At 71.3% G+C, this 223,151-nt stretch carries 218 protein-coding genes and 8 pseudogenes (2 of these 226 running past the window's edge); 114 read left to right on the top strand and 112 right to left on the bottom strand.

Features of this window, described 5'->3' with window-relative positions:
• From helR to QF037_RS06935, 3 genes are all read right to left on the bottom strand, one after another.
• Positions 1-1,861 carry the 5' portion of an RNA polymerase recycling motor ATPase HelR gene (gene helR, locus QF037_RS06925; protein WP_307022880.1) on the bottom strand. Its footprint begins 305 nt before the window's first position, so 1,861 of the gene's 2,166 nt are visible here — the first part of the coding sequence; its start codon is at positions 1,859-1,861; its stop codon lies off the left edge, out of view.
• Positions 1,862-2,015: 154 nt separating this feature from the next.
• Positions 2,016-3,254 carry a glycosyltransferase gene (locus QF037_RS06930; RefSeq protein ID WP_307022883.1) on the bottom strand — a complete coding sequence of 413 codons (1,239 nt, stop codon included), beginning with the start codon at positions 3,252-3,254 and terminating at the stop codon, positions 2,016-2,018.
• A 114-nt stretch (positions 3,255-3,368) separates the two neighbouring features.
• A complete protein-coding gene (locus QF037_RS06935) occupies positions 3,369-3,875 on the bottom strand; it encodes a GNAT family N-acetyltransferase (RefSeq protein ID WP_307022885.1) in 507 nt (168 codons plus the stop codon).
• Between the two features lie 83 nt (positions 3,876-3,958).
• Here QF037_RS06935 and QF037_RS06940 point away from each other — a divergent pair, with 83 nt between their 5' ends.
• Positions 3,959-4,321, top strand: coding sequence for a DUF1304 domain-containing protein (locus QF037_RS06940; RefSeq protein WP_307037033.1), 363 nt, complete (start codon positions 3,959-3,961; stop codon positions 4,319-4,321).
• Positions 4,318-4,881, top strand: a complete 564-nt coding sequence (locus QF037_RS06945) for a TetR/AcrR family transcriptional regulator (protein WP_307022887.1) — start codon at positions 4,318-4,320, stop codon at positions 4,879-4,881. Before QF037_RS06940 ends, QF037_RS06945 begins: the two co-directional genes overlap by 4 nt.
• 4 nt (positions 4,882-4,885) lie before the next feature.
• Here the strand turns inward: QF037_RS06945 and QF037_RS06950 are convergent, their stop codons facing one another.
• Both QF037_RS06950 and QF037_RS06955 read right to left on the bottom strand, forming a co-directional pair.
• A complete protein-coding gene (locus QF037_RS06950) occupies positions 4,886-5,752 on the bottom strand; it encodes a hypothetical protein (protein ID WP_307022889.1) in 867 nt (288 codons plus the stop codon).
• A 65-nt stretch (positions 5,753-5,817) separates the two neighbouring features.
• A complete protein-coding gene (locus QF037_RS06955; protein ID WP_307022891.1) occupies positions 5,818-6,777 on the bottom strand; it encodes a GlxA family transcriptional regulator in 960 nt (319 codons plus the stop codon).
• A 71-nt stretch (positions 6,778-6,848) separates the two neighbouring features.
• On the opposite strand from QF037_RS06955, the gene QF037_RS06960 reads away from it, so the two are divergent.
• A complete protein-coding gene (locus QF037_RS06960) occupies positions 6,849-7,799 on the top strand; it encodes an NADP-dependent oxidoreductase (RefSeq protein WP_307022892.1) in 951 nt (316 codons plus the stop codon).
• Positions 7,800-7,805: 6 nt separating this feature from the next.
• Here the strand turns inward: QF037_RS06960 and QF037_RS06965 are convergent, their stop codons facing one another.
• Positions 7,806-8,912 carry an NAD(P)-dependent alcohol dehydrogenase gene (locus tag QF037_RS06965; protein WP_307022894.1) on the bottom strand — a complete coding sequence of 369 codons (1,107 nt, stop codon included), beginning with the start codon at positions 8,910-8,912 and terminating at the stop codon, positions 7,806-7,808.
• 30 nt (positions 8,913-8,942) lie between these two features.
• Entirely contained in the window at positions 8,943-10,397 is a 1,455-nt protein-coding gene (locus tag QF037_RS06970) for an aldehyde dehydrogenase family protein (RefSeq protein WP_307022896.1), read from the bottom strand.
• A 103-nt stretch (positions 10,398-10,500) separates the two neighbouring features.
• Here QF037_RS06970 and QF037_RS06975 point away from each other — a divergent pair, with 103 nt between their 5' ends.
• Entirely contained in the window at positions 10,501-10,938 is a 438-nt protein-coding gene (locus QF037_RS06975; RefSeq protein WP_307022897.1) for a MarR family winged helix-turn-helix transcriptional regulator, read from the top strand.
• Between the two features lie 206 nt (positions 10,939-11,144).
• Complete coding sequence (locus QF037_RS06980) at positions 11,145-11,525, top strand: anti-sigma factor antagonist (protein WP_307022899.1); 381 nt, start codon at positions 11,145-11,147, stop codon at positions 11,523-11,525.
• Between the two features lie 6 nt (positions 11,526-11,531).
• Here QF037_RS06980 and tuf read toward each other — a convergent pair whose 3' ends face one another.
• Together tuf and QF037_RS06990 are read right to left on the bottom strand one after the other, a co-directional pair.
• Positions 11,532-12,725: an elongation factor Tu gene (tuf, locus tag QF037_RS06985; protein WP_307022901.1), complete on the bottom strand. Its 1,194-nt coding sequence runs from the start codon at positions 12,723-12,725 to the stop codon at positions 11,532-11,534.
• A gap of 56 nt (positions 12,726-12,781) precedes the next feature.
• Entirely contained in the window at positions 12,782-13,735 is a 954-nt protein-coding gene (locus QF037_RS06990; protein WP_307022903.1) for a ribose-phosphate diphosphokinase, read from the bottom strand.
• 197 nt (positions 13,736-13,932) lie between these two features.
• Between QF037_RS06990 and otr(A) the strand changes: the two genes are divergently transcribed.
• Complete coding sequence (otr(A), locus tag QF037_RS06995) at positions 13,933-15,813, top strand: tetracycline resistance ribosomal protection protein Otr(A) (protein WP_307022905.1); 1,881 nt, start codon at positions 13,933-13,935, stop codon at positions 15,811-15,813.
• A gap of 10 nt (positions 15,814-15,823) precedes the next feature.
• Here otr(A) and QF037_RS07000 read toward each other — a convergent pair whose 3' ends face one another.
• Positions 15,824-17,014: a cytochrome P450 gene (locus QF037_RS07000; RefSeq protein WP_307022907.1), complete on the bottom strand. Its 1,191-nt coding sequence runs from the start codon at positions 17,012-17,014 to the stop codon at positions 15,824-15,826.
• Positions 17,015-17,156: 142 nt separating this feature from the next.
• Between QF037_RS07000 and QF037_RS07005 the strand changes: the two genes are divergently transcribed.
• Positions 17,157-17,819: a DUF4230 domain-containing protein gene (locus QF037_RS07005; RefSeq protein WP_307022909.1), complete on the top strand. Its 663-nt coding sequence runs from the start codon at positions 17,157-17,159 to the stop codon at positions 17,817-17,819.
• Between the two features lie 20 nt (positions 17,820-17,839).
• On the opposite strand, the gene QF037_RS07010 is transcribed toward QF037_RS07005, so the two are convergent.
• From QF037_RS07010 to QF037_RS07035, 6 genes are read right to left on the bottom strand one after another with little or no spacing between them, the layout of a single operon-like run.
• On the bottom strand, positions 17,840-19,603 hold the full coding sequence (locus QF037_RS07010) for a complex I subunit 5 family protein (protein ID WP_307022910.1): 1,764 nt from the start codon (positions 19,601-19,603) through the stop codon (positions 17,840-17,842).
• Positions 19,603-19,953 carry a sodium:proton antiporter gene (locus QF037_RS07015; protein WP_307022912.1) on the bottom strand — a complete coding sequence of 117 codons (351 nt, stop codon included), beginning with the start codon at positions 19,951-19,953 and terminating at the stop codon, positions 19,603-19,605. Before QF037_RS07015 ends, QF037_RS07010 begins: the two co-directional genes overlap by 1 nt.
• A complete protein-coding gene (locus QF037_RS07020) occupies positions 19,950-20,696 on the bottom strand; it encodes an MnhB domain-containing protein (RefSeq protein WP_307022914.1) in 747 nt (248 codons plus the stop codon). Before QF037_RS07020 ends, QF037_RS07015 begins: the two co-directional genes overlap by 4 nt.
• Positions 20,693-20,965: a hydrogenase subunit MbhD domain-containing protein gene (locus QF037_RS07025; protein WP_307022916.1), complete on the bottom strand. Its 273-nt coding sequence runs from the start codon at positions 20,963-20,965 to the stop codon at positions 20,693-20,695. The genes QF037_RS07020 and QF037_RS07025 overlap by 4 nt, the downstream gene beginning before the upstream one ends.
• A complete protein-coding gene (locus QF037_RS07030; RefSeq protein WP_307022918.1) occupies positions 20,958-21,410 on the bottom strand; it encodes a monovalent cation/H+ antiporter complex subunit F in 453 nt (150 codons plus the stop codon). The genes QF037_RS07025 and QF037_RS07030 overlap by 8 nt, the downstream gene beginning before the upstream one ends.
• Positions 21,407-21,589: a hypothetical protein gene (locus QF037_RS07035; protein WP_307022920.1), complete on the bottom strand. Its 183-nt coding sequence runs from the start codon at positions 21,587-21,589 to the stop codon at positions 21,407-21,409. Before QF037_RS07035 ends, QF037_RS07030 begins: the two co-directional genes overlap by 4 nt.
• A gap of 235 nt (positions 21,590-21,824) precedes the next feature.
• On the opposite strand from QF037_RS07035, the gene QF037_RS07040 reads away from it, so the two are divergent.
• The gene (locus tag QF037_RS07040) at positions 21,825-22,457 is read left to right on the top strand and encodes a VanZ family protein (RefSeq protein WP_307022922.1); all 633 of its coding nucleotides are present in this window, start codon (positions 21,825-21,827) and stop codon (positions 22,455-22,457) included.
• Between the two features lie 2 nt (positions 22,458-22,459).
• On the opposite strand, the gene QF037_RS07045 is transcribed toward QF037_RS07040, so the two are convergent.
• Positions 22,460-23,230 (bottom strand): sulfite exporter TauE/SafE family protein, encoded by a 771-nt coding sequence (locus QF037_RS07045; RefSeq protein WP_307022924.1) that lies wholly within the window; start codon positions 23,228-23,230, stop codon positions 22,460-22,462.
• A gap of 71 nt (positions 23,231-23,301) precedes the next feature.
• A complete protein-coding gene (locus QF037_RS07050) occupies positions 23,302-23,538 on the bottom strand; it encodes a hypothetical protein (RefSeq protein ID WP_307022926.1) in 237 nt (78 codons plus the stop codon).
• Between the two features lie 111 nt (positions 23,539-23,649).
• Between QF037_RS07050 and QF037_RS07055 the strand changes: the two genes are divergently transcribed.
• From QF037_RS07055 to QF037_RS07065, 3 genes are all read left to right on the top strand, one after another.
• Positions 23,650-24,690: a PHP domain-containing protein gene (locus QF037_RS07055; RefSeq protein WP_307037035.1), complete on the top strand. Its 1,041-nt coding sequence runs from the start codon at positions 23,650-23,652 to the stop codon at positions 24,688-24,690.
• A gap of 50 nt (positions 24,691-24,740) precedes the next feature.
• Complete coding sequence (locus QF037_RS07060; RefSeq protein ID WP_307022928.1) at positions 24,741-25,415, top strand: HAD family hydrolase; 675 nt, start codon at positions 24,741-24,743, stop codon at positions 25,413-25,415.
• A 294-nt stretch (positions 25,416-25,709) separates the two neighbouring features.
• A complete protein-coding gene (locus QF037_RS07065) occupies positions 25,710-26,669 on the top strand; it encodes an SDR family NAD(P)-dependent oxidoreductase (protein WP_307022930.1) in 960 nt (319 codons plus the stop codon).
• 8 nt (positions 26,670-26,677) lie between these two features.
• Here QF037_RS07065 and QF037_RS07070 read toward each other — a convergent pair whose 3' ends face one another.
• Genes QF037_RS07070 through QF037_RS07080 form a run of 3 tightly spaced genes read right to left on the bottom strand, consistent with a single transcriptional unit; the run spans position 26,678 to position 29,000 of the window.
• Positions 26,678-27,112 (bottom strand): hypothetical protein, encoded by a 435-nt coding sequence (locus QF037_RS07070; protein WP_307022932.1) that lies wholly within the window; start codon positions 27,110-27,112, stop codon positions 26,678-26,680.
• 2 nt (positions 27,113-27,114) lie between these two features.
• A complete protein-coding gene (locus QF037_RS07075; RefSeq protein WP_307022934.1) occupies positions 27,115-28,698 on the bottom strand; it encodes a helix-turn-helix domain-containing protein in 1,584 nt (527 codons plus the stop codon).
• Positions 28,695-29,000, bottom strand: coding sequence for a helix-turn-helix domain-containing protein (locus tag QF037_RS07080; RefSeq protein WP_373463676.1), 306 nt, complete (start codon positions 28,998-29,000; stop codon positions 28,695-28,697). Before QF037_RS07080 ends, QF037_RS07075 begins: the two co-directional genes overlap by 4 nt.
• 105 nt (positions 29,001-29,105) lie before the next feature.
• Here QF037_RS07080 and QF037_RS07085 point away from each other — a divergent pair, with 105 nt between their 5' ends.
• Positions 29,106-30,122 (top strand): SDR family oxidoreductase, encoded by a 1,017-nt coding sequence (locus tag QF037_RS07085; RefSeq protein WP_307022937.1) that lies wholly within the window; start codon positions 29,106-29,108, stop codon positions 30,120-30,122.
• Between the two features lie 86 nt (positions 30,123-30,208).
• On the opposite strand, the gene QF037_RS07090 is transcribed toward QF037_RS07085, so the two are convergent.
• The 4 genes and pseudogenes from QF037_RS07090 to QF037_RS07105 form a co-directional block, all read right to left on the bottom strand.
• On the bottom strand, positions 30,209-30,442 hold the full coding sequence (locus tag QF037_RS07090) for a hypothetical protein (RefSeq protein WP_307022939.1): 234 nt from the start codon (positions 30,440-30,442) through the stop codon (positions 30,209-30,211).
• A gap of 62 nt (positions 30,443-30,504) precedes the next feature.
• Positions 30,505-31,794: an ROK family transcriptional regulator gene (locus tag QF037_RS07095; RefSeq protein ID WP_307022941.1), complete on the bottom strand. Its 1,290-nt coding sequence runs from the start codon at positions 31,792-31,794 to the stop codon at positions 30,505-30,507.
• An 83-nt stretch (positions 31,795-31,877) separates the two neighbouring features.
• A complete protein-coding gene (locus QF037_RS07100; protein ID WP_307022943.1) occupies positions 31,878-32,840 on the bottom strand; it encodes a phosphotransferase family protein in 963 nt (320 codons plus the stop codon).
• Positions 32,841-32,874: 34 nt separating this feature from the next.
• Positions 32,875-33,559 (bottom strand): annotated as a pseudogene (locus QF037_RS07105) (reductase); the annotation flags it as partial.
• On the opposite strand from QF037_RS07105, the pseudogene QF037_RS07110 reads away from it, so the two are divergent.
• Positions 33,558-34,020 (top strand): annotated as a pseudogene (locus QF037_RS07110) (diguanylate cyclase); the annotation flags it as partial. The pseudogenes QF037_RS07105 and QF037_RS07110 overlap by 2 nt on opposite strands.
• Here the strand turns inward: QF037_RS07110 and QF037_RS07115 are convergent.
• Positions 33,972-34,877 carry a DUF3626 domain-containing protein gene (locus QF037_RS07115; RefSeq protein WP_307022947.1) on the bottom strand — a complete coding sequence of 302 codons (906 nt, stop codon included), beginning with the start codon at positions 34,875-34,877 and terminating at the stop codon, positions 33,972-33,974. The pseudogene QF037_RS07110 and the gene QF037_RS07115 overlap by 49 nt on opposite strands.
• A gap of 104 nt (positions 34,878-34,981) precedes the next feature.
• Between QF037_RS07115 and QF037_RS07120 the strand changes: the two genes are divergently transcribed.
• Positions 34,982-35,476 carry an FBP domain-containing protein gene (locus QF037_RS07120; RefSeq protein WP_307022949.1) on the top strand — a complete coding sequence of 165 codons (495 nt, stop codon included), beginning with the start codon at positions 34,982-34,984 and terminating at the stop codon, positions 35,474-35,476.
• A 1-nt stretch (position 35,477) separates the two neighbouring features.
• On the opposite strand, the gene QF037_RS07125 is transcribed toward QF037_RS07120, so the two are convergent.
• On the bottom strand, positions 35,478-36,470 hold the full coding sequence (locus QF037_RS07125) for a quinone oxidoreductase family protein (protein WP_307022951.1): 993 nt from the start codon (positions 36,468-36,470) through the stop codon (positions 35,478-35,480).
• A gap of 105 nt (positions 36,471-36,575) precedes the next feature.
• Between QF037_RS07125 and QF037_RS07130 the strand changes: the two genes are divergently transcribed.
• The gene (locus QF037_RS07130; RefSeq protein WP_307022954.1) at positions 36,576-37,151 is read left to right on the top strand and encodes a CGNR zinc finger domain-containing protein; all 576 of its coding nucleotides are present in this window, start codon (positions 36,576-36,578) and stop codon (positions 37,149-37,151) included.
• Positions 37,152-37,167: 16 nt separating this feature from the next.
• On the opposite strand, the gene QF037_RS07135 is transcribed toward QF037_RS07130, so the two are convergent.
• Complete coding sequence (locus QF037_RS07135) at positions 37,168-37,770, bottom strand: TIGR03086 family metal-binding protein (RefSeq protein WP_307022956.1); 603 nt, start codon at positions 37,768-37,770, stop codon at positions 37,168-37,170.
• A 116-nt stretch (positions 37,771-37,886) separates the two neighbouring features.
• On the opposite strand from QF037_RS07135, the gene QF037_RS07140 reads away from it, so the two are divergent.
• From QF037_RS07140 to QF037_RS07150, 3 genes are all read left to right on the top strand, one after another.
• The gene (locus QF037_RS07140; RefSeq protein ID WP_307022957.1) at positions 37,887-39,122 is read left to right on the top strand and encodes an aromatic acid exporter family protein; all 1,236 of its coding nucleotides are present in this window, start codon (positions 37,887-37,889) and stop codon (positions 39,120-39,122) included.
• A 35-nt stretch (positions 39,123-39,157) separates the two neighbouring features.
• A complete protein-coding gene (locus QF037_RS07145) occupies positions 39,158-40,162 on the top strand; it encodes a hypothetical protein (protein ID WP_307022959.1) in 1,005 nt (334 codons plus the stop codon).
• 74 nt (positions 40,163-40,236) lie between these two features.
• A complete protein-coding gene (locus QF037_RS07150) occupies positions 40,237-41,454 on the top strand; it encodes a lactonase family protein (RefSeq protein ID WP_307022961.1) in 1,218 nt (405 codons plus the stop codon).
• On the opposite strand, the gene QF037_RS07155 is transcribed toward QF037_RS07150, so the two are convergent.
• Positions 41,422-42,144 (bottom strand): DUF2470 domain-containing protein, encoded by a 723-nt coding sequence (locus QF037_RS07155; protein ID WP_307037037.1) that lies wholly within the window; start codon positions 42,142-42,144, stop codon positions 41,422-41,424. The genes QF037_RS07150 and QF037_RS07155 overlap by 33 nt on opposite strands.
• A 120-nt stretch (positions 42,145-42,264) precedes the next feature.
• A complete protein-coding gene (locus QF037_RS07160) occupies positions 42,265-42,873 on the bottom strand; it encodes a TetR/AcrR family transcriptional regulator (RefSeq protein ID WP_307022963.1) in 609 nt (202 codons plus the stop codon).
• A gap of 107 nt (positions 42,874-42,980) precedes the next feature.
• On the opposite strand from QF037_RS07160, the gene QF037_RS07165 reads away from it, so the two are divergent.
• Complete coding sequence (locus tag QF037_RS07165) at positions 42,981-44,510, top strand: cytochrome P450 (RefSeq protein ID WP_307022965.1); 1,530 nt, start codon at positions 42,981-42,983, stop codon at positions 44,508-44,510.
• Here QF037_RS07165 and QF037_RS07170 read toward each other — a convergent pair.
• Positions 44,472-45,302, bottom strand: a complete 831-nt coding sequence (locus QF037_RS07170) for a pentapeptide repeat-containing protein (protein WP_307022967.1) — start codon at positions 45,300-45,302, stop codon at positions 44,472-44,474. The genes QF037_RS07165 and QF037_RS07170 overlap by 39 nt on opposite strands.
• A 146-nt stretch (positions 45,303-45,448) precedes the next feature.
• On the opposite strand from QF037_RS07170, the gene QF037_RS07175 reads away from it, so the two are divergent.
• On the top strand, positions 45,449-45,649 hold the full coding sequence (locus tag QF037_RS07175) for a DUF5999 family protein (RefSeq protein ID WP_307022969.1): 201 nt from the start codon (positions 45,449-45,451) through the stop codon (positions 45,647-45,649).
• Between the two features lie 9 nt (positions 45,650-45,658).
• On the opposite strand, the gene QF037_RS07180 is transcribed toward QF037_RS07175, so the two are convergent.
• The 9 genes from QF037_RS07180 to QF037_RS07220 form a co-directional block, all read right to left on the bottom strand.
• Positions 45,659-46,402 (bottom strand): PIG-L deacetylase family protein, encoded by a 744-nt coding sequence (locus tag QF037_RS07180; RefSeq protein WP_307022971.1) that lies wholly within the window; start codon positions 46,400-46,402, stop codon positions 45,659-45,661.
• A 28-nt stretch (positions 46,403-46,430) separates the two neighbouring features.
• Positions 46,431-47,732, bottom strand: a complete 1,302-nt coding sequence (locus QF037_RS07185) for an alpha/beta fold hydrolase (RefSeq protein ID WP_307022973.1) — start codon at positions 47,730-47,732, stop codon at positions 46,431-46,433.
• A 103-nt stretch (positions 47,733-47,835) separates the two neighbouring features.
• Positions 47,836-48,861, bottom strand: coding sequence for a LacI family DNA-binding transcriptional regulator (locus QF037_RS07190; protein ID WP_307022975.1), 1,026 nt, complete (start codon positions 48,859-48,861; stop codon positions 47,836-47,838).
• 79 nt (positions 48,862-48,940) lie between these two features.
• Positions 48,941-50,365 (bottom strand): BNR repeat-containing protein, encoded by a 1,425-nt coding sequence (locus tag QF037_RS07195; protein ID WP_307022977.1) that lies wholly within the window; start codon positions 50,363-50,365, stop codon positions 48,941-48,943.
• Between the two features lie 43 nt (positions 50,366-50,408).
• Entirely contained in the window at positions 50,409-50,729 is a 321-nt protein-coding gene (locus tag QF037_RS07200) for an L-rhamnose mutarotase (protein WP_307022979.1), read from the bottom strand.
• A 31-nt stretch (positions 50,730-50,760) separates the two neighbouring features.
• A complete protein-coding gene (gene rhaS, locus QF037_RS07205) occupies positions 50,761-51,840 on the bottom strand; it encodes a rhamnose ABC transporter substrate-binding protein (RefSeq protein ID WP_307022981.1) in 1,080 nt (359 codons plus the stop codon).
• Between the two features lie 99 nt (positions 51,841-51,939).
• A complete protein-coding gene (locus tag QF037_RS07210) occupies positions 51,940-52,914 on the bottom strand; it encodes an ABC transporter permease (protein WP_307022983.1) in 975 nt (324 codons plus the stop codon).
• Entirely contained in the window at positions 52,907-53,947 is a 1,041-nt protein-coding gene (locus tag QF037_RS07215; RefSeq protein ID WP_307022985.1) for an ABC transporter permease, read from the bottom strand. Before QF037_RS07215 ends, QF037_RS07210 begins: the two co-directional genes overlap by 8 nt.
• A complete protein-coding gene (locus QF037_RS07220) occupies positions 53,944-55,461 on the bottom strand; it encodes a sugar ABC transporter ATP-binding protein (protein ID WP_307022987.1) in 1,518 nt (505 codons plus the stop codon). The genes QF037_RS07215 and QF037_RS07220 overlap by 4 nt, the downstream gene beginning before the upstream one ends.
• Positions 55,462-55,755: 294 nt before the next feature.
• Here QF037_RS07220 and rhaI point away from each other — a divergent pair, with 294 nt between their 5' ends.
• The 6 genes from rhaI (at position 55,756) to QF037_RS07250 (ending at position 63,486) form a co-directional block, all read left to right on the top strand.
• Positions 55,756-56,916: an L-rhamnose isomerase gene (rhaI, locus tag QF037_RS07225; RefSeq protein WP_307022989.1), complete on the top strand. Its 1,161-nt coding sequence runs from the start codon at positions 55,756-55,758 to the stop codon at positions 56,914-56,916.
• Positions 56,917-57,029: 113 nt separating this feature from the next.
• Positions 57,030-59,069, top strand: a complete 2,040-nt coding sequence (locus QF037_RS07230) for a bifunctional aldolase/short-chain dehydrogenase (protein WP_307022991.1) — start codon at positions 57,030-57,032, stop codon at positions 59,067-59,069.
• A gap of 5 nt (positions 59,070-59,074) precedes the next feature.
• Complete coding sequence (locus QF037_RS07235; RefSeq protein WP_307022993.1) at positions 59,075-60,511, top strand: rhamnulokinase; 1,437 nt, start codon at positions 59,075-59,077, stop codon at positions 60,509-60,511.
• Between the two features lie 106 nt (positions 60,512-60,617).
• A complete protein-coding gene (locus QF037_RS07240) occupies positions 60,618-61,373 on the top strand; it encodes a (Fe-S)-binding protein (protein ID WP_307022995.1) in 756 nt (251 codons plus the stop codon).
• Entirely contained in the window at positions 61,370-62,848 is a 1,479-nt protein-coding gene (locus QF037_RS07245; protein ID WP_266884840.1) for a LutB/LldF family L-lactate oxidation iron-sulfur protein, read from the top strand. Before QF037_RS07240 ends, QF037_RS07245 begins: the two co-directional genes overlap by 4 nt.
• Positions 62,845-63,486, top strand: coding sequence for a LutC/YkgG family protein (locus QF037_RS07250; RefSeq protein WP_307022998.1), 642 nt, complete (start codon positions 62,845-62,847; stop codon positions 63,484-63,486). Before QF037_RS07245 ends, QF037_RS07250 begins: the two co-directional genes overlap by 4 nt.
• A 22-nt stretch (positions 63,487-63,508) precedes the next feature.
• Here the strand turns inward: QF037_RS07250 and QF037_RS07255 are convergent, their stop codons facing one another.
• Complete coding sequence (locus QF037_RS07255; RefSeq protein WP_307022999.1) at positions 63,509-63,856, bottom strand: hypothetical protein; 348 nt, start codon at positions 63,854-63,856, stop codon at positions 63,509-63,511.
• Between the two features lie 30 nt (positions 63,857-63,886).
• Between QF037_RS07255 and QF037_RS07260 the strand changes: the two genes are divergently transcribed.
• Together QF037_RS07260 and QF037_RS07265 are read left to right on the top strand one after the other, a co-directional pair.
• A complete protein-coding gene (locus QF037_RS07260; protein WP_307023001.1) occupies positions 63,887-64,024 on the top strand; it encodes a hypothetical protein in 138 nt (45 codons plus the stop codon).
• Positions 63,994-64,113, top strand: coding sequence for a DUF3224 domain-containing protein (locus QF037_RS07265; protein ID WP_307023003.1), 120 nt, complete (start codon positions 63,994-63,996; stop codon positions 64,111-64,113). The genes QF037_RS07260 and QF037_RS07265 overlap by 31 nt, the downstream gene beginning before the upstream one ends.
• Position 64,114: 1 nt before the next feature.
• Here the strand turns inward: QF037_RS07265 and QF037_RS07270 are convergent, their stop codons facing one another.
• From QF037_RS07270 to QF037_RS07285, 4 genes and pseudogenes are all read right to left on the bottom strand, one after another.
• Positions 64,115-65,002: a hypothetical protein gene (locus QF037_RS07270; protein WP_307023005.1), complete on the bottom strand. Its 888-nt coding sequence runs from the start codon at positions 65,000-65,002 to the stop codon at positions 64,115-64,117.
• 128 nt (positions 65,003-65,130) lie between these two features.
• Positions 65,131-65,703 carry a hypothetical protein gene (locus QF037_RS07275; RefSeq protein WP_307023007.1) on the bottom strand — a complete coding sequence of 191 codons (573 nt, stop codon included), beginning with the start codon at positions 65,701-65,703 and terminating at the stop codon, positions 65,131-65,133.
• Positions 65,657-66,448, bottom strand: coding sequence for a glycine betaine ABC transporter substrate-binding protein (locus tag QF037_RS07280; protein ID WP_373463947.1), 792 nt, complete (start codon positions 66,446-66,448; stop codon positions 65,657-65,659). Before QF037_RS07280 ends, QF037_RS07275 begins: the two co-directional genes overlap by 47 nt.
• 140 nt (positions 66,449-66,588) lie before the next feature.
• Positions 66,589-66,933: pseudogene (locus tag QF037_RS07285) on the bottom strand (ABC transporter permease); the annotation flags it as partial.
• 1 nt (position 66,934) lies between these two features.
• Between QF037_RS07285 and QF037_RS07290 the strand changes: the two are divergent.
• The 6 genes and pseudogenes from QF037_RS07290 to QF037_RS07315 form a co-directional block, all read left to right on the top strand.
• Positions 66,935-67,060, top strand: a pseudogene (locus tag QF037_RS07290) (ABC transporter permease); the annotation flags it as partial.
• A 126-nt stretch (positions 67,061-67,186) separates the two neighbouring features.
• Entirely contained in the window at positions 67,187-67,972 is a 786-nt protein-coding gene (locus QF037_RS07295; protein WP_307023010.1) for an ABC transporter ATP-binding protein, read from the top strand.
• A 3-nt stretch (positions 67,973-67,975) separates the two neighbouring features.
• Entirely contained in the window at positions 67,976-69,289 is a 1,314-nt protein-coding gene (locus QF037_RS07300) for an FtsX-like permease family protein (protein ID WP_307023012.1), read from the top strand.
• A gap of 215 nt (positions 69,290-69,504) precedes the next feature.
• Positions 69,505-70,362 (top strand): AAA family ATPase, encoded by an 858-nt coding sequence (locus QF037_RS07305; RefSeq protein ID WP_307023014.1) that lies wholly within the window; start codon positions 69,505-69,507, stop codon positions 70,360-70,362.
• A complete protein-coding gene (locus QF037_RS07310) occupies positions 70,359-71,711 on the top strand; it encodes a vWA domain-containing protein (protein ID WP_307023016.1) in 1,353 nt (450 codons plus the stop codon). The genes QF037_RS07305 and QF037_RS07310 overlap by 4 nt, the downstream gene beginning before the upstream one ends.
• Before the next feature lie 16 nt (positions 71,712-71,727).
• Entirely contained in the window at positions 71,728-72,444 is a 717-nt protein-coding gene (locus QF037_RS07315) for a hypothetical protein (protein WP_307023018.1), read from the top strand.
• A 25-nt stretch (positions 72,445-72,469) separates the two neighbouring features.
• On the opposite strand, the gene QF037_RS07320 is transcribed toward QF037_RS07315, so the two are convergent.
• Positions 72,470-72,835, bottom strand: a complete 366-nt coding sequence (locus QF037_RS07320) for a cupin domain-containing protein (protein WP_307023020.1) — start codon at positions 72,833-72,835, stop codon at positions 72,470-72,472.
• 425 nt (positions 72,836-73,260) lie between these two features.
• Between QF037_RS07320 and QF037_RS07325 the strand changes: the two genes are divergently transcribed.
• Complete coding sequence (locus QF037_RS07325; RefSeq protein ID WP_307023022.1) at positions 73,261-74,469, top strand: cytochrome P450; 1,209 nt, start codon at positions 73,261-73,263, stop codon at positions 74,467-74,469.
• 33 nt (positions 74,470-74,502) lie between these two features.
• Here the strand turns inward: QF037_RS07325 and QF037_RS07330 are convergent, their stop codons facing one another.
• Positions 74,503-74,886 (bottom strand): hypothetical protein, encoded by a 384-nt coding sequence (locus tag QF037_RS07330; RefSeq protein WP_307023024.1) that lies wholly within the window; start codon positions 74,884-74,886, stop codon positions 74,503-74,505.
• A 61-nt stretch (positions 74,887-74,947) separates the two neighbouring features.
• Here QF037_RS07330 and QF037_RS07335 point away from each other — a divergent pair.
• Positions 74,948-75,493 (top strand): annotated as a pseudogene (locus QF037_RS07335) (zinc-binding dehydrogenase); the annotation flags it as partial.
• A 19-nt stretch (positions 75,494-75,512) separates the two neighbouring features.
• On the opposite strand, the gene QF037_RS07340 reads toward QF037_RS07335, so the two are convergent.
• Complete coding sequence (locus QF037_RS07340) at positions 75,513-76,478, bottom strand: pirin family protein (protein ID WP_307023026.1); 966 nt, start codon at positions 76,476-76,478, stop codon at positions 75,513-75,515.
• Between the two features lie 111 nt (positions 76,479-76,589).
• On the opposite strand from QF037_RS07340, the gene QF037_RS07345 reads away from it, so the two are divergent.
• From QF037_RS07345 to QF037_RS07355, 3 genes and pseudogenes are all read left to right on the top strand, one after another.
• Complete coding sequence (locus QF037_RS07345; protein WP_307023028.1) at positions 76,590-77,081, top strand: MarR family winged helix-turn-helix transcriptional regulator; 492 nt, start codon at positions 76,590-76,592, stop codon at positions 77,079-77,081.
• Positions 77,082-77,454: 373 nt separating this feature from the next.
• Positions 77,455-77,616, top strand: a pseudogene (locus tag QF037_RS07350) (MarR family transcriptional regulator); the annotation flags it as partial.
• A gap of 50 nt (positions 77,617-77,666) precedes the next feature.
• The gene (locus tag QF037_RS07355) at positions 77,667-78,014 is read left to right on the top strand and encodes a tetratricopeptide repeat protein (protein ID WP_171139178.1); all 348 of its coding nucleotides are present in this window, start codon (positions 77,667-77,669) and stop codon (positions 78,012-78,014) included.
• 57 nt (positions 78,015-78,071) lie between these two features.
• Here the strand turns inward: QF037_RS07355 and QF037_RS07360 are convergent, their stop codons facing one another.
• Positions 78,072-79,469 (bottom strand): PepSY-associated TM helix domain-containing protein, encoded by a 1,398-nt coding sequence (locus QF037_RS07360; protein WP_307023032.1) that lies wholly within the window; start codon positions 79,467-79,469, stop codon positions 78,072-78,074.
• Positions 79,470-79,608: 139 nt separating this feature from the next.
• Between QF037_RS07360 and QF037_RS07365 the strand changes: the two genes are divergently transcribed.
• The gene (locus tag QF037_RS07365) at positions 79,609-80,253 is read left to right on the top strand and encodes a peptide deformylase (protein WP_307023034.1); all 645 of its coding nucleotides are present in this window, start codon (positions 79,609-79,611) and stop codon (positions 80,251-80,253) included.
• A 130-nt stretch (positions 80,254-80,383) separates the two neighbouring features.
• Here the strand turns inward: QF037_RS07365 and QF037_RS07370 are convergent, their stop codons facing one another.
• Positions 80,384-81,811: a dihydrolipoyl dehydrogenase family protein gene (locus QF037_RS07370; RefSeq protein ID WP_307023036.1), complete on the bottom strand. Its 1,428-nt coding sequence runs from the start codon at positions 81,809-81,811 to the stop codon at positions 80,384-80,386.
• A 121-nt stretch (positions 81,812-81,932) separates the two neighbouring features.
• Here QF037_RS07370 and trxA point away from each other — a divergent pair, with 121 nt between their 5' ends.
• Positions 81,933-82,319, top strand: a complete 387-nt coding sequence (trxA, locus tag QF037_RS07375; RefSeq protein ID WP_307023038.1) for a thioredoxin — start codon at positions 81,933-81,935, stop codon at positions 82,317-82,319.
• Between the two features lie 37 nt (positions 82,320-82,356).
• Here the strand turns inward: trxA and QF037_RS07380 are convergent, their stop codons facing one another.
• The 3 genes from QF037_RS07380 to QF037_RS07390 are packed head-to-tail and all read right to left on the bottom strand — an operon-like array spanning position 82,357 to position 85,329.
• Positions 82,357-83,535: a 4-hydroxybenzoate 3-monooxygenase gene (locus QF037_RS07380; protein WP_307023040.1), complete on the bottom strand. Its 1,179-nt coding sequence runs from the start codon at positions 83,533-83,535 to the stop codon at positions 82,357-82,359.
• Positions 83,536-83,574: 39 nt separating this feature from the next.
• Positions 83,575-84,621 (bottom strand): LacI family DNA-binding transcriptional regulator, encoded by a 1,047-nt coding sequence (locus tag QF037_RS07385; RefSeq protein WP_373463678.1) that lies wholly within the window; start codon positions 84,619-84,621, stop codon positions 83,575-83,577.
• Between the two features lie 27 nt (positions 84,622-84,648).
• On the bottom strand, positions 84,649-85,329 hold the full coding sequence (locus QF037_RS07390; RefSeq protein ID WP_307023044.1) for a TetR/AcrR family transcriptional regulator: 681 nt from the start codon (positions 85,327-85,329) through the stop codon (positions 84,649-84,651).
• 98 nt (positions 85,330-85,427) lie between these two features.
• On the opposite strand from QF037_RS07390, the gene QF037_RS07395 reads away from it, so the two are divergent.
• Positions 85,428-85,991, top strand: coding sequence for an NAD(P)H-dependent oxidoreductase (locus QF037_RS07395; protein ID WP_307023046.1), 564 nt, complete (start codon positions 85,428-85,430; stop codon positions 85,989-85,991).
• Between the two features lie 84 nt (positions 85,992-86,075).
• Here QF037_RS07395 and QF037_RS07400 read toward each other — a convergent pair whose 3' ends face one another.
• Together QF037_RS07400 and QF037_RS07405 are read right to left on the bottom strand one after the other, a co-directional pair.
• Complete coding sequence (locus QF037_RS07400) at positions 86,076-86,726, bottom strand: DUF7691 family protein (protein ID WP_307023048.1); 651 nt, start codon at positions 86,724-86,726, stop codon at positions 86,076-86,078.
• A gap of 33 nt (positions 86,727-86,759) precedes the next feature.
• Positions 86,760-87,665, bottom strand: a complete 906-nt coding sequence (locus QF037_RS07405) for a LysR family transcriptional regulator (RefSeq protein ID WP_307023050.1) — start codon at positions 87,663-87,665, stop codon at positions 86,760-86,762.
• 114 nt (positions 87,666-87,779) lie between these two features.
• Between QF037_RS07405 and QF037_RS07410 the strand changes: the two genes are divergently transcribed.
• A complete protein-coding gene (locus QF037_RS07410; protein WP_307023051.1) occupies positions 87,780-88,013 on the top strand; it encodes a hypothetical protein in 234 nt (77 codons plus the stop codon).
• On the opposite strand, the gene QF037_RS07415 is transcribed toward QF037_RS07410, so the two are convergent.
• Complete coding sequence (locus QF037_RS07415) at positions 87,989-88,870, bottom strand: LLM class F420-dependent oxidoreductase (protein ID WP_307023053.1); 882 nt, start codon at positions 88,868-88,870, stop codon at positions 87,989-87,991. The two genes, QF037_RS07410 and QF037_RS07415, sit on opposite strands and share 25 nt — an antisense overlap.
• Before the next feature lie 79 nt (positions 88,871-88,949).
• On the bottom strand, positions 88,950-89,906 hold the full coding sequence (locus QF037_RS07420) for a TerC family protein (RefSeq protein ID WP_307023055.1): 957 nt from the start codon (positions 89,904-89,906) through the stop codon (positions 88,950-88,952).
• A gap of 225 nt (positions 89,907-90,131) precedes the next feature.
• On the opposite strand from QF037_RS07420, the gene QF037_RS07425 reads away from it, so the two are divergent.
• Both QF037_RS07425 and QF037_RS07430 read left to right on the top strand, forming a co-directional pair.
• Positions 90,132-91,106, top strand: a complete 975-nt coding sequence (locus QF037_RS07425; protein WP_307023057.1) for an alpha/beta hydrolase — start codon at positions 90,132-90,134, stop codon at positions 91,104-91,106.
• 85 nt (positions 91,107-91,191) lie between these two features.
• Positions 91,192-92,178, top strand: a complete 987-nt coding sequence (locus tag QF037_RS07430) for a helix-turn-helix domain-containing protein (protein WP_307023059.1) — start codon at positions 91,192-91,194, stop codon at positions 92,176-92,178.
• 23 nt (positions 92,179-92,201) lie between these two features.
• On the opposite strand, the gene QF037_RS07435 is transcribed toward QF037_RS07430, so the two are convergent.
• Positions 92,202-92,555 (bottom strand): hypothetical protein, encoded by a 354-nt coding sequence (locus QF037_RS07435; protein WP_307023061.1) that lies wholly within the window; start codon positions 92,553-92,555, stop codon positions 92,202-92,204.
• Positions 92,556-92,841: 286 nt separating this feature from the next.
• Between QF037_RS07435 and QF037_RS07440 the strand changes: the two genes are divergently transcribed.
• The 6 genes from QF037_RS07440 to QF037_RS07465 all read left to right on the top strand — a co-directional run bounded on the left by QF037_RS07440 (position 92,842) and on the right by QF037_RS07465 (position 98,030).
• On the top strand, positions 92,842-93,108 hold the full coding sequence (locus QF037_RS07440; protein WP_234441500.1) for a hypothetical protein: 267 nt from the start codon (positions 92,842-92,844) through the stop codon (positions 93,106-93,108).
• Positions 93,109-93,225: 117 nt separating this feature from the next.
• Entirely contained in the window at positions 93,226-94,416 is a 1,191-nt protein-coding gene (locus QF037_RS07445; RefSeq protein ID WP_307023064.1) for a CaiB/BaiF CoA transferase family protein, read from the top strand.
• Between the two features lie 16 nt (positions 94,417-94,432).
• The gene (locus QF037_RS07450) at positions 94,433-95,179 is read left to right on the top strand and encodes a GntR family transcriptional regulator (protein ID WP_307023065.1); all 747 of its coding nucleotides are present in this window, start codon (positions 94,433-94,435) and stop codon (positions 95,177-95,179) included.
• Positions 95,180-95,216: 37 nt separating this feature from the next.
• A complete protein-coding gene (locus QF037_RS07455) occupies positions 95,217-96,002 on the top strand; it encodes an electron transfer flavoprotein subunit beta/FixA family protein (protein WP_307023067.1) in 786 nt (261 codons plus the stop codon).
• An 18-nt stretch (positions 96,003-96,020) separates the two neighbouring features.
• Entirely contained in the window at positions 96,021-96,983 is a 963-nt protein-coding gene (locus QF037_RS07460) for an electron transfer flavoprotein subunit alpha/FixB family protein (RefSeq protein ID WP_307023069.1), read from the top strand.
• 402 nt (positions 96,984-97,385) lie between these two features.
• Positions 97,386-98,030: a TetR/AcrR family transcriptional regulator gene (locus QF037_RS07465; protein WP_307023071.1), complete on the top strand. Its 645-nt coding sequence runs from the start codon at positions 97,386-97,388 to the stop codon at positions 98,028-98,030.
• A 163-nt stretch (positions 98,031-98,193) separates the two neighbouring features.
• Here QF037_RS07465 and QF037_RS07470 read toward each other — a convergent pair whose 3' ends face one another.
• The gene (locus QF037_RS07470) at positions 98,194-98,775 is read right to left on the bottom strand and encodes a PadR family transcriptional regulator (protein WP_307023073.1); all 582 of its coding nucleotides are present in this window, start codon (positions 98,773-98,775) and stop codon (positions 98,194-98,196) included.
• 17 nt (positions 98,776-98,792) lie between these two features.
• Positions 98,793-99,596, bottom strand: a complete 804-nt coding sequence (locus QF037_RS07475; RefSeq protein WP_307023075.1) for an SGNH/GDSL hydrolase family protein — start codon at positions 99,594-99,596, stop codon at positions 98,793-98,795.
• 186 nt (positions 99,597-99,782) lie between these two features.
• Between QF037_RS07475 and QF037_RS07480 the strand changes: the two genes are divergently transcribed.
• Positions 99,783-100,838 (top strand): ABC transporter substrate-binding protein, encoded by a 1,056-nt coding sequence (locus tag QF037_RS07480; RefSeq protein ID WP_307037038.1) that lies wholly within the window; start codon positions 99,783-99,785, stop codon positions 100,836-100,838.
• A gap of 74 nt (positions 100,839-100,912) precedes the next feature.
• Here QF037_RS07480 and QF037_RS07485 read toward each other — a convergent pair whose 3' ends face one another.
• On the bottom strand, positions 100,913-102,088 hold the full coding sequence (locus QF037_RS07485; RefSeq protein WP_307023077.1) for an MFS transporter: 1,176 nt from the start codon (positions 102,086-102,088) through the stop codon (positions 100,913-100,915).
• Between the two features lie 147 nt (positions 102,089-102,235).
• Positions 102,236-103,186, bottom strand: a complete 951-nt coding sequence (locus tag QF037_RS07490; protein ID WP_307023078.1) for a LysR family transcriptional regulator — start codon at positions 103,184-103,186, stop codon at positions 102,236-102,238.
• Between the two features lie 107 nt (positions 103,187-103,293).
• Between QF037_RS07490 and QF037_RS07495 the strand changes: the two genes are divergently transcribed.
• The 7 genes from QF037_RS07495 to QF037_RS07525 are packed head-to-tail and all read left to right on the top strand — an operon-like array spanning position 103,294 to position 110,029.
• Positions 103,294-104,283: a fumarylacetoacetate hydrolase family protein gene (locus tag QF037_RS07495; RefSeq protein WP_307023080.1), complete on the top strand. Its 990-nt coding sequence runs from the start codon at positions 103,294-103,296 to the stop codon at positions 104,281-104,283.
• Positions 104,280-105,242 carry a cyclase family protein gene (locus QF037_RS07500; protein WP_307023082.1) on the top strand — a complete coding sequence of 321 codons (963 nt, stop codon included), beginning with the start codon at positions 104,280-104,282 and terminating at the stop codon, positions 105,240-105,242. Before QF037_RS07495 ends, QF037_RS07500 begins: the two co-directional genes overlap by 4 nt.
• Before the next feature lie 23 nt (positions 105,243-105,265).
• Positions 105,266-106,396, top strand: a complete 1,131-nt coding sequence (locus QF037_RS07505) for an FAD-dependent oxidoreductase (protein ID WP_307023084.1) — start codon at positions 105,266-105,268, stop codon at positions 106,394-106,396.
• Positions 106,393-107,391: an amidohydrolase family protein gene (locus tag QF037_RS07510; protein WP_307023086.1), complete on the top strand. Its 999-nt coding sequence runs from the start codon at positions 106,393-106,395 to the stop codon at positions 107,389-107,391. Before QF037_RS07505 ends, QF037_RS07510 begins: the two co-directional genes overlap by 4 nt.
• Before the next feature lie 4 nt (positions 107,392-107,395).
• Positions 107,396-108,328 carry a VOC family protein gene (locus QF037_RS07515; protein ID WP_307023088.1) on the top strand — a complete coding sequence of 311 codons (933 nt, stop codon included), beginning with the start codon at positions 107,396-107,398 and terminating at the stop codon, positions 108,326-108,328.
• Positions 108,329-108,335: 7 nt separating this feature from the next.
• The gene (locus QF037_RS07520) at positions 108,336-109,265 is read left to right on the top strand and encodes a fumarylacetoacetate hydrolase family protein (RefSeq protein WP_307023090.1); all 930 of its coding nucleotides are present in this window, start codon (positions 108,336-108,338) and stop codon (positions 109,263-109,265) included.
• Complete coding sequence (locus QF037_RS07525) at positions 109,262-110,029, top strand: SDR family NAD(P)-dependent oxidoreductase (protein WP_307023091.1); 768 nt, start codon at positions 109,262-109,264, stop codon at positions 110,027-110,029. Before QF037_RS07520 ends, QF037_RS07525 begins: the two co-directional genes overlap by 4 nt.
• A 438-nt stretch (positions 110,030-110,467) precedes the next feature.
• Here the strand turns inward: QF037_RS07525 and QF037_RS07530 are convergent, their stop codons facing one another.
• Positions 110,468-111,259 (bottom strand): SAM-dependent methyltransferase, encoded by a 792-nt coding sequence (locus QF037_RS07530; protein ID WP_307023093.1) that lies wholly within the window; start codon positions 111,257-111,259, stop codon positions 110,468-110,470.
• Between the two features lie 176 nt (positions 111,260-111,435).
• Between QF037_RS07530 and QF037_RS07535 the strand changes: the two genes are divergently transcribed.
• A complete protein-coding gene (locus tag QF037_RS07535; RefSeq protein ID WP_307023095.1) occupies positions 111,436-111,750 on the top strand; it encodes a DUF3040 domain-containing protein in 315 nt (104 codons plus the stop codon).
• Positions 111,751-111,831: 81 nt separating this feature from the next.
• Here QF037_RS07535 and QF037_RS07540 read toward each other — a convergent pair whose 3' ends face one another.
• Entirely contained in the window at positions 111,832-112,311 is a 480-nt protein-coding gene (locus QF037_RS07540) for an SRPBCC family protein (protein ID WP_307023097.1), read from the bottom strand.
• Positions 112,312-112,445: 134 nt separating this feature from the next.
• On the opposite strand from QF037_RS07540, the gene QF037_RS07545 reads away from it, so the two are divergent.
• Positions 112,446-113,972 (top strand): FAD-dependent oxidoreductase, encoded by a 1,527-nt coding sequence (locus QF037_RS07545; protein ID WP_307023099.1) that lies wholly within the window; start codon positions 112,446-112,448, stop codon positions 113,970-113,972.
• 37 nt (positions 113,973-114,009) lie between these two features.
• Positions 114,010-114,459, top strand: a complete 450-nt coding sequence (locus QF037_RS07550) for a DUF6098 family protein (protein WP_307023101.1) — start codon at positions 114,010-114,012, stop codon at positions 114,457-114,459.
• A gap of 44 nt (positions 114,460-114,503) precedes the next feature.
• On the opposite strand, the gene QF037_RS07555 is transcribed toward QF037_RS07550, so the two are convergent.
• Together QF037_RS07555 and QF037_RS07560 are read right to left on the bottom strand one after the other, a co-directional pair.
• Positions 114,504-114,995, bottom strand: a complete 492-nt coding sequence (locus QF037_RS07555) for a hypothetical protein (RefSeq protein WP_307023103.1) — start codon at positions 114,993-114,995, stop codon at positions 114,504-114,506.
• Positions 114,992-117,391 (bottom strand): molybdopterin oxidoreductase family protein, encoded by a 2,400-nt coding sequence (locus QF037_RS07560; protein WP_307023104.1) that lies wholly within the window; start codon positions 117,389-117,391, stop codon positions 114,992-114,994. Before QF037_RS07560 ends, QF037_RS07555 begins: the two co-directional genes overlap by 4 nt.
• 145 nt (positions 117,392-117,536) lie before the next feature.
• On the opposite strand from QF037_RS07560, the gene QF037_RS07565 reads away from it, so the two are divergent.
• Positions 117,537-118,100, top strand: a complete 564-nt coding sequence (locus QF037_RS07565; RefSeq protein ID WP_307023106.1) for a hemerythrin domain-containing protein — start codon at positions 117,537-117,539, stop codon at positions 118,098-118,100.
• A gap of 754 nt (positions 118,101-118,854) precedes the next feature.
• Here QF037_RS07565 and QF037_RS07570 read toward each other — a convergent pair.
• Positions 118,855-119,970, bottom strand: coding sequence for a HoxN/HupN/NixA family nickel/cobalt transporter (locus QF037_RS07570; RefSeq protein ID WP_307023108.1), 1,116 nt, complete (start codon positions 119,968-119,970; stop codon positions 118,855-118,857).
• 232 nt (positions 119,971-120,202) lie between these two features.
• On the opposite strand from QF037_RS07570, the gene QF037_RS07575 reads away from it, so the two are divergent.
• The 4 genes from QF037_RS07575 to QF037_RS07590 all read left to right on the top strand — a co-directional run bounded on the left by QF037_RS07575 (position 120,203) and on the right by QF037_RS07590 (position 124,440).
• Entirely contained in the window at positions 120,203-121,141 is a 939-nt protein-coding gene (locus tag QF037_RS07575; protein ID WP_307023110.1) for a metal ABC transporter solute-binding protein, Zn/Mn family, read from the top strand.
• Positions 121,138-121,989, top strand: coding sequence for a metal ABC transporter ATP-binding protein (locus QF037_RS07580; protein WP_307023113.1), 852 nt, complete (start codon positions 121,138-121,140; stop codon positions 121,987-121,989). The genes QF037_RS07575 and QF037_RS07580 overlap by 4 nt, the downstream gene beginning before the upstream one ends.
• On the top strand, positions 121,986-122,864 hold the full coding sequence (locus QF037_RS07585; RefSeq protein WP_307023115.1) for a metal ABC transporter permease: 879 nt from the start codon (positions 121,986-121,988) through the stop codon (positions 122,862-122,864). The genes QF037_RS07580 and QF037_RS07585 overlap by 4 nt, the downstream gene beginning before the upstream one ends.
• A 310-nt stretch (positions 122,865-123,174) precedes the next feature.
• The gene (locus tag QF037_RS07590) at positions 123,175-124,440 is read left to right on the top strand and encodes an IS701 family transposase (protein ID WP_373463683.1); all 1,266 of its coding nucleotides are present in this window, start codon (positions 123,175-123,177) and stop codon (positions 124,438-124,440) included.
• A 111-nt stretch (positions 124,441-124,551) separates the two neighbouring features.
• On the opposite strand, the gene QF037_RS07595 is transcribed toward QF037_RS07590, so the two are convergent.
• Positions 124,552-124,698, bottom strand: coding sequence for a hypothetical protein (locus tag QF037_RS07595; RefSeq protein ID WP_307023119.1), 147 nt, complete (start codon positions 124,696-124,698; stop codon positions 124,552-124,554).
• A gap of 459 nt (positions 124,699-125,157) precedes the next feature.
• Here QF037_RS07595 and QF037_RS07600 point away from each other — a divergent pair, with 459 nt between their 5' ends.
• The 11 genes and pseudogenes from QF037_RS07600 to QF037_RS07650 all read left to right on the top strand — a co-directional run bounded on the left by QF037_RS07600 (position 125,158) and on the right by QF037_RS07650 (position 136,430).
• Entirely contained in the window at positions 125,158-125,757 is a 600-nt protein-coding gene (locus QF037_RS07600) for an acyltransferase (RefSeq protein ID WP_307023121.1), read from the top strand.
• 268 nt (positions 125,758-126,025) lie between these two features.
• The gene (locus QF037_RS07605; protein WP_307023123.1) at positions 126,026-127,189 is read left to right on the top strand and encodes a hypothetical protein; all 1,164 of its coding nucleotides are present in this window, start codon (positions 126,026-126,028) and stop codon (positions 127,187-127,189) included.
• Positions 127,186-127,956 carry a WecB/TagA/CpsF family glycosyltransferase gene (locus QF037_RS07610; protein WP_307023125.1) on the top strand — a complete coding sequence of 257 codons (771 nt, stop codon included), beginning with the start codon at positions 127,186-127,188 and terminating at the stop codon, positions 127,954-127,956. The genes QF037_RS07605 and QF037_RS07610 overlap by 4 nt, the downstream gene beginning before the upstream one ends.
• Positions 127,956-129,216 (top strand): annotated as a pseudogene (locus QF037_RS07615) (nucleotide sugar dehydrogenase). Before QF037_RS07610 ends, QF037_RS07615 begins: the two are co-directional and overlap by 1 nt.
• Before the next feature lie 3 nt (positions 129,217-129,219).
• Positions 129,220-130,353, top strand: a complete 1,134-nt coding sequence (gene wecB / locus QF037_RS07620; protein ID WP_307023127.1) for a non-hydrolyzing UDP-N-acetylglucosamine 2-epimerase — start codon at positions 129,220-129,222, stop codon at positions 130,351-130,353.
• A 51-nt stretch (positions 130,354-130,404) separates the two neighbouring features.
• Positions 130,405-131,271: a Wzz/FepE/Etk N-terminal domain-containing protein gene (locus QF037_RS07625; protein WP_307023129.1), complete on the top strand. Its 867-nt coding sequence runs from the start codon at positions 130,405-130,407 to the stop codon at positions 131,269-131,271.
• Positions 131,234-132,781 carry an oligosaccharide flippase family protein gene (locus tag QF037_RS07630; protein WP_307023131.1) on the top strand — a complete coding sequence of 516 codons (1,548 nt, stop codon included), beginning with the start codon at positions 131,234-131,236 and terminating at the stop codon, positions 132,779-132,781. Before QF037_RS07625 ends, QF037_RS07630 begins: the two co-directional genes overlap by 38 nt.
• 10 nt (positions 132,782-132,791) lie before the next feature.
• Positions 132,792-133,916, top strand: a complete 1,125-nt coding sequence (locus QF037_RS07635) for a hypothetical protein (RefSeq protein ID WP_307023133.1) — start codon at positions 132,792-132,794, stop codon at positions 133,914-133,916.
• Entirely contained in the window at positions 133,913-134,722 is an 810-nt protein-coding gene (locus tag QF037_RS07640; protein ID WP_307023135.1) for a glycosyltransferase family 2 protein, read from the top strand. The genes QF037_RS07635 and QF037_RS07640 overlap by 4 nt, the downstream gene beginning before the upstream one ends.
• 53 nt (positions 134,723-134,775) lie before the next feature.
• Complete coding sequence (locus QF037_RS07645; RefSeq protein WP_307023136.1) at positions 134,776-135,447, top strand: class I SAM-dependent methyltransferase; 672 nt, start codon at positions 134,776-134,778, stop codon at positions 135,445-135,447.
• Positions 135,447-136,430, top strand: coding sequence for a class I SAM-dependent methyltransferase (locus QF037_RS07650; RefSeq protein WP_307023138.1), 984 nt, complete (start codon positions 135,447-135,449; stop codon positions 136,428-136,430). Before QF037_RS07645 ends, QF037_RS07650 begins: the two co-directional genes overlap by 1 nt.
• Positions 136,431-136,511: 81 nt before the next feature.
• Here the strand turns inward: QF037_RS07650 and QF037_RS07655 are convergent, their stop codons facing one another.
• Both QF037_RS07655 and QF037_RS07660 read right to left on the bottom strand, forming a co-directional pair.
• Positions 136,512-137,411, bottom strand: a complete 900-nt coding sequence (locus QF037_RS07655) for a glycosyltransferase family 2 protein (RefSeq protein WP_307023140.1) — start codon at positions 137,409-137,411, stop codon at positions 136,512-136,514.
• Positions 137,408-139,441 carry an O-antigen ligase family protein gene (locus QF037_RS07660; RefSeq protein WP_307023142.1) on the bottom strand — a complete coding sequence of 678 codons (2,034 nt, stop codon included), beginning with the start codon at positions 139,439-139,441 and terminating at the stop codon, positions 137,408-137,410. The genes QF037_RS07655 and QF037_RS07660 overlap by 4 nt, the downstream gene beginning before the upstream one ends.
• Positions 139,442-139,518: 77 nt before the next feature.
• Here QF037_RS07660 and QF037_RS07665 point away from each other — a divergent pair, with 77 nt between their 5' ends.
• Positions 139,519-140,190, top strand: coding sequence for a hypothetical protein (locus QF037_RS07665; RefSeq protein ID WP_307023144.1), 672 nt, complete (start codon positions 139,519-139,521; stop codon positions 140,188-140,190).
• 56 nt (positions 140,191-140,246) lie between these two features.
• On the opposite strand, the gene QF037_RS07670 is transcribed toward QF037_RS07665, so the two are convergent.
• The 8 genes from QF037_RS07670 to QF037_RS07705 all read right to left on the bottom strand — a co-directional run bounded on the left by QF037_RS07670 (position 140,247) and on the right by QF037_RS07705 (position 151,524).
• Positions 140,247-141,293 carry a glycosyltransferase family 2 protein gene (locus tag QF037_RS07670; protein WP_307023146.1) on the bottom strand — a complete coding sequence of 349 codons (1,047 nt, stop codon included), beginning with the start codon at positions 141,291-141,293 and terminating at the stop codon, positions 140,247-140,249.
• Positions 141,294-141,349: 56 nt separating this feature from the next.
• Positions 141,350-144,955 (bottom strand): DUF4082 domain-containing protein, encoded by a 3,606-nt coding sequence (locus tag QF037_RS07675; RefSeq protein WP_307023148.1) that lies wholly within the window; start codon positions 144,953-144,955, stop codon positions 141,350-141,352.
• 67 nt (positions 144,956-145,022) lie between these two features.
• Positions 145,023-146,141, bottom strand: coding sequence for a DegT/DnrJ/EryC1/StrS family aminotransferase (locus QF037_RS07680; protein WP_307023150.1), 1,119 nt, complete (start codon positions 146,139-146,141; stop codon positions 145,023-145,025).
• 1 nt (position 146,142) lies between these two features.
• A complete protein-coding gene (locus QF037_RS07685) occupies positions 146,143-146,844 on the bottom strand; it encodes an acetyltransferase (RefSeq protein ID WP_307023152.1) in 702 nt (233 codons plus the stop codon).
• On the bottom strand, positions 146,841-147,980 hold the full coding sequence (locus tag QF037_RS07690) for a DegT/DnrJ/EryC1/StrS family aminotransferase (RefSeq protein ID WP_307023154.1): 1,140 nt from the start codon (positions 147,978-147,980) through the stop codon (positions 146,841-146,843). Before QF037_RS07690 ends, QF037_RS07685 begins: the two co-directional genes overlap by 4 nt.
• Positions 147,977-148,957 (bottom strand): NAD-dependent epimerase/dehydratase family protein, encoded by a 981-nt coding sequence (locus QF037_RS07695; RefSeq protein WP_307037041.1) that lies wholly within the window; start codon positions 148,955-148,957, stop codon positions 147,977-147,979. The genes QF037_RS07690 and QF037_RS07695 overlap by 4 nt, the downstream gene beginning before the upstream one ends.
• A 48-nt stretch (positions 148,958-149,005) precedes the next feature.
• On the bottom strand, positions 149,006-150,061 hold the full coding sequence (locus tag QF037_RS07700; RefSeq protein WP_307023156.1) for a Gfo/Idh/MocA family protein: 1,056 nt from the start codon (positions 150,059-150,061) through the stop codon (positions 149,006-149,008).
• Positions 150,062-150,084: 23 nt separating this feature from the next.
• Positions 150,085-151,524: an exopolysaccharide biosynthesis polyprenyl glycosylphosphotransferase gene (locus tag QF037_RS07705; RefSeq protein ID WP_307023158.1), complete on the bottom strand. Its 1,440-nt coding sequence runs from the start codon at positions 151,522-151,524 to the stop codon at positions 150,085-150,087.
• A gap of 253 nt (positions 151,525-151,777) precedes the next feature.
• Between QF037_RS07705 and QF037_RS07710 the strand changes: the two genes are divergently transcribed.
• The 3 genes from QF037_RS07710 to QF037_RS07720 are packed head-to-tail and all read left to right on the top strand — an operon-like array spanning position 151,778 to position 155,035.
• Positions 151,778-152,632 carry a glycosyltransferase gene (locus QF037_RS07710; RefSeq protein ID WP_307023160.1) on the top strand — a complete coding sequence of 285 codons (855 nt, stop codon included), beginning with the start codon at positions 151,778-151,780 and terminating at the stop codon, positions 152,630-152,632.
• A gap of 25 nt (positions 152,633-152,657) precedes the next feature.
• Entirely contained in the window at positions 152,658-153,962 is a 1,305-nt protein-coding gene (locus tag QF037_RS07715) for an MFS transporter (RefSeq protein WP_307023162.1), read from the top strand.
• A 50-nt stretch (positions 153,963-154,012) separates the two neighbouring features.
• A complete protein-coding gene (locus QF037_RS07720; RefSeq protein WP_307037043.1) occupies positions 154,013-155,035 on the top strand; it encodes a TolB-like translocation protein in 1,023 nt (340 codons plus the stop codon).
• An 8-nt stretch (positions 155,036-155,043) separates the two neighbouring features.
• On the opposite strand, the gene QF037_RS07725 is transcribed toward QF037_RS07720, so the two are convergent.
• Positions 155,044-156,423 carry a glycoside hydrolase family 43 protein gene (locus QF037_RS07725; RefSeq protein WP_307023164.1) on the bottom strand — a complete coding sequence of 460 codons (1,380 nt, stop codon included), beginning with the start codon at positions 156,421-156,423 and terminating at the stop codon, positions 155,044-155,046.
• Positions 156,424-156,671: 248 nt separating this feature from the next.
• Between QF037_RS07725 and QF037_RS07730 the strand changes: the two genes are divergently transcribed.
• The 4 genes from QF037_RS07730 to QF037_RS07745 all read left to right on the top strand — a co-directional run bounded on the left by QF037_RS07730 (position 156,672) and on the right by QF037_RS07745 (position 160,451).
• Positions 156,672-158,099, top strand: a complete 1,428-nt coding sequence (locus QF037_RS07730; protein WP_307023166.1) for an amidase — start codon at positions 156,672-156,674, stop codon at positions 158,097-158,099.
• A gap of 26 nt (positions 158,100-158,125) precedes the next feature.
• The gene (locus QF037_RS07735; protein ID WP_171139045.1) at positions 158,126-158,344 is read left to right on the top strand and encodes a hypothetical protein; all 219 of its coding nucleotides are present in this window, start codon (positions 158,126-158,128) and stop codon (positions 158,342-158,344) included.
• Between the two features lie 133 nt (positions 158,345-158,477).
• Positions 158,478-159,962, top strand: coding sequence for an SPFH domain-containing protein (locus tag QF037_RS07740; protein ID WP_307023169.1), 1,485 nt, complete (start codon positions 158,478-158,480; stop codon positions 159,960-159,962).
• Positions 159,963-160,004: 42 nt separating this feature from the next.
• Positions 160,005-160,451, top strand: coding sequence for a type II toxin-antitoxin system PemK/MazF family toxin (locus QF037_RS07745; protein WP_307023171.1), 447 nt, complete (start codon positions 160,005-160,007; stop codon positions 160,449-160,451).
• Here the strand turns inward: QF037_RS07745 and QF037_RS07750 are convergent.
• On the bottom strand, positions 160,436-161,251 hold the full coding sequence (locus QF037_RS07750) for a TIGR02452 family protein (protein ID WP_307023172.1): 816 nt from the start codon (positions 161,249-161,251) through the stop codon (positions 160,436-160,438). The two genes, QF037_RS07745 and QF037_RS07750, sit on opposite strands and share 16 nt — an antisense overlap.
• Before the next feature lie 276 nt (positions 161,252-161,527).
• Here QF037_RS07750 and egtA point away from each other — a divergent pair, with 276 nt between their 5' ends.
• Genes egtA through QF037_RS07775 form a run of 5 tightly spaced genes read left to right on the top strand, consistent with a single transcriptional unit; the run spans position 161,528 to position 166,139 of the window.
• Positions 161,528-162,817, top strand: a complete 1,290-nt coding sequence (gene egtA / locus QF037_RS07755) for an ergothioneine biosynthesis glutamate--cysteine ligase EgtA (RefSeq protein WP_307023174.1) — start codon at positions 161,528-161,530, stop codon at positions 162,815-162,817.
• Positions 162,814-164,124: an ergothioneine biosynthesis protein EgtB gene (gene egtB / locus QF037_RS07760; protein WP_307023176.1), complete on the top strand. Its 1,311-nt coding sequence runs from the start codon at positions 162,814-162,816 to the stop codon at positions 164,122-164,124. The genes egtA and egtB overlap by 4 nt, the downstream gene beginning before the upstream one ends.
• Complete coding sequence (gene egtC / locus QF037_RS07765) at positions 164,124-164,915, top strand: ergothioneine biosynthesis protein EgtC (protein WP_307023178.1); 792 nt, start codon at positions 164,124-164,126, stop codon at positions 164,913-164,915. The genes egtB and egtC overlap by 1 nt, the downstream gene beginning before the upstream one ends.
• Positions 164,912-165,874, top strand: a complete 963-nt coding sequence (gene egtD / locus QF037_RS07770) for an L-histidine N(alpha)-methyltransferase (RefSeq protein WP_307023180.1) — start codon at positions 164,912-164,914, stop codon at positions 165,872-165,874. The genes egtC and egtD overlap by 4 nt, the downstream gene beginning before the upstream one ends.
• 43 nt (positions 165,875-165,917) lie before the next feature.
• A complete protein-coding gene (locus QF037_RS07775; RefSeq protein ID WP_307023181.1) occupies positions 165,918-166,139 on the top strand; it encodes a dodecin in 222 nt (73 codons plus the stop codon).
• Between the two features lie 10 nt (positions 166,140-166,149).
• Here the strand turns inward: QF037_RS07775 and QF037_RS07780 are convergent, their stop codons facing one another.
• Positions 166,150-166,641, bottom strand: a complete 492-nt coding sequence (locus QF037_RS07780) for a phosphatase domain-containing protein (RefSeq protein WP_373463684.1) — start codon at positions 166,639-166,641, stop codon at positions 166,150-166,152.
• A 119-nt stretch (positions 166,642-166,760) separates the two neighbouring features.
• On the opposite strand from QF037_RS07780, the gene rpmF reads away from it, so the two are divergent.
• From rpmF to QF037_RS07800, 4 genes are read left to right on the top strand one after another with little or no spacing between them, the layout of a single operon-like run.
• A complete protein-coding gene (rpmF, locus tag QF037_RS07785; protein ID WP_097271518.1) occupies positions 166,761-166,931 on the top strand; it encodes a 50S ribosomal protein L32 in 171 nt (56 codons plus the stop codon).
• 6 nt (positions 166,932-166,937) lie between these two features.
• Positions 166,938-168,125, top strand: coding sequence for a GTP-binding protein (locus QF037_RS07790; protein ID WP_307023185.1), 1,188 nt, complete (start codon positions 166,938-166,940; stop codon positions 168,123-168,125).
• Positions 168,126-168,174: 49 nt separating this feature from the next.
• Positions 168,175-169,173, top strand: coding sequence for an LLM class flavin-dependent oxidoreductase (locus QF037_RS07795; protein ID WP_307023187.1), 999 nt, complete (start codon positions 168,175-168,177; stop codon positions 169,171-169,173).
• A gap of 11 nt (positions 169,174-169,184) precedes the next feature.
• Positions 169,185-171,545, top strand: coding sequence for an excinuclease ABC subunit UvrA (locus QF037_RS07800; RefSeq protein WP_307023189.1), 2,361 nt, complete (start codon positions 169,185-169,187; stop codon positions 171,543-171,545).
• Here QF037_RS07800 and QF037_RS07805 read toward each other — a convergent pair.
• From QF037_RS07805 to QF037_RS07820, 4 genes are read right to left on the bottom strand one after another with little or no spacing between them, the layout of a single operon-like run.
• Positions 171,542-171,952 (bottom strand): VOC family protein, encoded by a 411-nt coding sequence (locus QF037_RS07805; RefSeq protein ID WP_307023191.1) that lies wholly within the window; start codon positions 171,950-171,952, stop codon positions 171,542-171,544. The genes QF037_RS07800 and QF037_RS07805 overlap by 4 nt on opposite strands.
• A 48-nt stretch (positions 171,953-172,000) precedes the next feature.
• Positions 172,001-172,369, bottom strand: a complete 369-nt coding sequence (locus tag QF037_RS07810; protein WP_373463948.1) for a helix-turn-helix domain-containing protein — start codon at positions 172,367-172,369, stop codon at positions 172,001-172,003.
• Positions 172,370-172,409: 40 nt separating this feature from the next.
• Entirely contained in the window at positions 172,410-173,225 is an 816-nt protein-coding gene (locus QF037_RS07815) for a lysophospholipid acyltransferase family protein (RefSeq protein WP_307023195.1), read from the bottom strand.
• Entirely contained in the window at positions 173,225-173,992 is a 768-nt protein-coding gene (locus QF037_RS07820; protein WP_307023197.1) for a GNAT family N-acetyltransferase, read from the bottom strand. Before QF037_RS07820 ends, QF037_RS07815 begins: the two co-directional genes overlap by 1 nt.
• Before the next feature lie 277 nt (positions 173,993-174,269).
• Here QF037_RS07820 and QF037_RS07825 point away from each other — a divergent pair, with 277 nt between their 5' ends.
• Positions 174,270-176,258 carry a HEAT repeat domain-containing protein gene (locus tag QF037_RS07825; protein ID WP_307023199.1) on the top strand — a complete coding sequence of 663 codons (1,989 nt, stop codon included), beginning with the start codon at positions 174,270-174,272 and terminating at the stop codon, positions 176,256-176,258.
• 77 nt (positions 176,259-176,335) lie between these two features.
• On the opposite strand, the gene QF037_RS07830 is transcribed toward QF037_RS07825, so the two are convergent.
• Genes QF037_RS07830 through QF037_RS07840 form a run of 3 tightly spaced genes read right to left on the bottom strand, consistent with a single transcriptional unit; the run spans position 176,336 to position 179,704 of the window.
• Positions 176,336-177,085, bottom strand: coding sequence for a succinate dehydrogenase/fumarate reductase iron-sulfur subunit (locus QF037_RS07830; RefSeq protein ID WP_307023201.1), 750 nt, complete (start codon positions 177,083-177,085; stop codon positions 176,336-176,338).
• The gene (locus tag QF037_RS07835) at positions 177,082-179,031 is read right to left on the bottom strand and encodes a fumarate reductase/succinate dehydrogenase flavoprotein subunit (protein WP_307023203.1); all 1,950 of its coding nucleotides are present in this window, start codon (positions 179,029-179,031) and stop codon (positions 177,082-177,084) included. Before QF037_RS07835 ends, QF037_RS07830 begins: the two co-directional genes overlap by 4 nt.
• Position 179,032: 1 nt before the next feature.
• Complete coding sequence (locus QF037_RS07840) at positions 179,033-179,704, bottom strand: succinate dehydrogenase (RefSeq protein ID WP_307023205.1); 672 nt, start codon at positions 179,702-179,704, stop codon at positions 179,033-179,035.
• 120 nt (positions 179,705-179,824) lie between these two features.
• On the opposite strand from QF037_RS07840, the gene QF037_RS07845 reads away from it, so the two are divergent.
• Both QF037_RS07845 and QF037_RS07850 read left to right on the top strand, forming a co-directional pair.
• A complete protein-coding gene (locus QF037_RS07845) occupies positions 179,825-180,712 on the top strand; it encodes a LysR family transcriptional regulator (protein ID WP_307023207.1) in 888 nt (295 codons plus the stop codon).
• Positions 180,713-180,725: 13 nt separating this feature from the next.
• Positions 180,726-181,454 (top strand): hypothetical protein, encoded by a 729-nt coding sequence (locus QF037_RS07850; RefSeq protein WP_307023209.1) that lies wholly within the window; start codon positions 180,726-180,728, stop codon positions 181,452-181,454.
• 40 nt (positions 181,455-181,494) lie between these two features.
• On the opposite strand, the gene QF037_RS07855 is transcribed toward QF037_RS07850, so the two are convergent.
• From QF037_RS07855 to QF037_RS07870, 4 genes are all read right to left on the bottom strand, one after another.
• Positions 181,495-183,630: a putative bifunctional diguanylate cyclase/phosphodiesterase gene (locus tag QF037_RS07855; RefSeq protein ID WP_307023211.1), complete on the bottom strand. Its 2,136-nt coding sequence runs from the start codon at positions 183,628-183,630 to the stop codon at positions 181,495-181,497.
• Positions 183,627-184,448 (bottom strand): SAM-dependent methyltransferase, encoded by an 822-nt coding sequence (locus QF037_RS07860; protein ID WP_307023214.1) that lies wholly within the window; start codon positions 184,446-184,448, stop codon positions 183,627-183,629. Before QF037_RS07860 ends, QF037_RS07855 begins: the two co-directional genes overlap by 4 nt.
• A 234-nt stretch (positions 184,449-184,682) precedes the next feature.
• Positions 184,683-185,678 (bottom strand): SCO0930 family lipoprotein, encoded by a 996-nt coding sequence (locus QF037_RS07865; RefSeq protein WP_307023216.1) that lies wholly within the window; start codon positions 185,676-185,678, stop codon positions 184,683-184,685.
• A gap of 222 nt (positions 185,679-185,900) precedes the next feature.
• Positions 185,901-186,194: a hypothetical protein gene (locus QF037_RS07870; RefSeq protein WP_307023218.1), complete on the bottom strand. Its 294-nt coding sequence runs from the start codon at positions 186,192-186,194 to the stop codon at positions 185,901-185,903.
• Between the two features lie 160 nt (positions 186,195-186,354).
• On the opposite strand from QF037_RS07870, the gene QF037_RS07875 reads away from it, so the two are divergent.
• The 3 genes from QF037_RS07875 (at position 186,355) to QF037_RS07885 (ending at position 187,989) form a co-directional block, all read left to right on the top strand.
• Positions 186,355-186,483 (top strand): hypothetical protein, encoded by a 129-nt coding sequence (locus tag QF037_RS07875; protein WP_307023220.1) that lies wholly within the window; start codon positions 186,355-186,357, stop codon positions 186,481-186,483.
• A gap of 16 nt (positions 186,484-186,499) precedes the next feature.
• Positions 186,500-187,264, top strand: a complete 765-nt coding sequence (locus tag QF037_RS07880; protein WP_307023222.1) for a bestrophin-like domain — start codon at positions 186,500-186,502, stop codon at positions 187,262-187,264.
• Between the two features lie 200 nt (positions 187,265-187,464).
• Positions 187,465-187,989, top strand: a complete 525-nt coding sequence (locus QF037_RS07885; RefSeq protein WP_307023224.1) for a hypothetical protein — start codon at positions 187,465-187,467, stop codon at positions 187,987-187,989.
• A gap of 94 nt (positions 187,990-188,083) precedes the next feature.
• Here QF037_RS07885 and QF037_RS07890 read toward each other — a convergent pair whose 3' ends face one another.
• Positions 188,084-188,596 carry a hypothetical protein gene (locus QF037_RS07890; protein WP_307023225.1) on the bottom strand — a complete coding sequence of 171 codons (513 nt, stop codon included), beginning with the start codon at positions 188,594-188,596 and terminating at the stop codon, positions 188,084-188,086.
• Positions 188,597-188,927: 331 nt separating this feature from the next.
• Here QF037_RS07890 and QF037_RS07895 point away from each other — a divergent pair, with 331 nt between their 5' ends.
• Positions 188,928-189,596 carry a class F sortase gene (locus tag QF037_RS07895; RefSeq protein WP_266885131.1) on the top strand — a complete coding sequence of 223 codons (669 nt, stop codon included), beginning with the start codon at positions 188,928-188,930 and terminating at the stop codon, positions 189,594-189,596.
• Positions 189,597-189,626: 30 nt separating this feature from the next.
• Here the strand turns inward: QF037_RS07895 and QF037_RS07900 are convergent, their stop codons facing one another.
• Positions 189,627-190,475 (bottom strand): polysaccharide deacetylase family protein, encoded by an 849-nt coding sequence (locus QF037_RS07900; protein ID WP_307023228.1) that lies wholly within the window; start codon positions 190,473-190,475, stop codon positions 189,627-189,629.
• A 105-nt stretch (positions 190,476-190,580) separates the two neighbouring features.
• Positions 190,581-193,853 carry a bifunctional lysylphosphatidylglycerol synthetase/lysine--tRNA ligase LysX gene (gene lysX / locus QF037_RS07905; protein WP_307023230.1) on the bottom strand — a complete coding sequence of 1,091 codons (3,273 nt, stop codon included), beginning with the start codon at positions 193,851-193,853 and terminating at the stop codon, positions 190,581-190,583.
• An 88-nt stretch (positions 193,854-193,941) separates the two neighbouring features.
• Between lysX and QF037_RS07910 the strand changes: the two genes are divergently transcribed.
• Complete coding sequence (locus tag QF037_RS07910) at positions 193,942-194,403, top strand: universal stress protein (RefSeq protein WP_266885137.1); 462 nt, start codon at positions 193,942-193,944, stop codon at positions 194,401-194,403.
• A gap of 6 nt (positions 194,404-194,409) precedes the next feature.
• On the opposite strand, the gene QF037_RS07915 is transcribed toward QF037_RS07910, so the two are convergent.
• Entirely contained in the window at positions 194,410-195,228 is an 819-nt protein-coding gene (locus tag QF037_RS07915) for an alpha/beta fold hydrolase (RefSeq protein WP_307023233.1), read from the bottom strand.
• A gap of 57 nt (positions 195,229-195,285) precedes the next feature.
• Here QF037_RS07915 and QF037_RS07920 point away from each other — a divergent pair, with 57 nt between their 5' ends.
• The gene (locus QF037_RS07920) at positions 195,286-195,759 is read left to right on the top strand and encodes a MarR family winged helix-turn-helix transcriptional regulator (RefSeq protein WP_307023235.1); all 474 of its coding nucleotides are present in this window, start codon (positions 195,286-195,288) and stop codon (positions 195,757-195,759) included.
• A gap of 21 nt (positions 195,760-195,780) precedes the next feature.
• Here QF037_RS07920 and QF037_RS07925 read toward each other — a convergent pair whose 3' ends face one another.
• The gene (locus QF037_RS07925; RefSeq protein WP_307023237.1) at positions 195,781-196,938 is read right to left on the bottom strand and encodes a CapA family protein; all 1,158 of its coding nucleotides are present in this window, start codon (positions 196,936-196,938) and stop codon (positions 195,781-195,783) included.
• A 202-nt stretch (positions 196,939-197,140) separates the two neighbouring features.
• Between QF037_RS07925 and QF037_RS07930 the strand changes: the two genes are divergently transcribed.
• From QF037_RS07930 to QF037_RS07945, 4 genes are all read left to right on the top strand, one after another.
• Complete coding sequence (locus QF037_RS07930) at positions 197,141-197,686, top strand: sigma-70 family RNA polymerase sigma factor (protein WP_266899167.1); 546 nt, start codon at positions 197,141-197,143, stop codon at positions 197,684-197,686.
• Positions 197,687-197,997: 311 nt separating this feature from the next.
• The gene (locus QF037_RS07935; protein WP_307023240.1) at positions 197,998-198,513 is read left to right on the top strand and encodes a hypothetical protein; all 516 of its coding nucleotides are present in this window, start codon (positions 197,998-198,000) and stop codon (positions 198,511-198,513) included.
• 207 nt (positions 198,514-198,720) lie between these two features.
• Positions 198,721-199,374 (top strand): anti-sigma factor family protein, encoded by a 654-nt coding sequence (locus tag QF037_RS07940; protein WP_266885147.1) that lies wholly within the window; start codon positions 198,721-198,723, stop codon positions 199,372-199,374.
• Between the two features lie 64 nt (positions 199,375-199,438).
• Positions 199,439-200,311: a hypothetical protein gene (locus QF037_RS07945; protein WP_307023242.1), complete on the top strand. Its 873-nt coding sequence runs from the start codon at positions 199,439-199,441 to the stop codon at positions 200,309-200,311.
• 4 nt (positions 200,312-200,315) lie between these two features.
• On the opposite strand, the gene QF037_RS07950 is transcribed toward QF037_RS07945, so the two are convergent.
• Genes QF037_RS07950 through QF037_RS07960 form a run of 3 tightly spaced genes read right to left on the bottom strand, consistent with a single transcriptional unit; the run spans position 200,316 to position 204,550 of the window.
• A complete protein-coding gene (locus QF037_RS07950) occupies positions 200,316-201,179 on the bottom strand; it encodes an Fpg/Nei family DNA glycosylase (protein WP_307023244.1) in 864 nt (287 codons plus the stop codon).
• 36 nt (positions 201,180-201,215) lie between these two features.
• Positions 201,216-203,291, bottom strand: coding sequence for a SpoIIE family protein phosphatase (locus QF037_RS07955; RefSeq protein WP_307023246.1), 2,076 nt, complete (start codon positions 203,289-203,291; stop codon positions 201,216-201,218).
• Positions 203,292-203,350: 59 nt separating this feature from the next.
• Positions 203,351-204,550, bottom strand: a complete 1,200-nt coding sequence (locus QF037_RS07960) for a DUF6777 domain-containing protein (protein WP_307023248.1) — start codon at positions 204,548-204,550, stop codon at positions 203,351-203,353.
• A 133-nt stretch (positions 204,551-204,683) separates the two neighbouring features.
• Between QF037_RS07960 and QF037_RS07965 the strand changes: the two genes are divergently transcribed.
• Positions 204,684-206,105 carry a lipase maturation factor family protein gene (locus QF037_RS07965; RefSeq protein WP_307023250.1) on the top strand — a complete coding sequence of 474 codons (1,422 nt, stop codon included), beginning with the start codon at positions 204,684-204,686 and terminating at the stop codon, positions 206,103-206,105.
• Here the strand turns inward: QF037_RS07965 and QF037_RS07970 are convergent.
• From QF037_RS07970 to QF037_RS08005, 8 genes and pseudogenes are all read right to left on the bottom strand, one after another.
• Positions 206,093-206,925: pseudogene (locus tag QF037_RS07970) on the bottom strand (amidohydrolase family protein). The gene QF037_RS07965 and the pseudogene QF037_RS07970 sit on opposite strands and share 13 nt — an antisense overlap.
• Positions 206,910-207,224, bottom strand: coding sequence for an L-rhamnose mutarotase (locus QF037_RS07975; protein WP_307023252.1), 315 nt, complete (start codon positions 207,222-207,224; stop codon positions 206,910-206,912). The pseudogene QF037_RS07970 and the gene QF037_RS07975 overlap by 16 nt, the downstream one beginning before the upstream one ends.
• Complete coding sequence (locus tag QF037_RS07980; protein ID WP_307023254.1) at positions 207,221-208,177, bottom strand: aldo/keto reductase; 957 nt, start codon at positions 208,175-208,177, stop codon at positions 207,221-207,223. Before QF037_RS07980 ends, QF037_RS07975 begins: the two co-directional genes overlap by 4 nt.
• On the bottom strand, positions 208,174-208,929 hold the full coding sequence (locus QF037_RS07985) for an SDR family NAD(P)-dependent oxidoreductase (RefSeq protein WP_307023257.1): 756 nt from the start codon (positions 208,927-208,929) through the stop codon (positions 208,174-208,176). The genes QF037_RS07980 and QF037_RS07985 overlap by 4 nt, the downstream gene beginning before the upstream one ends.
• Complete coding sequence (locus QF037_RS07990; RefSeq protein ID WP_307023259.1) at positions 208,926-210,281, bottom strand: L-fuconate dehydratase; 1,356 nt, start codon at positions 210,279-210,281, stop codon at positions 208,926-208,928. The genes QF037_RS07985 and QF037_RS07990 overlap by 4 nt, the downstream gene beginning before the upstream one ends.
• A gap of 37 nt (positions 210,282-210,318) precedes the next feature.
• On the bottom strand, positions 210,319-211,347 hold the full coding sequence (locus tag QF037_RS07995; RefSeq protein ID WP_307023261.1) for an ABC transporter permease: 1,029 nt from the start codon (positions 211,345-211,347) through the stop codon (positions 210,319-210,321).
• Positions 211,340-212,842, bottom strand: coding sequence for a sugar ABC transporter ATP-binding protein (locus QF037_RS08000; protein WP_307023263.1), 1,503 nt, complete (start codon positions 212,840-212,842; stop codon positions 211,340-211,342). Before QF037_RS08000 ends, QF037_RS07995 begins: the two co-directional genes overlap by 8 nt.
• Positions 212,839-213,915, bottom strand: a complete 1,077-nt coding sequence (locus QF037_RS08005) for a sugar ABC transporter substrate-binding protein (protein ID WP_307023265.1) — start codon at positions 213,913-213,915, stop codon at positions 212,839-212,841. The genes QF037_RS08000 and QF037_RS08005 overlap by 4 nt, the downstream gene beginning before the upstream one ends.
• A 163-nt stretch (positions 213,916-214,078) precedes the next feature.
• Here QF037_RS08005 and QF037_RS08010 point away from each other — a divergent pair, with 163 nt between their 5' ends.
• On the top strand, positions 214,079-214,783 hold the full coding sequence (locus tag QF037_RS08010) for a FadR/GntR family transcriptional regulator (protein ID WP_307023267.1): 705 nt from the start codon (positions 214,079-214,081) through the stop codon (positions 214,781-214,783).
• A gap of 77 nt (positions 214,784-214,860) precedes the next feature.
• On the top strand, positions 214,861-215,886 hold the full coding sequence (locus QF037_RS08015; protein ID WP_307023269.1) for an alpha/beta hydrolase family protein: 1,026 nt from the start codon (positions 214,861-214,863) through the stop codon (positions 215,884-215,886).
• A 57-nt stretch (positions 215,887-215,943) separates the two neighbouring features.
• Here the strand turns inward: QF037_RS08015 and QF037_RS08020 are convergent, their stop codons facing one another.
• Positions 215,944-219,132 carry an alpha-L-fucosidase gene (locus QF037_RS08020; RefSeq protein WP_307023271.1) on the bottom strand — a complete coding sequence of 1,063 codons (3,189 nt, stop codon included), beginning with the start codon at positions 219,130-219,132 and terminating at the stop codon, positions 215,944-215,946.
• A 272-nt stretch (positions 219,133-219,404) separates the two neighbouring features.
• On the opposite strand from QF037_RS08020, the gene QF037_RS08025 reads away from it, so the two are divergent.
• On the top strand, positions 219,405-220,748 hold the full coding sequence (locus tag QF037_RS08025; RefSeq protein ID WP_307023273.1) for an amidase: 1,344 nt from the start codon (positions 219,405-219,407) through the stop codon (positions 220,746-220,748).
• A 6-nt stretch (positions 220,749-220,754) separates the two neighbouring features.
• On the opposite strand, the gene QF037_RS08030 is transcribed toward QF037_RS08025, so the two are convergent.
• Genes QF037_RS08030 through QF037_RS08040 form a run of 3 tightly spaced genes read right to left on the bottom strand, consistent with a single transcriptional unit; the run spans position 220,755 to position 222,014 of the window.
• Positions 220,755-221,297: an SMI1/KNR4 family protein gene (locus QF037_RS08030; RefSeq protein ID WP_307023275.1), complete on the bottom strand. Its 543-nt coding sequence runs from the start codon at positions 221,295-221,297 to the stop codon at positions 220,755-220,757.
• 14 nt (positions 221,298-221,311) lie between these two features.
• Positions 221,312-221,794, bottom strand: a complete 483-nt coding sequence (locus tag QF037_RS08035; RefSeq protein ID WP_307023277.1) for a GNAT family N-acetyltransferase — start codon at positions 221,792-221,794, stop codon at positions 221,312-221,314.
• A gap of 46 nt (positions 221,795-221,840) precedes the next feature.
• Positions 221,841-222,014, bottom strand: a complete 174-nt coding sequence (locus QF037_RS08040; protein ID WP_107080540.1) for a hypothetical protein — start codon at positions 222,012-222,014, stop codon at positions 221,841-221,843.
• A gap of 520 nt (positions 222,015-222,534) precedes the next feature.
• Between QF037_RS08040 and QF037_RS08045 the strand changes: the two genes are divergently transcribed.
• Positions 222,535-222,903: an HD domain-containing protein gene (locus QF037_RS08045; protein WP_307023281.1), complete on the top strand. Its 369-nt coding sequence runs from the start codon at positions 222,535-222,537 to the stop codon at positions 222,901-222,903.
• 25 nt (positions 222,904-222,928) lie between these two features.
• Positions 222,929-223,151: the 5' portion of an SDR family oxidoreductase gene (locus QF037_RS08050; RefSeq protein ID WP_307023283.1), read on the top strand. Its footprint extends 584 nt past the window's final position; 223 of the gene's 807 nt are visible here — the first part of the coding sequence; the start codon lies at positions 222,929-222,931; its stop codon lies beyond the right edge, outside the window.

The raw sequence follows: 223,151 nt of genomic DNA on the forward strand, positions 1-223,151 counted from the left end.
TGGCGTCCGGGAGCGCGGCCCGGATGACCGGCTCGGCCTCCGCCATGATCTCCTCCGGCGTCCGGTAGTTGATGCTCAGGGAGGCCATCTCGATCCGGTCGAGCCCGACCCGCTCCAGCCGTTCCTGCCACGACTCCGTGAACCCGTGCCTGGCCTGCGCGCGGTCCCCGACGATGGTGAAACTCCGCGACGGGCACCGCAGCAGCAGCATCTGCCACTCGGCGTCGGTCAGCTCCTGGGCCTCGTCCACGACGATGTGCGCGAACGGGCCCGCGAGCAGGTCCGGGTCGGCGACGGCCAGTTCGGACTCGTCGACCAGGCTGACCTTGGCGTCCTCGCCGCGCAACATCGTCACCAGGCCTTCGCCGTCGTCCCCGTCGGCGCCCGAGTTGGAGACGGCCTCGATCAGCGTGTCGACGACCCGCGTCATCTGCTCCCGCTGGGCGGCGAGGGCGGCCTTGTGCCGGACCTGGCGCCGGGCCGTCTCCGGGTCGCCGAGCCGCTGCCGGGCCGCGTCCAGGAGCGGCAGGTCGGACACCGTCCAGGCCTGGGCCTCCGCGCGCTGGAGCGTGCGCACCTCGTCGGGGGTGAGCCAGGGGGCACACATCCGCAGGTAGGCGGGTACCGTCCACAGGTCTCCGACGAGGTCGGTCGCTTCGAGCAGCGGCCAGGCGCGGTCGAAGGCGGTGCGCAGCTCCCTGTTCTGCCGCAGCGACTTGCGCAGCAGATCGGGCGACACGTCGCCCTCGTGCTTGTCCATCAGGATGGTGAGCAGTTCCTCCCAGACCTGGTCGCGCGCCTCGTTGTGCGCGGTGCCGGGTTCCGCCGCGTCGAAGGCCACCGCCCACTCACCGGCGCTCAGCGGGATGTCGGACCAGTGGGTGGTGACCGTCATCCCCTTGGCGGGCGGCTCCTCGTAGAACCTGACGGCCTTCTCGATCGCCCCCACCAGTGCCGCGGACGACTTCAGCCGGGCCACCTCCGGGTCGGCCTCGATGCCAGCTGCGGCTCCTTCGGCGACGAGGTCCCGCAGGATGCAGGTCTGCACGCCCTCCTCGCCGAGGCTCGGCAGGACGTCCGAGACGTACGACAGATACGGCCGGTGCGGGCCGACGAAGAGCACGCCGCCGCGACGGTGACCGAGGCGGGGGTCGGAGTGGAGGAGGTAGGCGGAGCGGTGCAGGGCGACGACGGTCTTGCCGGTGCCCGGACCGCCGTCGACGACGAGTGCGCCGCGCGAGCTCGCGCGGATGATGGCGTCCTGGTCGGCCTGGATGGTGCCCAGGACGTCCCGCATCCGGGGCGAGCGGTTGCTGCCCAGGCTGGCGATGAAGGCGGACTGGTCGTCGAGCGCGGCGTGGTGCTCCAGCCCGTCGGCCGTGAACACCTCGTCCCAGTAGTCGCTGATCCGGCCGCCGGTCCAGCGGTACCTGCGGCGGCTGGTCAGCCCCATCGGGTTGCCGTGGGTGGCGCCGAAGAACGGCTCGGCGGCGGGCGAGCGCCAGTCGACCAGCAGTCGGCGGCCGGAGCTGTCGGTCAGGCCCAGCCGTCCGATGTAGAGGGGCTCGGGGTCGTCGGCGGAGACCATGTGTCCCAGGCACAGGTCGAGCCCGAACCGGCGCAGGGTGCGCAGGCGGGCGGTCAGCCGGTGGATCTCGGTGTCCCGGTCCATCGCGTGCCGGCCCATGCCGCCGGGTGCCCTGCGCGCGGCGTCGAGTTGCCCGGAAACCTCGGCGATGGACTGCTCGAGGCACTCGGCGAGGGCCGCGAAGTGCTGCTCGTCGCCGGCGATCAGCGCCGGGTCGGCCTTGGACGAGAGACGGTCGGGGAGGTCGAACGCGCTGGTGGGCAGGGTGTTCAAGTAATCAGCTCCGATATGAGGTCGCGTGCGGCCATGGCGCGCGGCTGGGTGTGCGAGGGCGACTCGACGGACCGGGGTCGAGCCGGGCGACGCGCCGTCGCCGTGGTCGGCGCGTCGCCGGAGGTGTGCGTGCCGGCCCGGGGTCACACGTGGATCACCCGGACGCGGTGGTCCTCTCCTGACCGACGATGTCGAGGATGTGCTTCGCGGCCACCGTCGCCCCGTCGGTACGGACGGCGTCGGCCACGGCCCTCGCCCGCTCGCGGGTCTCGGCGGCCAGGGCGGTGCCGAGCGCGGCCGACAGGGACTCGACGGTCGGCGTCGGCCCCTCGTGGGCCGCGCCGATGCCCAGCTCAGCCACCCGCCCGGCCCAGTATGGCTGGTCCGCGAGCTGGGGCACGACGACCTGGGGCACGCCGGCCCGGGCAGCCGTCGTGGTGGTCCCCGCGCCGCCGTGGTGCACGACGGCGGCGAGGCGGCCGAACAGCGCCTGGTGGTTGACCTCGCCGACGGCGAAGCAGTCGTCCCGGTCGTCGATGAGAGCCAGGTCGGCCCAGCCCCGCCCGACCAGCACGCGGCGGCCGTGCGCGCGCACCGCCTCCACGGCCACCCGGGCGACATCCGTCCCGCCCATGGGCATGCTGCCGAAGCCGACGTAGACCGGCGGTTCGCCGGCTTCCAGGAACGCCGTCAGCTCGTCCGGCAGCGGGCGGTCGTCCGGCAGGATCCAGGCGCCGGTCTGCACCACGTCGAGCGCCGTGGGCTCCTGCCACGGTGCCAGGACCGGGTCCGCTGCCAGGAAGGGCCGGCCGGTGAGGACGTAGCCGCGGAAGTCGTCCACCGGCGGCAGCCCGAGGGACGCCCGGTGGAGGTTGAGCCCCGTGCCGAACGCCTCGTTCATGAACTGCGCGTCCAGGTCGTGCAGCTCCGGGATGTCGGTCACCTCCGGCGGGAACGTCTGCCCCGGGCGGGTGAGCGGCCGGAGGTACGTCGACGGCAGGTAGCCCGGGAAGAAGGCCACGAAGGCGTAGGGGACGCCCGCCCGCTCCGCCGCCAGTCGCGCACCGGCCGCGGCCGGGAGCAGGCCGGTCGCCACCACCGCGTCACATCCGTCGGCCGCTGCACCGACCGCCTCGTACTGTGCGGCGAGTATCGCGGCCGCACGCTGCGGCAGGCCCCCCGGCAGCGGCGACGCCGTCCCCGTCACCACCGCGCGCACCGGGTCGGCCGCCGGCACCAACTCCACGCCGACCCGGTCCAGCAGCTTCGCGAACTCCTCGTCCGCCGGCGCGCACACCCGTACCTCCGCGCCGAGCGCCCGCAGCTCCACGGCGAGCGCCGCCATCGGCTGGACGTCCCCGCGCGACCCGTACGTCGACAACAGAACTCGCACGTCGTGACTCCCCGTTCTCCGCGTCTTCCGGCTTCGAGCGGAGATTCTGCGGTACCACCGGGGCCTTGCCGCAAGCCCCCCGGTGCGCTATATGTTGAACATGGCAAGGAGGGCTCAGTCCCCTTGCCCTTTCTTTTTGTCGCCTCCGAGCGCCTGCCGCAGGGTCACCAACTGCGGTGCGAAACCGCCCCGTTCGTAGAAGCGGATCGCGTCCGTATTGGCCGCGTACGCCGTCACCTCGGCCTCCTCGGCGCCCTGTGCCCGCGCCCAGTCGAGGAACTCCGTCACCAGAGCGGCCCCGGCCCGGGCCCGCCGGTGCTCGGGCCGGACGTACATGCTGACCAGGGTCGCGGACTTGACCAGCCGCCTGGCCGTGGCCTCGGTGACCGAACCCGTCAGGTGTCCCACCACCCGCCCTTGATGGTCCACGACGAGCACGAGGCGCTCCGGGTCCTCCAGCGCGGCCGCGAACGACGCCGCCCCGTGCTCGTGCGGCCAGTGGACGTTGATGGTCGCGTCCCGGGTGCCGCCGTCCTCCGCGAAGAGCCGCGCGCTGGAGGCGACCAGTCCCGGTATGTCCTCCGCGCGGGCGCGCCGCACCGTCACGTCCTGATCAGTCATGCCCGGAGGGTATCGGGAGCCACTGACATCCTGGACATGTGTCCAGCTATAGTGGGCACCTGTCCAAGACACTGAGGGAGATCATGGAAGCGGTAGCGAACGTGCTGGTGGCCCTGGTGGCCGTGCTGCACGCGTACATCCTGGTGATGGAGATGTTCCTGTGGCAGAAGAAGCCGGGGATGTCCTTCCACGGCTTCGACCGCGAGATGGCCAGGGCCACCGCGCCGATGGCCGCCAACCAGGGCCTCTACAACGGCTTTCTCGCCGCGGGCCTGGTGTGGGGTCTGATCGCCGCCGACCCGACCGGCTTCCGCGCCCAGGTGTTCTTCCTGTCCTGCGTCGTCGTCGCGGGCGTGTACGGCGCGGTCACCGCCAACATCCGCATCCTCGCCGCGCAGGCCCTGCCCGGTGCGCTCGCCCTGGGCGCGGTCCTGCTGGCCCGATGACCCGCACCGCACCCGAGGACCCCCGCGCGGCGCGCACCCGGGCGAAGCTGCGCGAAGCGCTGCTCGCGGAGTGCGCCGAGCGCCCCCTCGCGGAAGTCGGCGTGGCCGCGCTGGTACGCCGGGCGGGGGTCGGACGGGCCACCTTCTACGTCCACTACGACGGCCTGGAGGCGCTGGCCGTCGACGCCTGCGCGGACGTCGTACGCGAGGCCGTGGAGGCGTTGCACGCCTGGCGCGGACGGCCCGACCCGGTGCACGCACCGCCCGCGCTGCCGGCGTTCTTCGCCTCGCTCGCCCCCCATACCGCGCTGTACCGGGCCCTGCTCAGCCCGGGCGGCGGCGGCCCGCTGGGGCGGGTCCTCCACCGCGACCTGCGGGCCTACAGTCTCCGCGAGCGCGAACTCGCGGGTGCCGCCGACGCCCCGCTGGTGGCCTCGGCGGTCGCCGCGACATTCGCGGGCGTGCTGGGCGACTGGCTGCACGGCCTGCTGGCGGGCGACCCGCAGGACATCGCCGACCAGGTCTGGCAGTTGCTGGTCGCCCTGCACGCCAGCCGGTGACGCCTCACGCGCAGCCCATGCCCTGCTTGACCCGCGGCCAGGCCTCCACACCGTCGGAGGTGCGGACGTACGCCGTCTCCTTGTCGTCCGTCAGCCACAGCTTCCAGTCCCGCAGGCGGTATCCGGTGTCCTTGGCGTCCGCCGGCATGGTGACGTCGCCCCGGTAGGGGGTCTCCAGCATCTCGTCGCCGAGCACGCCGTCCGGATCACGGGCGTACAGGACACTGTCCTTGCCCTCGCCCGTGCCCAGGAAGTGCGCCTTCTGCCAGTCGCAGTGGGCGGAGCCGACCGAGCTGCTGATGACGGTGATCGGCACCCGCTTGCCGTTCCGGTCGGTCCAGACCTCGTAGTCCCTGGAGTCGGTCCAGCTCGCCGGGAACTCCGCCGGGTCGCAGGAAGCGCTGGTCTCCGGGCCCCAACCGGGCCGGTTCTTGCGGTCCTTGGCGACGATCACCGCCACCTTGGTCCGGCCGTCCACGTCGTAGGAGAAGAGGACACGGCCGCCCTCCTCGCGCTCCACCCGGTAGCCCTCGAGCGGTACGTCGGGCTGCTCGATCTCGAAGTACGCCTCGAGCCCGCCCTCCGGCGTCCGGCCTCCGTCGCCCTTGCTCCACGGTTCGCTGCCGCCGGCCGTGAAGATCTCCCCGTCGCACTCCAGGGCCCGGGCCGCCGCACCCGTGTCGACGAGGTCGGCGCGGTCGTCCTTCTCCTCGTCCCACGCCTTGCCGTGGATGTACATCGGTCCGCTGTAGGGCGTGGGCGGTGCCGCGCCCTCGACGACCATGTCCTCCTCGGTCCCGCTCCCGCACCCCGCGGCGGACACCGCCATCAGTGCCGTCAGTGCCGTCAGTGCCACCAATCCTCTGCGCATCCCCACCCCTGTTCACCGACCGCAGTCCTGATCCTCAGACGTGGCAGGGGCGGGAAACGTTCGGTTCAGCGGGCGGTCGTCTGGAACGTCCGCCGGTAGGCCTGCGGCGACACCCCGATCGCGGCGTGCAGATGCTGGCGCAGCGAGGCGCCGGTGGCGAAGCCGACGTGGCCGGCGATCTGGTCCACCGGCAGGTCGCTGGACTCCAGCAGGTGCCGGGCCCGGGCGACCCGCTGCTGGATCAGCCAGCGGCCGGGGCTGAGACCGACCTCGTCGTGGAAGCGGCGGGCGAAGGTGCGCAGGCTCATCCGGGCGTGGGCGGCGAGGTCGGTGAGGGTCAGCGGTTCGTCGAGGCGCGCGAGCGCCCACGCCCGGGTGGCGGCGGTGCTCGTCGCCCCGAGTTCCGGCACGGGCTGCTCGATGTACTGCGCCTGACCGCCGTCCCGGAACGGCGGGACCACACAGCAGCGGGCGACGAAGTTGGCCAGTTCGCTGCCATGGTCCCGGCGCACGATGTGCAGACACACATCCACCCCCGAGGCCGCACCGGACGAGGTGAGCACCATGCCGTCGTCGACGAAGAGCACCCCGGGGTCGAGGGCGATCTGCGGGAACATGCCGCGGAACCGGTCGGCCAGGTGCCAGTGGGTGGTCGCCGTGCGGCCGTCGAGATATCCGGCCGCCGCCAGCACGAACGCGCCGGTGCAGATGGAGACCAGACGTGCGTCGGCGGGGATCATCGCGAGCGCGGCGCTGACCTCGTCGGGCAGCTCGGCGGTGACACGCGCGGGGTCGATGGGCGGGATCACCACGGTGTCCGCCGTCCTCAGGATCTCCGGGCCGTGCTCGACGCCGATCGTGAAGTCGGCGTTGGTGTGCACGGGTCGCCCGTCGACGGTGCAGGTCAGCACCTCGTAACGGCCCTGGGCAGCGCCGAAGATCCGGGCGGGGATACCCAGCTCGAAGGGGTAGACGCCCTCCAGGGCCAGAACCACGACTCGCTCGACCCGCTGTATGTCACGCATGGCACGATCCTATCGAAGGTTGGCAATCATGCCATTTTCCTGCGGGCCGGACCTCGGCAGGCTTGATCACCATGAGCACTGTGAAGACGACGATGCGAGCTGTCAGCCAGGACGTCCTCGGCGGTCCCGAGGTCCTGAAGGAAGTGGAAGTGGAACGCCCCGAGCCACGGGCGAACGAGGTGCTGATCCGGGTGCGGGCCGCCGGAGTCAATCCCACCGACTGGAAGCACCGCGCCGCCGGCATCTTCCTGGGCGAGCCCCCGTTCGTCCTGGGCTGGGACGTCTCCGGCGTGGTCGAGGCGGTCGGGTTCGGCGTCGCCTTCGCGCCGGGTGACGAGGTCTTCGGGATGCTGCCCTACCCGTACGGAGTGGGCTCGCACGCCGAGTACGTCATCGCCCCGGCCCGCGCCCTGACGCACAAGCCCTCCGCGATCGACCATGTCCAGGCCGCAGCCCTTCCGCTGGTGTCGCTGACCGCCTGGCAGGCGCTGGTGGAACACGCCGATCTGCGGCCGGGTCAGCGAGTGCTGATCCACGCGGCGGCCGGCGGTGTGGGGCATGTGGCCGTTCAGATCGCGAAGGCGCGCGGGGCCCATGTGATCGGCACGGCGAGTGCGGGCAAGCACGAGTTCCTGCGCGGGATCGGCGTGGACGAGACGATCGACTACCGGGAGACGGACTTCACCGAGGCCGTGAAGGACGTCGACGTCGTGCTGGACACGATCGGCGGCGACAACACCCTGCGCTCGCTGCGCGTCCTGCGCCCGGGCGGACTCGCCGTCTCGATCCTTCCGGTCGCCCAGGACGAGTACGCGAAGGAGGCGGAGCGGCTCGGCGTACGAGCGGTGTGGATGCTCGTCGACGCCGACCGGGCCGGCATGGAGGCGATCGCGGAGCTGGTGGAGGCGGGGAAGCTGCGCCCCGCGATCGCCGGCACCTTCCCGCTGGCCGAGGCCGCCGAGGCACACAGGCTCGGCGACACCGGCCGGACCACGGGAAAGCTGGTTCTGACGGTGGACTGACCGGGGTCAGAACGTCAGTACGGGCTTGATCGCCTTGCCCGCGCCCATGTCCCGCACCGCCTGGTCGATGTCCGCGAACGGATAGGTGCTGATCAGGCGGTCCAGCGGGAGCCGCCCCGCCTTCACCAGGTCGACCAGGGCGGGGATGAAGGACTGCGTCTCGGCGTCGCCGAGGGTGAGGCCGACGATCCGCTTGCCGCCGAGCAGCCCGTTGACGTCGAGGGCGACCTCGCTGCCGAACGGCGGGGCGCCGACGACGACCAGGGTGCCGCGGGCTCCGAGCGCGTCGACGCCCTGCCGCAGCACGGTGACGTTGCCGGTGGTCTCCACGACGCCGTCCGCCCCCTGTCCCCCGGTGATCGCGGCGAGGGCCTCCACGAGGTCCGCCTCACCCGCGTTGATCGTGTGGGTGGCGCCCAACTCCCTTGCCAGGGAGAGGCGTTCACCGACACGGTCGACGGCGACGATCGTGGTGGCGGGGGTGAGGGCGGCGGCCATGACGGCGGACAGGCCGACCGCCCCGGCGCCGAGGACCACGATCGTGCTGCCTGTGACCGGCTTCAGCACGTTCCACACGGCGCCGACACCGGTCTGTACGCCGCAGCCCAGCGGGGCGATCGACTCCAGCGGCACGTCGGGGTCGACCTTGACGAGGCTGCGCTCGTCGACCAGCGCTCTCTCGGCGAAGGAGGACTGGCCGAAGAAGTGGCCGCCGAGCGCCTCGCCGTCCCGGCTGATGGTGCTGCTGCCGTCGGCCCGGCGGCCGCCGATGAGGTTCAGCGGCAGCCAGGTCGCGCAGTACGCCGGGTGGCCGCCGTTGCAGTTGCCGCACTCGCCGCAGGACGTGAACGACAGCACGACGTGGTCGCCGGGCTCGATGCCGGTGACGGCCGGGCCGACGGCCTCGACGACACCGGCGCCTTCGTGACCGAGGACGCCGGGCAGCGGGAAGGGCAGCCCGCCGCTCGCCACACCGAGGTCCGTGTGGCACAGACCGGTGGCGACCATGCGGACGACGGCCTCGTGCGGCCCGGGCTCGTCCAGTTGGACGTCGGCGAGGGTGAACGGTGCTCCGCCGGACTCGACGACGGCGGCGCGGGTGGTGATGGGCATCGCGGTAACTCCCTTTGGTTTCAGGCGCGTTCAGTCGAGCGAGACGACGACGGACTTGGTCCTGGTGTAGGCGGCGAGTGCCTCGGGGCCGTACTCACGCCCGAATCCGGAGTCCTTGACGCCGCCGAAGGGGATCGCGGGGTCGAGCATCGCCCAGTCGTTGACCCAGACGATGCCCGCCTGGAGCTTGTCGGCGATGCGGTGGGCGCGGGCGAGGTTGGACGTCTGGAGGCCCGAAGCCAGGCCGTACGGCGTGGAGTTGGCGAGCCGGATCGCCTCCTCCTCGGAGTCGAAGGGCTGCACGGTGAGGACCGGGCCGAAGATCTCCTCCTGGATCACCCGGGAGTCGTTCGGCAGGTCGGCGATGACCGTGGGCTTGTAGTAGAAGCCGCCGTCCAGATCGAGGCGTTCGCCGCCGCAGACGATGCGGGCGCCCTCCTTGCGGGCCAGCTCGACGTACTCCTCGACCTTCTTGAGATGCTTCTCCCCCGCCATCGGCCCGATGACGGTCTCCGGCAGCCGGGGGTCGCCGAGCGGGACGCCGGGCACGGCCTGTTCCAGGATGCCCAGCAGGGTGGCGTAGACCGAGCGGGCCACCAGCAGCCGCGGGCCGCCCATGCAGAACTGGCCGGAGTTGAAGACGAAGCCCTTGATGATCGCGCCGACGGCCTTCTCCAGCTCGGCGTCCTCGAAGACGATGTGGGCCGCGTTGCCGCCCAGCTCCATGGTCACCGGCTTGAGGGCCTCGCCGGCGACGCTCGCGGCGTGCCGGCCGACCGCGGTGGAGCCGGTGAAGGCGATCTTGTCGACGCCACTGTGCCGCAGCAGCGCCTCGCCCGCGACCGGGCCCGCGCCGGTCACGACGTTGACCACACCGTCGGGGACCCCCGCCCGCTGGAACAGTCTGGCCATGTAGAGGGCGCTGAGCGGGGTCTCGTCGGCCGGCTTGTGCACGATCGTGTTGCCCGCCGCCAGGGCCGGGGCGATCTTCGAGCCGGCCAGGATCAGCGGGAAGTTGAAGGGAGTGATCGCGGCGACCACGCCGAGCGGCTCGCGCCGGGTGTAGGCGAGGGCGTTCATGGGGGTGTCGCGGTTGGCGCCGTGCAGGGTGTGGGCGAGGGCGGCGAAGTGCTCGTAGTCGTTGGCCGCGTTCGTCACGTCGACGGCGTGCGCCAGCGTGATCGGCTTGCCGACGTCGAGACTCTCCAGGCGGGCTATCTCGTCGGCGTTCTCGCGGATCAGCTCCGCGACGCGGTGCAGGATGCGACCGCGCTCCCGGCCGCTCAGACCGGACCAGGAGCCGCCGTCGAAGGCCTCCCGTGCGGCGCGCACGGCCGCGTCCACGTCGGCGGCGCCCGCCTCCGCGACGGTGGTGACGACGGCGCCCCGGGACGGGTCGACCACCTCGGTGCGCGCTCCGTCCGCGGCCTCGCGCCACTGTCCCCCGATGAACAGCCGCCCGGGTTCGATCTCGAAGGTGGTCATCACCGCTCCTCAGCTCCATTGCCAAGATTTCAACAAACAGGTTTCCTGTTGGTTCGCAGTCTCATTACGGACAGGATTCCTGTCAATGCTCTAGGCTGAACTCATGCTCGAGACCCAGGCGACCAAGGCGGCCCCGTCACTGCTCTACATGGTCAAACAAGTGGAACTCGTCGTCCGTTCCCACCTTGACGAGCTGGTCAAGCCGTCCGGGATCACGGCGTTGCAGTACACCGCCCTGACGGTCCTGGAGCGGCACGACGGGCTGTCGGCGGCACAGCTGGCCCGCGACTCGTTCGTCACCGCCCAGTCCATCGCCGATCTCGTACGGTCGCTGGAGAACCGCGGACTGGTGCGCCGGGAGCGCAATCCGCGCAACCGCCGGGAGCTGCTGATCCTGCTCACCGACGCCGGCCGCGAGCTCCTCGCCCGGCACGAGGAGCCCGTGCGGGAGCTGGAGGAGCGGATGGTCCGCGATCTCACCACGCACCAGACCGAGCAGTTCCGTCAGTCGCTGACCAGGGCCTGGCACGCCTTGTCGTAAGGCCTCGTCTCAATTCGCAGACATATGTCAATCGAACATGCTCAAATTCACTCCATCGAGGGTAACTTGCAGTGCGGGGCAAGGATTTGCGCTCACTCGGGACCCGGGGACATGGCTGCGCTCGTACGTTCGCTGCACGACGTCACCCCGGCCCCCGGTGACCTGCGAACCCGCGGCTTGAGGAGCTGGTTGGAGGCGATGTCGTCGTGCAGCAGGAACCTGCACCGCTGAGCCGGCATCTGCGTATCCACCAGGACCGCGGACACACCGTGCTGGAGTTCCGCGGCGAGATCGACATCGCGGCGGCGCTGGAGATCGTCCCGTACCTGGACCGGGTGACCGGGCGCGACGGCTCCCGGATCGTGATCGACCTCGGACAGGTCGAGTTCTTCGACTGCTCCGGACTGCGCCTGCTCTACCGCGCCCGCACCCGGGTCCTCGACCACGACGGCCGGTTACACCTGGTCTGCACCGATCCCCTCACCCTGCGCATCATGCGGGTCACCGGCCTGCACCGGCTGCTGCCCGCGCACCCGACGCTGGACGCGGCCCTGGGACAGTCCGAGGCCACGTCCGGCTCGCTGTGAAGGCCTCTACTTGAGGATCTTGGTGACCTGACCGGCGCCCACGGTCCGCCCGCCCTCACGGATGGCGAACTTCAGCCCCTCCTCCATGGCGATGGGCTGGATCAGCTGCACGAGCATCGTCGTGTTGTCGCCCGGCATGACCATCTCGGTGCCCTTGGGCAGGGTCACCACACCGGTGACGTCCGTCGTGCGGAAGTAGAACTGCGGACGGTAGTTGTCGAAGAACGGCGTGTGCCGGCCGCCCTCGTCCTTGGACAGGACGTACGCGCGCGCCTCGAACTCCTTGTGCGGGGTGACCGTGCCCGGCTGGATCACGACCTGTCCGCGCTCGACGTCCTCCCGTTTGACTCCGCGCAGCAGCAAGCCCACGTTCTCCCCCGCCCGGCCCTCGTCGAGGAGCTTGCGGAACATCTCGATGCCGGTGACGGTGGTCCTCGTCTTCTCCTCGTGGATGCCGATGATCTCGACCTCCTTGTTGACGTGCAGAACCCCGCGCTCGATCCGGCCGGTGACGACCGTGCCGCGTCCGGTGATCGTGAAGACGTCCTCGATCGGCATCAGGAACGGCTTGTCCACGTCGCGCTGCGGCTCGGGGACCGCCGAGTCGACCGCGTCCAGCAGATCGAGCACCGACCGGGCCCACCGCTCGTCGCCCTCCAGCGCCTTCAGCGCCGACACCTGGATCACGGGCACGTCGTCGCCGGGGAACTCGTACTCGGTGAGCAGCTCGCGCACCTCCAGCTCGACGAGCTCGAGGATCTCCTCGTCGTCCACCATGTCCGTCTTGTTGAGGGCGACGACGATGTACGGCACGCCGACCTGCCGGGCGAGCAAGACGTGCTCCTTGGTCTGCGGCATCGGCCCGTCGGTGGCCGCGACGACCAGGATCGCGCCGTCCATCTGGGCCGCGCCGGTGATCATGTTCTTGATGTAGTCGGCGTGACCCGGGCAGTCGACGTGCGCGTAGTGCCGGTGCTCGGTCTGGTACTCGACGTGCGCGATCGAGATGGTGATGCCGCGCTGCCGCTCCTCGGGCGCCTTGTCGATCTGGTCGAAGGGCGTGAACGGGTTCAGGTCCGGATACCTGTCGTGCAGCACCTTCGTGATGGCCGCGGTGAGCGTGGTCTTGCCGTGGTCGATGTGCCCGATGGTGCCGATGTTCACATGCGGCTTGGTCCGCTCGAACTTCGCCTTCGCCACTGGGGCCTCCAGGTCACCTGAGTGATGCCGGGCGTCACCCGGCTACCCCTCCATGTCTATTCGCTCCGCGGCGCGTCGAACAGGGCACTGACGGACTCGCCGTTGTGAATGCGCCGCACGGCCTCGGCGAGCGCGGGGGCGATGGACAGGATCCGCAGCTTCTCCGTGCGCTCCTCCTCGGGCACCGGCACGGTGTTGGTGCAGACGATCTCCAGGATGTCGGGCTGCTCGCCGATCCGCTTGAGCGCGCCCGCCGCGAACAGACCGTGCGTGCAGGCGACCCGGATCGAGCGCGGCTTCAACTCCCGCAGCCGTTCCAGGAGTTCCAGGACGGTGCTGCCCTTGGCGATCTCGTCGTCCAGCACGATGACATCCCGGTCGGTGACCTCGCCGATGACGGAGTTGATGCTGACCCGGTCGTCCGCGAACCGCTGCTTGGCGCCGGCCGCCACCTGCGCGCCGATCAGCCGGGCGAACGCGGCGGCCTCCTTGACGTTGCCGAGGTCCGGGGAGACGACGGTGGTGCGGGAGAGGTCGTACTGCTGGAAGTGCGCGGCCAGTTCGCGCAGCGCGTGCAGATGGTCGACCGGGACCGAGAAGAACCCGTGCACCTGCGGCGAGTGCAGCGTCATGGCGAGGACACGGCTCGCGCCGGCCGACACCAGCAGGTCCGCGACGAGCCGCCCGCCCAGCGAGATACGGGGCTCGTCCTTCTTGTCGGAGCGGGCATAGGAGTAGTGCGGCATGACGACGGTGATCCGGCGGGCCGAGGCCCCGCGCGCCGCGTCGCACATCAGCAGCAGCTCGACGAGGTTCTCCTGGACCGGCTTGACCAGCGGCTGGATGAGGAAGACATCCCGCTCCCGGCAGTTGGCCTGGAGCTGCACCTCCAGACAGTCGTTGGCGAACCGGCTGACCCGCGTGGGGCTCAGCGGCACCCCCAGGTGTGCGCAGACCTCCGCCGCCAGCTCGGGGTGGGCACTACCGCTGAACACGGCGATGTCTCGCACGATCCACTCCTAGCATGATCATTTCGGGCTGCCGGAGCCATGCTACTGACCGGGAAATTCGGTTGCGGCGCCGCACCCGGCTCAGGCCATGATGACCACGTCCGCATTCCCTCACGTCAGGACCACCCGCATGCGCCGACTCCTCGGAATCCACCAGCCCTCCCACAGGCCCACGGTTCTCGAGGACGCGACCCCGTATGCACACCCTGAACATCGGAATTCTGGCCCACGTCGACGCCGGTAAGACCAGCCTCACCGAGCGGCTGCTGTTCGACCACGGCACGATCGACCGGCTCGGCAGCGTCGACGCCGGTGACACCCGAACGGACGACGGCGCCATCGAGCGGCGGCGCGGGATCACCATCCGCTCCGCGGTCGCCGCGTTCACCGTCGGCGACACACAGATCAACCTCATCGACACCCCCGGGCACTCGGACTTCATCGCCGAGGTCGAGCGTGCCCTGGAGGTCCTGGACGGGGCGGTCCTGGTGCTGTCCGCCGTGGAGGGCGTCCAGGCGCAGACCCGCGTGCTGATGCGCACCCTGCGCCGGCTGCGGCTGCCCACGCTCGTCTTCGTCAACAAGATCGACCGGCCGGGGGCCCGCGCCGAGGGCCTGCTCCAGGACATCCGCCGCAAGCTGACCCCGCATGTCGCGCCGATCGGCGCGGTCCGGGGACTCGGCACGCCGGACGCCCACGTGACACCCCTGCGCTACGGCGACGACCTGGCCGAATCCCTCGCCGACATCGACCCGGACCTCCTCGCGGCCGTCGTGGACGGCCCCGCGCCGACACCGGACGACCTGCACAAGGCCCTCGCCGCCCACACCGCCGACGGCTCCTTCCACCCCGTCCTCTTCGGCTCGGCCCTCGGCGGCCAGGGGGTGTCCGACCTGGTCGAGAGCGTGGTCCGACTGATCCCGCCCGCACCGACGACCGGAAGCACCACCCCTCGCGGCACGGTGTTCGCCGTCCGGCCGGGACCGGGCGGCGAGCGCACGGCGTATCTCCGGCTCTACGACGGTGAGGTGACGGAGCGTCAACGGCTGACGTTCCGGCGGCGCGACGCCGACGGCGGGACCCGTGAGGTGTCCGGCCGGGTGACGCACCTCGACGTGACCGGCGGCGGCAGCGGCCCGCTCACCGCCGGGAACATCGCGGCGCTCACGGGTCTCGCGGGTGTCCGCGTCGGCGACCGGCTCGGCGAACTCACCGACCGGGCTCCGCAGTTCGCACCCCCGACCCTGGAGACCGTGGTCAGCGCCCGGCGCCCCGAGCAGGCCGCCCGACTGCGCTCCGCGCTCCTCACCCTCGCCGACCAGGACCCGCTCATCCACGCCCGTCCGACGGAGGCCGGCGCCACCGCGCTCCTGCTGTACGGCGAGGTCCAGATGGAGGTCCTGGCCGCGACCCTCGCCCAGGACTTCGGCGTCGAGGCCGACTTCGCACCCGGGCGGGTCCGGTTCCTGGAGCGGCCGCGCGGGGTCGGCGAGGCCGTCGAGGAGCGGCCGTGGCACGACGGCACCCGCTTCTGGGCGACGATCGGGCTGCGGGTGGAGCCGGGACCGCGGGGTTCCGGCCGGGTGTTCACGTACGAGACGGAACTCGGCGCACTCCCCCGGGCGTTCCACTCGGCCATCGAGGAGACGGTCCACACCAGCATGCGGACCGGGCTCTTCGGGGCAGCCGTGACGGACTACCGGGTGACCCTCGTCCGGTCCGGCTTCGTCGCGCCGCTGAGCACGGCCGCGGACTTCCGCGGACTGACCCCGTACGTGCTGCGCCGGGCCCTGGAGCGGGCGCGGACCCGGCTGTACGAGCCGTACCACGCCTTCGAGACGGAGGTACCGCTGGACGCGCTGGCCCCGGTCACCGCCCATCTCGCCGCGCTCGGCGCCGAGTTCACCGGCACCACGGGCGGGAGCACGTCGTGGGTGATCACGGGCGAGATCGCGGCCCGGCGGGTGCGCGAGGCCGAGCTGCGACTGCCGGGGCTGACGCACGGGGAGGGGGTGTGGTGGTCGCGCCCCTCCGGTGACCGCGAACTGCGGTCCCATCAGGGCGCGTTGTCACCATGAAGCCTCCCGGTCACCACGACACGGGCAGATGCAGCGGACTGCGTGTCATCTGCCCCACCCGCCATTCGATCGTCTCCGGGGTGAACTCGGCCCGGAGCCCCGGGAAGCGCACAGCCAACTGGTGCAGGGCGAGCTCGAGTTCGAGACGGGCGAGCCAGGCGCCGAGGCAGTGGTGAGGACCGGCGCCGAAGGTGATGCTCGGCGCGGTCAGGGGTGCGCAGAGGTCGGGCGGGCCCGGCGGGAAGACATCGGGGTCACGGCTCGCGGTGTTGGTCTGGAGGGCGACCACACCGCCCGCGGGGATCAGCACCCCGCCGACCTCGACGTCCTCGACCGCGCGCCGGATCAGACCCGGCAGCACCCTTCCCTCGCTGAGCGGGACGGTGCGCAGCAGCTGTTCGGCCGCGACCGCCGCGGACTCCTCGTCGCGGGCGAGCAGCGGCCAGCCGTCCCCTCCATCCGTGAGGAGGTAGACGAGGGCGTTGCCCAGCGAGGTCATGGTGGTCTCGTGTCCGGCCACGACCAGCCCGCAGACCAGGGTGATCAGCCGCCGTTCCTCGATCCCCAGCTCGTCGCCGGCCGCCACGAGGCCGCTCACCAGGTCGTCGCCCGGTTGCTTGCGCCGCTCGGCGATCAGCCCGGCGGCGAACATGCCGAACTCCGTCATCGCCTCGACCACTTCGCCCGCCTGGTGTGCGCCGCCGGACAGGGCGTGGTCGGCCCAGTGCCGGATCCGTTCGCGGTCCACGTGGTCCAGGCCCATCAGCCGGCAGATCACCGACACGGGCAGCGGCCGGGTGAATCCCTCGATGATGTCGGCTGGTTGCGGCTGTGCGGCGAAGTCGTCGAGGAGCGCGGCGACCACCGAGCCCACCCAGGGCCGCCAGCGGGCGATGGCCCGCGGGGTGAACGCCCGCTGCACGGTGCCGCGGAGCAGCTGGTGGGCGGGGCCGTCCTGGTTGATCAGGCCGCCCGGGTCGTCCAGCAGGTTGGGGACGACGAGCAGGGGCGGGGCGTTCGGGGCGTGCAGGGAGCTCCGGTCGAACCGCGGGTCCATGAGCACCTGACGCACCTCGGCGTACCGGGTCACGAGCCACACCGGGGTGCCGGTCGCGAGGGTGCCGAGGCGGGGCGGCCCGTGCTCGGGGAGGCTGATGCGGTGCATGGGGCAGAGCGGCCGGGTTGTGCTGTCCGGACTCATTCGGGTCTCCAGAAGCGCCGGTTCGGAAGGCTTCCCACGCTAGTGCGCCGTCCGTGCCTCCGTCAGCGGTGGCAATCGGCCAACGCTTCGGTCTGACAAGGGTTTTGGAGGGAATTCGAACAGTAGGAAGGAGGGCCGTCGCATGACGACTCCCATCAGGCGCATGTCCAAGCGCATGCCCGGCTGGGCGAAGTTGGTGAGCGCCGTCGTACTGGTGCTCATCGTGTTCTTCGCCGGTATCCGGCTGAGCGTGCTCCCGGGCCTCAAGGACCTGTTCGGCACCGAGACGCATGACCGTTCGGGCCCCGCACTGCTGGAGTCCATCCAGGACCTCAGCCGCTACGACGCCGCCTCCGGCAACTTCCAGGTGGTCGTGGACCTGGAGAAGGACGCCAAGTACCTGCCCGACGCGATCCGCGGCACCCGCACCCTGTACGTCGGGGCGGGCACCGTCGACGCGTATGTCGACCTCGGCAAGGTCGCCAAGGACGACGTGACGGTCAACGAGGACCGCACGACGGCCACGCTGCACCTGCCGCACGCGCAGCTGGGCAAGCCCGCCCTGGACACCGACCGCTCCTACGCGGTGTCCAAGCAGCGGGGTCTCCTGGACCGGCTGGGCGACCTGTTCTCGGACAACCCGAACGGCGAACAGGCCGTGCAGAAGCTGGCGACGAAGCACATCGGTGACGCGGCGAAGGACAGCGGGCTGACCAAACGCGCCGAGGCCAACACCACCGACATGCTCGAAGGCCTGCTGACCTCCCTCGGCTTCAAGGAGGTGCGCGTGTCGTTCGGGACCTGACCAGCTCCTTCGCGACCTGATCAGGAGGTCAGGATCCCCGGCAGGGCCAGGGCGCCGAGCAGCCCGGCGCCGACCAGCAACCAGGCCACGTAGTCCCCGATGTGCCCGGACTGCAGGCGCCGCAGCGACAGTGCCCGGCCCGGTGCGGCGAGCAGCCTCGGGCGGGTGACCGCCACGGCGGCGAGGCCCACGGCCAGCGCCGTCGAAACGAGTCCGAGCAGCACCCCGGCCGGCGTCCAGTGCACGGAGGCGACGACGACACCCCCGGACCCGGCTTCGTTCACGGCGTGGGCCACCACGTCGGCGAAGCCGGGTGCCACCCCGACGGCGAGCGCCCCGGCGAGCAGTACCGCCGGGACCACCGTCATGGTGTCCGGCACCCGGCGCAGTCGTTGCCCGGTCTCGGGCCGCTCCCCGGCACCGGTCGTCTCGTACGCGCCGTCCTCGTCCGGCTTCGGGCCGAGTCCGAGGAACACGTGCGCGGCGACCCGCAGCACCGCACCGGCCGTCACCGCGCTCGTGACGACGTACAGCACGGTCAGCGGACCTCCCGCGGCCTCCTCGGTGACGGCCTTTCCGAGGGCCGTGCCGAAGGGCGGCAGCCCGGCGAGACCGAGCGCACCGACGGTGAACAGCACGGCGACACCCCGCAGTCGGCGTGCCTTCCCGTGCAGCGCGTGCTCGTCGACGCTGCCGCAGCGGTCGAGGAGGATACCGGCGCAGGCGAACAGGGCCGCCTTCACTCCGGCGTGGCCCAGCAGATACAGGGCGACCCCGTCGTCGGCCTCGGGCTTGAGGACGCCGACGCCGATGAGGAACAGTCCGGTATGGGCGACGGTCGAGTAGGCGAGCAGCCGTTTGATGTGCCGTTGGTACCAGCACATGACCGCGCCGATCGCCGCCGTCAGCACGCCGAGCACGACGAGCAGCCGTGTCAGGTCGGCGGCCGGGACGCCGCCGGGTCCGGAGAAGACGGTGTTGTAGACCCGCCAGACGCCGTACGTGCCGAGTTCGACCATGACACCCGACAGCAGCATGCACACCGGAGTCGGGGCGACGGCGTGCGCGTCCGGCAGCCAGAAGTGGAAGGGTACGGCGGCGGCCTTCACCAGGAGCCCGGTCAGGACCAGGACGAAGGCGGCGAGGACGAGCGCGTCGGGAGGTCCGTGCGCGTCGAGCCCCCGGCCGATCTGTGTCATCGCCAACTGGCCGGTGCGCGCGTACAGCAGGGCGATGCCCATGAGCATGGCGTACGCGCCGAGCGAGGTGACGACGGCGAAGGTCAGGGCGCCCTGCACCGCCTTGGCCTCCTCGACGCGGGTGCCGGTCAGGGCGTACGCCACGACGCTCATCAGCTCGAACCAGACGAACGCGTTGAACAGGTCGCCCGCGATCGCGAACCCGCACATGCCGCCCTGGAAGAGCAGCATCAGCCCGGGAAAGGAGCCGGCGTTGCGGCGCGGCGGTTCGTCGAAGTAGTGCCAGGAGTAGACCAGGGCCGCGAGGGTCAGCAGCGAGGCGAGGGCGGCCATGGCGAGTCCCGGGCCGTCCCCGATCAGGACGATGCCGACGCTCTCGCCGTTCACGGGGACCCAGCCGCCGGCCCACTCGACCATGGGCGGCGAGGAGTTGAGGAGCAGCACGATCGCCAGTCCGGCGGTACCGGCGCAGACGGCGCAGCCCGTGGACTCCGCGACCACCCGGGGCAGCCGGCGGCCCCCGGTGACCAGCAGAGCGGCCCCGAGCAGCGGGACGGCGACGAGGAGGGGCAGCAGATCGTTCATCAGCCGCGCAGCTCCGAGAGTTCGTCCGGGTCGATCGTGCCGTGCCGCTTGGAGACCTGCACGACGAGCGCGAGGAGCAGGGCGGTGACGGTGGCGCCGACCACGACGTCGGTGAGGGCCAGCGCCTGGACGACGGGATCGACGACGGGCCGGGAGCCGGGCTCCAGATCGGAGAAGACGGGTGCGGTGGAGTCGTCGCGGTAGCCGACGGCCAGCAGCAGGACGTAGGTGGCGGACTGGCACACGGACAGACAGCCGACGGCGTGGATCAGATTACGGCTGGTGGCAAGGCCGTAGCAGCCCACCAGGAAGATCCATACCGCGACCAGGTACGGAAGGACGTCCATCATGTCCCCTCTCCCTCCCCCTTCTCGATCTCGACGGCCTGGTCCAGGAAGCGCGCCAGGAGCACCACGACCGCGCAGGCGACCTCCATGCCGATGGCCGCGTTGAGCAGCGGGACCAGGCCCGCGGAGGACAGTGTGTTGAAGGTGCCGTACGGCAGCAGGGTGTTGGCGAGGAACGCGCTCGCGCCGATCAGGCCCGCGATGCCGGTGACGAGGTAGGCGGAGACGGCGAGGGCGTCGCCGACCTCGTACAGACCGACCGGGCGGATACGTTCCAGGGCGCGGTAGTCGGCGCCCAGGTAGAGCAGGTGCAGGGAGGTCGCCGCGACGACCCCGCCCTGGAAGCCGCCGCCGGGGCTGAGCTGGCCGTGGGCGATGACGTAGAGGCCGGTGAGCAGGGCGACGGGCAGGACGACCAGGGCGTACCGGCGCACGGGCAGGGCCACGGGCTCGGGTTCGGGGCGGCCGCGGTGTTCGTCGCGGGTCTGCCGCAGCAGGACGACACAGCCGAGGACGGCCGCGAACAGGATGCTCATCTCGCCGAGGGTGTCGAAGGCCCGCTGGTCGAAGTTGACGGAGGAGATGGTGTTGGCGGTGTGCCGGGCGAGCGAGACCTGTACGGCCCGGTCGCCGTAAGGGTGCCGGTCGCCGCCGAAGGCGGGCAGTTCGAGACAGGCGGCGCCGAGCAGCGCGGCGAGCCCCGCGGTGCCGACGGCCACGAGCCCCAGCCGGGTGCGCCGGTTCACTCCTGGCGTCCCTTCCGCCGCGCGCGCCGCCTGACCTTGTGCACGGCGAGCAGTAGCAGCAGCGGGGTCAGCGCGGAGCCCACCGCGAGTTGCGAGAGTCCGACGTCGGGTGCCTGGAGCACGGTGAACAGCACGGCCAGCACCACTCCGAGGACGGACAGGACGAGGGCCTGGCGTACGGGGTCGCGGACCGCCACGGCCGTGGTGGCGGTCGCGGCGACGAGCAGCAGGCCACAGGCCGGCACGGCATCGATGACGGCGTCAGCCACGGCGCACCCCGCCGAATCCGCCGGACAGCGCGCGGGAGGCGACGATGTTGCCGCCGATCAGCAGCGCGCCGGTGGCCAGGAGCTTCGCCATGGCCCGGCTCGGCCCTTCGGCCACGCAGAGCGCCAGGACGACCGCGGCGCCGAACCCGGCCGCCGCCCAGGTGAGTCCCCAGGCGCGCGGCGGGTCGTCGGCCAGTTCGTCGGCGAGCAGCCGGGCGAAGACGAGGGTGCCGACCGGGCCGAGCAGGGCGAGGACCAGGGCGAGATCGACGTAGGACGGGCGGTCGTAGCCCTGCGCGAGCAGCAGGAGGGCCGGGCAGGCCAGGGCGGTGGACAGGTTCTGGGCCACGACCCGGCGGCGCAGCGGTCCGGTGGCGACGCCCCACACGGTCGCCCCGACGCCCGCGCCGAGGGCGACGGTCGCGACGAAGGTCCAGCCGTTCACCGGGGGGTCACCACGCGCCGTGCGGCGGTCGCCGCGAGCGCTGCCACGGCCGCGGCAGCCGCTCCGACCACGAACTCCAGGGTGTCGACCGCGCTGACGAGGACCAGCCACAGCACGGTGAGCGCGGCCCACCAGGCCAGGATCTCGGCCGCGGTGAGCAGTGTCGTACGCCAGTCCATGCGCCACCTCCTCGGGCCCCGCCGTCACCGAAATGATCCCTGGTGCGGCTTTCACGCCATCCAAACACCGTGGCGGGGGCGGGCGATGGCGGCGCGCGCGGGTCCGTCCCGGAGTGCCCCGCCCGCACGAAGGGAAACTGCGGGTGCTCCCGACCCGCCGGGGCGCGGCCGCATTGTCGGCTCGATCGCGGGTAATCGCCTTACGTCGCAGGGAAGTTGAAGACTGGAGGACCGCATGGCCCGTACAGCCTTACGTCCGCGTTCCGCGTTCCGCCTGCGCACCGGCAAGACCGGGACCGCCAAGACCGGGACCGCCGAGCCGGAGTCCGCCAAGTCCGGGACCGGTCCGAAGAAGAGGGCCCCCAAGAAGAGTGCCCCGAAGGAGAGGACTCCCAAGGAGAGGACCGCTCCGGAGGAGAAGCGCAGCTTCCTCGCCCTCGTCCGCCGTTTCGTGGCGATGGTGGCCGCGTTCGCGTTCATGGTGGCGTTCGCCGTCGTGCTGGCCCGGCTGACTCTGGAGCCCTCGCCCGCGTCGGAGGCACTCACCCACACCAATCTGCACCCGGGCCGTTCCCTGCGGGCCTACCTCGATCAGCCGGAACTGCGGGACGCCGGCAAGCAGATCGGCGGCAACCTGTTGCTGGGCATTCCCTTCGGTGTGCTGGTCCCCGTGGTCGCCCCGCGTACCCGTGGCGTGCTGCGCGTGCTCCTGCTGACGGCTGTCGTGATGCTGCTGGTGGAGTTCGCCCAGGGGGCAATGATCACCGGGCGGGCCTTCGACATCGACGACGTCATCCTCAACACCGCCGGGGCACTGATCGGCTACGTCCTGCTGGGGCGGCGGCTGAGCCGGGCGGTGCACCGCTGACGTCAGCGGACGGACAACTGGACGATGGCCGCCGTACCCACCACCACGATCAGTCCGCGCAGCACCGCCGGGTGGAGACGGCGGCCCGCGGCCGCTCCGGCCTGCCCGCCCACGGCGGAGCCGACCGCGAGCAAGGCGACGGCTGTCCAGTCGAAGTCGGCGACGACGAGGAAGAAGAGCGCGGCGACGGTGTTGACGACGGCGACGAGGACGTTCTTGACGGCGTTGAGGCGCTGCAGGCCGTCGTCGAGGCGCAGTCCCATCAGGGAGACGTAGATGATCCCCTGGGCGGCGGAGAAGTAGCCGCCGTAGACGCTGGCCAGCGTCAGTCCGACGATCAGCGGCGGGCCGCCGTCGGCGGGCGCGGTGCGGCCTTCGCGGGTCCGGCGCTCGCGCAGTCGCCGGCCGATGAGCGGCTGGAGGACGACCAGCACCAGCGCGAGGCCCACCAGGACCGGCACGATCCGCTCGAACGCCGAGGCGGGCAGGGCGAGCAGGAGCGTGGCGCCCGTCAGGCCGCCCACCAGGGCACCGGCGCTCCACGTGAGGATGCGTCGGCGCTGGCCCGCCAGTTCCCGCCGGTATCCGACGGCCGCGCTGATCGAACCGGGGATCAGGCCGAGGGCGTTGGCGACCGCGGCCGTGACCGGTGGCAGGCCGACGGCGAGCAGCACCGGAAAGCTGATCAGCGTCCCGGACCCGACGGCCGCGTTGACGGCACCGGCACCGAGGCCCGCGGCGAGGACGGCGAGCAGCTCTCCTAGATCTTCCATGGGGGGAGCTTAGAAACCGAACGCTTCGGCGAGGACCGAAACGTCCCGCACACCTCGACGGGCCCTGGTTCCTAGCGCCGGGTCCAGGTGAACTTGTCCCCGCCCACCCAACGGACCACGTCCGGGTCGTCGAGGTCGTGGACCGTGATGCCCCATGCGGCGGCGGCCTGCAGGACATCGGTGACGGCTTTCGCCTCACCGACCACCTCTCCGTCGATCTCCACGATCCGGAACGGCGGGGTACCGGGTTGCACCCCGAGCACCAGGATTCGCGGATTCGAGATGTACGGGCTCGCGATTTCGGTCATGCAATAGAGCGTAGAACGCATTACGCAAGAGGGATATGAGGGGACAAAGGCACCCACATGTCCGCCGTGCGAGCCCCGCACGGCTGGGGAACCCTGGAGGAGGAGGTGGCGATGGACCCCGTCGAGGCACTGGACCGGATCGCCTTCCTGCTGGAGCGGTCCCTGGCGCCGACGTACCGCGTACGCGCCTTCCGTACGGCCGCCCGGGTGCTGGCGGCACTGCCCGAGGGGGAGGTGCGCGAGCGTGCGGAGGCCGGGACGCTGGAGTCGCTCAAGGGGGTCGGGCCGAAGACGGCGAACGTGGTGCGTGAGGCGCTCGCCGGGGAGGTGCCGGGGTATCTGGAGAAGCTGGAGCGGGAGGCTCCCGCCGGGCCGGCCGTGCGGGGCGGTCAGCGGCTGCGGGCGCTGCTGCGGGGCGACTGCCATCTGCACTCCGACTGGTCGGACGGTGGCAGCCCCATCGAGGAGATGGGCCGGACGGCGGCCGAACTCGGGCACGAGTGGGCGGTGCTGACCGACCACTCCCCGCGACTGACCGTGGCCCGCGGCCTGTCCCCCGAGCGGCTGCGCGAGCAGCTGGACGTGGTCGCGGAACTGAACGCCGGCTGGGCGCCCTTCCGGCTGCTCACCGGCATCGAGTGCGACATCCTCGACGACGGTTCCCTCGACCAGGAGGAGGAGCTGCTCCAGCGGCTCGACGTCGTGGTGGTCTCCGTGCACTCCAAGCTGCGCATGGACGCCCGCTCGATGACCCGCCGCATGGTGGCCGCCGTACGCAATCCGCACGCGGACGTCCTCGGTCACTGCACCGGACGGCTGGTCACCGGCAAGGGCCGGCCCGAGTCGGAGTTCGACGCCGAGGAGGTGTTCGCCGCGTGCGCCGAGTCGGGCACCGCCGTGGAGATCAACAGCCGGCCCGAGCGGCTCGACCCGCCCCGGCGGCTGCTGCGGCAGGCCGTGGCGGCGGGCGTGCTGTTCTCCGTCGACACCGACGCGCACGCGCCCGGCCAGCTCGACTGGCAGATCCTCGGCTGCGCCCGGGCCGAGGAGTGCGGGGTCCCCGACGAGCGGGTGATCACCGCCTGGTCCCTGGAGGAACTGCTGGCCTGGACCCGGGAACGCCGGGTGCCCGCCGGAGTGACAGGCCCCTGACGTGGTACTCGTGCGCCGCGGTGTGCGGTGCGGTGCGAGGAGGACGGGATATGGAACGCGCGGCGGTGTTCGACGTCGACGGAACACTGGTCGACACCAACCATCTTCATGTGGCGACCTGGTGGGAGGCGTTCCGCCAAGCGGGTCATCACGTGCCCATGCATGCCATCCACCGGGCGGTGGGCCTCGGGTCCGAGGACCTCGTCGCCCATCTGATCGGCGAGCACCGGGCGGAGCGGGAGGCGGATGCGCTGAGCTCCGCGCACAAGGTTCTCTACGGCCAGTACTTCGACCGGCTGCCCGCGCTGCGTGACGCGGGGCGGCTGCTGCGGCGCCTGGACCACGAGGGCTGGGCGGTGGTGCTGGCGACCTCGGCGGGCGGTGCGGAGCTGTCCGCGCTGCGCCGCGCCATCGGCGCCGACGACGCCATCACCGCCACCGCGAGCGCCGACGACGTCAGCGAGGGCAAGCCCGCGCCGGAGCCCGTCGAACACGCCCTGGAACTGGCGGGCGTGCCGCCCGAGCGGGCGCTGTTCGTCGGCGACACGGTGTGGGACATGAAGGCGGGCAGCCGGGCCGGGGTGTGCTGCGTGGCCGTGCTGTGCGGCGGCATCCCGCGCGCGGACCTGGTGGAGGCGGGAGCGGAGGCGGTCTACGACGACCCCGCCCAGTTGCTCGCGTCCCTCGCGGACAGTCCGTTCGCCCGGCTGCCGTCCGAGCGGTGACGCGGATCACGCCATAACGCGACAGGCCGGGGAACACCCAAAGCTGGTTGCCCGTTGAACCACACGTGGGTGCGGATGGGACAGTGTCCCCGGGCCTCACCTTTTGCCCACAGGGACGATCGTTCGGCTGAAGCCCTGTGGAGCCTTTCGCCGAGAGGCGACCGCCATCCGCGCCCACATCAGAGCCGCCCCGACCGTGATTCCCCCGTCCGGTCGGGGCTTTCTTCTGCCCGGGCTCTTTCCCGGCAGGCTCCGCTTGACTTCGAGAGCACTCCAATTCGTAGCGTTCCCGGCATGAGCACTGCACAGCACAAGATCGGATCGGGCTTCGACGCCCGCAGCACCGCCGACGACGTTCTCGCCGGCCTCGACCTCACCGGCAAGCTCGCGGTCGTCACCGGCGGCTACTCGGGACTCGGCCTGGAGACCACGCGTGCGCTCACCAAGGCGGGCGCCCGGGTCGTCGTACCGGCCCGCCGTCCCGCGGTCGCCCGGGAGGCCGTGGCGGGCATCGACGGCGTCGAGGTGGACGAACTGGACCTCGGCGACCTGGACAGCGTGCGCGCCTTCGCCGAGCGGTTCCTCGCCTCGGACCGCCGTATCGACTTCATGATCGACAACGCCGGCATCATGGCCTGCCCGGAGACGCGGGTCGGCCCCGGCTGGGAGGCGCAGTTCGCCACCAACCACCTCGGTCACTTCGCGCTGGTCAACCGGCTGTGGCCGGCGATCGCCCCCGGTGCCCGGGTCGTCTCCGTCTCGTCCCGCGCCCACCACTTCTCGGGCATGCGCTGGGACGACGTCCAGTGGACGCGGGACTACGACAAGTGGCAGGCCTACGGACAGGCCAAGACGGCGAACGTCCTGTTCGCCGTCCACCTGGACCGGCTCGGCCGGGAATCCGGTGTCCGCGCCTTCTCGCTGCACCCCGGCGGCATCTTCACCCCGCTGCAACGGCACATCCCCAAGGCCGAGATGGTCGAGCGCGGCTGGATCGACGAGGACGGCGCCTTCCTCAACCCCGAGGGCTTCAAGACCCCGGAGCAGGGCGCGGCCACCCAGGTGTGGGCGGCGACCTCACCTCAGCTCGACGGCCTCGGCGGCGTCTATCTGGAGGACTGCGACATCGCCGAGCCCGCTGTCGACGGGGACCAGGGCAGCGGGGTCAGGGCCTGGGCGACCGACCCGGAGCAGGCCGCCCGGCTGTGGGAGCTGTCGGCGGAACTGACCGGCGTGAACGCGTTCCACGCCTGACCCGGGCGCTACCCGACCCGGCAGTGGACGCCCTGCTCGCGACGTCGGGCGCTGCCGGCGAGAGCCACCAGACCGCCCACGATCCCGTGGGCGGTCTGCGCGTCGAAGACCTCGCCGTCCCGCGCCCGCAGGTCCACCCACGAGGCGGCGACGTCACGGAGCCGGGACTCCCCGGCCGCGGCGAGCGCGGCGCACAGCCGGGGCGAGAGCGCGCACACAAGGCACTCGTCCTCGTCCCGGTCGGCGTCCGTACGGGGTTCCCCGGCCTCCACGAGGTCCGCGAACGTGCCGCCGACGAGGAGGCATTCCCACTCGACCACGGCCTCCTCGACGTCGAAGTTGCCGAGGGGGAGCGACTCGTGGGCGGGCCCCGGCCGGGCCCGCAGCGGCATGGCGGCCGACGTGTCGTCCGGCGCCACGAAGAAGTCGATCACGGTGCTCACCGTCAGTCGTCCCCCTCCCCCGCGGCCGTGGGGTCGATGTCCTCGCCGACGGTGTACGTCTCCTTGACCTTCACGTCGGAGACCCCGCGGCCCTCCGGGAAGACCCGGCGCCAGTCGCCGATGACGTGCAACTCGTCGGTGCCCATGGCGCGGACGACCATGAGGCCCTCCTCGTGGGCCTTGTAGGCCTTCATCCAGAGGTTGGCGAAGGCCTGGGAGCGGATGAGGTGCATCCAGTCGGGGCGGTAGAGCTCCCGGTTGTAGTTGGACTCGCCCATGGTGGAGACGAACTTGGAGTACATCGCCTTCACGTACTCCAGCGTCACCTCGTCGTCCTCGGCGATCGCCCGGTCCCGGGCGTCCTTCAGCGCGACGCGGAACTTCTCCAGGAGGCTCTCGGTCGCGCCCGAGGTGAACGACTCGTGGATCTCCGGCGGGTCGCACAGCCCGTACTTGGGACCCGACAGGCGCAGCAGCAGGCGCAGGGTCGGTTCGGTGACCCAGAGCGGTCCCGGCTCGTCGCGGTTGCCGATCGGGTTGGGCAGGTGGGCGTCGTGGTCCCACTCGGAGGGGGTGATCAGATGGACGCCGGCCCGTCGGCGGTCGTGGTCGAAGCCGGTGGAGTGTTCCAACTGGCCGATCGGCAGGTGGGTCTTGAGCGCCGACAGGTAGGCGCCGTTGATGTCGAGGGCGGTCACCTCGTGGGCGCCGGAGGGGAGTTCGGTCCGCGCCCACTTGGGGCGGGCCTCCCAGATCCGGTCCGCGCCGCGGGCGGACTGCTTGCGCAGCACGTCCGGGATCCAGGGGTGCGCCACGACGTCGTAACGACCGCCCTTGCGGGTCTCGTCCAGCAGCGCCATGGCGTCCGGGATGGCCCGCTTGACCAGGGCCGCGGTCGCCGCCTCCAGGTCGCCGCTGTGCTTCTCCAGGGCGGCGGCCACCGCGGCACCGATCAGGTCGGGGTCCTGCGAGGCGGTCTGCATACGGCGTCCGACGGGGACGACGCGGACCGGACCGGCGGCACGGTCGCGCCGCGCGGGGGCCGGTTTGCGGCTCTCGGCCGAGGTCGGCTCCTCGCGCCCGGACGGAGCGGCAGGCGACGCCACGGGTTCCGGCGTCGGCGTGCCGCAGTCGGCGGGGTCCAGGTGCTGGGGGAAGCCCGCGACCTGATGCCGGGCGGGCATACCGCACAGGACGCAGGGCCGGGGAGCCGACAGGGCCTCGACCTCGTCCGGCTCACCCGTCTCGCCGGTCCCGTCACGGGACTCGTCGGCCTCGTCGGCGTCGGTCTCCGGCTCTACGACGTGCTCGGCGCCCGGCGGCCCGGCCGCCTCCCCCGTCTCCGCCGCCAGTTTGGCCTGCGCCCCCTCCAGGAAGTAGGCGTACTTCTCGCGCACGGCCCCGCCCGGGTCCCGCCCCGCTTCCCAGCCGCCGACGGTGGAGGGGCTGACGCCGAGCGCCTGGGCCACCTGGGAACGGGAGAGGTTGAGGCTCTCCCGCAGCTCGCGCCGCACGTCGGCCGGTGGCAGCGGCACCTCCTGGCGGGCGCCCGCCAGGAGTGCGTCGATCGCCTCGAAGTCCGTCATCGGGTCACCGCCGTCGGTCCCGCGGTCCGGCGCCGCCGCACGGGCAGCGTCTCGCAGGCCCGGGTCGGCCCGGCGAGCAGATCGAGCACATCGATGCCGAAGTGCGCGGCGAGCGCGTCGCAGTCGGCCAGGCTCCAGGCGGCGCTGCCCGACTGACGGCGGCTCACCTGCGCCTGGCTCACCCCGAGCGCGACGGCGACCTCCGCCTGCGACTCACCCGTGGCGTGCATCAGCGCGGCGACCGAAGACCTCACACGTTCTCCCAAGGACAGTCCCACCCCACCAACCCTACCCGGCCTCATGCGTCAACCGTATGAACCATACCGGGAGCGCAAGAAGGCGTTGCATCCGCTGCGCCCGGGTACTCGGTCCGCCCCGTCGCTGGGCAAACCCGAGAGGAGCCGGACGTGAGCAGGATCGTTGTCACGGGCGCCACCGGAAACGTCGGCACGAGTGTGGTGCGTCTGCTGTCGGAGGATCCGGAGGTCGACTCCGTGCTGGGGCTGGCGCGCCGGATCCCCGACTGGTCGCCGCCGAAGACGGACTGGTCGGCGGTGGACCTGTCGTCGCAGCAGGCTGATCTGGAGAAGGAGTTCGCGGGCGCGGACGCGGTGGTGCACCTGGCCTGGGCGTTCCAGCCGACGCACGATCCGGCGGCGACCTGGCGGACGAACGTGCTGGGCTCCATCCGGGTCTTCGAGGCGGTGGCCGCCGCCGGGGTGCCCGCGCTGGTGCACGCGTCGTCGGTCGGCGCCTACTCGCCGGGGCCGAAGGACGAGGCCGTGGACGAGTCGTGGCCCACGCACGGCTGGCCGGATGCCGCGTACTGCCGGGAGAAGGCGTATCTGGAGCGGGCCCTGGACACCTTCGAGCGTGATCACGCCGAGGTGCGGGTGGTGCGAATGCGGCCGGCGTTCCTGTTCAAGCGGGAGTCGGCGAGCGAGCAGCGCCGGATCTTCGGCGGCCGCTTCCTGCCGGGCCCGCTGGCCCGTCCGGAGCTCATGCCGTTCCTGCCCGACATCCCCGGGCTGCGGGTCCAGGCCCTGCACACGGACGACGCGGCCAAGGCGTACCGCCTCGCGGTCCACTGCGATCTGCGCGGTGCCTTCAACCTGGCGGCCGAGCCACCGGTCGACGCGGAGCTGCTCGGCGAGATGCTCGGCGTCGACCGGCGGGTCCGGCTGCCCCGCACCGCGGCCCGCTCGGCACTCGCCGCCGCCTGGGGCCTCCATCTCCTCCCGGCCTCCCCGCACCTCTTCGACGCGGTCCTGCGCCTCCCCCTGATGGACTGCACCCGCGCCCGTACGGAACTGCGCTGGAACCCCGAGCACACGGCGAACGAGGTGCTGGAGGAGTTCCTCAAGGGCCTCCAGCAGGGCGCGGGAGCGAGCACGGAACCGCTGCGGGGACGGAAGGTGGGCTGAGACAGACCGACGCCTGTGCCGTCCAGGGACGGCACAGGCGTATGTGCGGGCGGTCGAGGAGGCGGCGCACGGCCGGAGTCAGCCGGTCAGCCGGTGGGCTCCTGCGGTACCGGTTGCTCGGAGTGGGCGCCCGCCTGGCGCGGTGCGCCCTGGCGGCCGGTGCCCGCCTCGTCGGTTTCGGGGACCTCGGCGTCGGATTCCTGCCTGTCGGCCGCCTCGGGATCCGCGTCCCAGGGGTCCTCGCCCTCGCCCGCCTGCTGGTCCGGCATGTCCCGCGGTACGGGCTCGTCTTCGGGGCGTTTGCCGTCGTAGTCGGCCATGGCGTCCTCCCTTCGCGTGGTCCGGGCGACTCGCGGGTACCTCCGCCCCCACCGGCGAAACCTCAGTGCGGAGCCCGTTCCTCCAGCGCGGTGCGCCAGGCCGGGTGCGGTCCTTCGGGCGCGGGCGCGGGGCGGCGGCCGCCGCGGGCGAAGAAGTCGGCCAGCGGCAGGATCGCGGCGCCGACGGTGACCGCGTCGGGGCCGAGCCGGCCGAGGTCGATGGTGACCTTCTCGGCCGGGTGGCGCAGGGCGTAGGAGGAGGCGTGGCGGCGTACGGCGGGCAGGAAGCGGGTGCCCAGCTGGAGGCCGGCCCAGCCGCCGATGAGGATGCGCTCGGGCTGGAAGAGGTTGATGAGGTCGGAGAGGCCGGCGCCCAGGTACTCGGCGGTCTCCTCCAGCACGGCCAGTGCCACCGGGTCGGGCGCACCGCCCTCGGCCGGGTACGCGGCGGCCAGCATCGCGGTCAGCGCGGTCTCCTCGTCGGCGCCCTCGGGCGGGTGTCCGCCCTCCTCGCGCCAGCGGTCGAGCAGCGACTCGGCGCCCGCGTACGCCTCCAGGCAGCCCAGCGCACCGCACCGGCAGCGGCGTCCCCTGACCCGTACCGTCAGATGACCCCATTCGACCGCCCGCCCGTTGTCCACCTCGGGGGTGACGAGACACGCGCCGACGCCGGAGCCGAAGAGGACGACGACCGCGTTGTGCGCACCGCGCCCGCCGCCGAACCACATCTCGGCCTGGCCCAGCGTCTTGGCGCCGTTGTCGATGAAGTACCGGACGGTGTCGGGCAGCCGGGAGGTGGAGCGGAGCAGTTCCTCCAGCGGGACCGCGTCCCAGCCGATCGTCTGCCCGTGGACGACGGCGCCCCGGTCCGGGGTGTGCTCGACGATGCCGGGGACGCCGATGCCGACGCCGAGGAGGTGGTCGGGGGCGATGCCGGCGGTGTCGAGCACCTCGGCGACGCCGTCGCGGATGTGGCCGACGATGACCTCGACGTCGTAGCCCTGCCGCGTCAACGGGCGTTCGGCGCGGGCGAGTTCGGCGAGGGTCAGGTCGAACAGCTCGATCCGCACCCGGGTCTCGCCGACGTCGACACCGATCATGTGGCCGCTGCCGGGCGCCACCCGCAGCAGGGTGCGGGGGCGGCCGCCGTCGGAGTCGACGCTGCCGGCCTCCTCCAGCAGGCCGTCGGCGACCAGGTCGGCGACGACGTTGCTCACCGAGCCGGAGCTCAGACCCGTGGCCGGGCCGAGCTCGAAGCGGCTGAGAGGGCCGTCGAAGTAGAGCCTTTGCAGCACGGCCGTGCGGTTGGCCCGCCTCAGATCGCGTACCGTGCGCCCGTTCCGCCCTGCCATGTATGGCCCCCTTCGAACCCTGTCCGACCTGCAACATACCGCTGCGGGAGCACTTTCCACGACCCCTTAATTCACGATGTGAACTATGAGAGCTCCGCGATCTCGCTCAATGCGGCGAGCAGTTCCGGTGCAACCGCTTCCTGTCGCCACCGCCGATCGCCTTCGCTCATCTCCCTGGGAACCGTCTCGGCGAGCATGATCAGGTGGAGATAGGCACGGTAGAGCGCGTACCGGAGGCGGGCCGCCACGTCGAACTCGACGCGGCCGCCCTCCTCCCGGTAGCCGGCCAGAAAGGCCTCGTCGGTCCTGATGTCGCCCAGCAGCGCGAGGGAGACGAAGTCGGCGAGGGGGTCGCCCCAGAACATGCGCTCGCCGTCGATGAGCCCGCCGATCCGGGCACCCTCCGCCGCGCGCTCCACCAGGATGTTGCCGGTCCACAGGTCGAAGTGGACGAGGCGCGGGACGGTCACCTCGTCGAGCGCGCCGTACGCGGGGCGGAGCGCGTCCGCCACCTCGTCGGCGGGGCGGGGCAGTTCGGCTCCGTAGCGGCGGGCGTCGTCGAGGACCGCGTCGAGCATGCCCGTGAACGCGGTCCGCCAGTCGGGGGCGAGCGGCCCGAGGGCGCCCGACGGGTAGCCGAAGGCGGGGCCGGTCACACGGTGGAGGCGGGCCACCTGGCGGCCCAACTCCGTACGCAGGTCCGTCTGTTCGGCGCCGGTGAGCCGGCCGTCCCAGGGGTCGCCGGGGACGGCCGTCATCAGCAGATCCTCCCGCCCGAGGATCACGACCCGGGGCGCCGGCACGTCCACCTCGGCGGCCCCGCGGTAGAACTCGGCCTCCGCCACGAGGAGTCGGCGTTCGTGGCTCAGTCCGGGGACGGTCTCGGCGGGCGGCACCTTCAGCACATAGCGGCTGCCGTCGGCGAGGACGAGTTCCTCGACCGTGTTGTAGGTGCCGCCGGTCAGCGGGCGCAGGTCGACGAGGTGTCCGGGTGGCAGGCCCGCCTCCTCCAGGATGCGCCGAGCTCGTGCCCAGGAGTCCACCACCGTGCGCCCGCCTCTCCCCTTCGCCAGGCTTCGGTCAGCCCGCCGCGTACACGTCCTCGACGTAGCGCCCGTCCGCGATCAGCCCGTCGAGCCATTCCCCGGCGGCTGCCTCGTCGGCGTCCGCCGTGTGCTTCCGGTACAGCGTACGGAACGCCTCCCGGACACCCGGCGCCATCCGTGAGCCGTCGCCGCAGACGTACACCCGGGCTCCCGCGGCGAGCAGGCCCCAGACCTCCTCGGCCTCGGCGGCGATGCGGTGCTGCACGAAGCGCACCTCGCCCTGCGGGGCGGCGCTGAAGGCGGGGCGCAGGGAGACGGCTCCGGCGGTCTCGGCCGCGCGCAGTTCCTCGGCGTGCAGGAAGTCGGCGTCGGGTGCGTCGCAGCCGAAGTAGCAGAGGGCTGGGGCGAGTTCGGCGCCCGAGGCGAGCGCGGCCGTACGGTCGGCGATCGCACCGCGGAACGGGGCGAGCCCGGTGCCCGTGGCGATCATGACGACGGGAGCGCAGTCGTCGACACGGAAGGCCTCGGGACAGGGCTGGACGCGGGCGTGCACGGTGTCGCCGGGTTCGACGGCGGCGAGGTACCCGGATCCGGTGCCCGGTTCTCGCCCCTGCCCGAGCGGGCGGGGGCGGCCAGCAGGGGACCATCAGGTCCGCGTACCGGGCGTCGGCCGCGGGCGAGGAGGAGACGGAGTAGTGGCGCGGGCGCGGCGGGGTGAGGCTGCGCGACCGGGATGTGCTGGAGTTGTTCCGGCCGCAGGAGGCGACGCAGGTGGAACGGATCGCCGAGGCGCTGCGGCTACGCCACCGGTCGCGCTACCAGGTGTCGGTGTGCTGGCGGGCGCCCGGCGGCGTGGAGCGGAGCTGACGGCGGACCCGGTGAGCGACAGCGTGGACGAGACACCCACGCTGCTGGTGATGCTGCGGATGCTGGGTGAGCGTGAGCGGCCCGCGGTGGACCCGGTGCGGGTGACGCCGGTGGAGGCCCGGATCCTGGCGCTGCTCGCGGGCGGGGCCACCACGGCCAGGGCCGCCCGGGAGACCGGGCTCACCTCGGACGGCGTCACCTATCACTGCGGCGGCTGTCCGCGAGGTGGGGTGCGGGCAACCGTACGGAACTGGTCGCCCGGGCCTATGCGCTGGGGGTGCTGACGCCCGGGGTGTGGCCGCCGACGCCCGCGCAGGCCGTGCCCGCGCCTTCGGGGGCTCCGAAGCGGGCGAGGGTGTGCCAGACCATCTTCAGATCCTGGAGTGCGTACCGGCCCGTCCGGGCGGCGTCCCCGATGATCCGCGGGTCGATCCGGCCGTCCTCGGCGATCCGGGCGCCCAGTTCGGCGTACTCCTCACCGCGGTAGTCCGCGTGCCGGCGCAGTCCCTCCACGGTGATCCGGTACCCGGGATGCCACTCGATGGGGCAGGGCAGCTGCCGCGCCGCCGCCTCGACGGGGGTGCCGCGATAGCAGGCGTCCAGCACGAGCGCCGCCACGTCCGTGGCGAGGGAGACGCCCCCGTGGACCTGTGCCTCGATGTAGTCGTTGAGGGCGTCCTGCTGGTCCGCCTCCGCCAGCGCGACCAGCGACATGCCGGCGGCGACACCGAAGTGGGCCGGCTCGGCGGCGCTGTCGGGGTAGCAGAAGGTGGCCCGGGACAGGGCCGCACCGGTCAGCCGGACGTGCGAGGAGCCGAAGCGCGGGGCGGCGCCGACCACCTGGCGCCGGAAGTCCAGCGCGCCGTACACGGGCCGGTCGTCCGCGGCGGCCTCGTCGTAGGCGCCGCCGAAGATCCGGCTCTCCCAGCGCCAGCGGTCGCCGCCGGGGTGCGCGGTGAGGCCGCCGTTGCTGGTGCCGGTCACGAACTGCGACCGGTAGGCGCCGTCCCGCGCCAGCGCCTCCAGGATGCCCACGCCGCCGGTCATCCGGTCGGGGTGGAAGTTGAGCGTGATGCGTACGTCCGGGGCGACGGGCGGCCCCGCCGACCGCTGCGCCACGTACCGCAGCGCCGCCCTCGCCCGTGCTGAGCGGACGTTCTCGAAATTCACTGGCTCCTCCTCGCCGGGGCCGTCTATCCTGGCTGAACCTAGGGGTACTAGTTTTTTTACCCTCAGGTTTCGGCAACAACATGACGCCCCCAGGAGGCTCCCCCATGAGATCACTGACCGAGCACGACATTCGCGACTCTTTTGTGAACTGTTCCAAGGGGGAGGCCAAGCGCGTGGCCGTGCCGCGCGATCTCGACGAACGCCCCTGGGACGATCTCGACTTCCTCGGCTGGCGAGATCCCGGGGCACCCGACCGCAGCTATCTGGTCACCGAGCGGGGCGGCCGCCTCGTCGGGCTGACGCTGCGCCTGACCTCCGGACACCGGGGCTTCCTGCACCGCAGTATGTGTTCGCTGTGCCTGACGACCCATCCGGGCGGCGGCGTCTCTCTCATGACGGCGCGCAAGGCGGGTGCGGCCGGGCGGGAGGGCAATTCCGTCGGTCTGTACATGTGCACGGACCTGGCCTGTTCCCTCTACGTCCGCGGCAGGAAGGCCCCGCGGAGCACCCTGCGGATCGAGGAGAGTCTGACGCTGGAGGAGCAGATCGCCCGCACGACGGGCAATCTGTCCGCCTTCATCGACAAGGTCCACTCCTGACTCAGTCCACGGCGAGCACGATCTTGCCCCGGTTCCCGCGCCGCTCCAGCTGCTCGTGGGCGGCGCGCGCCCGCGCGAGCGGCAGCACGGTCTCCACCGGTACGCGATAGGCGCCGGCGGCGACCCGCTCGGCCAGTTCACGCAGGTCGGCGCGGGCGTCCCAGCCGTGGCGCTGGCGGTTGGTGAGCTGGAAGCCGAGGATGGCCACGTTCTTCGGGTAGAAGTCGCGGGTGTCGATGGTGCTGGGCGCCAGGGCGACGTTGGCGAGCGCCACGACCCGGCCGCCGTGTCCGACCTGGCGCAGGCTCCGTGCGAAGGCGGCGCCGCCGACGATGTCGAGGACGACGTCGGCGCCGCGCCCGTCGGTGAGCCGCAGCACCTCCTCGACCTCGGCCTCGTCGGGGTAGGCGGAGGTGTCGAGGGTGGTGTGGGCGCCGAACTCCCCCGCCCAGGCCGCCTTCTGCGCCGACCCGGCGAGGGCGATGACGCGGGCCCCGGTCTCGGCGGCGATCTGCACGGCCGCGGTGCCCACCCCGCTCGCGGCGGCCTTCACCACCACGGTGTCCTCCTTGGTGACCTTGGCGAGATGCCGTACGCAGTACCAGGCGGAGAGCCAGGCGATGGGCAGCGTCGCCGCCTCGGTCAGTTCCACCCCGTCCGGCAGGGCGACCACCTGAGTGACGGGCACCGCCGCCAACTCGGCGTAGAAGCCGGGTGACTTCACCCCGTCCAGCGCGACCACCCGCTGCCCGACCGCGAAGTCGCTCACCCCCTCCCCCACCGCGGCGACGACACCGGCCGCCTCGGCGCCCGGGATCAGCGGGGGCCGCCCGACCCGGTGGTAGACGCCGGCCCTCAGCAGGGCGTCCGCCCGGTTCACACCGGCCGCGGCGACCCGCACGAGCACCTCCCCCGGGCCCGCCACCGGATCCGGCACCTCGGCCTCCACCAACACCTCGGGTCCGCCGAACTCCTCGATCCGCACCGCGCGCATACCCCACCCGCTCTCGTCGTGACTGACACCGCTTGAACAGGTGTCACTCTGCGACACCTGTTCAAGCGGTGTCAAGAGACGTGTGCGGCAGGTAAGCTCGCCCTCATGACCAGCACCGACCCCGCGCTCGCCTTTCCGTTCGTCGGCGGCCGCCCCTGTCTGGACTTCGTGGCCACGCTCGGCAAGCGGCACGCCACGCCCAAGGAGCGGCTGCCGGACCCCGCCGCGCTGGCCCGCTGGCTGACGGAGGCGGAACTGACCGTGGGCGAGGAGCCGGCGCATGTCACCGCGCGGGATCTCGCCGACGCGCGCGTGCTGCGCGAGGCCGTCAACCGGCTCGTACGAGCCGCGATGGCCGGGCGGGAGCCGGAGGCGGCCGATGTCGCACTGGTCAACGACGCGGCGGCCAAGCCCGACCTGGCACCCCAGTTCGGCGAGACACGCTGGACGGCCCGGCATCCGGCACGGGCCGCCCTGTCGACGGTGGCCCGGGACGCCGTACTGCTGGCGGGCGGGCCCCTGATCGAGCGGGTCAAGGAGTGCGGGAACCCGGACTGTTCCCTGCTGTTCCTCGACGACTCCCAGGCCCGGCGCCGCCGCTGGTGCTCGATGGACCGCTGCGGCAACCTCGCGAAGGTCTCCGGTTACCGCTCCCGCAGCCGGGCCGCCACCACCCGGTGAAGGCGACCCCCTTCCGTCACGGAGTGCGCGGACCCTCCGGCCGCCACTGGGGATCGCGGCCGAGGAAGGCGAGCAGCGCGTCGGCCCTGCCGGCGCCGTCCGGGACCTTCCGGGCGGGTGCGAACACCCGGTAGGAGTCCCGGAGGTGGTCCACGAGCCGTTCCGCGAGCGGCCAGATCCCCTCGGCCAGTTCCTCCGTCAGCGGCGCGTCCTGGCCGGTCGCGACCGCGATGTCCCAGGCGTGCACGGCCGCGTCCATCGCGGCCGCCGCGGCGGCCATCGGCAGCGGCAGCGGTCCGAGCGGGGTCGGCACCTCGTCCGCGTCGGGGGGCAGCCCGGCGTACGCGTCCGCCACCAGGCGCAGCACCTCCTCCAGCTCCGCCGACGGGTCCGCGGAGAGTGCGTCGGCCGGGGCGAAGGGGTCGGAGTCCGGACGGCCACCGGTGATCGCGAGGCCATAGCCCTGCTGGTCGATGCGGGCGTGGTTGAGAACCTGCCGGGCCGTCCACTCGGTGCACGGCGTCGGCGCTCCCCACGCCGTTTCCGGCACGTCCGCGACCACTTTGCGCAGGTAGTCGTGCGCTTCCGTGAGAACCTCGGGGTCCCGGGTGTCCGTCATCACTGCTCTCCCCACTTGTGTCGGCGGGTTTGTACGAACAATCTAGGCGTCGTTGCGGACAGTTACGGTCCGCAATGTGTGAACGCGGCCAATTGTGGAAGAGGAACAGCCTGAGGATGCGAGATGTACGTGAGTGGATGGCGTCCCTGGTGCGCTTCGTGAAGCGACGCAGGGACCCGGTGGTCGTACAGACGCTGCGGTCGGCGGCCGCCGCGACGATCGCCTACGTCATCGCGCTGCGCCTGAGTCCCGAGGCCGCCCCGCTCACGGCGCCCCTGACCGCGCTGCTGGTCGTCCAGGTGACTCTCTACGCGACGCTCACCAACGGCGTCCGCCGGGTGAACGCCGTGGTGGCCGGTGTCCTCGTCGCCATCGCCTTCAGCCTGCTGGTGGGGCTCACCTGGTGGAGCCTGGGCCTGCTGATCCTGGCCTCGCTCGGGGTCGGGCATCTGGTCAAGGTCAACGAGTACGTGCCCGAGGTGGCGATCAGCGCGATGCTGGTCCTCGGCGTCACGACCGTCGGGGACACCGCGTGGGCGCGGGTGCTGGAGACGCTGATCGGCGCGGTCGTCGGGCTCGGCTGCAATCTGCTGTTCGCGCCGCCGGTGTGGGTGGACGAGGCGGGCGAGTCGATCGAGGGACTCGCCCGCCGGGTGCGGCAGTTGATGCTGAGCATGGGCGAGGAGGCCGCGGGCCGTACGCCGGTCGAGCACGCCACCGAGCGGCTGCACGAGGCGCGGCGCCTGGACCACGACATCGTCGAGGTGGACGCGGCCCTCAAGCAGGCCGAGGACAGTCTGCGGCTCAATCCGCGCGTCCGCGAGGGTCTGCTGCACCGGGTGGTACTGCGCACCGGTCTGGACACGCTGGAGATCTGCACGGTCGTCCTGCGGGTGCTCGCGCGCACCCTGACCGACCTCGCCAAGGAACGTGAGTCCGAGCGGCTGTTCGCACGGCAGGCGGGCGCCGCCGTGGAGCAGTTGCTGTCGGAGATCGCCGACGCCGTGGTGAGCTTCGCGGTGCTGGTCACCACCGACGTCTCCCGTAGCGCCGAGTCGGCGGAGGAGCGGCTCGCCTCCCAGCTCCGGCACGCCGCGGCCACCCGCGACAAGCTCGCCCAGCTGCTCCTGGAAGAGGTCCAGCGCGACGCCCGGCAGTGGCAGCTGCACGGCGCCGTACTCACGGAGGTCAACCGCATCCTCGACGAGCTGGACACCGAGCACCGCTCGCGCCGGCTCCTGGAGGAGCTGGACCGCACCTCCCAGGAGCAGCGCGAGCGGATGCCGCGGCTGACCCGGCTTCAGGAGCGGCTGCGCAGGAACCGTCCCGCCCTCGCCCGTCGTTCTAGGTGACGTAGTCACCAGGGCTGACCAAGGGGGCGGGCAGGATGACCGGCGTACGCATCGACGGGAACACGCTGAGGCTGCCCGGCGGGGTGGCGGTGCGGTTCATCCGCACCCTGCGCCTGCCGGAGACGGGCACGCATCCGCTGCCACCGGGGCTCGGGGAGTTCCCGCTGCGCCGGGTCGCCGACCACGCGGACCGGGTGCCCGAGGCATGGCGGGCGCGCGGCGGGGTGATGCTGCCCGTGTATCTGCGCGAGGCGATGTGGCTGAGCTTCGGCGGCACCACCGAGCCGGCCGCGCTCCAGGTCGGGGCGGGCAAGGTGTGCGCGGTCTCGGGCAAGCCGTGGAGCGACCGGCTCTCGCGCAAGCCGCAGAACTACGTCGTACTGCCCCGGCAGCCGTGGCTGGACGGCATCAACTCCGGCACGGGGACGGTCAAGCAGTTCGTGGCGGTGCCGCTCGGCCTGGGTGCGACCGTCGAGGGGCAGGTCACCGGCGAGGAGGTGTGGGGCGGCGTACAGCTGCAGTCGTTCCCGCTCAAGGACGAGCCGCTCGCGCGGTGGCGCGCGTCACGGGAGCGGGAGCGCACCACCAGGGCGCCGATGCACGCTCTCTCCTTCGGGGCCGCCCCGCAGATGATGGCCGCTCCGGCGCCGGCCGCCGCGGCCGGTATGGGTCTCGGTGTGGGCGGTTCGATGCGCCAGGAGGTCTACAAGGACGACCGTCCGGTGTCCGACTGGGCCGAGCGGCCCGGCGGCCGGGTCTTCGTGCATCTGGTGACGCCTCCGCAGTGGCGTCGCATCACCGGCGAGGAGCCCCCGCCGTCGCCCGTGGACCGCTCGGCGTACACGCAGGCGGGGCTGCCCTGGTACGACTACTACGACCAGGACGCGGAGGATCTCGCCCCCGCGGACACCCTGGAGGGGGTGAAGCCGGTCGGCGACTGGCTCGGCGACGATCACGAACCCTGGCAGGCACCGCACCCTTCGCAGGTGCTGCCGCTCAAGGACGCGCCGGGCACGCCGGTGCAGGACGGCGACTGGTAGAGCCGTTTGCACGTGCGGGGTGGTCCACGTCAAGGTGGTGACGGCTGAGGCAACCGACCATCCGAGGTGCGTGCATGGGCAGGGGCGACTGGAGCAGGCGGCGATTCGTCGCCGCCCTCGCGGGGACGGGAGCCGCGGCGGCGGGCTGCGGCGAGTCGCCGGGCCGTGCTGCGTCGGCGCCTACGACGTCCGCCACGGCCTCGGCGCCCAAGGCGCCCGGGACTGCTGAGGCAGCCACCCCCAGCGCCGCACCGACGCCGACTGGTCCCCGCCCCCTCCACCTCGGCACGTACACCTCCGTCGAGGGCGGCGGCACCGGCATCGGCTTCGCCACCTACGACCCGGCGACGGGCGAGGTGACCGTCGGCAGGCCGCTCACCGGTGTCGGCGACCCGTCGTATCTCGCCGTGCATCCCGACGGCCGCACGCTCTACGCGGTGAACGAGCGGGAGCAGGGGGCCGTGACCGCCGTACGGCTGTCCGACCGCACGGTGCTGGGCAGCCGGGGCACGGGCGGCGGTGCGCCCTGTCATGTGTCGGTGCATCCGGGCGGGCGCTGGCTGCTGAGCGCCAACTACGGCTCGGGCAGCGTGGCGGTGCACCCGATCGACGCTTCGGGGGCGATCGGCGAGCGCGCCGACCTCGTCACCCATTCCGCCCCGGAGCCCGGGCCCGGCCAGGACGGCCCGCATGCCCATCAGATCGTGACGAGTCCCGACGGCGGCCATGTCCTCGCCGTCGACCTGGGCACGGACACCGTCTACACCTATCGGCTCGACGAGCGGACCGGGAAGCTCACCGAGGTCGCGCGGGCGCACACCCGGCCGGGCGCCGGACCGCGCCATCTGACCTTCCACCCCGAGGGCCGGTACGCCTATCTGGCCAACGAGGCCGACAACACGGTCGCCGTCTGCGCCTACGACACGAGGACCGGACGCCTCACGATCGGTGCGGCACAGTCCACGGGGACGGGGCCGGGCACCAGTTACCCGGCACAGCTCCTGGTGACGCCGAACGGGTCGTACGCCTATCTCGCCAACCGGGGCCACAACAGCCTCACGCGCTACGCGGTCGAGGCGGACGGCGCCCGGCTCAGGCTGCTGGACACCGTGCCGGTGTCCGGGGACTTCCCGCGGCAGATCGCCTTCTCGCCGGACGGAGCGCTGCTGTTCGCGGCGAACCAGCGCTCCAGCACGGTGAGCGTGTTCCGGGTGGACGAGGACAACGGTGAACTGCGGCTCGCGGGAAAGCCGTTCGCGTCACCCGTCGCCGTCTGTGCGCTGCCGCTGTAGGGCGCGCGGGCAGGAGGCGGAGGCGGCCTGGGTGAGCAGGACGTGCATCCGCTCGGTGAGCTGCGCGACGTCGTCGGCGGGACGGTGGAACGGCAGGCGTACGTCGCCCTGGGCGCGGGTGCGCTCGATGCGCAGCGTCAGTCCGTGCCGGTCGACGGCGATCGGCTGGACCTTCACCGCGCCGTGCAGGCTGTCGGGCTCGACGAGCCGGGTGAGCCGCTCGACTGCGTCGGAGTGGCAGTCGGCGAGGTGGGTCAGCAGCCGGGCCTCGGCCGTGGCGAGGGGGTCGGGTGCGGCGGCGGCGAACTCGTCGAGGTCGACGACCACGGCACCGGACGGCTCGCGCAGCACCACCCGCGTCGCCCGGAACACCAGGTCGCCGTCCTCGGGGACGAACCAGCCGGCGAGCCAGAGGCGGGCCCGGATACGGTTGCGCACGGGGACGGGCGAGACGTCGGCGAACTCCAGCACGGCGGACGGCTCGCCGCGAGGCGCGCAGATCGCGGCCGCGAGCAGGGCACTGTCCTCCGGCACCTGAAGCCGCACCCGGCCGTCCTCGGTCACGGTGTGCGCGCCGACGAACTCCTCTCGGCCGCCGTCCGCGGTCACCGCGCAGGACCACGCGGTGTCGAGCACCGAGCGCGCCCGCTCCGCCGCGGCGGGCGCGGCCGCCCAGCTGTGTTCACCCATCCCAGCACCCATCCCGGAACCTCCTCTTAGGTAAGCCTTGCCTAACCTATCCGAGAGCGGGGTGTACGCCAACCGGCGACCTGAACCTTTGCGGGTCCTTTTCCGCGTACGCGGGTGCGGTCAGGGCGCGACGACACCCAAGAGGGCCCGTGCGCACAGGTCCCGCACCTGTTCGCGCGAGAGGTCCGAACCCCTCAGCCACTCCAGACAGACGGCGGTGGTGAAGGCCAGCCAGCCGCGCACGGCGAGCCTGGTGTCGGGCCGCGTCTCGAGGACCGCACCGAACTCCGGGTCCGCGGCCAGCGCGGCCAGGATCTGCCGCTCCTGCGCGGCGAGTGCCCGCTGGTAGACCTTGCGCACGGCCTGATCCCCGGCCGCGTCGGCCCGGTGGAAGGCACGGTAACCGTGCGCGTGGGCCTCGACGTATTCCAGGAACGTGTCGAGTCCGGCCGTCAGTTGTTCGCGCGCCGGGACGCCGGGCACGGCCGCGGTCATCCGCAGCATCCGCAGGCTCTCCCGCTCGACGACCGCCGCGAAGAAGTCCCGCTTGGTCGGGAAGTAGTGGTACAGCAGCCCGCGCGAGACCCCGGCGATCTCGGCGACGCGCTCGATCCACACCTCGTCGTACGGGCTCTCCGAGAACAGTCGCGCGCCGACGGCGAGGAGCTCCTCACGGCGCTCCTCGGTGCTGAGGCGACGGCGTGTGCGTGCGCCCTGCTCGGCGGCCATGGCAGCACTTTACTTGACGCCGGTTCAACAACGGGATCAGACTGAGCACGCTATTGAACTCACGTACAACACGCTCGATCCGCCGGTGCTTCAAGGGAGATGGCGTCATGGCGAGGACGACGACCGGGACCGCTGCGCCCAGGGGGTTCCGCAGCGCGGAGCACGGCTGGCCCGAGCTGCACCGCATCCCGCACCCGCCGCGCCGCCTCCCCCTCCTCGGCGACGTACTCGGCGCCAACCGGAGCACACCGTTGCAGGACTCCCTCAAGTTCGGCCGCATGCTGGGGCCGATCTACCGGCGCAAGGCCTTCAACCGGGAGTTCGTGTTCGTGTGGGGCACCGAACTCGCGGCCGACCTCGCCGACGAGACGCGCTTCGCCAAGCACGTGGGGCTCGGCATCGCCAATCTGCGGCCGGTCGCCGGGGACGGGCTGTTCACGGCGTACAACCACGAGCCGAACTGGCAGCTGGCACACGATGTGCTGGCACCGGGCTTCAGCCGTGAGGCGATGGCGGCCTACCACCCGATGATGCTGGCCGTGGCCGAGCGGCTGACCGACCACTGGGACCGGGAGACGGCTGCGGACCGCGCGGTGGACGTTCCCGGGGACATGACCAAGCTGACGCTGGAGACGATCGCCCGGACCGGGTTCGGGCACGACTTCGGTTCCTTCGAGCGGGACCGGCCGCATCCGTTCATCACGGCGATGGTCGGCACGCTGACGTACGCGCAGCGACTCAACACGGTGCCCTGGCCGGGGTTGTTGCGGGAAGCGGCGCGGCGCAACGAGGCCGACATGGCCTATCTGAACCGGACGGTCGACGAACTGGTCCAGGAGCGTCGTACGGCGAGCGGAGGCGGGGACGGGGACCTGCTGGACCGGATGCTGGAGACGGCCCATCCGGAGACCGGGGAGCGGCTGTCGGCGCAGAACGTCCGGCGCCAGGTGATCACCTTCCTGGTGGCCGGTCACGAGACCACCTCGGGTGCGCTCTCCTTCGCCCTGCACTACCTCTCCCGGCACCCGGACGTCGCGGCACGCGCGCGTGCCGAGGTGGACCGCGTGTGGGGCGACACGGCCGTCCCCGGCTACGACCAGGTGGCCAAGCTGCGCTACGTACGCCGGGTGCTGGACGAGTCGCTGCGGCTGTGGCCCACGGCGCCCGCCTTCGCCCGCGAGGCGCTCGAGGACACGGTGCTCGCCGGGCGGCATCCGATGCGGCGGGGTGCGTGGACGCTGGTCCTCACGCCGATGCTGCACCGCGATCCCGAGGTGTGGGGTGCGGACGCCGAGCGGTTCGACCCGGACCGGTTCGACCCGAAGGCCGTACGGACCCGGGCCCCGCACGCCTTCAAGCCGTGGGGCACGGGCGCCCGGGCGTGCATCGGCCGGCAGTTCGCGCTGCACGAGGCCACGTTGGTGCTGGGTCTGCTGCTGCGCCGGTACGAGCTGGGGGCCGACCCGGACTATCGGCTGCGGGTGACGGAGCGGCTGACGTTGATGCCGGAGGGGCTGCGGCTGCGGCTGAAGCGGCGGCAGGGTTCCGCCACGGCCCGCCCCGCGACGGCGCCGGCGGCCGACGAGGAGGCACCGGTCTCAGAGCCGCGGTGCCCAGTGCACGGGGCGGGTGACTGAGCCGGGAAGCCTCGTGCCCGCGCTGCCCCTGGCCGCGTTCAGCTGCGGCTGGGTCAGGAAGAACGCGTCGGTCAGGTCGGCGTCCGTGAGGTCGGTGTCGCGCAGGTCGGCACCGATCAGGTCCGCGCCGCGCAGATCGGCGCCGGTGAGGTCGGCGGCGATGAGGTAGGCGCCACGGAGGTCGGCACCGCGCAGGTCGGCGCCCTTGAGGCGGGCGCCCATCAGGTCGGCGCCCCGGCGGTCCTTCTTCTTGCCGCGGGTGACCGCGCGGACCAGTTCGCTGGTCCTCAGCAGGAGCACGTTGACGTGCTGACGGTGCGCGGCCACGTCCAACGCGCCCAGTTCCTCGGGGGGTTGCAGCGTGAGCTGCTCCGTCCGCTCCAGCATGCGGCGCAGGTCGGCGTGGACCGGGCGGGCGGCGGGCAGGGTGAGGGCCTCGGTGAGGTACCAGAGCAGCTCGTGCAGCTGGCGGACGACCGGGAACAGGTCGAACATGCGGCGGGCGTCCTCGCGCGGGACCGTGCGCCAGTCCCGGCCGCCGAAGGTGACCTGGGAGACCTTCTGTCCGGCGCCGAAGCAGTCGTAGACCGTACAGCCGGTGAAGCCCTTCTGCCGCAGCCGGTCGTGGATCCCGCAGCGGTGGTCGTCCTGGAGGTTCGAGCAGGGCGTGCCGGCCGGCTTGTCCACGGCGAAGTCCCTCGACGCCGTGAAGGGCAGGGCGACGCAGCACAGCCCGAAACAGCTCGCACAGTCGCCGCGCAGGTCGGCGGGGCCGACTATGTGATCTTGCATGTTTCCAGCATACGGAACGAACCTCACCGATGAATTTCTCGCCCTGTGGGGGTCTCTACATACAAGAGAAAACAAAGTCGGCTACCACTGAGAAGCAGGCCGACGGAACCAGGAGAACCACCCGCCCAAAACCGTGGAGAGACGTCATGTGCAGCCACCAGCCCGCGTGCCCCACCGCCGACAGCACGAACCACCACGCCGCGATCATCGTGTCGTCCCACCCGGAACAGGGCTGGCACCTGCTGTGCAACGGCACGATCGTCTTCGACGACACCGGTGAACTCCTCCCGGACGGCCGGGTGGTGAGCCCGCGGCGTGCGGTCGGGACGCTGGTCGTGGCCGCCTGACTTCGCCTCTTACCGACTGAACAGTTCGAACGTCACGGCCGGCTTTCCGCCGAACCGCTCCCCCGTCGCCGTGGCATTGCCCATCAGGAAGCCGCGGGCATACGTCTCCGGGTCCTCGCTCGTCAACGCCTCGATGTACGTGCGGTGTTCGAGCAGTGAGCGCACCGCGCGCTCCAGACCGGCCGACGCGTCCGCCGCGTGGGTGGGGGTCGACGAACCCGCGACGGCCACCCAGCGGACGCCGTTCCACGGCTCCAGTCCCTGTTCCAGCAGCTCCGGGAAGATCCAGCGGTTGCCGGCGTCGGCGGCCGCGTCCAGGGTCGCGCGGCCCACCGCGACATGGTCCGGGGTGTTCCAGGCGACGCCGCCCCAGGTGTCGCGGTGGTTGAGGGTGATCAGCAGTTCCGGACGGTGGCGGCGGATCGCGGCGGCGATGTCGCGGCGCAGGGCGGGGCCGTACTCGATCACACCGTCCTTGTGGTCGAGGAACTCCACCGTCGACACCCCGACGACCGCCGCACTGGCCCGCTGCTCCCGCTCACGCAGCGGACCGCACTTGTCGGGCTCCAGGGTGTCGATGCCTGCCTCGCCGCGGGTCGCGAGGACGTAGGCGACCTCTCGGCCACCGTCGGTCCAGGCGGCGATCGCGGCCGAGCAGCCGTACTCCAGGTCGTCCGGGTGGGCCACGACCGCGAGGGCGCGCTCCCAGTCCTCGGGCATGGGCAGAAGCTGAGTGGGCGTCGGCTCTGTCATGCTCCGAGATTAATCCGCGCCCCCGGCGTCACGCCTCGTCGCGTGCGAGCGCCAGCAGCCGGTCCAGGACGCGGGGGCCGCCGGCCCGGACGCCGTCGTGCTCGAACTCGTCGGTGATCCAGGTGCGCAGGCCGCGGATCGAGCGGGCGGTGCCCAGGGAGTGCGCGGTGTCGACGTACATGTCGTCGTGGTAGACGGCCGCGGCGACCGGGACCTCGTTGGCGGCGAGCCGGGCACTGTCGTACAGCGGCGTCCAGTCGGTGCGGGCGGCGAGGAGTTCGGCGGTCTCGCGCAGCGGGCGCAGCGCCGGGTCGGTCTCGAACATCCAGGGGTGAATGGACTCGCCGGTGAACAGCAGCGGTCCGTCGCCCGCGAGCGCCTTGGCGGCGTCGAACTGCGGGAACTCGGTGCGCACGCGCTCGGCCGACCAGTTCGTGGGCCGGGCGTCCTGGCCGTAGGTCGCCTCGTGGACGAGGGCGTAGAGCGGGTGGCCCGCGTACGAGAGGAGGCTCTGGACCTCTTCCTGGAAGGCGTCGGAGAGCGCCGGGCCGTTCGGGGTGCGGACGAAGGCTTCTTCCAGGAGGAAGTGCAGCCGGTGGCTGCCCTCGCCGCCGCCGAGGAGGATGCCGAGGGACTGGAAGGCCTCGACGGTGAGGCGGTAGCCGTTCGGCAGGGTCACCTCGTGGTGGAGGAGATGGTCGGCGATACGGCGGGCGCGTTCGACGTCCTGCGGGTAACGGGCGTAGTGCGCGGCGACCTTGCGCTCGATGCGCGGGTGGGCGGCGCGGTAGACGTCGTCGGCGTGGGCGTCGAGGGAGGGCAGGCCACCGGTGATCACCGCGGCGGCGAGGCCTTCGGGGGCGGTGGAGAGGTAGTTCACCGCGCAGAAGCCGCCGAAGCTCTGGCCGAGGACGGTCCAGGGGGCGCCGCCGGTGAGCCGGGGGCGGATCGCCTCGCAGTCGCGGACGATCGAGTCGGCGCGGAAGTGCGTGAGGTAGTCGGCCTGCTCGGCAGGGCCGCCGCGCAGCGGGAGCGTCTGGCGGTTGGCGGGTGTGGAGTGGCCGGTGCCGCGCTGGTCCAGGAGCAGGACACGGAACTCCTTGAGGGCACGGCCCAGCCAGGCGGGCCTGCCGACGAAGCGGTTCGCGCCGAAGCCGGGTCCGCCCTGGAGGTAGACCAGCCACGGCAGGTTCTGCTGCGCCTTCTCCCCGGCGACCACCTCACGGGCGTAGAGCTCGATCGTCTCCCCCGTGGGGTCGTTGTGGTCGAGCGGCACGGTGAAACGGCGGTCGGTGAGGACGACGCCGGGCTGGCGGTAGGTCGCGGTCAACAGGGCTCCCGGGACGGACGGACTACTTCAGGCACGTCCCAGTTCAGCACATGTCCGTCCGATATCCGATCCCCGGGATCATGAAATCGTACGGACCGGTGGATCAGCGGGCGGAGAGACTCGAGCGCCGTACGACCAGTTCGGGCTGGAGCACCACCCGCCGGTGTTCGTGCCGGCGCGTCACGGTCTCCGTCTCCGTCTCCTCCAGCAGCAGTTCCGCGGCCAGGGCGCCCATGGTGACGGCGGGCTGGCGGACCGAGGTCAGGGGAACGGCCGCGGCGGCGGCGAACTCGATGTCGTCGTAGCCGACGATGGCGAGGTCGTCGGGGACGTTTATCCCGGCCGCGTACATCGCCTGGAGCACACCGAGGGCCAGCAGGTCGTTGGCGCAGAAGACGGCGGTGGGGCGGTCGGCGAGGCCGAGGAGGCGGGCGCCGGCGTCCCGTCCCGCGGCGACGTCGAGGCGTTCGGTGGGCAGTTCGCGCAGCACGCCGGGGGCGAGGCCGGCCTCGGCGAGCGCGTTGAGGGCGCCGGTGCGACGGTCGCGGACCTGGTTGAAGCCGGGCGGGCCGCTGACGTACGCGATGGAGCGGTGTCCGGCGTCGATGAGATGGCGTACGGCGAGGGCGCCGCCCGCGACGTCGTCGACGGAGACGGAGCACTCCGTGGTCCCCTCGGCGACGCGGTCGACGAGGACGAAGGGGATGCCGTGGCGCCGGAAGCTCTCGATGTTGCGGCCGGTCGCGTCGGCGGGGGTGAGCAGGACGCCCCGGACCCGCTGTTCGGCGAAGAGCGAGAGGTACTCGGCCTCCTCGCCGGGGCTCTGCGCGCTGTTGCAGACCATCACGCCGAGCCCGGCGTCACGGGCGGCCCGTTCGGCGCCGCGCGCGACGTCCACGAAGAACGGGTTGCCCATGTCGAGGACGAGCAGCCCCATGATCCGGCTGCGGCCCGCGCGCAGTTGGCGTGCGGACTCGCTGCGGACGTAACCGAGCCGGTCGATCGCGGACAGGACCCGGGCCCGGGTCTCGGTGGCGACGGAGTCCGGACGATTGATCACGTTCGACACCGTGCCCACCGAGACTCCGGCGGCACGGGCGACGTCCTTGATACCCACCGACTGGGCCATCGGGCAGGGACCTCCAGGTGAACAAGGAGCGGCGGGCAGGTCTTCACATTACCGGCACGCCGCTCCAGGACGACTTCGGTCAGGCGGGAAGCGCGAAGTCGACGACGTGCAGTGCCGAGGGCGTGGTTCCGCTGGACTTCTCCTGGTACATGACGGACAGGACGTTGTCGGCCTTGATCCGCATCTCGTCGATCACGACCTCGCCGAACGCGTTGAGGCCGCTGCCGTCGAAGAGGATCTTCCAGTCGGTGTATCCGGAGGCCGCGGAGGCGCCGGCGATCCGGCCGAACGGGAAGACCGCGTAGGCGTTGTCGTACTTGTCCAGGACGAGTCTGGTGCGCTGGCTGGAGCCGAGCACCACCGGTATCTCGGTCTTCTGCCAGGTGCCCGACGCGTTCTTGCGGACGTGGAACGCCCGGCCGTTCGCGGTCCGGTCGGACACGTAGTTGGTGGTGCACTGACCGAAGCGCCCGGGCACGTAGCTGATGATCGCGTGCGGCCGGCCGGCGGAGTCGGTGGCCTGGCTCTCCTGGTTCATCAGGGAGTGGTCCGGGTTGAGCGCGTCGATGACGAGGCCGGAGTCGGTGACGGCGACCTTGTCGGAGCCGCCGGTGGTGCCGACGACGGTGCCCGCGTTGTTGCGCCAGGTGCGGCCGCGGTCGTCGGAGTAGACGTAGCCGGTGTCGTGGTTGGTGATGCCGCCGCTGGAGCACATCACGGCGCCGTTCTGCTCGCGCCAGGTGAAGAAGGAGTGCAGCCGGCCGTTGACGTCGTAGTCGATGCCGTGCAGGTACATGTTGCGGGCCGTGGAGGAGCCGTGCTCGCTGGTGTAGGTGCCGGTGGAGCTGGACCACTCGCCGAGGTTCGTCCAGGTCGAACCGTCGTACTCGGCAAGGGCGTTGCGGCCGTTGCCGGATATGGCGACGCGGTAGCTGAGCTGGAGCTTGCCGTCGGGGGTGGAGATGAACTGCGGGTAGGTGAACTGCGAGGTGAGGGCGAGGCCGTCGAGGGTGGACTGCGGCGCGCCGAACCGGCTCGCGGTCCAGCTCAGTCCGGACGGGTTGTCCATGAGCCCGGCCACCGACTTGACGTAGGTGAAGCCGTCGCTGTGGGAGTCCATGTTGAGGTGGAGGCGGCCGTCGATCTTGGAGACGCCCATGGAGATGACGTTGTGGGAGTCGCTGGCCTTGAGGGTGTGACCGACCTGGACCGTGGACCAGGTGGTGCCGCCGAGGACGCGGCGTCCGACGACGGCGTTCTTGTCGGCGGTGTACCAGACGGCGTACTGGTAGCCCTTGTAGGTCAACAGACCGTTCTTCTGGAACGAGTTGTTGTTGACGAGGCCGTCGTAGGAGACGAAGAAGACGGCCTGGCTGTCGAGCGTGGTGGTGCCGGTCCGGGTGACGGAGGGGCCGGGGTCGGCGGCGCGGGCGGTGCCGGCGCCGAGGGCGGGGGTCATCACGGCACCGGCGAGGGCGGCGCCCAGCAGCGTACGTCTCTTCATCTCGGGGGACTCCATTGTCGGCGAGCGGGAAGCGCGGATGGGATCAGGCGAGGTGGAACACTTCGGTGAGCGGTTTCATCGCCTCGTCGGGGCGGGTTCCGTCGAGGGATTCGAAGAACGGGGCCATCTCGGCCTGCCAGCGGGCGTTGACCTCGGCGGCCGCCATGCCGTCGAGGGCGGCCTGGAAGTCCTCGGTCTCCAGGTAGCCGACCAGCAGGCCGTCGTCTCTGAGGAAGAGCGAGTAGTTGTGCCAGCCGGTGGCCGAGAGCGCTTCGAGCATCTCCGGCCACACGGCGGCGTGCCGTTCGCGGTACTCGGCGAGCTTGTCCTGACGGACCTTGAGCAGGAAACAGACGCGCTGCATGAAGTACCAGCTCCCAGCGGGACAGAGGGGACTAGAAGTTGAACTGGTCGATGTTCTTGGCGTTGAACACGGTCGGCTTGCCGAGGTTGATCACGCCGTCCTTGCCGATGGCGTAGGTGGTGCCGCCGGCCTTGAAGGTCTCGCCTTCCTTACCGGTGATCTGACCCGAGACCAGCGCCACGGCCGTCTGCGCGGCCAGCGCGCCGAGCTTCGAGGGGTCCCACAGCTCGAACGCCTCGACGGTGCCGTTCTTGACGTACTTGCGCATGTCGTTGGGGGTGCCGAGGCCGGTCAGCTTGACCTTGCCCTTGTACTTGGAGCCCGACAGGTACTGGGCCGCCGCCTTGATGCCGACGGTGGTCGGGGAGATGATCCCCTTCAGGTTCGGGTACTCCTGGAGCAGGCCCTGGGTCTGCTGGAAGGACTGCTGGGCGTCGTCGTTGCCGTACGCGGTCTTGACGAGCTTGATGTCCTTGTACTTGGGGTCCTTCAGCTCGTCCTTCATGAAGTCGATCCAGGTGTTCTGGTTCGTCGCCGTCTGCGCGGCGGACAGGATCGCGATCTCGCCCTTGTAGTCGATCTGTTCGGCGAGCAGCTGCACCTCGGTGCGGCCGAGGTCCTCGGCGGAGGCCTGCGAGACGAAGGCGTTGCGGCAGTCGGCCTTGGTGTCGGAGTCGTAGGTGACGACCTTGATGTCGTTCTTCATGGCCTGCTTGGTCGCGGTGCACAGGGCGCCCGGGTCCTGCGCGGAGATGGCCATCGCGTCGACCTGCTGCTGGGTGAGCGTGTTGACGTAGCTCACCTGGCCGGCGGTGTCGGTGGCGTTGGACGGGCCGACCTCCTTGTAGCTGGAGCCCAGCTCCTTCAGGGCCGCCTCGCCGCCCTTGTCCGCGGAGGTGAAGTAGGGGTTGTTGACCTGCTTGGGCAGGAAGCCGACGGTCAGGCCCTTCTTGGTGGCCGCGTTCGGGTCCGCCTTGGCGGTGGAGGCGGCCGAGGCACCCTCGTCCGCGACGTCCTTCTTGGTGGTGCCACCACAGGCAGTCAGGGCCAGGGCGAGGGAGGTACCGGCGGCGAGGGCCGCACAGCTACGGCGGAGGGAAGACTTGCGCATGGCGTGGAGTCCTTTGAACGAGGGTGAAGTGGACGCGCCCCAAAGGGGCGCGGGGAACTGCGCGACCAGCCACTGACGGCCGGCAGCTTTCGAACGGCGCTACGACGTAAGCCTTTGCGCCCTCGCGATGGAGATTTGCCGTGCAACACGAGGCCCCAGTACGGACAGCACCAGCAGGACACCGGTAACGACGATCTGCGACTGCGCGGAGACGTCCTGGAGGCTCATCACGTTCTGAAGCGCCCCGAGCAGGAAGACCCCCGCGATCGCGCCGCCCAGCGTCCCCTTGCCGCCGTCGAAGTCGATGCCGCCGAGCAGCACCGCCGCGATGACGGACAGTTCGAGCCCGGTCGCGTTGTCATAGCGGGCGCTCGCGTAGTGGAACGCCCAGAAGATCCCGGTGAGCGAGGCCATCAGGCCGGTCACCGTGAACAGGATCAGCTTCTGCCGCCTGACCCGGATGCCGGCGAACCGTGCGGCCTCCTCGCTCGCGCCGATAGCGAACGTGGACCGTCCGAACGGGGTGGCGTGCAGGACGACCAGGGCGATCGCGAACAGCACGAGGAAGGGCAGGAAGGCGTACGGGATGAAGGTGTCCCCGATGCGTCCGGACGCGAAGTCCAGGTACTGGGTGGGGAAGTCGGTCACCGCGTCGGAGCCGAGCACGATCTGTGCGATGCCCCGGTAGGCGGCGAGGGTGCCGATGGTGACGGCGAGGGAGGGCAGCCCGAGCCGGGTGACGAGCAGGCCGTTGACGAGGCCGCAGACCACACCGAGCAGCAGGCAGATCGGGATGATCGTCTCGATCGTCATGCCCTGGTTCCACAGGGCGCCCATCACGGCGCCGGAGAGACCGGCGGTGGAGGCGACCGAGAGATCGATCTCGCCCGAGACGACCAGGAGGGTCATCGGCAGGGCGATCAGGGCGATCGGAAGGGTGCTGCCGATCAGGAACGACAGGTTGAAGGCGTTTCCGAAACCGTCGACCGTTCCGAAGGACAGCAGGAGCACGACGATCAGGACGGCGCCGACGATCGTGTCCCACCGGATCGCGCGGCTGAGGGACTCAGGCATGGCGGGCGTTCCTCTTCTTCAGGGCCGAGGCCACGCGCAGCGCGACGACCCGGTCGACCGCGATGGCGAGGATGAGCAGGATGCCGTTGATGGCGAGCACCCACACGGAGCTGACGCCGAGGGCGGGCAGCACGCTGTTGATGGAGGTCAGCAGCAGGGCGCCGAGGGCGGCGCCGTAGACGCTGCCGGAGCCGCCGGTGAAGACGACGCCGCCGACCACGACCGCGCTGACGACGGTGAGTTCGTAGCCGTTGCCGGTGCCGGAGTCGACGTTGCCGAACCGGGCCAGGTACATCGCGCCGGCGAGTCCGGCGAGGGCCCCGCAGAAGGTGTACGCGGCGAGGATCCGCTTGCGGACGGGGATGCCGGCGAGCCGGGCGGCCTCGGGGTTGGAGCCGAGGGCGTACAGCTCACGGCCGCTGCCGAAGTGCTTGAGGTAGTACGCGGTGGCCACCAGCACCGCCAGCGCGATGAGCGCCAGGTAGGGCACCGCGGAGATGCCGCCGGAGCCGAAGTCGATGAATCCGTCGGGAAGGTTGGCCGCCGTGATCTGGCGCGAGCCGACCCAGATGGAGTCGATGCCGCGGATGATGTAGAGCGTGCCGAGGGTGACGACGAGCGCGGGCACCTGACCGAGGCTGACGAGCAGTCCGTTGACCAGTCCGCAGCCGATGCCGAGCAGGACCGCGAGCGCGATCGCCACGACGGAGTTGCCGCCGCCCTGGAGATACGTACCGGCGGCGAAGGCGCTGATGCCGAGGATGGAGCCGACGGACAGGTCGACGTTGCGGGTGATGACGACGAGCGACTGGCCGGTGGCGACCAGCACCAGGATGGTCGCGTTGAGCAGGAGGTCCTTGATGCCCTGCTCGGACAGGAACTCGCTGTTGCCGGCCTGGGTGACGCCGATCATCACCAGGAAGACGACCAGGATGGCGAGTTCGCGCATCTTGAAGACACGGTCGACCAGTCGGGTGCCGCTGGACTTGGACACCTCGGCGACGGGGGTCTTGTCGGTGGTGGTCACCGTCATGCGGCGGCCCTCCCCGTGGCTGCGGCCATCACGGTTTCCTCGGTGGCTTCGGAGCGCGGGATCTCGGCGGTGAGGCGGCCCTCGTGCATCACCAGCACGCGGTCGGCCATGCCGAGGATCTCGGGCAGGTCGGAGGAGATCATCAGGACGGCCACCCCGTCGGCGGCCAGTTCGCTGAGCAGCCGGTGCACCTCGGCCTTGGTGCCGACGTCGATGCCGCGGGTGGGCTCGTCGACGATCAGCACCTTGGGGCCGGTGGCCAGCCACTTGGCGAGGACGACCTTCTGCTGGTTGCCGCCGGACAGGGTGTTGACCGTGTCGGCGATGCGGGCGTACTTCACCTGGAGCTTGACCGCCCAGTCGAGGGAGCGGCTGCGCTCGGCGCCGCGGTCCATCAGGCCGGCCTTCACGGTCGTACGGAGTCCGGTGAGGCCGATGTTGCGCTCGATGGACATGTCCATCACCAGGCCCTGGGCCCGCCGGTCCTCGGGGACGAGGGCGAGCCCGGAGGCCATGGCGGTGGAGGGGGCGCCGTTCGTCAGGGCCTTGCCGTCGACGTCGACCTCCCCCGCGTCCCAGCGGTCGATGCCGAAGACCGCCCGGGCGACCTCGGTGCGGCCGGCGCCGACGAGTCCGGCGAGGCCGACGATCTCACCGCGCCGGACGTCGAAGGAGACGTCGGTGAAGACACCCTCCCGGGTCAGCCGGCGCACGCTGAGCGCCACCTCGCCCGCCTCGACGTCCTGCTTGGGGTAGAGCTCGTCGAGGTCGCGGCCGACCATCCGGCGGACCAGGTCGTCCTCGGTCATGCCCTCGATCGGCTCGCTGGCGATCCAGGCGCCGTCTCGTAGCGTGGTCACCCGCCGGCAGATCTGGAAGATCTCCTCGAGCCGGTGGGAGATGAACAGCACCGCGGCGCCCTGTTCGCGCAGGGTGCGGACGACGCCGAAGAGCCGGGCGACCTCGCTGCCGGTCAGGGCCGCGGTCGGTTCGTCCATGATCAGGACGCGGGCGTCGAAGGAGAGCGCCTTGGCGATCTCCACGATCTGCTGGTCCGCGATGGACAGGCCGCGCGCGGGGCGGTCGGGGTCGAGTTGGACGCCGAGCCGCTGCATCAGGGCGGCTGTCGCCGCGTGGGTGGCCTTGTGGTCGATGCGGCCGAGAGCGCGCCGGGGCTGGCGGCCCATGAAGATGTTCTCGGCGATCGAGAGGTCGGGGAAGAGGGTGGGCTCCTGGTAGATCACGGCGATGCCGGCGTCGCGGGCGTCGCCGGGGCCGTGGAAGACGACGGGCGCGCCGTCGAGCAGCACCTGACCGGCGTCCGGTCGGTGCACCCCCACGAGGGTCTTGATGAGGGTCGACTTGCCCGCGCCGTTCTCGCCGGCGAGTGCGTGCACTTCGCCGGGGAACAGCTCCAGGGACACGTCCCGCAGGGCGCGTACGGCGCCGAAGGACTTCGAGATGTCCTTGAGCGCCAGCACCGGGGCGGGACCCGCGTCGGACGGGTGGGTCATGAGGGGCTCCTCGACGACGCCCGGGCCCTGCCTCACGGCGTCGTGAAAGGTTTCAACTTGGTTGCCGGGACGTTAGGCATGCAGTGCATGTCACGTCAATGGGTTCGTGTCGAAAAACTTTCGATGCCTATAGGTCACAGCCGGGTCACAAGCAACGGGCTTGGTCGCAGGGGTTGACACCTTTGCGGGCGGCTCATAACTTCCCCTCTTGAATCGTTTCATACAGAAGCTCTCTCGGAACGTTTCTTGGAACCTTTCAAGAACCCTCCGACCCGACGTCACAGGAGCCCCGAAGTGACCGAGCTCGCCGCGGTGAAGGCCGCGCTCAAGACACAGGCAGTCGAGACGCCGTCGTGGGCGTACGGGAACTCGGGAACCCGCTTCAAGGTGTTCGCGCAACAGGGTGTTCCGCGTACCCCGCAGGAGAAGCTGGACGACGCCGCCCAGGTGCACGCCCTCACGGGCGTCGCGCCGACCGTCGCCCTGCACATTCCGTGGGACAAGGTCGACGACTACGCGGCGCTGGCCAAGCACGCGCAGGACCGCGGGGTGAAGCTCGGCGCGATCAACTCCAACACCTTCCAGGACGACGACTACAAGCTCGGCAGCATCTGCCACCCCGAGGCCGCGGTGCGGCGCAAGGCGGTGGATCACCTGCTGGAGTGCGTCGACATCATGGACGCCACCGGCTCCGCCGATCTGAAGCTGTGGTTCGCCGACGGTACGAACTATCCCGGGCAGGACGACATCCGGGCCCGCCAGGACCGGCTGGCCGAGGGCCTCGCCGAGGTGTACGAGCGGCTCGGGGACGGGCAGCGGATGCTGCTGGAGTACAAGTTCTTCGAGCCGGCCTTCTACACCACCGACGTGCCGGACTGGGGGACGGCGTACGCCCACTGCCTGAAGCTGGGACCCAAGGCGCAGGTCGTGGTCGACACCGGGCATCACGCTCCCGGGACCAACATCGAGTTCATCGTCGCGACGCTGCTCAGGGAGGGGAAGCTCGGCGCGTTCGACTTCAATTCCCGGTTCTACGCGGATGACGACCTCATGGTGGGTGCGGCTGATCCGTTCCAGCTGTTCCGGATCATGTACGAGGTGATCCGTGGCGGCGGCTTCACGCCGGACGTGGCGTTCATGCTCGATCAGTGCCACAACATCGAGGCGAAGATTCCCGCAATCATCCGTTCGGTGATGAATGTGCAGGAGGCGACGGCCAAGGCGCTGCTCGTCGACGGGGCGGCGCTGGCCGCTGCGCAGGCGGCGGGGGACGTTCTCGCGGCGAACGCCGTGATCATGGACGCGTACAACACGGACGTGCGGCCGCTGCTGCGGGAGGTGCGCGAGGAGATGGGGCTGGATGCCGATCCCATCGCTGCGTATGCGCGGTCCGGGTGGGCTCAGAAGATCGTTGCCGAGCGTGTTGGTGGGGAGCAGGCCGGTTGGGGCGCGTAAGCGTCTGCCGGGTTCTGTCGTCTGCGGGGTGCGGGCCGGTTGTGGCTGGTCGCGCAGTTCCCCGCGCCCCTAGGTAAGTGCACTTGCCCTCTCTCTTGTAAGGACTGGAAGTCATGGCCACCCATCCCGAAGCTGCTGCCCTCCTCGGCCGGTCTCATCGGCTCGGTGCTGATCCCCGCAACACCAACTACGCCGGTGGTAACGCGTCCGCGAAGGGCACTGACACCGATCCCGTCACCGGGGGTGATGTGGAGTTGATGTGGGTCAAGGGGTCCGGTGGGGATCTCGGGACGCTGACCGAGGGTGGGCTGGCCGTGCTGCGGCTGGACCGGATGCGGGCGCTGGTGGATGTGTATCCCGGCGTCGAGCGCGAGGACGAGATGGTCGCCGCCTTCGACTACTGCCTGCACGGCAAGGGCGGTGCGGCTCCGTCGATCGACACCGCCATGCACGGGCTGGTCGAGGCGGCGCATGTCGATCATCTGCATCCCGACTCCGGGATCGCGCTGGCCTGTGCCGCCGACGGGGAGAAGCTGACCGCCGAGTGTTTCGGGGACACCGTGGTGTGGGTGCCGTGGCGCCGGCCCGGGTTCCAGCTCGGGTTGGACATCGCCGCGGTCAAGGAGGCCAACCCGCAGGCGATCGGGTGCATTCTCGGCGGGCACGGGATCACCGCCTGGGGGGACACCTCCGAGGAGTGCGAGCGGAACTCGCTGCACATCATCCGGACCGCTGAGGCGTTCCTGGAGGAGCGTGGCAAGGCCGAGCCCTTCGGGCCGGTGATCGAGGGCTACGGCGCGCTGGAGGCCTCGGAGCGGCGCGAGCGGGCCGCCGCCCTGGCGCCGTATGTGCGTGCCCTCGCTTCCCAGGACAGGCCGCAGGTCGGACACTTCACCGACTCCGACGTGGTGCTCGACTTCCTGGCCTCCGCCGAGCACCCCCGGCTCGCCGCGCTCGGGACGTCCTGCCCGGACCACTTCCTGCGGACCAAGGTGGCGCCGCTGGTTCTCGACCTGCCGCCGGCCGCGCCGCTGGACCAGGCCGTCGCCCGGCTGAAGGAGCTGCACGCCTCCTACCGCGAGGAGTACGCCGCCTACTACGAGCGCAACGCCCTGCCCGGCTCCCCCGCGATGCGCGGCGCGGACCCGGCGATCGTGCTGATCCCGGGCGTGGGCATGTTCTCCTTCGGCAAGGACAAGCAGACCGCGCGGGTGGCCGGAGAGTTCTACGTCAACGCCATCAACGTGATGCGCGGCGCGGAGGCCGTTTCCACGTACGCGCCCATCGAGGAGTCCGAGAAGTTCCGTATCGAGTACTGGGCACTGGAGGAGGCCAAGCTTCAGCGGATGCCGAAGCCCAAGCCGCTCGCGACGCGGGTCGCCCTGGTGACGGGTGCGGGCAGCGGGATCGGCAAGGCGATCGCGCATCGGCTCGTCTCCGAGGGCGCCTGCGTGGTCATCGCCGATCTCAACGGTGACAACGCCGCCGCGGTCGCCGAGGAGCTCGGTGGCCCCGACAAGGCCGTCGCCGTGACCGTGGACGTGACCTCCGAGGAGCAGATCGCCGAGGCCTTCAAGGCCGCCGCGCTCGCCTTCGGCGGAGTGGACCTCGTCGTCAACAACGCCGGGATCTCCATCTCCAAGCCGCTCCTGGAGACATCGGCCAAGGACTGGGACCTCCAGCACGACATCATGGCCCGGGGTTCGTTCCTCGTCTCGCGCGAGGCCGCCCGGGTGATGATCGCGCAGGAGCTGGGCGGCGACATCGTCTACATCGCCTCCAAGAACGCCGTCTTCGCCGGCCCCAACAACATCGCCTACTCCGCCACCAAGGCCGACCAGGCCCACCAGGTGCGACTCCTCGCCGCCGAGCTGGGCGAGCACGGCATCCGGGTCAACGGGATCAACCCGGACGGCGTGGTGCGCGGTTCCGGGATCTTCGCCGCCGGCTGGGGCGCTCAGCGCGCCGCCGTGTACGGCGTGGAGGAGGAGAAGCTGGGCGAGTTCTACGCGCAGCGGACCATCCTCAAGCGCGAGGTGCTGCCCGAGCATGTCGCCAACGCCGTCTTCGCCCTGACCGGCGGCGAGTTGACCCACACCACCGGTCTGCACATCCCGGTCGACGCCGGCGTCGCGGCCGCCTTCCTGCGGTGACGGGCGTGAAGTCGTACGCCGCGGTCGACCTCGGCGCGTCCAGCGGACGTGTCATGGTCGGCCGCGTCGGACCGGACAGCCTGGAGCTGGCCGAGGCGCACCGCTTCCCGAACCGGCCGGTGCGCACTCCGGAAGGGCTGCGCTGGGACATTCTCTCGCTCTACGGCGGTGTCCTGGACGGACTCCGGGCGGCGGGGCAGGTCGACTCGGTCGGCATCGACAGCTGGGCCGTGGACTACGGGCTCCTCGACACGGACGGGGCGCTGCTCGGCAACCCCGTGCACTACCGGGACTCCCGGACCGACGGCGTCGCCGAGAAGGTCTGGGCGACCGTGCCGGCCGAGGAGCTGTACGCGGCCACCGGGTTGCAGTACGCGCCCTTCAACACGCTGTACCAGCTCACGGCGGCCCGCTCGTCGGCTCAACTGGCGCAGGCCGCGCGGCTGTTGCTCATCCCGGACCTCCTCACGTACTGGCTGACCGGCGAGCAGGGCACCGAGCTCACCAACGCCTCGACGACCCAGCTGATCGATCCCCGGACGCGCGAGTGGTCGTACGACATCGCCGCGCGGCTCGGGATCGACCTGGACCTCTTCGCGCCGCTGCGGCAGCCCGGCGATCCGGCCGGTGTGCTGCGGCCCGAGGTGCTGGAGGAGACCGGGCTCGCCGGGCCCGTGCCGGTGACGGCCGTCGGTTCGCACGACACCGCCTCCGCGGTGGCCGCCGTACCGGCCGGGGGCGAGCGGTTCGCCTACATCTGCACCGGCACCTGGTCGCTGGCGGGCCTCGAACTGGACGCGCCCGTGCTGACCGAGGAGAGCCGGGCCGCCAACTTCACCAACGAGCTGGGGCTGGACGGCACGGTCCGGTATCTGCGGAACATCATGGGGCTGTGGCTGCTCCAGGAGTGCGTACGGGCCTGGGGCGAGCCGGAGTTGGGGGCGCTGCTCCTCGACGCGGCGAAGGTGCCTGCGCTGCGGTCGGTCGTGGACGCGGGGGACGCGGCGTTCCTGGCGCCGGGGCGGATGCCGGAGCGGATCGCCGAGGCATGCCGTGCCTCGGGGCAGCCGGTGCCCGCCTCGCCTGCCGAGATCACGCGCTGCATCCTCGACTCGCTGGCTCTCGCCCACCGCAGGGCGATCGCCGACGCACAGCGGCTCGCCGGGCATCCGGTCGACGTCGTGCACGTCGTGGGCGGCGGCACCCGCAACGCGCTGCTGTGCCAGCTGACCGCCGACGCCTGCGGGCTGCCGGTGGTCGCGGGCCCGACGGAGGCGGCGGCCCTCGGGAACGTCCTGGTCCAGGCCCGGGCCCACGGGCTCGTCGGCGACCTCACGGACGGACGGCGGCTGCTCACCCGTACGCAGCCGCTGACCCGGTACGAGCCCCAGGGGGACACCGCCCCGTGGCGCGAGGCGGAGGCCCGGCTCGCCGACCGGTGAGCGGGGGTCTCCCCCGAACCCCCCAGCCGCACTACTCCCCCACTACGCTGAACGCGTGTGGGAGGGGCCCCCACACTCATCCGATGATCAATCCCAAGGAGCCGCGATGCGTGTCGCCCTGTTCCTGACCTGTGTCAACGACACGCTCTATCCGGACACCGGTCGCGCCGTGGTGAAACTGCTGACCAGGCTGGGCGTCGAGGTCGACTTCCCGATGGCCCAGACCTGCTGCGGACAGGCGCACTACAACACCGGCTACCGCCATGAGGCGGAGCCGATGGCCCGGCATTTCTCCGATGTCTTCGGGGAGTACGAGGCGATCGTGACGCCGTCCGGATCGTGCGGGGCGATGGTGCGGGAGCTGTATCCGCGGATGGGTGAGCGGGCCCGGGCCGAGGGGCGCGGGGACGGCCTCGCGACCACGCTGGCCCCCGTGATCCCGAAGACGTACGAGCTCACGGAGTTCCTGGTGGACGTCCTCGGCGTCACGGACGTCGGCGCGTACTACCCGCACAAGGTGACCTACCACCCGACCTGCCACGGACTGCGCAGCCTGGGGCTGGGCGACCGCCCCAGGCAGTTGCTCCAGGCCGTGAAGGGGCTGGAGCTGGTGGAGCTGCCGGGTGCGGACGAGTGCTGCGGGTTCGGCGGCACCTTCGCGCTGAAGAACGCCGATGTCTCGGCGGCGATGGGCGCGGACAAGGTGCGCAACGCCGAGTCGACCGGCGCCGACGTGCTGTGCGCGGCCGACAACTCCTGTCTGATGCACATCGGCGGCACCATGGCCCGGCTGAGCACGGACATGCGGCCGGTGCACATCGCGGAGATCCTGGCGGGCACAGAGGAGGAGCCGGCGGCATGAGCGGAACGTTCGTAGGGATGCCGGCCTTTCCCGAGGCCGCGCACGAGGCCGTCAACAACCAGACCCTGCGCGGCAATCTGCGGCACGCCACGCACACCATCCGCGGCAAGCGCGAGAAGGCCGTCGCCGAGGTGTCCGACTGGGCGGAGCTGCGCGAGGCGGGCAAGCGCATCAAGGACCACACGCTCCGTCATCTCGACCGGTACCTCGTGCAGTTGGAGGAGTCGGTGACGGCCGCGGGCGGCATCGTCCACTGGGCCGCCGACGCCGACGAGGCCAACCGGATCGTGACCCGACTGGTCAAGGAGACCGGGGAGTCGGAGGTCGTCAAGGTCAAGTCGATGGCCACGCAGGAGATCGGGCTCAACGAAGCGCTGGAGGAGGAGGGAATCCGCGCCTACGAGACCGATCTCGCCGAGCTCATCGTGCAGTTGGGCAAGGACCGGCCCTCGCACATCCTCGTGCCGGCGATCCACCGCAACCGGGGCGAGATCCGGGACATCTTCGAGCGCGAGATGAGCGAGTGGGGGCGCCCGGCCCCCGACGGCCTCACCGACACGCCCGCCGAACTCGCCGAAGCCGCCCGCCTCCACCTCCGCGAGAAGTTCCTGCGCGCCAAGGTCGGTGTCTCCGGCGCCAACTTCATGATCGCCGAGACCGGCACACTGGTGGTCGTGGAGTCCGAGGGCAACGGACGGATGTGTCTGACCCTGCCCGAGACGCTGATCTCGGTCGTCGGCATCGAGAAGATCCTGCCGACCTGGCAGGACCTGGAGGTCTTCCTCCAGACACTCCCCCGCTCGTCGACGGCCGAGCGCATGAACCCGTACACCTCGATGTGGACCGGCACTTCGGACGAGGACGGTCCGCGCGCCTTCCACCTCGTCCTGATCGACAACGGCCGCACCGACACCCTCGCCGACGAGGTCGGCCGCCAGGCCCTGCGCTGCATCCGCTGCTCGGCGTGCCTGAACGTCTGCCCGGTCTACGAGCGGGCCGGCGGCCACGCCTACGGCTCGGTCTACCCGGGCCCGATCGGCGCCATCCTCAGCCCTCAACTTCGGGGCACGCAGAGCGAGATCGATGCCTCGCTGCCGTACGCGTCCTCGCTGTGCGGGGCCTGCTACGAGGTGTGCCCGGTCGCCATCGACATCCCCGAGGTGCTGGTGCATCTGCGGGAACGGATCGTGGAGGGCGGCCCGGTGGTCCGCGAGGGCAACAAGGTCGTGCTCAAGCCGGCCAAGGGGCATGCCGCCGAGCGGGCGGCCATGCGGGCGGCCCGTTGGGCGTTCGCCCACCCCGGCGCCCTGCGCACCGGCCAGCGCCTCGCCTCCCGCACCCGCCGTCTCCACCCGCGCAAGCTGCCGGGGCCCGGCAAGGCGTGGAGCGGCACCCGGGATCTGCCGCCGCTGCCGGCCGAGCCGTTCCGGGACTGGTGGCAGCGGACGAACGGTGGAAAGGGCGGTGCGAAGTGAGCAGCAGGGAACGGATCCTGGGCCGGGTGCGGCGCGCGCTGGCGGATGTCCCGCCGGACGACACGCCGTACGACCAGGCGGTCGCGCGGGACTATCTGCGCGAGCACGGCGACCGGAGCGTCGCGCAGACCGTCGAGCTGCTGGCCGAGAACCTCGCCGACTACCGTGCGATCGTGCACCGTTGCACCGCCGACGAACTGGCCGTGACGATCGCCGGGATGCTGGCAGCGCGGGGCGCGAGGACGGTGCTCGTGCCGCCGGGTCTCGACCCGTCCTGGCTCGCCGAGACCGAGGCGGAGCAGGTGCCGGACCGGATCGAGAGCACCCCTCACGAGCTGGACCGGATCGACAGTGTCGTCACGGCGTGCGCGGTGGCCGTGGCCGAGACCGGCACGATCGTGCTGGACGGCTCCCCCGACCAGGGCCGCCGCCGCATCACCCTCGTCCCCGACCACCACATCTGTGTCGTACGGGTCCCGGAGCAGGTCGTCTCCTCCGTGCCCCAGGCTCTCGAACACCTCGACCCGGCCCGCCCGTCGACCTGGATCTCCGGTCCTTCGGCGACCAGTGACATCGAGCTGGACCGGGTCGAGGGAGTGCACGGTCCGCGCACCCTGGAGGTCGTACTGGTGGGCTGAGGGCTCGGTCGTCGCCAGGCACTCATCGCCCGGTCCGCCCGGGCGCCGCGCGCGAGGCGGACCCGCCGGAGTCTCCCGCCGTCAGGTACCGGTCGAGGGGCGGCGACTCGGCCAGTACCGCGCCGATGGTCACCGCGAAGGTGACAGCGGCGCACAGGACGATCAACCAGGACAGCAGGACCAGGACCAGACCCAGGGAGCCGTACGCGCCGAGGGCCCGGTTCAGCGCGGCGGGCATGTAGAGCCGCGCGGTCAGCCCGAGCTCGGTCGTCGCGGCCGCGGCCAGGACGGCGCCGGGCAGCAACGGCAGCCAGGGCACCCGGGCGGCCAGCAGCAGACGCTGCGTCCAGAGCCATACGCCCGTACCCATCAGGCCTCCGGGGTCGGCACGTATGTGGCGATGAAGTCCTTCGAGGGCTCGCTGAACGGGAAGGCGGGCGCGTTCAACTTCGCGCACTCCGCGACGACCCTGGGCACGGCACGGACAGGCAGAACGAGTTCTTCGTCGTGGTCCCCGGCAGCGGCACTGGCGCGCTGAGCGGGATCACCGGGTCGGGTGGCATGGCGGTCGACGAGGACGGCACGCACCGGGTGTGGTTCGACTACGAGGTGGACGCGGGCGCGTAGCTCACGAGCCCTTGCCCGACCGGCGGGTCGCGTCGCGGCCCAGGATGCCGAAGGCCCAGCGTTCGTTGAAGCCCGCCACGAAGCCGATCGCGCACCAGAAGCCCCAGAAGTCGGTGCCCTTCACGGCGGAGCCGGGGCTGCCCGGGGCCGGGCAGATCTCTGCCGCCGTGGCGGGCGTCTGGAAGACCGGCACGATGCCCCCGCTGAGCAGGAAGTAGACGGCCAGCGCGAGGACCCAGCCGACGAAGACCCGATAGAGGCCCTCGTGGCGCATGCTGCGGGCCATCTGGCCGGGGACGACCATGCCCTCGCGCCCGTTGGTCTGCCGGCGCGCGAGCTGGTCGGCGCTGCCGCGCAGCCGTACGAGGACGCTGAGCACCGCGCCGAACGCGCCGACGCCTCCGCACACGAAGGCGCCCAGCAGGCTCCAGCGGTTGGTGCAGTTGAGCGTCACGCCCATCGCCCCGAGCAGACCCACGCCCCACAGCAGCGGAGCGGCGAGCAGCAGCAGGCTGAGGGCGGAGCCCAGCCCGAGTCCGATGTTGAGGCCCCGGCTGACGGCCGTCGCGCTGTCCTGCGCCAGCCGCCCCCGAAGGTCGGCGATCTCCTGGTCGACGTAGTCCGCCAGATGTTCGTTCGGCTTCCGGTCGCCGAGCCGCGGGTCCGTCAGCGCGTTGCCGAGCACCCGCACCACGGTCACGCGCGCCGACACCCTCGTCCGGTGTTCGAAGGCGCGCTGCGAGTCCCCGTAGAGCAGTTGCAGCTGGAGCTGCTGCTCCGGGTACAGATCGCCGAACTGCAGATAGGCGCTGCCGAAGCCGGCCGGCACCGCGTCGACGAGTCCTCCGGGCCGCAGCTCGGTATCCGCCCCGTCGACCGATTCACGCATTCCCCGCCACCACCGATGGCGGTCTCCCCCGTTGTCGTCCCCCATGAACCGGGTGTACCCGCGCGGCCGGGTCCCGGGAAGCCTCCCCACCGCACCAGTACGGTCACCGTCGTCACGGAGCCGTCACGTCAGCTGTAGACGATCGGGCAGCCGCGGCGCAGGGAGTGCTGGGCGGCGCGCAGGTACAGCGCCACGTAGAAGGAGGCGTCCAGGTCCTGACCCCACGGTCCCGGTCTGGCGGCGGCCGTCTCCTTCGCCGATCCGTCCAGGAACCAGGAGGTCAGGTCGAGGTTCCTGCTCGTGACGGGCAGCATGGGCGGCAGCCCGATCGCCGACGCCAGCCGTTGCGCGAGCGCGAGCACCTGAGGTGCTCCCGCTATCACGGTCGTCTCCGTATAGGCGGAACCGACCGGCACCGTTATCTCCTCGTCCAGCGACACCGGCACCAGCACCGCCCAGCCACAGAGCGTCTCCTCCTCGTCGCGCGTCAGACGCGCACGGCACAGCTCCACGAATCCGTCCATGGGAGGGCTCAACTTCTCCCCGAACTCAAGAGCACCGCTTTCCTCCGGAACGGACGAATACGGCGGCAGACCACGCCTGCTCAACTCCTCGTCGAGCCCCGAGGCGATCTCGCCGTAACCACCCTCGTGGTCACCGCGCCAATCCCGTGCGTCGACACTGACCAGATAGACACCCATGCCCGCAATGTACGGCGCCCCACTGACATCTCACGTCAGCAGCCCCTTGTCCTCCAGATAGGTCCGCGCCACGTCCTTCGCCAACCGCCGCCAGCTGTCCACCTGTTGATCCATGGAGGCCAGGTCGGCCGTCGTCAGGACGTCGTTCAGCTCGCCGAGCGCTTTGGTGGTGCTGGTCGTCGGCGAGGAGAACCAGGCCGAAGTCCGTGAGGGTGGCGTCGGTCGTGGTGGTCAGCACCATCTGGTCCTGGCCGCTCTGCACGGCCTTCTCGGCCTGGGCGGTGCCGACGCCCTTGGGGTCGACGCCGGTGATGTCGATGCCGTAGGTCTTCTTCAACCCCGGTTCGCAGTACGGTCGTTGGACACACTCGTCACCCGCGGCGAGCCGCACCTCCAGACCCGAGGCGCCGAGGTCGCTCAGGGTCTTCAGGTCGTGCTGCCGGGCGTAGGAGGCGCTCACGGCGAAGGCGTTCTGGTCGACGGCCCTGCCCGCGTCCAGGACCGTGAGTCCGCGCGTTGCGGCCAGTCGGCGCAGGGCCGTCATCGTGGCGTCGAGGTCGGGTGAGCCGACCGGGGCCGCGTCGGCGCCGTTGGTCTTGGCGTTGAGCCAGTCGGCGAAGGTGGCCGCGTACTCGGGCACGACGTCGATCTGGCCGGATTCCAGGGCCGGTTCGTACAGTTCGCGGTTGGCGACGGTGAGCAGCGACGTCTTGTACCCGGCCTGGTCCAGCAGCAGCGCGTACATCTGGGCGAGCAGGTCGCTCTCGGTGAACCCGGCGGAGCCCACCGTCAGTTGGCGGCTGTCGCCGGGAGCGGCGGTGACCGCGCTCTGGTTCTCCAGGGAGGGGCCCGTGGAGCAGCCGGTCAGCAGGAGGACGAGGGCCCCGCGACGAGCACCGCTCCGGCCACCACCTGCGGCGTACTGGCGAGGTTGAAGCCCGCCGTGATGATCCGGCCCAGCCCTCCCCCGCCCGCCAGCGCGGCGATCGTGGCCGTCGCGACGAGCTGGACGGCGGCGATGCGTACGCCGGTCAGCACCATGGGGAGCGCCAGGGGCAGTTCCACCCGCAACAGCATCTGTCGCCCCGTCATGCCCATCCCCCGGGCCGCCCGGACGACGCCGTGGTCCACCTCGCGCATACCGACGTACGCGTTGGTGAGCAGGGGCGGGAGGGCGAACAGCACCAGGGCGACGACCGTCGGGCCCTCCCCCCAGTCCCCGACGGGGGTCCGCCGGCAGATCCTGCTTGACGCGGTCGTCCAGCACCTGGGGCTCACCGCGGTCTCGGTGCTCATCGGCCTCGTCATCGCCCTGCCGCTCGCCGTGCTGGCGCGGCCAGAGGGTCGGCTCGTTGGGGTGACCCGTACGGGGTGTCGTTGAGTACACCCCCCGATACGGGTTCTGGGCCCAATGTGGTCCCCGCGACATCTCCGTAATTTCTCTGTCAGGGCACACGGAGTGCCGGACCGAGAGGTGATGACGATGTTTCGCACAGGCTCGCGACGTACGCACGACACGGGACCCGCCGCCGACGCGCTGCGGCTGGTCAAGGTCACCAAGACCTATGGCATCGACGACAGCGCCGTCACCGCTCTGGACGGCGTCACGCTCAGCCTGGGCCGGGGCACCTTCACCGCGGTGATGGGCCCGTCGGGTTCCGGCAAGTCGACGCTGCTGCAGTGCGCGGCGGGGCTGGACCGGCCCGACAGCGGCATCGTCGTCGTGGACGGCACCGAACTGACGGGCGGTGGCGAGGCCGAGCTGACGAAGTTCCGGCGGGGCCGGGTCGGGTTCGTCTTCCAGCAGTACAACCTGCTGGAGACGCTGACCGTCGCGCAGAACACGGTGCTGCCGCTCAAGCTGGCCGGACAGCGCGTCGACCGGAAGCGGGCCCGGGAGATCCTGACCCAGGTCGGCCTCGGCGACCGGCTCGGGCACCGTCCCGACCAGTTGTCCGGCGGTCAGCGGCAGCGGGTCGCGATCGCCCGGGCGCTGGTCGCCGAACCGCGGGTGATCTTCGCGGACGAGCCGACGGGTGCCCTGGACACGCGCAGCGCGCGGGATGTGCTGCGGCTGCTCCAGGAGGCGGTGCGGGTGCACGGGCGGACCGTGGTGATGGTGACGCACGACCCGGTCGCCGCCTCGTACGCCGACTCGGTGATGTTCCTCGCCGACGGACGGCTGGCCGGGGGGCTGATCGCGCCGACCGCAGACGCGGTGGCCGAGCGCCTCGCGCACCTGGGCGACGACGTGACGACGGGGGTGTGAGCGATGTTCGTACTGGCCATGCGGTCGATCCGGCAGCGCCCCGGACGGTTCCTCGCGACACTGTTGTCCGCCTTCCTGGGCGCGGCGGTCATCATGACGTTCAACTCGATGCACGACACGGCGGCGGGGAGCGGCGTCGACTCGGTGAGCGCGGAGACGCTGACGACCGCGGCGAGCGTGGTCGGGGGGTACGGCTCCCTGCTGGTGTTCTTCGCGGTGGCCTCCACTCTCACGGTCAACGTGCGCCAGCGGGCCGCCGAACTGGACCTGCTGCGCTGCTCGGGAGCGACGCCGGCGCAGATCAAGCGGATGGTGGTCGGTGAGGCGGTCGCCGTCGCCCTGGTGGGCGCCGCGCTGGCCATCGGCCCGGCGATGCTCGGCGGACAGGCGCTGCTGGACATGTTCCAGGACAACGGTCAGGTGGCGGCCTCGGTCGACCACGCCTTCGGTCCGATCGCGTTGATGTCGGGAGTCGCCGTCACGCTGCTCGCCGCCGCGGGCGCCGCGTTCCTCGCGGTACGTCGGGTGACGCGCGGACAGCGCCGGCAGAGCGGCCGGGCGCGGAAGTTCTTCACCTGCGCCGCTCTCGGGGTCGGCGCCCTGTCGGCCACCTCCACCTTCGCCTTCTCCGGCACGGACGAGGCGCTGATGGCGCCGCCGGCGTACGGGGCGATCCTGCTCTCCGTCGGGCTCGCGATGCCGGCACCACGGCTCCTCGAGGGCGTCCTGGACCGGCTGCATCTGTCGGGTGCGGCGGGCTGGCTGGCCGTGCGCAATCTGCGGGAGCGGGCCGGGCACCTCGCCGGGATCCTGATGTCGCTGATCCTGTTCACGGCGATGGCCACGGCCACGCTCACCATGCAGGCGGTGGAGAGCGACGCCATCGAGGCCTCGGGGCTCGTGAAGACGGTGGACGCGAAGAACCTGGAGACGCTGAACTTCACGGTCGTCGGGATCATCGTGGTCTTCGTCTGCGTGATGCTGGTCAACTCGCTGTACGCGGCGACCACTTACCGCGGTCGGGAGTTCGGCCAGCAGCGGCTGGCGGGGGCGACCCCGAACCAGGTGCTCGGCGTGGTCGGGGCCGAGACGCTGGTCCTGACGGTCACCGGAGTCTTCTTCGGCACGGTCGCCGCGCTGGCGGGGATCGTTCCCTTCACCGTGGTACGCACCGACTCGGTGCTGCCGGGTCAGACCTTCGGCATCTGGCTCGCGGTGGTGTCGGTCGCCGTGGTGGTGACGCTGGGGACGAGCCTGGCGACAGCCCGCAGGGTGCTGCGCACACCGGCGACGGAAGCGGTGGGACTGGCCGCCTGAGAAGGGCGTACGGAGTGAGGGGCGGCTGCTTCGGCAGCCGCCCTCACCTGTTGTCGGTCGTCGGCGGTCCGGCCTCGCGCCTCGACGCCGATGTGCACACCGTCACGCCGGCAGAGCCAGGCCGGGCCCGGATCCGGGGTGACACGAGCGCTGAACAAGCGCTTAGATAGGTGGACTGTCCTGGACCGCTCACGCCGCCGACCTGGAGGCCCCCGTTGTTCACTTCCGTCGACGACGTCTCCGCGCGCCTCGCCGAGACCGGCTATCTCGCCTCGCCCTCGGTCGCCACGACCGTCTTCCTGGCCGACCGGCTCGGCAAGCCGCTCCTGGTGGAGGGCCCCGCCGGGGTCGGCAAGACGGAGCTCGCCAAGGCCGTCGCCCAGGTGGCGGGGGCGCAGCTGATACGGCTGCAGTGCTACGAGGGCGTCGACGAGTCCCGGGCGCTGTACGAGTGGAACCACGCCAAGCAGTTGCTGCGGATCAGCGCGGGCCGCGACGAGACGTGGGACGAGACCCGCACGGACATCTTCAGCGAGGAGTTCCTCCTCACCCGCCCGCTGCTGACGGCGATCCGCGGCGACGACCCGAAGGTCCTGCTGATCGACGAGACCGACAAGGCGGACGTCGAGGTCGAGGGCCTGCTCCTGGAGGTGCTCAGCGACTTCCAGGTCACGGTGCCGGAACTGGGCACGATCACCGCCACCCGCCGCCCCTTCGTCGTCCTCACCTCCAACGCGAGCCGCGAGCTGTCCGAAGCGCTGCGCCGCCGCTGTCTGTTCCTCCACATCGGCTTCCCCGAGGAGGAGCTGGAGCGCCGGATCGTACGGCTGAAGGTGCCGGGGCTCGACGCGGCGCTGGCCGAGTCGGTGGTGCGGGTGGTGGGTGCGCTGCGGGCGATGGACCTGCGCAAGGTGCCGTCGGTCGCGGAGACCATCGACTGGGCGCACACCCTGCTCGCGCTCGGCGCGGACACGCTCGACGAGACCGTCGTACGCGACACCCTGGGCGTCCTCCTCAAGCATCAGGACGACGTCCTCAAGGCGGCGGCGAAGCTCGATCTGGACGCGCTGTGAGCACACCGGTCGCCGAGCGGCTCACGTCGCTCGTCGCCGCCCTGCGCGCCCACGGCATCCGCGTCGGCACCGGCGAGACGGTGGACGCCGCCCAGGCGATGGCGGCGCTCGGTCTCGCGGACCGGGAGCTGCTGCGCGAGGGGCTGGCGGCGACGCTGCTGCACGGCACGGCCCAACGGCCGGTGTTCGACCCGGTCTTCGACCTCTACTTCCCGCGGGGCATCGGCGCGCCCGAGGCCGGCACCACGGGCCGCGACGACCTGCGCGACCGACTGGCGGCCGCCCTCGCCGCCAACGACCAGGCCATGATGGCCCGGTTGGCGGTCGAGGCCGTCGACGGCTTCGGCGGATACGGCTCCTCCCCCGCCTCGGACGGCTGGTCGTCGTACCAGACACTCGAACGGCTCCGCCCGCAGACGCTGCTCGCCCGCGTCCGCGCCGATGTCCGTGCGCAGGGCGGGAGTTCGGGGTTCGCTGACCGGCTGCTCGACGACGAGATCCGGCGACGTATCGAGTCCTTCCGCGCGTTGGTGGCGACGGAGGCTCGGCGTCGGGTGGCGGAGCGGCGTGATCGGGACGAGATCGCCCGGCGTGCGGTTCGGCCCACGGCCGACCGGGTCGACTTCCTGTTCGCCGGGAAGGCCCAACTGGCCGAGCTGCGCAGGACGGTTCAGCCGCTGGCGCGGAAGCTGGCCACACGGCTGGCGGCCCGTCGGCGGCGGGCGGCCCGGGGCACGATCGATCTGCGGCGGACCCTGCGCGGTTCACTGTCGACCGGCGGAGTACCGATGAAGCCGGTCCTGCGCAGGCGCCGCCCGGCGCGGCCCGAACTGGTGCTGCTGTGCGATGTGTCGGGCTCGGTCTCCGGCTTCTCCGACTTCACGATGCTGCTGGTCCAGGCCCTGCACGACCAGTTCAGCAAGGTGCGGGTGTTCGCCTTCGTCAACCGGATCGACGAGGTGACGGGACTGCTGGAGCACGGCGCGGCCGACGCGGCGGGACTGGGCGCCCGGATTCAGTCGGAGGCGGCGCTCACGGGCTACCACGGCAGCAGTGACTACGGCATGGCGCTGGGCGAGTTCGCGGAGCGCTACAGCGACGCGGTCGGCCCGCGCACGACCGTGTTCGTCCTCGGAGACGCCCGGACGAACATGAGCGACCCCAACCTCGCGGCCGTCCGGCAGATCTCCGAACGGGCCCGCCGCGTCTACTGGTTGAACCCCGAGCAGCACGCGCAGTGGGGTACCGGCGACTCCGCCGCGCCGGAGTACGCCGAGCTCGTCGAGATGCACGAGTGCCGCAACGCGAAGCAGCTGGGCACGCTGGTGGGACGGCTCCTGCCGATCTGACCGCCATACTCTGGGGATGGACACGCAGGCCGGACAGGACGCCCGACGCTGGCTGGCGGAGGCCGGCGTCACGCAGGTCGGCGACGACGCGTGGACCGACGGCGACTCTCCCGAGAGGCAGCTCACCACCAACGATGTCGCCCACTCCTGGGCTGGACAGGCTTTCACCGACGAACGTCTGGACCTCGCCGGGCAGTTGGGGCTGGCGTTCGGGCTGCTGGATCTCCTCGACGACTACTGGGTGACCTGCGAGATCCGCTTCGCCGACCGAGGCCCGGGCGGCCCGCTGCCGTCCGACGCCCTCTGGGACGGCTACCGGCGGCGTCTGGAGGCCCCCGAGACTGCCGATGCCGTGACCTACTCGCTGTGGGCCGACTGGTTCGAGGACCGCGACACCTGCGAGACCGCCTTCGCCGAGGTGCTCGGGCGCGACGCCGGCCGCCTGCGGACCGACAGCCCGGAACCGCTGCTCCGCCGGGCCCGCCGGGTCCTGGAGTGCTCGGGCCCGGTCCCCTGGGCGGTGAAGGAGAGTGCGTACGCCATCGCCGCTCGCCTCCCGGCCCTGCACGCGGCACTCTTCGCGGGCCTGCTGGGCAGTCACCGCGACGTCTACGGTGACCTCGACCCGTCTGCCGCGTCGGCCCTCCTCACCGGGCTGAGCCTGCCGGCGGACACCGCGCACCTGGCGGAACTGCGCGCCGCGCTCACCACCGGGCACAGCGCGGCGGGATAGGCCGCGACCGCAGAGGTCGCGAAGGTCAGCCGTCGCTCTTCTTGGCGTAGTCCTTGGCCATGCCGCCCGCGAAGTCGTAGACGACGCACTGTTCATCGCCGACCACCCAGGCGTCGTGCCCCGCCGAGACCACGAAGACATCGCCGGGACCCACCTCGCCCTCGTTGCCGTCGTCCATGCGGATGTGCATCCTGCCCTGGACCACATAGCCGTTGTGGTGGACCTGGCAGCTGCTGGTCCCCGCGAGGGGCGCCACGGACTCGGACCAGCGCCAGCCCGGTTCGAACGTCCCGACAGCGAAGTCGAGGCCCGTCAGATGGACGGCTTCCAGATGCCCTCGGGGGAAGTCCCGCCGCTCGTCCGGCTTGTCGAGGATCTTCATCTCCAGCATGTCGACGCTCCCTTCAGACCGCTCGCTCGGCCGGTCTCCTTCTCCCGGCCACCACGCGCGCGGCACCGGCAGGGGCAGAGCCCCACCACTCCATCGTCCGCCCGTCAAGCGGGAGCCGCCATTCGGGTGGGCCGCGTCCCGGCACCGCAGAGCCGGGCGAAGCGCTCGGCCCCCACGTTGCCGCCGGAGACGATCACTCCCACCCGACGCCCGGATCTCCTCGTCGGTGACCAGCGCGATCGGCTCGCCACCACAGAGGCCGGTGCCCTCACTCTTTCCCCTCCCCAAGGGGACAGATGGCGAGATCGCTGCCATCCGCCCGCGTGATCCGGCCAGATCCGGGTCCTGTCAGCCCGATGACCGGGAGTTGTCAGCTTCGCGGACTTCCATGACGCCAACTCCCTTCCCCCACCCCGAGGAGTGAGATGACCGACACCGTTCCCGACTTCCCGATGGCGCGTGCGGCCGGCTGCCCCTTCGACCCGCCCCCGGAGATGCTGCGGCTGCGGAGCGAGCGGCCCGTCGCCCGCGTCCGGCTGTGGGACGGCAGCACTCCCTGGCTCGTCACGCGCTACGAGGACCAGCGGGCGCTGTACGGCGACGCGCGTCTCAGCGTCGATCCCCGGCGGCCTGGGTTCCCCCACTTCAGCGCGGCCTTCCAGGAGGCCTACTCCCAGATGCCGCCGTCCTTCCTCAACATGGACGACCCCGATCACGCGCGCATACGGCGCATGGTCACCGGCCCCTTCACCGTCAAGCGCATCGCGGCCATGCGACCGGCCGTGCAGCGCATGACCGACCAGTTCATCGACACGATGCTGGCCGGCCCGAACCCCGCCGACCTGGTGGAGGCGCTGGCACTGCCGCTCCCGTCGCTGGTGATCTGCGAACTGCTCGGAGTCCCGTACGACGATCACGGGTTCTTCCAGAGCAGGAGCCAGGTCGGCGTCCGCCGGGACGCCTCCGTGGCAGAGGCGAGGGCCGCGAGCGGGGAACTGCTCCAGTACCTGGACGAGCAGCTCCAGGCAAAGCTCGCCGCCCCCGGCGACGACATGCTCTCCGACCTGGCCGCCCGGATGCGGGACGGCGACCTCGGCCGCCTCGACGCCGCGATGCTGGGCCTGTTGCTGCTCGGCGCGGGCCATGAGACCACCGCCAACATGATCGCGCTCGGTGTCCTGGCCCTCCTGGAACACCCCGACCAGCTGGCGCTCGTCCGCGACACCGACGATCCCAAGGTCGTCGCGGGTGCCGTCGAGGAGATGCTGCGCTATCTGACGGTGGTCCACAACGGCCAGCGCCGTGTGGTCCTGGAGGACCTCGAGATCGGCGGCGAGACCCTCCGCGCCGGAGAGGGCGTCATCATCCCCGGCGCCACCGGCAACTGGGAGCCCGACCGCTTCCCGGACCCCGCCCGTCTCGACGTCACCCGCGACGCCCGCCGCCACATGGCCTTCGGCTTCGGCATCCACCAGTGCCTGGGCCAGCCGCTGGCCCGCCTGGAACTCCAGGTCGTCTACAGCACCCTCCTGCGCCGCGTCCCGACCCTGCGGCGGGCGGTCGAACTCGACAAGATCCCGTTCAAGGACGACGGGGTGGTGTACGGGGTCTACGAGCTGCCCGTGACCTGGTAGCCGCCGGTCACGCGGCGTCAACCCGCGTCACGCTCAGTCGAGGCGGACGCCCGTGCGGCTCTCCAGGGCTTGGAGCAGGCGGGCCTGGAACTCCGCGTCCTGCGCTGCGGGGTGGGGTGGCTGCGGGCGCCGGTGGTACCGGTAGCCACCGGTCCGCGGGGTCACGTCAGGATGGGTGGCGAGCCATGTCTGTGTCCGGTGGCCGGCGGTCAGGTCGTCCGGGGCGCCCGCGCCTCCCATGCGGGTGGGGACCCAGCCGGGGTCGACCGCATGGCTGGTGGTGCCGTCCCAGCGGGAGGCGAGGGCGAGCGCGAGGGTGGTGACCCACAGCTTGATGTCGTCGTAGGCGGCGCTCGCGGTGGAGCCGGTCCGGCGCATCGAGCTGCTGAGGTAGATGAGCCGGGCCGGCTTGTCCATCAACCCCGTGAGCACATACGGCGCGACGGTGTGGACGGTGACCGCGTCCGGAACGTGCTCGGCAACCGGCTGGTACGGCGCCGTCGCCGCGCAGGCCGGTCCCGGCGCGGTCGGGCTGATGGCGATCCTGGCCGCCAGGCAGCTCGGCGCGGAGCGGGTCATCGCGATGTCCCGCCACCCCGAGCGCCAAGAACTGGCCCGCTTCTACGGCGCGACCGACATCGTCGAGGAACGCGGTGACGCGGGCGTCGCGAAGATCAGGGAACTGACCGGCGGGCTCGACGCGCACTCGGTGGTCGAGGCCGTCGGCACCCAGGAGTCGACGATGCAGGCGATCGGCGCCACCCGTCCCGGCGGCCACATGGGCTTCGTCGGCGTCAACCACGACGTCGCCATCCGCTGCTTCGACCTCTTCCTCGCCGGCATCCGCCTGGAGGGCGGCCCCGCCCCGGTACGCCGGTTCCTGCCCGAACTGATCCGGCTCATCTGGGACCGCAGGATCGACCCCGGCAAGGTCTTCGACCTCACCCTGCCCCTCGAAGAGGCCGCGGAGGGCTACCGGGCCATGGACGAGCGCCGCGCCACGAAGGTGCTCCTCACCCTGTGACCGGCGCGGGATCCGCGGGTCAGCGCACGCGTCCCCGCGGTTTCAGCGGGACCGGCGGCAACGACGGAGCGGGCAGGGGAGCACCGTCGTAGCCCTTGACCTCGCCGAAGCGTGAACCGGTCGTCCAGTCCGCACGGGCCTGTTCGATCTCCTGCTGGGTGCGGCCGATGAAGTTCCAGAACATGATCAGCTCTTCCTCGAACGGCTCACCGCCCAGGAGCATCAGGGACGCCTCCGACTCGGCGCGCAACGGCAGTTCGGTGCGGCCGCAGCCGAGGTAGAGCATGGAGCCGGGCAGGACCGGAACGCCGTCCACCCGCGCCTCGCCGGACATGGACAGCACGGCGTACTCGAAGTCCGGTTCCAGCGGGAGGCGTACGTCCGCGCCGCGGGCGAGGTTCAGGTCGGCGCCGACGATGGGCGTGTACGTCGTTCCGGGCGAGGTCGCGCCGTCGAGGGCGCCGAGGATCAGGGTGGCCGAGAGGCCGGGTGCCGTGACGACCGGCAGTTCGGCGTGGTGCTCGAAGTGCGGGTCGGTGTGGCGGTGGCTGTCGGGGAGGGCCACCCACAGCTGGGCGCCGTGGAGATAGGGGGCGTGCGACTTGGGGCTCTCCTCGGAGTGGCTGATGGCCCGCCCGGAGGTCATCAGGCCCAGCTCGCGCGGGTGGATCGTCTGGAGGCTGCCGGTCGAGTCGCGGTGCAGCACCTCGCCCTGGTGCAGCCAGCTCACCGTCTGGAGGCCCATGTGCGGGTGGGGCGGCACCTGCATACCGGGCTCGTCGGCGATGTCGTCGGGGCCGTAGTGGTCGACGAAGCACCAAGCGCCGACCATGCGGCGGCCCAGGTTGGGCAGCAGCCGGCGGACCTCGGTGGACTCGCCGAGCTTGACGGTGCGCGGGCTGAGGAGTTCGCGAACGGGCTCCGCCACCACGAAGCCGCGGCCGCCGCACAGGGCGGGAGCCGCCTCGCGATCAAGATTGCTCATGGCGCCCAACCTAGACCCGCGGGAGGCGTCCCGTCAGTCGGTCGTCCGGGCCGTCCGGGCCCGTTCCAAAAATAGTAGCCATGTACATAGTAGCCATGTACGGTATTTGTCATGAGCGAGAGTTCCGAGAAGGCGACACCCGGATTCCTGGTGTGGCGACTGTCGATGAAGTGGCGGACCGCGGTGGACCGCGCGATGGCTCCGCTGGGGCTCACCCATGCGCAGTACTCGCTGGTGGCGTCCTTGTACGGCATGCAGCGCGCCGGTGAGCGCCCCAGCCAGCGGCGCCTCGCCGACCATGTGGGCCTGGAGCCGCTGTACGTGTCCAAGCTGGCGCGGTCCCTGGAGTCCGCGGGCCTCCTGGAGCGCACCCGCGACCCTCGCGATCCTCGCGCCGTGCAGCTGGCCCTCACCGAGCAGGGCCGCGACACGACCCGGCAGGCCGTCAAGGTCGTCCAGGGGCTCCTGGAGCAGCTGCTGGCACCCTTCGGCGGCCTGGACAGCGAGCGCACGCGGGACTTCGAGCACGACCTGGTAACCCTGCTCGACGCACCTCTGGATCCGCTCGCCGTCACCGGCGAACCCGACAAGGAGCAGTCATGACCACCACCACTCCCCTGCTCAACCGTTCCTGTGGACTGAGCGGGAGTGAGCCCGTTCAGCCGCGCGCCCCGAACGGTCTTGGGCGAGCTGGTCCCCGGCGTACTCGACCCCGGGTGGCGACACGCATCCTGTGCGTGGTCCGGGCCCGGGAGGCCAGTTCCCTGCGCGACCTGGCCAGTTGGGCACGGCCAGAGGCGGCGGGGAGGCCCAGACCCATCCTCTGGTGGAGCAGGGGACCCGCACGCTGACGCCGTACCCGGTGTCCCAGGTCGCACGATCACGTTAGCCCGATCAGCCCAGCACTCCGCAAGCCCGCCAGCAGACGATCACCCGATCGAGCTAACTCGACCTCGTACGCACTCCCTGGCGAGCAGACGCCGGGCGGGAGTTGTACGAGAGGACGTCCGCCGAGACCGCGCCCATCACGGCCCGGATCTACGACGGCATCCCGACGGAGGACCTCGCCGTCGCCGGACGGGTGCTGACCCTGATCGCCGACCGGGCCGACGTCGAGCTCGCGACCCTCGACAAGTAGTGGAATATTGAACCAACTCTCTCCGTTGACGGCCTCGAAGGAGGTCCGGAGTGGAGATGACGTACTACGACCACGGAACACCGGCGGAGCGCTGGGAGCGCGCGCGGATGTTCTTCGACGCCAAGGACTACGCCGCCGCGGCGCGCGTTCTGGACGGGCTGGTCGAGGAGGTGCCGGAGCAGACCGGACCGCGGCTGCTGCTGGCCCGCTCCTACTACCACTCGGCCCAACTGCGCCGCGCGGAGACCGAGTTGCGCATCATCGTGGAGCGCGACCCGGTGGAGCAGTACGCCCGTCTGATGCTGGGCCGCACCCTGGAGCGGCAGGGGCGGCACGAGGAGGCCGGGCCGCACATCCGCCTCGCCTCCGCGCTCGCGGGTGACTTCGACACGCTCTGAGCACGACAACAGGGGCCCGGTTCCGTCATGGAACCGGGCCCCTGTGCTGCCGTACGGTCAGGCCGCCGCCTCGGCACGCCTCCCCCGCCGGTGGCTGATCTCGCCGAGGACGATGTCGACGACGAGGAACGCGGCCAGCGGAATGCCGAGGAGCGGAACGTAGTACCCGAGGACCGCGATACCCGCAACGCACGGCAGCAGGATCAGCGGGGGCACCTTCTGCCAGGCGCCGCGCGGGATCGGACGGCCGAAGGCGGAGCCGCGACCGCGCTGCCACCACATCCGGTAGCCCCACACGATCAACAGGATCAGACAGAGCGCGAGCAGCATCAGGGCGATCTGGTTGACCAGGCCGAACAGGACGCCCGTGTGCAGGTCGATGCCCCAGCGGGTCAGCTTGGCGAGGACCGGGAAGTCGGCGAACCGCAGCACGTCGGTGACCTCGCCGCTGGTCGGGTCGACCGCCACCGCGTCCTGCTTCGTGGGGTAGCTGCGCCCCACCTGCTTCACCACGTACGTCGACGCGGCGTCGGCGGGCGGGACGATCTCGACCGGGTCGCCGAGCCCCTCGGCCCGCGCCGCCGCCAGGATCTTGTCGAGGCCGACGCCGTGCTCGGCGCCCCCGGCCGAGGCGGACGCGCCGTGCCCGGAGTGGTCGCCGCCCGCGCTCGCGGAGATCGACGGGGTGGCCTGGTGCAGCGAGGTGCGCAGGACGTCGATGTTGGCGCCGGCGTAGGTGGACCAGGTCAGACCGGTCACCGACAGGAAGAGGAACCCGGCGGCGGCCCAGGCGCCGACGCCGCCGTGCAGGCCCAGGGTGCGGCGCCGCCCGCTGGTCCCGCGCAGCTTGCGCCGGGCCCGGCGGCGGGTGAACCACATCACCAGGCCGGCGCTCGCGATCACCCACAGCCAGCTCGCCGCGAACTCGCTGTAGAGGCGGCCGGTCTCGCCGAGGTGCAGATTGCGGTGGAGCTCGGAGATCCAGGTGCGCAGGGGCAGGGCGCCGGTCGAGCCGTACTGTTCGAGGGCTCCCTGGACCTCGGCGGTGTACGGGTCGACGAAGACGGCGAGGGTGTGGTCGGCGTCGACGCCCTTGACTCCGGACAGCAGCACCCGGGTCGTCGCGTCGTCCTGCGGGGAGGGGCGGACGGCCGCGACGGTGCCCTCGGGGTGGGCCTCGCGGGCGGCGGTGACCTGCTCGGAGATGGGCAGCTTGGTGTCGCCGACCGCGGAGACGGTCAACTCGTCGGCGTAGACGATCTTCTCGGCCTGGAAGGACGCGGCGTAGAGGAGTCCGGTGCAGGCGGCCACCAGAAGGAACGGCGCGACGAGCAGTCCGGCGTAGAAGTGCAGGCGCAGCAGCAGGGGGCGGAGCGGTGCCCAACTGCTGCGTGACGGCGTCGGATCGGCGGCTTTCGGGGCCTCGTCCGTGGTCCTCGTGAGAGCGGAGGTCATCGGCGGTTCTTTTCTGGGGCAGGGGACGTTTCTCGGCTGTACCGGTCCAGTAGTCGGGGGAAGAGGCCTTCGAGTTCCCAGAGGATTAAGTGACCTGCGTCACACAAAGGCGGGCAGGGGGGCATGGCATCCTGGCGCGATGGCAACTCCCCGTCATCACGCGCCCCTTGCCGGTCTGGTCGAGGAACTCCTGGCGGGCAACGGCCCGCTGCCGATCGTGGCGGCCGGTGATCCGGTGCTGCGGCGCGGGACGGACCGGTTCGAGGGGCAGCTGGACTCCGCGCTGCTGGCCCGGTTCGTCGAGGCGCTGCGGATCACCATGCACGCGGCGCCGGGCGTGGGCCTGGCGGCTCCGCAGGTCGGTGTGCCGCTGCGCATCGCGGTGATCGAGGACCCGGCGCCGGTGCCGGACGAGATCAGGGTGGCGCGCGGACGGGTGCCGCAGCCGTTCCGGGTGCTGGTCAATCCGTCGTACGAGGCGGTCGGCAGCGCGCGTGCCGGGTTCTTCGAGGGCTGTCTGAGCGTGCCGGGCTGGCAGGCGGTCGTGGCACGCCACGCCGAGGTGCGGCTGACGGGCGAGGACGAGCACGGGCGTGCGGTGGACGAGGTGTTCTCCGGGTGGCCGGCGCGGATCGTGCAGCACGAGACCGACCACCTCGACGGCCTGCTCTACCTCGACCGGGCGGAGCTGCGGTCCCTTTCCTCGGGCCAGGCGATGGCGGAGCGATGGGCGCAGCCGACGCCGGCGGAGGCGGCGGCCTCGCTGGGCTTCACGCTGCCGTAGCCGGGCTGCGGGCCGCCGTCATCGCACATCGGGGCGAACACGACACCGTGGAGCGGGCGGTGGGCACGTGGCCGGGCGCGGCCGTGGGTGACCATGACGGCCGCGCCCGGCCACGTGCCCACCGCGGGGCTCAGTTGTCGCGGTAGCTCTCCAGCAGCCGCAGCCATACCTCGCTGATCGTCGGATACGACGGCACGGCGTGCCACAGCCTGCTGATCGGCACCTCTCCGGCGACGGCGATGGTGGCCGAGTGGATGAGTTCGCCGACGCCCGGGCCGACGAAGGTCACCCCGAGGAGGATCTCGCGCTCCAGGTCCACGACCATGCGGGCGCGGCCCCGGTAGCCGTCGCCGTACAGGCTCGCGCCGGAGACGTTGCCGAGCTCGTAGTCGACGGCGCGGACCCGGTGGCCCGCCTGTTCGGCCTCCGCCAGGGAGAGGCCGACGGCGGCGGCCTCCGGGTCGGTGAAGACGACCTGGGGTACGGCGGAGTGGTCGGCGGTCGCGGCGTGCGCGCCCCAGGGGGCCGTCTCCAAAAGGGAAGCCCCGGAGGCACGGGCCGCGATGGCGGCCCCGGCGATGCGGGCCTGGTACTTGCCTTGGTGGGTCAGGAGGGCGCGGTGGTTGACGTCGCCGACGGCGTAGAGCCAGTCGTTGCCGGTGACGCGGAGGCTGTCGTCGACGTCCAGCCAGGAGCCGGGTTCCAGGCCGACGGTGTCGAGGCCGATGTCGTCGGTGCGCGGGGCGCGTCCGGTCGCGAAGAGGATCTCGTCGGCCTCGATGCGGTCACCGGCGTCGGTGACGACCACGACGGTGCCGTTCTGGCGGGTCACCGAGGCGACCGAGGTGCCGGTGCGGACGTCGGCGCCCGCCTCGGTGAGGCCCTCGTGGACCAGTTCGCCGGCGAAGGGCTCCATGCGGTTCAGCAGGCCCTTGCCGCGCACCAGGAGGGTGACCCGGGAGCCGAGGGCCTGCCAGGCGGCGGCCATCTCGGTGGCGACGACCCCGCCGCCGACCACGACGAGGCGGCCGGGCGCGGCCTTGGCGCTGGTGGCCTCCCTGCTGGTCCATGGCTTGACCTCGTCGAGTCCGGGGAGGTCCGGCAGGACGGCGCGGGTGCCGGTGCTGACGACGACGGCATGCCGGGCGGTCAGGACCTTGTCGCCCACGGTGACCGTGCGGGGGCCGGTGAGGCGGCCGTGGCCGCGGTAGAGGTCGGCGCCGATGCCCTCGATCCAGCGGACCTGGCCGTCGTCCTTCCAGTGGGAGGTGTACTCGTCCCGTCGGGCGAGGACCGCGGCCGTGTCGAGGGGGCCCTGCACGGCGGGTGCGAGACCGGGCAGGCGCCGGGCGTCGGCCTGGGCGATGACCGGGCGCAGCAGGGCCTTGCTGGGCATACAGGCCCAGTAGGAGCACTCGCCGCCGACCAGCTCGCTCTCCACGACCGCGGTGGAGAGACCGGCCGCACGGGTGCGGTCGGCGACGTTCTCCCCCACGGGCCCGGCACCGAGAACCACTACGTCGTAGGTGGTGTGCGCGATGGATTCCGTTTCCGTCATGGGGTCAGTCTTACGGGTGGTGTGCGCTCAGGCCACATGGGTAAGCGCGCGGAATACCTACTCGGCCTTTCGTGTTTTCCACGACGGCTTCGCCCCGACATCAGGAAGAGGGATTCACGCCATGAGCAAGACCGTGGAGCTCACCAAGGAGAACTTCGACCAGACGGTGACGGACAACGAGTTCGTGCTGATCGACTTCTGGGCGTCCTGGTGCGGGCCGTGCCGTCAGTTCGCGCCCGTTTACGACAAGGCCGCCGAGGCCAACCCGGACCTGGTCTTCGGCAAGGTGGACACGGAGGCGCAGCCGGAGCTGGCCGCGGCCTTCGGGATCCAGTCGATCCCCACGCTGATGATCGTCCGTGACCGGGTGGCCGTGTTCGCCCAGCCGGGCGCGCTGCCGGAGGCCGCGCTGACGGATGTGATCGGGCAGGCCCGGAAGCTGGACATGGACGAGGTCCGCAAGTCGGTCGCCGAGCAGCAGGCCGAAGCCGAGCAGAACGGTCAGTGACCGTACGGCTGTTGAGGCACCGCGTCCCGGTGGGGGCTCACCACTGAAGGGGAAGTCCCGTGTAGTTCGCGGCCAGTTCGGCGGCGGCGTGCCGGGATGCGGTGATCCGGCGCAGCCGCGCCAGCTGCAGCCGGTGCTCGAAGGGGTCCGCGTCGGGGCGGGTGTGCAGCATCGTCGTCATGTCGTACGAGAACCGGGTCGCCTGCCAGACGCGGGCGAGGCACGACTGCGAGTAGGTGTCCAGGAGTTGCTCGGAGCCGGTGCGACGCAGCTCGGCGAAGGCGCGGCCGAGCAGGCGTACGTCGGACACCGCGAGGTTGAGGCCCTTGGCGCCGGTGGGCGGAACGATGTGAGCGGCGTCGCCGGCCAGCAGGAGCCGCCCGTGCCGCATCGGTTCGTGGACGTAACTGCGCATCGGGGTCACGGACTTGGCGGTGATCGGGCCGCGGCGCAGGGTCCAGTCGGCGTCGATGGCGAAGCGGGCGGCGAGTTCGTCCCAGATGCGGTCGTCGGACCAGCCGTCCGGGTCGGTGCCGTTCGGGACCTGTAGGTACAGGCGTGACACATGCGGTGAGCGCATGCTGTGCAGGGCGAAGCCGCGCTCGCCGCGGGCGTAGATCAACTCGTCGCAGGACGGGGCGACATCGGCGAGGATCCCCAGCCAGGAGTACGGGTAGTCGTGCTCGTAAGCACGGCTCACCTCGGCGGGGACGGTGTCGCGGGCGATGCCGTGGAAGCCGTCGCAGCCGACGACCCAGTCGCAGTTCAGGGTCTGTTCGCGGCCCTCGTGCACGAACCGCACGACCGGTGCCGTGGTCTCCGGCTTCTCGATCGCGAGCGCCTGCGCCTCGAACAACAGCGGTGGTCCGTCGGCCAGTTGGAGGGCCACGAGGTCCTTCACGATCTCGGTCTGGGCGTAGATGGTGACGGTGCGACCGCCGGTGAGGACCGGGAAGTCGATGTGGTGGCGTTCCCGGTCGAAGCGCAGCTCGATGCCCTGGTGGACCAGGCCCCGGGCCTCCAGACCCTCGGCCGCGCCGCCCTCGCGCAGGGCGTCGACCGTGCCCTGCTCCAGCATTCCGGCACGCTGGCGCTGTTCGACGTACTCGCGCGTCCTGGCCTCCAGGACGACACAGTCGATGCCCGCGCGGTGCAGCAGGCGGGCGAGGAGCAGTCCGGCGGGGCCGCCGCCGATGATGCCGACCGTCGTGCGCATGGCACGCCTTCCGTGGGTGACAGCCTGGGACTCAGGCTCTCAGCTGGACTCGCGGTGCACCACCGTCGCTCCCAGCACCTTGTGCGTCTCGGGGACGGCGCCGGGGTCGCGCACCGCCCGGTCGACCAGTTCGGCGAGGTCGCGGCCGGAGGGCAGTTCGAGGTGGACCGTGCTCAGTCTGGGCCGCAGGAGGCGGCCGATCATCAGGTCGTCGGCGCCGATCAGCGCCGTCTCGCCGGGCACGTCGACCCCCTGGTCCTGGAGGGCGCGCATCAGCAGCATCGCGTATTCGTCGTTGTACGCGAACACCGCGTCCAGGCCGAGGTCGTGCCAGCGGGCGGCGAGCCGGGCGCCGGCTTCCTCGGTGTGGGCGAGGGGCAGACGGGTCACGGTGGCGTCGGTGCCGCGCAGGGCGTTGCGCACGCCTTCGAGGCGGGGCAGCGAGAAGGCCTCCAGGCCCGCCTCCTCGGGGACGACGACGCCGATGCGGCGCCGGCCGCGCTCGTACAGGTGGGTGCCGGCGCAGCGGCCGACCGCCTCGTGGTCCATGAGCAGGGCGTGGGCGCCCTCGACGGACTCGGGGCCGAGGGTGACGACGGCGCGGGCGCCGGAGCGCTTGAGGACCGCGACGCCCTTCGGGCCGAGCCCGGCGCCGGGCACCAGGACGGCGACCGGGCGGAGTTCGGCCCAGGCGCGGGCGGCCTCGTCGCCGTGCAGTCCGACGCTGCCGTGCTGCACGACGGTGTAGTCGAGGCGGCTGAGGGCCCACTGGAGTTCGTTGATGAACTGGCCGTAGAGCTGGCCGACGGGGACGGTGGGGGCGGGCATCAGGACCAGGCGGCTGTGTCCGGCGCGCAGGCTGCGGGCGGCCGCGTGCGGCACGTACCCGAGTTCCTTGGCGGCCTCGTGGACACGGCGGCGGGTGGGCTCACTGATCCGGACGGCGCTGGTGTTGTTGAGGACGTAGGAGACGGTCGCGCGCGAGACGCCGGCCAGACGGGCCACATCGGCGCTCGTGGGAACGGAGCGCGGTGCGGGCGACGCGGGGGCGGGCGTTTTCGGTATCTGCACCATGACGTGACGCATCTTTGCAGAACCTGTGCGAGTCGCCCCTCAGTGGGTCGCCCCGGTGCCCGTCACGCGGTCCACCAGATCGGCCCAGCCGGCCTCGAGGCGTTCCATCGGCATCCCGCACTCCCTGGTCAGGTGGTGGATCAGGGCGGGGTCGAGATACCCGAGCAGCGTCCGCGCCAGCAGTTCGCAGTCGGCGTCCGGCACGATCTGGCGCAGCAGGACCGTGACGTGCATGGTGAGCGCGCGGTGCGACGGGTGGGAGAACCGGCGGGTGGGCTCCGGCTCGGCGGCGAGTTGGAGGTCCAGCTGCTCGACCGTGCGGTACAGCACCGCCACGCCGAACGCCCGCAGCCGCTCCAGGGGCGGCGACCCGGGGCCCAGGGGCGGCGGGCCGCCGAGGAAGTCCTCCTGCAGCTTCTTGGCGGAGTGGTCCAGCAGCGCCATCAGCAGGCCGGTGCGGTCGCCGAAGCGGCGGAAGACGGTTCCCTTGCCGACCTGGGCCGCGGCTGCCACCGCCTCCATCGTGACCCCGGCGGCGCCGTGCTCGGCGATCAGCCGGGCCGCCGCCTCCAGCAGCCGGGCCCGGTTGCGCGCGGCGTCGGCGCGCAGGCAGGGCTCCTCCTCCGGCGTGCCGAGCTGGAGCAATTCGGCATCGCCCGCAGGTTCCTGAGACCTGGGAAACGGCGGCAGAGAGGCGGACATGACGACAGCGTAAAGCATCGGGAATGAAACTGGACCGCGGTCCGGTTAGGGTGGTAGAAGTTAAACGGACCCCGGTCCGTATTGTGACGGCACTGTTTCAGCATCTTGGAGTTCGCATGTCTGTTCGCATCCTTGCGCTCGTCGGCAGCCTTCGCGCCGGTTCGCACAACCGCCAGCTGGCCGAGGCGGCGGTCAAGTTCGCTCCCGAGGGTGCGAGTGTCGAGCTCTTCGAGGGCCTGGCCGAGATCCCGTTCTACAACGAGGACATCGACGTCGAGGGCAGCGTCCCGGCCCCGGCCGCCAAGCTGCGTGAGGCCGCCCAGGCCGCCGACGGCTTCCTGCTCTTCTCCCCCGAGTACAACGGCACCATCCCGGCCGTCCTGAAGAACGCCATCGACTGGCTGTCCCGCCCGTACGGCGCTGGCGCCTTCGGCGGCAAGCCGGCCGCCGTGGTCGGCACCGCGTTCGGCCAGTTCGGTGGCGTGTGGGCGCAGGACGAGACCCGCAAGGCGCTGGGCATCGCCGGCGCCACGGTGCTCGAGGACGTCAAGCTCTCCATCCCCGGTTCCGTGGTTCGGTTCGCCGAGACCCACCCGGCCGACGACGCCGAGGTCGCCGAGCAGCTGACCGAGGTCATCGCCCGGGTGCACAGCCACGCCGGCGAGACCGCTGCCGCCTGATCACCTCCTCGCGGCGAGGGGCCTGAGCTCATGGAGCTCCGGCCCCTTTCCCATGCCCGTACGCCCTCACGCCCGCACGACGGTTCAGCCCGTGATCGAGAAGAAGATCGTGTCCTGGCTGTACCAGTCGATCGACTGCGCGGACCACCACTCGTCGTGCTCGAACTCCAGCTGTCCGGCGAGCTGCCCGAGCTCGTACGAGAAGGCGCTGTCGACGCGGTCCAGGACGGCGCGGTAGGCGTCCGCGGCGGGCTTCGCCTTCGCCAGCGGCAGACGGCCGATGTCCGGGGAGCCGTCCACGGGATACGGGATGGGGAACGGAATGCCGTCGGGCGGACCGGCGAACAGGAAGTCGCCCGGCAGCAGATCGGCGGGGACGCCGAGACGGCGCAGTTCGTCGTCCATCAGCCCGAAGAAGGTCGAGGGCTTGGAGAAGGTGCCCAGCTGGTACGGGTCACTGCCGCTCCGGTCGATGATCTTCTGCAGGGCGGTGTAGTACGCGTTGCCCGCGCACTCGGCGTCCGAGTCGGCGCGGCCCGCTATGAGGTGGTCCAGCGCCTCGGGGACGGTCAGACCCCAGTCGACGCCCTGCCGTTCGAGGTCGGCCTGGTGCGCCTCGGCGTACTTGCGGACATTGCCGAGGATGCGCTGCTGGTCCTTCGTCAGTTCGCCGGCGCCGAGGAAGGCGATGATGTCGTTCTGGTCGGCGGTGTTGTAGCTGATGTTGCGACTCATGATCCCCATCGTGCCAAACGGCACTGACAACACTCAGGCCACAGCGGTGGACGCCAGCTCCCGCAGCTGTGTCAACGCGGCTTCCACCGCGGGGCGTTCCCGTCCGGCGCGCCGCGTGCAGGTGAGCAGCTTGCGGTGCGGGTTGCCGGTGCAGGGCACCCGCGTGACGGGCAGGTGCGGGGCGAGCTGGGCGAGACGCGGGATCAGCGCGACGCCGAGCCGGTGGGCGACGAGATGGGCCATGACGTTCCAGTCCACGGCATGGTGCACCACCGCGGGACTGAACCCGGCCTCCGCGCAGGCGGAGATGATGTGCGGGCGGCAGGGGCTGTCCGGCATCGGGGCGATCCAGTCCTCGTGCGCCGCCTCCGAGAGCTCCACGCGCTCGCGGCCGGCCAGCGGATGACCGGTGGGTACGACGAGGTCGAACGGGTCGTCCAGCAGCGGCTGTTGGTCGAACCGGACGTCGTTCAGCGGCGGGTTGTGCGGGGTGGCCTCCACGATCGCGAGGTCGGTCTCGCCCTCGAAGAGCAGATCGAAGCTCTCCGGTACATCCGCCTCCTGGATCCGCACGCTCAGCCGCGGATACCGCTCCTGCAACCGCACCGCCATCGGCGCCAGCAGCACCGAGATCGCCACCGGGTAGCCGCTCACCCGCAACGGCCCGCCGGGCGCGCCTTGTTCGGCGCGCAGATCGAGTTCCGCCTGTTCCCAGCGGGCCTGGATGGCGTCGGCGTGCGCCAGCAGGCTCTCGGCCGCCGGGGTGAGACGGACCCCCCGGCCCTGGGGTTCGAGGAGGTCGACGCCGAGATCGCGGGCGAGCTGGCGGATCTGCTGGGAGGCGGCGGACGGGGTGAAGTGCAGGGCGCGGGCGGCCGCGGTGACCGTGCCGTAGTGCGCGACCGCGCGCAGGACGTGGAGCCGACGCAGATCAATCATGAAGCCCACGCTTCAAGGTGAGGTCCGGAAAGTCAACCTGGACGTGTACGAAGCGTGCGCTGCACCCTGGATGTGTCGCGACGGTCAACCATCCACGACGTACGAGGAGTCCCCATGACCAGCCCGACCGGCACGACCCCGGCCGGCACCGTCTGCCCGCACTGCGGATGGCCGGACGGCGCCGAGCCCTTCCAGGTGGTGTCCCGGCACGCCACCGCGGCGGGCCGCACACTATGGACCCGCTGCGGCTGCGGCTCGCTGCAGGTGCGTGTGGTCGACGACCGCGGGATGCGGATCGTCTCCCGCAGCGGGCCCGCCGTCCCTCAGTCGAGTCCCGCCAGCCGCTGAACGGCGGGGGCCGCGAACCGCTCGATGAAGGCCGCCGGCTCCCCCGTGCGCGGGGAGAGGATCACGGTGTCGATGCCGAGCTTGGTGTAGCCCGTGATGTCCTGGGTGAAGGCGTCGAGGTCACCGGTGGTGAGCGGGTCCCCGGAGTAGAGGACGGTCTTGCGGATCGCGTCGTAGTCGCGGCCCTCGGTGTCGCAGTGGCCGCGCAGGACGTCGAGCTTGTGCGCGATCTCCTCGGGGGTGGTGGTGAACAGGTTGCAGGCGTCCGCGTACCGGGCGACCAGCCGGAGCGTCTTCTTCTCGCCGCCTCCGCCGATCATGATCTCGGGGCGCGGGTCGCTGACCGGGGCCGGGACGGACAGCGTCTCGGCGAGCCGGTAGTGCTTGCCCTCGAAGGGGCCGTTCTCCTCCGGGTCCCACATCTGCAGGCAGATCCGAAGGGTCTCCTCCAGCCGCTCGAAGCGCTCGGCGACCGGCGGGAACGGCACACCGAGGCCCGCGTGCTCCCGGTCGTACCAGGCGGCGCCGATCCCGAGGGCGGCCCGGCCGCCGGACAGGATGTCGAGCGTGGTGGCGATCTTGGCGAGCAGTCCGGGGTGCCGGTACGTCACCCCGGTCACCAGGGCGCCGAGCCGGACCGTCGAGGTGCGGGCCGCGAGATAGCCGAGGGTGGTGTAGGCCTCCAGCATGGGGTCCTCGGCCCGGTCGTTGAACTCCATCTGGAAGTAGTGGTCCATCACCGACAGCCAGCTCAGGCCCGCGGCCTCGGCGGCGTCGCCCGCGGCGGCGAGTTCGACGCCGAGCGCGGGCCCTCCCCCGGGATGGTCGAACCGGTTGATGTGCACGCCCACGCGCATGGCCGTCTCCGTTCACCAGGGTCGTAACCGACCCTGGTGACGCTAGGTCTTCGAGCGCTCTCGAAGTCAAGAGGCTCGGCTAGGAGACCCGCTCCTCCTGCTTCCTGGTGGCCCTCAGGCTCGTGAAGGTCGTGACGGCGAGCACCAGCACGATGAAGCCGAGCGAGAAGGGGATGCTGATCTCGGGCACATGGACGCCGGACTCGTGCAGGGCGTGCAGCACCAGCTTGACGCCGATGAAGCCGAGGATGATCGACAGGCCGTAGCTGAGGTGGACGAGCCTCTTCAGCAGGCCGCCGATGAGGAAGTACAGCTGGCGGAGCCCCATCAGCGCGAACGCGTTCGCCGTGAAGACGATGTACGGGTCCTCGGTGAGGCCGTAGATGGCGGGGATGGAGTCGAGCGCGAACAGCACGTCGGTCGAGCCGATCGCGAGCATGACGACCAGCATCGGGGTCATGACCCGCTTGCCGTTCTCCTCGATCCACAGCTTGGTGCCGTGGTAGCGGTCGGCCACGCCGAAGCGCCGCTCGACCATCTTGAGGAGCTTGTTCTCCTGGTACTCCTCCTCGTGCTCCTCCTTGCGGGCGTCCTGGACGAGCTTCCAGGCGGTCCAGATCAGGAAGGCGCCGAAGAGGTAGAAGACCCAGGAGAACGTGGAGATGATCGCCGCGCCGGCCGCGATGAACCCGGCGCGCAGCACGAGGGCCAGCACTACGCCGACCATGAGGACCCGCTGCTGGTACTGCGAGGGCACCGAGAACTTCGCCATGATCAGGACGAAGACGAAGAGGTTGTCGACGCTCAGCGACTTCTCGGTGATGAACCCGGCGAAGAACTCACCGGCCGGCTTTCCGCCGCTGAAGATCAGCAGGCCGACGCCGAAGAGACAGGCCAGCACGACCCAGACGACCGTCCAGATGCCGGCTTCCTTGATCGACACGTCGTGGGGCTTGCGGCCGATGAAGAAGTCGACGGCGACGAGCACGCACAAGGCGGCAACCGTCAGCAGCCAGACGGAGAGGGACACATTCACTTGTTACTCCTGGTACGTGTGGGGCCTTCACAGGGTTGTCTCAGGTTCCTGATCTCTTCCACCCCTCCCGGGTGAACAAAAGGTCATGACATTGCAAGGTCCCAGGTCACGCTGGTGCCACCCGCCGTACGGCGGGCAGGTTCCGCCGTACGGCGGCGCCCCGGAGGGCGGGCAGGGCGCGGATCATGTCGGCATGAGCCGCCGCGTTCCGCGTGAGGAGAAGACATGACCCTGGTGCCGCCGCCGTTCGACCCGGAACTTGCCGGAGCCCTGGAACTGATCAAAGAGGTTATCTCCCCGGGGATGACCCCGGAGGACATCGAGCAGATACGTCAGGGCCCCGGCATCCAGATGCTGGCCGAGCTGGACCTGACGCTCGACGGTTTCTTCAAGGCCGAGGACCGTGTGGTGCCGGGTCCCGTGGGCGCCCCCGAGATCTCGCTGCTGATCTGCCGCCCCACGGTGCCCTCGGCCGCGGGCCCTCGCCCGGTCGTCTACCACGTGCACGGCGGCGGCATGGTCCTCGGCAACAACCGGGTGGGCGTGGACGTGGCGCTGGCCTGGGCCAAGGAGCTGGACGCCGTCGTGGTGTCGGTGGAGTACCGGCTGGCCCCGGAGGACCCGTATCCCGCGCAGATCGAGGATGTGTACGCCGGTCTGGTGTGGACGGCGGAGCACGCCGGGGAGCTGGGTGTCGACCCGGATCGGATCGTCCTCGCGGGCGCCAGCGCGGGCGGCGGACTGTGCGCGGCTCTCGCCCTGCTCACCCGGGACCGTCAGGGGCCGCGTCCGATCGGCCAGGTGCTGATGTGCCCGATGCTGGACGACCGCAACGACACCCCGTCCTCGCACCAGATGGCGGGCCTGGGCGTCTGGGACCGGACCGCCAACGAGACCGGCTGGACGGCACTGCTGGGCGAGCGGCGCGGCGGCCCGGACGGGCCCGCGTACGCGGCACCGGCCCGCGCCGAGGACCTGACCGGGCTGCCCCCGGCGTTCCTGGACGTGGGTTCCGCGGAGACGTTCCGGGACGAGGTCGTCGCCTACGCCTCCCGGATCTGGCAGGCCGGCGGGATCGCCGAGCTGCATGTGTGGCCGGGCGGCTTCCACGGCTTCGACGGTTTCGCCCCGCAGGCGGCGCTGTCCCAGCGGACACGGGCGGCACATCTGGACTGGCTGCGCAGGCTCCTCGACACGTGACCGTGCGGCACGGCTCACCTCGGGTGATGCCCGGTGTGAGCCGCGGGGCTCCCCGGCCGGGCCCCGCATAGCGCACCATGGACCCATGAAAGAGCTGGCCGGGCGCCTGACCGCGCTGGACCCGGACGCCGGTGCCGCCGTCCAGGTGATCGCCTACTTCGACCGGCTGGCCGAGTCACGGGCCGGTCTGGAGGCCCTGGTGCGCGGGGCGGCCGTACTGGCCGGGGTGCCCGCGCGGCTCGTCGACGCGGACCGGCGGGTGCAGGTGCGTGTGGAGGCCGACGGCACGCGCCGCGACTCGGATCTGCCACCGGACGCGGCCTGGCCGTCGGCGGCGCTGGCGCCCGGCGGGATGCCCGCGCTGTGGCTGGAGCGGGCGGCCGAGCCCAGCGTGGTGGACGCCGTGATCCTGGAACGGGCCGCAGGTGCCGTGCGGCTCGTCCTCGACCGCACCCGCGGCCGGGCCCCGGTCGACGATCCGGCGCTGGTGGAGACACTCCTCGACGCCACGGCCCCGGAACCGGCCCGGCTGCACGCGGCGCGGCGCCTGGGCCTCGACCCGGCGGTGCCCGCGCGGGCCGTGGCCGCCGCCGACGGCCTGCCCCGGATCGTCCCCGAGCCGCACGGTGCGGCACTGCCCGCCGGGCGCCTGGGTCTGGGCCCCGCCGTGCCCATGCTCGACCTGCCGCGGTCCTGGGCCGCCGCGCGCACCGCGCTGCGGTTCACCGCGGAGGGCACCGCGCAGGATCCCGGTCAGCGTGTGGTGTACGCCGACGAGCTGGGCGGCACGGCTCTCCTCGCCGATCTCGTCGTACCCGGGGCCGAACCCCCGCCCGACGTCATCGCGTTGGAGTCCGCGGCCGCGGCGACACCGTGGCTCCTGGTCACGCTGCACGCCGTCGCGTCGACGGCGAGTCTGCGGGCGGCCGCCGCGGAGATCAACGTGCACCACTCGACGCTCCAGGACCGGCTGGTGCATGCCGAGCACTTGCTGGGCTGGCCCGTGCGCACCCCGCAGGGCCGGTTCAGGCTGCAACTGGCCCTGACGATGCGCCACTTGGCCCGCTCGTAGACGCGGTCGCCGTCACGCCGCCGTCACCGGAACTCGTGGACGACCTCGATCTCGCCGACGATGTGCGCGTTGAACTCGTCGAGCTCCTCGGCCGGCACCCACAGCTCCAGGATCGTCTCGCCGCCGGCCTGCTGGACGGGATAGCGGCGCAGGAAGTCCGAGTCGACCTCGAAGCGGGTCACGAAGCCGGCGCCGTCGTGCTTCACGTTCCAGTCCCGGGCGATCTTCACGGCGTAGTCCTCGTTCAGGACGGGGTAGAAGATCGGCTGCTCGGGCAGCCGCGGCGGCCAGGCACGCCAGTTCAGCTCGCGGACCAGCTCCAGCTCGACGGGGCCGGTGGGGCGCCAGAGGGTCGTCGTCGGTCGGGGGCTGGTCATGGGGGTCGCGCTCCGTACGTGGTCGAGGTGGATGATCGACGTGCGCGGCCGATCGGAACGCGGCGACCCTACCGGTGGCGGCGAGGCACCGACCACCGGGTTTCACGGCTCGGCGCGGCAGGTGCATGAGGGCCGTGTGAGGCGATGTCGGACACCGAGAAGGCGGAGCGTGCCCCGATCCGTGGAGTCCCGGGAGGAGTCGCCGATCGGCCCCACGGGCAAGGTGTTGAAGGACCCGACTGCGATGAGGCCCGTCGCATCACCCGCGGAAGAACGGAGATTCATTGTGACGACGAACAGCACCGCCGACCTGACGGCGGACCCGTCACCGGACCGGATAGAGCGGCTCGACGAGGAGATCATCACCCTTCTTGCCCGTCGCCGCGCCATGGCGCAGGAACTGCCTCCCCCCGCGCGCGCCCGCGCCGTCGATCCCGAGTTCGCGGAAACCGTACGGGAGATGACGGACCGCTACCGACAGGAGCTCGGCGGCGCCGGCGAACTCGTCGCCCGCGCCGTGATGGTGCTGTGCCATCCGAGCCGCCAGTCCTGATCACGCGGGGTGAGGAGGAAGGACCGGGCGTCCTTCCTCCCCGCCCACGGATGACCCCGTGCGTTTGACTTGGATCACTTTGACAGTGTCCTCGATTTGGCCGTACAAATAGGCGATATGAGCGTCCCGAAGCTTCCTCTGTCCGGGATCACGGTCGTCAGCCTGGAGCAGGCGGTGGCCGCCCCCTACGCCACCCGGCAGCTGGCCGACCTCGGCGCCCGGGTCATCAAGGTGGAGCGGCCGGGCGGCGGCGACTTCGCGCGGCGGTACGACACGACCGTCCACGGTCACTCCAGCTATTTCGTCTGGCTGAACCGCTCCAAGGAATCCCTCACCCTGGACCTCAAGGACCCGCGCGGCCTGGAGATCCTGCACCGGCTCCTCGACGACGCCGACGTCTTCATGCAGAACCTCGCCCCCGGCGCGGTCGACCGCCTCGGCCTCGACACCGACACGCTCAACGAGCGCTGGCCGCGGCTGATCCCGTGCACGATCTCCGGATACGGCACCGACGGACCGTGGGCCGACCGCAAGTCGTACGACCTGCTGGTGCAGTGCCAGACCGGCCTGGTCTCCCTGACCGGCACCCCGCAGGAGACCGCGCGGGTCGGGATCTCGGTCGCTGACATCGCCGCCGGGATGTACGCCTACAGCGGCGTCCTGACCGCCCTGTACACACGCGCCACCACGGGCACCGCCCACCCGGTGGAGGTGTCCCTCTTCGAGGCACTGGCCGAGTGGATGGGCCAGCCGGCCAATTACACGCAGTACGGCGGCAGCCAGCCCCCGCGCCTCGGCACCCAGCACGCCACCATCGCCCCCTATGGCACCTTCAGGTCCGCCGACGGCAAGGACGTGCTGTTCTCCATCCAGAACGAGCGCGAATGGGCCGTGCTCTGCGCGGAGTTCCTCGGCGATCCCGAGCTGACCACCGACCCGCGCTTCGCCACCGGCTCCGACCGTGTCGCCCACCGCGAGGAGCTCAACGCCGTCGTCGCCGAGCGCTGTGCGCGCTCCGACGCCGAGGAGATCCTCAAGGACCTGGCGGACATCGGCATCGCCTGCGCCGGTGTCAACGACATCGCCGCGTTCCTCGACCACCCTGTGCTGGCCGCCCGGGGCCGCTGGCGCGAGGTGGGTGTACCGGGCGCCACCGTGCGGGCGCTGCTGCCGCCGGCCGACTTGGCCGGGCTGCCCGCCCGCATGGACCCCGTACCGGCGGTGGGCGAGCACACCGACGCGATCCTCACCGGGCTCGGCCGCAGCCGCGACGACATCGAGGCGCTGCGCGCCGACGGCGTCGTGTGATGACGGGGTGACGTCGATGCTCGAGCAGCCACAGCGTGAAAGCACCTACCTGAAGCTCGCCCGCGAACTGCGCACCGCGATCCTGCGGCACGACTACCCCGAAGGGGTGCGCCTGCCGACGGAGGCCCAGCTCGCCGAGCACCACGGGATCAGCCGGCAGACCGTACGCCGCGCCTTCCAGGACCTGGTGGCGGAAGGGCTGGTCCACCGGGTGCCGGGGCGCGGCACCTTCGCCACGCCCCGCGACGAGCAGTACCTGCGCCAGTTCGGCTCGGTGGACGACCTGATGGGCCTGTCCATCGACACCCGTATGCGGGTCGTCACGCCCCTGCACCGACGGGTCGACGTCGACGCGGCCGGGCGACTGGGCCTGCACACCGACCGCGTGCACAAGCTGGCCTTCGTCCGGCTGCACGAGGACACCGCGTTCTGCCACACCGCGGTCTCCCTGCCGCCCGCCGTCGGCCAGTTGCTGGAGTCGGTGCCCGAACTCACCGAGCCCGGCACCCCCAGCGCCTCCACCGTCATCGGCTTCCTCGACGGCCGGCTGCCCGAACCGATCGCCGAGGCCGAGCAGAGCATCACGGTCGCGGAGGCCACCCCCGAACTCGCCGGACACCTCGGCTGCGAACCGGGCCGCGCGCTGCTGCGCATCGACCGGGTCTACCAGACGGTCGCCGGACAACTCGTCGAGCTGGCGATCAGCCACTTCCTGCCCGAGCACTACTCGTACCGCGTACGGCTGCGGCGCAGCGGCCGGTGACGCCGTATGCCGAATTGTCGAAAGAGGAGCAATTGCCGTGAGTCTCAAGATAGTTGTGACCGTGAAGTACGTGCCCGACGCCACCGGCGACCGGCACTTCGCCGATGACCTGACCGTCGACCGTGACGACGTGGACGGTCTGCTCTCCGAGCTGGACGAATACGCGGTCGAACAGGCCCTGCAGATCGCCGACGAGGCGGACGACGCCGAGGTCACCGTCCTGACGGTCGGTCCGGAGGACGCCAAGGACGCGCTGCGCAAGGCGCTGTCCATGGGCGCCGACAAGGCCGTCCACGTGGAGGACGACGACCTGCACGGCACCGACGCGATCGGCACCTCGCTGGTGCTGGCCAAGGCGATCGAGAAGGCCGGCTACGACCTGGTGATCTCCGGTATGGCCTCCACCGACGGCACGATGGGGGTCGTCCCGGCACTGCTGGCCGAGCGACTGGGTGTCCCGCAGGTGACGCTGCTGTCCGAGGTCTCCGTCGAGGACGGGATCGTGAAGGGCCGCCGCGACGGTGACTCCGCCACCGAGCAGCTGGAGGCATCCCTCCCGGCGGTCGTGTCCGTCACCGACCAGTCGGGCGAGGCGCGTTACCCGTCCTTCAAGGGCATCATGGCCGCCAAGAAGAAGCCGGTTCAGTCCTGGGACCTGTCCGACCTCGACATCGAGGCCGAGGACGTGGGTCTGGACGGCGCCTGGACGGCCGTCGACTCCGCCGCCGCGCGCCCGGCGCGTACGGCCGGAACAGTCGTCAAGGACGAGGGCGAGGGCGGCAAGCAGCTCGCCGAGTTCCTCGCGAGCCAGAAGTTCATCTGAGAGAGGGTGCGTTGATCCATGGCTGAAGTTCTCGTCTACGTCGATCACGTGGACGGCGCCGTCCGCAAGCCCACGCTGGAGCTGCTGACGCTGGCCCGCCGGATAGGGGAGCCGGTGGCTGTGGCGCTGGGTGCCGGTGCCGCCGACACGGCGTCCGCGCTGGCCGAGCACGGGGCGGTCCGCGTGCTCACGCATGAGGCCGCCGAGTACGCCGACTACCTGGTCGTCCCGAAGGTGGACGCCCTCCAGGCCGCGTACGAGGCCGTCTCCCCCGGCGCCGTACTGGTGCCGTCCTCCGCGGAGGGCAAGGAGATCGCCGCCCGTCTCGCGCTGCGGATCGGCTCCGGCATCATCACCGACGCCGTCGACCTGGAAGCCGGTGACGAGGGCCCGGTGGCCACCCAGTCGGTGTTCGCCGCCTCCTTCTCCACCAAGACCCGGGTCGCCAAGGGCACCCCGGTCATCACCGTCAAGCCGAACTCCGCCGCCGTGGAGGCCGCCCCGGCCGCCGGCACCGTCGAGGCCCTGTCGGTGTCCTTCGGCGCGCTGGCCACCGGCACCAAGGTCACCGCGCGCACCCCGCGCGAGTCGACCGGGCGCCCGGAGCTGACCGAGGCCGCGATCGTGGTCTCCGGCGGCCGTGGCGTCAACGGCGCGGAGAACTTCGCGCTCATCGAGTCCCTGGCCGACTCCCTCGGCGCGGCTGTGGGCGCCTCGCGCGCCGCGGTGGACGCGGGCTGGTACCCGCACACCAACCAGGTCGGCCAGACCGGCAAGAGTGTCTCCCCGCAGCTGTACATCGCCTCCGGTATCTCCGGCGCGATCCAGCACCGGGCCGGCATGCAGACCTCCAAGACGATCGTCGCGATCAACAAGGACGCCGAGGCCCCGATCTTCGACCTCGTCGACTACGGCGTCGTCGGCGACCTCTTCGACGTCGTCCCCGCCCTCACCGAGGAGATCAACACCCGCAAGGGCTGACGAGGTTGCACCGCCTGGGGTGGCTGCGGCATCCGTCGGCCATCCCAGGCGGTGATCTCGACGAACGGGGGATCCCCGCGCTCCTCTCCGAGCAGCGTGAACACGGTTCGTGGAAGGCCATTCGGACAGTCCAGCCGAGATCGGCGCAGACCCGCAACGGCGGTGTGCGGTGTCCTGGCACAGCCACTGTTCGGCGCCGAACTCCCAACAGCTGGAGCCTGCCCTGTCCGTGTCCCGGCGCATCGCGATGGCTCGGCGAGAATCACCATCTCGCTCAGGGGAATGGAGAGTATCGCTGTGGGGAGAGGGGGTGCCCGACCTGATCGGTAGGCCCGTTGTCGCTGCACCGCAGTAAAGTTCTCCTCATAAGTTCTCCCCGCGCCACAGAAGGCGGACCCGCCCTTGAGCACCCCCATCGAAGAGCCCGCCTGGAAGCAGCGCGCGGTCGAGCGGTCCACCCAGGCGGCGAAGCGCCGGGCCGAGCAGCGGGTGGAGCGGTTCCTCGACGCGGCCCAGGCGATCATGGCGGACAAGGGGACGACCGGCTTCACCGTGCAGGAGGTCGTCGACCGCTCCAAGCAGTCTCTGCGCAGCTTCTACCAGCACTTCGACGGCAAGCACGAGCTGCTGCTCGCTCTGTTCGAGGACGCCATGAGCAAGTCGGCGGAGCAGTTGCGGACCGCCGTGGCCGAGCACTCGGACCCGCTGGACCGGCTCAGGGTCGCCGTGCAGACCCTGTTCGAGAACTCCTGCCCCGATCCGGCCGCCAAGCGCCCGCTGTTCACCGACTTCGCGCTGCGCCTGCTGGTCTCGCACCCCAACGAGACGCGGGTCGCGAACGCACCGCTGCTCGCCCTGTTCACCGAGCTGATGACGGACCTCGAGGAGGCCGGTGTGCTGCGCGAGGGCTTCGAGCCCCGCCGGGCGGCGGCCCTCACCGTGCAGACCGTCATGTTCAACGCGCAGTCCAGCGGCCGGACGGGCTCCCACCCGATCACCGCCGACGAGATCTGGGACTTCTGCGCGAAGGGGTTCACGTTCAGCTGAGGCGCCGGCGTCGGCGTCCACGGCGACACCGACCCGTCCGGCCTCCCGGTCCGTGGACCGGCTTGAGCGGGATGTCGGACGAGGCCTGTTGGCGGTGCGCGGCATCACGGTGTTCACACGGCCGACGCTCACCCGGGGTCGGCAGAGGTGCCGGGGCTCCGCGTCACGGCCCCGGCGGAACCGGTTGGCGTGCGGCTCGCTGATCCAGCCGCTTCAGTGCGGTCTCGCCCCACTTGAGGTTCGAGCGTTCGAATGCCATGCCGCCGAGCAGGGTGAGGTAGGGCCCGATGCGGTCGGCCTCGGCGAAGTACTCGTCCTCGGTGCGGCCGGCCAGCATGCGCTCCCGCATCCGTTCGTAGCGGGCCAGCTTGGCGGTGGACCGCTCCACGCGCTCGGCGATCGCGGTCCGTACGGCGTCGGCGTCACCGATGTCGACGCACTGGACCTTGACCATCAGCTCGTCGCGGATGGCGGTCGGTTTCGCGGGCACGTCGGCGATGTACGCGCGCAGGATCTCCAGACCGGCCTCGGTGAGGGAGAACAGGCGCTTGTTGGGGCGGCGTTCCTGCTGGACCACGCGAGCGGAGACGAGGCCTTCGGTCTCCATGCGCTCCAGTTCGCGGTAGAGCTGCTGCGGGGTGGCCATCCAGAAGTTGGCGACGGAGGCCTCGAAGCCCTTGGCGAGGTCGTATCCGGAGGCCTCGCCCTCCAGGAGGGCGGCCATCACCGCGTTGCGCAGAGCCATGGGCCCAACCTAATTGATTAGTCAAGGGGGTGCAGGGCAGCGGGCCGGGGCATCGCGAGCAGCTCGGGCCGCTTGGCCCGCCGGCCGTCGCCGGACGACCGTCCCCGGACCCGCCGTACGAGCCAGGGACCGAGGAAGGAGCCGGCCCAGCGCAACTCGCCGCCGACCGCCCGCAGACCGGAGACCGGGCGTGGATCGACGGGCAGCGGGCGGGTCCAGCCGTCGTCGCTGCCCGGCAGGCCGAGGGCGTCGGCCACGGCGGCGGCGATCCGGGCGTGGCCGAGCGGGCCGGCGTGCAGCCGGTCGGGGCTCCACAGGCGCCTGTCGGTCACGACCGGGTGGTGGGACGTCTCGGCGACCACGACTCCGTGCCGGGCGGCGGCCTGTCGGATGCGGTCGTTGAGGGCGATGACCCGGGGGCCGATCGGGCGGGCCAGCGGGGTGATCCGGGCGACGTCCGGGAAGGTCACCGTCGCCACGCGGGCGCCCTGCGCGGTGAGTGCGGCGAACATCGCCTCCAGGTGCCCGGCCACCTCGTCGGCGTCGAACCGGGGCCGCAGCAGGTCGTTGACCCCGGCGACGACCGTGGCGAGGCCGGGCTCCAACGCGAGGGCGGGCGCGAGCTGTTCGTCCCGCACCTGCCCGGCGAGCCGGCCGCGTACGGCGAGGTTGGCGTAGAGGAGCTCCGGTGTGTCCCGGGCGAGGTGCTCGGCGAGCCGGTCGGCCCAACCGCGCAGTCCCCGTACGTCGTCACCGTCGCCGCACCCTTCGGTCTGGCTGTCACCGAGGGCGACGTACCGCAAAGGTCCGTTATCCGTCATGGCCGATCGCCTCATTTAGACAAATAGACACCTACTAACATTGTTGACTATAGCCGAACGGCCGTCGCACCCCAAAGGCCGAGAGCGACCCCAAAACCGCTTGCCCGTTGGCGAGGGTGATGGATGCAATGTCCGGCATGATCACCTCGGTGCACCCATCCCGGCGGGACGAATCGCCCCGTCCGGATCGGCGTTCTCGTTCCGCTCACCCGCCCCGGCTGGGTCGAGGCGGGCCGGCATGTGCTCGCGGGCCTCGAAATGGCCGCTCGCGACGTCAACGACACCGGCGGGATCGACGGACATCCCCTGGAACTGGTGGTCCGGGACACCGCGGCCGATCCGGAGAAGGCCGCCGCGGCCGTGGACGAGTTGGCCGGCCTGGGTGTGGCCGCCCTGGCCGGGGAGTATCACAGCGTCGTCGCGCGAGCCGCCGCCGGTCGTGCCGATGCCCTCGGGGTGCCGTTCCTGTGCTCGTCCGCGGTGCTCGACGCGCTCACGGAACAGCCCACGGACTGGGTCGCGCGCCTCTCCCCGCCGCAGTCCCGCGGCTGGCGGATCTACGCGGACTTCCTCCTCGGCGCGGGCCACAGCCGTATCGCCGTGGCGACGCAGCCGAGTGTCTACTGGGCAGCCGGGACCCGCATCCTGCGGGACCACCTCGCCGAGCGCGGCGGCACCGTCGTCGAACTCGACCTGAGCGCGCTCGCCCCCGCCGCGGTGTGCGACGCGCTCGTCGAGCAGCGCGCCACAGCCCTCCTTCTTCTGGTCGGACACCCGGAGCCGGCCGTCCCGATCGTCGAGTCCGTCCGCCACGACGGGCGCCTCGCCGAGGTCCTGATCGGTGCGCCGGCCGGACAGCCGGAGCTCGCCGAATGGGCCACGCTGCTGGGTGATCACGGTGCCGGGGTGCCGTTCCTGCGCTATCTGCCCGAGCACCTCACCCCGCTCGGCACACGGGTCGAGGCGGCCCTTCGTGAGCAGCTCGGTGACGCGCCCTCCTTCGTCGCCTTCGAGGGCTACGACACTGTCGCCGTCCTCGCCGATCTGCTGCGTACTCATGGCACGGACCGGGCGGGCATCGCCGGATCCTGGCCGCGCGTCGCGGTCGAGGGCACGCGCGGGCGAATCGGGTTCTCCCGCACGCCGGGCATCAGTGTGTGGCAGTGGGCCTCGTCGCCGGTCCAGGTCGTCGATCGCGATCCGGCGGAACCCGGCCGCTTCCGGATCCTTCACACGGGCTGAGACACCGACGCCAAGGCCACGCGGACCGGGAGAGCAGGGCGGCGCCCCGTCGAGGGGCGCCGCCCTCGTCCTGCCTAGGCGGCATGCTCGTGCTCCACGACCGCCGGCCGTCCCGCGAGCAGCAGTCCGCCCGCGACCAGCCCCGAGGCGAGCCCCAGGACGCCGACCGCGGTGGCCAGGCTCCCCACCACGGACTCCAGCCCGATCAGGATCAGCGGGCAGACGAACGCGCCGAAGAAGAACGCCGCCGTCCACAGTCCGGTGCCGCGCCCGCGGTCGGCGTACTCCAGCCCGGACATCGCGACGGTGAGCAGGGACGGCAACAGGACGCCCGTACCGAGGCAGTTGAGCACCGCGCCCGCGATCAGGAGCACGGGGCCGCTCGCCAGCGCCATCACCACGAACCCGGTGCCGCACAGCGCGAACACGACGGGCAGCCGGCTCGCGGGGGTGCCCGGCAGCTTGGTGAACGCGATCGATCCGGCCACCGTGGCGGCACTGGCGAGGGCGGTGGCCAGGCCGATGACGCCGGTGGAGGTGATGCCCAGGTCGTCGAGCAGATAGGCCGTTTCGACGGGCACGGTGTAGAACACCATCGCACCGAACACGGTCAGCGCGCAGATGCCGGCCAGCCGTCGTACGGGGAACGGGCGTGAGCCGGTGGTGAGTTCTTCGGAGGCGGCGTCCTGGCGGAGCCTGGGCAGGGCGGTCGCCATGAGGGGGGCCAGCAGCAGGCCGACCGCGTAGATCCAGAAGGGTGCGCGCCAGCCCGCCGAGCCGGCCGCGCCGCCGATCACGAAGAACGCGGTGGCGGAGGCGGAGGCGCACATGGTCTGCAGGGCGAGATAGCGGTCCCGGACCCGGCCCGTGTAGTAGTCGCCGATCAGTGTGGTGCAGCAGGTCATGATCGCGGCCTCGGTGATGCCGACCAGGACCCGGGAGGCGACGATCGCGCCGAGCGAGTCGAGCCAGAGCGGGGCGGTGCCGAAGAGCGCGTACAGCACGGTCGCCACGACCAGAAGGCGTCGGCGGCCCAGCCGGTCGACGATGACGCCCGCGAAGGGTGCCAGCAGAGCGAGCGCCAGCGCCGGGACGGTCAGGACCACGGGGACGAGCGTCTTGGCACCGGGCACCGAGTCGAAGTGGTCCTGCATCTTCGGCAGCACGGGGGCGATCAGGACCGCGCCGAGGACGGGCAGACAGCTGCCGGCCATCAGGAGAGGGGTGCGCAGGGGGACGGATCCGGGCATGGCGGGGCTCCACGTCAGGGGCAGGAGGTGCGGCGACCGCGCACCGGAGGGACTGCGCCCGAGCGGCGGGCGTCAGGAACTGCCCCGACTATGAACCGGCGTGCCCGCCACGCCTACCCCTCAGCCGATCGATCTCCCGGATCGGGATCATCCGTCGGCTGGATGCCCTGCCCCCTGGGTCGCCCGGACGTCGTGCCCCGTCACCGAGGCCCCGACCCGTGCCGCCGTCTCGCGCAGCCACATGTGCGCGGCATCGTGGGTGTGCACCGGATGCCACCACAGGGCTTCCTGGAGCGGCACGGACTCGTAGGGCGCCTCCATGATCCGCACGGGGGCCACGCCGCGCAGCCGCTCGGCGAGGAGCGCCTGGACCAGGGCGATGCGACGGGTCCCGGCGACCAGGAACGGCAGCACCGTGAAGCTGTCGACGGACACCTCGGCCTTGGGTTCGATGCCGAGCATGCCGAGCTGGCGGACCGCCGGGGCGTCGTAGGTGCGCTGGTACGTCACCCAGGGCAGCCGCGCCACATCGTCCCGGGTGAGCCGCTCGCCCACGTCCGGATTGTCGTCGGCGACCAGGAAGACCCACTGGTCCCGGTAGAGCTCGGTGGCGGGGAAGCCGCTGATGATGCCGTGCGGCATGAGGAGCCCGTCGGTCGTGCTCAGCAGGGTAGCGGTCTGCTCGACGATGCCGGGCGGGGTCTGGACGAAGCGCAGCCGGATGCCGGGCGCCTCCCGGTGGACCGTGCGGGCGAGTTCGGCGCCGAAGACGGCGACCGCGTAGTCGGAGGACACGATCGTGAACTCCCGCTCCTCGACCGCCGGATCGAAGTCGGCCTGGCTGGTGAAGAGGCGTTCCAGCAGATCGCAGGCGGTGGAGGTGCGGTCGAGGAGGACCTGGCCGAGCGCGGTCAGCTCGTAGTGCCCGCCGACGCGGGAGAGCAGGTCGTCGTCGAAGTGGCGGCGCAGCCGGGCCAGGGCCGCGCTCATCGCGGGCTGGCTCAGACCGACCCGGCGCCCGGCGCGGGTGACGTTGCGTTCCTCCAGGAGGGCGCGCAGGGCGACCACGAGGTTGAGGTCGAGGCTGGCCAGGTTCACGGCGCGCTCCACAAGGCATAGACGGCGTGGATGATCTGCATCCACAGAATCGATTTCCCAGATTACGAGATGCGGGGCCAGATTAGTCACACCGCAATCAGGAGGACATGCCCGTGAAACCCGCAGCTTTCTCCGGACCGTTCGCCCTCGGTACCTTCTCCGCCCCCGGCGAGGCTCCCTTCCCCGGCCTGGTGGTCCCCGACGGGCACGTGCTGGATCTCCGTACGGCCCTCGGCGAACCCGCTCTGACGGCCCGCGCGGTCTTCGAACGCTGGGCCGAGCTGCTCCCGCGTCTGCACGAGCTGGCGGCGGACGCGCAGGCGGACCGGCAGCCGCTCGACGCCCTGCACGTCCACGCTCCCGTCGAGCCCCGCCAGGTCTTCCAGTCCGGCGCCAACTACCGGCAGCACGTGATCGACCTGGAGCTCGCCCACCGCTCCCCCGACGACCCGCGCACGGTCGAGGAGGCGCGGGCCGAGACCGCCGAGATCATGGACCGCCGGGCCGCCGAGGACCTGCCGTACGTGTTCATCGGACTGCCGAGCGCGATCACCGGCCCGTACGACGACGTCGTCCTTCCGTCCTGGGCCGAACAGCCGGACTGGGAGCTGGAGTTGGCGGCCGTGATCTCCCGGCCCGCCTACCGGGTGTCCGTCGAGGAGGCCCTGGAGTACGTCGCCGGGTACACCATCGCCAACGACCTCACCGACCGCGCCACCGTCTTCCGCCGGGACATGAAGGCCATCGGCACGGACTGGCTGCGCAGCAAGAACGCGCCCGGCTTCACCCCGCTCGGCCCGTGGATCGTGCCCGCCGCGTCGATCGCCGACCCCGGTGACCTGCGGGTCACGCTCAGGCTGAACGGCGAGACGATGCAGGACGAGTCGACCAAGGACATGCTCTTCGGCGTCGCGCGGATCGTGTCGTACGCCTCTCAGACCGCCCGACTCCTGCCCGGGGACCTGGTGTTGACGGGCTCCCCGGCCGGAAACGGCATGCACTGGGGCCGGTTGCTGCGGGACGGTGATGTGATGGACGGGTCGATCACGGGCCTTGGTGCCCAGCGCACGCGCTGTACCGCGGAGGTGTCCCGGTGACGCTCGACCGGGCCGACCCCGAGGGCGCCATCGCCGAGGCCGCCAAGGCGTACTCCAACTGGGGGCGTTGGGGCGAGGACGACGTGCTCGGCACCCTCAACTTCCTCGACGAGGCCAAGCGGCGCGAGGGTGCCGCGCTCGTCCGGCGGGGCGTGAGCTTCTCCCTCTCGCAGTCCTTCGACATGAACGGTCCGCAGAAGGGGTGGCGGCGGCGCACCAACCCGGTGCACACCATGCTCGACACCGGTACCGACGCGGCCCTCGGCAACCAGGGCTTCCCGCACGGCATCGGCGGCGCCGACGACGTGATCGCGATGCCGTTGCAGTGCTCGACGCAGTGGGACGGGCTCGGGCACATCTTCGACCACGGCAACGCCTGGAACGGACGGCGGGCCGAGAAGGTCGTCACCTCCGACGGTGACCTCGTCACCGGCATCGAGCACATGGCACCGCATGTCGCCGGTCGGGGCGTACTCCTCGACGTCGGCCACGTCATCGGCACAGACGGCGAGTTGCCCGACGGTTTCGCCATCACCGAGGAGCACCTGACCGCGACCGCCGAGGCCCACGGCGTGCGGGTCGGCCGCGGTGACATCGTCGTCGTACGGACCGGACGCCTCGCCCGGGCCCGCCGCGAGGGATGGGGCGACTACGCGGGCGGTGGCTCCGCCGGGCTGTCGTTCACCACGGCGAGCTGGCTGCACCGCACCGAGATCGCCGCGATCGCCACCGACACCTGGGGCTTCGAGGTACGGCCCAACGAGTTCGAGCACGCCTTCCAGCCTCTGCACCAGGTCGCCATCCCGCACATCGGCCTGCTGATCGGCGAGATGTGGGACCTCGACACCCTGGCCGCCGACTGCGCCGCGGACGGTGTGTTCGAGTTCTGGCTCACCGCCGCGCCCCTGCCCATCACCGGGGCCGTCGGCTCCCCGGTCAACCCGATCGCCGTCAAGTAACCCGCGGAACAAGGGAGTTCCCCATGAGCACATCCCGCAGAGTCCTCGTCATAGGCGGCGGCGCCTCCGGCAACGCGGTGACGATCCTGCTGCGCCGCGCCGGCGTCACGGTGGACCTGATCGAGGCCAGGCCGGACTGGAACGCCACCAACGGCTCCGGCATCACCCTCCAGGGCAACGCCCTGCGCGTGCTGCGCGAACTCGGCGTGTGGGAAGAGGTGTCGGCCTGCGGGTACGCCTTCGGCTCGCTCGGTGTGACCATCCCCGACGGCACCGTGATCCACGAGATCGAGGACATCCGCACCGGCGGCGAGGACCTGCCCGCCACGCTCGGCATGCAGCGGCCCCGGCTCCAGCAGATCCTCATCGACGCGGTCCGCGCCTGCGGAGCCACGGTCCGGCTGGGCACCACCGCCAAGACCCTGGAGCAGGACGCCGACGGTGTCTCGGTGCGCTTCAGCGACGACACGACCGGCCGCTACGACCTCGTGATCGCCGCCGACGGTCTGAACTCCGCCACCCGCGCCGCGATCGGCATCGCCGACAAACCGGAGCCGACCGGCATGGCCATCTGGCGCACGCCGACCCCGCGCCCCGCGGGCGTCACCCGCACCGACCTCGCCTACGGCGGCCCGGCCTACATCGCCGGCTACTGCCCGACCAGCGAGAACACCATCTACGCGTACGTCGTCGAGGCGAACCGCGACCGCGCCTCGATCCCGCCGGAGACCTACGCGGACGAGATGCGCCGGCTCGCGCGGGCGTACGGCGGTGTCTGGCCCGAGATCGTCGAGCACATCACGGACCCGGCGAAGGTCAACTACACGTGGTTCGACAGGCTGCTGGTGGAAGGCTCCTGGCACCGCGGCCGGGTCGTCCTCGTCGGCGACGCCGCCCACTGCTGTCCGCCCACCATCGCCCAGGGCGCGGCCCAGTCCCTGGAGGACGCCTCCGTCCTCGCGGAGCTGCTCACGAGCGGGCGGGACTGGGACGAGGACCTCCTCCAGGCGTACTACGAGCGCCGCATCCCCCGGGTGCGAACCGTCGTCGAGGCGTCCGTGCAGATCGGGCAGTGGCAACTGGACGGTGTCCGCGACGCCGACGTGCCCGGGCTGATCGGCCGCACGATGAACATCCTGAAGGAACTGCCGTGACCCCACCCACCGTCGACGTGCACGCCCACCTTCTGATCCCAGAGGTCGAGGAGGCCGTCGCCGCACTCTCCGGCCTGGCCGAGGCCAAGGCACTGGACGCCCGCCGCAACGGCGCCGCGTCCCTCGCGGTCAGCGGCCCGATGGTGCGCTCCATCGTCCCGAAGGCGACCGACGTCTCGCTGCGGCTGGCCGCGATGGACGCCCAGGGCGTGGACATCCAGCTGGTCAGCCCCTCCCCCTCGCACTACCACTACTGGGCGGACGAGGAGACGGCGGAGAAGGTGTACCGCCTGGCCAACGAGGCGACGGCCGCGCACTGCGCACAGGGGCCCGACCGGCTCCGCGGGCTGGGCATCGTCCCGCTGCAACATCCCGAACAGGCGGTGCGCGCCCTCTCCCACGCCCTGGACCAGGGCCTGTCGGGAGTGGAGATCTCGTCCCACGCCCCCGGCAGGGAACTGTCCGACCCTGCCTACGAACCCCTGTGGGCCCTGGCCGAGACAACCGGCGCGATCCTCTTCCTGCACCCCTTCGGCTGCACCCTCGACGAGCGCCTGGACCGGTGGTACCTGTCCAACGTCGTCGGCCAGCCCACGGAGAACGCCGTCGCGCTGTCCCACCTCATCTTCTCCGGAGTGCTGGACCGCCACCCCGGACTGAAGATCGTCGCCGCGCACGGCGGCGGCTATCTGCCCACCCACATCGGCCGCTCCGACCACGCCTGGTCGGCCCGCTCCGACGCGAGCGCCGGCTGCGCGCACCCGCCGAGCAGCTACCTCGGGCGGATCTGGTTCGACTCCCTCGTCCACGACCCGCACGTGCTCCGGGAGTTGGTCCGGGCCGCCGGCGCCGACCGGGTGCTGCTCGGCTCCGACTTCCCCTTCGACATGGGCACCGAGGACCCCGTCGGCGCCCTGCGCGCGGCCCGGCTCTCCTACCCCGACTTCCACGCCGTACGGGGCGGCAACGCCGTCGCCCTCCTCCGGAAGGACTGACCTCATGCGTCTGCTCACCCATCTGCGGCACGTCGACCTCGCCGTGCCCGACTACGACAAGCAGCTCGACTTCTACGCCGGCGTCTGGGGCCTGACCAAGGTCGCCGAGGACTCCGGGATCTCCTTCCTCGCCGCCGAGGGCTCGCCGGAGCAGTACGTGGTCCGGCTGCGCAAGGCCGAGGAGAAGCGGCTGGACCTCGTCTCGTACGGCGCCGCCTCGGCGGACGACGTGGACACCCTCGCGGAGCAACTCCTCGCGGGCGGCGTCCGGTTGATCTCCCGGCCCGGCAAGGTCGACACCCCCGGCGGCGGTTACGGCTTCCGCTTCTTCGACGTCGACGGCCGCACCATCGAGGTCTCGGCGGACGTCGAGGTCCGGCAGCACCGCAGGATCGAGGAGAAGGAGGCCATCCCGGTCAAGCTGTCGCACGTCGTCCTCAACTCCCCCGACCTCAACGTCACCCGTGAGTGGTACGAGCGTCATCTGGGCTTCCGGCTCTCCGACACCCTCATGCACCCGCGCATGGGCGAGGCCATGCACTTCATGCGGATCAGCAACCAGCACCACTCCATGGCCATCGCCCAGGGCCCGCACACCGCCCTGCACCACGTCTCCTTCGAGATGCGCGGCATCGACGAGTACCTGCGCGGCTCCGGCCGGGTGATCCGGGCCGGCCACAACAAGCTCTGGGGGCCGGGCCGGCACACCGCGGGCGACAACACCTTCACGTACTTCCTGGACCCGCACGGCAACACGGTCGAGTACACGACCGAGCTGGAGCTGCTGGACGAGGACACCTGGCACCCGCACGTCTACGACTTCTCCCAGCCCGAGGTCGCCGACCAGTGGGGCACCGCCAACCCGATGAACGAGCTGGTCGCCAAGGAGTCGTTCAACGACGTCGACCGCGGCGTGTTCGTCGCCCCGCCGGTGTGAGGCCCCTGTGCGCATAGCCACCTATCTCCAAGAAGGCCGCCGCCGGGTCGGTGTCGTCGAGGACACCGTCGTACGCCCTCTGCCCGACGGCACCTCGCCGGTCGAGGCCGCGTTCGGCGGGCACCCGGTCGGAACGCCCGTGCCGCTGACCGACGTAAGTCTGCTGGCACCTCTCCAGCCCCCCACCATCCGGGACTTCGTGACCTTCGAGGAACACGTCGAGGGCGTACGGCGCTCGATCGACGGCAACGCCGGGGTACCGGAGGCCTGGTACGACGCCCCGACCTTCTACTTCACCAACCCCTACGCGGTCATCGGGCCGTACGACGACGTGCCCGTGCCCCCTGGTACGCGGGTCCTGGACTTCGAGCTGGAGGTCGCCGCGGTCATCGGCCGCGAGGGCCGCGACCTCACGCCCGAGCGGGCCCGGGACCACATCGTCGGTTACACGATCCTCAACGACTGGTCCGCCCGCGATCTGCAGTCCCGTGAGATGCAGGTCAACCTCGGCCCCTGCAAGGGCAAGGACACGGCCGCCACGCTCGGACCGTATCTGGTGACCGCCGACGAGTTGGAGCCGTACCGGGACACGGACGGGTTCCTGCGGCTGTCCCTGACGGCCACCGTGAACGGTGAGGTCATCGGCAAGGATCTGCTCTCCAACATGAGTTGGACCTTCGAGGAGATGGTCGCCTACGCCTCACGCGGCACCGTCGTCCGACCCGGTGACGTCCTCGGCTCGGGCACCTGCGGCAACGGCGGCTGTCTGGCGGAACTCTGGGGTGTGAAGGGCCGCCAGGAACCACCGCCGCTCAGGCCCGGCGACACCGTGACGCTCACCGTCGAGGGCATCGGCAGCGTCTCCAACACCGTCGTCGCCGGTGTCGACCGGGTGCCGCTGCCGACCGGCCGTCGCCGCACCCGGGAGCGGCCGTGACACGGCTGCCGGGCAAGGTGGTGGTCGTCACGGGCGCCGCTCGCGGCCAGGGCGCCGCCGAGGCCGAGACCCTCACCCGGGAGGGCGCCCGGGTCATCGCCACCGACATCACGGACGCCCCGGGCTGTCGCCGCCTCGACGTCACCAGCGACAAGGAGTGGGCCGAACTCGCCGCGGAACTTCGGGAGTCGTACGGCCAGGTCCACGGCCTGGTCAACAACGCGGGCATCACCTGGCGCGCCCGCATCGACGACGTACGCCCCGAGGACTTCGCCCGCGTCCACGCCGTCAACGTCACCGGCCCGCTGCTCGGCATCCAGCACCTCGCCCCGCTGATGCCGCCCGGCGCCTCCATCGTCAACGTCGGTTCGACCGCCGCGCTCACCGGCCACTACCCGGTCGCGTACACGGCCAGCAAATGGGCCCTGCGCGGCCTGTCGAAGGCGGCTGCCACGGAGCTGGGCCCGCGCGGCATCCGTGTCAACACCGTGCACCCCGGCTTCATCGAGACCGAGATGACCGCCTCCGCCGCCCCCGCCTTCCGCGAGGCCAACCTCCGCGAGACCCCTCTCGGCCGCACCGGCACGGTCGCCGAGATCGCCTCGTTGGTGGCCTTCCTGCTCTCCGACGAGGCGTCCTTCATCACCGGCGCCGAGATCCCCGTCGACGGCGGCCTCACCGCGCACGGCGGAGTCAAGTCGATCTCGGACGCCCTACGGGACGGGGTCGCGGGCAGCGGCTCGGAGGGAAGGTGGCCCCGCTGATCTCGGGCCGCCGCTCCGGTCTCGTCGGATTCACCTAGTGCCGCGGCAGGCAACGTTTGCCCGTCAAGGAGCGGCGTCGTGGGGGCCCCTCCCGCCCGAGCCGTGCGAAGCGCGGTTCGAGGTGGGGGAGCGTGCTCTCGGCGTGCCGGCCGGAAGCCCTCGTACTGGACGTACTTGGGCTTTCGGCCGGTGCGGCGAGTGGGGGCCCCTCCCACGCCCTCAAGGCAGTGGGGGAGCGTGCCGGGCGTCGCGACGGGGCAAACGTTGCCTGCCGCGGCACTAGCGGGGCATCCGGTTGACCGCGACCGCCGAACAGGCGGACGGGGAAGCACCGGGCGGGCTCCCGGCGAGTCGTCGGCCGGAAGCCCGCCCGGCTGCTGCGGTGCCGCGTGCCGGAGCGAGGGCGACGAGCACCCGGAACCGCCCGGCCGGCCGCTGTCACGGCTTGCGGGCCACGCCCCCGAAGTCGTCGACCTCCGGACCCTCCGTTCCGGCCGGGCCCGGGCGCCAGCGGGACACCGAGACCACGCCCGGGTCGACCAGCTCCAGGCCCTCGAAGAAGCGGGCCAGCTGCTCGGGGCTCCGGTTGACCCGCGGGTTGTCGCCCGCCTCGTTCCACTGCTCGATCATGGTGCGCATGCCCTCGGGGTCGAGCACCTCGGTGTCGTCGCAGAGCACGACGTGGCTTCCGGAGGGCAGCCCTTCGACCAGGCGCCCGACGATGTCGTACGCCTGGTCGTCGACGATGTGGGCGGTGATCCCCAGCAGCACGAGCGCGATGGGCCGGGTGAAGTCCAGGGTCTCGGCGGCGGTCCGCAGGATGCCCTCGGGGTCGCGGATGTCGGCGTCGATATAGGCGGTCACGCCCTCGGGCGAGCTGGTGAGCAGGGCCTCGGCGTGGGCGAGTACGACGGGGTCGTTGTCGACGTAGACGATCCGGGTCTCCGGGGCGATCCGCTGGGCGACCTCGTGGGTGTTGTCGGCGGTGGGCAGGCCCGTGCCGACGTCCAGGAACTGGCGTATGCCCACCTCTCGGACGAGGTGTTCCACGGTACGGACGAGGAAGGCCCGCTGGGCCCGGGCTATGTCGAGGATCTGCGGGTTCGCCCCGACGATCTGGTCACCGACGAGGCGGTCGATCTCGTAGCAGTCCTTGCCGCCCAGCCAGTAGTTCCAGATCCGGGCGGAGTGGGGCACATCGCTGTTGATGAGCTTGGCGTCAAGTGGCATGCGAACTCCCGGAGTTGATCTGATCTGGCCTCACCTCACCGCCTGCCGGTACGGCACGTCAAGCGCTGCCCGGAAACAGCCGGGTCAGGGTGGGGACAGCGCCGCGTCCGGCGCGGATTCGCGGTGTCGCCGCCGGGGTACTCGTGGGCCACTTCGCACGCCCCCAGGAGGCCGCCATGCGCGATGATGCCGGTGTCCGTCTCTCGATCCGAGAGCGCCTTGTCCTCAAGCACATAGAGACCGAGATGCGGCGCGACCGCCGCCGGAACAGGCCTCCGGGGAAGACATCCGGCACACGGAGGCGGAGGCGCGACCCGTGGCTTCCCCTGGCCGTGGGGCTGCTCGGGGCGGCGTCCGTCTTCCTCGCGGTCGTCGGCGCGAAAACCTCCGACCTCGCGGTGCTCTGGGCCTTCACCGTCCTGTGGCCGGTGACCCTCCTCCAGGCGTTCCGTCTGCTGTGCCGCTGGTCCAGGCCGCATACCGAGCCGTGATGCCCGCCCCGGGCGGTCCGCCGTGTGCGGGACCGCCCGGGGCGTTCGGAGCCCTGGACTCGCCGACGGCTCGGACGCGGCTCAGATGAGAGGTGAACCGGGCTCGTCGGGCCGGATGCGGCCGCGCCAGGCGCCGGTCTCGCCGCCGCGGTGCTCGATGTAGTCCTTGAAGCGCCGCATGTCCCCCTTGATCCGGCGGTCGAGCACACCCAGCAGGTCCGCGCTCTTCTCGGCGACACCGCTGGGCTCGACGTCCATCGTGAGCTCCACGCGCGTGTGCGTCGGGTCCAGCTCCTGGAACCTGACCGTCCCGCGCTGGCGGACGTCGCCCTCGACGACCCGCCAGGTGATCCGGTCGTCCGCCAGCTGGTCGACGATCTCGGTGTCGAACTCGCGCCGCACCCCGCCGATCTTGGTCGTCCAGTGGTTGTGCTTGTCGTCGAGCTGCCGCACCTCCTCGACGCCCTCCATGAACTGCGGGAACTCCTCGAACTGCGTCCACTGGTTGTAGGCGGTGCGGACGGGGACCTCGACGTCCACGGATTCCTTGACCGTGCTCATCTGCTCTCCTCCTCAACTCTCGTCGTCCGCGCCGGGTACCCGGGCGAAGCGGAGCGAAGACCCCCGACCGGAATCAACCGTCTGACCTGGGTGCGCGAGTGCTTCACAGAGAACGCCCGGGGAACTCGGCCCCCATGAACACACCCGCAGACGATCACCGGTCGTACTGGATCGACACCGCGCCCCCGGGACCCCTCCATCCGCCCCTGGAATCCGACCTCACGGTCGATGTGGCCGTCGTCGGTGGCGGCATCGCGGGCCTCAGCACCGCCTGGGAACTGGCCCGAGCCGGCCGCCGCGTGGCGGTGCTGGAAGCCGACCGGATCGCCGCCGGGGTCACCGGGCACACGACCGCCAAACTGAGCGTCCTGCACACGCTCGTCTACGCCCGGCTGCGCAGGACCCGAGGCCCCGAGGCCGCCAAGCTGTACGCGCGGTCGCAGACGGAGGCCGTCCGGCATGCCGCGGAGATCGTGGATGAGCTCGGCATCGACTGCGACTGGGAGGACACAGCGGCCTTCACCTACGCCCGGGACCCGGCCGCGACCGAGGAGCTGAAGGCCGAGGCGGACGCGGCGCGGGAGGCGGGGCTGCCCGCCGAGTACGTGACCGAGACCGGTCTGCCGTTCCCCGTCGCGGGCGCCGTCCGGGTGACGGAGCAGGCGCAGTTCCATCCCCGCAAGTACCTCCTGGCACTCGCCGAGGACCTGGTCCGGCAGGGCGCCGTGATCCATGAGCGGACCCGCGTCGTGGATCTCGACGAAGGCCGTCCCTGCACGCTGAGGACCGCGGGGGGAGCGACGGTACGGGCCGACGACGTCGTGGTCGCCACGCACTACCCCGTCTTCGACCGGGCGCTGCTGTTCACCCGGCTGTCCCCGCGCCGCGAGCTCGTCCTGACCGCGCCGATCCCCGCCGGCCTCGATCCGCACGGCATGTTCATCACGCCCGAGCAGGGCACCCGCTCCGTGCGCACCGCCCCGTACGAGGACGGACAGCGGCTGCTGATCGTCACCGGCGAGCACTTCACGCCGGGCACCGGCGAGGTGGAGGCCAGGTTCGAACGGCTCGCCGGCTGGGCCACCGAGCACTTCGGCGACCTGGTCTTCACGCACCGATGGGCCACGCAGGACAACGACTCCACCGATTCCGTACCGCTCGTCGGCCCGCTCCACGCGGGTGCCCAGCACACCTACGTGGCCACCGGCTTCGGCGGTTGGGGAATGAGCGGCGGCATCATGGCGGGCCGTCTCCTCGCACAGCAGATCACCGGTCGGAAGTCCGCCTGGAGCGACCTGTACGACCCCCGGCGCATCCGCACCGTCGTCGGTGAGGCGCCCGCCTTCCTCAAGAACCAGGCCAAGGTCGCCCGGCACTTCGTCGGGGACCGTCTGGCGTCGGCCGCCGGAGGCTCGGTGGACGACATCGCCCCGGGGGACGGCGCCGTCGTCCGCGTCGGCGGACACCGCTGTGCCGTCCACCGCGACGAGGACGGAGAGCTGCACGCCGTCTCCGCCCGCTGTACGCACCTGGGCTGTCTGGTCGCCTTCAACTCGGCGGAACGTACCTGGGAGTGCCCGTGCCACGGGTCCCGTTTCACCCCCGACGGAGACATCGTGCAGGGGCCCGCCGTACGGCCGCTGGAGAAACGGGACATCTGACCTCGCCGGCTCCCGCACGAGACGGAGTGACGACTTGATGAGCATCCCTGACGGGCTACCCGTTCTGCGCACCCTCGGTGAACTGGCAAAACTGGTGCAGGGCAGTCCCGACCTCTATGTGCGCTGGTCACGAGGTCCCGAGGCCGACCGGGCCCTGAACGAGAGCCGTGACGCTCTCACCGGTGTCCGGATGTCCGGGCTGTCGGCCAACCCGCTCGCCATCGAGCCCTGGTGGGAGGCGCGGCCCGCCGAACTGTGGGTGGCCCGACGTCTGTACGACTACTCCCATCTGCCGCGGGAGAAGGGCGAAGGCGTACGTCCCTGGGTGCTGCGCGGCCGGGAGGAGGGGCGAGGGCCCGACAACGAGCCGCTGGTCCGGGATGTGGAACCCGTGGGCTGGATCGACGAACAGGTCATCGAGGAAGCGGAGGCCGCGGTGGCCGGCCAGGACGGACGATGGGGCCCCATGCGACGCGACGGCGGATGAGCCTCCGGCGCCGATGTGCGGGACAGCGCTCCCTACGCGGCTCCCTACGCGCTGGTCAGCAGCTGGGGCGACAGTTCCTTGATGAGGGTGTTGGTCCAGCGCATCTGCCGCAGGGTCTGCGGATGGCAGTCGCCGGCCAGCGCGAGGAGCCGTTCGTCGCGGGTGGCCTGCGCTGCCTGGGCGAGCATCTCCCAGTGCAGCGAGTTGCGGCTCGCGGCCAGGTGCAGGTCGCACAGATCGTGCAGGAGCAGCAGGCCGGCTCCGGGGCGTCGGCCGAGAGCTTCGGCGGCCTTCTCACGCAGGGCGGCAAGGGCGCCGGGTGACGGATCGTCCTTCGGGCCGTCGAGGTCGAGGCCGTAATGACGGCCGGTGTCGGAGAGCCGGGCGCTGTGCCGACGGGACCACTGGGCGAGGTCGCTCGCCACATGGTGGACCTCGTGGTCGGTGCGGTGACGTTCGGCGGTTGCCAGCAGGTCTCGTTCCAGCGCGCGTTCGCCGTCGTGCAGGGCGCGGAGGATGTGGGCGATGCCGTTCATGTCCGGCTCCCGGCGTCGGCGTCGGTCCGCTCCCGGACCGGCGGCGTGGCGCGACGGGCGACGAGGGTGACGCGGGCCGCGCACGTCTTGAACAGGGGTTGCTTGGAGACGGGGTCCCAGTCGGTGATGGTGCCCTCGTTGGCGGCGCGGCCGGCCCTCCCGTCCGGGGGCCGGTGTCCCTCGGGTGTGTCCCAGTAGCCGTAGTGGAACGGCACGAACACCACGCCGTCCCGCATGGCGGTGGTCCGCAGCCGGGCGCGCACCGCTCCACGCGGGGTGCCGACCTGGACCAGATCGCCGTCGGACAGACCCTGGTGGGCGGCCTCGGTGGGTGACATCTCCGCCCATACGTCGGGGGCGGCGGCGTTCAGCTCGGGGGCGCGGCCGGTCTTCGTACGGGTGTGGAAGTGGTGGACGGTCCGGCCGGTGATCAGCTGCACCGGATACCCGGGGGAGGTGTCCTCGTGGGGCGGCAGATACTCCGCCGCCCTCAGCACCGCCTTGCCGTCCGGGTTGAGCGACCGGTACTCGACGACCTCGGCGGACGCCCCGGTGACGAGGTCCTTGCCGTAGCTCTCGCAGGTGTCGGGGTCGGCGAAGGTGATGCCGTCGGTGTAGAGGCGCGCCGTGCCGTCGGGCGCCTCCTCGGTGCAGGGCCACTGGATGCCGCTGTCCGCCCGCCGCAGCCGGTCGTGGCTGAGGCCGGTGTAGTCGCAGGGGCGTCCGGCGCTGCACCGCTGCCAGGCCGCGAACGCCGACTCCGGGTCGTGCCAGCTGATCAGGGGGCCGCCGTCCTTGTCGCGGAAGTCCATGCGGGCGGCGTAGTCGAGGAAGATGTCCAGGTCGGCTCGTGCTTCGCCCGGCGGTTCCACGGCCTTCTCCGACAGGTGCACGGTGCGGTCGGCGTTGGTGAGGACGCCCGTCTTCTCACCCCAGGTGGCCGCGGGCAGCACCACGTCGGCGAGCTGTGCCGTCTCGGTGAGGAACAGGTCCTGCGCCACCACGAACAGCCGCTCCTGGGCGAGGATCGAACGGATGCGGGACAGCTCGGGCAGGGAGACCGCCGGGTTGGTGCCGGTGATCCAGAGCATACGGATCGAGCCCTGTTCGGCGTAGCGGAAGATCTGCATCGCGTGCGTCGGCGGCGCGTGGTGCGGGATGTCCTGGGGGCGTACGTTCCACACCCGCGCAAGGTCGGCGACATGGTCGTCGTTCTGCCAGTTGCGGAACCCCGGCAGATCCCCGTCGGCGCCGCACTCCCGGGTGTTCTGCGCGCTGGGCTGGCCGTTCATCTGGAGCAGCCCGCAGCCGGGGCGGCCCAGCATGCCGCGGATCAGGTGCAGGTTGTTGACCTGGACGGCGGCGGCCGTGGCCTGGTGGGACTGGTAGACGCCCTGAAGGACCGTGGAGGTCAGCCGTTCGGCGGTGCCGAGGAGTTCCGCGGCGCGTTCGATCGCGGCCGGCGTCACGTCGCAGATCCCGGCCGCCCATCGCGGAGTGCAGGGCGCGACCTCGGCCGCCAGTTCATCGAAGCCGACCGTGTGGGTCTCGATGTACTCCTGGTCGATCAGGTCCCTGCGGATGATCTCGTGCAGGAGCGCGTCGAGAAGGGCGACGTTCGTGCCGGGCCGTGGGGCGAGATGCACCTCGGCCTGCTGGGCCACCGGGGTGTACCGGGGGTCCACGCAGACCAGACGGGGCGGCCGGGCCCCGGCGAGCCGGTCCAGCACGCGCGTCCACAGCACGGTCTGGGTCTCGGCCATGTTGTGTCCGAACAGCGCGATCACGTCGGCGTGGTCGATGTCCTCGTAGGAGCCGGGCTGCCCGTCGCAGCCGAAGGACTCCTTGAGCGCCTCGGCGGCGGTGGCCGTGCACAGGCGGGTGTTCCCGTCGAGATGGTTGGTGCCGATGCCGGCGCGGGCGAGCACGGCCAGCGTGTAGTACTCCTCGAGGAAGAGCTGCCCGGTGGTGTAGAAGCCGATGGCTCCGGGTCCCCGCTGCTCCAGCAGTTCCCGTGAGCGGCCCGCGACCTGGTCCATCGCCGTGTCCCAGTCGCACTCCTCCAGGCGTCCGGCCCGGCGTACGAGCGGACGGGTCAGCCGGTCCGGGGAGCCGTTCGCCTGCCATCCGTAGAGGTCCTTGGGACCCAGGCGGCCACGGTTGACGCGGTCCTCGGTCCGGCCCCGCACGCCCACGATCCGTCCGTCGCGCACGGCGATGTCCATGGCGTCGCCGTTGGAGTGCAGCAGCGAGGCGGACGGCACCCACCTCTCCACGTCGTCGGCGGCGACCCCGGGGGCCAGGTGCGCGTCGGCGCGGGAGGGCCAGGGGGTGCCGGGGTCGTAGGGGGTGCGCGCTCCCCAGATGTCCTTGGTGCGGTCACGGCCTTCGGTCACCGTGTCACCTCCACGTACGAGCGGGCTGCTCCTGCGAGTACCCCGCTGTGTCCGGCTTGCCCGCCGTCGTGTGGGTCCGCCTCCGACGGGGCACTCGGGGTCGCGGGCGGCCGTCCGGGCCGCCGTTGCCAGGGAGGTGGAGGACATGGGCCATGGTGGGAACGTCATCGACGAGCTGCTGACCGATCATCGGGAGGTCGAGGAGCTGTTCGGCCGGATCGACGGTCTCGCGCCCGGTGACAAGGACCGCAAGGTGTACGCCGACCAGGTCACGATGGAGCTGGTGCGGCACTCCGTGGCCGAGGAGGCCTATCTCTATCCGGCCGTGCGCGAGCATGTGCCGGGCGGGGACGCCCTGGCCGACCAGGAGATCGAGGACCATGCCCGGGCCGAGCAGCTGATGAAGGACCTGGAGAGCTGCGAGGCCGGGGATCCCGAGTTCGACCGGCTCATGACGGCGCTGATGACCGAGATCCGCTCGCATGTGGCCGACGAGGAGCAGAACCTCTTCCCCAAGCTCCGCGCGTCCTGTCCCCCCGACGCCCTCGACGCCCTGGGCGACAAGGTCCGCCAGGCCAAGAAGGTCGCCCCCACCCGCCCGCACCCGTCCACCCCGAGCACGCCTCCGGCCAACAAGCTGCTGGCACCGGGCGTCGGCATGGTCGACCGGCTGCGCGACACCCTGACCGGACGCGGCAAGAAGGACTGACCGGCAGCGCGCGTTTGCCATCGCTGAGCGCGTCCTCGCGGGCCCCGGGGCCGAGGTCCGGCCGACATGTGCCAGGGCGAGCCCGCGGACGATGAACCCGGCCCCCGGTGCCGGGCATGTCGCCAAGGCCGGCCCGCAGACAGCCGCACGTACGCGAAGCCCTCCCGCGGGTGCCCGGCACACGGGAACCGCCACAGCCGCCGTCTGCCCAGGCGGCAGCTCGACGCGGCCCACCGGCCCAGCCCCGCTGCCGGATGACGTGGCCGTCACGCCAGGTCGAGCCCGGGGACGATGAACCCGGCCTCCGTGCCGGGCATGTCGCCGAGGACGGCCCGCAGACAGCCGCACGTACACGAAGCCCTCCCGCGGGTGCCCGGCACACGGGAACCGCCACAGCCGCCGTCAGCCCAGGCAGCAGCTCGGCACGGCCCACCGGCCCAGCCCCGCCGCCGGTGACGTGGCCGCCGCGCCAGGGCAAGCCCGCGGACGATGAACCCGGCCTCCGTGTCGGGCATGTCGCCGAGGACGGCCCGCAGACAGCCGCACGTACACGAAGCCCTCCCGCGGGTGCCCGGCACACGGGAACCGCCACAGCCGCCGTCAGCCCAGGCGGCAGCTCGACGCGGGCGCGGCCCACCTGCCCAGCCCCGCTGCCGGGCGCCGCCGCCTGACGGCCGTCTGCGAACGCTCGCGCGCCGCCACCAAGATCACCCCCGACGCCTGGCGCCACGGCAGCGGATATGAGCCGACCCGTTCAGGCCTCCTCGGCCGATGAGACCGCGGTCGGCCGGGCCAGGTCCTCCGTCCACTTCTCCTCGATCCGGCCGACCTTCCACACCAGCCAGGCCACCGCCCACGTGGCGAAGAAGAGTGCCACGACGACGTAGCCGATGATGTTGAGGTCGAGGCCGGAGATCCAGTCCCAGAACGGGCCGTGCAGGCCGGCCTGTTCGGCGAGGAGGCCGAGCAGTTCGACCGTGCCGATGAGGAGCGCGACGGCGACGGACAGTCCCGTGATGGTGAGGTTGTAGTAGACCTTGCGGACCGGCTTGGAGAACGCCCAGCCGTAGGCGAAGTTCATGAACGAGCCGTCGATCGTGTCCAGCAGGGACATGCCGGCCGCGAACAGGACCGGCAGGCACAGGATCGCGTACCAGGGCAGCCCGGACGCGGCGCCCGAGCCGGCCAGCACGAGCAGCGCGATCTCGGTCGCCGTGTCGAAGCCGAGGCCGAAGAGAAGGCCCAGCGGGTACATCTGCCACGGCTCGGTGATCGACTTCATCAGACGGCCCAACAGGCGGTTCATGAACCCCCGGTTGTTGAGCTGCTCCTCCAGTGCGGCCTCGTCGAAGTGGCCGGTGCGCATCTGCCGGAAGACCTTCCAGATTCCGGCCATGATCACCATGTTGATGATCGCGATGAGGTACAGGAAGGTCCCGGAGACGGTGGTGCCGATCCAGCCGGTGACGCTGTGCAGCGCGGAGCCGTCGTCCGCGACCGGTCCGGCCAGCGCCTTCACCCCGAGCGAGAGCAGGAAGGCGAGCGCGAAGACGATGCTGGAGTGGCCGAGCGAGAACCAGAAGCCCACCGAGAGCGGCCGCTTCCCCTCGCTCATCAGCTTCCGGGTGGTGTTGTCGATCGCGGCGATGTGGTCGGCGTCGAAGGCGTGCCGCATGCCGAGGGTGTAGGCGGTGACACCGATGCCGATCCCGAAGCTCCGCTCCCCGAGGCTGTAGTGCTCCGGCGCGACGATCACCACCAGCGTGAACCAGCCGATGACATGCAGCGCCAGGATGAACGCGGCCATCCCGCCGAGACTCGCCCACTCCTTCCGGGTCATCGAGGTACGGATGCGGTGAGCGGTGGTCATGGGGGCGCGGGCCTTACTCGTCGGTGAACGGCCGTCTTCAGCCGCGCCCTCCAGGCTTCTGCGAACGATTCGCAGGTACAACCTGTCAGCGGCAAAGCCCGCGTCAGCTTTCGGCCCGCACGCCAAGTATTGGCAATGGTTTTCACATGGATGGGATTCGGCCACACTTCTGACATTCATTTTCATCTAGCGTGGCGTGCGTCCCCTTGTTCCACCCCCTCGCGGAGGATCCATGTCCACGTTCCCGTCCCGGCGCCTGGCCGCCCTGATCACCGGCGCCTCGCTGGTCGTCCTGGCAGGCTGCGGCAGCTCGTCGGACTCCGACAGCGGCGGGAGCACCTCACCGAGCCCGGCTGCCGCCTCCGCGATACCGGTCGTGGCCTCGACGAACGTCTACGGCGACATCGTCGGGCAGATAGGTGGCACGAAGGTCGACGTCACCTCGATCATCAGCGACCCGGACCAGGACCCGCACTCCTACGAGGCCAACACCCAGAACCAGCTGGCCCTGTCGAAGGCGAAGGTCGTCGTCGAGAACGGCGGCGGCTACGACGACTTCGTCGACCGGATGCTGAAGAGCGGCAACTCCTCCGCCGAGGTCGTCAACGCCGTCAAGATCTCCGGCAGGACCGCGCCGAAGGGCGGCGAGCTCAACGAGCACGTCTGGTACGACTTCCCCACCGTCTCCAAGATCGCCGACAGCATCGCCGCCGCCCTCGGCAAGGCCGACCCGTCCGACGCGGCCGTCTTCACCAAGAACGCCGAGGCCTTCAAGGCGAAGCTCCAGCCGCTGGAGACGAAGGAGGCGCAGATCAAGAAGGAGCACGGCGGTGAGGCCGTGGCCATCACCGAGCCCGTGCCGCTGTACATGATCGAGGCGAGCGGGCTGAAGAACGCGACGCCCGCGGAGTTCAGCGAGGCCATCGAGGAGGGCAGCGACGTCTCCCCCAAGGTCCTTCAGGCCGCCCTGGCACTGTTCTCCGGCAAGAAGGTCGAGGCGCTGGTCTACAACGCCCAGACCTCCGGCCCGCAGACCGAGAAGGCCGAGGCCGCGGCCAAGGCGGCCGGCATCCCCGTCGTCCCGGTGACCGAGACCCTGCCCGGCGGCAAGGACTACCTCGGCTGGATGACCTCCAACGTCGACGCGCTCGCGGGCGCGCTCGACAAGTGAGGAGCCCGGGCCGGATCCCGGCGCAGGGCGGAACCGGCGCGGTCGTCAGCCTGCGCGGGGCCGCCCTGTCGTACGGCGAACGGGTCGTCTGGAGCGGTCTCGAACTCGACGTACGGCCGGGCGAGTTCGTGGCCGTGCTCGGGCCGAACGGGGCCGGCAAGACCAGCTTCGTCAAGGCCCTGCTGGGCCGGCAGCCCCTGTCCGCCGGGACGCTGACGGTCCTGGGCCGTCCTCCCCGCGAGGCGGCACGGCAGATCGGATACGTGCCCCAGCAGGCGGAGTTGTCGGCGCAGGCCATGCTGCGCGCCCGCGACCTCGTGCGCTTCGGCATCGACGGGCACCGCTTCGGACCACGGCTGCGCACCACCGCCGTCCGCCGCAGGGTGGACGAGATCCTCGAGTCGGTCGGGGCGTCGGCGTACGCGGATGTCCCGCTCGGCATGCTGTCCGGCGGAGAGCGCCAACGCGTGCGCATCGGGCAGGCGTTGGCGACCGATCCGCGGATCCTGCTGTGCGACGAACCGCTGCTCTCGCTCGACCTGCACCACCAGCGGGCCGTCACCGAACTGGTCGACGCCCGCCGCCGTTCGCACGGCACGGCCGTGGTGTTCGTGACGCACGAGATCAATCCGGTGCTCGGCCTGGTGGACCGGGTGCTGTACCTGGCCCGGGCCGGTCACCGGGTCGGTGCGCCGGAGGAGGTCCTGACCTCCGCGTCCCTGTCGGAGCTGTACGGCACGCGGGTCGACGTCGTCCGCGTCCAGGGGCGGATCGTGGTCGTCGGCGCCCCGGACGAGACGGCCGCGCCGCCCCATCACGCCCCCGAGAACGAGGAGGTGCGCTCATGACGGTCGCCGACGGCGTCTGGCAGCAGATCTTCAGCTTCGACAACTACGGCGAACTCCTCGCGCTGGTCCGCAACTCGCTCTTCGCCGGGGCCGCCCTCGGACTGGTCGGCGGTCTCGCCGGGGTCTTCGTCATGATGCGTGATCTGCCGTTCGCGGTGCACGGCATCAGCGAGTTGTCCTTCGCGGGGGCGTCGGCGGCGCTGCTGCTGGACGCGAACATCGTGGTGGGCTCGATCCTCGGATCGCTGCTCGCGGCCGGCACGATCGGGGTCCTGGGGGCGCGGGCACGGGACCGCAACTCGGTGATCGGCATCATCATGCCGTTCGGGCTCGGGTTGGGCGTGCTCTTCCTCGCCCTCTACAAAGGGCGGGCGGCCAACAAGTTCGGCCTGCTGACCGGGCAGATCGTCGCGGTCGACACCCCGCAGATGACCTGGCTGCTGGGCACCTCGGCGCTGGTCGTGGTCGCGCTGGCGATCATGTGGCGGCCGCTGTCCTTCGCCAGCGCCGACCCGGACGTCGCCGAGGCACGCGGGGTGCCGGTGCGCACACTGTCCTTCGCGTTCATGCTCGTGCTGGGGCTCGCGGTGGCCCTGTCGGTGCAGGTCGTCGGCGCGCTGCTGGTCCTGAGCCTCGTCGTGACACCGGCCGCTGCCGCCGCCCGAGTCACGGCGTCGCCGGTGCTGCTCCCCGCGCTGAGCGTGCTGTTCGCGGTCCTCTCGATCGAGGGCGGCATCCTGCTCGCGCTCGGCGGCTCCATCCCGATCAGCCCCTACGTCACCACCGTGTCGTTCACGATCTACGTCGTCTGCCGCCTGGCGGGCAAGCGGCGCGTACGCCGGTGGGGAGCGCGCGGGACGGCCCTGGCGTCCTAGTGCCGCGGCAGGCAACGTTTGCCCGTCAAGGAGCGGCGTCGTGGGGGTCCCTCCCGCCCGAGCCGTGCGAAGCGCGGTTCGAGGGTGGGGGAGCGTGCTCTCGGCGTGCCGGCCGGAAGCCCTCGTACTGGACGTACTTGGGCTTTCGGCCGGTGCGGCGAGTGGGGGCCCCTCCCACGCCCTCAAGGCAGTGGGGGAGCGTGCCGGGCGTCGCGACGGGGCAAACGTTGCCTGCCGCGGCACTAGTAGGGCTTGGTCATCTTCACTTGTGCGTGCGTGTCTGATGCTGCGTGTGTGTCGTTGGAGTGGTGTGACACCTGAGGAGATGGCCTCGGTCCGGGGGGACTTGGAGGCGTTCGCGGCGGAGTTGTTCGACGGGTTCTTCCGTGCGGATCAGCGGCGGTGGGGGCAGGCGTATGTGCGCGGGCTGCTGCTGGACGGGCAGCGCAAGTCGGTGGAGCCGATGGCGGCCCGGCTGGGTGAGGACGGCAACCGGCAGGCGCTGGCGCACTTCATCACCTCCAGCCCGTGGGATCCCGCGCACGTGCGGGCCCGGCTGGCCTGGAGGATGCACGAGGCGATCGGCCCCGAGGCGTTGATCGTGGACGACACCGGCTTTTTGAAGGACGGGGATGCTTCGGCGGGTGTGTCGCGGCAGTACACCGGCACCGCGGGCAAGGTCACCAACTGCCAGGTGGGCGTCTCGCTGCACCTGGCCAACGACCGTGCCTCCGCCGCGATCGACTGGCGGCTGTTCCTGCCCGCATCCTGGGATCCCGACGCGCCGGAGGCCGACCCGGACAAGATCGCCCGCCGCGGCCGGTGCGGGATTCCGGCCCAGGTGGGGCATGTGGAGAAGTGGCAGCTGGCCCTGGACATGATCGACGAGAGTCGGTCGTGGGGCATCGACGTCCCCCTGGTCGTCGCGGACGCCGGATACGGCGATGCCGCCGCCTTCCGGCTGGGCCTGGAGGAACGCAAGCAGCCCTACGCGGTGGGGATTTCCTCGCGCCATACCGCCCATCCCGCCCACGCCCAACCCGTCCAGCCCGACTATGCGGGCACCGGCCGGCCACCCAAAATGCAGTACCCCGAGCCTGCGCAGACCATGAAAGACCTGGTCATCGCGGCCGGGAGAACGGCCGCGAGACCGGTGTCCTGGCGGGAAGGCTCCCGGCCGGGCAAAAGCCAAAACGGCGTCAAGCGCATGTACTCGCGGTTCGTCGCCCTGCGCATCCGCCCGGCCGGCCGCGGCCTCCGCAAGGCCACCGACGATCCTGAACTGCCCGAGCGGTGGCTGCTGGCGGAATGGCCCGCGACCGAGCCCGAGCCGGTCCAGTTCTGGCTCTCGAACCTGCCCTCCGGCATGCCACTGGCCACACTGGTGCGGCTGGCCAAGCTCCGCTGGCGCATCGAGCACGACTACCGCGAGATGAAACAGGCCCTGGGACTGGCCCACTTCGAAGGCCGCACCTTCAACGGATGGCACCACCACGTCACCCTCGTCTCCGCCGCCCACGCCTTCTGCACCCTGCAACGACTGGCACCAGACCCAAAAGACGCCACGCAGGCCTGAGCCTCTACCAAGTGGTCCGCGACCTGCAGACCCTCCTCGCCACCTGGACCGGCACCTGCCCCACCTGCCACCGCGACATACCCACACCACTACGAACCTGACCAAGCCCTACTAGCCGTCGGCCGCGAAAGGCACTTCCTTGTCAGGGGTGTTCAGGATCGTGGCGCGACCAGGCCCGCGATCGTACGCCACGATCACCGCCTGGATGCGGTCGCGCGCCCCGACCTTGGCGAGCATGCGGCTGACGTGCTTCTTCACCGTGCAGGCGTCGTCGTCGCCGTCTCTGGGCCCGCGGAGGTCACTTCGTGCCGCCGTCGGTACCGCGGTACCAACGGCGGGTCAGCCTTGAGGATGACCTCGCCGGGACGCATGGAATGCCCGGGGTGCACGGAACCGGCCGACCTGCGCGGAATCCTTTCTTCGGTGAGTGTGGCGTACGTATGGTGATCTCGTGAAGGCACTCCTGCTGTCCGGTGATTCAGGGACCCCTTCGCGCTCATCGCCCGCCCCCGCTGCGAACGGCCCGAGGACCGAATTGCAGGTCCCCTTCGCCGGTCGCGACGTCGAGGGCTCCCGCACCCCGCCGGTCGGCCGCCCACCCCTTCGTCCCGGGAGACCACAGCAAGGTCCAGAACTCGTCGTGACGAGCCCTTCCTCCCGCACCCACCCTGGTGGGGCGACGCTTCCAGCTCCGTTCGAGAAGAGAGGTCCCTCCCGATGAGCTCCAGGATCCAGCCGACCGCCCAGGTCGACGAGACGGCCACGATCGGCGACGGGACGACGGTCTGGGACCTGGCCCAGATCCGGGAGGACGCCCGACTGGGCAGCGGGTGCATCGTGGGGCGGGGAGCGTATGTCGGCCCGGGCGTACGGATCGGCGACAACGTCAAGCTCCAGAACTACGCGCTGGTCTACGAACCCGCGGTGCTCGCCGACGGGGTGTTCGTCGGCCCCGCGGCGGTCTTCACCAACGACCACTTCCCGCGCTCGGTGGACCCGGAGGGCCGGCTGAAGCGCGGCGGCGACTGGGAGGCCGTGGCGGTGGTGGTGGCCGAGGGGGCGTCGATCGGGGCCCGTTCGGTGTGTGTGGCGCCGGTGCACATCGGACGATGGGCGCTCGTCGCGGCGGGCGCCGTGGTGACCCGGGACGTGCCCGACTTCGCGCTCGTGGCCGGCGTTCCGGCCCGCCGCATCGGCTGGGTCGGCCGGGCCGGCGTACGACTGGCCGCGCGGGACGGCGAGTCGGGCGTGTGGGAGTGCCCCGAGACGGGCGAGCTGTACGACGAGAAGGACGGCGAGCTCGTCGAACGCGCGTGACCCCGTTTCCGTTGTTTCGCTAAAAACGCAAATCATCGAACATCTACAGGCATAACGTGTGTGCGAACTGTGCAGACCTAGCACAATGGGCACACGAACCAGTAGTGCCCAGGGGGGGTACGGGGTGGGGACACCTATGCCTGCTGCCAGGAGCGACGACCACTCCGGCACCTGACGTCCACCTTCTGCCGCCGCATGGCCATCCGTGCCAGCGGCGATCCCAGTCTGCGCAAAACAGGACCCACAGGGGGGTTGGTGTGCCCAAAAGATGACCACCACACGTCTGGCGGCACTCGGTCATGAGGAACCGCCACTGCTCTCGCTCGCCCAACGGCTTCTGTCGGTAGCCGAGTTGGGGCTTCCGGAGATGCTGCTCCCGGGTGGTGAAGCCTTCTCCTTCACCATGTCCGGGCGCAAAGCCTCCGACGGTTCCTGGACCCTGGACCGGCGCGGGACCAGCACCCGGTACGCGGCCATCACCGCGCTGGGAGTCGAGTTCCTCCCCGAGGACCGCCAGCGCGCGGCGCTCGCGGGGCGTACCGCCCAGGAGTTCACGGGTCTGCTGATCGAGTCGCTGCCCGCGGTGACCAACCTCGGTGACGCCGCGCTCATCGCCTGGGCCGCCGCCGAGACCGGGCACCCCAAACTGTCCGACGCCCTCGCACAGGTCGAGGCCCTGGACGAGGAGGGCCGGCCCCAGTACACCGTCGAGGCGGCATGGGTGCTGTCCGCGCTCGCGGCCGCTCGCGGCACGGTCGACGTGGAGAGACGTTTCGCCGCGGCCCGTGACCGTCTGCTGCGGGCGCGCATCGGCGACAGCCCGCTCTTCCCGCACGCCACCGGACCCGGCCTGGTGCCCTGGTACCGGGCCCATGTCGCCTGCTTCGCCGACCAGACGTACCCGTTGCAGGCCCTGGCCCGCGCCCACGCCAGCGACGACCAGGGCGGCGACCCGGAGGCCCTGGCCGCGTCCGAGGCGTGCGCGCAGCGCATCTGCGAGCTGCAGGGCGACGGCGGACAGTGGTGGTGGCACTACGACGCGCGCACCGGCGGTGTCGTGGAGGGCTACCCGGTCTACAGCGTCCACCAACACGCGATGGCACCGACCGCCCTGTTCGACCTCACCGACGCCGGCGGCAGCGACTTCGGCGCGTCGATCCGCAAGGGCCTGCGCTGGATGTCGGACGTGCCCGAACTGGGCGCCGGCCATGAACCGTTGATCCTGGACGAGCTCGGCGCCACCTGGCGCAAGGTCTACCGGGGCGACCCGAAGAAGGCCGTACGCGCCGCCCGGGGCCTCGGCACCCGGGTCGTACCGGGCCTGCGGCTGAAGTCCCTGGACCGGGTCTACCGCCCCCTGTCCGTGGACCGCGAATGCCGGCCGTACGAGTTCGGCTGGATGCTGCACGCCTGGCAGGGAGGCCGGATATGAGCGCGCGCCGGACCCTGTTCGGGGTCGAGCTGGACCCGCTGACCATGGACGAGACCGTGGCGCGCTGCCTCGACGCGGTCCGGGAGGGCCGCCAGTTGGAGATCGGGGTGGTCAACGCCGCGAAGCTGGTGAACATGCGGCGCGACCCCAGGCTCGCCGAGGCCGTGTCCGGGTGCGATGTCGTCGTCGCCGACGGACAGGCCGTGGTCTGGGCCGGCCGGGTGCTGCGCGCCCCGCTGCCGGAGCGGGTGGCCGGGATCGACCTGTTCCTGCGGCTGCTGGGCGAGGCGGAGTCGGCGGGCATCTCGGTGTACTTCCTCGGCGCCAAACAGGAGGTGCTGGCGCAGATGCTGCGCCGGGTGGCCGACCGCTTCCCCGGTCTGAAGGTCGCGGGCAGCCGCAACGGCTACTTCGATGATTCCCAGCAGGAAGCCATCGCGGACGCGATCGCGGACAGCGGCGCCCAGATGCTCTTCCTTGGCATGACCTCGCCGAAGAAGGAGATCTTCACCGCCGCCTACGGCGCGCGCACCGGTGCCCGGGTCGTGCACGGGGTCGGTGGTTCCTTCGACATCTTGGCCGGGATCACCAAGCGGGCCCCCGCCGCCTGGCAGCGGATGGGTCTCGAGTGGCTCTACCGCGCGTTGCAGGAGCCGCGCCGCCTGGGTCGGCGCTATCTCACGACCAACGCCGCCTTCGTCCTCATGACGGCGCGCGAGTTCATCCGGCTCTCCCCGCAGGCCGCTTCCGCGAACAGGAGTCACTGATGCGTGTCGTCGTGGTGGGACAGGGATACGTCGGGCTGCCGCTGGCCATCCGCGCCGCCGAGGTCGGTCACGAGGTGATCGGCTACGACATCGACGCCCGGCGGATCAAGAGCCTGGCCGCCGGTGAGTCCTTCGTCGAGGACGTCTCCTCCGAGCGGATCCGCGCGGCGCTGGACAACGGCACCTACAGACCGAGCGAATCGGCCCGCGACTGCGGCGGGTTCGACGTCGCGGTGGTGACCGTGCCGACCCCGCTGCACGAGGGCACTCCCGACCTGCGGTACATCAAGGAGTCTGCGGTCACCCTCGGCCGCTATCTGCGCCCCGGGGCCACCGTCGTCCTGGAGTCGACCACCTATCCCGGCACCACCCAGGAACTGTTCGGCCCGCTCCTGGAGGACGGTTCGGGTCTGGCCGCGGGCACCGACTTCCACCTCGGCTACAGCCCGGAGCGCATCGACCCCGGAAACGCCGTCTGGGGCTTCCAGGAGACCCCCGAAGGTCGTCTCCGGCGTCGACGCCGCCTCCCTCGAGGCCGTTCAGGACTTCTACGCCGAACTCGTCGACACCACCGTGCCGGTGAGCTCGCCCAAGGAGGCCGAACTCGCCAAGCTGCTGGAGAACACCTTCCGTCATGTGAACATCGCGCTGGTCAACGAGATCGCGATGTTCGCCCACCACCTGGACATCGACGTCTGGCAGGCCATCGAGGCCGCCTCCAGCAAGCCGTTCGGCTTCATGAAGTTCACGCCCGGGCCGGGCGTCGGCGGTCACTGCCTGCCGATCGACCCCTCGTACCTGTCCTGGCGGGTGCAGCGCGAACTCGGCCAGAGCTTCCGGTTCGTGGAGCTGGCCAACGACATCAACAACCACATGCCCGAGTACGTGGCGCGCCGTATCGGCGACCTGTTCAACGCCAAGCGCCGTTCGGTGAACGGCTCGCGCATCCTGCTGCTGGGCCTGGCGTACAAGAAGAACACCGGCGACGCCCGGGAGTCGCCCGCCCTGCGCATCTCCCAGCTGCTGCTCGACATGGGGGCCCAGGTCAGGGCGGCGGACCCGCATGTGGTCGAGAGTCTGCCGGTGGACACCCGCCTGGTACGGGTCGAGCCCACTCCGCAGGAGCTGTCGGCCGCCGATGTGGTGGTCCTGCTCACCGACCATGACGGCTTCGACTACGAACTCGTCGCCGAACACGCTCCCCTGGTCCTGGACTGCCGCCGCCGGCTGCCGTCGGGACCCACGATCGAGGTGCTCTGAACCATGCCGCGCATCGTCTGCGTCGCCGGGGCCCGCCCCAACTACATGAAGATCAAACCGGTGATGGACGCCCTGGAACGCCGGGGCGCCGAGGTCGTCCTCGTCCACACCGGCCAGCACTACGACCCGGCGATGAACGACGTGTTCTTCGCCGACCTCGGCATCCGGCCGCCCGACCGCTTCCTCGGGGTCGGTTCGGGCAGCCACGCCGAGCAGACCGGCAGGGTGATGACCGCCTTCGAGCCGCTCCTGGACGAGGTGAAGCCGGACATCGTCGTGGTGGTCGGCGACATCAACTCCACGCTGGCCTGCGCCCTGGTCACCGCCAAGGCCGGGCCGCTCCTCGCCCATGTCGAGGCCGGTCTGCGCAGCCGCGACTGGGGCATGCCGGAGGAGGTCAACCGTGTCGCCACCGACCGCGTCAGCGACTACCTGCTGGCCCCCTCGCCGGACGCGGTCGAGAACCTGCGCGCGGAGGGGTACCGGGAGGACCAGATCCACCTCGTCGGCAACGTCATGATCGACACGCTGCTGACCAACCTGGAGCGGGCCAGGGCCTCGGACGTCCTCGATCGGTACGGCCTGGCCAGAGGCGAGTTCGGCCTGGTCACCCTGCACCGCCCCGCCAACGTCGACGACCCCGGGGTCCTCGCCGGGCTCCTCAAGGCCCTGGGCGAGGTCGCCGGCCGCTGTCCGCTCCTGCTGCCCGTGCACCCGCGGGCGGCTCAGCGGCTGGCCGAGATCGGTGTCCCCGGGGGCATCAGGCTCGTACCGCCCGCCGGATACCTGGACTTCATCGCCCTGCAGGACTCCGCGCGTGTCGTGCTGACCGACTCGGGCGGGGTGCAGGAGGAGACCACCGCACTGGGCGTGCCGTGTGTGACCCTGCGCGACAACACCGAGCGGCCCATCACCGTCGAGCAGGGCACCAACGCGCTGGCCGGCCGGGATCCGGCACGCATCGTGGCCACGGTGAACCGCGTACTGGACGCGCCTCCCGCGCCGCGCCGGCCCGAACTCTGGGACGGCCGCGCGAGCGACCGCATCGCCGACGTGCTGCTGGCCGGAGGCACCGCGCACACCCGCCCCAGACCCACTGATCAACCGAGACCCGGTGACCCATCCCTCCCCATATGATCCGCCTGAAACATATGCTCGTCGAACATCTGGTCGCTAGGGGGGACCATCATGGATCTCGCTGAGATCTTCCGGGTCATGCGCAGGCGTTGGTACGTCCTGCTGCCCGGGCTGCTGCTGACCGCGGGCCTGACGTTCGCCGTGACGCTGGTGGTTCCCGTCACCTACCAGTCGCAGAGCACGGTGATCCTGCTCAACTCGCAGAAGGCCACCGTCGCTTACGACGGCAACCCGTTCCTGAGCACCCAGACCTCGCTCACCGGCATGGCCGACAGCCTGGCCCGCAACCTCAACTCCGACGACTCCGTCCGGGAGCTCAAGTCCCGCGGCGCGACCGGCACGTTCGAGGCCAAGCTCGCCGACAACGCCCAGGGGCCGCTGATGTGGCTCACCGTCACGGGCACGGACCGGCGCGCCGTGCTGGCCTCGGACAAGATCCTGACCGCGTACGCGAACGAGCGGCTGGAGCAGTTCCAGGAGGACCAGTCGGTCGCCCCCAAGGCCATGATCCGGCTGACGACGATCGTGGCCCCGCAGCCACCGGTCGCACAGACCAAGACCCGGCTCGAATACATGATCATGGCCGGGGGCCTGGGCCTGGTACTGACCCTGGTCGCCGTCTTCTACGTGGAGGCGCGGCGCCGCTCGCACCCGCGGGACGGCGCGGCACCGGTCGATGCCCCGGAACCGACGACCGAGTCCCGCACCCCCTCTCCCGCTCCGGCTGCCGAGGAGTCGGCCACGGAACAGACCATCGCGCTGCGCACCCCGCCCACCTGGGCACGGTCCGCCGGGAACAGACCTGCCGCGGAGACGAAGGCGGGGCGGTCCGCCGTCGTCATGGCACCCGCCGCCGAGCCGCTCGACGAGGAGTCGACCAGTGGACAGCGTTCGCACACCGGACAGCGAGACCGCTGAGCCGGGCGACACCCCCGCTCCCGCGGTCGCCGCCTCCCTCGGCACGAAGGTCCGTTCGGCGGCCCGTTGGAGCCTGATCAACACCGTTGTCATGCGGCTGGGCACCTTCGCGACCGGCATCGTGCTGGCGCGCTTCGCCCTGGGCCCCGCGGAGTGGGGCGTCTACGGCATCGCCCAGACCGTGCTGCTGGTCCTGCTCTCCGCCAACGAACTGGGCGTGGGCCTGGCCATCGTCCGCTGGGAGGGGGACGCACGGAAGTTCGCGCCGACCGTACTGACCCTCAGCGCCCTCTCCAGCGGCCTGTTGTACGTGGCGCTGTTCACGGCGGCACCGACGGTGGCCGGTCTGCTCGGCTCGCCGGACGCCGCGGGCGTCCTGCGGGTGATGTGCCTGTGCGTGGTGATCGACGGGGTCGCACAGGTGCCCGCCAACTTCCTCACCCGGGAGTTCGCCCAGGGCAAGCGGATGATCATCGATGCGCTCAACTTCCTGATCAGCACCTCGGTGACGCTGCTGCTGGCCTTCGCGGGCTGGGGCGCGATGAGCTTCGCCGTGGGAGCCGTGGCGGGCAACGTCGTGACGCTGGTCGGCTGCGCGCTGGCCGCACCGGGCACCCTGAAGTTCGGCTGGGACCCCGGGCAGGCCCGGGCGCTGCTCCGGTTCGGGCTCCCGCTCGCGGGGGCGAGCATGCTGGCCCTCGCGGTGGTCAACGTCGACACCATGGTGGTGGGCGCGACGCTCGGCAATGTGGCGCTGGGCTTCTACGTGCTCGCCTTCAACATCTCCGGCTGGCCCGTGCGGATCATCTCCGAGGCCGTCCGCCGGGTCTCCTTCGCCGGGTTCTCCCGCCTGGCCGAGTCGCCCCAGGCACTCGCCCAGGGCTTCAGCCGGGCCCTGGGTGTGGTGGTCACCGCCACCGTCCCGCTCTGTGTCCTGCTGGCCGGCCTCGCGCGGCCCGCCATCGAGTTGATCTACGGCGGCCACTGGACCCCCGCCGCCGCGGCACTGCCCTGGCTGATGGCCCTCGGCCTGATCCGCATCGGCAGCGAACTCGCCTACGACTGTCTGGTCGCGATCGGACAGCGCCGCTCGCTCTTCGTGGTGCAGGGCCTGTGGCTGGTGGCCCTGATCCCGGTACTCCTCGTCGGCGCCCGCATGAACGGCATCGTCGGCGCCTCCCAGGCCCATGTCCTGGTCGGCGGCGGCGTGGTGGTACCCGTCTTCCTGTTCGCCCTGAACCGTGGCGGCGTCGGTGTCGGCCTGATCGCCAGGGCCTGCGCCTGGCCCTTCCTCGGCGGGGCCGTGATGGCCGCGATCATCCTCGGTCTGGAGCGCCCGTTCGGCGACGGTCCGCTCGCGCTGCTCGCCCTCAGCACGATCGCCCTGGCCGGCTACATGCTGTGCGTCCTGCCCAGCCGCGACTTCCTGCGCGGCGTCGGCGGCGGCGACCGGCCCCAGCGCGGCCGCCACCGGGCCACCGCACCGGTCGGCCCACCCAACAGGACTTGAGGTGAACCCGATGTCACGGCGCACAAGCCGTAACTCGCTCACAGGACTGCTGTTCGCGGCCTTGGTGGCCGTCTTGTGCGCGGCCTGCTCGGGCTCGGGCTCGGACCGGGCCGCGTCGTCGAAGTGCCCGGGGGACGGGCCGACCTGTCGTACGAGCGGGTCCCCGGCGTCGCCCGGCCCCGCGGCATCGACCGCGGTCGGCGAGGCGACGGACCGCCCCGCCGCCTCGCCCTCCCCCTCGCCCGCCCCGACGAAGAAACCCGCCGCGACCGCGAGCGCCGGCGGCACGTCCGGCGCCCCCGCGGCCAGGGTCGGCTGCGCCTCACCCGGCGCCTGTGGCTTCCCCGACGCCGACACCACCGGTCCGCGGATCGCCCTCAAGCCCAAGAAGACCGGGTACTGGGCGATCCGCACCGACGGGCTCGTCATCCGGGGCCAGGACATCACCGGCTCCCTCGACATCTACGCGAACAACGTCACCGTCATCGACTCAAAGATCACCTCGGACAGCTGGTGGGGCATCAACCTGCGCCCCGGCTTCAGCGGCCTGAAGGTCCTGCACACGGAGATCACAGCGGTCCCCGGCAAGGGACCGGACAACGGCGGCGTGGACTACGCGGTGTCCAACATGGGGGGCAGCTCCATCGAGGTCGGCTGGTGCGACGTCTCGGTGTTCGGCGACGCCCTCTCCATGGGACAGGGCAATCTGCACGACAACTACGTGCACGACATCGAGCCGTTCGTCAATCTGGGCGGCGAGTGGCAGCACACCAACACGGTGATCAGCGGCGGCGGCAACACCGGCCATCTGACCATCCGCCACAACACCCTGCTCAACGCGACCAGCCTCAAGCAGGGCGCCTCGGGAAGCATCGGCCTGTTCGCGGACACCGGGGTGGTCCGCAACGTCACCGTCGACGACAACTGGATCGCCGGCGGCGCGTACGCCCTGTACGGCGGTTCCACGGGCGCCACCGGGATCAAGGTCACCGACAACATCTTCTCGACCGAGTACCACCCCGCGTCCGGCGGATACGGCGTGGTCGCGCACTGGAACCACAGCGGCGCCGGAAACGTGTGGCGCAACAACCGGCTGTCCGACGGCCGCCTGGTCAAGCCGGAGCCCGCCGCGTGAGCGGCCTCGTGCGCCGGGTCGCGCGGGCGCCCTGGACGCTGCTGAAGGCGGTGTTCGGCTGGCTGGTGCTCTTCGAGGCCAGGAACAAGGTCCTGCTGGCCCCCTCCGCGGTGCGGCTGCGCCGGATCGAGGACGCCGAGACCCGACGGCTGGCCGCCGCCCTCCCGGCACCGCCCTCGGCGCTGGTCGCCACCGTCATCGCCACCCACCGACGCCCCGAGGCACTGCGCGCCGCGGTGCGCTCGGCCCTGGACCAGACCGTTCGCGACCAGGTCGTCATCGTCGTCGACGACGGCGCGGGACTGCCCGAACTCCCGGACGACCCGCGGCTGTTCGCCGTCTCGCTGGCACACAACACCGCGGTGGCCGGCGTCGTGCGCAACGTGGGCATCCGTCTCACCCGCTCCCGGTACGTGGCGTTCCTGGACGACGACAACCTGTGGGAACCCGACCACCTGGAACGGGCGTTGGCGGTCCTGGACTCCCCCGCCGGGCCCGACGGCGTCTACACGGCACTGCGCCGCGTCCTGCCCGACGGCACCGAGAACGACGTCCTGTCGGTGCCCTACGACCGGCGCCACGCCGCCCGCGAGGCCTTCCTGGACACCAACGCCTTCGTCGCCCGCCGCAATCGCTCCCTTCACTTCAGCCGGCTGCGCCGCACACCGGAAGTGCTGCCCCGCGAGGACTGGGAGCTGATCCGCCGGTACGGCCGCCGGTACCGGGTGTGCCATGTGCCGCACCCCACCGTCCGATACCTGATGAACCCGGCCAGCTTCTACACGCAGTGGCGGCAGCCCAGTTGAAGCCCGCACCCTTCTCCGCAGTCCCTCCGCTCCGACCACAGGTGGTTGATCCGATGCCCCGATCCCGGGCCCTCAGAAACAAGTTCGTCGACGCGCCCGGCTCCCTGGGCGAACGCATGCGCCTCGCCCGCTGGGAGCGGTTCCGACGCTGCTTCCCCGGCATCGAGAACATGAGCGTCGTGGACCTGGGCGGCACGGCCGACATGTGGCTGCGCGCACCGGTGCGCGCCAAGCACGTCCACCTGATCAACCTGGAGGAGCATCCCGCCGAGGTGCCCGACTGGATCACCACCGAGGTCGCCGACGTCACCGACCCGCGGGTCGCCGCCGAACTGAGCGCCAAGGGCGGCTACGACCTCGTCTTCTCCAACTCGACCATCGAGCACGTGGGCGGCCACAGCCAACGGCAGAAGTTCGTCGCCGCCGTAGAGCAACTGGCCCCGCTGCACTGGGTCCAGACCCCCTACCGCTACTTCCCCGTCGAGCCGCACTTCGTGGCACCCGGCTTCCAGTTCCTGCCGCTGGCCGCCAGAGCCCGTCTCGTACGGCGCTGGCCGCTGGTGCACAGCCGCCCCGACAGCCCGGAGTCGGCGATGAACGCGGTGATCAACATCGAGCTGCTGACCCGCACCGAGATGCGCTACCTGTTCCCCGACTCGGTGCTCCTCAGCGAGCGGGTCCTCGGTGCCCCGAAATCGCTCATCGCCGTACGGACGGAGCGCTGATGCTGAACAACCTCATCAACAGACATGACGCGGACCGGCTGCTGCGCAAGGTGCGGAAGCTGGACCTGGACCCGGTGCTGGCCAAACTCCGCGTGCGCGGCGGCGCGCGCGTGGTCCAGCACTGGTCCCAGGTCGACCCGTCGCTCACCGAGTGGTGGGCGATACCCGCGGTCATCAAGCGGTGGAACCTGCTGATGACCGGCGACGCCGAGACGTCCTTCCCCCAGTACGTGGCCGCCAAGCACTTCGCGCCGCGTACCGATCTGCGCGGCCTGTCACTCGGGTGCGGCACCGGCGGCAACGAGCTGCTCTGGGCGAAGACCGGCGCGTTCTCCCTCCTGGAGGGCGTGGACGTGGCGCAGCAGCGGATCGACTTCGCCACCCGGGCCGCCGCCGACGAGGGCCTCTGCGACGTCCTGCGTTTCCGGGTCACCGACGTCAACCGAATGGCCGCCGACGGGGAACGCTTCGACGTGCTGCTGGGCCTGCAGTCGCTGCACCACTTCGACAACCTCGACGAGACGCTGCCGCGGCTGTCCCGGCTCATCGAGCCCGAGGGGACGTTCGTGGTCGACGAGTTCGTCGGGCCCACCCGGTTCCAGTGGACCGACGGCCAACTGGACGCGGCGAACGCTCTGTTGGCGCGGCTCCCCGAGGAGCGGCGGCGGCTGGCCGACGGGCGGATCAAGCGGCGGGTGGTGCGGCCCAGCAAGCTGTCGATGGTGCTGGACGATCCCTCCGAGGCGGTGGATGCGGCGGCGCTGCTGCCGGGGCTGCGGCGGCATTTCGACGTGGTCGAGGAGCGGCCGTACGGGGGGACGGTGTTGCATATCGCGTTCTCGGGGATCGCGCACAACTTCCGGGATCAGGAGCCGGAGACGTTGGCGTTGCTGGAGCGGTGCTTTGCGGCGGAGGACGCGGCGCTTCCTGATGTGGGGCACGATTTCGTGGCCATGGTGTGTCGGCCGCGGGGTCTCGGCTAAGGGGTTGCCACGATGTGTCGTCTGCCGGGTGCGGCGCCAATGGGGCTGGTCGCGCAGTTCCCCGCGCCCCTTAAGGGGCGCTTACGGGCCCGGCGTTGTACGCAGAGCACCCGGTCGGGCCAAAGCCGCTGCCGCCGCTCGGCTCGCCTTGCGGCCCAGGGCTGCGCGTGAGGTTTCGCGGAGCAGGACCGCTGTGCGGAAGGCGGCCGTGGCAAGCGGGCCGTGGCGCTTCCCGTACAGGCGGACCCGGTTGAGGGTGAGCAGGGTCCACAGGCGGGGGGACACCTGGGAGTCGCCGCCCAGGTGTACTGCCTCGGCTGTCGGGTCCAGTTGGGTGGCGTAACCCCTGTCCCGCGCTCGCAGGCAGTACTCGGTCTCCTCCGAGTAGAGGAAGAAGGACTCGTCCCACGGGCCGCACGCGGTCAGGCAGTCCGCCGATATCGCCATGAGCGCGCCGGTCGCCCAGTCCGCGCGGGTGGGGTGCCGGTACGCGGCGGGGTCGGTGACGAGTTCGCTCAGCGCCGGGAAGCGTCCGGCCCGGGTGTTGCCGATCACGGCCTCGCCCAGGGCCCGGAGCACGGTGGACTCGCGGCGCAGTGAGCGGTGGGGCGTGTCGCTGCCTTCTTCGTACAGCAGGGGTACGGCGATCCCGACCCCGTCGCCGAGGTTGTCGACGAGGCGCTTGGCGCAGCCCTGCCGCATCCGGATGTCGGGGTTGCAGATCAGCACGGACCCGTATTCGCCGGCCGCGCCCAGCGCCGCGTTGATCCCGGCCGCGTACCCGGCGTTGCGGCCGGTCTGGACGATCGTGGTGTCCGGCGCCAGCTTCCGCAGCACGTCGACGGTGTCGTCGGCGGAGTCGTTGTCGGCGACGACCAGCCGCCAGTCGAGGCCGGCCATGCCCTCGGGAAGTGCGGCGAGGAACCCGGGGAGCACCGCGGCGCTGTTCCAGGTGACGACGATGACGGCGACGGGGCTCATCGGGACTCCACGAGTTCAGGGAGCTGGGCTTCGGACGGCTTACGGGGTGCGGGGACCTCGGCCGCCGCCGCGGCGGCCTCGCGGCGGATGAAGCCGAGGTAGCTGCCGCCGGCCCCCAGGGTGAGGAAGAACATCCCGGCGTACATGGGGAAGCTGAGCGCGTCGAAGGTGGCGCTGATGACCAGCGCGACCAGCGCCGAGGCGAGGAATGCCTGCCCGAGTTCGCGGTCGGAGTCGGTGCGGGCGAGGCGGCGGATGGTGCCGCCGGTGTGTATGCCGGTGATGAACAGGGCGAGCAGCGCGACCAGCCCGACGATGCCCATCTCGGCCAGGGTCAGCATGTACTGGTTGTCCGTGAAGAAGTACAGGTCGGGCGTGAACGTCCCGAATCCCCTTCCGACCCAAGGGTGTTCGTCGAGGTAGGGGACGATCGCGCTGTACTTCACGGTGCGCGCCTGGGTGCTGCTGTCGGAGCCGGACAGGAAGCTCGCGAACAGGTTGGTGATGGTGCCGATCAGCCCCGGAATGATCACCTTGAAGCCCGCCACCGACCCCATGATGATGGCGATGGCGGCCCAGCGCCGCTGCGGCTTCCAGCGGGGCACCATCACCAGGATCACGATGAGCGCGCCGATGATGGACGTCCTGGACACCGTCAGCGGCAGCGCGCCCGCCATGATCGCCACCGGGGCCCAGCGGCGCAGCGCGCCGGCGTGCCGGCGGACCGGATCGAACGCCTGGTGGACGGCGAAGGGAACGAGGATGGCCAGCATCCCGCCGAACTCCAGCGGATGGGCCGTGGTCGAGCGCGGCCGGGTGAAGGAGCCGCGGTCCATGGCACTGATCCCCGCGGTGCTCGACTGGAGCCCGGGGATGTGGATGGAGTCGGCGATGTTGGTCGCGGCGAAGAAGTCGTAGTAGCCGATGAGGGCGACCACTGTGCCCAGGACGACGAGCCGGCGCATCAGGGTCTCCAGCCGCCCGCGCTCCTGGATACCGGCCGATGCCAGCACCACCAGCGCCACCCAGACCCCGAGTCCGATGAGCCCGCGATCGGCCCCGAGGATCTCCTCGTGCGTGCTGTTGCGGGTCGCGTCGGCGATGTAGGACAGCAGCACCGCCACGGCGAGCAGGCACATCGCCACGCGCGGCAGCCTGGTGCCCTCGGCCGGACGGATACGGCCGCCGAGCCAGGTCGCCAGGTACCAGAGGAGTCCCAGCAGGGCGAAGACGTTGGCCGGGGTGCCGACGCCGCCGAGCGCGGGCAGGGTGAGGTTCGACGGGACGAAGAAGGCGAGCGCCAGATAGCCGGTGAGGATCGTCGTGGCGTCCAGCCTCCGTGTCAGCAGGCCCTTGGGCGCCCGCTCCTGGGGCTTGGCGCGATGGCGCCGGGGGACGTATCCCTCCCGGGCCCGTCCCCGGCGGCGGACCACCGCGACGCCTTCGGCCAGGATGGACAGCAGGAACGCGCTGACGACGCCGACGATGACGACCGACGCGATGTTCTGGTACCGGGCTTTCGGCTGCGAGACCGGGGTCTGCGGCAGCACGACCGGCGCGGCCTGCACGAGGTACCCGGTCGGCACCTTGGACGCGGACTGCAGGGCCTTCAGCTGCTCCCCGGTGAACTTGGTGAGGGTGGTGGTCTCCTGGAGCACCTTCTCCCGGTCGGTTCCGGTGACACTCAGGGTGAGCAGCGGGCTGTCGGCGGCCGGCGCGAATCCGACCGTGTACCGGTCCGTGACTCCCCGGGAGTGCAGTTCCTTGGCCGAGTCGCTCGACTGGAGTGTCCTGATCAGGACATCGGCCGTGACGACCAGTGAACCGCCCGCGTTCGAGATGGGGTTGCCGAAGGTCGGCGCCAACTCGGCGACCGCCGTGGAGTCCAGCAGGGTGACGGAGCTCTGCGACTGGTAGGAGACCGGAACGGTCCGGTACAGATAGCCGCCCGCGAACAGGCTGAGCAGGGTGAGGGGCACCATGAAGTACCAGCGCCTGCACATGATCGCCCAGATGTCGCCCAGGCTCATGAGAACTCTCCCCGGTGTGATTCGGTGGCGGCCCGCCCCGGCGCCTGCGAGGATCGAGGCCGACGGAAGGAATCCCTGTGTCGCCCCGTGACGTCGCCGAAGCGCTGCTCCGCCGCTGGTACGTGCTGTTGCTCGGGCTCCTGCTGACGGCTGCCGGAGCCTATCCGGTGCTCCGCCCGACCCCGGAGTACCTGAGTTCGGCGGTGGTCGTCCTCAAGCCGCCGGCGACGGGCAACCAGCCGAACCAGCTGACGAATCTGCAACCGCCGCTGGCCATGCTCTCGTACGGTGTCATCCAGCAGCTCGAATCGCCCGGCGGGCGCAAGGAGTTGGCGTCCGCCGGCGTGCACGGCAGCTATCAGCTGATCCCGCGCAACAGCGGCACCAGCGCGACGCCCCGCTATCTGATCCCCTCGGTTCAGGTGCAGGCGCGCGGGGGCGATCCCGCCACGGCCGACAGCGCGGTCCGCCGGATCATCGACGTCTACGCCGGGCATGTGGCGGACATCCAGGAGGCGCAGGCGATCGCGCCGGAGTCGCGGATCAACGCGTCCGTCCTGGTCACCCCGAGCGCCGCCCAGGTCCAGGGCACCAAGAGCCGTGCGCTGGCCGGTACGGCGCTGCTGGGCGGGCTCGCCGCGATCCTCGGCGCGCTGTGGTTCGACCGGTACGCGCTGCGTCGTAGGGGCAGGCAGGAGGCCTCCCCGGAACCGCTCCCGCACGGGGGCGGGGTTCCGGTGGCGGGCTGAGTTGCCGCGCGGTGGGCCGGGGCGGCCGGTCGCGGCCCTCGGGTCGGGCGTGGTCATCAGATGCCGCGGCGCTTCCAGGACTCCCACCACAGCCACTCCCGCCCCCGTTCGGCCACGGCCGACCACACCAGCGGTTGCAGATACGGCATCGTCTTCGCTCCGATCCGCTGTCTGAGGCGTAGCGCGCGGTACTCGGGCAGCCGCGCGTAGCCCGGCAGGCATTCCCGCGCGAAGGCCACGAGTTCGTCGACCGGGACGACGTCGGTGCGCCCCCTGTCGTAGGCGCGGTAGGCGCGGCGCAGGGCGAAGCGGGCGAGGCGGGTGTGCACGGCGCCGGCCAGTCGGTCGGCCTGTGGCAGCAGGTCGGAGCATTTGTCGAGCACGGAGTCGTACGCCACCAGTCGCTGGCGCAGGTCGTCGAGCTGACCGCCGAAGTCGGTGGTGGACATGTTGTTGCCGTGGACGCGGTAGTAGGCCTGGTCGGCGCCGCGTACGTAGCCGACGTCGGCGCGGGCCGCGAGCCGCATCCACATCTCGATGTCGCCGGCGTGCGGGAGCGCCGGGTCGTAGCCGCCCACCTCGCGCTGGAGGCTGGTGCGGACGACGACCTCGGGCGAGGTGATGCAGCCGGTGCCTTCGCGGAACCGGCGCTCCAGCCACCAGTGCCCGGGGTAGACGACCGAACCGGTGCCGCCGGTGCGGGCCTTGGGCAGCGGGCCGCCGTGCTGGAAGCGCAGGGGACGGCCGTAGGCGAACCCCGCCTCCGGATGGGCGTCGAGGAGCGCGGCGGCGCGTACCAGTGCGCCGGGGACCAGGCGGTCGTCGGCGGAGAGCAGTGCGACGTAGTCACCGTCGGCCCACTCGAGGAGGCCCTCGTTGTAGGTGGCGATATGGCCCTTGTTGGTCTCGTGGACGCGGACCTCGATCCGCGGGTCGGAGGCCGCCAGCTTGCGCGCGGTCTCCGCCGAGTCGTCGGGTGAGGCGTCGTCGATGATGAGGACCCGGACGTCGACGCCGTCCTGCTCGTCCAGGACGCTGCTGACGCAGTCGGCGAGGAAGTCGCCGTACTTGTAGCAGGGGATCACGACACTGACGGTGGACATCGGTGATGTGGCCAATCCCCGGTGCCGGCCTCCGCGGAGGCCGGCACCGGTGCGCACTAGTGCTTCTTGCGGACGGTCTTGCTGGTCAGGGTCCAGTCACGGGACTTCACCGTGTGGTGCTTCTTGTCCCTGGCCGTGAAGGTGATCTTGAACCGCGTGCCGTCCGGCAGCGGGGCGGACAGATGGACGGACACCTTGTGGGTGGCCCGGTCGTAGTCGAGGACGGCCTTGACGTGGAGTTTCCTGGCGACCGCGGCCTTGGCGCCCGGCAGGATGGTCACCGTCGCCTTCACCGACCCGACCTTCGTCGAGCTGGGCAGCGTCGTGACGAGCGGGTGCGCCGCGTCGGCCGTGCGCGCCAGCGAGGAGGCGGTCTCCTCCGACGTGGTGCCCGACGTCAGTGACGCGGACGGGTTCTCGGCGGTGAAGAGCGGCCCGACCCAGTAGTTCGCGGATCCGTAGGAACTGTTGGGGAAGGCCACGTCACTGCCGTACCGGTAGAGGCCGTTGTGGGCCGTGCCGATGTCGGCGGTGGCGGTCAGCGGATACGACTTGTGGGCCGACGCGAAGTAGCCGCCGTCCACCGCGTAGTTGCCGTTCGGTGCGTGGTAGGAGACGACGTACGCGGTGTCCGCGCTGATCGCCACCGGGGTGGCGAAGGTCATCGTCTGCCAGCCGGAGGCGGACTCGCTGGTGAAGGTCCCGGAGGCGAGGAGCGTGCCGTCGGTGGACCAGAGGCTGCCCGTGTGGGTGCCGGTGTTGGTCGCGCCCTTGTAGAAGGTGACGCCGGTGACCCAGCCGCTCGCCGAGGACTGGAAACGGGTGCCCAGTTCGAGGGAGTTGGGGTCGTCGGTGACGGCGGTCCTGGCCGGCACCGTGGCGGAGTTCCACAGCGTGCAGGGGCAGGTGACCGCGGGCGGGGAGGAACTGGTGGTGAACGTCCATGTCACCGGGGCCCCCATGGCGTTGCCCCACAGGTCCTCCGCCTGGACGGAGGCGGTGTACGTGGTGTGCAGCTCCAGCTCCGTCGACGGGGTGAAGGTCGCCTTGTTCGACGCGGGCAGCGTCTTGGCGCCCGGAACGGTGTTGCCGTTCGGGTCCTTCACCGTGAACGTGAGCGTGTCGCCGTCGATGGCGTGGTCGAAGACGGCCGACACCGGTGTGGTGATCGACGCGCCGGTGGCCCCCGAGGTCGGGGACTTCGAGGTGACGACGGGCGGGGTCGTGCTGGCCGTCGCGGTGTCCAGCACCACGTCCACCCAGTAGTTGCTGCCCGAGGACGCCGAGGACGGGAAGGCGCTGGTGGAGCTGTAGCGGTAGACGCCGTTGCCGCCGTCGGTGCCGGACTTCAGGGCCGTGAGCGGGGCCAGCCCTGCGGAACTGTTCGAGAAGTAGCCGCCGTCGTAGGAGTAACCGCCGTTGGGGGCGAAGTACGAGGCGACGTAGGTGGTGTTGGCCTTGACGGTCACCGGGGTGGAGAAGTTCAGCTGCTGCCAGCCGGAGGCCGTCTCGTTGGTGAAGGTGCCGGTGGCCAGGCGGGTGCCGGAGGCGCTCCACAGGCTGCCGGTGTGGGTGCCGGTGTTGGCGGGTGACTTGTAGAAGCGGATACCGGTGATCGAACCGGCCACCGTGGTACGGATCTTGACGCCGAGTTCGAGCGGCCCGGCGTCGCCCGCGTTGAGGGTGCCGGGGACGGCCGTGGCCGGCCAGATGGTGCAGGGACAGGCCTGGGGACCGACGGTCAGCGGGATGGTGGTGACGGCGCCGATGTTGACGCTGTCGTCCACCGCGCGCACCTTGATGGACGCGCTGCCCGGTGTCGTCGGCGTCCAGCTGTAGGTCCAGGACGCGAGGCCGGTGGCGGCGTTCCAGGTGGTTCCGCCGTCCGTGGACACCTCGACGCGGGCCACCACGCCTGCGCCGGAGTCGGTGGCGGTGCCCTTGACGGTGACCGGCTTCAGCGCCGGGACGGTGGCCCCGGAGGCCGGGGCGGTGACGGTGATGGCCGGGCCGGTGGTGTCGGTGGAGGCCGTGGTGGCGGTGAGGTTGCTCTGCAGGTTCTTCGGCTGGACGCCCATGTCGGCGAGGACGTTCACGGTCGCCTGCTGCATGCGGACGTCCTCGGTGACCACGACGTCGTCGGGATCGTACGCCGGCAGGTTGGTCAGGCCCCACGACCACTGCACGGTGCCCGCCCCGAACACCAGGGCCCCGGAGTCCTGGTCGCGGAACTCGACGAGATTGTGCGTCGCCGTCCCGTTGCCGTACATGTTGCCCCAGTCCAGGCGGTACTTGCCGTCGTCGATGTCCACCGTCGTGGACGACAGATGGATCGCGCCGGCGGGCCTGGTGCTGTTGACGATGTCGCTGTCCCACTCGTAGCCGAGGGTGCCCGTCGGGAACGTGGCGGTCTGGCTCGACGTGAGGTTCGCGATGGAGGTGTTGCGCCACAGCCGGTTCTTGCCGTACGAGCCCGGGACCGTGATCGCGTCGGCGCGGTAGCCGTTCACGGTGAACATGGAGCCGGTGAGGATGTTCGGCGGCTGGTAGTCCATGCCGTACTGGGTGCTGGTCGGGTCCATCCAGGTGCCGGTCCATTGACCGCTGGGGTCGGCGATGCCGTTGCCCTGGACCATCTTCGTCATCTTGTAGCAGGTCAGGGTGCGGTTCGAGGTGCTGGTGCCGTCGATGCTCGGGGCGAGCCGCGTCTTCCAGAAGACCTCGTTGCCGCTGAAGTAGCCCTGCCGCACGCCGGCCTTCCGGGCCGCCAGGACGTTGTTGTACTGGCTTTGTGTCCAGTACTCGTCATGGCCCGAGGACAGATACACGTCGTGGTTCTTCAGCAGGGTGTCACCACGGGTCGACACGTCCACGCCGGACAGATAGCTGACGTCGTAACCGTTGCGCTCCAGCCACGCCAGCATCATGAACTCGGAGCCGTAGATGCCGTTGTCACCACCGATGTCCAGCGGCCGGTTGTAACTGACCTCGTAGGCACGGCCGTCCGGTGCCGGTCCGGCGCCTCCGTAGAAGTCCTGGCCGCCGTAGTCGTTGTACGCCTGCCAGGTCTGGTCGCTGGTCTGCACGACGATGTCGGAGGTGCTGGAGTCCTTGCGGACGACGAACGGATACGGCATCAGGCCGTCGCCGTCGGTCTGTGTCAGGTTCGCGATGTACAGGCCGGACACGGCGTCGCTGGGCACGGTCCAGTTCACGGTCACGGGCCAGTTGCCGCAGTCGACCAGGCCGGTACTCGCCTTGGTGGTGCAACTGGCGGGCTTGTTGGTGTAGTTGGCCGGGTAGGTCACCGCCGCCTGCGCCGTGGTCGACATCAGGCGCGCCCCGTCACCGCCGTACCAGCCCAGCCGGTAGATCTCCACGCGGTAGGTGACCGGCGACTGGATCTTGAACTGGACGGTGTCACCCGCCTGGACGCTCTCCTTGGTGGTGAACCCCTTGATGTCACCGTAGGAGTTGGGCGAGTACCAGTCGGACATCGGGCTGCCCGTCTTGGAGTTCTCGCAGACGACCGCGTTCGACCCCGTACCGCAGGGATCGGCCACCGCCGCCTGGGCGGATACGGCCTGCGGGAGCACCGCCCATATCAATGCTGCTGCGACGGCGAGGCGCCCGCCCCGGAGCCGTCTGCCCCATCTGTTCATGTGTACCTCTCAGCGGTGCTGTGCAGGGCGCCCCGTGACGTGGGGGAGGAGCGTGTTGAGGGGCCGGTCAGCCGCGGAGGGCGTGGGCGAGGGCGTCCACGACTCGTTGCTGCTGGTCGGCGGTGAGGTGCGGGTGGAGCGGAAGCGACAGGATCCGGTCCGCCGTCTGTTCGGCGTGGGGGAAGTCGCCCCGGGCGTGGCCGAGATGGCGGTACGCCGGCGTGAGGTGGACCGGGGCGGGATAGTGCACTCCGGCACCGATACCCTCGGCGTTGAGCTTGCCGACGATGTCGTCGCGGTCCGCGCCGGCGACCTGGACGACGTACAGGTGCCAGACGTGGACGTTGCCCGTGTCCGTCGTCGGGAGCACCACCTGGCCGGCGGCCGCCAGGTCGGCGAGGAGCGTGTCGTAGCGGGCCGCGGCCGCCCGTCGGGCGGCGTTGCCGTCCGCCAGCCGGGCGAGCTTCGCCCGCAGGACGACGGCCTGGAGCCCGTCCAGCCGGCTGTTGAACCCCGGGACGTCGTGCCGGTACTTGGCGACGCCGCCGTGGTTCGCGATCGCGCGCACCAGGTCGGCCTGTTCGCCGTCGTCGGTCAGCACCGCGCCCGCGTCGCCGTAGGCACCGAGGTTCTTGCCCGGGTAGAAGCTGGTCGCCGCGATCAGGCCGCTGCCCGGTGACCGGCCGTCGCGGGTGGCGCCCTGGCACTGGGCGGCGTCCTCGACGATCCGTACGTGGCCGGGGAGTCGGCCGGACAGGGCCGTCACGTCGGCCATCTGCCCGTACAGGTGCACGGGCACCACGGCACGGGTGGCCGGGCCGACCGCGTCCAGTGCCGCCTGGGGGTCGAGCAGATGGGTGTCGGGCAGGCAGTCCGCGAGGACCGGAGTCGCGCCTGTTCTGGCCACCGCGCCGGCGGTGGCGATGAAGGTGTTGGCGGGGACGACGACCTCGTCGCCGGGCCCGACCCCGCTGACACGCAGAGCGAGTTCGAGGGCGTCGGTGCCGTTGGCCACACCCACGCAGTGCGCGACCGAGCCGAAGTCGGCGTACTCGCGCTCGAAGCCGCGGACCTCCTCGCCACCGACGAACGCGGTGTTGGCCAGGACCCGTTCGAATCCGGCCCGTACCTCGTCGGCGACCTCCTCGTGGGCCGCCTTGAGGTCGACCAGCGGAATCTGGTTCATGTCAGTGGTCCCCCCACTGTTCGTGGCGCGAGCCCTGCCCGCGTCGCAGTTCGTCGAGCGCGGGCGCCTCGGCCGCGCGAAGTCGTCGGGCCGGGCTCCCCACCCAGACCTCGCCCGGCGGAACGTCGCCGAGCACGCTGCTCCCCATCCCGATCTGGGACCAGGCACCGACCGTCGTGCCCTCCCTGACCAGCGCCCCGGAACCCACATAGGCGCCGCGCTCCAGCCGTACGCCCCCGCCCAGACGGACGCCGGAGGTGAGCGTGACGTAGTCGTCGACCACGTCGTCATGGGTGAGGACCACGTGCGGCATCACCGCGACCTGCGCGCCCACCCTGACGGCGGCGGTCAGGACGCAGTGCGCGAGCAGGACCGAGCCGGGGCCGACCTCGGAGGTCGCCGACACCACCGCCGTGGGATGGACCACGCTGGCGTAGCGGTCCGCGGGCAGGCCGAGTCGGCGGACCAGCCGGGCGCGGGCCGCGTAGTCCCGGGGGTTGCCCACACAGATCACCACGCGGGCCCCGGGCAGACCGTGGACCAGGTCGCAGTCGCCGAGGACGGGGACACCGTCGACGTCCGTGCCGTGCAGGGCGGGGTTGTCGTCGAGGTGTCCGAGCAGCCTGAGTTCGCCCGCGTCGTGTACGGCCTGTGCGGTCTCCCGGGCGAAGCCGCCCGCGCCGATGATCACCAGTTCGTTCATCTACGGGCCTGTTCCCGCAGCGCCGCCACGACGCGGTCCTGCTGGGCCTCGGTCATCGTGTGGAACAGCGGCAGGATCAGCGTGTCCCGGGTGATCCGCTCGGTGACCGGCAGCGGTGCGCCGGGGTGGCCCGCGTAGGCGGGTTCGAGGTGCGAGGCCATGATCCCGCGCCGGGCGGAGACACCGGCCTCGGCGAGCGCGGCGAGCAGGTCGTCCCGGCCGACGGGGAACTCCCCGTCCAGCAGCACCCAGTAGGACTGGAAGTTGCTCTGCCCGTGCGCGGGGTCGCGCACAGGGGTGAGGCCGGTGACGTCCCGCAGCAACTCGTCGTAGCGGGCCGCCAGTTCGCGGCGGCGCGCGATCATCGCGTCGAGCTTGCCGAGCTGGACCAGCCCGATCGCGGCCTGGACGTCCGTCATCCGGTAGTTGTAGCCGACCTCGAGGTAGCTCTCCAGGACCGGCTTGTTGCTCGCATGGCGGTCCGCCGCGGAGGCGTTCATGCCGTGCTCGCGCAGCCGGCGCAGTCGTGCCGCCCACTCGGCGTCGTCGGTGGTGACCATGCCGCCCTCGCCGGTGGTGACGAGCTTGCGGGGGTGGAAGGACCACGCGGCGATCAGCGCGCCGTGTCCGACGGGCTTGCCGCCGACGGTGGAGCCGATGGCGCAGGCCGCGTCCTCCACGAGGGGAAGGTCCCAGTCGGCGCAGGCGGCGCGCAGGGCGTGCACATCGGCCGGTACGCCGCCCTGGTGGACGGCGAGGACGGCTTTGGTACGAGGGGTGCGGATCGCGTCGACGGTGGCCGGGGTGAGGTTGCCGGTGGCCAGGTCGACGTCTGCGAACACCGGCTCGGCGCCGACGTACCGTACGGCGTTGGCGGTGGCGATGAACGACAGCGAGGGCACCACGACCTCGTCGCCTGGGCCGAGGCCCAGGGCGACGAGCGCCAGGTGCAGGGCGGTGGTGCACGAGCTGACCGCGACGGCGTGCTCGGCGCCCACCCGCTCCGCGAAGGCCCGCTCGAACGCGGCGACCCGGGGGCCCTGGGCGACCCATCCGGACAACACCGCGTCGGAGGCCGCCTTGGCCTCCTCCTCGCCGAGCCAGGGGATCATCACGGGGATGCGGTCGGTGCTCACTTGGCCGCCTCCCGCTCCGCGCGCCACCACTCCACCAGGTCCTTGAGACCCGTACGCAGATCGATCTGCGCCGTGAACCCGAGCCGCTCGGCGGCCCGCGAGGTGTCCGCGAGGCGCCGGCTCACCCCGTTGACGGCGCGGGCGGGCCCGTGCACCGGCTCCAGACCGGACGCGCCCATCGCCTCCAGCAGCCCGTCGGCGAGTTCGCGCAGCGAGGTCTCCGTACCGGACGCGACGTTGAACACCTCGTCGGTGAGATCCGACTCGGCGGCCAGCACATTGGCCCTGGCGATGTCGCGGACGTCGACGAAGTCCATGGTCTGGGTGCCGTCGCCGAGGATCAGCGGCGGCTCGCCCGACTCGATGCGCTCCATCCAGCGGATGAGCACCTCGGTGTAGAGGCCGTGGATGTCCATCCGCGGGCCGTAGACGTTGAAGTAGCGCAGCGCCACGTAGTCCAGGCCGTACATGGCGTGGAAGCTGCGCAGCATGCCCTCGTTGAAGGCCTTGGCCGCGCCGTAGAACGTGTCGTTGTTGTACGCGTGGTGGCGCTCGGTCGTCGGGAAGGCCTCGGCCATGCCGTAGACGGACGCCGACGACGAGGCCACGACCTTGGTGACGCCGGCCGCGGCCGCCGCCTCCAGGACGTTGAACGTGCCGTCGACCAGCACCTCGTTGGCGAGCCGGGGCTCCTCCGCGCACTGGGTGATGCGGATCGCGGCGAGGTGGAACACCAGGTCGGTGCCCTCGGTGACCTTCTTCACGGTGTCGATGTCCCGGATGTCGCCCTCGACGACCTCCACGACACCGCTGGGCAGAGCCTGGGCGAGGTTGGCCCGCCGTCCGCGCACGAAGTTGTCCAGCACCACGATCTCGCGGGCGCCGCCTTCGGCCAGGAGGTCGACGAGGTTGGAGCCGATGGTGCCCGCTCCCCCGGTGACCAGGATCTTCTTGCCTCGTACGCTGCTCAACTGCACTTCCCTCTCACCGGACTTCTCAAGGAATGTCTCCATGCGTGGATACGGTCAGTGGCCGGTGCGCAGGCCGACGACCGCACCGCGGAACTCCAGGCTGCGGGAGGCCGCTTCGAGGATGTCCAGCACCCTGAGGCCGGCCCTGCCGTCGGTCAGCGGCGCCCGGCGCTGCCGGATCGCGTCGCCGAACTCGTCGACCATGCTGCGCAGCGCCTCCTTCTCGCCGATGGCGGGGGCGACCATGTCGCCGGAGCGGTACGAGATGAGCATGTCCCGGCGTTCGTCCACGCCGATCTCCTGGGGCGAGGCCAGGTCCACGCCCCGGTCGAAGATCGCCACGCGCTGGGCCGGGTTGAGGTCGTCCCACACGAGGGTGCGCTTGGAGCCGCCCACCATGGTGGTCCGCACCTTGGTCGGCGACAGCCAGTTGACGTGCACGTGGGCGATGGCACCCGTGCTGAGCGTGAGCGTCAGATAGGCCACGCAGGCCTGTCCGGCGCCGATCGGGTCGGCCCCGTGGGCGGCGACGGCGACCGGCACGACGGTGTCGGGAAGGATGAAGTCCAGGATCGACAGGTCGTGCGGGGCCAGGTCCCACAGGACGTCGATGTCCTTCTGGACGAGCCCCAGGTTGATCCGGACCGAGTCGACGAAGTGGATCTCGCCGAGTTCGCCGGAGCGGACCAGCTCCCGGATGCGGCCCACCGCGGGTGTGTAGCAGTAGGTGTGGTCGCACATCAGGGTGAGCCCGCGCTCCTCCGCCTCGGTCACCAGGCGCAGCCCGTCGGCGTAGGTCGCCGCGAGGGGCTTCTCCACGAGGACGTGCTTCCCGGCGCGCAGGGCGGCCAGGGCGATGTCGAGGTGGGTGCCGGCGGGTGTGGCCACGGCGATGGCGTCGACGGAGGGATCGGCGAGGACGGCCGCGTAGTCCGCGGTGGGCCGCACGGTCGAGTAGCCGCCGAGGACCCGCTGGGCCCGCTCCACGTCGAGGTCGCACAGCCAGCGCAGCCTGAAGTGCTCGCTGGCCTGGAAGTTACGGACAAGGTTGGGACCCCAGTAGCCGGCCCCGACGACTGCGACTCCCAACGGCTCCGCGGTCTCGGTCACTTGGTTCCTCTTCTTCCGGTCCATCAGTAGGCCCCCGTTCCGCGCACCACCGCGGAGCCGGTGCGCGCCAGGATCGACAGGTCCAGGCCCATCGACCAGTTGTCCACGTATCCGAGATCGAGCCGGACCGCCTCGTCCCAGGGCAGGTCGGAGCGGCCGCTGACCTGCCACAGCCCGGTGAGGCCGGGTTTCACGAGCAGCCGCCGCTTGACCTCCGACGGGTACTCCTCCACCTCCTCGGGCAGGGACGGGCGGGGGCCGACCAGCGACATGTGGCCGCCGATCACATTGAGCAGCTGCGGCAGTTCGTCGAGCGAGGTGCGGCGCAGGAAGGATCCGACCCGGGTGATCCGCGGGTCCTCCTTCACCTTGAACAGCAGGCCGTCGCTGTTCTGGTTGAGGTGTTCCAACTCGGCCCGCAGAGCCTCCGAGTCGGGCCGCATCGTGCGGAACTTGAACATGGTGAAGTGGTCGCCGAACCGGCCCACCCGCTGTTGTCTGAAGAGTGCGGGGCCGGAGCTGTCCAGCCGGACGATCAGGGCGATCGCCAGCATGGGCAGGGCGAGGAGGAGCAGGAGCACCGCCGCGAGCGCGCGGTCCAGGAGTTCCTTGGGCAGCCGGGAGACGCGGGAGAGGTTCGGCGCCTGGATCCGCATCAGCGGCACCCCGTTGGTGGGCCGTACGGTCAGCCGGGCGGCGGAGACGTCGGCCAGCACGGGGGCCAGCAGGAAGTCGACGCCCTGCACGGCGGCCGTCCAGGAGATGCGGCGCAGTACGGAGGCGTCGTACTCGGGCGCGGGCAGCACCACGACGGTGCCGATGCCCAGGGCCCGGATGACGTCGTCCATGGTGTCGACGCCGCCGAGGACCGGGAGCCCCAGCCTGCGGATCTCCGCCGCGTTCTGCGGGTCGCTCAGACACACTCCGGCGGCCTGCAGTTCCTGGACCCCGCCGCGCCGCAGCACGGCGACCAGTTCCACGATGCCGCGCGACGGACCGACGAGGAGGGTCGCGCTCCCGCCGCGCTGCCGGGCCCATCGCCGGTGCAGCCGGCGGCGCAGCGTGTACCGGACCAGCAGGGCGAGGGCGGCGGCCGGCACTGCGGCCATGGTCATGTCATGGAAGAGACCCGGGTCGCGCGTGAACGTCCAGTGCGCGACGGCGGCCAGCGCCGGCAGTGCGACAGCGCCCCGGAGCACGCGCCGGTACTCCTCGGTCCCCAGTCCCAAGGCCCTGCGGTCGTAGGACCGGTGGGCCGCCATGGCCGCGAGCCACACCGGGGGCAGCACCAGGGCCACCGCCCAGCGGCCGTACACCGCGTGGATCACCAGGGCCGCGACGACGGCCGCGAGGCCGTCGGCGACCAGCAGGACTATCCGGTACTTCTTTTCCCAAGGTCTTCGGCGGCCGTGTGGAGTCCTGCGTTCCACATCCAGTTGCTCATGCGTGACCTCAATGGTCATGCGCCCCCCACCACGTGCGCGGTTACTGCTGACCGAACGCCGATGCGCCCCCGGCACACCGGCAGATGAAAGAAAGAAGCCTCAGCGGTTCCCCAACCGCCGCATGTCCCCTACATGTTGGCCTGTGCCTCGCGGCTCGCATTCCCCACCCAAACCGTCTCGGCGGCCCTCAATCTAGACCACCGGACACAGTCACGGGAACAGTTGGACGAAACACACATCGCATTAGTGACATCGACTGCATACTGCCCAGGTGACGAGCATCGTGATCCCGGCCCACAACGAAGCGCAAGTCATCGCCCGGCTACTGGATTCGCTTCTGGCCGATTCCGAATCCCGCGAGGACGAGAACGACGTCGTGGTCGTATGCAATGGCTGCACGGACGACACGGCGCGGATCGCCGCCGCGCGTGGCCCTCGTGTGCGGGTGGTCGAGATCCCCACCCCGTCCAAGCACGCCGCCCTGCGGGCCGGTGACGATCACGCGCGCGGCTTCCCCCGCGTCTACGTGGACGCCGACGTCGTGATCACGGGAGCCGACGTACGGGCACTGACCGAACCCCTGGACGACGGCGTCTCGGGCATCCTCGCCACCGCGCCCGAACGGCGGATCCCCCTGGACGGCTGTGCCTGGCGGGTGCGCGCCTACTACCGGGTGTGGCAGCGACTTCCGGTCGTGCGCGAGGGGTTGTTCGGCCGGGGCGTCATCGCGGTCTCCAAGGCCGGACATGCCCGGATCGCCGCGCTGCCGCCGCTGATGGCCGACGACCTGGCCGCGTCCCTGGCGTTCGCCCCCGCGGAGCGGCTCGTGGTCGGCGCGGCCGCGGTCGTCGTCCATCCGCCGCGTACGTGGCCGGATCTGATCAATCGGCGGATCAGGGCCGCGGTCTCCACCACCCAGGTCGAGCAGCACCGGGGACCGGAGGAGGCCACCGCCCGCACGAGCAAGGCGGATCTCATCACCCTGCTCCGCGGGGAGCCGAAGCTCCTCCCGGCGGTCCTGGTCTTCGTCGCCGCGGCGGTCGTCGCCCGGCGCAAGGCCCAGAAGGCCGTCAGGGCCCAGGACTTCGGCACCTGGCTGCGGGACGAGAGCAGCCGGCAGAACTGAACGCAGCGCACCTGGAGTCCTGGACATGTACCTCACCGACCGCTCCGCACCCGCCGGGGCGGACACCGAGCGGGGCCGAAGACGCGGCCTGCGGCCCAAGGTCGCCCCGGTCGTGCTCGTGCTGGGCACGGTCAGCCTGATCACCGACATCTCCTCGGAGATGGTCACCGCCGTCCTGCCGCTCTACCTCGTCACCACACTCGGCTTCAGTCCCCTGGGATTCGGCGCGCTCGACGGTGTCTACAACGGCGTCAGCGCGCTGGTCCAGCTCACCGGCGGTCACCTCGCCGACCGCGTCCGCAACCACAAGCTGATCGCCGGGCTCGGATACGGCCTGTCCGCGCTGTGCAAACCTCTGCTCCTGCTCACGAGCAGCATCGGCGCGCTCGGCACGGTCCTCGCCCTGGACCGCACCGGCAAGGGCCTGCGCACCGCCCCGCGCGACGCGATGATCTCCCTGTCCACCCCGTCCGACCGCCAGGGCCGGGCCTTCGGCATCCACCGGGCGATGGACACCACCGGCGCGATGCTCGGCCCGCTGGCGGCGTTCCTCATCCTGAACGCGGCGGCCGACGGCTACGACGCCGTGTTCGGGGTGAGCGCGTGCGTGGCCGTGCTCGGCGTGGTCGTCCTGGTGCTGTTCGTGCCGGGAAGACGGCATGACACGGTGCCCGACGGGGCAGGCGCACGCCAGGGCGCTCCGACCGATGCGGCGGGCGTGCCGCAGGGCAGGCCGCCCGTCCGCGTCCGTGAGGCGCTCGCCCTGCTCCGGCTGCCCCGGCTGCGGGCCCTCGCCGGCTGTGCCGCGCTGCTCGGACTGACCACCGTCAGCGACGCCTTCGTCTACCTGCTCCTGCAACGGCGCGCGGGCCTCGCCGAGGAGTGGTTCCCGCTGCTGCCGCTGGGCACCGCCGTCGTCTTCCTGCTGCTGGCCGTACCCTTCGGCGCGCTGGCCGACCGTATCGGACGGCACACCGTGTTCCTCGCCGGGCACATGGCCCTGCTCACCGCCTACGCGCTGCTGCTGTGGGCCCCGGCCACACCCGCCCTGCCCTTCCTCGTCCTCGCCCTGCACGGCGTGTTCTACGCCGCCACCGACGGGGTGCTGCCCGCCGCCCTGGCCGCCACGGTGCCTGAGCATCTGCGCGCCAGCGGTCTCGCCATCGTCGGCACCAGTCAGGCGCTGGCCCGGTTCTGCTGCTCGCTGGGGTTCGGCGCCGCCTGGACGGTGTGGGGCTACGGCCCGGCGCTGGCGGGTTCCGCGGTCGGGCTGCTGTGCTGCGCGGTCGTCGCGGGCCTGGTGCTGAGGCCGAAGGGCACCACCGGATGACCACCACGGCGAAGCGGGACCCGATGACGACTCCACCGAAGAGGAACCGGATGACACCGCTGCGCCGCCGCCTGATCGTCCTCGTCACGGCGGTGCTGCTGCTCGCGGGGCTGGGGACCGGCATGATCCTGCGTGCCGCCGACCGCGCGGACCGGGCGAACCGGCCGCAGGCGGGCGGCCCCGCCGTCAGCGGGGGCAAGGTGACGCTCGGCCAGAAGGACCGGCTGATGTTCGTCAACGCGGCCGCCGGCCCGCACCGCACCGCGGTCGCCTCGGTCCCGTCCACCGAGCCCGGGAGCGGTCGGACCGCCTCGGACCTGAAGTGCGCGCGCTTCTACGCGGCCGCCGGCACAGGCGTGTGCCTCCAGTCCGACACCGGCGTCCTCAAGCAGAACAACCGGGCCCTGCTCCTGGACTCCGACCTGCGCACCCGGCACACCTACTCGCTCGCGGGCACTCCCAGCCGGGCCCGGGTCTCCCCCAGCGGCCGCTTCGTCGCCTGGACCGTCTTCGTCTCGGGCGAGTCCTACGCGTCCGCGTTCTTCTCCACCAGGACCTCGATCCTCGACACCCGCACCATGAAGCTGACCCCCAGCCTGGAGACGTTCTCCATCGATCTGGACGGCAGGTCCTACAAGGCGGCGGACGTCAACTTCTGGGGTGTCACCTTCGCCGGCGACGACGACACCTTCTACGCCACCCTGAACACGGACAACAGGACCTACCTGGTCCGCGGTTCGATCTCCCGGCAGACGGTGACCACCCTGATCGAGAACGTGGAGTGCCCGTCCCTGTCCCCCGACGGGACCCGGGTGGCCTTCAAGAAGCGGGTGCTGTCGCGGACGGATCTCTGGCGCGAATACGTCCTCGATCTGCGCACCCTGAAGGAGACGCCCCTGGCCGAACGCCACAGCGTCGACGACCAGGCCACCTGGCTGGACGACGAGACGGTCGCCTACGCGCTGCCCGCCGAGGGCAAGGTCGGCGCCAGCGACCTGTGGAGCGTGCCCGCGAACGGCACGGGCACGCCCCGTCTGCTGATCGCCGGTGCTTCCTCCCCGGCGCCGCTCTAGTCCGCGGCTCAGACCCAGGCGGTCACGGGCAGGAAGGAGCTGTCCGTCCGGAAGAGATCGGTGCCGTTCGAACGCTCCACCCGCAGCTGGTAGTTGTAGTGGCGCAGGTAGTACCCGGGGTAGTTGTACGACTCGAAGCGGATCGAGCCGCTCGTGCTCCCCGTGCGGGCGATGAACGTCGCGTCCTTGGCGAACGTCGACGTGCCGTCGTTCGCGTCGAAGCGGGCGCGGAAGTCCCAGTGGCGCAGGTAGTTGCCGGAGGAGTCGCGGAACGAGTAGCCGCCCGAGTCCGCGAGGCCGGCCACGACGGTGAAGGTCGACGCCGTCTTCTCGGCGGTGGTGCTGGTGCTGGTCACCACCGGGAGGTTGAGCAGGGAGGACTGCGTCTGCCAGTAGCGGGTGGTGTAGTTGGCCGACCGGAAGGAGCGCGTGACGTTCTTCGCCAGGCTCGGGCCCCCCGTCACCGTCTCCTTGATCACCGTGAAGTGACGTGCCGTACCGGAGACCACGGGCAGGGCCGCCGGGGCGGACCAGGTCGCGAACGTGTCGTAGCTGTCACTGTAGTAGTAGTTGCCGTCGCCGTAGCCGTCGAAGAAGAGCCGCCAGGCGCCGTTGTCGAGCTGGACGAGCGCCGGGCCCTCGCGGTAGCTGCCCCAGCCGGCCCAGTCGCCGGTCCTGGAGATCGTGTAGGGGCCGGTCAGCGAGGAGGCCGTCGCGTACTCGATGTACTTGGTCGTCTCGTTCTTGGTGAACGCGTGGTACGTCGAGCCGATCTTCACGAGGAACGTGTCGATGTGGTTCGCGCCGATGCCGGAGAGGGCCACCGGTGAACTCCACGCGGTGAGACCGGAGTTCGTCGCCTTCAGCAGATACGGCGTGAAGATCCACTCGTCGCTGGTGACCGAGCAGGACACGATGACGTTCACACTGCCGTCGCTGTCGACGAACCACTCCGGCGCCCAGGCCCGGGACAGGTTGGCGATCGGGACGGTGTAGTCGTACAGGAAGGTCCAGTTGACCCGGTCGGAGCTGCGGGCGAAGCCGATCGTGGTGCTGGCGTCCTGCCAGGTGTGGGTGGTGTAGGTGATGTAGTAGTAGCCGTTGGTGTGCTTGAAGATGCTGGCGTCGCGGATCCTGTTGCTCGGCGGGGTGTAGGCCGAGGACTTCAGCAGCCGGAAGTCGAGGGCGTCGTCCGACTGGTAGACGTTGACCGTGCCGTCGTTGCTGTTGAGGAACGGCACGATGGTGTACCGGGTCGCGGAGCCGCTCGGCGGGGCGGCGGCGAAGGCCGCGCCGGGCAGGCCGCCCATCAGCACGGCCGAGGCGGGCAGGGCCGCCATCGCACGCAGCAGGGTACGACGGGACGGGGCGGGGGGTCGTGCGGTCACGGGCGGCTCTCCCTCGGACAAACAAACAACGCGGCTCTGGTGTCCGACATGCCGAACGAGGTTCGGAAAGTCGATCAGAAGGTAGGGGCGAGGCTGAATCGCGTCAATGGTTTGCGCACGACCTGGTGAGCCCTGTGGGAAGGCTGTGCCGTGCACCGAACTTCCGCCCCCGCCGCGAGCGTTCCGGGACAGCGCTTCCACAGGTTACCGTTCGGTAGACAACGCGCTCCGACGGTGGAGGAGTTCACATGGCGCTCGACCGTGCCACAGGCCTGGCGGAGTCGGCCCGCGCGCTGGCCGCCGGGGAGGTGACCTCCCGGGCCCTAGTGGAGCAGGCCCTCGAGCGGATCGCCGCCAGCCAGGGGTCCCTCAACGCCTTCCGGGTCGTCCGGGCCGAGGCCGCGCTCGCCGAGGCGGACGCGGCGGACGCGGAACTCGCCGCCGGAGTGCGCAGGCCGCTGCTCGGTGTACCCGTCGCCGTCAAGGACGACATGGACGTGGCGGGCGAGCCGACCGCGTTCGGCTGCCAGGGAGAGTTCCCGGCGGTTACTCAGGACGGGGAAGCCGTACGGCGGTTGCGGGCGGCCGGAGCCGTCGTCGTCGGCAAGACCAACACCTGCGAGTTCGGGCAGTGGCCCTTCACCGAGGGGCCCGCCTTCGGCGCCACCCGCAACCCGTGGAGCACCGAGCACACCCCGGGCGGCTCCTCGGGCGGCTCCGCCGCCGCCGTCGCCGCCGGCCTCGTACCGGCCGCGCTCGGTTCGGACGGCGCCGGATCGGTGCGCATCCCGGCCTCCTGGACCCATCTCATCGGCATCAAGCCGCAGCGCGGCCGCATCTCCACCTGGCCGCGCGGCGAGTCCTTCCAGGGCATCACCGTCAACGGCACCCTGGCCCGCACGGTCGCCGACGCCGCCCTTCTGCTGGACGCGGCGAGCGGCAACCACGACCTCGACCCGCACCGGCCGCCCGCCGTCGACGCCTCGGGCGCCGTCGGACGCGACCCCGGCAGGCTGCGCATCGCGCTCGCCCTGAAGCCGCCGTTCACCGCGCTGCCCGCACGACTCCAGCCCGAGGTACGGGCGAACGTCGTCGAACTCGCCGAGAAACTCGCCGCGTTGGGCCACACCGTCGAGGAGACCGACCCCCCGTACGGGCAGATCGGGCTCACCTTCATCCCGCGCGCCACGGTCGGGCTCGCCGAACGGGTCGGCGAGGCCCCCTTCCCCGCGCTGCTCGACCGGCGCACCCGGGACGCCGCCCGCCTCGGCCGGCTGCTGGGCGGGGCACCGCTGCGGGCGGCGCGGCGGGCCGAGGCGGTCCTGCACCGTCGTATCGGCGAATTCTTCACGTCGTACGACGTGATCCTCGCGCCGACCACGGCCGCTCCCCCGCCGCGCATCGGCTCGATGCTGAAGCTGGGCGGACTGGCCACCGACCGCGCCATGATCGCCGCCTGTCCCTTCGCCTGGCCGTGGAACGTGCTGGGCTGGCCCGGGGTCAACGTCCCCGCCGGGTTCGTCGGCCAAGGGCTGCCCGTCGGGGCGCAGTTGCTCGGTCCGGCGCACAGCGAGCCGTTGCTGATCTCGCTGGCCGCGCAGCTGGAGGCGGAGCTGCGCTGGCACGAGGCGTGGCCGCCGGCGCGGGAGATCGCGACGGATTCCCCGGCCGCGTGACGGCGTTCGGCCCTTACCCTGTGACCATGGACGATGCGTCGATGGTCGGGCTCATGGGTCGGGTCACCGGAACGGTGGGGCCCGGGCTCGTCGGCGAGGTGATCGTCCGCGTGCGGGGCGGCGCCGAGCACTTTCTCGCCTACGCGGCCACCGGCACGGACCGTATCGAGCGGGGCACCGTGGTGATGGTGGTGGAGTACCAGGCGCCGAGGACCGTCTACGTCCAGGCGGCGTACGACAGTTGAGCATGCTCCACCGCAGGTGAGAGCGTTGTGCGTCAAGGTTGTGACAAGGATCCGCAAGGGTCTGTATTCCGGCCTCGGCGAGGCGCACACTCCCTTCGTTCGGTGCCGAAGGGGCACCATCCAAAGGGGGCGAATGCCGATGGTCATCGGCGTCGTTGCGGGGGTCGCGGTCGTGGCCGTCCTCGCGTTGATCGGTGTGTTCAAGATGATGTGGCGCGTGGCCGAGCCCAATGAGGCGCTCATCATCTCCGGCTCCAAGCACAAGACCGAGGGCCTCGAGGAAGGCATGGGGTTCCGCATCGTCACGGGACGCGGCACGCTGGTGCTGCCCGGTGTGCAGGCGGTGCGCAAGCTGTCGCTCGACCTCAACGAGACCGAACTGCACGTGGACTGCGTGACCCACCAGGGCATTCCGCTCAAGGTGCGGGGCGTGGTCATCTTCAAGGTGGGCGACGACTTCGTGTCGATCGCCAACGCCGGGCGCCGTTTCCTCGACCAGCAGAAGCTGATGTCGGAGCGGGTGCACAACGTGTTCGCCGGTCATCTGCGGTCCATCGTCGGCGGGTTGACCGTCGAGGAGATGATCCGCGACCGGGAGAAGCTCACCGGGCAGACCCGGGCCGCGTGCGGCACGGAGATGGAGAAGCTGGGGCTCATCGTCGACTCCCTGCAGATCCATGAGATCGAGGACCCGACCGGGTACATCCAGAACCTGGCGATGCCGCACGCGGCTGCCGTCCAGCGGGACGCGCGCATCGCGCAGGCGGAGGCGAACCGGCTGGCCACGGAGGCCGAGCAGAAGTCGTTCGCCCGGATGGCGGAGGCCACCCGGGACAGCGAGATCCTCCAGGCCGGCTATCAGGCGGAGCGGGACAAGGCGGGCGCGAAGGCGCGTCAGGCCGGTCCGCTCGCGGACGCCGCGGCCCGGCAGGAGGTCGTCGTCCAGGAGACCCGGATCGCCGAACTCGAGGCGAACCGGCGGGAGCAGCAGCTCCAGGCGGACGTCCGCAAGCCGGCGGACGCCCAGGCCTACGAGAAGCGCACGCTCGCCGAGGCCGAGCGTGACGCGCGGATCTCCGCGGCCCAGGCCAAGGCGAAGGAGACGGAGCTGGCCGCGGCGGCCGAGGCGACGCGGGTCAAGACGGCCGCGGGTGCCGAGGCCGAGGCGACCAAGGCCCGGGGTACGGCCATGGCGGCGTCGACCCGGGCCACCGGTGAGGCGGAGGCCGCGGCGGCTCAGGCCAGGGGTCTGGCACAGGCCGAGGCGACGAAGGCCAAGGGTCTGGCCGAGGCGGAGGCCATCAAGGCACGGGCCGCCGCTCTCGCCGAGAACCAGGAGGCGGTGGTCGCGCAGCAACTCGCCGAGAACTGGCCGGAGATCGTCAGGGCGGGCGCGTCCGCGTTCGGCAGCGTCGACAACATGGTGGTGCTCAACGGGGCCGACGGCATGGCGGACATGCTCGCCAAGGCGCTCACCATGGGCGGCACCGGGCTGGGGCTGGCACGTCAGCTGCTGGCGTCCATGAACCAGAACGGCCAGGAACCGGCGGGCACTTCGTCCCTCAACGGGATCGCGACGCCGCCCTCGGCGCAGAAGGTGCCGATGGACGACAAGTGACCCGTCACGTCCGATCACGGGGGCAGCCTCTAAGGTGCCCCCGTGACTGCGTTTACCGATGAGAACGTTCCCGGCCGCTCCGGCGCCACCGCCACCACCGAGGCCGACCCCCGCGAGGTGGGCCGGGTGCGCACCGAGTACTCACCCGCGCACGACGGCGACCCGGACCCCGGCGAGATCGTGTGGACCTGGGTGCCCTACGAGGAGAACGACGGCCGCGGCAAGGACCGGCCCGTGCTCGTGGTCGCCCGGGAGGCGGCCGGGACGTTCCTCGCCGTGCAGCTGTCCAGTAAGCGCCATGACGGGGACCGGGAGTGGGTGGCGATCGGCAGCGGGCCCTGGGACCGCACCGGCCGGGATTCCTGGGTGGCCGTCGACCGCATCCTGCGTCTGCACGAGGACGGTATGCGCCGGGAGGCCTGTGCGCTGGACCGGATGCGGTTCAACCTGGTCAGGCAGCGGTTGCACGAGCGCTACGGCTGGACCTGAAAGGTCTTCTCGAAAGCACTCAGCACTACGTGCCCGGGCGTGCGGTCCAGCACCCCGAACACCACGTGCTCGAACGCCGACGCGAACCGCCCGCCCGGCCCCAGCAGTGCCTGGAACGCGCCCGCCACCTGCGCGGGGTCGTTCTGGAACACCCCGCAGCCCCACGCGCCCAGCACCAGCCGCCGGTACCCCTCGGCCGCCGCCACCTCCAGCACCCGCTCGGCACGCACCGCCAGGGCGCGCGGCAGCTCGGCCGTGCGCTGCGGCACCGTACGCCGTACGACACCCGCGTTCGGCGCGGCGGCGGTCAGGAAGCCGGCGCTGTACGGCTCGTCCAGCAAGCGGCCGCGGTCGTCCCGGAACACGGGCACGGCCGGTGAGTGGATGACACGGTCCGTGTAGAACGCGTCGCGGTGGGCGCGGTGATGGTCGTAGAAGTCCCTGGCCTCGCGTACGCAGACGTACAGCGCGGAGGCGCGGCACAGGGCCTCTTCCTGGGCCTGGGCGCCGTTGAGATAGCCGCCGCCCGGGTTGCGGGCGGAGGCGAAGTTCAGGACGGCCGGCACCCCGCCGAGCCGCCGGGCGGCTTCCAGGCTGCTCTCACCGGTGACCTCGACGAGCGTGTCGCAGCGCGGGAGCTCCGGCACGGGCACGGGATCCGGCCCGTACATCCGCGTACCGGCCCGTGCGGCCTCGGTATGCGCGGCGATGGACACCTCGCGTCCGTCGGAGGCGTGATAGAAACCCGCCTCGACGATCTGCTCCGTCTGCTGTGCGATGCCCCGCAGGCGCGCGCTCATGGCGCCACCCCCGTGGGCGCCGCGAACGCGCGCCGTGCGCGCTCCCCCGTCGTGCTCATGCAGGCATCGTGGGCGATGCTGGTCATGCGGTGCAACGGAGTTTCCCGGCCTCGAAACACCCGGCGAACGCAGCGAAAACGGAGATCGTCAGCCCTGATTACGATGATATGCACTCTTGTGCGATTCGCCGCGAGGGTTTTGGGTGGGACGAGTTATGCCGGTCCGGCCAACATCATCCGGGCCGGCGGCATGGTGGAATCTCAGGAGGATCCCGACATGTCCGATTCGGTTACCGACTGTAGCGACTGTACGGAGCCCCGCACCGCTCTGTCCGCCGCCGAGGTGGAGGCCCTTGTCCGGGGCATCTGCTTCAAGACCGGACCACCCCGCACCGTCGGGGTCGAGGTGGAATGGCTCATCCACGAGCTGCGCCTGCCGCAGCTCCCCGTCACACCCGAACGGCTCGAAGCGGCCTACGCCGCACTGCGGGCCGTTCCGCTGAACTCGGCACTCACCGTCGAGCCCGGCGGCCAGCTGGAGCTGAGCTCCCTGCCCGCCCCCTCCCTGACGGAGTGCATCGGCACCGTCGCCGCCGACCTGGACGCCGTCCGCGCGACGCTCGCCGGGCACGGTCTCGGCCTCGTCGGCGTCGGCCACGATCCCTGGCACGCACCCCGCCGGTATCTGCACGAACCCCGCTACGACGCCATGGAAGCCTGCCTGGACCGTATGGGCCCGGCCGGCCGCGCCATGATGTGCACCTCCGCCTCCGTGCAGGTGTGCCTGGACGCCGGCTTCGAGGAGCCGGGGCCGCTCGGGCACGGGCGGCGCTGGTGGCTGGCCCACCAGCTGGGTCCGGTCCTGGTCGCCGCGTTCGCCAACTCCCCGCTGGCCGGCCGCGAGCCCACCGGCTGGGTCTCCACCCGCCAGCTGCTGTGGATGGAGATCGGCGCGGGCCGCGCGGGCGCTCCCCCGCTGGACGCGGACCCGCGCGAGGCGTGGGCGCGGCACGTGCTCGACGCCCCGGTGATGTGCATCCGCCAGGACGACCGCGCCTGGGACATCCCGGACGACATGACCTTCCGCGACTGGACCCGCTCCGCGACACCGAGGCCGCCGACCCGCGAGGACCTCGACTACCACCTCACCACGCTGTTCCCGCCGATCAGACCGCGCGGCCACCTGGAGCTGCGCATGATCGACGCCCAGCCCGGCGACGACGGCTGGATCGTGCCGCTCGCCGTGACGACGGCGCTCTTCGACGACCCCGAGGCCGCCGAGACCGCCTACCGCGCGGTGAAGCCGCTGGCCGAGCGGGCGCTGGGGCTGCCCGCCCCGCACAACCCGCTGTGGCTCGACGCGGCCCGCACCGGCCTCGGCGATCCGGAACTGCACGACGTGGCCGTCCAGTGCTTCACGGCCGCCCTCGACGCGCTGCCCCGGCTCGGCGCGGCCGCCGAGGTGACGGACGCCGTCGCGGCGTACCTGGAGCGGTACGTACGCCAGGGCCGCTGCCCCGCCGACGATCTGCTGGACCGGTTGCACGGGAAGGACCTCCGCTCATGACCGACGACGCCGAGACGCTCCGCGTCCGGGCGCTGCACACCCTCACCACGGCGCGCGACCGCACGACGCTGCTGACCAGCTGCGTCGAGGACCCCGACCTCACCGCCCAGCACTCACCGCTGATGTCCCCGCTGGTGTGGGACCTCGCGCACATCGGCAACCAGGAGGAGCTCTGGCTGCTGCGGAATGTCGCGGGGCGCGAGGCGATGCGGCCCGAGATCGACGGCCTGTACGACGCGTTCGAGCACCCGCGCGCGGAACGGCCGAAGCTGCCGCTGCTCCCGCCCGACGAGGCCCGGCGCTACGCGGGGGAGGTGCGTGGCCGGGTCCTGGACCTGCTGGAGTCCACCGCGTTCCACGGCACACGGCTCACCGAGGCGGGGTTCGCCTTCGGGATGATCGCGCAGCACGAACAGCAGCACGACGAGACGATGCTGATCACCCATCAGCTGCGCACCGGCCCCCAGGCCCTGACCGCCCCCGACCCGGACCCCGCGCCCCTGTACACCGGCCCGGCCGAAGTCCTGGTGCCCGGCGGCCCGTTCATGATGGGCACCTCCGACGAGCCGTGGGCGCTGGACAACGAACGCCCGGCGCACCGGCGGGAGGTGGCGCCGTTCTACATCGACACGGCGCCGGTCACCAACGAGGCGTACCAGGAGTTCATCGAGGACGGCGGCTACCGGCTCGAGCGATGGTGGGCGCCGGCCGGCTGGGACTACATCCGGCAGCACGACATCGACGCCCCGCTGTTCTGGCGGCGCGACGGCAACCAGTGGCTGCGCCGCCGCTTCGGCGTCACCGAGATCGTGCCGCCCGACGAGCCCGTGGTGCACGTGAGCTGGTACGAGGCCGACGCGTACGCCCGCTGGGCCAGGCGTCGGCTGCCCACCGAGGCCGAGTGGGAGAAGGCCGCCCGCCACGACCCCACCACCGGCCGCTCGATGCGCTACCCGTGGGGTGACACCGACCCGGCGCCCGAGCACGCCAACCTCGGCCAGCGGCATCTGCGCCCGGCCCCGGCGGGCAGCTATCCGGAGGGCGAATCCCCGCTCGGGGTACGCCAGTTGATCGGCGACGTGTGGGAGTGGACGGCGAGCGACTTCCAGCCGTACCCGGGCTTCGAGGCGTTCCCGTACAAGGAGTACTCGGAGGTGTTCTTCGGCCCCGAGCACAAGGTGCTGCGCGGCGGTTCGTTCGCCGTCGACGCGGTGGCCTGCCGGGGCACGTTCCGCAACTGGGACTACCCGATCCGGCGGCAGATCTTCTCCGGCTTCCGCACCGCCCGTTCCGCGGAGGTCGTCTGATGTGCCGTCACCTGGCGTATCTGGGCCACGAGGAGCCGCTCGGGCGGCTCCTCACGGAGCCCCCGCACAGTCTGTACCGCCAGTCCTGGGCGCCCCGGCACCAGCGCCACGGCACCGTCAACGCCGATGGTTTCGGGGTCGGCTGGTACGCCGGGGACGACCCGGCGCCGGCCCGCTACCGCCGGGCCGGGCCCATCTGGGCGGACCAGTCCTTCGCGGACCTGGCCCGGGTCGTGAGGACCTCGGCGCTGCTCGCCGCGGTCCGTGACGCCACGCTGGCGGGCGCGGACGCCGAGGCCGCGGCGGCGCCGTACGCGAGCGGGTCGTGGCTGTTCAGCCACAACGGCGCGGTCAAGGGCTGGCCGCGCTCCCTGGCACCGCTGACCCCGACCCTGCCCGCCGCCGACCTGCTGGCGATGGAGGCCCGCAACGACTCGGCGTTCGTCTGGGCCCTGGTCCTCGCCCGCCTGCGCGCCGGCGACGACGAGAGCCAGGCGCTGGCCGACACGGCCCTGGAGGTCGCCGAGGCCGCCCCCGGCTCGCGCCTCAACCTCCTCCTCACCAACGGCGAGACCATCGCCGCGACCACCTGGGGCGACACCCTCTGGTACCTGACGTCCTCCCGCGGCACGGTCGTCGCCTCCGAGCCCTACGACGACGATCCGCGCTGGCAGGAGGTCCCCGACCGCACCCTGCTCGCGGCGAGCCGCACGGACGTGCTGCTCACCCCACTGAAGGAGCCGAGTGACGCCGCCTCGGCCCTCGCACCGTCGAAGGAGCCCCGTACGTGAGCCCGTTCCTTCTCACCCGCACCCTGCCCGAGGACGCCACCGAGGCCGCCCTGCGCGCCGACGTCCTGCGCGGCCTGACCCGCACACCGAAGACCCTGCCGCCGAAGTGGTTCTACGACGCCCACGGCAGCGAACTCTTCGACCGGATCACGGAGTTGCCCGAGTACTACCCGACCCGCGCCGAGCGGGAGATCCTCCTCGCCCGGGCCGCCGAGATCGCGGCGGCCTCCGGTGCCCGCACCCTCGTCGAGCTGGGCTCCGGCTCCTCGGAGAAGACGCGGTACGTCATCGACGCGCTGAGCGACCTGCACACGTACGTGCCCGTCGACGTCAGCGAGAGCGCCCTCACACAGGCCGGGCACGCGCTCATCGCGGAGCGGCCGGGGCTGAACGTGCACGCCCTGATCGCCGACTTCACGGCCGAGCTCACCCTGCCCGGGACACCGGGCCCCCGGCTGGTGGCGTTCCTCGGCGGCACGATCGGCAATCTGCTGCCGGCCGAGCGGGCGGAGTTCTTCACCTCGGTCCGTGCCCTGCTCTCCCCCGGTGACGCCCTGCTGCTCGGCACGGACCTCGTCAAGGACGAGAACGTGCTGGTCAGGGCGTACGACGACGCGGCCGGGGTGACGGCGGCGTTCAACAAGAACGTCCTGACCGTCGTCGACCGCGAACTGGGTGCCGACTTCGATCCCGGCGCCTTCGACCATGTGGCGCTCTGGGACGCGGAGAACGAGTGGATCGAGATGCGGCTGCGCTCCCGTACCGCGCAGACCGTGAAGATCCCCGCGCTGGATCTCGCCATCGACTTCGCGGCGGGCGAGGAGCTGCACACCGAGGTGTCGGCGAAGTTCCGGAAGGAGGGCGTGCGGGCCGAACTGTCCGCCGCCGGCCTGGAACTGGCCCACTGGTGGACGGACGAACAGGGCCGGTTCGCGCTGTCGCTGAGTACGGTGCGGTGACGGACGGCTCGCGCTCCGCCGCCACTTGGGGCACGGTGGAGCCATGACGAATCACACCTATCGGGTGACCGAGATCGTCGGCACCTCGCCCGACGGCGTCGACCAGGCCATCCGCAACGGTATCGGCCGTGCCTCAGAGACCCTCCGCAACCTCGACTGGTTCGAGGTGACGCAGGTGCGGGGCCAGATCGAGGAGGGACAGGTCGCGCACTGGCAGGTGGGCCTGAAGGTGGGCTTCCGCCTGGACGAGTCGGACTCGGAGTAGCGACTCCGGCTCAGGTCCGCCCCTCCCGCTCCTGCGCGCTCTTCAGCGCGGCGGAGGGGGCGGTCCAGCGCGCCCGTACGACCGTGAATCCGGCCCGTTCGGCGTCCTCGCAGACCAGTTCGTCGTCGTCCACCAGCACCCGGATCTCACGGGTGCGGGCGAGCCGGCGGAGGGTCTCCAGCTTGGTGCGCCGGGCGGGTCTGCGGTCGTTGTCGCGCCGCATGTGGACACGGCCCTCGGGCAGTCCCTGGGCGGCGAGCCAGTCGAGCGTGTCCTGTCGGCAGCGCTCGGGCCGGCCGGTGAGATAGACGACCTCGCACTCCTCGGCGCTCTCCAGGACCAGGGCGAGGCCCTCGGCGAGGGGCGGGTCCTGGGGCGCGGCGGCGAAGAAGCCGTCCCAGTCGCGGGGCGTGCGCTCCAGGAAGCGCTGCCGGTGGGCGGTGTCCGCGAGGGTGTTGTCCAGGTCGAACACGGCGAGGGGCGGTCTGCTGCTGTCGGTCACGCGCTCCACCCTAGAACCGGCAGCCTTCCCGCGCCGTGCCGCGCGCGACCAATTGTTAATGGGATCCATTTTCATGTAGCGTCCTCGGTGCTCGCCGTCCCACCGAGGAGGTCCCTGTCATGGCTGTCCCCAAGCGGAAGATGTCCCGCAGCAACACCCGCCACCGCCGCGCCCAGTGGAAGGCGGCCACCCCCTCGCTGGTGCCCGTCACCATCGACGGCGTGCGGCACCTCGTACCGCAGAACCTCGTGAAGGCCTACGAGCGCGGCCTGCTGCGTCCCGAGGGCTGAGCCCCGATGCCGTACGACCGTCTGCCGGTCACCGTCCTGTCCGGGTTCCTCGGGGCGGGCAAGACCACGCTGCTCAACCATGTCCTGGCCAACCGCGAGGGCCTGCGCGTCGCCGTGATCGTCAATGACATGAGCGAGGTCAACATCGACGCCGCGCTGGTGCGGGGCGGCGAGGCCGCGCTGTCACGGACCGAGGAACGCCTGGTCGAGATGACCAACGGCTGTATCTGCTGCACCCTGCGCGACGACCTGCTGGAGGAGGTGGACCGGCTGGCGCGCGAGGGCCGCTTCGACCACCTGCTCATCGAGTCGTCGGGCATTTCGGAGCCGATGCCCGTCGCGGCCACCTTCGCGTTCGCCCGCGACGACGGGGCCACTCTCGGGGACGTCGCCCGTCTGGACACCATGGTCACGGTCGTGGACGCGGCCAACTTCCTGCCCGAGCTGGACAGCGGCGACGAACTGGCCGAGCGCGGGCTGGCCCCCTTCGAGGACGACGAGCGCACGGTCAGCGATCTGCTGGTCGACCAGATCGAGTTCGCGGACGTCATCGTCCTCAACAAGCTCGACCTGGTGGACACGGACGCCGCGGCCCGGCTGCGGGCGGCATTGCACCGACTGAACCCCGTCGCCCGGATCGTCGACGCACGCCACGCCCGCGTGGACCTCCACCAGGTCCTGGGCACCGGCCTGTTCGACCTGGAGCGCGCACAACAGGCGCCGGGCTGGGTCCGGGAACTCAACGGCGAGCATGTCCCCGAGACCGAGGAGTACGGCGTCTCCTCCACGGTCTTCCGCTCCGGACTCCCCTTCCACCCCGCCCGGTTGTGGACCTTCGTCACGGAGCACCTGGACGGCGGCGCGTACGGCCGCGTCCTGCGCTCCAAGGGCTTCTTCACCCTGGCCAGCCGCCCCCACGTCACCGGCCTGTGGTCCCAGGCCGGCTCGGTGGCCCGCTTCGAACCGTCGGCGGCACGCGACGACGAGGCGCCGCACGCACAGGAACTGGTCTTCATCGGCACGCAGTTGCAGGCCGCGCGACTCCACAGCGCCCTCGCGGACTGCCTCATGGGCCCGGAGGAGGGCGTCCCGGACGCCGACCCCTTCCCGGCCTGGGACATGTACGGCATCGAGGACACCTGCGAGCACGAGCACGCCGTATCCACCCAGGAACACGCCGTGTCCGCGCCCTGACACCGGGTGACGCCGGGAATGTCACGGCGTCCCCGGCGTTGAACTCCCTGTGACCCACCTGATCGCCGGCACCCGCTTCTCCGTCCTCGACCGTTCCCGCACCCGCGAGGGCCACTCGAACGCCGAGGCGCTGCGCGACACCGTGCGGTTCGCGCAGGAGCTGGAGGAGCTCGGGTATCACCGGTTCTGGGTCTCCGAGCACCACGGGGTACCCGGCGTCGCCGGTTCCGCCCCGACCGTGCTGGCCGCCGCCGTGGCCGCGGCGACGCGGACGATCCGGGTGGGGACGGGCGGCGTGATGCTGCCCAACCACCGGCCGCTGGTCGTGGCCGAACAGTTCGGCGTCCTGGAGTCCCTCTTCCCCGGCCGCATCGACATGGGGCTGGGGCGCTCGGTCGGCTTCACCGACGGCGTACGCAAGGCGCTGGGCCGCGGCAAGGACGACGCCGACGACTTCGCCGGCCAGCTCGACGAACTGCTCGGCTGGTTCCGCGGCACCTCCCCGACCGGGGTGCACGCGCGCCCCGCGGAGGGCCTGACGGTGCCGCCGTTCGTCCTCGCGATGGGCGAGGGCGCCGCGATCGCGGCCCGCGCCGGCCTGCCCATGGTCATCGGCGACCTGCGCAGCCGCGACAGGATGCAGCGCGGCATCGACCACTACCGCACCCACTTCCGCCCCTCCCCCTGGGCACCGGAACCGTACGTCGTGATCTCCGGCACGATCGCGGTCGCCGCCACCCCCGCGGACGCCCGCCGCCTCCTGGTCCCGGAGGCCTGGTCCATGGCCCACTCCCGCACCCACGGCACCTTCCCGCCCCTGCCGGCCGCCGAGCGCGTCGAGGCACTCACCATGACCGCCAAGGAGCGCGACCTCTACGAGTCCGGCCTCACCGGCCACATCGCCGGCACCGAGGACCAGGTGGCGCACGAGCTGGAGACGGTACTGAAGGAGACGGGCGCACAGGAGGTACTCGTCACCACCAGCAGCCACGACCGTGACGCGCTGCTGGACTCCTACCGGCGGCTCGCCTCGATCGTCTCCGACTAGAGTTCCCCCTCATGCACCACCCACATGACCCGTATGTCCGAGTCCGCGGCGCCCGAGAGCACAACCTCAAGGGTGTGGACGTCGACATCCCGCGGGACGTGCTGGCCGTGTTCACCGGGGTCTCCGGGTCCGGGAAGTCGTCGCTGGCGTTCGGGACGATCTATGCCGAGGCGCAGCGGCGGTACTTCGAGTCCGTCGCGCCGTACGCCCGCAGGCTGATCCATCAGGTGGGAGCACCGAAGGTCGGGGAGATCACCGGGCTGCCGCCCGCGGTGTCGCTGCAGCAGCGGCGTGCGGCGCCGACGTCCCGTTCGTCCGTCGGGACGGTCACCAACCTCTCGAACTCCTTGCGGATGCTGTTCTCCCGGGCCGGTGACTATCCGCCGGGCGCCGAGCGGCTCGACTCGGACTCCTTCTCGCCCAATACGGCGGCAGGGGCGTGCCCGGAGTGCCATGGGCTGGGTCAAGTGCACCGGACGACCGAGGAGTTGCTGGTCCCGGATCCGTCGCTGTCCATCCGGGAGGGTGCGATCGCGGCGTGGCCGGGCGCTTGGCAGGGGAAGAACCTGCGGGACATCCTGGACGCGCTCGGCCACGACGTGGACCGGGCGTGGCGCGAGCTGCCCGCCGAGGCGCGGGAGTGGATCCTGTTCACCGACGAGCAGCCGGTCGTCACGGTGCATCCGGTGCGTGACGCGGACCGCATCCAACGGCCTTACCAGGGCACGTACATGAGCGCCCGGCGCTATGTGATGAAGACCTTCTCGGACTCCAAGAGCCCGACGCTGCGGACGAAGGCGGAGCGGTTCCTCAGCAGCGCGCCCTGCCCCGCGTGCGGCGGCAGCCGGCTACGGCCGGAGGCGCTCGCGGTGACCTTCGCGGGGCGGACGATCGCCGAGCTCGCTGCGCTGCCGCTGACGGACCTCATGGGGCACCTGCGCGCTGTCGACGAGACCACGCGTGTCCTCACCGACGACCTCGCCTCCCGTATCGCCCCCGCCCTCGAACTCGGTCTCGGCTACCTCGGCCTCGACCGCTCCACCCCCACCCTCTCCGCCGGTGAGCTGCAACGACTCCGGCTGGCGACCCAGCTGCGCTCCGGACTGTTCGCAGTGGTGTACGTCCTCGACGAGCCCTCCGCCGGACTGCACCCGGCGGACACCGAGGCGCTGCTGACGGTGCTGGAGCGGCTGAAGGCGGCCGGCAACTCGGTGTTCGTGGTGGAGCACCACCTCGACGTGGTGCGCGGCGCGGACTGGCTGGTGGACGTGGGTCCGGGCGCCGGTGAGCACGGCGGCGAGGTGCTGCACAGCGGTCCCGTGGCGGAACTGGCCGCGGTCGAGGGCTCGGAGACGGCGCGGTTCCTCTTCGGCCGCTCCCCCGCACCCGTACGTGAAGTGCGCGCCCCGAGCGGGCAGTTGAAGGTCGGGCCGGTCACCCGGCACAACCTGCGCGGGGTGACGGCGGAGTTCCCGCTCGGCGTTTTCACGGCGGTGACGGGCGTCTCCGGGTCCGGGAAGTCCACGCTCATCGGGGAGATCACCGAGGAGTCGGCGGGCGTGGGACGGCTCGTCCGCGTCGACCAGCGGCCGATCGGCCGCACCCCGCGCTCCAACCTGGCCACCTACACCGGCCTCTTCGACGTCGTACGCAAGGAGTTCGCGGCCACGGACCAGGCCCGGACACGCGGTTTCGGTGTCGGCCGGTTCTCCTTCAACGTGGCCGGGGGACGCTGCGAGACCTGTCAGGGCGAGGGGTTCGTCAGCGTCGAGCTGCTGTTCCTGCCGAGCACGTACGCGCCGTGCCCGGACTGCGGCGGGGCCCGCTACAACGCCGAGACGCTCGAAGTGATGTACCGGGGGCGGAACATCGCCCAGGTCCTTGACCTGACGGTGGAGTCCGCGGCGGAGTTCTTCGCCGACACCCCCGCCGTCGCCCGCAGCCTCGGCACGCTCCTGGACGTGGGCCTCGGCTATGTGCGGCTGGGCCAGCCCGCCACCGAACTCTCCGGCGGCGAGGCCCAACGCATCAAGCTGGCCAGTGAGTTGCAGCGCGGGCGCCGCGGCCACACCCTCTACCTCCTCGACGAACCGACCACCGGCCTCCACCCGGCCGACGTCGAGGTGCTGATGCGCCGGCTCCACGGACTCGTCGACATCGGACACACCGTCATCGTCGTCGAGCACGACATGTCCGTCGTCGCGGACGCGGACTGGGTGATCGACCTGGGACCGGGCGGCGGGGACGCGGGCGGCCGCGTCGTGGCGACGGGACCGCCCACGGAGGTGGCCCGGGCGAAGGGCAGCACCACGGCCGCGTATCTGGCCGCGGCGCTCGGAGCACGGGGCGCCCCCGCCGACGACAGGCCCTAGTCGTTCGGCTGGGTGAAGCGGATGCTGTTGCCGAAGGGGTCGCGTACGCCGCAGTCGATGCCGTACGGGCGCTCGGTGGGTTCGTCGGTGATCTCGACACCGCGGCCGCGCAGGGTCTCGCACGTCTTGCGGCAGTCGTCGGTGCTGAAGATGAGGTGGCCGCCCATGGCGCCCTTGGTGAGCAGGTCGCGGACCTGGGCCGCCGTCTCCTCGGACAGCGCCGGCTGTCCCGGCCGCTCCAGCAGGATCTGCCGGTCCGGGTGGCCGGGGACGTTGACGGTGAGCCAGCGCATGAACCCGAGGTCGGCGTCGGTGTGGACCTCCAGGCCGAGCTTGCCGACGTAGAAGTCGAGGGCCTCGTCCTGGTCGAGGACGTAGATCTGTGAGTGTGTGATGCCGGTGAACATGCGCCTCACGCTACCGAGCGGGCCGGACGAAAACTTATCCAGAACTGCTCAGTCGCCCGAGGCCCTCGGCCGCGTCCACGCCTTCGTGAAGCACGTCGGTACGGCGATCGTCGCGGTCTGCCTGCGGTACGTCCTCGGTGACCGGCCGACGATGTCGCGGAAGGTGCGGCTGAAGGTCCCCGGGCTGCCGAAGCCGACCGCGAAGCAGATGTCGGTCACGCTGCGGTCGGTCTCCCGCAGCAGGAACATCGCCCGCTCGACCCGGCGCCGCTGGAGATAGCGGTGCGGTGTCTCACCGAACGTGGCACGGAAGGTGCGGGCGAAGTGCGCCGGGGACACATGGGCGATCCGGGCCAGGGCCGGCACGTCCAGCGGCTGCGCGTAGGCGCGGTCCATGGCGTCCCGGGCCCGCAGCATGCGGCGGTTGCTCTCTTCGGCGGTGCGGCTCACCCCGCCATCACATCACCTCCGCGACCAGCGCCGAGTGGATCCAGCCGGGTCGGTGCGACGTCGCGGGCTGGGCGGCCAGCGCGAGGGAACGGCGGTCGGCGTGGCTGCCGGGCGGGATGACGTCCCGTACCTCCACCTCGGCGACCAGCCCCCGCGCCGACACCACCCGCCACACCGAGGCGAGCAGCGTGTCCTCGCCGACGAAGGCGGGCGCGGTGCTGGCCGTGCCGCCGTCGAGTCGATAGCGCAGCCGTACCGGCTGGACGGGAACCCCGGCGTCCAGGGCGGCCTGGAACACGGCCCGGCGGAAGGTGCCCTGGGCGCGTCCGCACCAGGTGCTGCCCTCGGGGAACACCGCGACCGCCTGCCCGCCGCGGAGTCCCTGAGCGATCCGGGCGACCGTGTCCGGGAGGGCGCGCAGCCGGTCCCGCTCGATGAACAACGCGGCCCGGGCCACCACCGCACCCGCCACCGGCCACTGCCGGATCTCGGTCTTGGCGACCATCCGGGCCGGGCGCACGGCGGCGAGCAGCGGGATGTCCAGCCAGGAGATGTGGTTGGCGACCAGGAGCAGCCCGCCGGTGGGCGCGGCGGCGCCGGTGACACGGACCCGGACCCCCGCGGCCCGTACGATCCACCGGCACCACCGCCGCACCGACTCGGCGGGGATCAGCCCGCCGAGCGGCGACAGCACGACCCCGGCGAGCACCAGGACCAGGACCGCCGCCAGGCGCAGCACGGCGCGTGGTACCGCCGTGCCGGACCCCGTCGGCTCCACACACGCCCCGGGGGTGCAGGGCGCGCTGGGCAGCCAGACGCTCATCAGGCCGGTACGAGGGAGAGGAAGTGCCGCAGATAGCGCGGGTTGACGCGGCGCATCGACAGCAGCACGTACAGGTCGGCGACCCCGAAGTCCGGGTCGTGGGCGGGCTCTCCGCAGACCCAGGCGCCGAGGCGGAGGTAGCCGCGCAGCAGGGCGGGCAGCTCACCGCGGCCGGCGGCGGGCTGTCCCGGGACCCAGGGCAGCAGCGGTCGTACGCGGTACTCCTGCGGCGCCAGGTGCTTGTCCCGCACCCGCTCCCAGGCCGCCGACGCCAGCGCGCCGCCGTCCGCGAGCGGGATGGAGCAGCAGCCGGCCAGCCACTCGTGGCCGCGGTCGAGCATGTAGCGGGCGATGCCGGCCCAGATGAGCCCGATGACGGCGCCGTCCCGGTGGTCGGGGTGCACGCAGGAGCGGCCGACCTCGACGAGACCGGGCCGGAGGGCGTCGATGCGGGACAGGTCGAACTCGCTCTCCGAGTACAGCCGTCCGGCCACCGCGGCCCGCTCCGGCGGCAGCAGTCGATAGGTGCCGACGACCTGGCCGGTGAGGGTGTCGGTGACGAGCAGGTGGTCGCAGTGGGCGTCGAAGGGATCGATGTCGTGGCCCGGCCGCGGGGAGGACAGCAGGGCGCCCATCTCCCCGGCGAACACGTCGTGGCGCAGCCGCTGGGCGGCGCGTACGTCGGACTCGTCGCGGGCGAGGGTGACGGTGTAGCGGGTCGGAGCGGCGGACAGGGGCGGGGAGTCCAGAGCGGATACGGCGGTCATGGCTCACTCCAGGTCACGGGCCGTTTCGGGGACGGCACCCGGTGGGCCGGTGGGTCCGGCCCGCACCCTCTGTTCTTCCTACGCCGATTGGCGTGTACGTGACCGCTTCCGGGAGCGCGGGTGTGGGGAGGCTGAACGGCTCGGGCCGGGTGTCGGGGGTGCCGGGCTCCGTCGACGGGCCGGTGTCGGACAGATGGCCGACGGGGTGAGGCAACCCCGGGCTCCGCAGGACCGTCTCTCTTCCGGAACTGATCACCGGGAGCGGAGGCGCACGCGCGTGGGGAAACCGTCGGTACAGGCGCTGGAGGAGTTGCCCTGGGAGCGGCTGACGTCGATGTATGCCGGCGTGTCGATCCAGGAGGTCCACCGAGTGCTGCTCCATCTCCTGCGCAGCGGTCCGGCCTCGACCGAGGACGACTGCTGGCCGCTGTTCTCCGCCCTCGCGCAACAGGAGCTCGGTGTCGGCCCGGCGGCCACGGCCACCCTGCCGTTCGTCGTCGCACTCGCCGCCGACCCCCGCACGGGCGCCCGCGGCACGCTCGTCGAGCTGCTGGACAGCCTGGCCTCGTGTGCGAAGCACTGCGCGCCGCACCTGGTGGACCCGGGCTGGCCGGAAGCCTGGGAACAGGAGCGCGCCACGATCCAGGCCCTGCTCTCCGATCCGGATCCGACCGTACGACGGCTGGCCGTGCCCCTCGCGGAGGGTTCCGCCCGGCTGCTGGAGCGGTGGCGGGCCGAGCCGGATCTGTCGGTACGGCTGCCTGTGCTGTTCATGCTGGGCCGGCTCCCCGAGGACACCGAGGTCCGCGCGGTCCTGGCCGAGGCGCTGCGGGACGACGACCCCGTCGTACGGGCCGCGGCGGTGCACGCCGCCTCGGAGGCGGACCCCGGGATCGCGCTGCGGGAACGGGAGCAGGTGCTGACGGCCCTCGTCGACCCCGCCGTACGGTCACGCTGGGAGGCGGTCTGGTACATGCCGGACGGGGAGCACCCGTTCACCCGCGAGGCTGTCGCCTTCTGGACAGCCGTCCTGTACGAGGACATACCCGCCGAGGCGACCGCGTTCCTGACCCGGCTGGCCGCGACGGCGGACCCGGCCGAGGACACCGACCTGCTGCGGGCCGTGCTGAACCACTCCTGGCAGCTGCTGACCCGCCGACGGTCCGTCGAACCCGCGCTGGTCCCGCTCGCCGCCGGTCTCCTGGACCACTCCGACCCCGCCGTGCGCTACCGGGCCGTCCATCTCCTCGCCGCTCTCGGCCCCGGGGCCGCCGCCCACGCCGACCGGCTCGCCGCGCTGCTCGACGACCCCGGCGAGGACGAGTTCCTGGAGGGCACCGTCGGCGAGCACGCCCGCTGGGCGCTGGCCCGGATGGACGACGCGAGGGCGCTGCCCGGCCTGGTCGAGGGACTGTGTGCGACCTGGCGCGGGCGTCAGGGCCGGGGTTACGTCATCAGCGACCCGCGCAGCCCCGACCTCGCGGACGTCCTGGGCCCGCTCCGGGCGCACGCGGAGACTCTCCTGCCTGCGGTACGGGAGGAGTTGCGGCGGGAACTGGCCGACCCCGACCTGCCCGGCTCCGTGCTGGCCGACCTCCTGGCGACGCTCAAGATCTGGGGACCGGTCGCGCTGCCCGCGCTGCCGGAGGTCACGGCCTACGTGGCGGACCGCTTCCGTTGGCACGAGGCCGCCGAGGCACTGGCGGCGATGGGCCCAGCTGCCGTCTCCGCCGCGCCCGCGATACGCGAGCGGATGGCCCTCCAACCACCGGAGAACCGCAGGTGGTTGCACTGGGTCCTCTGGCGCATCGGCGGCGCGGACCCGGCCGAGACGCTGCGGGCGCTCGGGGAGACCCTGCCGAAGCCGGGCGAGCCGCCGTACTTCCCGTTCGGTCAGCTCGCCGACTTCGGCCGCCGGGCCGCGCCGTACGCCGACGAGCTGCGGCGCGTTCTGGCGCAGGCCGAGGACGTCTTCGCGGTGGACGTGGCCATTGCCCTGTGGCAGGTGACGGAGGAACCCGAGCCCGCCCGCCCGCTCCTGGAGGAGCAGGTTCTCGCGTTCGCCTCGGGTGACCACGAGCTCTACGGACTGTTCCACTCCGCGTTGCGGACGCTGATCCGCTTCCGCGCGAGCGGCCCGGCGGTACGGGACGCCCTGCGGGCGCTGCGCGACCAGGACCGCCGTATCTCGGCGTACGGCGACTATCGCGCGATCCTCCAGGACGAGGAGTTCCGCGAGCTGATCGACGAGGCGCTTGCCGTGTGAGCTTGGCGGGACCGGGGTTGAGCACCACGCCCGGTCCCGCCCGTCCGCACTGGACGGCGAACGGTCGGTGAGGGGCGCTACCGCTTCGCCACCTTGCGCGTGGCTCGCAGCCATTCCTTGTTCATGCCGGTGATGGAGACCAGCGGGATGCCCTTGGGGCAGGCGGTCGCGCATTCGCCGGCCAGCGTGCAGCCTCCGAAGCCTTCTTCGTCCATCTGCGCCACCATGTCCAGCACCCGGGTTTCCCGCTCCGGCGCCCCCTGTGGCAGCACGTTGAGATGGTTGACCTTGGCCGACGTGAACAGCATCGCCGCCCCGTTGGGACACGCGGCGACGCAGGCTCCGCAGCCGATGCACTCCGCGTGCTCGAACGCGAAGTCCGCGTCCGGCTTGGGCACCGGCGTGGCGTGGGCCTCCGGCGCGGCGCCGGTGGGTGCGGTGATGTAGCCGCCGGCCTGGATGATCCGGTCGAAGGCGGTGCGGTCGACGACCAGATCCTTGATCACCGGGAAGGCCGAGGCCCGCCACGGCTCGATGTCGATCGTGTCGCCGTCCTTGAAGGACCGCATGTGCAGCTGACAGGTGGTCGTCCGCTCGGGCCCGTGCGCATCGCCGTTGATCACGAGCGAGCACGCCCCGCAGATGCCCTCACGGCAGTCGTGGTCGAAGGCGACCGGGTCCTCGCCGCGCAGGATGAGTTCCTCGTTGAGGGTGTCGAGCATCTCCAGGAAGGACATGTCGGAGGAGATCCCGTCCACCTCGTACGTGGACATGGCGCCTTCGGTGGCGGCGTTCTTCTGGCGCCAGACGCGCAGGGTGAGCTTCATGCGTAGCTCCGCTGGGTGGGGTGGACGTACTCGAAGACCAGGTCTTCCATGTGCAGGGTCGGAGCCTCGCCGGTGCCGGTGAACTCCCAGGCCGCCGCGTACGCGAACTCGTCGTCCTTGCGGGCCGCTTCGCCGTCCGGGGTCTGGGACTCCTCGCGGAAGTGACCGCCGCAGGACTCGGCGCGGTGCAGTGCGTCGAGGCACATCAGCTCGGCGAGTTCCAGGTAGTCGACGACGCGATTCGCCTTCTCCAGCGACTGGTTGAACTCCTCGCCGGTGCCGGGGACCTTGATGCGGCGCCAGAACTCCTCGCGGATCTGCGGGATCCGCTCCAGGGCCTTGCGCAGCCCGGAGTCGGTGCGGGCCATGCCGCAGAACTCCCACATCAGCTCGCCGAGTTCGCGGTGGAAGGAGTCCGGCGTACGGTCACCGTCCACCGACAGCAGCAGATGCAGCCGGTCCTCGGTCTGCGCCAACACCTCCTGCACGACGGGGTGTTCGTCGGTGACGGGCTCGTGGTGCGGGTTGCGGGCGAGGTAGTCGTTGATGGTCGCCGGCAGGACGAAGTACCCGTCCGCCAGGCCCTGCATCAGCGCGGAGGCGCCGAGCCGGTTCGCGCCGTGGTCGGAGAAGTTGGCCTCGCCGATCGCGAACAGGCCCGGAATGGTGGTCTGGAGGTCGTAGTCGACCCACAGCCCGCCCATCGTGTAGTGCACGGCCGGGTAGATCCGCATCGGCACCTCGTACGGATCCTCGTCGGTGATCCGCTGGTACATGTCGAAGAGGTTGCCGTACTTGGCCTCGACGGCTTTACGGCCCATGCGCTCGACGGCGTCGGCGAAGTCGAGGTAGACGCCCTGCCCGCCGGGCCCGACACCCCGCCCCTCGTCGCAGACGTTCTTCGCGGCGCGGGAGGCGATGTCGCGCGGGACCAGGTTGCCGAAGGACGGATAGATGCGCTCCAGGTAGTAGTCCCGCTCGTCCTCGGGGATCTGGTGCGCCGGGCGGGTGTCGCCCTTGGCCTTCGGCACCCAGATCCGGCCGTCATTGCGCAACGACTCGCTCATCAGCGTCAGCTTCGACTGATGATCACCCGTACGCGGAATGCACGTGGGGTGGATCTGCGTGAAACAGGGGTTGGCGAAATACGCGCCACGCCGGTGCGCCCGCCACACCGCAGTGGCATTCGAATTCATGGCGTTGGTCGACAGGTAGAAGACGTTGCCGTAACCACCGGAAGCCAGCACGACGGCATCAGCGAAGTAGGTGTCGATCTTCCCGGTGACGAGATCCCTGGCGACAATCCCGCGCGCCTTCCCGTCGACGACGATCAGGTCGAGCATCTCGGTACGCGCGTGCATCTCGATGTTTCCGGCGGCGATCTGCCTCGACAGCGCCTGATACGCACCCAGCAGCAACTGCTGACCCGTCTGGCCCCGCGCATAGAACGTCCGCGACACCTGCACCCCACCGAAGGAGCGCGTGTCCAGCAGACCGCCGTACTCCCGCGCGAACGGCACCCCCTGCGCCACGCACTGATCAATGATCTCCACCGAGATCTGCGCCAGCCGGTGCACATTCGACTCCCGCGCCCGGAAGTCCCCGCCTTTGACGGTGTCGTAGAAGAGCCGGTGGATGGAGTCACCGTCATTGCGGTAATTCTTCGCCGCGTTGATACCGCCCTGCGCGGCAATCGAATGCGCCCGGCGAGGCGAATCCTGATAACAGAACTGGACGACGTGATAGCCCTGTTCGGCAAGCGTGGCACCCGCGGAACCACCCGCAAGACCGGTACCGACGACGATCACGGTGTGCTTGCGCCGGTTGGCGGGGTTGACCAGCTTGGCCTCGAAGCGGCGCTTGTCCCAGCGCTCGGCCACGGGACCTGTCGGAGCCTTGGTGTCGACGACGGGTTCGCCGGTCACGTAGTCGGTGTAAGAAGTCATCTCAGCTCACCACTCCGGTCATGACGCCCACGGGTACGGCGAGGAAGCCGACCGTGAGCACCAGCGCAAGGATGTCGGCCGTGGCCTTGAGGGCCCGGTCACGGGTGCGGTTGCCGGCGCCCAGCGTCTGGGCGGCGCTCCAGAAGCCGTGCCGGATGTGCAGGCCCAGGGCCGAGACCGCCAGGATGTAGATGACGTTGCCGTACCAGGTGGAGAAGGTGTCCACGACGTTCTGGTACGGCCGTCCCTCCTGGAAGCCACCCGAGTGCACGGTGCCGGTTGTCAGGTCCAGCAGGTGCCAGACGATGAACAGGCCGAGGATGATCCCGCCCCACCGCATGGTCCGCGTCGCATAGCTGGACCGCGGCTTCTTGTGCACGTACTTCGTCGGGCGCGCCTTGATGTCACGGCGGCTGAGCTGGTATGCCGAGATCGCGTGGGCGACCACCGCGACCACCAGCACCACCCTGATCACCCACAGCGTCCACTCGTAGTGCATGAAGGGCTCGCCGAGCGTGCGCAGCCAGTGCGCGTAGTGGTTGAACTCCCCCGGCCCGAAGAAGATCTTCAGGTTGCCGATCATGTGGACGACCAGGTACATCAGCATGATCAGCCCGCTGACCGCCATGACGGTCTTCTTGCCGACGGAGCTGTCCCACACCATGCGTGCCATGGACGGTCGTCTGTCCGTCCGCGTTGCCAGAGCCATGAGTCAAGACGCTAGGGCCCGGGAAGCCGATCGGTCCAAGACATGGTCCGGCTTGATTCGATAGGCAGCGGCTATCGTACGAGGATGCAGTTCCAGCAGCTCCAGTACTTCGTGGCGGTCGCCGAGACCCGGCACTTCACCCGCGCCGCCGACCTGGTCCACGTGGCGCAGCCGTCCCTCTCCCAGCAGATCAAGGCGCTGGAGCGGGAGCTCGGGGCGGATCTGTTCCAGCGGGCCCGGGGCAACATCACCCTCACCGACGCGGGCGAGGCGCTGCTTCCGCTGGCCCGCCGGATCCTGGCCGACGCGGACACGGCCCGGCACGAGGTGCAGGAACTGGTCCAGCTCCGCAGCGGCCGGGTCCGGCTGGGTGCCACGCCGAGTCTGTGCACGGGTCTGCTGCCGGACGTGCTGCGCGCCTTCCACGACCGCTACCCCGGCATCCGGCTGCTGATCGAGGAAGGCGGTTCCCACGATCTCGTACGCGAGCTCGCGCGCGGCGCCCTCGATCTGGCCCTCGTCGTCCTCCCGCTGCCGACGCCCTCCCCCGCGCTGACGACGGTGGAACTGCTGCGCGAGGACCTGGTCGTCGTCTCGTCGCCGGAGGCCTCCGCACCCGGCGGCCCCACCCGCCGCACCGTACGCATCGCCGACCTGGAGGGCGAGCGCCTCGTGATGTTCCGGCACGGCTACGACCTGCGGGAACTCACGGTCGCCGCATGCCGGGCCGAGGGCTTCGAGCCGGACTTCGCGGTGGAGGGCGGCGAGATGGACGCGGTGCTGGGCTTCGTCCGGGCGGGGCTGGGCGTGGCCGTCGTACCGCGGATGGTGGCCGCGCGCTCGGGACGGGGGCTACGGGTCACACCGCTGGCCCGGCCGGGGCTGCACCGGACCATCGCGCTGGCCCACCGCAGCGACGTGGCCCCGCCCCGGGCGGCGCGGGAGTTGCAGCGTATGTTGCTGGAACGCTGAGACGGAGGGGCCGTTGGATCCGAGTTTCAGGCCGGGCGATGTACTGCGCGTGAGCTGCCCGGACACCCCGGCCACGGTGGCGTGCGTCTCCCGGGACGACATCTCTCTGCGCTGGCCCTGGTGGCAGCGGGACCCCGACTGCGACTGGATCCACTGGAACGGGCGGGTGGCCCTGCCGCTCGGCACCGCCCCCGGCGACCGTTCCCTGTTCCGCACCGATCCGCCGCCGGACCGGCTCACCGCCGGCGACACCTGCACGGTCGGGATCCCCCCGGCCGTGGTGCACGTCATCCGGGTCGACCGCTTCGACCCGCCCCTGGAGACGGGACGGCTGCCCCGCCCCACCGTGTCCGTGACGGTCCTGGAGGCCGGGGTGGCCCGCGACCCGGAGCCCGGGGAGTTCGACGAGCAGGGCGAGGAGTTCTACCCCGAGGACGACATCCCCTTCGTCCTCGAACTCCTGCTGCGCCCCTACGCGTTCCTCGAACCCGGCGACGAGATCGCGGACGCCGCGGGGCGGGCCTGGCGCTTCGACGGGCCCTGGGAGTGGTGGCCCTTCGACGGGGCGGGGCCGGGCGTCCCTGTGTGGCCGTTGGCCCTGCTGGCCCGGGACGGCGGCCCGCTCGCGCCGCACGCGCCGGATCCGGTCGCGCGGGCCACCGCGACCGGCTCGCATGCGGAGGAGGCGGCGCGGTGGCAGGCGCTGGCGCGGGTGCCGCCGACCGGCGTCGCGGGGCCGTGACGGCTCGCCCCGTCCCGCGTCACCGTACGGCTGTGACGGTTCAGCCCGTCGCGTCCACCAGCGCCAGCTCGTGCAGCCGCTCCGGCGGCCCCGGCCGGGCGTAGTACCAGCCCTGGGCCGTGTCGCAGCCCAGTATCCGCAGCTGCTCGGCCTGGGCGCCCGTCTCCACGCCCTCGACCGTGACCGCGAGGTCGAGGCTGTGGGCGAGGGAGACGATCCCCTCGACGATCTTGAGGTCGACGGGGTCCGCCGGGAACTGCTGCATGCTCTGGGTGAAGGAGCGGTCCAGTTTGAGGACGCTCACCGGGAGGCGGCGCAGGTTGGCGAGGTTGGAGTAGCCGGTGCCGAAGTCGTCCAGGGCGATGTCGACGCCCATCTCGGCCAGCCGGCGCAGCGGCTTCAGCAGGTCGTCGTCGGCGCCGATCAGCGCCGACTCCGTGACCTCCAGGCACAGCGCGTCCGGCTCCACACCCGCGCGCTCCAGGATGTCCACCGTGTCCTGCACCAGACCGGGGTGGGTGAGCTGGCACGGCGACAGATTGACGTTGATGCGGAGCGGACCGGCTTCCTCGTGGCGCTCTCGCCAAGCGCGGGCCTGGCGGACCGACTGCTCCAGGACCCAGCGGCCCAACGGGACGATCAGGCCGGTGTGTTCGGCGAGCGGGATGAAGCGGTCCGGGCCCAGGACGCCGTGCTGCGGATGCAGCCAGCGCACCAACGCCTCCGCGCCGCGCACGCTGCCGTCGCCGAGGTGCACCAGCGGCTGGTACTCGATGAAGAACTCGCCGCGCTCCAGGGCCGTCGGCAGAGCCGTGGTCAGACCGTGGCGGGTGATCGCGCGGGCGTCCGCCTCCGCGTCGGCGAGCTCGAAGCGGTTGCCGCCCGACGCCTTGGCCCGGTACATCGTGATGTCCGCGCTGCGCAGCACCTCCGCCGCGCTGCGCTCCCCCGCCGGGCCCTCGACGATGCCGATGCTGCCGCGCACCGTCAGTTCACGGCCGTCGACGCTGATCGGGGCGAGCAGCGCGTTCATGATCCGCGAGGCCAGCTCGTCGACCTCGCGCTCGGTGTCGGTCCCCGTCGTCAGCGCGACGAACTCGTCACCGCCCAGACGGGCGACCATCTCGCCGGGCGCGGTCGTGCAGGACTGCAGCCGGTCGGCGACCTCGACGAGCAGCCGGTCGCCGGCCGCGTGGCCGAGGCTGTCGTTGATGGTCTTGAAGCCGTCCAGATCGAGGTAGCACAGGCCGAAGCGCTGGCCCGGGCCGGCGCCCAGCGCCTTCTCCAGCCGTTCGAAGAAGAACGTGCGGTTCGGCAGGCCCGTGAGCGCGTCGTGCGTGGCCTCGTAACGCAGCCGGAGGTTGAGCAGCCTGCGCTCGGTGGTGTCCTCCATCAGCGCGAGCTGGTACTGCGGGTTGCCGTCCGCGTCGCGGAGCAGGGAGACGGTCAGGTTGGTCCACAGGACCGTTCCGTCAGGGCGGGAGAACGCCTTTTCCAGGTGGTAGTGCTCGCGCTCGCCGCGGACGAGTTCGTCGTAGAGGGTCCACGTCTGGGGCGCGTCCTCGGGGTGCGTCCACTCCATGACGTTACGGCCGCGCATCATCTGCTCGTTGAGGCCGAACATGCGCAGCAGCGCCTCGTTGACCTGGAGGATGTTGCCGTCCAGGTCGGCCATGCCGATCCCTATGGCGGCGCCCTCGAAGACCGCGCGGAAGCGGGCCTCGCTCGCGTGCAGCGCCTGCGCCACCACGCCCTGCGCCGTCAGCGCGGCCGCCGAGATGGCCTCCTGCTCGGCCAGGGTCCGCTCGCGCAGCGCCGAGGCGAACCCGGCGGCCATGGCGTGCTGGAGCCGCGAGGCGCGTACCCGCAGGTCCTCCTGGTCGCCGTCGCCGCCGCAGTAGAGCACGAGGTAGGCGTCGACGCAGTCCAGTGTCCGGCTGAGCGCCTCCGGGTCGGTGCAGTGCACCGTGACGAGGGCGGCGCCCAGCGCGCGGCCCTCGTCCGCGTCGAAGGTCCTCACTCGCAGCGCCTCGCTCAACCGGCGGGCCAGCGGCAGGAGTTGTTCCTCGAACTCGGGCCGGGTCGAGGGCATCGTGGTCACCGGGAAGACGGCCCGGCTCCAGATCGTCGCGAACCGGCGCAGTCTGCCCTCCGGCCCGTCCGGCTCGGCGATCACGCGGTACGCCCCACGCCGGCGAACCCGGAGAAAGCCCAGGGATCCTCGTCGTCGGGGTCCCAGGTCTCCGACTCCGGCCGCCAGTGCGGCATCGGCACCAGTCCCGGTTCCACCATGTCGTACCCCTCGAAGAACCGCGCGATGTCGTTGCGCGAGCGCATGATCAGCGGGTTGCGGATGTCCTTGTACACGTCGACCGCGCCGGTGGCCCGCTCGGCCGGCAGCGGGATTCCCTCGTAGGAGGCGTGTGTGAGCACCAGCAGACTGCCGGGCGCGAGCGCGTCACGCAGCTCGGCCACCGCATCGTACGGGTCGTCCTCGTCTTCCACGAAGTGCAGTATGGCAACGAGAAGCAGGGCCACCGGACGGTTCAGGTCGATCAGTTGCTGTACTTCGGCGCTCGCGAGGATCTCCTGGGGCTTGCGGAGGTCCGCGGCGACGACGCCCACGTCCGCGTTGTCCCGCAGGACGGCCTCGCTGTGGGCGACCGCCACCGGGTCGTGGTCGACGTAGACGACCCGGGCGCCGGGGCTGGCGGACTGGGCCACCTCGTGGACGTTGCCGAAGGTCGGGATGCCCGAACCGATGTCCAGGAACTGGGTGATGCCCTGGTTCGCCGCGAAGCGCACCGCGCGGCGCATGAACGCCCGGTTCGCCTGCATGATCTTGGGGAGTCCCGGCATGAACTCCATCGCCTTGCGGGCCGCCTCGCGGTCGACCTCGAAGTTGTGCGAACCGCCCAGGTAAAAGTCGTAGATCCGCGAAACGCTAGGCACCGAGATGTCGATGCTCCGTGGGGCCCAGGCGGGACGCTCCATCTATCTCTCCAAGGCGTAGGCGATCCGGTGTTCGAGCTGAGGCTACTGATCGCCTGCCAAAGGAGCGACCCGAACCGGAAATTGACCGTCCGTTCCCGGTCACTGCCTGCGGCACGTGCCTGGTTGAGCATGCCCAAGTCCCGCTGAAACAAGGCAAAACGGCCCGCCCCCTGCGTGCGGTGCGCAGGGGGCGGGCCGGTGGACAGCGCGCGGTGCGTGCTGTCCGGAGATGACCTACTTCTTGATCGGCTTGCCGTCGGGTGCCACGGCGTACCAGGTGCCGCCGACGCCCTGACCGTTGGTGTCGCCGGGCTTCTTGTCACCGGCGAAGGTGTAGATCGGCACGCAGTCGATGGTCTGCTGCTTCAGTCCGTCGGGCCGGTCGAAGACCACGTAGCCCTGCCCCGTGGGACCGGACCCCTTCAGATCGATGCCCTTGGTGTCCTCGGCGTCGACCGGTGCGATGACCGGCCACTTCTCCAGGCACGCGCCGGTGCACGCCGTCTTCATCGGCCAGGGCGAGTCCTTCAGGAAGCGGTAGACCGTGTGGCCGTTCTTGTCGATGACGATCTCGCCGAGCTCCGGGTCGTTGCGCGTGGACAGCCCGGGCAGGTCGGCCGCCTCGGCGCCGCCCCCGCCTCCGCCTCCGCCACCGGCCTTCTTGCCGTCGGCGGCCAGCGCGTACCACTTGCCGCCCACACCCTGGCCGTTGACGTCGCCTGCGTTGACGTCCTTCACATAGCGGTAGGCCGGCCAGCCGCCGATCGTCAGCTGCTTGCTGCCGTCGGAGCGGGTGACCTCGCCGAGCAGCGACTTGTCGATGCCGTCGCCGGCCGTGGCGTCGTCCGCGGGCACGGGCGGCCAGGTCTTCGCGCAGTCGCCGTCACAGCTGGACTTCGGCGGCTCGGCGGTGTCCGTGTCGAAGCGGTAGAGAGTCAGCCCGCCGCTGTCCGTCAGCACCTTGCCGAGCTCGGGATTGGTGACGACGGCCAGCTTGCCCGCGGAAGCGGCCGGGGCCGCCGCGGAAGCGGAAGCCGAGGGAGTCGTGCTCCCGTTGCCCAGGCCGGACCCGATGCCGGTACCCGCACTGCCGTAACCGCCGGCCGCGGCCGTCGCGCCGACGTTCTGGCTGCTAGCGGACGGGGCTGCTTCCTGGCCGCACGCCGTCGTCAGCGCCAGCACCGCCGCAGCGCTCGCCACGAGCGATGCACTCCGCCAGGAGGTCTTCATCGTCAACTCCCCAAATTTGTACGGGTGTTGCAGCGCCCGTTTGCGCCGCCGCACGGCCATGAGTACGGACGGAAGTGGCTGTTGTGTTCAGCAGAGGCACATTTTTCTTTTGGGAGCCTGTGACACGGGCCGCTCACTCGTTCGGGGCAATCCATCGGTACCCGGGAGCGGTGCGGAGCGTTCGGGGTTCATGATCTCCGTCGTGCAGCGACCCGAATCGACTCAATACGCCCCGACCATACGGGTGTTGTTGCTCTTGACCCTGACATGGCTGGCCGTCGGCGTACCGGCGAACACGGCGGCCGCCGACGCCTGCGCGTCCGCCTCGACCGGGCCGGACGGAATCAAGGCGGTGGCGGTCGCCGGAAGCCTCACCTGGCCGACGCCCCCGTCGTGCCCGACGCCTTCGCCGAGCCCCACGCCCACCCCGGTCCCGACATGCCCACCCGAGCCGTCACCTACGCCACCCCCGCCCCCTCCCCCGAAGCCGAAGCCCACACCGACACCGACACCCACGCCGCCACCGCCACCGGAGCCGGCTCCTCCCGCCCCACGGCCGGCGGCACCCCGGCCACAGCCGACCCCCACCCCTCCCCCCACCCCCACACCAAGTCCGACCCCGACCCCCACCCCCACACCGCCGGCCGAGCCGGCCCCGGCCCCCGCGGCGGCCCCCGTGCACTACCCGGTGTACAAAGCCCCGCCACCCCGGCAAGCCCCCCGCAGGGGCACGTCGCCGCTCACCTTCGTCCTGCTCATCACGGTGCCCGCGCTGGTCGCCGTCGCCGCGCTGCGTCCGCGCTGATCCCTGGAGGCATCCCTTGCCGGAATGGCTTGTTCTCACCCTCGCGATGCTGGCCGCCTGTGGCGTGGTGGTCGTCATCTCCGTCGTCCGCCACAAGGCGGCGGCCCAGGACGAGGACCCCAGCGAGACCCCGGATGTCATCGAGTACATGACGATGTGGATCGGCGTGGTGTACGCCATCGTCCTGGGCCTGGCCATCGCGGGCGTCTGGGAGGGGCGCAGCGCCGCCCAGGACCACGTCCAGGCGGAGGCCGTGGCCCTGCACGAGATCTCGGAGCGTGTGCGGGTCTATCCGACCGACGCCCGTGACCGCATTCGCGACGATGTCAACGCCTATGTCGGACACGTGGTGAACACCGAGTGGAAGGCGATGGCCGACAACGGCGAGGCCACCCAGCGGGGCGCCGACCTTCTCGAGCGGATCCGCCACGACGTCACCGACTACGAGCCGAGGACGGACTTCCAGGCCCAGGCCTACCAGCCGCTCGTCGATCAGGTGGCCGCGGCCGACCAGGCGCGCACCGCCCGTATCAACTCGATGGGGGCGACGATGCCGGGCGTGGTGTGGTTCGGGCTGATCGGCGGGGCCGTCGTCACCATCGGCATGGTCCTGGCCCTGCAGATCCGGCGCACGGCGCGGGAGCTGATCCTCGCCGGGATCTTCTCCGCGCTGATCGCCTTCCTGCTCTTCCTGATCTGGGACTTCGACGCGCCCTACAGCCGGGGCATCACGGCGTCGGCGGAGCCGTTCCTGAACCTCTTCCCCGACGCCAGGTCCTGACGCGCTCTCACCCCGCCGGCCGCCCGGGGGACGGCCGCCACGCCGTCCGCGTCCCCCGTCCGGCCCACATTTGTGCCCCATTTGCCCGACAGCGTTCGCGCACATGTGCGTACCTTCCTAGCGTTCCGATCATCGAGGTGCATTTCTGGCGCAAGCGGAAAAGGTCCGCTGCTGCTCCTCGGGGACCCGGAGGATTCACCATGCGCGCGATACGCGTAGCTTCGGCCGCTCTGCTGGGCGTCAGTGCCCTCGCCCTCGCCGCACCGGCCGCCGTCGCCCAGAGCGACAACATCACGCCGTTCGGCTTCAGCGTCCTGCCCTCGACCGTCGCGGCGGGCGGCCAGGTCACCCTGCAACTGGACCGGGACAAGGGCGGCTGTGTCGGGTCCGCGACGGTCAGCTCGGGGGTGTTCGACACGATCTCCATCCCGGGCCACCGCTCGTCCGCGACGGCGGTGGTCGACTGGGACGCCAAACCGGGCGCCACGTACAAGGTGACGTTCTCCTGCGACGGGGTCAGCGGTTCGACGCAGCTGACCATCGCCACCGGCCGCACGAACCCCGCGCCCTACCCGTACCCCGACCAGGGCGTGCACGCCGGTGAGGGCGGCACGATCGCCGGGTTCGACCTGAAGGAGATCGGACTCGGTGCCGCGCTCATCGCGGGCTCGGTCGGGGCGGCGTACCACTTCTCGCGCCGCCGCACCGGCGAGGACGGCACCTGACCGCTCCCCCGGACAGGCCGTCGCCCCGGAACCCTTCCCAGGGTCCGGGGCGACGGCCTGTCCACGTGCGCGCGGCTGTCTCCGAAGGGGGAGATCAGATGCGCTTCTCCGAGCGGCGGCGCATCCAGAACACCCCACCGCCGACGGCGGCCGCGGCCACGAGCCCGCCGCCGATGGCCATGTCGGTCGGGGTCGCCCCGTTGGAGCTGCTGCCGCCGAGGCCGCCGCGGACACCGCCGATGACGGTGAAGGCGTCGTCCCTGGTGAGCGGGTTCCGGCCACCGGTGCAGTTGACCGTGATGGAGTACAGGCCGGGGTGGGCGGTCGAGCTGACGGTGGCGGTGCCCCTGGCCGGGTTGCCGGGGGCCAGGGTCACCGGAGCGGTGAACGCCGGTGAGGTGGCGGTGCCGCCGTTGGCGCAGTTGTCGACGGTGATCGTCAACTGGCCGCCGCGGGCGATGACGCTGGGCAGGGCGACGATGTTGCTCGGGCTGACGGCGCTGCCCGAACCGCCCGGCATCCCGTCGCGCGCTACGGCGGCGGGGGCGGCGAGTCCGAGGGCGGCGACCGCGGCGACAGAGGCCGCCAGGGCACGGGTGGTACGCATGTGATCCTCCGCGGAAGGCGCCCCGGGAACGGTCCCCGGTGGATCGGCGAGAAAGCGCCTCCCAACACGACCCTCAGATGCCGTGCGCGCGGGCGCATTTCGGCGATGGTCCGTCCTGGTGAGAGGACACGCCGAGCGATCAGCGCACAATCGGATATTGCCGCAGGTCACGGACCGTCAGAAAATTCCTGCCGCCGTCAACTCGGATGGCGCACCGATGGCGACGGGGCCACCCGTTCGCCTCTGTCGCGTCGCCGGTTCCGCTCTCGGTACTTAGCGTTCTCGTATGCGCGAATGACGGGGCGACGGTCGCGTCGAGAGGGGAAGTCGAATGTCTGCGTCCGAGCTGGCCGAACTGGCCGAGGAGGAGGAGCGGCGGAAGAAGCGCGCTCCTTGGGGCGTGATAGCGCTTGTTCTGCTGACCGGCCTCGCTCTCATTCGGAACGGTTCGGGAGAGTTCGATGTGGGCCCGCCGCAGCCGGCGACCGCCGCCGCGGCGGACAGCCGTGTTCCCGGCACCTTCGCCGGATCGGCGACACCGCAGCCGTTCTCCGAGCCCGACCGCATCAGGATTCCGGCGATCCAGGTCGACGCGCCGGTCATGCCCGTCGGCCTGGACGCCGACGGCTGGGTGGGCGCCCCGCCGCCGGAGGACCCGAATCTGGCCGGCTGGTTCACCGGCGCCGTCTCTCCCGGTGAGAAGGGCACCGCCATCCTCGTGGGCCATGTCGACAACAAACTGGGCCCCGCGGTGTTCTACGGCCTCGGGGCCCTGAAGAAGGGAAATCGGGTCGAGGTACAGCGCAAGGACGGAAAGACGGCCGTGTTCGAGATCTACGGCATCGAGGTGTTCGAGAAGAACAACTTCCCGGGCGACCGCGTCTACGGCTCCAAGGGCACACCGGAATTGCGCGTCATCACCTGCGGCGGAGGTTTCTCCAAGCAGAACGGTTACGCGGGGAATGTCGTCACCTTCGCCCGCCTGGTCGAGGTCCGCTGAGCGTCCCCGACCGGGCGGGCCCGTCCGGCGTTATGCGTAATGCCGTCTCGGGACGGTGATGTGATAGCCGGAGTCCAGGAGTTGCGGCAGATAGTCGCGCAGCGCCCGGACGCTCTGGGAGCGGTCGCCCCCGGCGTCGTGCGAGAGCACCACGACGCCGGGGGCGGCGCCGTTCTCGACCCGGCCGACGATGGTGCGGGCCGCGGGGGCGGTCCAGTCGAGGGTGTCCACGGTCCAGGCGAGGGGTTCCATGCCGAGTTCCGCGCCGAGCTGGAAGGCGGCCCGGTTCCAGGCGCCGTAGGGCGCGCGGAACCACTGGGGGCGTTCGCCGTACGCCTCCTCGATGACGTCGCAGGTGCGTTCCATCTCGGAGCGGATGCGACCCCGGCTCAGCCGGGTGAGCAGGGGGTGGGACCAGGTGTGGTTCCCGACGGTGTGCCCCTCGTCGGACATGCGGGTCAGCAAATCCTTGTTGCCGACCGCCATCTCGCCGCACACGAAGAACATCGCGCGGACGTCGTACTCCGCCAGGGTGTCCAGGATGTCGGGGGTGTAGCGGGGGTCGGGCCCGTCGTCGAACGTCAGCACCATGGTGCGGCCGCGCCCGGACACCTTCAGCAGCGGCTCGTGGCGCACCAGGGTGCGGCGGGGGGCGGCGCGCGGTGGGCCGTAGCCGGTCAGGGGCTGGAGGCGGTAGGCGGACGGCTTGAGCGGGCGGCGCGCCGGGGGGGCCGCGGCGGGGAGGACGGGCCGCTTCGGGGTGTCGCCGGTGCCGGCCGCGAACAGTCCGGCCGTGCCCGCCGCGCCGACGGCGGCGGCGCCGGCAAGCAGGGCCCGGCGTCGCGAGAGCAGCCGTGTGAGGAACTGATCCTTCGTCATGACTCATCAGTCGCCCCAACCATGGCCGACGCACCAGGACTACACCGGTGCGGCGGCGGGAAAGCACCCGCCCGGCCTAGGCCGACAGGGCCTAGGACGGCTCCGTCAGCGGCGGCGCACCAGCGGGAACGGCAGCGTCTCCCGGATCGTCAGACCGGTGAGGAACATGACGAGCCGGTCGACGCCGATGCCGAGGCCCCCGGTGGGCGGCATCGCGTACTCGAGGGCGTCGAGGAAGTCCTCGTCGAGCTCCATCGCCTCGGGGTCTCCCCCGGCGGCGAGCAGGGACTGTGCGGTGAGGCGGCGGCGCTGTTCGACGGGGTCGGTGAGCTCGGAGTAGGCGGTGCCGAGTTCGGTGCCGAAGGCGACCAGGTCCCAGCGCTCGGCGAGCCTCGGGTCCCCCCGGTGCTGGCGGGTGAGCGGGGAGACGTCGGTCGGGAAGTCCTTGTAGAAGGTGGGCAGCTGGGTCTTCTCCTCGACGAGCCGTTCGTACATCTCCAGGACGACGTCGCCGCGGCCGTCGTCGCCGGTGTACGGCACGCCCGCGCGGTCGCAGTGCCGGTGCAGCCGCAGCAGATCCGTGTCGGCGTCGATCTCCTCCCCGAGCGCCTCGGAGATGGCGCCGTGGACGGTCTTGACCGGCCAGTCACCGGAGATGTCGTACTCGGTGCCGTCCTTGCGGGCGATCGGCGAGCCGAAGGCAGCGGTGGCGGCGCCCTGGATGAGTTCGCGGGTGAGGTCGAGCATGACGTCGTAGTCGGCGAAGGCCTGGTAGGCCTCCAGCATCGTGAACTCGGGGTTGTGCTTGTAGGAGACACCTTCGTTGCGGAAGGTGCGGCCCATCTCGAAGACCTTCTCCAGGCCGCCGACGCACAGCCGTTTCAGGTACAGCTCAGGGGCGATGCGCAGATACAGGTCGAGGTCGTAGGCGTTGATGTGGGTGGTGAAGGGGCGGGCGTTGGCGCCGCCGTGGATCTGCTGGAGCATCGGGGTCTCGACCTCGAGGTAGCCGCGGCTCAGCAGGCCCTGGCGCAGGGCCTGTACGGCGGTGGAGCGGGCGCGGACGACGTCGCGGGCGGCCGGGCTGGAGACGAGGTCGAGATAGCGCATGCGGACCTTGGCCTCGGGGTCGGTCAGGCCGCGGCGTTTGTCGGGGAGCGGGCGCAGGCACTTGCCGGTGAGCTGCCAGGAGGTGACGAAGACGGTGGGTTCGCCCTTGTCGCTGGCGCCGGCCGTGCCCGTCGCGGTGATGTGGTCGCCGATGTCGATGTCGGTGCGGAAGCCGTCGAGGCCGCCGCGGTCGCGGGTCAGGGCGAGTTGGTGGTCGCCGGACCAGTCCCGCAGGGTGACGAAGACGATGCCACCGAGATCCCGCACCCGCATGACCCGGCCCGCGACGGTGACGTGTTCGCCCTCGCGGACCTCGGCGAGGGTGTGGGTGCGCTGCGGGATGCCGACGGGGTAGGGGTCGATGCCCTGGGCGCGCAGCCGGTCCAGCTTCTGGTGCCGGATGCGGGCCTGTTCGGGCAGGCCCGCATCCGGGCCGGCTGTCCCGGTCTCGTCCCCTCCGTCGAGGCCGAGCGCCGACAGCGGCGGCAGGCCCTCGGTGGTGGCCGGCCGCGGCTGGGTCTTCGGGTGCCCTTTTCCCCAGAGTTTGCGCAGTGAGGGTACGGAGACGAAGCCCTCGGCGATCCCGGAGGCGAGGCCGATGCGGGCGAGGGCGCCGGTCTCGCCGTAGCAGATGAAGCGCGGGTACCACTCGGGGTGGTACTTGGCGTTGGAGCGGTAGAGGGCTTCCAGCTGCCACCACTTGGAGAAGAACAGCAGCAGTCGGCGCCAGAGGCGGAGCACGGGTCCGGCGCCGATGCGGGCGCCCTCCTCGAAGACCGAGCGGAAGACGGCGAAGTTCAGGGAGATCCGGCGGACGCCCGACTTGGGTGCCACGGCGCACAGCTCGGCGACCATGAACTCCATGACGCCGTTGGGTGCGCTGCGGTCACGGCGCATCAGGTCCAGCGAGACGCCGTCGGTGCCCCAGGGCACGAGGGACAGCAGGGCGAGCAGCTCGCCGTCCTCGCCGAGGGCCTCCACGAGGAGACAGTCGCCGTCGGCGGGGTCGCCGAGGCGGTCCAGGGCCATGGAGAAGCCGCGTTCGGTCTCGGTGTCGCGCCAGGCGTCGGCCTTGTCGACGATCTCCTCCATCTCGGTGTCGGTGAGGGCGGCGTGGCGGCGGATGCGGCAGTGGGCGCCGGTGCGGCGGACCCGGTTCACGGCCTGCCGGGTGACCCGCATGTCGCGGCCGCCCAGGTCGAAGTCGGCCACGTTCAGGATCGCCTCGTCGCCGAGTTGGAGTGCGCCGAGTCCGGCGCGGGCGTAGGCCTTGGCGCCGTCCTCGGAGGCACCCATCGCGGCGGGCGCCCAGGCGTGCCGGCGGGCCGCGTCGAGCCAGGCGGCGATGGCGTGCGGCCAGGCCTCGCGGTCGCCCACGGGGTCGCCGCTGGCGAGACAGACGCCGGCCTCGACGCGGTAGGTGACGGCGGCCTTGCCGCTGGGCGAGAAGACGACGGCCTTGTCGCGCCGGGTGGCGAAGTAGCCGAGCGAGTCCTTCTCGCCGTAGGCCTTCAGCAGCGCCCTGATCCGGGCCTCCTCGTCGCCGTGGAGGGACGCCTCCATGCGCTGGGAGCGGAAGAGGGTGGTGGCGGCGTTGAGGAGGGCGAGGGCGCCGAACAGGCCGAGGAGGAAGAACAGGGCGCGGGGCGGTGCGCCGTCGAAGGAGCGGCCGGAGACCAGGCCGCCGCAGACCCGGTTGGCGGCCCACAGCAGGCGCTGACCGCGCGGCAGCGTGCCGGGGAAGAGCTCGACCAGGCCCCAGCCGGCCAGGATGCCCAGGACCAGGCCGGCCAGCAGGACGAGGACCGCCCGTCGGACGGCGGCGCGGCGGGAGGCGCCGTAGAACTCCTTGCGGGCGACGACGAGCAGGGCCAGCGCGAGTCCGCACACGACGAGGGACGGGACGGAGTCGGCGTACAGGCCGACGGCCACGCCCAGGGCGTCGACGAGGACGAGCAGGCCCAGGTAGACGACGACCAGCCACCAGGCGACCTTCTTGCGGGCGGCGGTGGCGCCGGCGAGCAGGAAGAGGAAGACGGCGTAGGCGAGGTTGGCGCTGACCGGGACGATCAGCAGGTCGAGGAGGCGGACGACGGGGCGCAGGAGTCGGCGCAGCGGCGGGATGAAGGCGAGCAGCAGGCACAGCAGTCCGAGGGCGCCGAAGAAGGCCGCGAAGGCTTCCGGCACCCTGCTCAGGAGGCCGCTGCCGGGCCGTCGTGTCGGGCCCGCGGTGTCCTTCGCCGGTACGGCCTCGACGGTGGCACTCATGTTCCGACTGTAGGAAGAGCCGGGCGGTATCGCCCGTCGGGAGGCCCCGCCCGGCGGCGGGAGCCGGTGATTCCGATAGCCTCCAGCCGTGACGGAACAGCACTCGCACCAGTTCGAGCGGGGCACGGACGGGCCGAAGGTCATCGTGGTCGGAGTGGACGGCTCCGACTCCTCCTTCCGGGCGGCGGCGTACGCGGGCGGCCTGGCCCGCCGCCAGCACGCTCTCCTGGCGGTCGTGTACGTGCAGCCGGTGATGACGGCGGGCGCGGCGCTCGGGGCACCGGTCGCGGAGACGACCGACGAGATCGCCGAGGATCTGGTCGCCCAGATCCGGGAGGCGACCGAGCGCACCAAGGGGATATTCGATGTGCGGTGGGAGTTCCACACGTTCCGCGGGGACCCCTACAGCGGCCTGGTGAGGGCCGCGGACGAACTCAAGGCGGACGCCGTGGTGGTGGGCGCCTCCGAACAGGCCGGTCACCGGATCGTCGGCTCGGTCGCGGTGCGACTGGTGAAGGCCGGACGGTGGCCGGTGACCGTGGTCCCGTAGGTCCGTTCAGAGGGTGCGGAGGAAGTCGAGCAGGATCTCGTTGAACTGCTCGGGCTTCTCCATGTGCGGGTAGTGGCCGACGTCCTCGATGGTGACCGAGCGGCCGTCGGGCACGGTGTGCGCCAGCCGGTCCGCCATGGCTATGGCGTCGGAGGCGTCGAGGGCTCCGTGCACGGCGAGGACCGGTACCGCGATCTCCGGGACCCGCGACCAGGGGTCGGCCAGGGGCGTGAGCCAGTCCTTCTCGCCTGCCGTGTGCTTGGAGAGGGTGTGCGCGGCCATCTCCCGCAGCCGTCGTACGACGTCCGGGGCGACGTCGTCGACCGTGCGGTGCGGTCCGGCCGCGTTCCGGCCGAAGGCCTCGACCCAGCCGTCGAGGTCCCCTGCGGCCAGCATGCGGGCCGACTCGCCCGCGCGCTCCAGCGTCCACGGATCGGCGTATTCGAAGGCGCTGGTCCCGGCGCCGCAGACGGCCACGGCACGGACCAGCTCGGGGTACTCCAGCACGGTGTCGGTCACCACCGCCGAGCCCATGCACAGACCGACGAGGACCGCGGGCCCGGCGTCGAGCCTGCGCAGCAGGCCGCCGAGGTCGTCCGCCCAGCGGAACGGCTTGCTCGCGTTGGCGGAGAACCCGTGACCGCGCACGTCGGGTGCGACGACCCGGTAGCCCGCGGAGACCAGCGCCGGTATCTGCTCGTCGAAGACGCGGTGGTCGGCGAATCCGGAGTGCACCAGCACCACGAGGTCTCCGGTGCCCAGGTCCCGGTAGGCGAGGTCTCCGTCGGTGGACGGGTGGTAGCTCAGTTCCGAAGCGACTGTCATGACAACCAAGGTGTCATCTTCTCGCGAGATTGACAACCCAGGTGTCACAATGGCGGTGTGAACGACATCGACGAACCACTGCCGCCCGATGAACTCGGCCACCGCGTCAGCGAGGTGTTCGACCTGGTCGGCGCGCTCTACCGGCGCGGCCTGCGCAAGCTGGAGCAGAGCGAGGCGGTCGAGGGGGTCTCCGTCGGGGTGCGTTCCGTGCTCGTCCTGCTGCACCGGTACGGGCCCATGACGGTCCCTCAGATGAGCCGGCTCATGACGCTGACCCGGCAGTTCGTGCAGCGGATGACCAACGAGGCGATGGAGCGCGGCTGGGCGGAGGCCACGGCCAACCCCGCGCACCAGCGGTCCTCGCTCATCCGCAGCACGGAGGACGGCGAGGCCGTCATCACCGCGATCCTCGCGCGCGAGCACGCCCTGAACCGGCAGGTCGGCGGCGATCTGACCGAGGCCGAGCTCACGGCGTGCGCGCGCGTACTGAAGGAGATGCTGCGGACGTTCGACCACGTGGACGTGGACTGACCTCCGGCGTCCCCTCCTTCCCTACTGCCCCATCGTCAGCCCGTCCTTCGCCGCGCCCCGGCTCAGCACCACCTCCCGGATGCGGTCGCGCACGCCGGTCAGCTCGGCGCCCGCCGCGATCACCTCGTTGAGGTTCAGCACCCGGCCGGCGTCGACGTCGAACAGCTGCGGGATGAACTCGGCCTTCTTCACCTCCCAGCGGCCACCCGGCTTCACCGGCGCGACGAAGGTGAAGCGGCCGAGGGTGGACTGGTTGCCGCGCGGATCCTGCGCGCCCTCGTGGTTGAACATCTCGCCGGCGACCTGGTCACCCATGCCGTAGACCACCCAGGTGCCGTTCACCTTCTCGTACGCCTGCGGGACATGGGCATGGGTGCCGAGGATCAGGTCGATGTCGGGGCGGCCGCCGGTACGGGCCGCGGTGAGGGAGCGCGCCAGTGCGAGCTGCCGGTCGTCGGGGGCGTCCTGCCATTCGGTGCCCCAGTGCACGGACACGACGACCACGTCGGCACCGGCCTGCCGGGCGGCGCGGGCGTCGGCGAGGATCTTGCCCTCGTCGATGAGGTTGACGGCCCAGGGCTGCCCCGGCGGCAGGGGGTAGCCGTTGGTGTCGTAGGTGTACGCGAGGTGGGCGACCTTCGCGGCGCCCGCGCGCAGCACCGTGACGGTCCGCGCCTCGGCCTCGGTGCGTGCGCTGCCGGCGTGCCGTACGCCCTGACGGTCAAGGGCGTCGAGGGTGCGGCCGATGCCCTGGGCGCCGTCGTCGAGGCTGTGGTTGGAGGCGGTGGAACAGCCGTCGTAGCCGGTGGCGGCGAGGCCCGCGGCGACTTCGGGCGGGGCCTTGAAGGCGGGGTATCCGGTGTAGTCGCCGTCGGCGCCGTAGACGGTCTCCATGTGACACAGCGCCAGATCGGCGCGGGAGACCACCGGTTCGACACCGGACAGCATCGGGCGGAAGTCGTAGCCGGTACCGCCCGCGTCGAAGCGGGCGCGGTCGATGATGGAGCTGTGCGGGAGGACGTCGCCGGAGGCGACGAGCGTGAAGCCGCGGGACCCGTCGGCGGACGGGGCCGGACGGCCGGGGCGTTCGGGAGGTTCGTGGTCCTGGGCCTGGCAGGCGGCGCCCGCGGCCAGGAGGGCCGTGAGGGCCAGGGCCACCTGTCGTCTGCGTGCAATCATCAGCTCACCCCACTGTGATCATATTTACGCACAAATAGGTACGAAGATGAGCACAGCCGCAAACTGCCCGGGCCGTTCATTCGCCCTATGGGCGATGTGGAGGGAACCGTTCGCCGTACCGTTCGTCGACGCGATCGACCGTCCAGCGCAGATCCGGGTACGTGGCCTGTCCCTCGCCCGCACGCTGCGATGCCATACGGCCATGACGGCCGGAACCACACTCACGAACGGGACGACCGCCGAGCACGAGCTCGCCGCACTGCAGCGGGAGCACGGCCGGCCTCTCTTCGCGCTGCTGCTCCGGCTGTGCGACGGAGACCGGCAGCGCGCCGAGGACCTCGTCCAGGAGACCCTCGTACGGGCCTGGCAGCATCCCGAGGCGCTGCGCGCCGACGACTTCGATTCCGTACGGCCCTGGCTGCTGACCGTGGGACGGCGGCTGGCGATCGACGCGCGGCGGGCCCGGCAGGCGCGTCCGCCGGAGGTCGGGGACGCGATCCTGGAGAACGCGCGGGTCTGCGCCGATCACGCCGAGCGGGCGGCGGCGACCCTCGATGTGCGCGAGGCTGTGAAGACACTCACTCCGGAGCACCGTGAAGTCCTGGTGCTGGTGTATTTCCAGGGGGCGAGTGTGGCGGAGGCCGCGGCAACGCTCGGGATTCCGCCCGGTACCGTGAAGTCCCGCGCGTACTACGCGCTGCGTGCCCTGCGCCGGGTCCTGCCCGGATATGCGGCCGACCTGCGCTGAAACCCATGTTGCGGCAAAGCCTTCGCAAAGCGCCTTGCTGAGGACCATGGTTGAGTAATCGGCTGTCTTCATCCGTGTTTCGGATGGGGTCCTGGCGCTGGATTTCCGCCGTCCGCCCGTAGGGCGGGCCCCGCGGCGTCTGGTGCGTGCGATCGCAAGGCGCCGGAGCGTCCACGTGGCGGAGCCACGTGGACGGTTCGGCAACGCGGCGAGCGTGCGTGCCAGACGCCGCGGGGCAGGCGGAAATCCAGCGCCAGGGCCCCAGGCCCGGCAACGGGCGACGCGCACGCACCGGAGGAAGGCAGGAAGGGATGCTGCACAGAGGTCAAGAGAGCACGGACGGCGCCGGCGGCGGCGAACTCACCGTCCCCATGGCCTGGTTGTACGCCGAGTACATCGCCGAGGAGCTGCTGCGGACCGGCGATCTGATGCCGCCGACGTCCTTCGAGTTCCGCGCCGGGCGCGACGCCCTGGCGCTGACCATCTTCCTGTCCGACACCGACGGCGAGCTGTCCGGCATCCGGGTCGTCTCCCAGCTGGAGACCTGGCTGTCGCTGACGGCGTACGACCAGCCGTGGCAGGACTGGGTGCGCGAGCGGATGGCGGGGCTCGCGGCCGAGGCGATCGAATCCGGGGCTCCCGCACCCGACTTGGACCTGGCCGAGGCGGCCTGGCAATGGTTGGAGGAGACCGAACTCCTCGCCCCGGACCTCAACGCGGTCCCCGGCGGCGGTTCGGGCGTCGGCGACGACGAGGGTCCGCAGGTGTGGACGAAGGCCTGGCAGCTCGGGCTGCCGCTCGGGCATCTCGCCATCCATCTGTTCTGAGCCATGCGCAGCCGGGGGATTCCGGCCGTGCGCGGTCCCGGAGGAGGCGGTCCCGGACTTTTTTCGAACGGGACCAATCCTCGTGTTTGGCCGCTCCGAATCCAATGGTTGCGATTCTGTGCGGGGCTTGAGTGATTCGACGGTCCGGTGCGTACGGGTGGGAGCAAGGAGTAACCCCACCCACACCCAACGGCACGAGGATTCCGCATGAGGTCCCAGGAGAGGCATCGCGACGTCGCCGCGTACGCGCTCGGCGTGCTGGACGAGGCGGACGCCTTCCGCTTCGAGGATCACCTCATGGAGTGCCCTCGGTGCGCGGCGCACGTCACCGAATTCGGCCCCATAACCCGTCAGCTGATGCTGTACCGGCGCTCCACCCCCCAGTTCGTGAGTCCGCTGGCCAAGCCCGGCCCCCGGATGCTGGACCGGCTGCTCTCCGAGGTGGGGGCGCGCCATCGGTCCGGACGCAGGCGGTTCCTGTGCGCCGTGGCGGCGACCGTCGCGTTCGCGGTGGCAGGCCCCGGGATCGTGGTCGTCGCCGGCGGCGGGGACAAGGCCGCCCGGCGGATCGAGGCGACCGACGCACGGTCCGGCGTATGGGCCCAGGTCACGGCCGCGGACGAGACCGCGGGCGCCCAGGTGGAGCTGAAGGTGAAGGACGGGGCGGGCCCCCGCACCTGTCTCCTGGTGATCGTCGGCCACGACGGCACCGAGGAGACGGTCACCACCTGGAGCGTCCCGCGCCACGACGCCCGTGAGCTGATCATGAACGGCGCCTCGTCCTACCACCCCGACCAGATCGCCCGGTACGAGGTCCGCACCATGGACGGCGAGCACCTGGTGACACTCAACTCCGGCTGAGAGCGAACGCCGAGCACGGTCCCGGCGTCTCAGGAGCGACAACCGTTCGGTCCTGGGGGAACGCATGCGTACACACGTCGCTCGAACTGCCGGTCTATTGGTTCCGCTCGCACTGCTCCTCGCCGGCTGCGGCAGCGAACACGGCTCACGCGCCCAGAGCGGCGAGTCCAGGTCCCGGGCCCAGAAGGTGGCCGAGGCCTGGGACGGTTCACGGGCGGCCGAGGTGTGGCGCAAGGGGTACTACCCGATGGCGGACGTGGTCCAGCTGCCCGACAACGCCTTCCGCAGCACCGCCGACAAGATGGCCTACGGGGCACAGAACTTCGTCCTCGACGGTGAACTGCCCACCACCTCGCCCGAGAAGGGCAAGGTCGAGTGGAGGAGCGGCGGTTCGCTCGCCCTGCCCCTCATGGACGCCCGGCAGGCCTACGACAGCGTGGCGCGCGGCGGTGACGACGGACCGCATCTGACCGTGACCGAGGCGACGTTGGGCAAGACGACCCTGGTCACCAGCCGGGGTCCGGCCACCGTCCCGGCCTGGCTGTTCACGCTGAAGGGGTACGACACCCCGCTCAAGCGCGTAGCGATCGAACCCTCGGAACTTCCCAAGTCCCCGATCGGACCCGCCCGGGAGACTCCCACGGACGGGCAGATGCCGCTGGAGCAGTTCATCAGGACCAGCGCGGACGGCCGGTCCGTCACCGTCCTCGCGGGCCACGGAGCCTGCGACGACGGGCCCGCCGTGCGCGCCCTGGAGACCGACGGCAGTGTGGTGCTGTCCGCGGCGATCGTCGGAACGAACGACGGCCCGTGCACCTCCGACCTGCTCATGGAGAACGTGACCGTGAAACTGAAGAGCAAGCTCGGCGAACGGGTCCTCCTCGACGCGTTCACGGGCGCGCCGGTGACGTACGGGCGCCAGACCGAACACGGCTGACGCGCTACTTGAGCAGCCTCGACATCCTGCGGTCCGCGAGGGGCTTTCCGCCCGTCTGGCAGGTCGGGCAGTACTGGAGGGAGGAGTCGCTGAAGGAGACCTCGCGGACCGTGTCGCCGCACACGGGACAGGGTTCGCCGGTACGGCCGTGGACCCGCAGACCGCTCTTCTTCTCGGCCTTCAGCCGCCCGGCCGCGACACCGCGGGAGCGTTCGACCGCCTCCGTGAGGGTGCCTCTCAGCGCCTCGTACAGACGTCCCGTCTCTTCCGGGGTGAGGGAGGCGGCCAGTTTGAAGGGGGACATCTTCGCCGCGTGGAGGATCTCGTCGCTGTAGGCGTTGCCGACTCCGGCGATCAGGCTCTGGTCGCGCAGGGCGCCCTTGAGCCGGCGGCGTTCGTCCTTCAGCAGGTCCGCGAACCGCCGCTCGTCGAAGCCGTCCGCGAGCGGGTCGGGGCCCAGCCGGGCCACGCCCGGGACGTCCTGGGGGTCCCCGACGACGTACACGGCGAGGCGCTTCTGCGTGCCCGCCTCGGTCAGGTCGAAGCCGGCGCCCGTCTCCAGGGCCACCCGCAGGGCGAGGGGGCCCTTGCCGGGGCGGGGCGGGCCGTCGGGGAGCCGGTCCTTCCAGTGCAGCCAGCCGGCGCGGGCCAGGTGGGTCACGAAGTGCGGGCCGGCGTCGGTGACGAGGTCCAGGAACTTGCCGTGCCGGCGCACCGCGGTGACCTCGTGGCCCTCCAGGGCGCTGAGCGGAGGGTCGTACGTCTTCAGGACGCTGATCGCCACGGGCAGCACCCGCACGATCTCGTGGCCGACCAGGTTCTCGGTCAGGAAGTCCTTGAGCGCTTCGACCTCGGGGAGTTCCGGCATACGTCCAGAGTGCCACCGGAGGCCGGAGTGCTCAGCTCAGCTCCGTTCCCGCACCACGAACTCGCACCACACGCACTTGCCGCCGCCCCGCGCCTCCACGCCCCACACGTCGGTGAGCAGGTCGACCAGGAGCAGGCCCCGCCCGGAGACTCCCGACTCCCCCGCCTCGCGGCGGCGCGGCAGGGCGCTGGAGGAGTCCTCGACCTCCACGCGGAGCCGGCGGTCGGAGCCGGCCAGGACCCGCAGGGTGACGATGGCGGAGCCCTCGGTGTGCATGAGGGCGTTGGTGACCAGTTCGTCGGCGACCAGCTCGATCTCGTCGGCCCGGTCCCGGGCGCCCCAGCCCCGGACCGCCGCGCGGATCATGTGCCGGGCCTCGGACAGCGCCTCCGGATCGCCCGAAGCGACGTGCTGCTGGAGCCGGCCGCCGGACTGCGGGACGTCCAGGCCCCGGCGGCGCAGCAGGAGCAGGGCCACGTCGTCGTCGCCGCCGCGTTCCTCGGCCACGTCGATCAGCCGGTCCGCGAGGTCGCGGACGTCCGCGGGACCGGAGGCGATGAGGGCGGTGAGGGTCTGCATGCCGTCGTCGAGATCGGCGCCCGGCGTCTCGACCAGGCCGTCGGTGCACAGCATCAGCGTGTTGCCGGGGTCGAGCTCGACCGTGCCGACGGGGTACTCCAGACACCCGAACTCGGCGGACAGACCGAGCGGTAGCCCGCCCTCGACCGGAACACGGCGGCAGCTGCCGTCGGCCCGCCGTACGAGGGGGTCGATATGGCCTGCCCGGACGACCTGGACGACTCCGGTGGCGAGGTCCGCCTCGGCGTACAGGCAGGTCGCGAAGCGGTCGGTGTCCAGTTCGTGCAGGAAGACGGAGGCGCGGGCCATCACGGTGGCGGGCGTGTGCCCCTCGGCGGCGTAGGCGCGCAGAACGATCCGCAGCTGGCCCATGACGGCGGCGGCGTGGGTGTCGTGGCCCTGGACGTCGCCGATGACGGCGCCGACCCGGCCGCCGGGCAGCGGGATGAGGTCGTACCAGTCGCCGCCGATGTCCCGGCCGAAGGCGGCCGAGCGGTAGCGGACGGCGACGTCGGCGCCGCGCACGCTGGGGATGGTGCGCGGCAGCATGGCCTGCTGGAGCCCGCTGGCGAGGTCTTTCTCCTGCTCGTAGAACATGGCGCGTTGCAGGCTCTGCGCGATGCTGGAGCCCAGCGCGACGAGGACGTTGCGGTCCTCGGGCGAGAAGCCGCGCCGGTCGCTGTAGAGCAGGCCCATGGCGCCGATGGGCCGGGCCTGGGCGATCAGCGGGAGATAGGCGGCCGAGGTGATGTTCAGGTCGGTGATGTGCGGCCACAGCAGCGGATAGCTCTCGGCGAACTCCTGGGGCGACTCGATGAAGCGCGGGGTCAGGGTGCGCACGACCTCGCTCATCGGGTACGGCTCGTCGATGCGGGTGACATCGGTGCCGGGGACGAAGCTGCCCGCGGGGCCCTCCGCGACCAGCCGGATGCGGCCCGCCTCGACCAGACCCATGACCAGGCTGGTGGCGCCGAGGTGGGTGAGACCGTGGGTGTCCTTGAGGACGTCGATGACGTCGTCGATGGTGCGGGCGTACGCGAGGGCCGCCGTGGTGAGCTGGACGACGTTGGTCTGCTCCTGCCGGGCCTCGTCCCGGCCGGCCTGTCTGCGGCGGTCCTCGATGTCCTGGACTTCCTGGGTGGCGTCACGGACGATGCCGACGATGCGGCGCGGACGGCCCGTCTCGTCGCGCCGGATGTAGCCCTGGGTGTGGGTCCAGCGCAGCGAGCCGTTGCGGCAGCGGATGCGGAAGTAGGTGCCGTAGTTCTCGCTGCCGTCCTTCATGGCCTGGGAGACCAGGGCGTCGAGCCGGTACGCCTCCGGGGACGGGACGCGGATCGCGAGGGTCTCGGGGTGACCGTTGTATTCGTCGGGGCGCAGGTCGAAGACCTCGTGGGCCTGGGCGTCCATGTAGAACAGACCGGTGTCCAGGTCCCAGTCGAAGCTGCCCATGCGGTTGAGCGCCAGGATCGGGTCCGGGTGGGCGGGCCAGTCGTCCGGGAGTGACGGGGCGCTCGCTCCCCGATCAACCATGGGCCCACCTTGCCAGGGTTTGTCTGATTCTTCGACTGGTAGGGACCGACCTGTGGGGGTCAGCCTCCGAATACGCCGGCGGGGCTGTCGAAGATGCTGTCGGTCACCGTCGGCTCGTCCGGACCGTCGGGGATCAGGCCCCCGCCGTCGGGGACGTCGGGGGCGTCCGGGACGGTCTGCGGACCGACCTCCTCCGTGCCCGACGGTTCCTCGACCGTGGGCTCGTCGGGTACCGCCTCGGCCGGAGGCGTCGCCGTGACCGTCGCGGCGGGGCAGGCGGGGTCCTCGGGGGCGGGAGTGCCCGTCACGGGGACGCCCGGGGTGACGGTGGCGGTCGGGGTGGCGCAGTCGGTCGCCGGGCTGTGCGGCGCGGAGTTCTCGTCGCTCGGGGAGGCGCTCTCACCGGCGCTCGCGTCCGTGTGCGGACTCGTGTCGGACCGGCTCGGCGGCGCGCCGGAGTCGCTCTCGGAGGGGCTCGGCGGATGCGTGGACGTCGGCGCCACCGGCTGCGGACGCGGTACGACGTGGTCGTGCCGGGTGTCATGCCCGCAGCGCCGCTCGATCCAGGTGTTGTCGACGATGTCGATGATCGTGATGTGGGTGATCACCCGGGGCGTCGGGGCCACCACGACCACCTGCCCGTGCCGGTAGCCGGACCACGGCCGCCCGCTGGTGACCGTGCCGCCGCTCGTCGCCCGCGGGGGCGTGAGCGGGTTGCCGCAGGCGCAGCGGACCCGCGGCACGCCCCGGGTGTCGACGAGGACCGCGGTGCCGCTCTGGAGGACGGACTGGTAGGTGGTGGTGCGCCCGTCCCGGTAGCCGTGGTTTGTGACGCGGGTGTCGGCGCGCAGCACGACCGAGGTCAGCGAGCGCAGATACGACGGGATCGAGTCCTCGGAGATGCCCTCGACCTGTGCGAAGGCCCGCCCCTTGGCCGGGTCCGCCGTGAGCCGGCCGATCTGCCGGTTCACGTCACAGCTGCCGGACCCGGCGGTGCCGCCGTACAGGCCGGGCGTCCCGCCGGAGATCGACCGCACGGCCGACCGCGCCGGTTGCTGCGTCCGGGTGACGGGCGAAGGGATGGCCGTCGAGGTCTGCGTCGAGTCCGTGAAGGGGTCGGGGCCCTGGGACGCGACGGGCTGGAGAAAGAGTTCTTCGCTGGACTGCGTGCTCTCGTCGCCGGAGCCGACGCGGCCGACGACGATCAGTGCCGTCGCGAGCGCGCAGGCCGTGACGAAGGTTCCGGTGGATGGACGCACCGTGCTCTCCCGCCTCAAGCCGGGTTTTTCGTCACCATTGTCTGCTTCACTCACTTGGGTTACGCAAGCGGAGGCTCGGTACACGGAGTGTGACCTAGGGTTCCGGCGCGACAATGGACGGAGGAGCACTGGCGTGGACTGGTTCACCGCACCCGACTACTGGCTGAGCCGGCTGGTCTTCCAACGGGCCCTGGCCGGCGTGTACCTCGTCGCGTTCCTGACGGCGGCCCTGCAGTTCCGGGCGCTGCTCGGCGCACGCGGCATGCTGCCCATCCCCCGCTATGTCCAGCGGATCCCTTTCAGGGCGGCACCGAGCCTGTTCCACCTGCACTACTCGGACCGCTTCTTCGCGGCCTGCGCCTGGTCGGGCTGCGCGATCTCGGCGGCGCTGCTCGCCGGCCTCGACGCGCAACTGCCGTTGTGGGGCGGCATGGTGCTGTGGCTGGTGCCATGGATGCTGTATCTGTCGATCGTCAACGTCGGCCAGACCTGGTACGGCTTCGGCTGGGAGTCCCTGCTTCTCGAAGTCGGCTTCCTCGCCGTGTTCCTCGGCAACGACGAGGTGGCCCCGCCGATCGTCGTCCTGTTCCTGCTGCGCTGGATCCTGTTCCGGGTGGAGTTCGGCGCGGGGCTGATCAAGATGCGCGGCGACGCGTGCTGGCGGAAGCTGACCTGCCTGGACTACCACCACGAGACCCAGCCGATGCCGGGCCCGCTGAGCTGGTTCTTCCACCATCTCCCCCGCCCGCTGCACCGGGCCGAGGTGGCGGCGAACCACTTCACCCAACTCGTCGTCCCCGTCCTGCTGTTCACCCCGCAGCCGATCGCCACGGCGGCCGCGTCCCTGATGATCGTCACCCAGCTGTGGCTGGTCCTGTCGGGCAACTTCTCCTGGCTGAACTGGATCACGATCGTGCTCGCGGTCTCGGCGCTGGACGTCCCGGGCGACCCGCCCTCCCGGCCCGCCGCCCCGCTCTGGTACGAGATCGTGGTCCTGGCCGTCGCGGCGCTGATCGCGTACCTCAGCTACCACCCGGTGACGAACATGATCTCCCGCCGCCAGATCATGAACCGCTCCTTCGACCCGCTCCATCTGGTCAACACCTACGGGGCGTTCGGCAGTGTCAGCCGGTTCCGGTACGAGGTGGTGGTCGAGGGCACCGCCGACGAGGTGCCGCGCGAGGACTCGGACTGGCGGGAGTACGAGTTCAAGGGCAAGCCCGGCGACCCCCGGCACTGGCCGCGCCAGTTCGCGCCGTACCACCTGCGCCTGGACTGGCTGATGTGGTTCGCCGCACTGTCCCCGTCCTACGCCGGTTCCTGGTTCGGCACCTTCGTGGAACGGCTCCTGGAGAACGACCGCGACACCCTCAAACTGCTGCGCCGCTCGCCCTTCCCGCCCGACGCACCGCCCCGCTACATCCGCGCCCGCCTCTTCCGCTACCGGTACACGAACTGGCGCGAGCTGCGGGAGACGGGCGCCTGCTGGGAGCGGACGTTTGTGCGGGAGTATCTGCCGCCGACGAGGCTGGCGGGGGTGGCTCAGAGGTCGTAGACCCGGGTGGCGGTCGTTTCGAAGATCCGCCGGTCAGGGGAGCCGACCAGTTCCTGTGCCGCGTCCAGGACTTGGGCGTAGGTCGCCGCCAGGCCGCACACCGGCCAGTCCGAGCCGAACATCAGACGGTCCGGGCCGAAGGCTTCCAGCACGACGTCGGCGTACGGGCGCAGGTCCTCGACGGTCCAGGCGGCGAGGTCGGCCTCGGTGACCATGCCGGAGAGCTTGCAGACCGTGTTGGGGTGCGCGGCGAGGGCGCGGAGGTCGCCGGCCCAGGGTTCGAGGGCTCCGGAGGCGATGGGTGGCTTGCCCAAGTGGTCCAGGACAAAGGTGGGTGGGGCAGTGCGGCGGCTGCTTTGACGCAGGCGGGCAGCTGGTGGGGCAGGACGAGGAGGTCGTAGACGAGGCCTGCCGCGGCCACGGCGGCGAGACCCCGCCGTACGTCCGCCCGCAGCAGCCATTCCGGGTCGGGCTCTCCCTGGACCTGGTGGCGGATGCCCTTGAGGTATCGGCCGCCGGGGAGTTCCCTGAGGCGGGCCAGTTCGTCGGCGATGTCGGGACGGGTGAGATCGGTCCAGCCGACGACACCGGCGATCAGGTCGTGTGCGGCGGCCAGCGCCAGGAACTCCGGGGTCTCCTCGGCGACGGTGACCGTCTGGACGAGTACCGTCCGGTCCACTCCGGCGGCGGCTGCCTCGAGGGCGAGGTCGGCGACGGTGAAGTCCCGCCGGATCGGGCTGTCCTCGGCGATCCAGTCCTGGTCGCGCACCGACAGGTCCCAGAGGTGGTGGTGCGCGTCGACCGTCACGGCAGTTCCCATACGACGGGCAGGCCGGCGGCCGCGCCCTGGTCGGAGTAGTCGTGCACGACGTCGAGGAGCTCGGCCATGCGGGCCTGCCAGGCGACGTTGACGGGCAGTTTCTCCAGTTCGGCGAGGAGCCGGCCGTAGTCCTCGCACTCCAGGACGTGGAAGAGGTCGGTGCCGCTGCGCCAGATGGTCCAGGAGGTGGCGCCGGCGGCGCGGATCGCGTCGGTGAGTTCCTTCGGGACCTCGCGGTGGGCCGCGTCGTACTCGGCGATGCGATCGGCGCGGACCTTGGTGTGCAGGGCGACTCTCATGACGGCTCCTTTGCCGGCAGGAATCCGGTGTCCCTGAGTTCCTGCCAGAACTCCGGTGGTACCGCGGTCTCGAACTGGTCGGCGCAGTCGTGGACTTCGGCGGCCGAGCGGGCGCCGACGAGGACGCTGGTCACCGCGGGGTGGGCCGCGCAGAAGGCCAGGGCGGCGGCCCGCAGGGTGATGCCGTGACGTTCGGCGACCGACTTCAGGCGCAGCGCCCGGTCCAGCAACTCGGGCGGCGCGCTGGTGTAGTCGTACGTCGCTCCCGGGCGCGGGTCGGCCAGCAGGCCGGAGTTGAAGGCGCCGCCGACGACGACGGAGGTGCCGCGGGCCACGGCCGCGGGCAGCAGGTCGGTCAGCGCGCTGTGGTCCAGCAGGGTGTAGCGCCCCGCGCACAGCACCACGTCGACGTCGGTGTCGCGGACGAAGCGGGTCAGCATCTCCGTCTGGTTCATGCCGGCGCCGATCGCACCGACCACGCCCTCCGAGCGGAGCTTCTCCAGGGCCGGGTAGCCCTGCCGGAAGGCCGCTTCGGCGTGGTCGTCGGGGTCGTGGAGGTAGACGACGTCGACGCGGTCGAGGCCGAGCCGTTCCAGACTGGCGTCCAGGGTGCGTCGGATGCCGTCCTCGGTGAAGTCCCAGACGCGACGGTGCGTGGCGGGCACCGCGAAGCCGTCCGCGAGGTCGTCACCGCCGCCGGCCCACGGTTCCAGGCGGCGGCCGACCTTCGTCGAGATCGTGTACTCCTCGCGCGGGTGCTCGCGCAGGGCCGCGCCGAGGCGGCGTTCGGAGAGGCCGATGCCGTAGTGGGGCGCGGTGTCGTAGTAGCGGATGCCGCGCTGCCAGGCGGCGGACACGGCCTCGTACGCCTGCTCGTCGGTGACCTCCGTGAAGAGGTTGCCGATGCCGGCCGCTCCGAACCCCAGGCCGCTGGGGGTGCGCGGGGTCCTCACCGGCCCGCCGGGCGCAGTCGCAGGCCGTGCATGCCGCCGTCGACCGCGAGGGAGGTGCCGGTGGTGGCGCCGGACAGCGGGCTCGCCAGATAGGCGATGGCGCCCGCGACCTCGTCCGCCGAGACGAGACGGCCGGTGGGCTGACGGGCCTCCAGGGCGGCGCGCTCGGCGGCGGGGTCGGGGGCCCTGTCGAGGAGGCGGCCGATCCAGGGCGTGTCGGCGGTGCCGGGGTTGACGCAGTTGACGCGGATGCCCTCGCGGACGTGGTCGGCGGCCATCGCGAGGGTGAGGGAGTGCACGGCACCCTTGGTCGCGCTGTAGAGGGCGCGCTGCGGCAGGCCCGCGGTGGCGGCGATGGAGCAGGTGTTGACGATCGCCGCATGCTCCGACCGGCGCAGGTGCGGGAGTGCGGCACGGGCCGCGCGGACCATGCCCACCACATTGACGTCCAGGACGCGGTGCCACTCGGCGTCGTCGTTGTCCTCGACGGTGCCCTGGGCGCCGATGCCCGCGTTGTTGACCAGTATGTCGAGGCCGCCGAGCCACGCGACGGCGGCGGCGACCGCCTCGCGCACCGAGGCGTCGTCGCTGACGTCGGCCTTGAAGCCGAGCAGCGGCTCCGCCACCGACGAGGGGTCCAGGTCGAGGACGGCGACCCGGGCACCGCGCGCGGCCAGGAGTTCGGCGGTGGACCGGCCGATGCCGGAGGCGCCGCCGGTCACCAGGGCCCTCAGCCCCTCGAAGTCACTCATGCCGCGTGCCCCTTCTTGCCCGAGGTCTCGAGGTCGGCGGCCCAGAAGGCGCCGTCCGGGAATGTGTACCGCGCGATCGACTCGGCCTTCATGGCGGCCGAGAAGCCCGGCGAGGCGGGTGCCGTGTAGTGACCTTCCCTGATCACCACCGGGTCGAGGAAGTGGTCGTGCAGATGATCGACGTACTCGATGACCCGGTCCTCGGTGGTGCCGGTGACCGCCACGTAGTCGAACATCGACAGGTGCTGGACAAGTTCGCACAGTCCGACGCCGCCCGCGTGGGGGCACACCGGTACACCGAACTTCGCGGCGAGCAGCAGGATCGCAAGGTTCTCGTGGACGCCGCCGACGCGGGCCGCGTCGATCTGGACGACGTCGAGGGCGCCGGCCTGGAGGAGCTGCTTGAAGACGACACGGTTCTGGACGTGCTCGCCGGTGGCCACCTTCACCGGGGCGACGGCCTGACGGATCGTCGCGTGGCCGAGGATGTCGTCGGGGCTGGTGGGCTCCTCGATCCAGTAGGGGTCGAACTCGGCGAGGGCCTTGGTCCAGCGGATCGCCTCGTCGACGTCCCAGCGCTGGTTGGCGTCGATGGCGATGCGGACGCCGGGGCCGACGACCTGGCGGGCGACGCGGCAGCGCCGTACGTCGTCGTCGAGGTCCGCGCCGACCTTCAGCTTGATCTGCCGGAAGCCGTCGGCGACGGCCTGGGTGGCGAGCCGGGTGAGCTTCTCGTCGCTGTAGCCGAGCCAGCCGGGGGAGGTCGTGTAGGCGGGATAGCCGCGCGCCAGCAGCCTGGCCGTGCGTTCCCCGGCGCCCTCCCGGCCCTTGCGGAGGATCTCCAGCGCCTCTTGGGGGGTGAGGACGTCCGTGAGGTAGCGGAAGTCGATCTGGGCGACCAGCCACTCGGGGTCGGCGTCGGCGAGCAGCCGCCACAGCGGCTTGTCGGCGCGCTTGGCGGCCAGATCCCACACGGCGTTCATGACGGCGCCGATCGCCATGTGCATCACGCCCTTCTCGGGGCCGAGCCAGCGCAGCTGGCTGTCGCCGATCAGGTCGCGGTTGAGGGTCCCCGGGTCGGCGCAGAGTTCGTCGACGTCCCGGCCGATCACGTGGTGCCTGAGCGCGTGGATGGCGGCCACCTGGACCTCGTTGCCCCGCCCGATGGTGAAGCTGAAGCCGTGCCCCTCGTGTCCGTCGGTCCCGTCGGTGCGCAGGACGACGTACGCGGCCGAGTAGTCGGGGTCCGGGTTCATCGCGTCGGAGCCGTCGAGCTCGCGCGAGGTCGGGAAGCGGATGTCGTAGGTGTCGAGCGCGGTGATACGGGCAGGGGGGCCGGGGGTCGGTGACACTGAGGGCCTCTCGGTCGGGGTCGTGGGAACAGCCGGGTCAGTCCTGGGCGCGGCCGGTCGTCACCCGGGCGATGATCAGGGCGAGCAGGATGATTCCGCCGTAGATGGCCTGGATCCAGAAGGACGGCACCTGGGCGAGGGTGAGCAGGTTCTGGACGACTCCGAGGAGGAGTACGCCGGTCAGGGCGCCGAACATGGTGCCCTTGCCGCCGTCGAGGCTGATGCCGCCGATCACCGCGGCCGCGAACACGGTGAAGATCATGTTGTTGCCCTGGTTGGCGCTGATCGCGCCCACGTACCCGGTCTGCATGATCCCGCCCACCGCGGCCAGGGTGCCCGCGACCACGAACACGCCGAGCATCACCCGTTCGACACGGATGCCGCCGGCGCGGGCCGCGTCGGCGTTGCCGCCGATGGCGTACAGGGCGCGGCCGATGCGGTGGTACTTCAGGACGATTCCGGCGACGGCGAAGGCGATCGCCGCGACCCACACCGACATCGGGACGGTCAGGAAGGTGGTGGTCGCCAGGGAGTAGAAGCTGTCGGGCATCCCGAACAGCGTCTTGCCCTTGGTCGCGCCGACCAGCAGTCCGCGCAGCACGATCAGCATCGCGAGCGTCACGATGAACGCGTTGAGCTTGAACTTGACAACGAGGATGCCGTTGAAGGCTCCGACGGCGGCGCCCACCAGCAGAACCGCCAGCAGGGCGAGTGCCGGCGGGAGTTCGGTGCCCCAGCCGGACTGGGCGGCCGGCAGCACCAGCAGCGCGCCCACGGCGGGCGCGATACCGACGACGGACTCCAGGGACAGGTCGAACTTGCCGGTGATCAGCACCAGCGACTCGGCCAGCACGACCATGGCGAGTGCGGCGGAGGCGCCGAGGATCGAGATCAGGTTGCGTTCGGTGAGGAACGAGTCGTTGACGATCGTGCCCAGCACCATGAGCACCAGCAGGGCGGGTACGAGGGCCAGTTCGCGGGCGCGGCGCAACAGGACCGTACGGGCCGACCGGGGGGCCGGGGCTCGTACGGGCGCGAGCGGCCGGGCCGCCTTCAGGTCAGCCATGGTCCACTCCTTCGATGGAGGCGATCAGCTCGTGGTCGCGCCAGCCCGCCGGGTGCTCGGCGACCACGCGGCCGTGGAAGAGGACGAGGACGCGGTCGCAGCGGCGCAGGTCGTCGAGTTCGTCGGAGACGACGAGGACGGCGGTGCCGTCCTCGCGGGCGGTGTCCACGCGGGACAGCAGGGATTCCTTGGACTTCACGTCGACGCCCGCGGTGGGGTTGATGAGCACCAGCAGGCGGGGGTCGGAGGCCAGGGCGCGGGCCATGACGACCTTCTGCGCGTTGCCGCCGGAGAGGTCGGACACCGGCTGGTCGGGGCCCTCGGTGTGGATGTCGAGACGCTCGATCAGCTCGGTGGCGAAGCCGCGCTTGCGGTCGCTGCCGACGAAGCCGAAGCGGCCGAGCCGGTCGAGGACGGTCATGGTGGCGTTGTCGCCGATGGTCATGCCGAACACCAGGCCCTGGCCGTGCCGGTCGCGCGGGACGCAGCCGACGCCGGCCTCCAGGGAGCGGCGCACGTCCCCGAACGGCAGCCGCTCGCCGTCGAGCCGGGCTGTGCCGCCGGTGGGCGTGTGCAGTCCCGTGAACGATTCGGCGAGCTCGGTCTTGCCGCTGCCGCTGATGCCGGCGAGCCCGACGACCTCGCCGCGGCGGACGGTCAGGTCGACGTCCCGGTAGGCGTCCGAGGTGAGGCCGCGGGCTTCCAGGACGACGGGCGCGGTGCTGTCCACGTCCCTCACCGCCACGGTCTGCTCGGCGATGGTCTCTCCGGCCATGGCCTCGACGAGGGCCGCGCGGGGCATGTCGGCCACGGGGGCCGTGGTGATCCAGCGGGCGTCCCGCAGGACGGTGACGGTCTGGCAGACCTCGTAGACCTCCTGGAGATGGTGGGAGATGAAGAGGAACGTGACCCCGTTCTCCTGGAGGGCCCGCATCCGGGCGAAGAGCCGTTCGATCTCCCGGTTGTCGAGCTGGGCGGTCGGTTCGTCGAGGACGATGAAGCGGGCGCCGAAGCTCAACGCCCGGGCGATCTCCACCATTTGGCGGTCCTCGACCTTGAGGTCGGAGGTGCGCGCCTCCGGGTCGACGTGCACGTCCCAGGTGTCCAGGAGTGCCGCGGCCTCTTCTCTCAGGCGGCGCCAGCTGATGAAACGGCCCTTGAGGGGCTGCCGGTTGATGAACAGGTTCTCGGCGACGGTGAGTTCGGGGACGACGGTCGGCTTCTGGTAGACGCAGGCGACCTTGCGGCGCCAGGCGTCCCGGTCGGCGAGCCCGGGTGCGGGCTCGCCGTCGAAGCGGACCTCGCCCTCGTCGGGCGCCTGGAGGCCGGTGAGCACGGTGACCAGGGTCGACTTGCCGGCGCCGTTGCGGCCGACGAGGGCGTGGGACTCGCCGGGCAGGACGGTGAGCCTGCCGTCGGCGAGCGCGGTGGTGGGGCCGTAGCGCTTGACGATGCCGCGGGCCTCGACGAGGGGGGTGATGGCCTGGCTGCTCATCCGACCGTGTTGCCCCACAGCTCGGGGTCGTCGACGTTCTCCTTGGTGACCAGGGGGGCGGGCAGCTGGTCCTCGAGGATGCCGCTGGGCAGCTTTACGATGGTGGAGTCGTGGTCCGTCGGGCCGGGCCGGAACGTCTTCCCCTGCATCGCCGCCTTGATGTAGTACATGCCGTACTTGGCGTACAGGTCGGCGGGCTGGGAGACGGTGGCGTCGATCTGGCCCTTGCGGATGGCGTCGAACTCCTGCGGGATGCCGTCGTTGGAGACGATCGTGATGTGGCCCGCCTGGCCGGCCTTCTTGAGCATCCCCTTCGACTTCAGGGTCTGCAGGGTCGGCGCGAGATAGACGCCGCCGGCCTGCAGGTAGATGCCCTTGATGTCGGGGTTGGCGTTCAGGAGGGTGTCCAGCTTGGAGGCCGCGGTGTCGGACTCCCACTTGGCGGGGATCTCCAGCACCTTCAGCTTGGGGAACTTCTCCTTCACACAGGCGCGGAACGCCTCCGAGCGGTCCCGGCCGTTGACCGAGGCGAGGTCGCCCATGATCTGCACGACCTTGCCGGAGGGGATCTGCTTGCCGAGGTAGTCGCAGGCCTTCTCGCCGTAGGCGACGTTGTTCGCGCGGACGACCATGGCGACCTTGCCCTTGTCGGGCGCGACGTCGACGGCGACCACGGGGACGCCCTTGCGTTCGGCCTGGTCGAGGCCGGCCTCGATGGCGGCACTGTCCAGCGGGGCGACGACCAGGCCCTCGACACCCTGGTTGAGCTGGTTGTTGATGTCGGTGATCTGTTGTGAGGGGTCACTGTTGGAGTTGACGGTCTTCAGCGCGTCCACCTCCTCGGACTTCGCCATCTTCGGGACGTAGTCGTTGTACGACTGCCAGAACGGCGAGGTGAGCAGGGGCAGGATCACCCCGACCTTGCCGGTGCCGTCCCCTTTCCCGCCGTCGGCCGAGCCGGCGCTGTCCTTGGTGCTCCCGCACGCACCGAGCACGAGCGAGGCGACCGCGGCCGCTGCCACCGCGCCGACCATCCGGGAACTGTTCCGCTTTCGCACTGTCCTGCACGGCATCTGACGGCTCCTCGTTGAGCGTGTTCGAGCAGATGACCGCATACTTATCAGACCACTCAGCCAGAAGAACACCCTCCGACGGCGATTTTTCCGGAGTTTGGGCCATAGTGGTCGGACCACATCCGTGGCTAGACTTCCGCCACCTGGTGAGTGGAGGAATGGCGTGGACGACGAGACGGCCCCGCAGAAGGGCACCGTGACCCAGCGCGCCATCGACCGGATCAAGGCGATGATCGGCGAGGGCCGCCTGGAACCGGGACAGCGGCTGCCCACCGAGCGGGATCTCGCGGTCCAGCTCGGCATCTCCCGCAGCTCGATGCGCGAGGCGATCCGCGCGCTCACGGTGATGGGGGTGCTGGAGGCACGGCACGGGTCGGGCATCTACGTCACCCAGCTGGAGGCCGGGGATCTGCTGGAGACGTTCGGTGTGGTCGCCGATCTGTCCCGGGGCCCGCGTCTGGTGGAGCTCCTCGAGGTGCGCCGCATCCTGGAGTCGACGGCGACGGCCCTGGCGGCGGCGCGGATCACGCCGGACCAGCTGGCCGAGGTGGAGAAACACCTGACGGCGATGAACGCCACGGAGGACCCCGAGGAGATCCTCGCCCACGACATCGCCTTCCACCGCGAGATCGCGACGGCCGCGGGCAACGAGACCATGGCGGCGATCCTGGACGGCCTGTCCTCGAGGACGTTCCGCGCCCGGGTCTGGCGGGGCTACCAGGAAGAGGGGGCCTTCGAGCGGACGCGGCGCGAGCATGCCGCGATCCACCGGGCGCTGCTGGCCCATGACCCGGAGGCGGCACGGGCCGCGGCGGCCGCGCATGTGGGGGAAGTGGAGCAGTGGTTGCGGGCGCAGCTCGGTACGTGACCGCTCGCCGTACGGTGGCGCGGGTCGCCTGAAACGGGCCCGTCCCTTCCGCGCCCCCGCGGGCGACAATGGGACGTATGCGAGTACGGGGAACGGCCTGTGCCGCCGCCGGGCTGACGCTGGTCGTCGCGATCGGCTGCACCGGGGGCGACGACGAGGCTGCGCCGGCACCGAAGAAGACCTCCGCGTCGGCCCGACCCTCCACCTCCGCGCCCTCCCCCAGCAGGAAGCCCGTCAACCCGGTCTCCCTGCCCGCCCTCATGCAGAAGGAGCACCGGGGTTCCGGCCTCCGCCTCGGCACCGTCCTGGCCCGCACCGACGCCTACACCGGTTACCGGGTGACGTACGAGTCGAACGGTCTGACGATCTCCGGGCTCATGAACATCCCCCGCGGCAAGGGCCCCTTCCCGGCGCTGGTGCTGGCGCACGGCTACATCGACCCCGCCGTCTACACGACCGGCCGCGGGCTCGCCCGGGAACAGGACCTCCTGGCCCGCAACGGCTACGTCGTCCTGCACACCGACTACCGCAATCACGCGGCCTCGGACGACGACCCCGACAGTGACATCGACCTGCGTCTCGGCTACACCGAGGACGTCATCGGCGCCGCGCTGGCGCTGCGCGACTCCGGACGCCCGGAGATCGACGGCGACCGGCTCGGGCTGCTCGGCCGCTCGATGGGCGGCGGCGTCGTCTACAACACCCTGGTCGTGGCGCCGGGTCTGTTCGACGCGGCGGTCGCCTTCGCGCCGGTCAGCTCCCGCCCGGACGAGAACATCGACCACTTCCAGCGCTCGGAGGGCGACCCGCTCGTCGCCGAGATCGACGCCAAGTACGGCACGCCCGAGGAGAATCCGGTGTTCTGGCGGGAGGTCTCGCCCCGCACTTACGTGGACCGGGTGACCGAGCCGTTGCTGATCCACCACGGCACCGCGGACGACACCTGCCCGATCGTCTGGTCGGAGCAGATGGCCGCCGCTCTGAGCGCGGCAGGCAAACGCGTCGAGCTCCGCAAGTACCAGGGCGAGGGCCACACCTTCTCCCCACGGTGGACGGCCTCCATGGACGCCACCATGGACTTCTTCTCCCGGCATCTGCGGTGACGCGACGGGCGGCCACCAGATCGCCGACGCCCTGGTGACCGCCCTGTCCGAGTACCCTCAGCGCCGCGACCTGTACATGGCGAACTGCGCTATCCGTACGGTGCTCCGGGACCCGGTGACCCGTACCCGCCACCGCCGGGCCCGCACCGGAACCGGCAGCAGCAGGATCCGGCTCGCGCCGACCGTCCCGGCCCGGGTCACCTCCGTCCAGGCTCCGTCGCGCAGCGCCTCCACCACGAAGCTCTCGACCTGCTGACCGTGCGCGATGTCCTCGGCCAGCCGGAACCGGTCCACCTCGCGGGCGGTGCCGAGGTCGACGGTCACGAGGCCGGGTGCGACGGTCGTACGGGCGTCGCGCGCCAGGTCCTCGGGCAGCTCCCGGTCGATGCGTTCCCGGAACTCACGCAGCCGGGTCACGTCCGCGGCGGGCAGCAACCCGTCGGTGTCCGGCGGGATGTTGAGGAGGAGCACCGCGTTGCGCCCCACGGACCCGAAATAGATGTCCGTCAACTGGTCGACACTCTTGGGTTGTTGGTCGGCGTGGTAGAACCAGCCGTCCCTGATGGACACATCGCACTCCGCGGGCCACCACTGGAGGTAGTCGGTGTCGGGCTGCGCCCGCACCAGCGCGGCACGGCTGCCCTGGTCGGCGGTGTCGTAGGACAGTGCCCAGTCGGTGCGCCCGTACTGGTTCTCCTTGACCGGCACGACGCTCCACTCGTCCTCGCGCGCCAGCCCGCTCTCGTTGCCGACCCAGCGCAGGTCGGGGCCGGTGACGGCGATAGCCGCGTCCGGCGCGAGCGCGCGCACCAGCGTGTACCAGCTGTCCCAGTCGTAGCTCTCCACCTTGTCCGGCGGGATGCGGCCCTGGGCGCCGTCGAACCAGACCTCGTCGACCGGGCCGTACTCGGTGAGGACTTCGTAGAGCTGGTTGAGCATGTGGGCGCCGTAGTCGGTGGCGTCCAGCGTGTACGTCTGCGCGGGTGTGCGGTCGTCGCCCTCGACGGGGGTGGGGATGGTGCGCGTGGAGCGGGCGCTGCCGTTGGCGTAGACGCCGTCCAGGTACTGGTTCTCGTCGGCGGGCGAGATGTAGACGCCGACCTTGATGCCGTGGCGCCTCATGGAGTCGGCGAAGGAGCGCAGTACGTCACCCTGTCCGTCGCGCCAGCTGCTGGAGGCGACGGTGTGGTCGGAGTAGCGGGATGGGTAGAGGACGAAGCCGTCGTGGTGTTTGACGGTGAGGATGGCCAGCTGGAAGCCACCGTCGCGCAGGGCCCTGGCCCACTGGTCGGTGTCCAGGGCGGCGGGCTGGAAGACGTCCGGGTCCTCGTCCCCCGTCCCCCATTCCAGGCCGGTGAAGGTGTTGACGCCGAAGTGCAGGAACGCGGTGCGCTCCAGGGCCTGCCAGGCGATCTGCCGTGGGGTGGGCCGGACGTGGGACGCCTTGCGCACCAGGTCCTCGGCCGTGTCGTCGGGGCCGACGGGGATGCGGTAGGCGGGTTCTGCCGGAAGGGGGGCTCCGGTGGCGGATGTCGGGGTGAGGCCTGTCGCGAGGAACGCGGAGACCGAGCCGGCGACGAAGGTGCGTCTGGAGACGGTCATGGAGGTGGGGCTCCTCATCAGGTCAACTGCCATACGGCGGGCGGGTGCTGGTCGGGCGGGTACTGCACGATCCGGCCGTGCGTCACGCTCATGGCCATCTGCGTGATGGCGTTGACGAGGCGGTATCCGTCCCCGGTGCGCCGCAACTCCCAGCGCTGCAGCGTGTTCGCGGCGGCGCAGGTGTCCCAGGTGGCCTCGACGCCGGGCTGGAGCGGCACGTTGAGCGTGAGCCTGCCGCGGGTCGCCCCAGGTGGCCTGGGCGATGTGGCGCAGGGCGGGCCAGAGCCGTACCGCGACCTCGTTCTCGGTCTCCCCGCGCCCGTTGTCCGGCCAGAGGCTGATCTTCGCGCCGGTGATGCCCTCGGCGGAGGTGAGCTTCTCGCCCTCGAAGCTGCGTGGGTCCCACCTCTGGTCGTACAGGCCCTCGGTGTCGCTGTGGAAGCCGCCGCGGACGAGGTAGAGGGCGTAGGCCGCGTTCATCAACGGATAGCCCTGGGCGATGATCCGGCTGGGCTTGACCGTCACGTTCAGCCAGTGCTCGACGGTCGTGCCGGCCGTCACCGGGACGGTGTTGGCGCCGGTGAGCCCGTCGTTCCAGATGCGCAGCCTCTTGCCCTTGGCCGCCGCGTAGGCGTGGACGCGGTTGACGAAGTCGATGAAGGCGTCCTGCGGGGTGGCGCCGGAACCGTACCTGTCCTGGGCGTACTCGAGGATCTGCGGGTACTTGGCGAAGTCGGAGCCGAGCATGTACTCGTCGGCGCCCATGTGCCAGGCCGGGGCCTTGAAGACCTGGGCGTACTCGTCGATCAGGCCGGTGTAGTAGTCGAAGGCGGCGGCCCGGGTGATGTCGAGCCGTGAGGGCTGCTTGGCACCGTCGGCGTCGGTGAGCTGGAGATCGGGGCGGTTCTCGATCCACGGGTCCATGTGCCCGGGGGAGTTGATCTCCGGGATGATCTCGACGTGGTACTTCTCGCCGAGGGCGACGAGCCGGCGGATCTCGTCCTTGGTGTAGTAGCCCCAGGTGTTCGCCTCGGGGTGGGCCTTGCTCTTCACCTTCAGTTCGAGCAACAGCTGGTTGAGCTTGTGGTACGCCATCTCCCGGACGAGGTTCTCCAGCCAGGGCAGGGAGATGTGGATGTAGCAGGCGCAGACGCCGACTCCGCGTTCCTTGTAGCGCGGTACGTCGACCGTGCGTCCGGCGGGGATCCTGTCGCCCTGGGCGAGGAGCTGGAGGAGGGTCCGGGTGCCGTAGAAGGCGCCGGTCTCGGTGGCGCCGGTCACCGACAGCCGCTTCCCGGACCGGAGTTCGTAGCCCTCGACCCCGAGCGGCTTCCGGGACGGCTGGACCTCGACAACGATGTCCCCGGCGCGTGCCGCGCCGCCGACGACCGGTACGGTGCCGTGTCCGGCTTCCCGCAGATCGTCGGCGAGGGTGTCGGCGACCCTGCGCCCGGCCGGGCCGTCCGCCACGAGGCGGGTGCCGGGTCCGAACTCGTAACGACCGGATTCCGGTGTCCAGTTGCCCAGTGCGGGCACCGTGACCGGCGGCCGGGTCTCCTCCTGGGCGACCGCCGGGACCGGAACCAGGAGCAGGGCCAGTGCGGCGGCGACGCCCAGGATCTGACGTCTCGGAAACGTTCTCACGAGCGACTCCCATTCATCGGATGACTGATGATTGGGCGACCCCCAGGGACTGTCAATGGGACGAGAAGTCAGCCGAGTTGAGCCATTGATCGGATGACCTGGGCTTCTTCGGATGCCCGGTCGCCAAAAGTCCAAGAACACCGCCGCGAATGTCCAAGGCGGTCCTCCACGCGCCCGAAGGCCCGTCCCGGGCCCGTCCCCCTCTCGACGTGACGCCCGAGCAGAGGCACAGTTCTCCCTACGTACTCGCCAGTACCCCCCGAGGAGCACCCGTGACCAGCTGGATCGGCCGGACCGCCGCCGAGATCGCCGCCGCCGTGCAGGAGAAGCGGGCCACACCCCGTGAGGTGGTGGCCGAGCACCTCGCCCGGATCGAGCGGCTCGACGGCCGTATCGGGGCCTTCCGGACGGTACGGGCCGAAGCCGCGCTCGCCGAGGCCGACGAGGTCGGTGCCCGCGCCGACCTGGCCGAGCTGCCCCTCGCGGGTGTGCCGATCGCCGTCAAGGACAACCTCGCCGTACGCGGCGAGTCCAAGCGCGTCGGCTCCGCGGCCACGCTGGACACCCCCTCCGCCGAGGACCATGTCACGGTGGCCCGGCTGCGGGCGGCGGGTGCGGTGGTCGTGGGTCTGACCAACGTGCCGGAGCTGTGCGTCTTCGGTACGACGGAGGGCGTCCACGGCACCGCCCGCAACCCCTGGGACACCTCGCGCACCGCGGGCGGCTCCTCGGGCGGCAGCGCGGCCGCGGTCGCCGCGGGCCTGGTGCCGATCGCGCTGGGCAATGACGGCATGGGCTCCCTGCGCATCCCGGCGGCCAACTGCGGCCTCGTCACCATCAAGCCCGGCCACGGCGTGGTCCCGGCGGGCGTCAGCGACGGCGACTGGTTCGGCATGTCCGAGAACGGGCCCCTCGCCACGACGGTCGAGGACGCCCGGCTGATGCTGCACATCCTGGCGGACACGGAGCCGGCGTCCCCGTCCGCCGCCACGACGCACACGATCGCACTCTCCCTGCGCAGCCCGATCGCCGGCATCGCCATCACCAAGCCCTACACGGCCGCCGCCCGGGAGGCCGCCGGAGTCCTGATGAAGGCGGGCCACCAGGTCCGCCGCGCCGACCCGTCCTACCCGCTGTCGCTGAGTTTCACCTCGCTCGCCCACTGGACGGCGGGCACCTCCGAGGACGCCCAGGGTCTGGACCCGCGACAGCTGACGCGCCGCACCCGGGTCCACGCGGCGGTGGGCCGCCGCTTCGTGAAGGGCGTGCGCACCGGCACGAGCCGCGACGCACTGCGCCGCCGCCTGGAGCCGTTCTTCGAGGAGTACGACGTCCTGCTCACCCCGGCCCTGGCCCGCCGCTCCCCCAAGTCGGCGCCCTGGCACGAGCGGGGCTGGCTCCGCAACGTGCTCGCCAACACCAACTACTCGCCGCTCACCCCGCCCTGGAACCTCACCGGCTGGCCCGCGATGTCCGTCCCCTTCGGCACGCTCCCGTCCGGCGCCCCCACCGCCGTACAACTGGTGGGAAGGCCGGGCTCGGAGGCGGTACTGCTGGAGGTCGCGGAGCAGCTGGAGAAGCTGCACCCGTGGGAGCGGACGGCACCGCTGGACTGAGCCGGATCAGCCCCAGCCGGGCGGCAGGAGGTCCCAGGAACTGCGGCCGAGCCACTCGCCGAAGGTGATCGGGGGGTTGCCGCGGAGGCGGTCCAGGGAGAGCGGCACGATCAGACCGCAGGTGGCCCGCCCGTCCCACCACACGGTGCCGGCGAGCGGGCCGGTCAGCGCCAGGAGCGTGGCGAAGCCGCAGCCGTGCTCCTGGACGACGATCGCGCCGGCCGTCTTGCGGTCCTCGAACACTCCGCACTCGTCGTCCCACGCCTGCCAGGCGGTCTGATAGGCGTCGCCGTCGACGAAGTCCTCGGCACGCGGCTCACGGTCACCGAGCCGGTCGCCCTCGGCAACGTAGGAGTCGGGGTGCGGAAAGGGAACGGCGAGCAGCTCGCGCGCGGTACGGGAGTTGTTCTCCCACCACCAGCCCTGTTCCGTCCGTGTCAGCCGGGAGACGTTCCCGCCCGCGCCCGCCTCCAGCAGATACGTGCGGTACTCGGCCGGGAACGAGACGCCCAACTCCCGCTCGGCCGCAGCCACCTCGGCCTCGCTCAAGGCGGCGTCTCCACCTACAGCGCCTTGTACATCACGTGCAGCCCCACCAGCCCCTGGCGCGGATGCTCGTACGCGTCCGGCACCGTGCCCAGGACGGTGAAGCCGAGGGAGGTCCACAGGGCGATGGCCGGGTTCGTCTCGACGACGGCGTTGAAGACCATGCCGCGGTATCCGTCGGACTTGGCGGCGGTCAGGATGTACTCGGCGAGAGCGCGGCCGATGCCCCGGCCGGTGTGGTCGGGGTCGACCATGAAGCCCGCGTTGGCCACGCGGGCGGCGGGGCCGCCGTAGTTGGGGGTGGTGTAGGCGGAGGCGACGACGGCGCCGGTCTCGTCCTCGACGACGTAGACGCGCTTGGCCGGGCTCATCCACAGGGCCCGTGCCGCCTCCTCGGAGGTGTCCGGATCCCAGGCGTAGGTCTCCCCCGCGGCGACGATCCGGTGCCAGAAAGGCCATATCCGCGGCCAGTCGTCGGCCGCGGCTTCTCTGATCAGCATGGGCGTGAGTCTGGCACGCCCATGCTGACGGCGATCGCGACGGGGCTCAGTCCACGCTGGGCAGGATGTGGGGTTCGGCCAGGTCGTCCTCGTATCCCGCGAGACGGATGGGGGCGGACCGTGCCCACACGTCGAGGCTGCCGAGCTGTCCGGGCCGGCGGCCCGCTCTCTCGGGGCGTTCCTTGGGCCGTTGATCGCGATTCGTCTTCTCCGGTGTCACCGCGCACTCCTTATGTGTCGGGTCACCCTCGGGGCATACCGGTCAGTGTGCGATCTGTCACCGGACGCCCGCTCGGGTCTGAGTCGAGAACAGTTCGGACGCGGTGGCGCCGGTCACTCATGTCAGAACAGGCCGTGGTGATCGGCTGCCCCAGGACGGACCGTGGGTGTGGGTGGGACCCCGTACTGCTGTCCGTCCGCTACAGATTAACCAAATGAGCGGAGGCCCGCTCGATGGGGCTGAAAACAAGGGGTAACTTTCCCAAGTCGCCCGTGTGCACTCGGTCCTACTATGTGGGGTTTTGTCATCTGATGCCCCGTCGAGACATCACCCGTTCGGCCTACGTCGGCGCTCGCGCCTTCGAGCACCCCGACAGCGCAGTTCAAGTCCCGTTGGCCGCATCGCAAGGCGGCCATGATCTGCTGACGGACGGCAACGGCTTGTCCGGCGGGAGGACTGACGCTCCCCCAGCGCCTGAAGGGCCTGGGGGGACCCCCAGCTGCGCAGTGTCGAAGAGCTGATGGATCTGCTGTACGCCTGCCGGCATCAGCACGCGCTGCGGACCGCCGCGCTGCTGCGCCGTGGCCGGCCCGCCGACAAGGAGCTCCAAGTGGCGGGGCTGGTGCACGACATCGGGGAGCTGCTGTGCCCGGGCGACGAGATCCTTCGGGCCGAGCGCGCGGCCGAAGCCGTACGGTCCCTGCTGGGCGAGCGGGTCTTCCACCTCGTACGCAGCCGGGGCCCCGCCGCCGACGACGACCTGCTGCGCCTGCGGCTGGCCGACGAGGAGGGCCGGACCGCGGGCTTCGACGCCGGGGCCCTGGAGGACTGGCGCACCGTGCTGGACTTGGTGGCGGCCCGGAACTCCCGTCTCGGGGCTGTCGACTGACGACCCGTCATGAGACGGTACGCCGATGACGTCGCCGTACGGACTTCAGGGCAGGGCCGCGATCGTCACCGGCGGCACACGCGGCATCGGGCGGGAGGTCGCCGGGCAACTGGCGTCGGCGGGCGCACTGGTCTGCGTGACCGCGCGCGACACGGCGGAGGTGCGGCGGGTCGCCGCCGAGCTGGGCGGCATCGGCGTGGCGGGCACCGTGGCGGATCCGGCGCATCTGGACGAGGTCGTCCGGCTCG

The sequence above is a fragment of the Streptomyces canus genome (genome assembly GCF_030815415.1).
Taxonomy (GTDB): Bacteria; Actinomycetota; Actinomycetes; order Streptomycetales; family Streptomycetaceae; genus Streptomyces; species Streptomyces canus_F.

What these genes read in the sequence shown, in the direction of transcription:
- QF037_RS06935 (WP_307022885.1), bottom strand. Translation starts at nt 3,875, where the DNA reads ATGACTGATCAGGACGTGACGGTGCGGCGCGCCCGCGCGGAGGACATA.
- QF037_RS06940 (WP_307037033.1), top strand. Translation starts at nt 3,959, where the DNA reads ATGGAAGCGGTAGCGAACGTGCTGGTGGCCCTGGTGGCCGTGCTGCAC.
- QF037_RS06945 (WP_307022887.1), top strand. Translation starts at nt 4,318, where the DNA reads ATGACCCGCACCGCACCCGAGGACCCCCGCGCGGCGCGCACCCGGGCG.
- QF037_RS06950 (WP_307022889.1), bottom strand. Translation starts at nt 5,752, where the DNA reads ATGCGCAGAGGATTGGTGGCACTGACGGCACTGACGGCACTGATGGCG.
- QF037_RS06955 (WP_307022891.1), bottom strand. Translation starts at nt 6,777, where the DNA reads ATGCGTGACATACAGCGGGTCGAGCGAGTCGTGGTTCTGGCCCTGGAG.
- QF037_RS06960 (WP_307022892.1), top strand. Translation starts at nt 6,849, where the DNA reads ATGAGCACTGTGAAGACGACGATGCGAGCTGTCAGCCAGGACGTCCTC.
- QF037_RS06965 (WP_307022894.1), bottom strand. Translation starts at nt 8,912, where the DNA reads ATGCCCATCACCACCCGCGCCGCCGTCGTCGAGTCCGGCGGAGCACCG.
- QF037_RS06970 (WP_307022896.1), bottom strand. Translation starts at nt 10,397, where the DNA reads ATGACCACCTTCGAGATCGAACCCGGGCGGCTGTTCATCGGGGGACAG.
- QF037_RS06975 (WP_307022897.1), top strand. Translation starts at nt 10,501, where the DNA reads ATGCTCGAGACCCAGGCGACCAAGGCGGCCCCGTCACTGCTCTACATG.
- QF037_RS07000 (WP_307022907.1), bottom strand. Translation starts at nt 17,014, where the DNA reads ATGAGTCCGGACAGCACAACCCGGCCGCTCTGCCCCATGCACCGCATC.
- QF037_RS07005 (WP_307022909.1), top strand. Translation starts at nt 17,157, where the DNA reads ATGACGACTCCCATCAGGCGCATGTCCAAGCGCATGCCCGGCTGGGCG.
- QF037_RS07010 (WP_307022910.1), bottom strand. Translation starts at nt 19,603, where the DNA reads ATGAACGATCTGCTGCCCCTCCTCGTCGCCGTCCCGCTGCTCGGGGCC.
- QF037_RS07015 (WP_307022912.1), bottom strand. Translation starts at nt 19,953, where the DNA reads ATGATGGACGTCCTTCCGTACCTGGTCGCGGTATGGATCTTCCTGGTG.
- QF037_RS07035 (WP_307022920.1), bottom strand. Translation starts at nt 21,589, where the DNA reads ATGGACTGGCGTACGACACTGCTCACCGCGGCCGAGATCCTGGCCTGG.
- QF037_RS07040 (WP_307022922.1), top strand. Translation starts at nt 21,825, where the DNA reads ATGGCCCGTACAGCCTTACGTCCGCGTTCCGCGTTCCGCCTGCGCACC.
- QF037_RS07045 (WP_307022924.1), bottom strand. Translation starts at nt 23,230, where the DNA reads ATGGAAGATCTAGGAGAGCTGCTCGCCGTCCTCGCCGCGGGCCTCGGT.
- QF037_RS07050 (WP_307022926.1), bottom strand. Translation starts at nt 23,538, where the DNA reads ATGACCGAAATCGCGAGCCCGTACATCTCGAATCCGCGAATCCTGGTG.
- QF037_RS07055 (WP_307037035.1), top strand. Translation starts at nt 23,650, where the DNA reads ATGGACCCCGTCGAGGCACTGGACCGGATCGCCTTCCTGCTGGAGCGG.
- QF037_RS07060 (WP_307022928.1), top strand. Translation starts at nt 24,741, where the DNA reads ATGGAACGCGCGGCGGTGTTCGACGTCGACGGAACACTGGTCGACACC.
- QF037_RS07065 (WP_307022930.1), top strand. Translation starts at nt 25,710, where the DNA reads ATGAGCACTGCACAGCACAAGATCGGATCGGGCTTCGACGCCCGCAGC.
- QF037_RS07075 (WP_307022934.1), bottom strand. Translation starts at nt 28,698, where the DNA reads ATGACGGACTTCGAGGCGATCGACGCACTCCTGGCGGGCGCCCGCCAG.
- QF037_RS07080 (WP_373463676.1), bottom strand. Translation starts at nt 29,000, where the DNA reads ATGAGGCCGGGTAGGGTTGGTGGGGTGGGACTGTCCTTGGGAGAACGT.
- QF037_RS07090 (WP_307022939.1), bottom strand. Translation starts at nt 30,442, where the DNA reads ATGGCCGACTACGACGGCAAACGCCCCGAAGACGAGCCCGTACCGCGG.
- QF037_RS07095 (WP_307022941.1), bottom strand. Translation starts at nt 31,794, where the DNA reads ATGGCAGGGCGGAACGGGCGCACGGTACGCGATCTGAGGCGGGCCAAC.
- QF037_RS07120 (WP_307022949.1), top strand. Translation starts at nt 34,982, where the DNA reads ATGAGATCACTGACCGAGCACGACATTCGCGACTCTTTTGTGAACTGT.
- QF037_RS07125 (WP_307022951.1), bottom strand. Translation starts at nt 36,470, where the DNA reads ATGCGCGCGGTGCGGATCGAGGAGTTCGGCGGACCCGAGGTGTTGGTG.
- QF037_RS07130 (WP_307022954.1), top strand. Translation starts at nt 36,576, where the DNA reads ATGACCAGCACCGACCCCGCGCTCGCCTTTCCGTTCGTCGGCGGCCGC.
- QF037_RS07135 (WP_307022956.1), bottom strand. Translation starts at nt 37,770, where the DNA reads ATGACGGACACCCGGGACCCCGAGGTTCTCACGGAAGCGCACGACTAC.
- QF037_RS07140 (WP_307022957.1), top strand. Translation starts at nt 37,887, where the DNA reads ATGCGAGATGTACGTGAGTGGATGGCGTCCCTGGTGCGCTTCGTGAAG.
- QF037_RS07145 (WP_307022959.1), top strand. Translation starts at nt 39,158, where the DNA reads ATGACCGGCGTACGCATCGACGGGAACACGCTGAGGCTGCCCGGCGGG.
- QF037_RS07150 (WP_307022961.1), top strand. Translation starts at nt 40,237, where the DNA reads ATGGGCAGGGGCGACTGGAGCAGGCGGCGATTCGTCGCCGCCCTCGCG.
- QF037_RS07155 (WP_307037037.1), bottom strand. Translation starts at nt 42,144, where the DNA reads ATGGGTGAACACAGCTGGGCGGCCGCGCCCGCCGCGGCGGAGCGGGCG.
- QF037_RS07160 (WP_307022963.1), bottom strand. Translation starts at nt 42,873, where the DNA reads ATGGCCGCCGAGCAGGGCGCACGCACACGCCGTCGCCTCAGCACCGAG.
- QF037_RS07165 (WP_307022965.1), top strand. Translation starts at nt 42,981, where the DNA reads ATGGCGAGGACGACGACCGGGACCGCTGCGCCCAGGGGGTTCCGCAGC.
- QF037_RS07170 (WP_307022967.1), bottom strand. Translation starts at nt 45,302, where the DNA reads ATGCAAGATCACATAGTCGGCCCCGCCGACCTGCGCGGCGACTGTGCG.
- QF037_RS07175 (WP_307022969.1), top strand. Translation starts at nt 45,449, where the DNA reads ATGTGCAGCCACCAGCCCGCGTGCCCCACCGCCGACAGCACGAACCAC.
- QF037_RS07180 (WP_307022971.1), bottom strand. Translation starts at nt 46,402, where the DNA reads ATGACAGAGCCGACGCCCACTCAGCTTCTGCCCATGCCCGAGGACTGG.
- QF037_RS07190 (WP_307022975.1), bottom strand. Translation starts at nt 48,861, where the DNA reads ATGGCCCAGTCGGTGGGTATCAAGGACGTCGCCCGTGCCGCCGGAGTC.
- QF037_RS07195 (WP_307022977.1), bottom strand. Translation starts at nt 50,365, where the DNA reads ATGAAGAGACGTACGCTGCTGGGCGCCGCCCTCGCCGGTGCCGTGATG.
- QF037_RS07200 (WP_307022979.1), bottom strand. Translation starts at nt 50,729, where the DNA reads ATGCAGCGCGTCTGTTTCCTGCTCAAGGTCCGTCAGGACAAGCTCGCC.
- rhaS (WP_307022981.1), bottom strand. Translation starts at nt 51,840, where the DNA reads ATGCGCAAGTCTTCCCTCCGCCGTAGCTGTGCGGCCCTCGCCGCCGGT.
- QF037_RS07210 (WP_307022983.1), bottom strand. Translation starts at nt 52,914, where the DNA reads ATGCCTGAGTCCCTCAGCCGCGCGATCCGGTGGGACACGATCGTCGGC.
- QF037_RS07215 (WP_307022985.1), bottom strand. Translation starts at nt 53,947, where the DNA reads ATGACGGTGACCACCACCGACAAGACCCCCGTCGCCGAGGTGTCCAAG.
- QF037_RS07220 (WP_307022987.1), bottom strand. Translation starts at nt 55,461, where the DNA reads ATGACCCACCCGTCCGACGCGGGTCCCGCCCCGGTGCTGGCGCTCAAG.
- QF037_RS07230 (WP_307022991.1), top strand. Translation starts at nt 57,030, where the DNA reads ATGGCCACCCATCCCGAAGCTGCTGCCCTCCTCGGCCGGTCTCATCGG.
- QF037_RS07240 (WP_307022995.1), top strand. Translation starts at nt 60,618, where the DNA reads ATGCGTGTCGCCCTGTTCCTGACCTGTGTCAACGACACGCTCTATCCG.
- QF037_RS07245 (WP_266884840.1), top strand. Translation starts at nt 61,370, where the DNA reads ATGAGCGGAACGTTCGTAGGGATGCCGGCCTTTCCCGAGGCCGCGCAC.
- QF037_RS07255 (WP_307022999.1), bottom strand. Translation starts at nt 63,856, where the DNA reads ATGGGTACGGGCGTATGGCTCTGGACGCAGCGTCTGCTGCTGGCCGCC.
- QF037_RS07260 (WP_307023001.1), top strand. Translation starts at nt 63,887, where the DNA reads ATGAAGTCCTTCGAGGGCTCGCTGAACGGGAAGGCGGGCGCGTTCAAC.
- QF037_RS07270 (WP_307023005.1), bottom strand. Translation starts at nt 65,002, where the DNA reads ATGCGTGAATCGGTCGACGGGGCGGATACCGAGCTGCGGCCCGGAGGA.
- QF037_RS07275 (WP_307023007.1), bottom strand. Translation starts at nt 65,703, where the DNA reads ATGGGTGTCTATCTGGTCAGTGTCGACGCACGGGATTGGCGCGGTGAC.
- QF037_RS07280 (WP_373463947.1), bottom strand. Translation starts at nt 66,448, where the DNA reads ATGTACGCGCTGCTGCTGGACCAGGCCGGGTACAAGACGTCGCTGCTC.
- QF037_RS07295 (WP_307023010.1), top strand. Translation starts at nt 67,187, where the DNA reads ATGTTTCGCACAGGCTCGCGACGTACGCACGACACGGGACCCGCCGCC.
- QF037_RS07300 (WP_307023012.1), top strand. Translation starts at nt 67,976, where the DNA reads ATGTTCGTACTGGCCATGCGGTCGATCCGGCAGCGCCCCGGACGGTTC.
- QF037_RS07315 (WP_307023018.1), top strand. Translation starts at nt 71,728, where the DNA reads ATGGACACGCAGGCCGGACAGGACGCCCGACGCTGGCTGGCGGAGGCC.
- QF037_RS07320 (WP_307023020.1), bottom strand. Translation starts at nt 72,835, where the DNA reads ATGCTGGAGATGAAGATCCTCGACAAGCCGGACGAGCGGCGGGACTTC.
- QF037_RS07325 (WP_307023022.1), top strand. Translation starts at nt 73,261, where the DNA reads ATGACCGACACCGTTCCCGACTTCCCGATGGCGCGTGCGGCCGGCTGC.
- QF037_RS07330 (WP_307023024.1), bottom strand. Translation starts at nt 74,886, where the DNA reads ATGGACAAGCCGGCCCGGCTCATCTACCTCAGCAGCTCGATGCGCCGG.
- QF037_RS07340 (WP_307023026.1), bottom strand. Translation starts at nt 76,478, where the DNA reads ATGAGCAATCTTGATCGCGAGGCGGCTCCCGCCCTGTGCGGCGGCCGC.
- QF037_RS07345 (WP_307023028.1), top strand. Translation starts at nt 76,590, where the DNA reads ATGAGCGAGAGTTCCGAGAAGGCGACACCCGGATTCCTGGTGTGGCGA.
- QF037_RS07360 (WP_307023032.1), bottom strand. Translation starts at nt 79,469, where the DNA reads ATGACCTCCGCTCTCACGAGGACCACGGACGAGGCCCCGAAAGCCGCC.
- QF037_RS07365 (WP_307023034.1), top strand. Translation starts at nt 79,609, where the DNA reads ATGGCAACTCCCCGTCATCACGCGCCCCTTGCCGGTCTGGTCGAGGAA.
- QF037_RS07370 (WP_307023036.1), bottom strand. Translation starts at nt 81,811, where the DNA reads ATGACGGAAACGGAATCCATCGCGCACACCACCTACGACGTAGTGGTT.
- trxA (WP_307023038.1), top strand. Translation starts at nt 81,933, where the DNA reads ATGAGCAAGACCGTGGAGCTCACCAAGGAGAACTTCGACCAGACGGTG.
- QF037_RS07380 (WP_307023040.1), bottom strand. Translation starts at nt 83,535, where the DNA reads ATGCGCACGACGGTCGGCATCATCGGCGGCGGCCCCGCCGGACTGCTC.
- QF037_RS07385 (WP_373463678.1), bottom strand. Translation starts at nt 84,621, where the DNA reads ATGCGTCACGTCATGGTGCAGATACCGAAAACGCCCGCCCCCGCGTCG.
- QF037_RS07390 (WP_307023044.1), bottom strand. Translation starts at nt 85,329, where the DNA reads ATGCTTTACGCTGTCGTCATGTCCGCCTCTCTGCCGCCGTTTCCCAGG.
- QF037_RS07395 (WP_307023046.1), top strand. Translation starts at nt 85,428, where the DNA reads ATGTCTGTTCGCATCCTTGCGCTCGTCGGCAGCCTTCGCGCCGGTTCG.
- QF037_RS07400 (WP_307023048.1), bottom strand. Translation starts at nt 86,726, where the DNA reads ATGAGTCGCAACATCAGCTACAACACCGCCGACCAGAACGACATCATC.
- QF037_RS07405 (WP_307023050.1), bottom strand. Translation starts at nt 87,665, where the DNA reads ATGATTGATCTGCGTCGGCTCCACGTCCTGCGCGCGGTCGCGCACTAC.
- QF037_RS07410 (WP_307023051.1), top strand. Translation starts at nt 87,780, where the DNA reads ATGACCAGCCCGACCGGCACGACCCCGGCCGGCACCGTCTGCCCGCAC.
- QF037_RS07415 (WP_307023053.1), bottom strand. Translation starts at nt 88,870, where the DNA reads ATGCGCGTGGGCGTGCACATCAACCGGTTCGACCATCCCGGGGGAGGG.
- QF037_RS07425 (WP_307023057.1), top strand. Translation starts at nt 90,132, where the DNA reads ATGACCCTGGTGCCGCCGCCGTTCGACCCGGAACTTGCCGGAGCCCTG.
- QF037_RS07430 (WP_307023059.1), top strand. Translation starts at nt 91,192, where the DNA reads ATGAAAGAGCTGGCCGGGCGCCTGACCGCGCTGGACCCGGACGCCGGT.
- QF037_RS07435 (WP_307023061.1), bottom strand. Translation starts at nt 92,555, where the DNA reads ATGACCAGCCCCCGACCGACGACGACCCTCTGGCGCCCCACCGGCCCC.
- QF037_RS07445 (WP_307023064.1), top strand. Translation starts at nt 93,226, where the DNA reads ATGAGCGTCCCGAAGCTTCCTCTGTCCGGGATCACGGTCGTCAGCCTG.
- QF037_RS07450 (WP_307023065.1), top strand. Translation starts at nt 94,433, where the DNA reads ATGCTCGAGCAGCCACAGCGTGAAAGCACCTACCTGAAGCTCGCCCGC.
- QF037_RS07460 (WP_307023069.1), top strand. Translation starts at nt 96,021, where the DNA reads ATGGCTGAAGTTCTCGTCTACGTCGATCACGTGGACGGCGCCGTCCGC.
- QF037_RS07470 (WP_307023073.1), bottom strand. Translation starts at nt 98,775, where the DNA reads ATGGCTCTGCGCAACGCGGTGATGGCCGCCCTCCTGGAGGGCGAGGCC.
- QF037_RS07475 (WP_307023075.1), bottom strand. Translation starts at nt 99,596, where the DNA reads ATGACGGATAACGGACCTTTGCGGTACGTCGCCCTCGGTGACAGCCAG.
- QF037_RS07485 (WP_307023077.1), bottom strand. Translation starts at nt 102,088, where the DNA reads ATGCCCGGATCCGTCCCCCTGCGCACCCCTCTCCTGATGGCCGGCAGC.
- QF037_RS07495 (WP_307023080.1), top strand. Translation starts at nt 103,294, where the DNA reads ATGCCCGTGAAACCCGCAGCTTTCTCCGGACCGTTCGCCCTCGGTACC.
- QF037_RS07505 (WP_307023084.1), top strand. Translation starts at nt 105,266, where the DNA reads ATGAGCACATCCCGCAGAGTCCTCGTCATAGGCGGCGGCGCCTCCGGC.
- QF037_RS07515 (WP_307023088.1), top strand. Translation starts at nt 107,396, where the DNA reads ATGCGTCTGCTCACCCATCTGCGGCACGTCGACCTCGCCGTGCCCGAC.
- QF037_RS07530 (WP_307023093.1), bottom strand. Translation starts at nt 111,259, where the DNA reads ATGCCACTTGACGCCAAGCTCATCAACAGCGATGTGCCCCACTCCGCC.
- QF037_RS07535 (WP_307023095.1), top strand. Translation starts at nt 111,436, where the DNA reads ATGCGCGATGATGCCGGTGTCCGTCTCTCGATCCGAGAGCGCCTTGTC.
- QF037_RS07540 (WP_307023097.1), bottom strand. Translation starts at nt 112,311, where the DNA reads ATGAGCACGGTCAAGGAATCCGTGGACGTCGAGGTCCCCGTCCGCACC.
- QF037_RS07545 (WP_307023099.1), top strand. Translation starts at nt 112,446, where the DNA reads ATGAACACACCCGCAGACGATCACCGGTCGTACTGGATCGACACCGCG.
- QF037_RS07550 (WP_307023101.1), top strand. Translation starts at nt 114,010, where the DNA reads ATGAGCATCCCTGACGGGCTACCCGTTCTGCGCACCCTCGGTGAACTG.
- QF037_RS07555 (WP_307023103.1), bottom strand. Translation starts at nt 114,995, where the DNA reads ATGAACGGCATCGCCCACATCCTCCGCGCCCTGCACGACGGCGAACGC.
- QF037_RS07565 (WP_307023106.1), top strand. Translation starts at nt 117,537, where the DNA reads ATGGGCCATGGTGGGAACGTCATCGACGAGCTGCTGACCGATCATCGG.
- QF037_RS07570 (WP_307023108.1), bottom strand. Translation starts at nt 119,970, where the DNA reads ATGACCACCGCTCACCGCATCCGTACCTCGATGACCCGGAAGGAGTGG.
- QF037_RS07575 (WP_307023110.1), top strand. Translation starts at nt 120,203, where the DNA reads ATGTCCACGTTCCCGTCCCGGCGCCTGGCCGCCCTGATCACCGGCGCC.
- QF037_RS07585 (WP_307023115.1), top strand. Translation starts at nt 121,986, where the DNA reads ATGACGGTCGCCGACGGCGTCTGGCAGCAGATCTTCAGCTTCGACAAC.
- QF037_RS07600 (WP_307023121.1), top strand. Translation starts at nt 125,158, where the DNA reads ATGAGCTCCAGGATCCAGCCGACCGCCCAGGTCGACGAGACGGCCACG.
- QF037_RS07605 (WP_307023123.1), top strand. Translation starts at nt 126,026, where the DNA reads ATGACCACCACACGTCTGGCGGCACTCGGTCATGAGGAACCGCCACTG.
- QF037_RS07610 (WP_307023125.1), top strand. Translation starts at nt 127,186, where the DNA reads ATGAGCGCGCGCCGGACCCTGTTCGGGGTCGAGCTGGACCCGCTGACC.
- wecB (WP_307023127.1), top strand. Translation starts at nt 129,220, where the DNA reads ATGCCGCGCATCGTCTGCGTCGCCGGGGCCCGCCCCAACTACATGAAG.
- QF037_RS07625 (WP_307023129.1), top strand. Translation starts at nt 130,405, where the DNA reads ATGGATCTCGCTGAGATCTTCCGGGTCATGCGCAGGCGTTGGTACGTC.
- QF037_RS07635 (WP_307023133.1), top strand. Translation starts at nt 132,792, where the DNA reads ATGTCACGGCGCACAAGCCGTAACTCGCTCACAGGACTGCTGTTCGCG.
- QF037_RS07645 (WP_307023136.1), top strand. Translation starts at nt 134,776, where the DNA reads ATGCCCCGATCCCGGGCCCTCAGAAACAAGTTCGTCGACGCGCCCGGC.
- QF037_RS07650 (WP_307023138.1), top strand. Translation starts at nt 135,447, where the DNA reads ATGCTGAACAACCTCATCAACAGACATGACGCGGACCGGCTGCTGCGC.
- QF037_RS07655 (WP_307023140.1), bottom strand. Translation starts at nt 137,411, where the DNA reads ATGAGCCCCGTCGCCGTCATCGTCGTCACCTGGAACAGCGCCGCGGTG.
- QF037_RS07660 (WP_307023142.1), bottom strand. Translation starts at nt 139,441, where the DNA reads ATGAGCCTGGGCGACATCTGGGCGATCATGTGCAGGCGCTGGTACTTC.
- QF037_RS07670 (WP_307023146.1), bottom strand. Translation starts at nt 141,293, where the DNA reads ATGTCCACCGTCAGTGTCGTGATCCCCTGCTACAAGTACGGCGACTTC.
- QF037_RS07675 (WP_307023148.1), bottom strand. Translation starts at nt 144,955, where the DNA reads ATGAACAGATGGGGCAGACGGCTCCGGGGCGGGCGCCTCGCCGTCGCA.
- QF037_RS07680 (WP_307023150.1), bottom strand. Translation starts at nt 146,141, where the DNA reads ATGAACCAGATTCCGCTGGTCGACCTCAAGGCGGCCCACGAGGAGGTC.
- QF037_RS07685 (WP_307023152.1), bottom strand. Translation starts at nt 146,844, where the DNA reads ATGAACGAACTGGTGATCATCGGCGCGGGCGGCTTCGCCCGGGAGACC.
- QF037_RS07705 (WP_307023158.1), bottom strand. Translation starts at nt 151,524, where the DNA reads ATGACCATTGAGGTCACGCATGAGCAACTGGATGTGGAACGCAGGACT.
- QF037_RS07715 (WP_307023162.1), top strand. Translation starts at nt 152,658, where the DNA reads ATGTACCTCACCGACCGCTCCGCACCCGCCGGGGCGGACACCGAGCGG.
- QF037_RS07720 (WP_307037043.1), top strand. Translation starts at nt 154,013, where the DNA reads ATGACACCGCTGCGCCGCCGCCTGATCGTCCTCGTCACGGCGGTGCTG.
- QF037_RS07730 (WP_307023166.1), top strand. Translation starts at nt 156,672, where the DNA reads ATGGCGCTCGACCGTGCCACAGGCCTGGCGGAGTCGGCCCGCGCGCTG.
- QF037_RS07735 (WP_171139045.1), top strand. Translation starts at nt 158,126, where the DNA reads ATGGACGATGCGTCGATGGTCGGGCTCATGGGTCGGGTCACCGGAACG.
- QF037_RS07740 (WP_307023169.1), top strand. Translation starts at nt 158,478, where the DNA reads ATGCCGATGGTCATCGGCGTCGTTGCGGGGGTCGCGGTCGTGGCCGTC.
- QF037_RS07750 (WP_307023172.1), bottom strand. Translation starts at nt 161,251, where the DNA reads ATGAGCGCGCGCCTGCGGGGCATCGCACAGCAGACGGAGCAGATCGTC.
- egtA (WP_307023174.1), top strand. Translation starts at nt 161,528, where the DNA reads ATGTCCGATTCGGTTACCGACTGTAGCGACTGTACGGAGCCCCGCACC.
- egtB (WP_307023176.1), top strand. Translation starts at nt 162,814, where the DNA reads ATGACCGACGACGCCGAGACGCTCCGCGTCCGGGCGCTGCACACCCTC.
- egtC (WP_307023178.1), top strand. Translation starts at nt 164,124, where the DNA reads ATGTGCCGTCACCTGGCGTATCTGGGCCACGAGGAGCCGCTCGGGCGG.
- QF037_RS07775 (WP_307023181.1), top strand. Translation starts at nt 165,918, where the DNA reads ATGACGAATCACACCTATCGGGTGACCGAGATCGTCGGCACCTCGCCC.
- rpmF (WP_097271518.1), top strand. Translation starts at nt 166,761, where the DNA reads ATGGCTGTCCCCAAGCGGAAGATGTCCCGCAGCAACACCCGCCACCGC.
- QF037_RS07790 (WP_307023185.1), top strand. Translation starts at nt 166,938, where the DNA reads ATGCCGTACGACCGTCTGCCGGTCACCGTCCTGTCCGGGTTCCTCGGG.
- QF037_RS07800 (WP_307023189.1), top strand. Translation starts at nt 169,185, where the DNA reads ATGCACCACCCACATGACCCGTATGTCCGAGTCCGCGGCGCCCGAGAG.
- QF037_RS07805 (WP_307023191.1), bottom strand. Translation starts at nt 171,952, where the DNA reads ATGTTCACCGGCATCACACACTCACAGATCTACGTCCTCGACCAGGAC.
- QF037_RS07810 (WP_373463948.1), bottom strand. Translation starts at nt 172,369, where the DNA reads ATGCTGCGGGCCCGGGACGCCATGGACCGCGCCTACGCGCAGCCGCTG.
- QF037_RS07815 (WP_307023195.1), bottom strand. Translation starts at nt 173,225, where the DNA reads ATGAGCGTCTGGCTGCCCAGCGCGCCCTGCACCCCCGGGGCGTGTGTG.
- QF037_RS07820 (WP_307023197.1), bottom strand. Translation starts at nt 173,992, where the DNA reads ATGACCGCCGTATCCGCTCTGGACTCCCCGCCCCTGTCCGCCGCTCCG.
- QF037_RS07830 (WP_307023201.1), bottom strand. Translation starts at nt 177,085, where the DNA reads ATGAAGCTCACCCTGCGCGTCTGGCGCCAGAAGAACGCCGCCACCGAA.
- QF037_RS07835 (WP_307023203.1), bottom strand. Translation starts at nt 179,031, where the DNA reads ATGACTTCTTACACCGACTACGTGACCGGCGAACCCGTCGTCGACACC.
- QF037_RS07840 (WP_307023205.1), bottom strand. Translation starts at nt 179,704, where the DNA reads ATGGCACGCATGGTGTGGGACAGCTCCGTCGGCAAGAAGACCGTCATG.
- QF037_RS07845 (WP_307023207.1), top strand. Translation starts at nt 179,825, where the DNA reads ATGCAGTTCCAGCAGCTCCAGTACTTCGTGGCGGTCGCCGAGACCCGG.
- QF037_RS07860 (WP_307023214.1), bottom strand. Translation starts at nt 184,448, where the DNA reads ATGGAGCGTCCCGCCTGGGCCCCACGGAGCATCGACATCTCGGTGCCT.
- QF037_RS07865 (WP_307023216.1), bottom strand. Translation starts at nt 185,678, where the DNA reads ATGAAGACCTCCTGGCGGAGTGCATCGCTCGTGGCGAGCGCTGCGGCG.
- QF037_RS07885 (WP_307023224.1), top strand. Translation starts at nt 187,465, where the DNA reads ATGCGCGCGATACGCGTAGCTTCGGCCGCTCTGCTGGGCGTCAGTGCC.
- QF037_RS07890 (WP_307023225.1), bottom strand. Translation starts at nt 188,596, where the DNA reads ATGCGTACCACCCGTGCCCTGGCGGCCTCTGTCGCCGCGGTCGCCGCC.
- QF037_RS07895 (WP_266885131.1), top strand. Translation starts at nt 188,928, where the DNA reads ATGTCTGCGTCCGAGCTGGCCGAACTGGCCGAGGAGGAGGAGCGGCGG.
- QF037_RS07900 (WP_307023228.1), bottom strand. Translation starts at nt 190,475, where the DNA reads ATGACGAAGGATCAGTTCCTCACACGGCTGCTCTCGCGACGCCGGGCC.
- lysX (WP_307023230.1), bottom strand. Translation starts at nt 193,853, where the DNA reads ATGAGTGCCACCGTCGAGGCCGTACCGGCGAAGGACACCGCGGGCCCG.
- QF037_RS07915 (WP_307023233.1), bottom strand. Translation starts at nt 195,228, where the DNA reads ATGACAGTCGCTTCGGAACTGAGCTACCACCCGTCCACCGACGGAGAC.
- QF037_RS07925 (WP_307023237.1), bottom strand. Translation starts at nt 196,938, where the DNA reads ATGATTGCACGCAGACGACAGGTGGCCCTGGCCCTCACGGCCCTCCTG.
- QF037_RS07930 (WP_266899167.1), top strand. Translation starts at nt 197,141, where the DNA reads ATGACGGCCGGAACCACACTCACGAACGGGACGACCGCCGAGCACGAG.
- QF037_RS07935 (WP_307023240.1), top strand. Translation starts at nt 197,998, where the DNA reads ATGCTGCACAGAGGTCAAGAGAGCACGGACGGCGCCGGCGGCGGCGAA.
- QF037_RS07940 (WP_266885147.1), top strand. Translation starts at nt 198,721, where the DNA reads ATGAGGTCCCAGGAGAGGCATCGCGACGTCGCCGCGTACGCGCTCGGC.
- QF037_RS07945 (WP_307023242.1), top strand. Translation starts at nt 199,439, where the DNA reads ATGCGTACACACGTCGCTCGAACTGCCGGTCTATTGGTTCCGCTCGCA.
- QF037_RS07950 (WP_307023244.1), bottom strand. Translation starts at nt 201,179, where the DNA reads ATGCCGGAACTCCCCGAGGTCGAAGCGCTCAAGGACTTCCTGACCGAG.
- QF037_RS07955 (WP_307023246.1), bottom strand. Translation starts at nt 203,291, where the DNA reads ATGGTTGATCGGGGAGCGAGCGCCCCGTCACTCCCGGACGACTGGCCC.
- QF037_RS07975 (WP_307023252.1), bottom strand. Translation starts at nt 207,224, where the DNA reads ATGAGAGTCGCCCTGCACACCAAGGTCCGCGCCGATCGCATCGCCGAG.
- QF037_RS07985 (WP_307023257.1), bottom strand. Translation starts at nt 208,929, where the DNA reads ATGAGTGACTTCGAGGGGCTGAGGGCCCTGGTGACCGGCGGCGCCTCC.
- QF037_RS07995 (WP_307023261.1), bottom strand. Translation starts at nt 211,347, where the DNA reads ATGGCTGACCTGAAGGCGGCCCGGCCGCTCGCGCCCGTACGAGCCCCG.
- QF037_RS08000 (WP_307023263.1), bottom strand. Translation starts at nt 212,842, where the DNA reads ATGAGCAGCCAGGCCATCACCCCCCTCGTCGAGGCCCGCGGCATCGTC.
- QF037_RS08005 (WP_307023265.1), bottom strand. Translation starts at nt 213,915, where the DNA reads ATGCCGTGCAGGACAGTGCGAAAGCGGAACAGTTCCCGGATGGTCGGC.
- QF037_RS08015 (WP_307023269.1), top strand. Translation starts at nt 214,861, where the DNA reads ATGCGAGTACGGGGAACGGCCTGTGCCGCCGCCGGGCTGACGCTGGTC.
- QF037_RS08035 (WP_307023277.1), bottom strand. Translation starts at nt 221,794, where the DNA reads ATGCTGATCAGAGAAGCCGCGGCCGACGACTGGCCGCGGATATGGCCT.
- QF037_RS08045 (WP_307023281.1), top strand. Translation starts at nt 222,535, where the DNA reads ATGGATCTGCTGTACGCCTGCCGGCATCAGCACGCGCTGCGGACCGCC.